The sequence below is a fragment of the Catenulispora sp. GP43 genome (genome assembly GCF_041260665.1).
Classification (GTDB): Bacteria; Actinomycetota; Actinomycetes; order Streptomycetales; family Catenulisporaceae; genus Catenulispora.
Genome location: NZ_JBGCCT010000010.1, coordinates 1 through 223,209 on the forward strand (window position 1 = coordinate 1; position 223,209 = coordinate 223,209).

Sequence of the window (223,209 nt, forward strand, 5' to 3'; positions counted from 1 at the left end):
GGCAACACCACCGCCGCGGCCAACCGCGACGCCTACTACGTGATCCTGTCCCCCACCGGCACCAACCCGGACAACTACCAGGGACAGTACTGCGCATGGCACGACTACAACGGTGACTCCACCCTCACCGGCGGCGCCGTCACCTCGCCCTACGGCGACATCGCCTTCTCCAACCAGCCGTACAACATGGACTCCGGCGCCGGCTGCGGCGTGGGCTTCGTCAACTCCCCCGGCACCCTGGACGGCTACACCATCACCATGGGCCACGAGTGGCACGAGATGATGTCCGACCAGAACCCCGCCGGCGGCTGGACCAACAACACCGGCTCCTCCTACAACGGCCAGGAGAACTCCGACGAATGCGCGTGGCTGTCCCCCGGGACCGCCGGCGGCGCCGCCAACATCTCCTTCGGTTCGTTCGGCACCTACCCCGAGCAGGCCTCGTGGTCCAACGACACCAACGCCTGCGCCATCTCGCACGCGATCATCAACCACGGCGGCGGCACCACTGACACCGTCACGGTCTCCTCGATCCCGTCGCAGTCGTGGACGGTCGGCACCCCGGTGAGCCTGCAGGTCTCGGCCAGCTCCTCGGCCGGCCTGACCCTGACCTACTCGGCCAGCGGCCTGCCCGCCGGCGTCTCGATCAACTCCTCGACCGGCCTGATCTCCGGCACCCCGACCGCCGCGGCCAGCGGTTCGACGACGGTCACCGCGAGCGACTCGACCCCGGCCTCCGGGACCGCGAGCTTCTCCTGGAGCGTCGGCACCTCCGGCGGCGGTGGCGGCAACGTCATCGTCAACGGCGGCTTCGAGACCGGCTCGCTGTCCGGCTGGACGGGCTCCGGTGTCACCTCGGTGACGACCTCCGGCCCGCACTCCGGGAGCTACGCGGCCGAGCTCGGCAACACCAACCCGAGCAGCACCTCGAGCATCGCGCAGACCTTCACCGCGGGCACGGGCAACAGCACCCTGGGCTTCTGGTACAACGTGACCTGCCCGGACACCGTGACCTACGACTGGGCCACGGCCACGCTGAAGGACAACACCACCGGCACCACCAAGACCGTCCTGCCCAAGACCTGCACCAACCCGACCTCGGGCTGGAAGCAGGTGACCGCCTCGGTCACCGCCGGCCACAGCTACACGCTGACGCTGACCAGCAAGGACGACAACTACCCCGGCGACCCGACGTACACCAAGTACGACGACGTCACGACCTCCTGAGATAGCAGCTTGAGCAGGCCCGGCCCCGTTCTGGGGCCGGGCCTGTCAGGCTCCTAGCAGAGAACTGATGTGCGCCCGGTCCGCCCAGTCCGCCCCGTCCACACAGGCAGCGCTGATCTCGCCGGTCCCGACGCCACGGTCCTTGAACCCGCTGGACGTGCTGACGCACACCACCGGCCCCTCGACGTCGCCGACTTGCCTGAGCCCGGCCAGACCCGCGGCGCTGGAGAGCTCGACCCACAAACCGGCGCGGCCCAGTTCGGCTTGCGCCGCGCGCATCTCGCCGTCGTCCACGAGCAGCGAACTCCCGCCGCTGTCCCGAACTGCGACGACCGACCGGTATCCCCCGACGCGGCAGTTGATCGCATACGCGTCCGAAGGCCTGCGCGACACAGCGGTGGCCGGGACGCCCTGGGCCAGAGCCTCACGCAGCGCGCCGGCCGTGGCCGGCTCGCAAGCGATCATGCGCGGTGTGGCCTCGGCGACGCCCAGGCGCTGCAACTCCACGAAACCCTTCCACACGCCGAAGAGCAGCTCGCCGTATCCGGTCGGCACGAACACGGCCGCCGGCACGCCGAGGTCCTGGTAGATCTCGTACGCGATGGTCTTGTAGCCCTCGGGGCCGAACGCGTGCCCTGTGTGCGTCGGCGTCAGATTGCTGACCGGGTGATATCCGAACTCTGCGACGATGTGCCGCACCAGACCGACACGCTCCTCCGCCGGAGCTCTGAACACGTGCGCGCCGTACGCGTTGACGAAGTCCATCACCGCCGGCGGCGCGCCGTCCGAGACGATGACAGCGCACCGCAGCCCCGCCCGCGCGGCATAGGCCGCCGCCGACGCACCGTGGTTCCCCGACGATGCCACGACGACACCCCTGGCTCCCGCGCCGACAGCAGCGCTGATGGCGCAGCGATTCAGCCTGTCCTTGTGGCTCCACGTGGGATTCCGGGACTCGTCCTTGATCCAGACGCCGCCGCCGATCTCCACCAGCGGAGTGCCGCCCTCACCGAGCCCGGGCGCGAGCAACGGCGGAAGCAGCGGCGCCCAACGGTCCAGGCCATGCCCGGCCCACCCCGACCTGACATCGAACAGAGCGGGGTCCACTCTGTCGTAGTCGTAGTCGACCTCCACGGGGAAGGACATCTCCGTCGTTCCGGTCACCGGACAACCCTCGAATAAGGCGGGCCAGAGCGGAAACCGAAGGGCCGGGTCTCCCAGTGATTTCTGACCTGATGCCAGCGATCGCTGCGTCATGAGCAGTCGGACTGTCCGAATACCCGCTCAGAGCTCTCCCGCCTCATTCACCACCGCACGCGCCGCCTGCACGAAGCCCGCGATATCCGCGTCGCCCGCATCCGGCGTCACCCCGCCGGCCACCTCGAGCGCCCGGCGGAGAAGACGCAGCGCATGCTGCACTTCGGGAAGCGAACGGATCGCGTCGGAGTCCTGCAGGATCCCCGGCACCGATGCCGAACGGTCCAGCGCGGTGTGGTCGGCGGCTTCGTACAGCTTCTCGGCGACGAGCGCCGCATGCCCCACGCCGCCCTCGGAGGCGAACTGGATGGCGTAGTAGAGGCCGGACAACGCGTCCTCGAACAACCCGATCTCGTCCGGGAACTCCTCCAATGCGGCTTCGATCTCAGTGTGCAGATCCGCCCCCGCATCGGGATCCCCGCCGGGCCCCACGGAATCCCAAAGGAATTCCGTGGAGCGCGCGGCGAGGTCTTGTGTGGTCTGAAGCACCACCGGGAGCGCGACGGCGGGGCGAAGCCAGGTGACCAGGGCCTCGGAAACCGTGGCCGTGAACAGCCGGGCTCCCCGCGGATCCGCCGATTCGAGGGCTCGAGCCAGCGCCGCTCCGTCGTATGCCTCAGTCACGTCGTCTAGTCCTTATAGTATTCGGGGTCCGCCGGGGCGCTGCCGAACTGCGGCCACACCGCTGTCTTGGGCGAGGTGATGATACCTCCGGTCTCCTGGATGAAGAGCTCGCACAGATCGCAGAAGTCGAACGACACGCCGACGGCCTTCGGCACCAGGCCCTGGCCCGGCGACAGGTCGCGCTGGCCGCCGCCGGCGACGTCCTCGGCGTCGGTCTTGACCACCGCGACCATGCGCTGCTTGAAGGCGATCGGGTCTTCCGTCGAGGGGTAGGTGGACGGACGGTTCATGTGCCAGCCGTGGATGTCGTCGGCCCGGGTCTGTGCCGCTTCGGCCTGCGCCTGCAGGTCCTCCGAGCTGCCGCCGACGACCGCGCCGAGAGCGGCACCGAGCACGCCGCCCAGGGCAGTCGATTCGGCCAGGCCGGTCCACGAGCACGCCGAGCCCAGGGCGCATCCGGCACCGTAGGACGCGGCACCGGACGACGCGCCGGCGATGCCGCCGACCGCCCACCCGGCCAGGCCCGCGGGCAGCGCGGCGGCGACCCCGAAGGCCACACCCCCGGCGACCACACTCTGCACGGCCGACGTGGCGAACGCGCCCGGCGAGCAGGAGGATTCCAGGCGCCGCCGTGCTGCCGCCGTTGTAGTTGACGTTGTACTCAGCTCCGGGGCTGCCGCTGGCCGAGTACCAGACATAGACGGTGTAGTTGCCGTCCTGCGGGACCGACAGGTTCCAGGACTGCGTGCTGTTCAGCAGCGAATCGGTGACGGTGCGCGCCTGGCCGGTGGGTTCGGGGAACGGGGTGCTCGAACCCGGGATGGTGAAGGTGCGGTCGTAGGTGGTGGTGTGCCCGTTGGCGTCCTCCCCGAAGCCTTCCGCACCCTGTACGACACCCACGCCCCCGGCATCCTGGGCTACCTGCGCACCATCGTCGGCGACACCGACGCCGAGGACGTCGCCTCCGAAACCTGGTTCCGCATCCACCGGGCCCTGGCCGGCTACCACCGGGCCCGCGGCGACTTCCGCACCTGGGCCACGTCCATCGCCCGCAACCAGGCCATCAGCCACCTGCGATACCGCCAGAGCCGGCCCTCGTTCCCGGTCCCGCCGGACGCCATCCCCCACCACCCCAGCGTCGCGGACACCGAACACGACGCCGCGGAATCGATGCAGACCGCTCGAGCTTTGGCCCTGCTGCGACAACTCCCCCACACCCAGGCCACTGCGGTACTGCTGTGCGTCGTGCTCGGCCTGGACGCGGTGACTGCCGGCAGGATTCTGCGAAAGCAGCCCGGCGGCGGTACGGATGGCGGCGCATCGGGGTGTCAAGGCACTGCGACTTGTGGTCGGGTTGGGGGCGGAGTCGGAGTCCTCGCTATGAGTTCCGGCGTGACTGCCCGAAGCCCGAAGCTACAGCCTGGTAGCCGCTCGAACCGTGTGCAGATGGATCAGGACGTCGTAGGCATGCCCGATGGCGAGTTCGGGCGTGCCGTCGACAGGGAACTCCGTACCGACGTCGTAGGTCGGGCGGGGGAGATCCAACCACGCGCGGGCGGCGGCGGGGGCCTTGCGCAGATCGACGTAGTAGTCGCGGTACCGGACCTGGTCGAGTGTGTACTCGTTGGAGCCGGCGGGTGCCGCGGGGAGCGTGAACTTCTCCCAGTCACCGCCCAGCGCCTGCCCCTTGGACAGGAAGGAGCCCCGGTCGAAGGTGGTGCCGATGGCGAGGTATCCGGGTCCCAGGGCGTCGTGCAGGAACGAGCCCTGGGTCTTCGGATACGTCGCGGGGTCGGTGGCCGCGTATCCGGCATGGTCGTCGGCCGCGGACAGCAGGATCTTGCCGCCTTCGTGGCGCAGCCACCACGCGGTGTTGTCGGCCATCACCTGGTCGCGGTAGCGCTCCATGGCGGTCAGCGAGGCCGGGTCGGCGACGTCCACGGACAGGAACGTGTAGGTCTGGGCGATGTTGCGGGCGTTCTGCAGGGCGTACTCGTAGTCGCGGTCGCCGGGCGCTCCGTTGTGCTCCATCAGGGCCAGCACCTGTTGTGCCTTCGACGCGTTCTGCTGACGGTCGGCCAGCGGCCGATCCAGGTAGCCGATGGCGTCGTCGAGCGGGCGCAGGCCGGCCAGAAGCTCGTTCAAGGCAGGCAGGGACTCCGGATGGGTCCGCTGCACATATCCGGTGACCGCGTCGAAGACCGGTGCGCCGAGGCTCGGCGCGCCGACGTCGTCGCCCAGGAAGTGGACCGGATGGGTGGGGTGCCGGAGGTTGTAGTCCCGCATCCACTGGACGAGCGTCACGAACTCCTCACGGTCCCAAGGGGATCCTGCCATCGTCTCGTGCACGATCTGCCGCGCGTCGCCGCCGCCGTGCTGGAGGTAGTCGTCGATCCGCAGCCCGGCAGACCAGCTCATCTCCAGGGCGAAGGTGGTGAATCCCTTCTGCTCGACCAAGTAGCGGAAGACCCGGTCCTTAAGAGCGAAGAACTCGTGCGAGCCGTGTGTCGCCTCGCCCAGGCCGACGACATCGGCATTGCCGACCATCTCGCCGAGCGCACGCAGATCGGCCGTGCCCGCGCCCGGGTCGGTCGATTCCAACTGGTGGGCGATCCGGTCCAGTCCACGCACGGGAACTGATGGTGCGGCGGCAGCGGACGCGGACACGGACGCCATCGGGGCCAGTAACGCAGCCGTGGCGAGGGCTGCGACGGTGAGCCGCCTTCCAGAGTCAGCCATGGGTGATATCTCCTCAAGGTGGTAGCCAGATCAAGGGGTGACGTCTTCAACGCTACTTTTGGATCTTGATCGGGAGAGGAGCGCACACCCCCGTCTTGGAGGTGTAGCGGGCTCCACCTACGGCAGTGGACTGTGCTCCAGCCTGCTAGAGTCGAGACTGTCTCAGTCGTGGCTCCCATGAATTTGTGTGCTTTTCCGGTACTGCTCCCCGAACTCCGAAGCCGCCACAGGAGCGTGCCACCTGAGGCCATGCCGAACGAATCCACCGTTCGCACCCCACGTTTTTCCGGCTCGTTCGTGTCGTCTCCCCGCGGTCATGCCGCGGCGCGGAGCCCTCCTCGATGCGTGCCCTTTGAGGAAGGCCTTGCATGACTCGTTCCAGCCGCTCATTCACGCGTGACTCCCGTGAGCAGAACGGCGCCGGCCCACGCCAGCCCGGTGCGGGGCGTCGCTTCCGCGGTGACGGCCGTGCCAATACTCCGGCCGACCGCGAGCGCTCACCCGCGAAGAGCAAGTTCGAGCTCCCCCACAGCACCACGCCGGTGCTGCCCGCCGTCGGCGCGTTCAGTGAGCTCGACATGCCAGCCGCGCTGCTGACCGCCTTGACCCAACAGGGCCTCACGACTCCGTTCCCGATCCAGGCCAGCACTCTGCCGAGCTCGCTGGCCGGCCGCGACGTGCTGGGCCGGGGCCGTACCGGCTCGGGCAAGACCATCGCCTTCGGCCTGGCCGTGCTGGCCCGCACCGCCGGACGCCGCGCCGAGCCCCGCCAGCCGTTGGCCCTGGTCCTGGTCCCGACCCGAGAGCTGGCCCAGCAGGTCACCGAGGCGCTGACGCCCTACGCCAAGGCCGTCCGGCTGCGGATGGCGGCCGTCGTCGGCGGGATGTCGATCGGCCGTCAGGCGAACGCCCTGCGCAACGGCGCCGAGGTCGTCGTGGCCACCCCCGGACGTCTGAAGGACCTGATCGAGCGCGGCGACTGCCACCTGGACCAGGTCGCGATCACCGTCCTGGACGAGGCCGACCAGATGGCCGACATGGGCTTCCTGCCCCAGGTCACCGAGCTCCTGGACCAGGTCGCGCCGGGCGGGCAGACGATGCTGTTCTCCGCGACCCTGGACCGCAACGTCGACCGCCTGGTCCGCCGCTTCCTCACCGACCCGGCCGTGCACTCCGTGGACCCGGCGACCGCTGCGATCAGCACCATGGAGCACCACCTGCTCCATGTGCAGACCGACGACAAGAACGCGACCGTCGCGCACATCGCCTCCCGCGAGGGTGGCGTCATCATGTTCACCGACACCCGCCACGGCGCCGACCGCCTGGTGCGCAATCTGCTGGCCAACGGGGTGAAGGCCGCGGCGCTGCACGGCGGCAAGTCCCAGCCCCAGCGCACCCGCACCCTGGACCAGTTCCGCAACGGCCAGGTCACCGCGCTGATCGCGACCAACGTCGCCGCCCGCGGCATCCACATCGAGGGCCTGGACCTGGTCGTCAACATCGACCCGCCCACCGACCACAAGGACTACCTGCACCGCGGCGGCCGTACCGCCCGGGCCGGGGAGTCCGGCACGGTCGTCACCCTGGTGCTGCCCACTCAGCGCCGTGACACCAGCCGCATGATGGCCGCCGCCGGCATCACTCCGCACACCGCCCACGTCCACTCCGGCGGCGCCGAACTCGCCGACATCACCGGAGCCCGCGTCCCCACCGGGGTCCCCGTCACCATCCCCGACCCCGTGGTCGAACGAGCCCGACGCACAGGCTCTGGCGGCAGCGGCGGCAGTGGCAGTGGCAGTGGCAGTGGCGGCGGCAACCGCAGTGGCGGCAACGGCCGTGGCCGCGACCGGCGCGGCCGTCCCGCCCGCTCGAACCGCGCAACGCAGGGTGGTTCCACGTCCCGGCCCAAAAGGACCGCCGCCTGACCGGCAGGGCGGGCCCAGCAGCCCAAGATCCTTGCCAACGAAGACTCGGCGGCGTCAGGATGCCATGAACGGCGAGGGATCCAGGTTTGGGCGCGGGCCGCAGATGCGGAAGGCATGCGATTGGCGATGAAGGCGCATCCGCGGGCCGGCCTGGGCAGGATCATCGAGGACCTGGGCAGCACCCTGCTCGAAGTGGTGTGCGGCGATGCGGTCTCGCAGGCCCAGGTCGGCGGCGTCGTCATCTACGATCCGCTGGAGGAGCAGGTGTCCTGCCTGGACGCGCTGGTCCTCGGCGTGGGGGTGCGGGAGCCGGCGCCGATCGCCGCGCTGCTGACCGACCCCGTCATGGCCGGCGCGGCCGCGCTGGTGGTCCGGGCGCCCGTCGTCGCCGATCCGGTGGTCAAAGCCGCGTCCTTGCGCTCGGGCATCACGGTGCTGGCTCTGACGCCCGGGGCGACGTGGGCCCAGCTGGCGGCCATGGTCAGGTCGCTGATCGCGGAAGGCGACATCGGCGAGGTGGACACGCCGACGATGTTCGGGACGCCGGCCGGCGACTTGTTCGCCCTGGCGAACGCCATCGCGGCACTGCTGGACGCACCGATCACCATCGAGGACCGCGGCAACCGGGTCCTGGCGTTCTCCGGCCGCCAGGACGAAGCCGACGCCTCGCGGGTGGCGACCATCCTGGGCCGTCAGGTCCCTGAGCAGTACACGCGCATCCTCGAGGAGCGCGGTGTCTACCAGGCTCTGTACCGCAGCCAGGAACCGGTGTTCGTCGATCCTCTGCCGGACCTGGTGGGCCACGGCGAGATGCCCAGGGCCGTGCAGGTGGTGCGGGCCGGCGACGAGATCCTCGGCACGATCTGGGCCGCGGTGTCCGCACCGCTGTCGGCCGAGCGTGCGCAGGCGCTCCGCGACGCGGCCAAACTCGTCGCCTTGCACATGATGCGGCTGCGTGCCGGAGCCGACGTCGGGCGGCGGCTGCAGGCCGACCTGGTCGCCACCGCGCTGGAGTCCGGGCCCGGCGCGGCGCAGGCCGTCGCGCGCCTGGGGTTGGCCGAGCGGGCCGCCGTGGTGCTCGCCCTGGACGTCATCGGCTCCCCCGGCGAGCCGTCCGCCGTGCAGCACGCGCACCTGGTCGCCGAACGCCAGCGCGTGGCCGACGCGTTCGCGGTGCACCTGACCGCCGTCCATCCGCGCTCGGCCGTGGCCGTCGTCGGCGACGTGATCTATGCCATCGTGCCGGTGCCGCAGCAGAGCACCGACGGCGCACAGCGCGTCGCCACGGTGGCGCAGGAGTTCCTGCGGCGCATCGGGATCCGTCACGGGCTGATCGTCGGCATCGGCGAGGTGGGCACCGGCCACAGCGACCTGTTCCGATCGCGAGCCGGGGCGCACCGGGCACTGAACGTGCTGCGGAAGCGGGACGGCGGGGCCTGCGTGGCCTCGATCGGCGATGTCCAGCTCCAAGCACTGCTGGTGGAGATGGCCGAGACGATCGCCGAGCGCGGAGACGCGCTCGGCGGCCCGGTCGCGCGTCTGGCCCACTACGACTCCCTGCACCGCACCCGCCTGGTCGCCACGCTGCGGGCGTGGCTGGAGGCGTTCGGCGACGTGAACCTCGCTTCCGCGACGCAGTACGTCCATCCGAACACCTTCCGGTACCGGCTGCGCCGTGTCGCCGAGATCGGCCAGATCGATCTGCACGACGCCGACGCCCGTTTCGCGGCCATGCTGTACCTCCGGCTGCAACCCCCCGGGCAGCCGACGGCCTGACGGCGCTCAGCGCCGAGTGTCGCACCGCGCGCCGCATCGACCCCTGAATCAGGATTCTGAGTCAGGGGCCTGAGGCAGAATCCTGAGTCGGCAGCCGGCGTCCCGCGCAGACGATCTTCGTCCTCCTCGACAGATTCCGTCGCGCGGCCTTATCCGCCCGGACGAAGCCTCGGCCCGATCGGCGGACATACCCTCGGCACACCGATCCGTGAACCCCTGAACCAGACGGCGGAAGCGACCGCCAGAGACGGATGACGCATCATGATCTCGACTCGACGTTCGGTACTCAAAGCGGGACTGGCCGGTCTCATCGTCGCCCAAGGCTCTGTGGCGTTCGCCGGCACGGGCCGGAACCAGACATTCGATCAGTGGCTGCACGACTTCGAGGCGGGCATGCCGGCGCGGCTGGCGGCCGCCCACGTCGCGGGGGTCGAGGTCGCGATCGTGTCCAAGAACGCCCCGACACCCTACGCGGCGGCCTTCGGCTACGCCGACATCGCCGCGGACCGGATGCTCACCCCGACCACGCCCATGCACCTGGCGTCGGTCAGCAAGCTGTTCACCGCCTCGGCGCTGGTCCAGCTGTTCGAGCGCTGCGGCCTGGACCGGCACGACGACGTCAACAGTTTCATCGACTTCCCGGTGCGCAACCCGGCCTACCCGAACGTGCCGATCACCCCGCACGAGTTGGTCACTCACACCTCCAGCATCTCGGACGACAACTACGTGGGCTTCGACACCGTCGGGGACCCGAAGGAAAGCCTGTCGGACTTCCTGCGCGACTACCTCGTGCCCGGTGGCAAGCACTACTCGCCGAAGAAGTCGTACCTCCCCAAGCACAAGCCGGCCACGTATTTCAGCTACTCCGATGTAGGCATGGCCCTGGCCGGCTATGTCGTCGAGTGCGTCAGCGGACAGGATTTCGCCGCCTACACGGAGGCGAACGTGTTGGAGCCGCTCGGCATCACCGGCGCGCACTGGTACCTGCGGCAGTTCGCGCCGGGCGTACTGGCCGTGCCGTATGAGTTCAAGAACGGCGCTTTGGCCGCGCTGCCCCAGATGAGCTATCCGGACGTCCCCGCCGGCGCCCTGCGCTGCTCGGTGACCGATCTGGCGACGAGCCTGCGCGCGATGATCGGCGGGGCGATCGGCACGCCCCCGATCCTGTCCGCGGCCGACGTCGCCGACATGCTGCGCCCCCAGGTCAGCCCGAAGATCGTGCCCTACCAGGGGCTCGGCTGGGTCCAGGAGGTCGTGTCCGGGCACCCGTACGTCGGCCACTCCGGCTCTGACATCGGGTTCGCGAACATGGTGGTCCTGACGGAAGACCAGAACCACGCCGTCGCCGTGCTGATCAACACCGACGAGGGCGACGGGTCGGCGGTCACCGACTTCAGGGCCTCGGTCACGACGGATCTCGTCCATGGGGCGCAACTCCTGGGCTAGGGCCAGTGCTTGGACAGCTCTCCGGACAGCTCTGAGGAAGCGACACCATGACGACGATTCTGGAACCGGGCCCGTCACCGGCGGCCGAGCCGCGAGCCGCGGCGCCGCCCGGCAAGGCCATCGAGGGCCGCTCCCCGGGCCGGATCGCCCTGGGCCGCCTGAAGAAGGACAAGGTCGCGATGGCCGGCGGGGTGACTGTCATCCTGCTCATCCTGACCGCGGTCTTCGCGCCGCAACTGTGCTCGCTCACCGGCAACGATCCGTACACCACGCACACGAAGCTCATCAACCCGAACCTGCAGATCCCCAGCGGCGGATTCGGCGGGATGAGCTCGCAGCACATCCTCGGGGTGGACGTGCCGACCGGCCGCGACCTGTTCGCCCGGGTCGTCTACGGCGCCCGGACCTCGCTGGGCATCGCCGGATTGGCCACCCTGGTCGCGATCCTGATCGGGGTCGGCCTCGGGATGGTCGCCGGCTACTTCGGCGGCCTGGTCGACTCGGTGATCAGCCGGACTATGGACGTGATGCTCGCGTTCCCGCTGTTCCTGTTCGCGATCTCGCTGTCCGGGGTGCTCGGCTACTCGGCCTTCGGGCTGACCGGCAACACGCTGCGGATCGTGCTGCTGATCGTCATCATCGGCTTCTTCTCCTGGCCGTACATCGGCCGCATCGTGCGCGGACAGACCCTGGCGCTGCGCGAACGCGAGTTCGTGGAGGCGGCGCGCGCCCTGGGCGCCACGCCCGCGCGGATCATCCTCCGGGAGATCCTGCCCAACCTGACGGCGCCGATTCTGGTCTACGCGACACTGCTCATCCCGTCGAACATCCTGTTCGAGGCATCGCTGTCCTACCTGGGAGTCGGCATCCGCTCTCCCATGCCGTCCTGGGGCGAGATGGTCAACGAGGCGATCGGCCTGTACCAGGTCGACCCGGAGTTCCTGATCGTCCCCGGCACGGCCATCTTCCTCACCGTGCTCGCCTTCAACCTGCTCGGCGACGGACTGCGCGACGCCTTCGATCCCAAGGCCGGTCGCTGACCCGGCGAGACGGCGAGACCCGAACCAGAAGACAAAGAGGTTCACACACGCATGCCCAAACCACGAATCGCCGCCTGCGCGGCGGCCGCAGCGCTGGCGCTCGGCGCCGCGGCCTGCGGCGGCGGGCCCACCGGCACTACCGGAGCCCATGCCTCGGCGGCCTACGACCTCGGCGTGACCGGGATCGTGAACAAGACCTCGGCCGCCGTCCACGGCACGCTCCGGATGGAGCAGTCCTCTGACCTGCAGTCCACCGACCCGGGCAACACCTACTTCGGGGCCGACTGGGACGTGCTGCGGCTCTACACCCGCTCGCTGGTCACGTTCGCCGAGGGCCCCGGCCCGGTGAAGCTGGTCCCGGACCTGGCCACCGACCTCGGCACCATGAGCCCGGACGGCTTGACCTGGACCTTGCACCTGGTCAAGGGCGCGACGTACACGGACGGCTCCCCGATCACCGCGCAGGACGTCGCCTACGGCATCGAGCGCTCGAACTGGGGCCAGGACGTCCTGCCGAACGGCCCGACCTACTTCAAGCAGCTGCTCACGGACACCACGAACTACCAGGGTCCGTACAAGGACAAGAACCCGGCCGACCATCCCTCGGGCATCGACACGCCGGACAGCGACACCATCGTCTTCCACCTGGTCAAGCCGTTCGCGGACTTCGACGACGTGCTGACGCTGCCGTCGACCGTTCCGGTCCCGCGGGCCAAGGACACCGGCGCCACCTACTACGAGCACGTACTGTCCTCCGGTGCTTACACGTTCGACTCGTACACCGTGGGCAAGGAACTGGACCTGTCTGCGTCCCCGAACTTCAACGCCGCCTCGGACCCGCTGCACCTGCACGTCGCGCACGCCGCCAGGATCGTGGACAAGGTCGACGTCAGCGCGCAGACGGTCGATCAGGACTTGACGCACGGCACCACCGACATCGACCAGGCCGGCGGCGGCGTCCAGACCGCGACGCAGTCGCAGGTGCTGGGCAACCCCAGGCTCAAGGCCCAGGCCGACGACCCGATCACCGGGTTGCTGACCTATCTGACGATCAACACGACGATCAAGCCCTTCGACAACATCGACTGCCGCAAGGCCGTGGAATGGGCGATCGACAAGACCGCGGTGCAGACCGCGTTCGGCGGCGGCATCGGCGGCGGCGACATCGCCACCACGGTGCTGCCCCCGACCGTCCCTGGCTACGTCCAGCAGGACCTGTACCAGACTCCGGGCCACGCCGGCGACCTGGCCAAGGCCAGAGCCGAGATCGCGACCTGCAAGGCCGCCGAGCACGTCACCGACATCGCCACCCAGGTGGGCTACTACATCGACCAGCCGAAGGACAAGCCGGTCGCGGACGTCGTCCAGCAGAATCTGGCCGCCATCGGCATCACGGTGACCGAGGACGGCTTCAAGTACAGCCAGCTCTCGATAAAGGCCGGCAGCCAGTCTTACGTCAAGCAGAACAACGAGGCGCTGTTCATCACCTCGTGGGCCGCCGACTTCCCGTCAGGGTACGGATTCCTGGACCAGATCCTCACCCCGGACGGCATCAAGTCGACCGGTGAGAGCAACTATTCCGAACTCGACGACCCGGTCATCGACTCGCTGATGGCCACCGCGCTCAAGACCACCGATCCGGACGCCCGCAACGCGCTGTACGCCCAGATCGACCAGCAGGCGCTGAAGGACGCGGCACTGGTCCCGATGATCGACACCCGCGCCCTGATGCTGCGCCCGTCGAACCTCACGAACGCCTATATCGAGCAGGCGTACGGCATGTACGACTACCAGGCGCTCGGCGTCCAGTGAGGGCTCCGACACCATGCTGACTTTCATCGTTCGGCGCCTGTTCGCCGTGGTCGGACTGCTGCTCGTCGTCGCGTTGGTGACGATGGTCATCTTCTATGAGATACCGCAGTGGGGCGGGCAGACGCCGGCCACCATGGCGGTCCAGTACGTGGGCAAACAGCCCTCGCCGGCGGCGATACAGGGGGTGATCCACCGTTTCGGCTTCGACCGGTCGTTCCTGGTCCAGTACATCGACTACGTACGCACCATCGTCACCGGCACCACGTTCAGCGACGGCACCCAGGACATCGCCTGCCACGCCCCCTGCTTCGGCTACTCGTTCAGGAACTACCAGCAGGTCTGGCCCACGATCCTGAGCGACCTGCCGGTCACCTTCTCCATCGCGGTGGGCGCCGGCGTCCTGTGGCTGTTCTTCGGCGTCGCCTCGGGTCTGGCCTCGGCCGTGCGCAAGGGCTCGCTGCTCGACCGGGCGTCGATGACCGTCGCCCTGCTCGGCATCTCGCTGCCGGTCTACTTCCTCGCGCCGCTGCTGTCCCTGCCGCTGGCCTACCGGTGGTCGATCCTGCCGACGCCGGGCAGCTACGTCGGCATCCTGTCCGACCCGGGCCAGTGGTTCCTGGACATGATCCTGCCCTGGACCTGTCTGGCCTTCGGCCTGGCCGCCCTCTACACCCGTCTGACCCGGGCCGGGATGCTCGACGTGCTGAGCGAGGATTTCGTGCGCACCGCGCGGGCGAAGGGCCTGTCCGAGCGCCGGGTGATCCTCAAGCACGCGCTGCGGGCCGCGATCACCCCGATCATCACGATCTTCGGCATGGACTTCGCCACCGTGCTCGGCGGCGCGGTGCTGGTCGAGATCACCTTCTCCATGAAGGGGATCGGCTTCCTGGCCATCACCTCGATCCAGAACGGCGACTTCCCGATGATGATGGGCGTCACCTTGTTCGCCGCCGCGTTCATCGTGCTGGCCAACCTCCTGGTCGACGTCATGTACGCGGTGGCAGACCCGCGGGTGCGGCTGTGACGGCCGGGGGCGGTCGTCCGTTCCTCGACGTACGCGACCTGCGGGTGCACTTCAGCACCGACGACGGCCTGGTCAAGTCGGTCGACGGGATCACCTTCTCCCTCGAGCGCGGCCGGACCCTGGGCATCGTGGGCGAGTCCGGTTCGGGCAAGTCGGTCACCTCGCTGTCCCTGCTCGGCCTGCACCGCAAGGCTGACCGCAAGGGGCGCGGCGGGGCCCGGATCACCGGCGAGATCTGGCTCGACGACGAGGAGCTGATCGGCGCCGAGGCCACCCGGATCAGGGCACTGCGCGGCGACAAGATGGCGATGATCTTCCAGGACCCGCTGTCCGCACTGCACCCGTACTACACCGTCGGAGCGCAGATCGCCGAGGCCTACCGGGTGCACAACAAGCAGGCGTCCAAGGCGGAAGCGCGCAAGCGCACCATCGAGATGCTCGACCGGGTCGGCATCCCGCAGCCGGACTCCCGGGTCGACGACTACCCGCACCAGTTCTCCGGCGGTATGCGCCAGCGCGCGATGATCGCCATGGCTCTCGTGTGCAACCCGCGGCTGCTGATCGCGGACGAGCCGACCACCGCGTTGGACGTGACCGTGCAGGCGCAGATCCTGGACCTGATGCGGGACCTGCAGCGGGAGTTCGACTCCGCGCTGATCCTCATCACCCACGACCTCGGCGTGGTGGCCGAACTGGCCGACGACATCATGGTGATGTACGGCGGCAAGGCGGTCGAGTACGGCACCGCCGAGACCGTCTTCAGCCGGCCGGAGCACCCCTACACCTGGGGCCTGCTCGGCTCGATGCCGCGCATCGACCGGGAGGTCCAGGACCGGCTGGTGCCCATCCGGGGCAACCCGCCGTCGCTGATCAACGTGCCCTCCGGCTGCGCCTTCCATCCGCGCTGCGCTTTCGTCGAGCAGGTCGGCCGGGACGCGTGCCGGACGCTGGGGCCCGAGCTGCTCGCGGCCGGCCCCGACCATCCGGTGCGCTGCCACCTGCCGTCGGACCGGCGGCGGGAGCTGTTCGACCAGGAGATCGCCCCGCGGCTGTGAGCCGTGGCCCTGAAGGCGTTCTCGACCTGTCTGCCCGCCGTCCTTGGAGTCTCCCGTGAGCACCACACCAACCGACCGCCAACCGGCGCCCATCGACACCGAGGCGCTGCTGACCGTCACCGGTCTGCAGAAGCACTTCCCCATCCGGCGCGGGATGTTCCAGCGCACCGTCGGCGCGGTCAAGGCCGTGGACGGCATCGACCTGTCCATCAAGCCGAGGGAGACCCTGGGCCTGGTGGGCGAGTCCGGCTGCGGCAAGTCCACCGCCGGCCGGGTGCTGACCAAGCTGCAGGAGCCGACCGGCGGTCGGATGGTCTTCGAGGGCCGGGACATCACCAGCCTGTCCCAGGGCGCGTTCCGGCCGCTGCGCAGCGACATCCAGATGGTGTTCCAGGACCCGCAGTCCTCGCTCAACCCGCGGCACACAGTCGGCACGATCGTCGGCGCGCCGTTCAAGATCCAGGATCTCGACCCGCCGCAGGGCGTCAAGCGCGCGGTGCAGGACCTGCTGGAGCTGGTCGGCCTGTCACCCGAGCACTACAACCGGTACCCGCACGAGTTCTCCGGCGGCCAGCGCCAGCGCATCGGCATCGCCCGCGCACTGGCCCTCAAGCCCAAGCTGATCGTCGCCGACGAACCGGTCTCCGCCCTGGACGTGTCCATCCAGGCGCAGGTGGTGAATCTGTTCGAGGACCTGCAAGCGGAACTGGGCCTGGCCTACGTGTTCATCGCGCACGATCTGTCCGTGGTCCGGCACATCTCCGACCGGGTCGCGGTGATGTACCTGGGCAAGATCGTCGAGATCGCCCCGCGGGACGATGTGTACAGCCGCCCGCTACACCCGTATACCAACGCGCTGCTGTCCGCCGTGCCGATCCCCGACCCGCGCCGCAAGGACGTCGAAACCCGCGCCGGCCGCGAGCGCATCCGTCTGACCGGCGACGTACCCTCGCCGATCGACCCGCCGTCCGGCTGCCGGTTCCGCACCCGTTGTTGGAAGGCGCAGGAGATCTGCACGGCCGAGGAGCCGCCGCTGCTGCGGATCGCGACGGCCGGACCGGGGCACCAGGTGGCCTGCCACTTCCCGGTGGAGCACTGAGCGCCGTGGCTACTTCATCCGATCCGACCAGGAGCCTCATCATGACCACGTCCGCGTTCGGCATGCCCGATCGCCTCGATCCCGCGACGCTGGAGCTGCACCAGCGTGCGGTGGTCGCCGACACCCACAACGATCTGCTGTGTTCGGTGGTCCTGCGGCCGGTGGCGCAGTGGCCGGACTACTTTCGCGCGCAGTGGCTCCCGCAGTTGCGCGCCGGCGGCGTGGACATCCAGGTGCTGCCGGTGTTCATCGACGACGCCTACCGGCCCGAGGGAGCGTTGCGCGAGACGCTGCGCATGATCGAGGCGGCGCACCGGATCGCCGAGGGCAACGCCGACGAGGTCAGTCTGTGTCTGGACGGCGCCGACATCGACCGCGCGCTTGAGGCCGGGAAGATCGCCCTGGTCCTGGCGTTGGAAAGCGCGCCTGGCATCGACGCCGACATCGAACTGCTCACCACGCTGTTCCGGCTCGGCGTCCGGGTCGCGTCGCTGGCGCACTTCGGCCGTACGCCGCTGGCCGACGGTTCGGCGGAGGATGCCGCGGGCAGCCGGCTGACCACCGCCGGGGTCGAGGCGCTGGCCGAGATGGAGCGTCTGGGCATGATGTTCGACGTCTCCCACCTCGGCGCGGCCGGCGTCGACCACGTACTCGAACTTGCGACGCGACCGGTGATGGCCACGCATTCCTCGGCCCGGACGCTGTGCGACCACCACCGCAACCTCACCGACGCGCGCCTGGCTGCCATCGCGGCCGGTGGCGGCGTAGTGTGCGTGAACTTCTTCCCGGGGTTCCTCGACGAGCACGAGCCGTCGATCTCCCGGCTCGTCGACCACATCGAGCACATCGGGAAGGTCGCCGGCACGGGCCATGTCGGCATCGGCCCGGACTTCGTGCTCGAAATGCTGCTCGACGTGGTCCCAGGCGGGGTCGACGTCGGGCTGGTGGGCGGCTGCGATCCGTTCGCCACGCTGCCGGGCCTGGCCGGGCCCGCCGGTCTGCCGCTGCTCACCGCCGAGCTGCTGGCACGCGGCATGGACGAGGCGGTCGTGGCCGCCACACTCGGCGGCAACGTCCTGCGGCTGTTCCGGGCCGAACTCGGTGTGCCCGCCGACCGCCGCGGGGCCGCCGCGTGACAATCCTCGTGAAGGCCCACGCCCAAGCCGAGGCGGCGGCGCGTGCCGCGGCGGTCACCATCAGAGAACTGACCGGACCGAAGGAGCACGGCGCGGCCGCTGAGCTCTTCACCCGGGTCTGGGCACTCGAGCCGGGTCACAGCCTGATGCCCACAGGCCTGTTGCGGGTGATGGCCTACGAGGGCTGTTATGTGGCCGGGGTGTTCGACGACAAGAACGGCGATCGGCTGATCGGCGCGGCCACCGCGTTTCTCGCCTCGGACATGGAACTACGAGGCGGCATCCATCTGCACTCGCACCTCACCGGGATGCTGCCCGAGGCCGACGGCCGGCACGCCGGCTTCGCGCTCAAACTCCACCAGCGCGCCTGGGCCCTGAGCCGTGGCCTGCGCCGCATCACCTGGACGTTCGACCCGCTGGTGCGTGCCAACGCGTACTTCAACATGGCCAAACTCGGTGCGGACGCGACCGCCTATCTCGTCGACTTCTACGGCGAGATGCCTGACGGAGTCAACGTGGGACAGGGCAGCGATCGGCTCCTGATGAGCTGGGCGCTCGACTCGGCGCGCGCGGACGCCGCGGCGGACGGCACTCGAATCGAGCCACAGAACGAGGAATCCCTGCTCGGTGCGAACAGGGTGCTGCTCTCCGGGATCACGCAAGGTGCGATGCCCGACCCCAGCCCGCCATTGGAGTTCGGCGGTTCCCTGCTGTGTGCGACGCCCGCAGCGATCCAGGCACTGCGGCGTGAGGCACCCGAGCTGGCGCGTAGCTGGCGCTTCGCTCTACGCGGTGCGCTGACGGAAGCCATGGGACGCGGATACCGCATCACCGGCTTCACCCGATCGGGCTGGTACCTGCTGGAACACCGCGAGGAGAACGAAAGCTGATGAAGATATCCGGAGTCGAGCTGCGGCGCCTGACCATGCCGCTGCGCAGCCCGTTCGAGACGTCGTTCGGCGTGGCGACCGAACGCGACGTCTTACTGGTCCGCGTCGCCACCGAGGAGGCCGACGGCTGGGGCGAATGCGCCGCGACGAGCGAGCCGGTGTACTCCTCGGAGCACACCCACGGCGCGGAGGACGTCATCCGCCGCTTCCTTCTCCCCAGGCTTGCCGCCGCGCCGCGGGTCACCTCAGCGCTGGTGGCTGAGATCCTGGCGCCGTTCAAGGGCCATCCGATCGCCAAGGCGGCGGTGGAGGCCGCTGTCCTGGACGCCGAACTGCGGGCCGCCGGCACTTCCTTCGGCGACCATCTCGGCGCGGTGCGCACCTCGGTGCCGGTCGGCGTCTCGGTGGGGATCATGCCGAGTATCGCAGAGCTCGTCGACACCGTCGGCGGCTACGTCGGCGACGGCTACCGGCGGGTCAAGCTGAAGATCAAGCCGGGCTGGGACGTCGAGCCGGTGCGCGCCGTGCGCGAGGCCTTCGGCGACACACTGCTGCTGCAGGTTGACGCCAACACCGCCTACACCCTCGGCGACGCCCAGCGCCTGGCCGCTCTGGACCCTTTCAACCTGCTGCTGATCGAACAACCGCTGCCGGAGGACGACCTGCGCGGACACGCCGCACTGGCCCGTCTGCTCCACACCCCGATCTGCCTGGACGAATCCATCGTCTCGGCACGGTCGGCCGCCGACGCGATCGCCCTGGGGGCCTGCCGCATCATCAACATCAAACCGGCACGCGTCGGCGGCTACCTGGAGGCCCGGCGGGTGCACGACGTCTGCGCCGCGCACGGCGTGCCGGTGTGGTGCGGCGGCATGCTGGAAACCGGCATCGGCCGCGCCGCCAACGTCGCCCTGGCCGCCCTGCCCAACTTCACCCTCCCCGGGGACATCAGCGCCTCCGACCGCTACTTCGAACGCGACATCACCGAGCCGTTCGTCCTGCGCGACGGCGGCCTGGACGTACCGACCGGCCCCGGGCTCGGGGTCACGCCGGACCCTGTGTTTCTCGATGAGTTCACCACGGCCAGCGATTGGATCGCCTTCCCATGACCGGCCGTCGCGCGCGACGGTCGGCTGACCGACCTGGTGCTCGACTTACCGCTGGGGCGGCTGATCGACCACGGCGACCTGGACGCTGTCGCTGTCGCCGTCGGACAGGAACAAGGCCAGTTCCCGCCCCTGTTCGGCGATGGCGTTCCGATCGGCGCGGGAGATGCGGTGCAGCGGGGCGACAGTCACCGTGCCGGCCTGGACGCTCCACGTCGCGGCGACCCGCCCGTCGACCAGGACGACGCGGGCGCCGGTGACCGACAGGCCGCGGTGGGCGTCGTCGATGATCCGGCTGCGGTCGTGGTAACCGAGGATCGCGTTGTCGAACGCCGGCAGGTAGCGCACCGGGGCCGGCGTGTCCGGGTCGGGGCGGGGCGCTTCCGGGAGGTCGAGCAGCTCCCGGCCGCGCTCGTCCCGGAAGGCGATCAGCTCCTCGCGGATCGCGGCCACCGCGGCCGGCAGTCCGGCCAGGCCGCACCAGGCGCGCAGGTCGGCGGTGGCGGCGGGGCCGAACGCCGCCAGGTAGCGTCGGACCAGCGCCCGGCCGACCGGGTCGGAACCGTCCGAAGCCGGCGGGTCGATGTCCCGTCCCAGCCAGCAGGACAGCAGGACGTTGCGCACTCCCGCCTTGGTGCGCCACAGCCCGCGCGGCGGCAGCTGCGCCATCGGGACGAGCGCGGCGACGACCATTTCGCCCAGTGCCTGCGATCCCGGTGCCGGCCAGCGTTCGCCGAGGATCCGAGCGAGCTCGGCCATGGTGCGGGGTTCACCGTCGGCCATCACCGCCCGGCCTGCCGCGGCCAGCTCGTCGAGGTCGATCCCGTCGAGCTCACGGCGCCAGGTGCCCAGGACCCGCTGACGCAGCATCGCGTCATGGCGGGACCGCCAGGCCATCGCGTCGTCGGCGGCCAGGAGATGAACGGTGCGGCGCATGAGGTGGGTCCGCACCACCATCCGCTCGGTCAGCAGGGCCGACAGCTGCGCCGGGTCGAAGGCGCTCAGCCTTGACCAGAGTCCGACGAACGGCTCCTGTGGTTCTTGGGCCTGGAGGCCGCCGAGGTGCGCGACGGCGTCGAGGACCGGCATGTCGGCGCGGTCGAGCAGCAACTGCCGGGCCAATGTCGCGCGGTTGAGCGCCCGGGTGTTCAGGACCGCCGTCTTCACTGTCGCGTGCCCGCCTTCCAGTCTTGTGTCGCAGTGGTTCCCGATGGCAACGCTCGCAGGGGAAGCGGCCAGGATGTGGCCTGTACTCGGCGCATCGATGAGATAGCGTTCCCCCGGGTTCGGGCCGCGATCGATCACCAGTGCCGATCACCAAGGTCGATCACCAAGGTCGATCGCCAAGGTCGGTCCGCGAGATCAGGAGAGCGTCAAGCATGGTGGATGGAGCCGAAGCAGCACCTCACCGAGCCGCCGTCGGGCTCGCGACGATCGCGCGCGAGTGGGGCCGGATCGGCTGCGTCGGCTTCGGCGGCCCGCCCGCGCACATCGCGTTGTTGCGCGAGCTGTGCGTGAAGCGGCGCCGGTGGCTGTCGGAGACCGAGTTCGAGGACGGGATCGCCGCGACCAACCTGCTGCCCGGCCCGGCGTCCACGCAGTTGGCGATCTACACGGCGTGGCGGCTGCGCGGCGGCATCGGGGCTCTGGTCGGCGGGTTCTGCTTCATCGCCCCCGGCCTGGTGGTGATTCTCGCCCTGGCCGCGCTGTTCCTGGCCGGACATCCCCCGCTGGCGGTGCGCGGCGCCGCCGCCGGTGCCGGCGCGGCAGTGGCCGCGGTGGCCGTGCACGCGGCCTGGGGTCTGGCGCCGGGTAGCTGGAAGCGCGCCGGCACGGCCCGGGCGGCCCGTGTCCGCTGGATCTGCTACGCCGGTGTCGGCGCGCTGGCGGCGGCGCTGGTCGGGCCGTGGCTGGTGCTGGCCATGATCGGCACCGGCTTGCTGGAGGTCGCCATCCGCACCGGACGGACATCGCCTCGGCGGCGGCGATCACGCGGCGCCGCACCGTTGCCGCTGGCTGCCGCGGTGCCCGCGAGCGGCGGCCTGCTCGCGCTGGCCTGGGTGGCGTTCAAGGTCGGCGCACTGTCCTACGGCGGCGGCTTCGTCATCATCCCCCTGATGCAGCACGACGCCGTCCACACCTACCACTGGATGACCGACGCCCAGTTCCTCAACGCGGTGGCCCTGGGCCAGATCACCCCGGGCCCGGTGGTCCAGACCGTCGCCGTGGTCGGCTACGCCGCAGCCGGCATCGGCGGCGGACTGCTGGCAGCGCTGGTCGCCTTCGGCCCCTCGTTCCTGTTCGTCATCGGCGGCGCCTCGCACTTCGACCGGCTCCGCGCCGATCAGCGCGTGCAGGCGTTCCTGACCGGCGCCGGACCGACGGTGATCGGCGCCATCGCCGGCTCGGCGATCCCGCTTGCGGCCGCCCTGCAACACGCGTGGCAGTTCGCGATCCTCGCCGCCGCCGCGCTGTGGTTGCTGGCGGCACGGCGGGGTGTCGTCAGTACCCTGATCACCGCCGGGGTTCTCGGGGCGGGCGCCGCACTGATCGGATGGCCGGTGGCCTGACCACACGAAGGAAGGAACCCCATGAACCAACTGCACGCCTACATCGACGCCTGGCAGCGCCACGACATCGCCGGGGTCCTGGCCACCTTGACCGACGACTGCGTGGTCGTGGAATGCTACGGCCCGGTCTACCACGGCCGACCCCGAGTCGAGCAGTGGATGCACGCCTGGTTCGAGGCCGGCGGCTCCGTCGACGAATGGAAGATCACCTCCCAGGCGGCAGCTGGGGACGCCCTGATAGCCGAGTGGGTCTTCTCCTGCACCTCGCACGGCGAGGCAGCCACCTTCGAAGGCGCGACCATCGCCAGGCTCGAGGGAGAGAAGATCGCCTACCTGCGCGAGTACGCCACCTCGGCGCCGCTCTACGACTGGACGGGCACCTGGCGGGAGTAGAGCTGCGGAAGCCCGGCTAAAGCTCGCGGCTCGCAGCCATCGCAATGAGCGTCAACAGCCCTATCACCAGGATCTGCACCACGATCGTGGCCTCCGCGCCCTCGATGACCGTGTGCACCCGGGCGCCCGGGGTTCCGTTCGGATCGGGGGTGAACGCCGTCCGCATCGGCGCCGCAAGGACCGCCACCACGCCGTACAGCCGGCCGGCGAGCCGCACGGCCCGGTTCTTGTCGAAGGCGACCGCGACGGGTTCGCCGAGGCGCTTGCGGCGCAGCACCGCGACCGAGGCGATGATGAACAGGACCACCGCGCCGACACTGGCCCACATCGCGAACCTCGCCAAACCGTCGGCGTCGTCGGCCGCTCCAGCCAGATCGTATGCGGTCTGGCCACTGGCGGTGAGCTGCCCGGAGGGATCCGTGAACCCCAGCACCCGGTAACCGACAGAGATCTGGTTCGCGCACGCGTATATAGAGAACAGGCGCACCGCGATGCCGATCAGGACGGTGGTGCGCACTGCCCGGACCGCCTCTTCGCCACGGTAAAGGGGCAGGCCAGTAGGGGGCAGGTCGCCGCCCCGGTCACGGACGCTGGTCGGGAATCGGTCGTCGAACATCGGAGAGGTCCTTCACGGCTGCACGGGGATCTCGGCCTGGAGCTGGTTGAGGACGGTCTGCGCGCCCTGGGCGGACAAGCCGAAGAAGCTCTGGTAGAGGTCTTCCTGCACGACCTGCCAGTTCGGCGCTCGAGTGGGCAGCCAGTCGGCTTTCGCCATCCCGTCCAGGAAGGGCTTCAGCAGGGGGTTGCCGACTTCGGCCGCGGTACCGGAGCGGGTGACCGGCAGGGCGCCCGCACTGTCCGCGAACCGCTTCTGGTTCTTCGAGCTCAGCAGGAAGACCACGAACTTGGCGATCAGCGCCTTGCGCTCGGGGTGTGCCTTGGTGACGAGAAGGTCGTCGACCGAACCGGCCGGCGATGTCAGGGGCCTCGTACGACCCGGGACCGGCGCGACGCCGAAGGCCGTGCCCAGCGTGCCGGCCTCGGCCTTCTCGATCAGATCAGGTCCGGCGACGGTCATGCCCAGGGCCCCGGCGGCGAACTGCTGCCCGGGATCCGCTGAGAAGCCGGGGGACGTGGTCAAGCCCGGCTTCATCAGGTTGTCGGCCAGCCACTGGAAAGTGGTGACGTTCGCCGGCGAGTTCAGCGTCCACGTCTTCTTGGCGGCGTCCATGAAGTCGCCGCCGTTGCCGGACATCCACAGCTGCACCACGGCGGCGTCGCCACCCAGTGGCGCCTTGAGGCCGTAGCCGTCCACGCCGAGAGCCTTGACCTTCGCGGCATCCGCGGCGAGTTCGCTCCAGGTGGCCGGGGGCCCTGCGATGTGGGCTCGGGCGAACAGACGCTTGTTGTAGAACAGCGCGTACGTCGAGCCGCTGAAGGGGATCCCGTACTGGACCTGGGCACCACCGGGGTCCGAGCCCTGCTCCTGGTAGTCGAAGACGGGCAGCAAGTCCGCGCTGACACTGCCGGGCAGGATGGCGCCGGCCGAGTAGTAGGAGGCGGACGCGTTGCCGGCTGCGGGAGTGGAAGGGGGCGCCCCCAGGACGAGGTCGGGCGTGTCCGGCCTTGCCACAGACCCCGAATCCACCGTGGACTCCATGGCGAGGTCGGCGGGGTTGTCGAAAGACACGTGCACGGTGACGCCGGGATTCGCGGCCTGGAACTCGGCGACGGCGGTGTCCCAGAAGGTTTTGGCCGGCGGCTGCCCGTCCTTGTCCGTGATCGCGAGATAGAGGCTGTTCGGGTCGGGGGCGGCGCTCGTCGGACCTGACGGCGACGGGGTCTGGATCGCAGCGGGCGGCGGTGCGGCGTTCTGAGCGGGGGGCGAGTAGTTGGCGCCGCGCGCGGTATCGGTGGCGGCCACGACATCGCCGGTGTACGACGCGCAAGCAGTGCCGTCTTCAGCGAACTCATACGGGACCACGCGGGTCTCGTAGGGGCTGAGGGTCACCGCGGCAAAACCGCCGGCTCCGTGGGGAGCGAGGTCGACGCCGACGTGGTCGGTCAGCGCGACCGATCGGGGGTCGCCGGTGTGATTGTGGAGCTCAATGTGCGCGAAGAAGGTGTTCTTCGCTCCCCCGGCCGATCCGGCCGATCCGTCGGATCCCGCAGGCGCCGAAGACTCCGAGGACTCCGAGCAGTCCACGATCCGCTTGGTCACATCCGGCCCGGCGAACGGGAGCTGGAGCGTCGGCCAGCACGCCGCCACGATCAGAGCACACACCACGGCCACCCCCACCAGCTCGGAGGGCCGTACATGGATGGGCCACACAAGCCGCCGCACACTGCCACGTCGGACGGCGGCGTCCAGGACCGTCGGCTGATCTGTGGTTCTGTTCCCCCGCTTGAAAAACACCTGAGCCAGGCTAGTGGCGGGCATCTCAGGGATACGCACTACTTACCCAAGCAGAAGCAAAGACAGAGCAAAGAAGGTACAGCTCGATCCGCTCCCACAGGCCATCGTCGAGCCCTAAGAAGTCAGCTTCGCCACCAGAAGCTTCGCCAGCTCCCGCTCAGCACTCTCCTCCTGGCCGGCGTTCGACGCACCCGTTTCGCTCCGGTCGACGGTCACGCTCAGCTCGTAGTAGGCGCCGCCAATGGTGAACTGGAGCTCGGGGTTGCGGCCGTCGGGGGTCATCGTGTCCATTCTGGCCTTGTCGCCGATGCCGCTGACCGGAGTCGTGGTGATGTCCGCGGGGTCGGGCGTGGTCTGGAAGGTGGAGGCCGGGACCTCTCTGAAGTCGGCGTTGGAGGCCTGCGTTCCCCAGCTGCAGCCCCAGACCGGGCTTCCGTCGTCCGCCGGGTCCTCGTGCGATTCGTTGTACGGGCCCGGGGTACCCACTGCGGCGGCCACCTGGTCCGAGCTCAACATCGTGCACGCGTCAGCCGGACGAGCGGGGCTGCCGGCGGCGGTGCTGGCAGGCGCGGCGGCGCTGCTGGTGGTGGATGCGGCGACGTCCGCGGAAGTGGTGGCCGCGGTGTCGGGCGCGCTGGAAGCCGTGCTGGCTGCCGTGCTCGCGGGAGTCGTCGCGTTCTGCGCCGTCGTACTCGCTGCGGAGGAGCACCCCGCCAGACCCAGAATCAGCGCGGCGGTGATCACGTGGTGTGTCCTCAGCCTGTTGTTCATGGCGGACAGTCCATCACCACGCTTCCGCGGCCCACCACGGTGGAAATACTTACATCGCCACGGTCCCGGGGTGTTCATAAAAGACCTGATTCAGAGACTGCTTCCGGGCTCAATGTCCCGCGGCAGTCGGGAATTCACCCAGCGCTCTCCCCGGCTCATCAGGGTTGGGATATGGCGCGACTGTTCCGCCCGGCGCGGATCGAGTACGACATCCTCACCGCGCGTCCCGATAGCGCAGAGGCCGCGGAGGCCGCAGACGCCGCACAATGCTGGACCACAGCGGCGGTCGATGCGGTGACACCGCATCCTCTGTCCGGCCTGGACTTGCTCAGGGAGTACGCGCTCGGCGTAGTGCCGCGGCTTCAAGACTTCGCCGTGCACATCTGGCCGGTCGGCCAGGGCCAGTCACCGGCCTTGCACCAGTCACCAGCGCTACTTTATGACGCCTACCTCCGGGTCCGTTCGATGATCCGCGACAAGGACGGCAACGCCCTGGCCAAGGTGCACGCGACCGGCTGGGTCCTGCTGCCCGGCGAATTCGAGCCCGAAATAAACCGGGGGATCATCGGGCTGGTCAACTTCGGGCTGCCCATGATTCTGCGCTCCGTGGACCGGGGCGAATACGAGACTGCCCTGGCCTCGCTGATGAAGGCGCGCAGCACGGTCAATGCGGCTCTTCAGGCGGTGCTGAACATCGCGGTCTCCGCCCCCGAGCCGCCATCGCGCGACAAGCTCGCGGCGGCTCTGCATGTAGCGCCGGCAGATCTGGACAACTGGTACAACGGCTTTCACTCGTAAGTTATCGCAGCACCGCCGACACCTCCAGCACCGCCAGCTCCACCTGCTCCAACCGCCGCGGATCGGCGATCACGGAGTACTCGGCGATCCGGTCGTCCTTCACGACGAACGTGAGAACCGAGACCATCCGCCCCCGCGGCGCGACGACCATGCCCACCGCGCCGTCGACGAGCACGACGTCGGCGAACATCGCGTTGCGGGACAGCAGCAGCGTCTCCTCCACGATCGCGTCCGCTCCCCTGACCTCCAGCGCCACCCCCGGCGGCAGGCCGGCCGCCGCGTCGGCGTGGCGCACCGCGTCCGGGGCCAGGACCGCCAGCAGGCCGGCGATGTCGCGGCCGCGGGCGGCGGCGAGGAAGGATTCGACGACCCGGCGGTGCCAGAGCAGGTCGATCTCCCCCGGCGCCGTGGACGGCTCGCCGCCGACGCGCTGGCGGGCCCGGCTGGCCAGCTTCTTGGCCGCCGCGGGTGTCCGGTCCACGATCGCGGCGATCTCGTCGAACGGCACCGAGAACATGTCGTGCAGGACGAAGGCGACCCGCTCGGCCGGCGAGAGCCGGTCCAGGACGACGAGCATCGCCCGGCCGACCGACTCCACGAGCAGCGTCTCCTGTTCCGGTTCGGCCATGCGCTCCTGCGGCATCGCCGCCACCGCGTCGTCGCCGCCGGCCACCTCGCGGCGCGCCTTGCGGGTGCGGAGCATGTCCAGGCAGATCCGGCCGACGACCGTGGTCAGCCAGCCCGGGAGGTTCGCCACGTCGTGCGCGCCGGCGCGGTCGAGGCGGACCCACGCTTCCTGGACGGCGTCCTCGGCGTCGGTCAGCGAGCCGAGCATGCGGAACGCGACGCCGTTCAGGTGGCCGCGGTGAGCCTCGAAGCGCTCGGCCAATCGCTCCCGGTCGTCCATGAGGTCACCTTTTCGCGTCCCGATCCGTCATACCCGCGCCTGGCCCGGATCCCTCCGCGCCCGGCATCGAGACCTCCACGAAAGAGCATGTCATGACTGAGACACCGCGACCGGACGCCTTCCCGCTCGACCCGGTCCGCATAGCCGTCGCCTTCCACAGCGGCTTCGGGCACACCGCCCGCCAGGCCCAGGCCGTCGCCGACGGCGCCGGGTCGGTCCCCGGGACGGTGGTGGACCTGGTGACCGTCGACGACCCCGACGCCCCGGCGCTGTGGACCACCCTGGACGCCGCCGACGCGATCATGTTCGGCACACCCACCTACATGGGCAGCCCCTCATCGGTGTTCAAGGCCTTCGCCGAGCGCACCAGCAAGGTCCTGGCCGACGACCTGCGCTGGCGCGACAAGATCGCAGCCGGGTTCACCACCAGCGGCGGCAAGAGCGGCGACAAGTTCAACACCCTGGTCGACCTGGCGGTGCTCGCCGCCCAGCACGGCATGATCTGGGTCGGCCTGGACCTGCCCGCCGGCTGGACCACCAGCACCGGCTCCGAGCACGACCTGAACCGGCTCGGCAGCTGGCTCGGCGCGATGGCGCAGGCCGACGCCGACCAGGGACCGGACGTCGCACCCCCGGCCTCGGACCTGCGGACCGCCTTCCGGCTCGGGGAGCGCATCGCGGAGATCACCAGGGTCTACCGGTGGGGCATCAGCGCGCAGCGCTCCGCCCGGCTGTCGACGGTGAGCTGAGGACCGGCGACATCTTGTAGCGTGACTTCGTGAAAGCTGTGCGGCCCTCCACCGCGACCCAGCCCTCTGGCATACGGCGCGCGCCGGCACGCCTCCTGGTCATCACGGCTGCCGTCGGCCTCGCGGCTGGATGTGGCGCTTCGGGACCTTCTGGACCGCATACAGCGGGCCGATCAGCAGGTGATCCGACGCCCTCGGCCGCACAGCCCACCCGTTCGTTCACCTCCGCGACGCTGTCCGAGCGCCTGGTGGGTACGGAGATGGTCGTGTCCGGATACTCGGTGAAGGTCGCGACCGCGACGCCACCGGATGACGGAGCCCAACGCCCACCCGCCGACGCACCGTGTACGGACGCCCTGATCCCACTGTTGTCGGCGACGCGGTTGACGGGAACCGCGACGGCGTTCGCCTCGGCCACACTCACCAACGACACCGACCCGAACCACTTCTGGGTGGGTGCCGAAATGCTCCGGACCTACACCGGCGACACCGCCACGCAGGCCATGGCTGACCTGAGGTCGCTCGTCGGCCGGTGCCCTGTCGTCACGACGTCCGACTTGGACGGCAAGCCGGAGGTCTTCCGTTTCGCGGTGACATCGGCGCCTCGGCTGGGCGACGACAGCGTGCACATCAGCTGCAGCATGACGTACGACTCCGAGGTGATGGAGTGTGACAGCATCCTGATCAGGATCGGCACCACTGTGGTGACCGTCGACGAGCAGGGAGCCGATCCCGGCGGCTATCGGTACCTGCCGCAACTCGCCGCAGCCGCGGTTCGGAAGTATCAGGGCTAGGACTACGGACTCTGAATGCGTGATGTCGTGTACTGACAGGTCTTGGTCGTAGGTCCCGGCGCTACTGCGCCACCACGAACACCGACTCGACGTTCAGCTCGCTGATCCGCCAACCGTCGGGCGTCCGGACGGCCCTCATACGGGCCAGCCCGTTGCGCCGGGAGGCCGGCACGAGACTGTCGGCATAGCCGGACAGAGCGGTGATAGTGGCGCGGATCGTCGCGGTGTCGCCGTCGACCTCGATCAGCACGCTGCTGATCGGGTGGAGCAGGCGGGTGTAGTCCTTGTTGCCGGCCTCGATCTGGGCGATCAGGACGTCGCGGCCGGACCCGGTCCCGTTGCGGGTCGAACCGGTGGCGTCCAGTGTCAGAACGTTGTTCAGGTCCTCGAAGCGGTGCTCGTCCAGGGCCTGGCCCAAATGCATCAGCAGGTCGTGCAGCTCGGCCCGGTCGGTCAGGGTTCGCAGGTCGTAGTTCATGAGGTGCCCTTTCGGGGTTGGTGAATGAAAGGAACGATGCTTGGCGCAGCGGCGGGCGCGCTGCGCTCCTGCCCTGTTCTTGCGCAAAGTCGCAACGGCGTCCGCCCAGCGTTGCCGCCGCTGCGTTTTCTGGGGCAGGATGCGATTCACGGGGTGGGATGTCCGGGGTGGGATATCAGGGGGCCGGCGATGTCTGATACGGCGTGGCTCAGGTCGCTGCGGGCCGGGCGCGGTGTGCGTCCGCTGTTCGGGGCCGAAGCCGTGGTGGCCCGGTTCGCCGAGATCGTCTCCGTCGATCGCAGCGAGCGGCTGGTCATGATCCCCGCCTCGTCCCAGCGTCCGCTGCTCGGGACGCTCCCGGTGCCGCCGGATGTGCGGACGCGCTGGCTGGGGTCGGCCCCGTCGGACCATGACGCGCGCCTGATCGCCGCCGGCGCCGAACATCGGATCCTGCCGACCCTGCCGGCCAAGATGGTCATCATCGACCGGGCGATCGTCATGACCCCGGTCGACCCGGAGGATCCGCTGAAGGGGGTCTGGCAGATCACCGCCCAGCCGCTGGTGCGCGCCCTAGTCGAGATGTACCAGCGACTGTGGGGGCAGGCGGCCGAGCCGGGGCGGTGGCCTGCGGGGCTGTCGGCCAGGGAGCGCGCCGTGGTGACGCTGCTCGCCGAGGGCTGCACCGACCAGACGGTGGCCGAGCAGCTGGGCCTGAGCCGGCGCACCATCACCTACACGGTCGCGGATCTGATGGACAGGTATGGGGCGCGCAGCCGGTTCCATCTAGCGCTGCTGCTAGTCGCGCCTACGCCGACGAATTATTCGGAGCCCCTTACAGCCCCGAGCAGCCCCTAGCCTCGCCTCTGCCTAGCCTGCTGCAGATCCCGCGCAACGGCCCAGGGATCGGCCAACGGCCCGAGGTGAGCGAGCTTGTCGGGGTTGAGCACCGAACGGATCGCCTGGATGCGGCCGTCGAGCACCTCAAGGGTCAACACACCGGCCACCGCGCCCTCCCGGTCACGCAGGATCACCCCCGGCTGGCCGTTCACCTCGCGCGGCTCCACCTTCCCGTCGATGTCGGCCATCGACGGGAACACCGAGGCCAGCAGCCGTGCCACGTTCTCGACCCCGAACACCGTGCGGGCCAGCGCCGGGGCCTTGCCGCCGCCGTCGCCGGCCATCTGGACGTCGGCGGCGAGCAGGTCCCGCAGCGCGTCGACATCGCCGTCGCGCAGCGCGTCGCAGAATCGCGCCGCCAACTCCGTGCGGCCGGCCCGGTCGGCCTCGAACCGGGGCCGGCCGGCGTCCATGTGCCGCCGGGCCCGCACGGCCAGCTGCCGGCACGCGACCTCCGACCGCCCGACAGCCTCCGCGACCGCCGGAAAGTCGAAACCGAACACCTCGCGCAGCACGAACACCGCCCGCTCCGCCGGCGTCAGCCGTTCCAGCAGCAACAACGCGGCCATCGACACCGAGTCGGCCAACTCCGCCGCGCGCTCCGGGTCGTCGTAGGGATCCTCCAGCAACGGTTCGGGAAACCACGGCCCGACATACGCCTCACGACGCACCCGTGCCGAACGAAGCACATCGATCGAGGCCCGGGTCACCATCGCCGACAGGAAGGCCCGGGGCGATCGCGGGATCGTCGGGGAGGCCGCGTACCGCAGCCAGGTGTCCTGCACCGCGTCCTCAGCCTCGGCCACGCTGCCCAGCAGCCGATAAGCGATGGAGAACAGCAGTGGCCGCAGTTCCTCGAACTGCTCAGCACGCGCCGACGACGTGTTCACGCCAGGCCCTCCTTGAATCCCTGCCGCCAGGACGGGTAGCGCAGCTGCCAGCCGAGGTCGCGCTTGGCTTTGGCGTTGGAGAAGCCGCGTCCTTCGATCATCATCCCCACCATCATCTCCCCGGCCAGTGCCCGGGCCAGCCAGGCGGGCAGCCGGCGCGGGGGTTTGGCGCCGATGGACTGTGCGAGGTAGGGCAGCCACTGGTTCACCGGGGCCGGTTCGTCGTCGACGATGTTGAACACGCCGGTCCGGTGCTGCTCGATCGCCAGGACGGTGGCGGCTGCGGCGTCGTCCACGTGCACCCAGGAGAAGTAGCCGGTGCCGCCGCCGACGAGCGGGAACCAGCGTTTGCGCACCATCTCGACCTGCTCGTCGGAGGCGCCGGGGCCGTAGAAGGCGCCGTAGCGCAGCGCGACTCCGCCTGCTGCCACGACCGCCTCCTCCAGGTGGCTGATCGCCTTGGTGCCCTCCACGACCTGCAGCGGTTCCTCCTCGGTTTTGATCCATCCGCCCTCTCGCCGGCCGTTGAAGCTGGCGTGGCTTTGGGCCACGACGTGCGAGACACCCACCGCCTCAGCCGCGGCCAGCAGATGATCGACGCCCTCGGTGCGCAGCAGGTTGGTGGCCGCGAAGTAGCGGTCGGCCCGGCGCGGGTTGAGTCTGCCGGCGTGTTCCGTGGACAGGCCGGTCATCTGGTTCACGATCACGTCCGGCGTGGCCGCGGCGACCGCCTCCCCCACCGCGGCCGCGTCCAGCCCGTCCATCACCACACCTCGCGCACCGAGGCGCGCCAGCAGCTCCAGCTTGGCCGCGCTGGTCGTGGTGGCTGTCACCTGGTGTCCCCGGGCCACCAGCTGCGGCACCAGCCGCCGCCCGAGCGCACCGCTTCCCCCGGCAATGAATACCCGCATGATGTTGCCTCCTCCCGTTTCCGATGCCAGCACTCAGATACGACCGGCGGCGACGAACACCGCGAGCGCCAGATAGACCATGTTCAGCGCGACGAACCCGAACTGGCCGAGCCGGCCGTGCGTGACCATCGCACCGACCATCAGCGCCACCCAGCACAGGGCCGTCACCGGCACCATGACCGGTGCCACGCCGACCACCCGCGGCATGATCAGACCGACCGCGGCCAGGATCTCCACCGCGCCGATGCCCTTGACGAAGCCGACGCTCGCCTTCTCGGTCCACTCCCCGCCGTGCTGCGCGGCCAGCCTGGTCTTGGGCACGAACGACTTGGTGACGCCGCCGACCAGGGCCACCGCCGCCAGCAGCGCGGTACCGATCCACAGGGCGATGTTCACGGCTCTCTCCTCGTTGTCTTGATGCGGTTTCTGCTTTTCAAGATCTGAGTCGAGACAGCACGCGCCGTTGTGACATCCCGTCCGCATCAGCTCTCGCCGCAGCCGGCCCCGGCAGCTGCGCAAGCTGAAAGATGCCGGGCCGGCTCGGGCGCCGGACCCTAACGACGGGTGCGGCGCATCTGGCGCACTCCCAAGCTCTAGAGAGCCGGGAGCGGCATATGGAAGAGGGCGAGGTAGCGGTCCGGCGGACCGAGATCCCCGCGGTCGACTGGCTGCTGGCGCTGGCGATCGCCTCGTGTGCCGCGCTGGTGGCGCACCTGGTCTACGGCACGGCGGACTCCGGGTCGGATCTCGCGGTCTACCATGGCGGCGCCTCCGCCGTCGCGCACGGTCATTCCCTGTACGCCTTCGCCAGCTACAACGGTTTGCAGTTCACCTATCCCCCCTTCGCCGCGGTGTTCCTGGTACCGATCGGGCTACTGCCGATCGGCGCCGCGGTCCCGGTGTGGGCCGCAGTGTGCACGCTGGCGCTGGAGGCGACGGTGTGGATCGTGCTCGGGGCCGTCGGGGTGCGGGGCCGGCGGCGGGCGCTGTTCGCCGCCGCGGGGACGGTGGCGGCGTTCTCGCTGGCGCCGATCTCGTCGAACTTCTGGACCGGGCAGATCAACACGATCCTGATGCTCCTGATCGTCGCCGACCTGGCCCGGCCGGGCGGGCAGCGGCAGCAGCAACAACGGCGGTGGCGGTGGCGTGGGGTCGGTGTGGGGATCGCGGCCGGGCTGAAGCTGACGCCGCTGATCTTCGTGCCCTACCTGCTGTTCAGCCGCCAGGTCCGGGCCGGGGTGACCGCCGCCGCGACGTTCGCCGCGACCGTCCTGGCCGGTTTCGCCGTGATGCCCGGCGGATCGTGGCGCTACTGGCGGCACGACGTCTGGAGCACCAAGCGCATCATCCCGGTCGACGACGCCTGGGGCTTCGACCAGTCCATCCTCGGCGCGTTCAAACGCGTCCGGAACTACCTGCCCGCCACGCCGCTGTGGCTGGTCCTGGCCGTCGTCACCGGCGTCGTGGGGCTGGCGCTGGCGATCCGGGCCAGCCGGCACGGCGAGGAACTGACCGGTGTCGTCATCTGCGCGATCACCGGCCTGCTCGTCTCCCCGGTGTCCTGGCCGTTCCACTGGGTCTGGTGCGTGCCGCTGCTCATCCTGGGTGCGGCGCGCGCCTGGCGAGACGGTCTGACGCGCGAGAAGGCCGGAGTCGTCGCGCTGTGGCTGGCCTTCGCCCTGGCCTCGATCTGGACGTTCGCAGTGTTCTTCCTCGATCCCGGCAATCCCGGGCCCGTCCTGGTGACGTTGTTCGCCGACCTCTTCGTGCTGATCGGGTTGGGGATGCTGGCCGTCCTGGCGTACCGCACCGTGTCGAGCCGGTGAGGAGTTGAGCGTGTATCTCAGGCGTTTGCGTCCCGAGGTGTATGCCGCTGCCGGATGGCTGGTCACACGTCTCGCGCTCTACCTCACCGCCTCGGGGCATCTGCCCGATCCGTGGCGCTCCGAGGAGAGCTACGACGTCAGCGGCGCCTACCGGGGTTGGGCCCACGTCCTGCACGGCGGCCACTTCCCGCCCACGAGCGACGTGTTCTGGCAGTATCCGCCGGCCGTCGCCTGGGTGATGCTCATCCCGAGGCACCTCGCGGCCTGGATGGGCGTCGACTACGCGCCGGCGTTCATGCGCTTCATGCTGCTGGCCGACCTGGTCACGACCATCCTGCTGGTCGTGCTCGCGCGCCGCGAGGGCCGCTGGTCCGGGGTGTTCTTCTGGCTGGTCGCGATCCCGCTGCTCGGCCCAATGGTGCTGGACCGCTTCGATCTGCTGACCGCGCTGGCCGTCGCGGCCTTCTGTGTCAGTCGCTCACCGTTCGTCGCCGGGCTGTTCGGCGGCCTGGGCGCCGCGCTCAAGATCTGGCCGGCGGTCCTCGCGCTCGGTGTCGACTGGGAACGCAGACGCCTGATTCGCTCTTTGCTCGGCTTCGTCGCCGGAGCGGTCGTCGTCACGGCGGCCACGATGCTGATGCTGCCCGGCGGCACGGGGTTCCTGCACGCCCAGAAGTCACGCGGGCTGGAGATCGAGTCGGTGGCGGCGTTCCCGTTCCTGCTGCTGGAGCACGCGAACCCGGCACGCTGGCACACCGGCTTGGCCTACGGATCGATCGAGGTCTCGGGGCCCGGCGTCCGCGGCGTCGCCCCATCAATGGTCTGGCTTACCGCCGCGACTCTGGTGGCGCTGGTCGCGACGGTGTGGAAGTACCGCTCACGCCGCCGGCCCTCGTGGACCGTCGAGATACCGCTGGTCGCGCTGCTGATCCTGCTGGTGACCAGCCGAGTACTCAGCCCGCAGTACATGATCTGGGCGGTTGTGCTCATGGCCGCGTGCCTGTGCTACCGGGATCATCGGCAGAAGTACGCCGCGCGCTACCTGTTGGCGGCCGTCGCGCTCACCACGCTGGACTACCCGATCGGCTTCATCGATCTCTACGGCAACGCCCCGAGCGCCATCGAGATCGTGTCGCTGCGTAACGCCCTACTTATCGCCGTACTCGTCACCGCTTGGTACGGCCTGTTCAGTTCTTCTTGAGTAGTAGGGTCTCCAGGACTCTGCCAGGATCCTGATCGTGGACAAGGACGTCGAGCACGATCTGGAGATTCCGCCGGCCGCAGCCGCCTTCATAGCCGTGGCCGGCATCGACTGGCCGCGTATCAACGTCGGCGACATTCATGAGCTGGCTGCGGCGATCCGCGACTTCGCCGGCTCGGTGCAGGGCACCAACGACGAGATGGGCGTGGTCGTCCACCAGGTCGTCGCCCTGTTCGGCGGCGGCCAGGCGGGACAGCAGGTGCTGGAGTCCTGGGAGCGGTGGTGTGTGGAGCACATGGAGGAGTTGATCTTCCGCTGCCAGGTGGCGGCGCAGGCGGTCGACGCCTGCGCCACGTTCTACCTCGAGCACGCGGGCGCCGCGATCGCCCGCCTGACCACGACGGCCGTCGAGCACGCCGCGGCCGATGAGCCGGAACGGGCCGCGGAGCTGGCCGCCGTCGGCCATCAGGAGGCTGCGGATCTCACCGAGGCCGTCCTGGCCTTCATGCGGACCTACCTCATCGGCAAGGCGATCGAGCCGTTGGAGGAGACCGTCGCCGATCTGGTGAACGGCGCCGGGTGGCACAGCGGGTGGCACACGATGACCGCAAGCGGGGACGCGCAGTCGAGCATCCGTGCCAACAACGCCGAGATCCTGCGCATGGCCGACGTGATGGACGGACTGGCCGACGCGATCCTCCGACACGCCGCGGAGTTCTCGCGCCGGGCCGGGGCGCTCGATTTCCAGTGAGTAATCCCGTGAGCCCGTGAGTCATCACGGCGCGGATGCGGTACCGGCGGCGGCCACCGCCGACAGCACGCCCGCCTGCGCGGCACGGCGCCGCGTCTTCATGGCCCTCCCCCATCCCATGACGGGCCCGATCGGCGCCGCGCCGACGTCGAAGGCCCCGAGGTCCGCGGTCAGGCGGCCGGCCAGGTCGGTCTCGGCCTCGGTCTCGGCCTCGGTCTCGGTCCTCAATACGTCTGATCCGAAACAGCGCCGCTCCGCGCCCAGCCCCCGGTGACCTGCGCCGGGGATTGCGCTCGCGTGGTAGGCCGCGAACACGAGTCGAGGCACGCCCGGGTGCGCGTGTAGGGAGGGCGGGTGGGCTGCGGAACCGGCGGCCGCCGGGTTGCCGCATTTCGTGTTAGGCGGGGCGCCTGTTGGCGTGTCATGGTCGGCGTTGACGTCAAGCTGGCGGGTTCGGCCGGCCACCAGAAAACCGCTCCCCTCGAAGCGCCAACGATCAGCCGCCGATCCGGGGCGTGCAGGGATACAGATCCGGCAGTCGGTCACGCCTTCCGCCGGAACTTCACCGCCACCTCGAACGTCGCCTCGCCGGACACCTTGGTCAACAGCACACCGGTCTCCGCGACCAGCCCGACGCCGAACTTGGCGTGCACCTCGTCGATCTGCCAGCCGTCGGCCGTCGCCAGATCGTGGAGCCCGGCCGAGACCACCCTGACCCCCTCGGCGATGGCGTGCTGGACCTCCTTGGCACGCTCCGTCAACCGCTCGGTCGCGCCGCCTCCCCAGGCGATCTCGCGTCCGTCACGGACGTCGACGACCTTCACCAGGACCTCGTCAGAAGAGTCCACCGAGACGAACCAACCTCTCCGGGTATGTAAGCACACTGCAACGATTGGCTCGCCGAGTGTATCGAGGCGGGGTGGAGCCGACCACTCACCGGGGACCTTCCATCGCCGCGAGGTTCGCCTTCAGCTGTCGCAGAGCTTGGCTGCGGGCCGGCCCGACAGCGCTGACGGGCATGCCGACCGCGCGGGCGACCGCCGCGTAGTTGTCCGACGGTGTCACCGCGACAGCGCGGAGCAGGTCGCGACTCTTTGCGGGCAAGGCGTTGAACGCCGCCCACAGACTGCTGCTCTCCTCGCGCGTCGGCGTAGGCGTCGGCGACGGCGAGCCGGCCAACGCGTCCCCGGCCTCGGACACAGCCGGTTCGCGCGGAACCCGGCCCTGGGCCCGCAGCACCCTCAGCGATTCGCGTCGGGCCAGAGCCGCCAGCCATTCGGCGAGCCGGTCCGCATCCTTAACGGTGTCGAGGTTCTCCACCAGCCGAAGCCAGACGGTCTGGCTCACGTCCGCCGCCTCGGCGATGGTCAGACCGAGCCCACGGGGGATCGACCAGACAAGGCGACAGTAGTCGTCGACGATGTGGTTCCAGGCCTCCTGCTCTCCCGCAGCCGCCGCGCGCAGGAGTTGGGACGGGGAACGGTCCAGAGCGAACCGCTGTCGCATCGTGCGGATCAACTCACTGATGAACGGCCCCGAAGGCGCTCCCGGCATGTGCGCCAACGCCGTTTTGGCGTGATGCAGATTGACCCGCGCCCCGTTGGCGCTGATCCCCATCCATGAAGCGATCACGTCGGGCTTCACCCCGTAGAGCGCCCACGTCATGACCTCCTCCTGCTGTGGCGGCAGGTGTTCCAGCCTGCTGCGGCAGTACTCCAGCACCTCCTCCTCCGACTCCAGAGGGCCGGCCGGCGCGGCCGCGAACCGGCAGCGTGCCTTCTTGATAGCGGTGCGGATCTGCGGGACGGTCAGCGAGTACACGTCGGCGATCTGGGCCAGCGTGTACCCGTCGGCGATCCGCTGGAAGAGCGCCATCTCCTCACGAGACAGGACCTGGGCGGCCGCGCGCACGTCGTCACCCAACGCCGCACGATCAGCCGGATCGGGCTCCGCTCCGGGCAGGCGGACGGCCTCCTCCAACGGAAGCGGGATCCGGCCCCGGCTGTTCCAGCGCTTCCACACCTTGCGCTCGCACGCCGTCTGCAGCCAGCCGTAGTGCTTGGTCACGTTCGGCCACGCCAAGTACAACTCCATCATCGACTGCTGGACGATGTCCTCGGCATCCGCGCGGTCGCCGTTCAGCAGCCAGGTGACCTGTGCGACCTGGCTGTCGTGTACTGCGGAATAGAAGTCTTCGAAGCAGACGACCGCATCCATGACATCAGTCTTCTTCATTTCGCGGCGTCCGTCCCGACGACGCCGGGAACGATGGCGAGCAGCACCGCGAGGATCTGCTCAGGGCTCCACCCGATCATCGCGAGCCAGCCGATCAGGACCACCACCCAGACCCACCGTCTCGAAGGGACCGCCAACGGATGCAGCGTCCGCGGCCCTTGTGCTTGTGCCGTGACCTGGCGGGACGCGCTGTCTTCAACCACGAGAGACCTCCTCAGGGATGCGCTTACACAGCTCCGGTGCCGCCAGACTCCAAGAACGTTTTAATGCGCGAGGTTCTGAAAGCCCTCAGCGCACCACTGATTGATCGCGTCATCGCCAGGACGACCGGGCGGTCAACCACAAAACGACGAGAACGTCACCAGCTACGCCGTCGGCTGCGGCCACGTCGGGGACGACCCGCACACGCTCATCGCGACCACCGGTTCGTACTGAGGCCGGGGCCTCTGGTCCAGGGTCCCTGGTCCTGATCAGCACTCGGAGCGGTTCGCCGAGGATCAAGTGATCTTGTTGCCGATGTCCAGCGCGCCGACGATCGACCGCAAGGTCGCGACCAGCGCCGCGATGGAACCGGTGCGGGCCTCGGCGTGGCTGATCGCGCAGATCCGGACGCGGTCGGAGGCGTCGGCGATGGGACGGAACACGACGGTGGGCAGCGTGTTGGTCAGCGCGATCGGGCCGGGGTGGACGCCCACGTGGCCGCGCGTGGCCACGTGGACGGCCAGTTCGTCGTAGCGGCCCACCTCCTCGACGTGGGTGTGGGGGATGCCGGCGCGGGTGATGTCCGCCTGCAGCCGGCTGTCGAGGTAGGGGTTGTCGGCGCGGGGGGTGATCAGGATCCGGCGGGTGCGCAGGTCGGCGAGGGCCACTTCGCCGCGGCTCGCCAGCGGGTCCGACGCCTGTAGGACGGCGACCAGGGGGAACTCGCCGAGCACGGTGCTGGTGATGCCGGGTTGTGCGGGGACCGACCAGCACAGGCCGACGTCCACCTCGCCGTCCGCCACGGCCGCGAGTTGCTCGGGGGTGTGCATCGGCACCGGGCGCCACCGGGCGCGGATCTGGTCGCCGGCGCCATCACCGGCACCGTCCCCGGCCCCGTCGTCGGCCGTGGCGGCGGGCCAGGCGTCGACCAGTCCCGGCAGGATCAGCCGGCCCAGCTCCGGGGTGTGGGCGACGACGAGGTCGCGGTGGTGCGCCGAGCGCAGCCGGGCGGTCCGGTGCGCTTGGTACAGCGCCTCGATGGGCGGCCGGATAGCGGCGGCGAACTCGGCGCCGAACGGCGTCAGCCGCACCCGCCGGCTCGTCCGCTCGACGAGTCGGCTGCCGAGGCTGCGTTCGAGGCCCGCGACGGCCTCGCTGACGGTCGGCGGGGCCAGGCGCAGACGGTCGGCGGCCCGCCGGAAGTGCAGTTCGTCCGCGACCGCGAGGAAGCACTCCATCTGACGCAGGTTCACGGCCGTCCTCCCGTCGCCCTGTCGAGCCCGCTCCCTCACCCATCGTTCGGCTCCGGTGAACGCAGGCTTCGGTGACGCGTCGTTGATCAGCCCTTCGGGTTGGGCCGATCATAGTCTCACAGCTGCCACGGCCGCCGACCGCGGCCGACGCCAGGGAGGCGGTGTGACCGAGATCGGTGAACCGACGCCGCGACCGCGACAGTCCTGGATCGCGCGGCTGGGTCCGCGCGACGAGGCGGGTCTGGACCAGGCGGCATGCCCGCGCGCGATCATCGACGACGCCGTCGCACGCCTCGGGCCGGGTCCGGTGCGCTGGGCGATCGAGCTGAATTCCGCGGTCGTGCGGCGGATCGTCGCCGAGGTGCCGGTCCTCGGCGGGAGTCCCGCCGGGGTCGCGATGCTCCGCCGAGGCAACGAGGCGACCACCCTGCGGGCGCTGTTCGCGCTGGTGGAGGGCCCGGGCGCCACCGCGCCCGCCGATGAGGCGACCCTGGAGGGCATCCGCGAGTTCGTTCACCGGGCCGTACCGCTCGGAATGGTGTTGCGCGGCGTCCGGATCGGGCACGCGGCGACGACCGAAGCGTTCCTGCGTGCCTGCGCCGAACTGGTGGCCCCGGAAGCCGCGGTCGACGAGGTCACCGCGGTCTCGCGCGAGCTGTTCTCCTACGTCGACGGCCTCTCCGAAGAGATGATCCGCGCCTACCTCGCCGAGCACGAGGTGTGGAGCACCAGCGCCGCCGCGGCACGGGCCGACATCGTGCGTTCCCTGCTGAACGACGACGCTACGACAGACGTGGACGAGGCATCGCGCGTCCTCGGCTACGACCTACGGCGCACCCACGAAGCAGTCGTGGTGTGGTCGGATTCGCCGAACACCGGCTCCAGATTGCAGGCTGCGGCGATCGAGGTGCTCCGCGCCCGGGGCGCCACCACGACGCTTGTCGTGCCGGTGGCGTCGGGGCGGTTGTGGGCGTGGGGCACGGTGCCCCGGGACGGCACGGATCGGAGCGCTTCGTGGGCCAGCATCGCGCAGACCCTGTCCCGGCAGCGGATGCAGGCGGCCTTCGGGACCCCGGGATCCGGTGTCGCGGGTTTCCGCCGCGCGCACCGCGAGGCTGAGCGCGCGGAGCGGGTCGAGCGGCTGCGGCGCCAGGCCGGGCGGGCTCCGCGGCCCGCGACCGCCTACGCCGACGTCGCCGCCGTCGCGCTGCTGGCCACCGATCTGGACGCGGCCGGTGACTTCGTGCGCCGCGAACTCGGCGGGCTCGCGGCCCGAACCGCGCCGATGGAGGCGCTGCGGACCACGCTGTACCACTACCTCGACGCCGAGCGCAGCCTGCTGGACGTCGCCCAGCGCCTGCACGTGGCCAGAGGGACCGTGACCTACCGGGTGAAGCGAGCCCAGGAGGTGCTGGGGTACGACCTCGACGACCGGCGCTTCACCCTTCACAGTGCCCTGATCCTCGCCGAGGAGCTGGGCGACGCGGTCCTTCTGCCGGTGCCCCGCGACGCCGATCGGTAGGCCGACGCGCCGGTCACGGCATCGGCCGATCCGGCAGACCAACGGCGGGCCCGGATCCTGAGCCCGCGGACCAAGCGGCCGGGACGGGAGCTTGAGTTTACTTCGTGACATGGGACGCGGCGGCGCCGAAGGCCGCGGATCCGACACACGGACTCGAGCACACCGGGAGGCGCACGATGATCGACCGAGAGACATTCGTCGAGCTGATGAGCGGGGTGTGCGCGCCGGTCACCGTGGTGACGGCGATGACCCCCGAAGGCCGGCCGTACGGCAGCACGGTGTCGAGCTTCGCCTCGCTGTCCGTCGACCCTCCGCTGGCGAGCTTCGCCCTGGACCGCTCCTCGGGTCTGCTGGCCCACCTTCAGCCGGGCTCCCGTGTGGGCGTGAACATCCTCGGCGCGCATCAGCAGGAGCTGGCCTCGACGTTCGCCCGTCCGCCCAGGAGCCCGGGCGGGAAGTTCGACGGGGTCGCCTGGACCGTCCGTGCCGGATTGCCCTACCTGCCCGAGTCCGCCGGCTGGACGGCGGGCCGGGTCGAGCGCCATGTGGACGGCGGCGACCACATCCTGCTCGTGGTGTGCATCGAGGAGGCCGAGCCGACCCCCGCGGCGCCGCTGATCTACGCCCGCCGCGTCTTCGGCACGCATTCCCGGCTCGCCGTCGCGAGCTGACCGGCACCCCGCAAGTACCCTGAGACTGGAGTGACCACGATGAGCATCTCCCTGGACGTTCCCCCCATCACCGACGCCGCGCGCGAGCTCCGGGCCGACCTCGTCGAGCGGGCCGCCACGCTGCGACCGGTGCTCGCCGACAACGCCGACGTGACCGACCGCGACCGCGGGGTGCCCGCGAAGAACATCGACGCCCTGGCCGAGGCCAGCCTGCTGTCGCTGATGCAGCCGGCCCGTTACGGCGGCCTGCAGACCGACTTCCGCACCCTGCTGGAGGTCGGCCGCGAAGTCGGCCGCGCCTGCGGCTCCACCGCCTGGCTGACCTCGCTTCTCAACGCCAACGCGTGGTTCGTCGGGCTCTTCCCCGCCCAGGCTCAGGACGACGTCTGGGCCGACACACCGCACGCACGAGTCGCGGGCGTCGTGACCCCCTCGGGGACCGCGCGCGTGGTCAAGGGCGGGTATCGGGTGAGCGGGCGCTGGGCCCCCGCCTCGGGGTGTACGCACGCCGACTGGGCAGTGCTCGGAGTCACCCGGCCGGACGCCGAGGGGACGCCGGACGCCGTCGGCATCGTGCTCGCACCGATGGCGGAGTTGGCCGTCGAGGACACCTGGTTCGTCACCGGCATGCGCGGGACAGCGTCGAACACACTCGTCGGCGAAGACCTGTTCGTGCCCGCGCACCGCTTCCACTCCATCCCCGACGCGGTCGAGGGCCGATACGCCACTCCCTTCACCGGCGAGGCGCTCTACCGGGCGCCCTTCGTGCCGGTCACCGCACTGGTGTTGACCGGACCGCAGCTCGGGTTGGCCGCGGCCGCCGTCGATCTGCTGATCGAGCGGGCCCCGCAGCGCGGATTGACCCTGACCGGCTACGCCTCCCAGGCCGAGGCACCCACCATCCAGCTCGCCGCCGCGAACGCCGCGTCGCACGCCGACACCGCCCAACTGCACGCCTACCGCGCGGCAGCCGATATCGACGAGGGCGCGCGGGCCGGCGTCTTCCCCGACTACGATGCCCGGGCGCGGATGCGGATGGACGCGGGAACGGCCGCGGTCCACGCGCGCGAGGCGGTCCGCATCGTGTGCTCCGCCCAGGGGGCTTCGAGCTTCGGCGAGTCCAACCCCCTGCAGCGCGTCTGGCGCGACATCGAAGCCGCGAGCCGGCACGCGGTCCTCAACCCCGAAGTGGCCGCCGAGATCTACGGCAAGTCGCTGTTCGGCATCCGGGGCACGGTGTCCGCGATGGTGTGAGGACGCTCTTCGCCGGCGCCGGCGCCGGTCCACGGCGCCGGTTTCGCAACCCCCGCATGAACCGACCCCGCGGTGTCCACCACCGCGGGGTCGTTCCCGTACGTCAATATGCTGATGGGTCAATCGGCCTCGTGACCGCCGTGGTGCAGGCGGTAGTGCTGAGCGAGCAGATCACGTCCGTAGTCGTTGCCGTTGGGCGCCCGCACGATGGTGTGGACGTGGAAGCGGGCGGGCTCGGGATTGGTGAGGAAGACACCCGGGTGGTTGTCGTACTCGACCAGCAGCACGGGCGAGTGGATCCGGTAGTAGAAGGCGCATTCGTCGTCGTGGCCGCCGCGCCAGGCGAACCGCGTCTCGTCGAAGTGCTCGCGGACCAGCGCCAGGGTGCGCTCGGCCTGGGTTCCCGGGAGGCGGTCGAGGTAGACCCGGATCAGCTCCACCAGGCCGTCACGCTGGTCCGGCGACAGGCTCGCCGCGACGATCCCCTCGGGCGGCAGGATGAGGTTGTCGCTTCCCGCCCCGGCCAGATGCCGTCCATTCCACGGACCGGCGAGTTCGGGTGGTAGGTCCCGCGCACGCAGCGAGGACCCCATCAGGAACTCGCCCTCCCGATCGGGATCCAGGCTTCGGCGCACTGCCAAGGCGACCTCGGTCTCGTCGCCGAAGGCCTGGACGCCCTCGAACCGTCCCGTCCCGGTCGTCGGCTCGGCGCCGAGGAACACCGGAGCCAGAACCACCTGCCCGCCGACGAAGACACAGTGCAGATCCACGTGGTGCCCCATCAGCTGCCATCCCCACGGGGAGTCCCCCGAGGGAGTCCCGAAGACGGTGAACCAGTAGGCGAACTCGGTGAGGGTGTCCCGGTAGTCGTCGATGAGCTCGCCCAGGTTCGCGTTGAGCGCCATCGCCGCTCGCACCTGGGCATAGCCGGCCGGGCTCAGGCTTGCCTGGATGACGGCGAGCGCGCGATCGCGGTCGCGGGCCTCGAGCCGCTCCAGCCGCATTCCCTTCGGGTGCCAGGTCGGGATCGCGTTCGTCCACAGCCGCCACTCCGGCGCGTCCATCGGCAGGGCAGCGACAGCCCTCTGGTGGGGCGCCAGGCCGTCGAGGTAGGCCCTGGCCGCCATGACGGCGGAGTCCGGGGACGTCCCCGCGCCGTCGAGACGGTACAGGCCGGTGCGCGGCGTGCCATCCTCGGTGACGCCGACGAAGGGCTCACGGTGCCGGCGCAAGCCGGCGGTCAGCTCGAAGGCCGCCTCGGTGGGGAGCAGGTCGTCGAACAGATGGGAGTCGACGATGGGCAGCTCGCCCGGAGCGGTCGGCAGGGGGAGGTCTCCCGGGTGTCGCTGGTGAGACATCAGCATCCTTATTCTGTGGGGACGGCCAGGACGTCGCCCGGCGTGAGGAAGCGGTTGTCGATCCGCCGTGCGGCAATGAGCCAGCGGTAGTTCTGCGCGTCCGGCCCGCCGATCCGCACGAAGCTGTCGAACACGTCGGCGACCAGGACCGGGACGGTCGTCGGAACAGGCGGCTCGCCGTCTTGCGCGTGGAGCACAAGGGCGGAGACGGCCTCGACACGATCGGTGTCGTGCCGCAGAACATGCAGGTTGGACATCAGATGCCGCGAGACCCGCGGCCCCCGTGCGGCTCGGTCGCGATACACACCGTCGATCTCTTCGGTGCCGCGGAAGGCCCGGCGCGAGAACGTCAGCTCGGCGTCGGCGGTGAAGAAGTTCGAGGCCGCCGAACCGTCACCGTGGTCGATCTCGAACCACAGTGCCGTCACCAGCATCGACAGCTCGACGTGCAGAAGGGCCAGGGCCCGGTTGTCGACGGCGTCGAAGCCGCGGGCGTCGGCGGTCATCGGCCGGTCCCCGCCGTCGAGGCGCGCGCCGCGCGCACCGCATCCTGTCCGCCCTGGCGCAGCATCGCGGTGTCGGCGCCGAGGACGAGGAAGTCGTACCCGCGACGGTCCAGCAGTTCCGACGCGTTGCCCGAGGCCGTGGTCCCCACGGTGATGTGGTGGTCGGCGCAGGTTCGTTCGGCCGCTGCGACGAGTCCGGCCAGCGTGCCGTCGCCGTCGGGCAGCCGGCTGGAGACCGCGAGATCGGTCGGGCCGATGAAGACCGCGTCGACGCCGGCGACCCGACCGATCCCGGCGATCGCCGCCAGCGCTGCGACGCTCTCGGTCTGGACCACCAGACGGACCTCATCGTTGCCGGTCCGCAGGTAGTCTCCGAGGGCTTCCAGGCCCCAGCGGCCGGCCCGTCCGGAGGTGCTGGCCCCGCGGCCTCCGAGCGGTGGGAACCGGGTCGCGCGCACGGCGTCGCGCGCCCGGGTGACGTCGTCGACCTGCGGGACGAACAGGCCTGCGGCACCGGCGTCGAGCGGGACCTGGACGTCCCGCGGGGCGGTGCCAGCCACCCGGACGAACGGCGCGACCCCGCAGCCGCGGGCCAGCCCGATCATGGTCGACATCGTCCGGACGTCGATCGCCGCGTGCTCGGCGTCGATCACGACGAAGTCGAACCCGGCGAGCGCGAGCAGTTCGACGCTCTCCGGCGCGGGGAGCTTGACCCAGGCCCCGAGCCGGGGGAACGAATCGCCGGTCACGGCCGGCCCGCCTGGTACTCGCCGGCGTTGAGCACCCAGCCGTTGGCCAGGAAGTCCTCGCGCGGCGGGGCGAAGACGTCGATGAGCGTGTGCGGGCCCGGGCCCACGGCCCGGGTGGTGTGCACCACGGTCGGCGGGATCAACGTCATCGAGGGGCTGCCGACCTCGACGTGCTCGTCGGCGCGCCACTGGCTCATCCGAGGAGTCCACGGGACCCGCAGGTGATGGGCGTACCTCCCGACCAGGGTCACCGACATCTGCTCGAAGTCCTCGTGCGAATGCGGCGAGAGCCGTTCGGTGTCGCGCGGTCCCTCCTGCACGGGAAACCAGTTCACCATCAGCGACCTCGTCCGGAAGATCCGGCCCAGGCGGCCCTGTTCGTCGGGTGCGTCGCGCAGACGACGTATCCGAACGCTGTCATTGCCCGTCTCGGCGAGCGCCGGCAACGGCGTGGTCCGCGGGTCGGCCCCGGCGGCGTGGTTGACGGCCCGCCTCATCTGCTCCTCGCAGCGGGCGGTGAAGACCCGCACCACGGTGGTCGGCGCCGTCGTGTGCACGGTGCTCGTGCCGGCCGGTACGACGACGAATGCGGCTTCGGACACGGACACCGGTGCCCGACCGTCGTGCTCCACACTCACCACCGCGTCGCCCTGGACGAGCAGCACGTATTCGTCGGGCAGGTCGTGCTCGGTGAGGCGATCACCTGGTTCGAGCTCGGTGACCGCCACAACGAAGTTCCGGCCGCACACCGACCAGGTCCGGCTGCCGCCGCGGACCTGGTCCGGATCACGTTTCGAAACCTCGTCGACGACGGCGGCTCCCACGGTTACAGCGATGGTCATCGGGCCTTCTCCTCGGGTGCGTCGTGACGACTCGAGCTTCCCGCCGGCCCGGGGCGGGGAACAATCGCGAGTTTCCGAGCGCACCGATCGGCGAAACCGAACGATCCGTGGAACGGCACGGCGGCACCGCCGCCAGTCAAGGCATCGGGTTGGGGATCCCGGCCGCGTTACTCGTGGTCGAGCCGCAGTGTGGTCGCCGCGGCCTCGGCCGTCACCATCGAACCGGCGCCGCCATGGCCGTATTTGGCGCGGTAGGCGGCGTCGACGTCGGTGGTCACCTGGGACGAGGTGCCGCCGAGGTCTTCGATGGCGACGTCGGCTTCCAGACCCGGCACGCGGATCCGGGCCCGGCGCGAGCGCAGGGCCTCCCCGAACCAGCCGGTGTCCCGTCGGTACCAGGTCCGCACGTACACCTGCCCGCCGGTGCACACGACCCAGATCGGCACCCGGCGCCGCAGGCTGCCGTCCGGACGCCTGACAGCGATCTCCAGTTCTCGGGCCGTGTTGATGAGGCGCAGCTCGTCCGGGGACCACGAGGCAGTCATGATCGAGACCTTACTGCGCGGTGGCCGTCGATCGCCGCATTGGCGAGCGGCCGTTGCCTCATGCGATGTGCGGGTTGCCGTTGGAGGCGCCGAGGCCGCCGTCCACGCGGATGTGGGCGCCGTTCACGAAGCTGGCCGCCGAGCCGGCGAGGAACGTGATGACCGAGGCCGTCTCGGCGGGCTGACCGAAGCGCCGCATCGGCACCCGGTTGAGCGCGGCACCGACGATGTCGTCGCTCTGCAGGAATCCCGCGGTCATGTCCGTGGAGATCATGCTGGGATGGACGGCGTTCACCCGCACGCCGTCCGCACCGTGGTCGAGCGCCATCGCGTTGGTCAGGTTGGTCACCGCGCCCTTGGCCGCGTCATAGGCGGCCAGGCCCCAGTCCCCACCGAGCCCGGACGCCGAGCCGACGTTGACGATGCTGCCGCTGACTGCGCGCAGGTACGGAAGCGCGGCCTTGGACGTGAAGAAGACTCCGTCCAGGTCCGTGGCCATGACACGGCGCCAGCCGGTGGCGTCGAGGTCGGCGACGCTGCCCAGCGGTTCGACGATCGCGGCGTTGTTGACCAGGGTGTCCAGCCTGCCGTGCTCCCGCGCCACGGCGTCCACCAGCCCGGTGATCTCGCGCTCCTGCGACACGTCGCCGACCCGGGCGATCACCGTCGAGCCGGCCGGCGCCTCGGACACCACCGCGTCCAGCTTCGCCTTCGTGCGGCCGACGATCACCACGGTGGCGCCCGCCGCGGCGAAGCGGTGAGCGGTGGCCGCGCCGATGCCCGATCCCCCGCCGGTGACGATGACCACTTTGCCGGTGAATTCGTCTTCAGCCATCAGATCTTCAACTCCTTGCGCGTCAGGGGCTGTCCCTGTCACGGAAGCCTAAGAAGGCTGCGACGCACGGCGATTGAACCGCAGCGCCATCCGAACAGAACGTCGGCGCCAAGGGCGGCTCACTGCACGCCGACCGAGCGGGCGTACTCCGTGGGTGTGCGGCCGTACTGCTTCTTGAAGGTGCGGATGAAGTGGCTGCTGTCGGCGAACTGCCAGTGCGCCGCGAGTTCCGTGACGCTCAGCGATCCGCCGGGCCTGCTCAGCGCGAGCCGGGCTTCCTCCAGCCGTCGCTGGCGGATATAGGAGATCACCGTCTCCCCCGCCGCGGTGAACGCGCGTTGCAGCGTGCGCACGGAGACGTTGAGCTCCCGCGCCAGTACCGCGGCGGACAGATCGGGATCGGCGAGCCGGCGCTCGACGATATCCTTGGCCGCCTGCGCCAGGGCCGGGGCCAGCAGCGGTTCGGCGTCGTCGAACCGGCGCCTGGCCACCGCTTTGGCCAGTTCGATCAGGGTGCTGTGGGCCGCCTGCACGCCGGCCGGGGCGAGGTCGGGCATCGTGCTGTGGACCATGTTCGTGTGCGCGATGAGCAGCCGCATTTCGGCCGAGTCCGCCGGGCCGGTCAGGGCTCGCCCGCCGAGCAGCGGTTTGAGGGTGGTGGCGGGCAGCACGAGGACCTTCGCCGTGGTGTCCGCTGTCGTCTCGAAGTGCGAGGACCGCCCGACCAGCTTGAGGAGGAACTGCCCGGCCGACACGGTGCGCTCGCTGCGATCGTGCGGCCCGCCGAGGGTCCACGCGCCGCGCTTGACGACGTAGAGCCGCACCACGTCTTCGATCCCGTTCACCGGACCGTCGGTCCGGATCACCGACGCGCCGTGCAGGTCGGTGATCGCGACGTCGTGGACCCTGGTGGCCCGGCTCCGCACCCGGAAGTCCCTGATCGTCGCCTGGCTGAACGTCGGCAGCGGGACACCGTCGCCGAACTCCTTCTCCCAGCCGCGTCGGAACGCGGCGAAGGCGCGTGACACGCCGTCGGCTTCGGCTTCGGCTTCGGCTTCGGCTTCGGCTTCGGCTTCGGCTTCGGTAGCGCTCATAGCCGCACTCTCCTTCGGGTCTGCCGCTCAGGCGCACGTCTGGCGCTGATGTTCTGCCGGGACGGCGTCGGCGTTCACTCGCGTGCTCTTCCGGTCCTCCTACGCTGCAGTTCAGACCCCCAGTCCGGGCCACGAACCCACGGAGAAAGGCGCGGCAGGCACACCGGAGGGTGGTTCGGCATCCCCCCGTCGGGCAACCGGGTCGAGTTCCGGGTGATGGACCTGGTCCGCTACCGGGACGGGAAGTGGGCCGAGCACTGGGCGGTCGCCGACGCGGTGACGCTGCTGCGCCAGACCGGCGCCCTGGGCTGAACCGACTGTCCGGGCTGAACCGGCTGTCCGGGCTGAACCGACTGTCCGGGTTCTGAGCTCCGGCACCGTCGTGCTCACGCCGGAGCCGGCGCGGTAAGCAGGGCGCGGACGGCGTTCTCGACATGGCGGGCGCGCTTCTCGGAGTCCGGGACGTCGATGGCCGCCTCGTACTCGGGGCTGACCGAGACCCAGCCGGTGGCCAGGTGCAGCACGAATCCGAGCAGGAAGCCCGGGTGCAGGTGCGCCGGCAGGTCGCCGTTCTTCTGGGTGCGGGCGATGGCGTCGATCTGACTACGGGCATAGGCCATGCCAGCCGGGTTGAGCTCGTCGTCGGTGCGCTCCAGGCGCTGCCAGGTGCACAGGCGCATGATCTCGGGCCGGCGTTCGTGCAGCCGGACCAGGCGGGCGGCGTAGCCGGGCAGGTCCGTCGGATCGAACGGGACCTCGGCTTCCATCTCGCCGATCGCCCGCTCCAGAGCGGCGTCGAAGAGCTGGGACTTGCCGCCGAAGTAGTGGTAGATCTGCGACTTGTTCGACTCGGCCGCCTCCCCGATCCGGTCGACCCGCGCGCCTGCGAAGCCGAACCGGGCGAACTCCCGATAAGCGGCCTCCAGCAGCCTGAGACGGGTGGCTTGGGCGTCGTAGGGAGCCATGCCCTCCACCATATTTTCTGAACGGTTAGTTGAAAAGTGAATTCGACTAACCGTTCAGAAAAATCTTCGCACTCGTGAGAGTCCGCTTGCACGTACGCCGCGGCACGCCTACTCTCGTAAGAGTTGACTCTCATTACGAGATACAACTCCGATCAGCATCCCGAGAACACGGAGAAACCCATCATGATCACCACTACTCACACCGTTGACCTGGCCGGGATCGGCGCGGTCGAGACGACCGTCGCCGACTACGGCTCCGCGACCGGCCAGCCGTTCCTGCTGCTGCACGGCGGCGCCGGGCCGCAGTCCGTGACCGGCTTCGCCGAGAAGTTCGCCGCCGAGCACCAGGTGCGGGTACTCGTCCCGACGCACCCGGGGTTCGGCGGCACCACACGCCCCGAAGCCCTGCACTCGGTCGCCGGGCTGGCCGCGCTCCACCAGGGCCTGCTCGACCAGATGGACCTGGCCGACGTCACCGTGATCGGCAACTCGATCGGCGGCTGGATCGCCGCGGAGATCGCGCTGCTGAAGTCGCCGCGCGTCAGCGGCATCGTGCTGATCGACGCGGTGGGCATCGAGGTGCCCGGTCACCCGGTCGCCGACTTCTTCGCGCTGACCATGGACGAGGTCTTCACCCGCAGCTTCCACGACCCCGCACCCTTCCGCGTCGACCCCGCGGCCCTGCCTCCGGCCGCGCAGGCGATCGCCGCCGGCAACCGGGCCGCCATCGCCGCCTACGCGGGCTCGGCCATGACCGACCCCACGCTCGTCGCGCGTCTCGGGACGCTGGAGATCCCGACCCTCGTGCTGTGGGGCGACAGCGACGGGATCGTCGACCTCGACTACGGACGCGCCTACGCCGCGGCGATTCCGCTGGCGCAATTCCAGGTGCTGCCGGCCACCGGCCACCAGCCGCAGATGGAAACCCCCGACCAGGTCGTCCGGGCGATCTGGGACAGCGCCGACACCGACTTCTCCGCCTTCGCCCGCTAAGGAAACCGACCATGCCCAAGACCGCGGTCACCCGCATCACGCACAGCTGCCACCTGATAGAGATCGGCGGCCGGACGTTCCTGACAGACCCTTGGTTCACCACCAAGCCCGGCTACTACCAGGGCGAGCCGATCGCCATCGGCATCCCCGACCTGCCCCGGCTCGACGGCGTGCTGATCAGCCACGAGCACTACGACCACTGCGACCTCGACGCCTTCGCCGCCTACCGCGACCGCTCGGTCCCGCTGTTCGTCGCCGAGACCGTCGTGCCCCTGGCCCGCAAGCACGGCTTCACCGACGTCACCGCCCTGCGTCCCTGGGAGCAGGCCGAGGTCGGGGGCGTCACGATCACCGCGACGCCCGGCAAGCACGGGATCCACGAGGTCACCTTCGTCCTGCGCGCCGGCTCCGACGCGGTGTACTTCGCCGGCGACACCATGCTCATCCCCGAACTCGCCGAGATCCCGAAGCGGCTCGGGCACGTCAATCTGGCTCTGCTGCCCACCAACGGCCTGCACGTCCGGCCCGCGAACAACATGCAGGTCGTCATGACCGCCGCCGAGGCCGCCGAACTGACGGCGATCCTCAAGCCCGAGCTGGCCGTGCCGCACCACTACGCCTTCACCAAGGGCTTCCTCGGCGACCGGCTGATCACCAGCAGCGACAAGGACCCACTGCACTACCGGGACGCGACCCGCGAGCTGGCCCCCGACACCACCGTTCGGGTCGTCGAACCCGGCATCCGAATCGAGCTCTGACCTCCATGACCGCCACCCAGGACTTCCTCGCCACGAGCCTGCACCACGGCGACCTCCAGCTCGACGAGATCCCCGTCCCGGACCCGGCGGCACCTTCGACGGCCCTGTTCTCTGTTCCTTCCCCCGCTCAGGAGCCCACCGATGATTGAAGAACTCTCCCCGATCGCGTCCTTCACAGCGGCGCCCCGCTCCCGGCGGCTGAGCCAGACGGCGGTGGTCAGCGTCGTGTTCGTGGCGGCGATGTTCATGAACATCATGGACATCACCATCGTCAACGTGGCCCTGCCCGCCATCGGCCGCCAGTTCCGGGTCACCGAGGCCTCGTTGGACGCGGTCGCCACCGGATACCTGGTCAGCCTGGCGGTGTTCATCCCCGCCGCCGGCTGGCTGGGAGACCGGTTCGGGACCAAGCGGGTCCTGTTGCTCGCGATCGGCGTGTTCACCGCCGCCTCAGTGCTCTGCGGCCTGGCCGGGAGCCTCGGCGAACTCGTCGCCTTCCGAGTGCTGCAAGGAGCGGGCAGCGGCATGATGACCCCGGTCGGCATGGCCATGCTCTACCGCGCGTTCCCGCCGCACGAGCGGCTGCGGGCATCCTCCATCCTCACCATCCCCACGGCGGTGGCGCCCGCGCTCGGCCCGGTCCTCGGCGGCGCGCTGGTGACGGACCTGTCCTGGCGCTGGGTCTTCTTCATCAACCTGTTCATCGGCCTGGCCGCGATCGCCTTCGGCGCGATCTTCCTCGACGAACAACGCCAGGCCCGCCCCGGACGCTTCGACCTGGCCGGTTTCGTGCTGTCCGGTGCGGGGTTCGCCGCCGTGATGTACGGGATCAGCCAGGGACCGGGCATCGGCTGGGGCCGGCCTCGGATCTTCGGCAGCATCGCCGCGGGCGCAGTGGTCCTGGTGCTACTGGTACGCATCGAGTTGCGCTCCGACGCTCCGCTGCTGCGGCTGCGCCTGCTGGGCAACCGCCTGTTCCGCTCCACGAGCACCGCGATGGCGGTCGCCACGGCGGCGTTCCTCGGCGCGCTGTTCGTCGTTCCGCTGTTCTTCCAGCTCGGCCTGGGACTCAGTGCGCTGCAATCCGGACTCAACACCCTGCCCGAAGCCTTCGGGGTCATGGCCGGCGCCCAACTGGGTTCCCGCGTCCTCTACCGCCGCCTGGGCCCCCGCCGTCTCATAGTCCTCGGCCTGACGGGCATGGCGGCGGGCGTCGCGCTGATGGCGACCGTCGACTCGCGCGCCGACCTGGGGTGGATGCGGCTGCTGATGCTCGGCATGGGACTGGCCATGGGACAGGTCGTCGTCTCCACCCAGGCGGCCACCTTCGCGACCATCTCCCCGGCGGACACCGGCCACGCCTCGTCGCTGTTCTCCATGACCCGCCAGCTCGGCAGCGCCGCGGGCATCGCCGTGCTCGCCACCGTCTTCACCGCCGTCGGCACCACCCGGCACACCGCCCACGGCGCGGTACCGAACCTGACTGCCTACCACGCCGCGTTCCTCGTCGCCGCGGCGCTCGCGGTCGCGGCCGTCGTGCCCGCACTGGCCGTTCAGGACGCTGACGCCGCGAGCGCCATGCCCCCAACCGCACCGCGCTGATCGCGCGAGCGGACCCGCGGGTCGGCGGCCAGGCCCGCGCCGGTCGTTCCGGTGATCGACCGGTTACCGACCTGCTGTTCGTCGGCACGGCCGCGACTGCGCCATGTGGGCGACCCGCAGCCGGCCCGACCTCAGCGCGAAGCGTTCACCGGTACTGCGAAGCGCTCACCGGTACTGCGAAGCGCTCACCGGTACTCGGGATTCTCGAAGTCGAACCGGCACCCGGCATCCCACTCCGAGCGCTGGTTGCCGTGCGCCGGGATCCCGCCGGCCTCCTTCAACAGCTTCGCCAGGTGCATCAGGTTCCAGGTCATGAAGGTCGTGTTCCGGTTGGTGAAGTCGTTGTCCGGACCGCCGGAACCCGGGTCCAGATACGACGGCCCGGGCCCGGCCTCGCCGATCCAGCCGGCGTCGGCCTGCGGCGGGATCGTGTAGCCCAGATGCTGCAGGCTGTAGAGGATGTTCATCGCGCAGTGCTTCACGCCGTCCTCGTTGCCGGTGATCAGGCAGCCTCCGACCCGGCCGTAGTAGGCGTACTGCCCGGCCGAGTTCACAACGCTGGAGTTCGCGTACAGCCGTTCGATGACGCGTTTCATCACCGAGCTGTTGTCGCCCAGCCAGATCGGCCCGGCCAGCACCAGGATGTCGGCGGCCATCACCTGCTCGTGGATGCCGGGCCAGGCATCGGTGGCCCAGCCGTGTTCGGTCATGTCCGGCCACACTCCGGTGGCGATGTCGTGATCGACGGCCCGCAGTACCGATGACCGCACACCGTGCTTGTCCATGATGGCCCGACTGACGTCGACCAGCCCCTGCGTGTTGCTGGCCTCCGGCGACTTCTTGAGGGTGCAGTTGATGAACAGCGCCCGAAGCCCGTCGAACCGCCAACCGTCTGTGTCCGTCATGAGCCCAGCCAAACACGCCGACGGGCGACATGCCCTGTGCAGTCCGTACAGTTCACCACTCGGTAAGGAAGCGGGCCGCATGGCGCTGGGGGTGTTGCCTTTCAGCACCCTGAGGGCGCGGGAGTACCCGACGGCACCTCCAGGATGCTCCCGCCGTATCCGGCCGCGCCGGCGACGTGCTTGACCGTGTTCGTGACGTGGCTCAGGTACGCCGGCTCGTCAGTGGGATCCCACCAGGCCGGTATGGTGCTCGCCGCGCCGGCGTCGTCCACCTCGTGGCTGGTCACCCAGCCGGCGGGGCTGCCCTCACGACCAGGGCGCCGATGACGGCGGCCGGAAGCATTATCGGGAATCGCTTCGTACGTTTCTTGGAAATCATCGCATTCTCTTTCTCGGGGCAGGCCGGAACAAAGTAATTCACAAGCAAGTTAGGGTTCAGACGTGACAGAACTCGCAGACTTCGCCCGAGTAGCCGCCGGAGACCACGGACTGTGCGTAGCCTCCACCCTGCGGCCCGACGGCACGATCCACTCCTCCTTGGTCAACGCCGGCGTGCTCAGCCATCCCACGCATGGCCGCGACGTCGCCGCGTTCGTGGCGATCGGCGGCAGCAGGAAGCTGACCCACCTGCGGGCCCGGCCGCAGGCCACGCTCACCGCTCGCACGGGCTGGGACTGGGCCAGTGTCGACGGGACGGTCGAGCTCATCGGACCGGACGACCCCTACGCCGGCATCGACGGCGAGGGACTCCGCCTGCTCCTGCGCGCGATCTTCACGGCGGCCGGCGGAACGCACGACGACTGGCCGACCTACGACCGCGTCATGGCCGAAGAACGCCGCACCGCCGTGTTGATCACACCGGGCCGCGTGTACTCCAACGCATAACGGAGACGGCACAGATACGCCCAGGCCCCGGCATTCTGCTCCAGCTCACCGCGGGTACTGACCGAACACCTGATGCAGGATGTCCATGTAGACCCCGTGGCCGCTGGGACTGGCCCAGGCGGTGGCCGATTCGGCGGCGGTGCCCTCACCCCACTCGTTGTACGAGATGATCAGCTGGAACGGCGCGCCGGAGCGGGCGACGGTGGTGACGTCCTGCTTGAAGCGCGCCGGATCGCGCGGAACAGCCGGGGTCTGCGTGTCGTACTTCCAGAACCCGGGTGAGGTCACGGCCGAATATCCGTTCTGGACGTCGAGGTCGTCCACGTACTGGTGCCAGCCCTGAGGCTGGTCGGCGCACTGGCGGTAGCCGCCGAAGACTTTGAGGACCACGTAGTAGTGCGCGGTGCGGTTCGCCTCGGCCCAGCGCGCGGCCATGCCGCAGCCGTCCGAGCCGTCGGCGTAGACGAAGATCACCGGCAGGCCGTTGATGTGCAGCCACGCCTTCTGGTCGGAGTACTTGCGCAGATAGACCAGGTCGTCGGCGATCTGGGCGGACGAGGGATCGCCGTAGGCCTCCTGCTCGTAGTACGCCGACCAGGAGAAGCCGAGCTTCGCCGCCTCGGCCATCAGCAGCGGCGTCCGCTTGTCCTCGCGCCGCCCCTGGCCCCACCACGAGATGATCCCGGACTGGAGCCCGCCGTACTGCATGTCCCGGATCTGCCGGTCGACGGTCGACACCTGGTCCACGCTGTAGTCGCCGGCCGAGGGGGTGTAGTGGCTGCCATTGTCGGCGAAGTTCTCGGGATACCAGGGGTAGTAGAAGGCCGCGCGCACCGGGAGCGCGGTGTTGACGATCGTCGAGGAAGCCGAGGCGGAGGAAGGGATCGAGCTCGGCTGCGTCGGCTTGGGCGTCGTGGTGGGCTGGGACGCCGGCGAGCTCGCGCCAGGGCTCGACGATGCGGACGAACCCGGCGTCGGCGGAGCCGTGGGAGTGTTCGGGCCGATGCTGTCCGCGGCTCGCGCCGGGGAAGCACTCGCGTACCGGATGCCCACTCCCCCGGCCACCACGGCGAGCGCCACGAATCCTGCGACGGTCGCCTTGCCCGCGCCGGACAAGGCGGTCCAGTGGACCATGCGATGGCCCCGCCCGGCCGCCTGACGCACGCTACGGTTCGCGGCGCGCCGCCCGAGAGCAGCCGAGCCGGAGCCCACACCCTTCATCGTCAGCGCCGTCACCACCACGCGCAGTCCCACTGCGACCGGCACCAACGCCAAGCCCGCCAACAGGAACTCGGCGGGAACCAGATCCTGTTGAAGCACGCCACAGGACGGACACTCGCGCACATGACGCGCGATGCGCTTGCGCCACAGCCCCTCGGGCCGGCCGTCCCAGCGCGCGCAAACCCCGGCCAACTCCGGGCAGCGCGGCGTGGCCGCCAGCGCACGCACCACCGAGCGCGCCGTCTCCAGCCGCGCCTTGGTGCGGTGCACGAGCACGGCGGCCTTCGCCGGGCTGACGTCCATCGCGGCCGCCAGCTCGGACCGCGTCAGATGCCCGGCGGTCTCCAGCCACCACAGGGACAGCAGCTGCCGGTCTTCGGCGTCCAGCCAGCGCGTGGCCCGCGCCACTTCCAGCCGCTGCTCGCTCAGGCCCAGCGAGGCTATGGTCAGGTCGACGAAGTCGGCCCCGGGATCGGCCAGCGCGTCGGCTTCGTACTGTGCGGCATCCGGCACCGACCGCCGCCGGCTGTCGTGGCGGCGCACCTCGCGCATCGCGATGGCCACCAGCCAGGAGCGGAAGGCCTCGGGATCGCGCAACTGCGGCAGGTCGCGCACGGCTTGGAACATGACCTCCTGGACCACGTCGTCCACCTCGACGGAGCGCCGCAGCGCCCGCCCGACCACGTTGTAGACCAGCGGCAGATACGCGCCGATCAGCACATCCAGGGCCCGGCCGTCGCCGGCGCGGGCCGCTTCGACCGTCCTGGCGTCCGGTGCCCGGTTCGCTTCCGTCATCCTCGCTTCCTTCGCTGCCGCAGACTCGCTGTCGTGCTGTCATAGAAGGGAGGGCTGCGGCGCGCCCGAGCATTGCACAAACTTCGTGGCCGACTTCGTTTCTGTCCTTATGACGGATCCACGGACGCCAGTCCGCCAATGAGGGCCGGCAACGAGTCGCGCAGGATGTCCAGTAGCTCTTCGCGAGGAATACTCGGCGTAGCAGTCCAGGCCAGCACGGTGTCCTCGACGAACCCGAACCAGCCGTGCAGCAGCAGATCCACTCGCGGATCGCGGGGATCGCCGGGATCGCCGAGTGTCCGGCGCGCGCGGTCGACGAAGACCGCCCGGGTCCGCTCGTAGATGTCGATCACGTAGTCGGCTCCGCCAGCCGCACCGCGGAACAGCGCCAGATACGGCACGCGCCGCCGCTCGACGAAGGCGAGGTACGCCTCCAGCGTCTGCGCGAGCTGTTCGGCCGGCGGCGCCGCCGGATCCGGCTCGGTCTGCCTGACCAGGCGGTTCGCGGCCGCCTGCACCACAGCCGTGTAGTAGTCCCGCTTGCTCGGGAAGTAGTGGAACAACAGCCCGCGTGAGATGCCGGCCTCGGCGCCGATCTCGTCCAGCGACAGCTCGTGGATGGGACGCTCGGTGAGTTGGCGCAGCCCGATGCCGATGAGCTGTTTGCGGCGCTCCTCCGCGGTGAGCCTGGCCATCAGACGGTGGTGCCGATACCGCCGTCGACCGGGATGACGGCACCGGTGACGTACGCCCCGGCGCGAGAACTGAGGTAGACCGCGACGCCGGCCATGTCGTCCGGGCGGCCGATGCGGCGCAGCGGAGCCGAGGCGGCGATCGCCTCGCCGAAGGCGTCCAGGGTGGCGGCCATCATCTTGGACTCGAAGGGCCCGGGCGCGACGGCGTTGACGGTGATGCCGCGGGGACCGAGTTCGCGGGCCAGGACCCGGGTCAGATGGTGCAGCCCGGCCTTGCTGGCCGCGTAGGAGTACGTCGGCAGACCGCTGACATGCAGCCCGTCGATGCTGCCGACGTTGACGACGCGCGCCGGGTCCTCGTCGGTGGCCGCCGCCTCCAGCAGGTCCAGGCAGGCGCGGGTGAGGAAGAACGGCGACTTCAGGTTCAGGTCGACGACTTTGTCCCAGGCGGACGCCGGGAACTCCTCGATCGGCGCGCCCCAAGTCGCGCCGGCGTTGTTGATGAGGATGTGCAACTCCGATGTCCGCGAGCGGAGTTCGGCGGCCAGGCGCAGGCATTCGTCCTCGGTCGAGAGGTCGGCCGGGATCGCCTCGACGGCACCGTACTCTTGCAGATCCTTCGCCGCGGCTTCGCAGGCGTCGGCTTTCCGTGAGCTGATGTAGACGCGGGCACCGGCCTGGAGCAGGCCGCGCGCCATCATCATCCCGATGCCCCGGGTGCCACCGGTGACCAGGGCGGTCTTGCCGGAGAGGTCGAAGAGGTCCATGGGTGTGTCCTGTCTGTCGCGGGAGGTCAGCGGTGGGAAAGCGGTAGGTCAGCGGTAGGTGAGCAGCGAACGGTCGGCGGCGAGATGGGCGTGGTCGTTGAAGGTGAGCAGGCTCGTGCCCCGGGAGCCGTGAACGAGGGTGGTGATGCCCACGTTGACGGACACCCGGTTGAGCGCCACGATTCCGGCCGGCGGGACACCCAGCAGCGCGCCGCAAACAGCGGCGATGACGCCGCCAGATGTGACGACGATCGCGTTGCGAGCAGCGCCCGAGACCGCGGCCAAGGCGGCGACGGCGTCGTCCTGGAAGGCCTGCCAGCCGCCGTCCGGGTCTTCGATCCAGCTGGTGAGCGCGTGGTCGACGTAGTCCTGGACGGTCCCGGTGGCCGCCATCGGGTAGCGGGTCAGCAGGTCGAGGTGGTCGTACTCGTTCCAGCGCGGATCGACGTGTGCCGCGACGTCCAGGCCGGCGGCCGCGATGAGGGCGTCGGCGGTGTCGCGCTGACGGTCCAGAGTCCCGCAGACGACGAACGGATCGCGCAGTCCCCGGCGGGCGAACTCCGTCCCGGCGACCCTGGCCTGCCGGTCGCCGAGGGCTGACAGCACGTCGTAGTCGGCGGCGTCGGCCGAGGCCTGGCCGTGCCGCACGAGGTGGATGACGGGCATGGGCTCCCCTATCCGGCCATCGCGCGCAGCGCCTGGTCCCGCAGGAAGACGGCCGCGAAACCGAAGTGCTTGAAGGCCGGATTGGTGGTCTGGCCGTGGAAGTACCGGTAGTAGATCTGCTGGACGATCACAGCGAGCCGGAAGAGCCCGAAGGTCTCGTAGAACGGCCATGCGGCGACGTCCCGGCCAGTGCGTTCCCCGTAGTAGGCGACGATCTGGGCGCGAGTGAGCATGCCCGCGGTGGTGGTCGGCTGCCTGCGCAGCAGGCCGAACTCCTCGTTGTCGTCGGCCTGGACCCAGTAGGCCAGCGCGCTGCCGAGGTCCATGAGCGGGTCGCCGACGGTCGCCATCTCCCAGTCCAGCACCCCGCGCACCGCGGTCGGCGAGTCCCACGGCTGCGCCGGGTCGAGCACGATGTTGTCGAGGCGGTAGTCGTTGTGGATCACGCAGGCGCCGACGTCGTGGGGCTGGTGGGCCGCGAGCCAGTCGATGACCGCGTCGAAGTCGGGGGCATCAGGGGTCAGGGCTTTGCGATAGCGGTCGGTCCAGCCGGACACCTGACGGCCCACGTACCCCGGCCCCTTGCCGAGGTCCGCGAGGCCGGCGGCGGCGGGATCCACCGAGTGCAGGTCGATGAGCCGGTCGAACACGTTCCGGCACAGCCCGGCCGCCTGGTCCTCGGTCAGGCTCACGCCGTCGGGCCACTCGGTGCGCACGATGGTGCCCGGAATACGTTCCATGACATAGAAGTCCGACCCGATCACCGAGGGATCGGTGCACATGGCCACCATCTCCGGAACGTACGGGAAGACCGGTCGCAGCAGGGACTGGACCCGGTACTCCCGCCTCATGTCGTGCGCCGAGGAGGCTTTGGTGCCGCGCGGCGGCCGGCGCAGGATCAGCTCGCGGCCGGGATAGGCCAGCAGGTAGGTGAGGTTGGACGCTCCCCCGCTGAACTGCCGGACCTGTGGCGGCTCGCCCTGCCAGACCTGTGGCGACTCACCCTGCTCACCCTGCTCACCGAGCCAGGCGTGCACGGCTGCGACATCGAAGGCGTCCTCGCCCCGGACGGCGTCGGCCTCGCTCATCGCTGGGCCGTGTACTGCGCGAGCTCCAGCTTGGCGACCACGCCGCGGTGCACCTCGTCCGGTCCGTCCGCGAGCCGCAGCGCGCGGGCCACGGTCCAGGCCGCCGCCAGCGGGAAGTCGTCGGTCAGCCCGGCGCCGCCGTGCAGCTGCATGGCCATGTCGACGACGTTCTGCGCCATGAGCGGAACCGCCACCTTGATCTGCGACACCTGCGAAAGCGCGCCCAGGATGCCTTGGGTGTCCAGCAGCCAGGCGGTGTGCAGGACCAGCAGCCGCGCGGAGTCGATCGCGATCCGCGCGTCGGCGATCCGCTCCCGGTTGCCGCCCAGGTTGACCAGCGGCTTGCCGAAGGCAGTGCGCTCGACACCTCGGCGGCAGGCCGCCTCCAGCGCCATCTCGGCCAGGCCGATCAGCCGCATGCAGTGGTGGACCCGGCCGGGACCGAGCCGGCTCTGCCCGATCTCGAAGCCGCGGCCCGGGCCGCCGACGACCGCCGAGACCGGCAGGCGCACGTCGGTGAAGGTCACCTCGCCGTGGCCGCTGGGCTCGTCGTAGCGGCCCATCACCGGCAGCATCCGCTCCACCGTGACACCCGGGGCGTCCTTGGGGACCGCCACGATCGAGTGCTGCCGATAGCGGTCGGCGTCGGGCTCGGTCAGGGCCATGACCAGCAACAGCGCGCAGCGCGGAGCGCCGAGGCCGGTGCTGAACCACTTGCGGCCGTTGAGCACGACTTCGTCGCCCTCGACGACCGCCGTGGCCTGCATGGTGGTCGCGTCCGAGGAGGCCACATCCGGCTCGGTCATGCAGAACGCCGACCGGATCTCGCCGGCCAGCAGCGGTTCCAGCCAGCGGCGCTTCTGCTCTTCGCTGCCGAAGTGGTGCAGGACCTCCATGTTCCCGGAGTCCGGGGCATTGCAGTTGAAGACCTCTGCGGCCAGGTAGGACCGGCCCATCAGCTCGGCCAACGGCGCGTACTCCACTGTGGAGAGCCCGGAGACGTCGGGCAGGAACAGGTTCCACAGACCAGCCTCGCGCGCCTTGGCCTTGAGCGCCTCCACAGCGGGATAGGTGCGCCACCGCTGGTCCGGTGCGGCGGCCGACAGCTCCCGCACGTGCCTCTTCTCGACGGGCGCGACCTCGGCCTCGATGAAGGTGCGGACCCGCTCTGCGTACTCCTGCCCTCGTCGCGACTGGGCGAAATCCATGGAGCCTCCCTTGTTGAGCATTGCTCAGTAAGGGTACCCCGCTGTCGAGCAGTGCTCAATAGGGCGGCTACCGAATGACGGCCGCCGGGTGGGGCCACAGGGGACGACAGATTGCGGGATCGCTGTAGTCGGGGACGCCGTCCACGGTGCGGACGAGATCGTCATTGCCGTGGCGCACCGGCACGCCGTCCTGGCCAAGACGCCGCACCCAACGGTTGTCACCGGGTTGGAGGTGGACCGCCAGGGAACGGCGCGGTTCGCTGCCGTGGTTGAGGCCGCTGCCGTGGACCGTGCGGCAGTGGTGGAAGCTGACCTGGCCGCGTCGCAGCGTGGGCGTGACCGGGTCGACGGAATGACCCTGGCTGCGGGTCCGTTCGATCAGGGCCGTGTCGTCCTGCGAGAAGAAGTCCAGACCGGTGACATCCCACTGCTGGCTGCCGGGCAGGAAGGAGACTCCGCCGTTGGCCTCGTCGACGTCGTGGAAGCCGATCCAGGCGGTCAGCATGTCGTCCGAGGAGCACGACTGCCAGTACTGGCGGTCGGTGTGCCAGCCCACCCGGCTCGGAGCTCCGCCGGCGTCCACCGGCTTGTACAGCAGTTGGTCATGCCACAGCCGGATGCTGTCGGCGCCGGCGAGGACGGCGGCGGTGGCGGCTATGGCGGGATGGGCGACCAGGCCGGCGAGTTCGTCCACGCGCAGCGACGCGTAGTCGTTCTTGCGGAGGACGTCCCCGTGTTCGGCGCGCCAGCCGCGGGTGCCGGGAAGGTCGGGCAGCGCTCGATCGTGGTCGTCGGCATAGAACCGGCGCATTCCGCGCTCGGCGGCATCGAGCAGTTCGCCCGGCAGTATCGCCGGCGAGACCCAGTAGCCGTTCTGTCGGTAGAAGGCGACGTCATCAGGTCCTGGAAGAAGGGTGTCGAGGTCCATGGCCTCAAGCTATGAGCGCAGACCACCGCCGAGCTTCCCCGATGTTCCTGTATCTGTACACAATCTTCAGGTGCACAAACTGACCCGACCCGACGGGGCCAAAGCCGGATTCCACGCCGAGGTCGACGAATCGGCCGGTGGCCTGCACCACGCCGGAGAGCAGTGGGTTCCCCCGCAGTTCATGATCGACACCCACAGCCATCCGGTGTGGGAGCTCTACCTGCAGGTCCACGGGCTGACTCGATGGATGGTCGGAAGCAGAACGCGGCCCTTGCACCCGGGAGACCTCTTGGCGGTCGCACCCGGGGTGAAGCACCGGCTGATCACGCCGACCAACGGCAATCATCACTTTTATTTCGCGGCCTTCGACCTGCCGACGGTCCTGCACCGAAACCCCGCGCTCGCCGCGGCATGGGCCGACCAGCCCGAGAGCATCCACTGTCAGGCCACCAGCGCCCTGCCCGAGGCCTTCGCGGCTCTCACCCGCGAGCTCACCTTCCACCAGCCGTATCCGCACGAAGGCATCACCCTGGCCCTGGACCAGGTCGTGCTGGCCACGACCCGCAGCCTGCAGGCGAGCGCACCGCTGCCGCGGATGAGCGTCCACCCCGCCGTCGCCGCCGCTCGCGACCTGCTCGACCGGCACTACGAACGCCGCTGGAGACTGGCCGACCTGGCCCGCCACGTCGGGTTGGCTCCCACCTACCTGGCCGGCATGTTCGCCGCGGAGACAGGCCAGCCGCCCCACCGCTACCTCCAGCAACGCCGCATCGACGTCGCCAAGCAGCTGCTGGCCACCAGCGACCTGCCCGTCACCGCGATCGCCACCAGCCTCGGATTCGCCTCCAGCCAGCACTTCGCGCGCGCCTTCGGGCAGGCAGTCGCCGCCACGCCGACCGCCTATCGAAGGCAGCAGCGGAGCGTTCCACGGCCGGGGCAAGAGAGCCGTTGAGCAATCCCATCTGTGCCGCAAGAATCAACACGTCGACAACTCGGGTGTCAGTGCACTGTTTACTGCTTTACTGGCGCTGATCAAGCCACGCCGTCAAGGCGTGCCACGTTTCTGCGCCACCAGAAAGGCCGTTCCTTGAACATCACTGGGAACTCTGCTCCGCCACCACAGCGCCGCTTCCGCACCGGACGTCGGCTCACCGCCGTCCTGGGCGCGGCGGCCCTGGCCAGCGTCATGGCGACCGGTCTGGCGGTGGCCAGCCCGGCCCCGGCACACCAGGCCGGACCGAAGATTCCCACCCTGAACTGGACCGACTGCACCGGCGGCTTCCAATGCTCCGACGCGGCCGTCCCGCTGGACTACCGCGACCCGCAGGGCCCGACCATCACCCTGCACATGATCCGGCACCCGGCAGCCGACCCGGGCCAGCGCGTGGGCACCCTGTGGATGGAGCCCGGCGGACCCGGCAGCAGCGGGCTGGACTTCGCCCGCGACAACTACGCGGACCTGCCGGCCGAACTGCAGAACAAGTTCGACATCGTCAGCTTCGACCCGCGGGGCATCCAGACCAGCTCGGGCGTCGCGTGCTACAGCGATACCCAGTACACCGCAGCCGTCAACGCGGCCAAGGGCGTTCCCGGGCCGGACGCCTTCGCCAACGCCGTCAAGGTGGCGGCGGACTTCGACCAGAACTGCGTGACCAAGCTCGGGGACACCGCCGGCCTGTTCGGCACGGCATACGTCGCGCGGGACATCGACCTGCTCCGCCAGGCCCTCGGCGAGCAGCAACTCACGTTCTACGGCCGGTCGTTCGGCACGTACGTCGGCACCGTCTACGCCAGCATGTTCCCGCGACGGGTGCGCGCCATGGCACTGGACGGCGCCTACGACCCGAACCACTACGCGAACGACCCCTACGCCTACGACTGGCCGCAGTACATCGCGCTGGACGCGGCGATGAACGACTTCCTCACCTGGTGCGATCAGAACCAGTCGGAGTGCGGGTTCGGCGACGGGAACGCCAAGGCCGCCTTCACCGCCCTCAAGGCCGACCTGGACGCCAACCCCGTCCAGATCCCCGGCGGCGGGGTGGCCAACGGCTTCACCCTGGCCTACCGCCTGCTGTTCAACATGGACGACGGCAAGGTGATCTGGCCGGCGTTCGGCCAGGCGCTGCGCCAGGCACAGCTGCACGACCCCACGTCGTTCCTGCTCCGCCCGCCGTCCCCGGCCAGCTGGGCCCAGCTCAACCCCAACACCGTGGTCTCCTGCGACGACCGGGCCTTCCCGGCGAGCATCTCGCAGCTGAAGTGGAACGTCACGGCCGAGGCCGCGGCGGCACCGCTGCTCGGCACGCCGTGGGCCTACGCACCGCCGATGTACGACCAGAACAGCGCCCCGGCCTGCGTCCAGTGGCCGGTCGAGCGGGTCAGCCGCTACAGCGGCTCCTACCGGGCGGCGGGCTCGGCGCCCATCCTCGTGATCGGCACCACGCATGACCCTGACACTCCCTATCAGGATGCTGTCTCGCTCTCCAGGACCTTCGACAACGCCGAACTGCTGACGTTCGACGCCCAAGGACACACCGCCTTCGGCCGGAGCGCTTGTGTGACCGCGGCGACCGCCACCTACCTGGCCGACCTGACCCTCCCGAAGCCGGGCACCGTGTGCTCGGACGAGATCCCGCCGGCTCCGGTGACGTCCGCGAACGTCGCGAAGTTCAGGGCTCTGCGCAGCGGCGCCTCGGACGAGCAGGAGCTGATCCGCGCCGGAAGCTGACGCTGGTATCTGACACCCGACACCTGACACCTGACACCCGGGCACGCTGGCCGGTTCGCGAAGCATGACGGTCGCGGACCGGCCTTTCCGCGAAGGGTCATGCGGCGAACGGAGCTGCTTCTGCACCTCGGTCAACGACGCCATCGTGCACGGCATCCCCGGCGGCTACCGGCTGCGGGACGGCGACCTGGTCGGCGTCGACTGCGGGGCGACACCCGACGGCTGGACCCTGCTCACCACCGATGGCAGCCGCGCCGCGCACGTCGAGCACACCATCGCCGTCACCGACGACGGTCCCCGCGTCCTGACCCGGCCCTGACGTCCGGGGACGCCCGATCCTCCCACATCCCGGCGAAAGCCCCTGGTCAGAGCCCTGATCAGAGCCCTACCCAGGGGCAACCACGGCTGACGGCTACTTGGCCCCGAACGTGAGCAGATCGAACTCGTTGCCTTCCGGGTCCGCGAAGGTGGTCCACCGGGCCCCGGGGACCTCGATCTCGTCGAGCGGCTTGGCGCCCAGCCCGGTCAGCCGCTCGATCTCGGCCTCGTACTGCTCGGTGCTCAGATCGAGATGGAGTCGGTTCTTGACCGTCTTGGCCTCGGGGACGTTCTGGAAGAACATCCGGGGACCGCTCGCCGGATCGGCGGCGAGCAGCTGCGCGTTCTCGGCGGTCGCCCCCGGGCTGACCTCGCGGCCCAGGACCTTGCCCCAGAAGTCCGCCAGAGTGGCGGGATCGGCGCAGTCGATGGTGAGAGCCATGACACTCACAGCGGGCGTGGTTGCGTTCATGGTTGTGTTGTTCCTTCCGATGGAGGCGGCCGTCGCGGCCGACTGACTCCACCGTCGTCGGTGTCCCGAGGAGAAGGTCAACACCGGCCGGCAGCTTTGACCTTCCCCTTAGGGGAAGGCACATACTGGCCGCATGCCTGCCGCCCTGACGATCGGCGACTTCTCGCGCGCCACACACCTGAGCGCCAAGACCTTGCGCCACTATCACCGCGTCGGGCTCCTGACGCCGGCCGACGTCGACGCGGACACCGGATACCGGCGGTACACGACCGACCAGATCCCGACGGCCCAGATCATCCGCCGTTTCCGGGATCTCAACATGCCCCTGGACCACATTCACGCCGTGCTGGAGGCCCCCGACCCGCGCACGCGAAACGAGCTCATCACCGCGCACCTGGCGAGCCTCGAACAAGCCCTGGCCGCCACGCAGTCCGCAGTCACATCCCTGCGCGACCTGCTTGCCCCGCCGTCCGCCACCGCACCGGTCAGACACCGCAGGGTGGGCGCGACCATGACAGCGGCTGTCACCTCCGTCATCGCGATGGGCGACCTCGTACCCTGGTATCAGGGCGCGCTCGGCGAGCTCCACGCCACGCTCGAGGCACAAGGCGTGCGCGCCTGCGGCCCGACAGGCGGGGTCTTCGCCGGAGACCTGTTCACTGACGAGCGCGGGCAGGCCACGGTCTTCGTCCCCACCGCGACCGAGGTCCCACGGCTGGGCCGGGTCGAACCGCTCGTCGTACCGGCCGCCGAACTCGCCGTCATAGAGCACCACGGTTCGCTCGCCGACGTCGATCGGGCCTACGGAACGCTGGCCGCCTACGTGGCCGGCCACGAGCTGCACCTCGACGGCCCGATCCGGGAGTATTACCTCGTCGGCCGCCAGGACACCGCGGACGACACTCTGTGGCGGACTGAGATCTGCTGGCCGGTCTTCAGCACCAGCGCGGCCGACTGACAGTCCCATCGCGGCCGCGGCGGTGTGGCGACCCCGGTGACACTCAATCCAGCGACGCGGTGGCCACACGCAGCTCGTCCAGAGCCGCCGAAGTGTGCACCGCGAGTTCGTCCGTGGCCTCACGCCCGCCTTCGGACCAGACGGCGAACCCCCGCTTGAAAGCCAGAACGCCCAGCTCGCCCGCGACCGTCGCGATCGGATCGGGCACTCCGCGGTCGATGAGTGCCTGCGTCGCCGCGGCCGCGAGACTGGCTCCTTTGAGAGCCTCGCGCTCCTGCAGCTCGGCGCTCGCGGCCACGGCGGCCTTCAGGCGAGGGGCGAGCTCGCGGTTCACCGGGCCCATCGCGCCCGACACACGCTCGAGCCCGGCGGCGACCGCTGTGAGCGGGCTGGCCCCTTCGGGAGCCTCGGCGATCCCTTCGACCAACAGCCGGCTCAGAGTCTCCTGACCGGCCGCCAACAGGTCGCGCTTGTCCGGGAAGTAGCGGAAGAACGTGCTCTTAGTAACCCCGGCGCGCTCAGCGATCTGCGCGACGGTCGTGGCGTCGTATCCCCGCTCGGTGAACAGGTCGACGGCAGCCACTACGAGACGTTCGCGCGCCCCCGGTTCCCATCGAGCCATGGGTCCATCATAGGCGATGGGACCTTTGTCTCATCACTGGTGCTACAGTGATGAGACAAAGGTCCCATCACTGATTCGAGGAGTGCCCCATGCAGGTCTTCATCACCGGAGGCACCGGCCTGATCGGCTCGGCCGTCGTCGCCGAACTGCTCGCGAACGGCCACACCGTCCTCGCGCTGGCCCGGTCCGACGCGTCCGCGGCCGCCGCCGAGAAAGCCGGCGCCGAGCCGATCCGAGGAAACCTCACCGACCTGGACGTCCTGCGCGCCGGCGCGGCGCGCGCCGAAGGCGTCATCCACCTGGCCTTCGGCAACGACTTCAGCAGCCCTCAGGCCCTGGCACGGTCGATCGCCGAGGAGACGGCCGCCCTCACAGCGCTGGGCGAGGAACTCGTCGGCAGCGACCGCCCCCTGGTCACCGTCGCGGGCACGCCCCACACACCGGGCCGCGCCTCCACCGAAGCCGACCCGGCACCGACCGAGGGCCCGGTCGGCGGCCGAGGCCGAACCGTCACGGCGATCCTGGACCTGGCCTCCCAGGGGGTCCGCAGCACGGCCGTCCGCCTGCCGCGCACGGTCCACAACAACGGAACCGGCGGCTTCGCCGGCCTGCTGACCGACATCGCACGCCGCAGCGGGGTGTCCGGCTACCCCGGCGACGGCACCCAGCGCTGGCCGGCCGTGCACGCACTCGACGCAGCCGCCCTGTTCCGGCTCGCCCTCGAACAGGCACCGGGCGGAACCTCCTGGCACGCCGTGGCCGACGAAGGCGACCAGGTCCACGACATCGCCGCCGTCATCGGCCGACGACTCGGCCTGCCGGTCCAGGCGGTGCCGACCGAAACCTACGGCCCCCTCGGCCCGATCTTCGCGACCGACCAGCCCGCCTCCAGCACCCACACCCAGCAGAGCCTCGGCTGGAAGCCGCAGCACCCCTCTCTTCTGGAAGACCTGGAGAACATCCAGCCCTGATCACCGGAAACGCCCATCGACCAGATGGGCGCGACGCTCGGAGCCATCGAGGACTTCGTCGACACCGCGGTCAAGCCAGAAGGCGGCTGACCCAGTCGTCGCCTCAGGCCAGCTCGGCGAGCACCGGCGGCAGCCCGACGCGCAGCATCTTGCGGCGGACGTGGCCCAGCAGCTTGGCCATGGCATAGCCGCCAGGGCCGGTGAAACCGGTGTGTTCGTACACGAGGGCGGTGCCGCCGCCGGGGTCCGCCGCGAGTCGGTAGCAGACCTCGGTGACGGCACCGCCCTCGTTGTCCTGCCAGGAGAACCGCAGCAGCTCGGGCTCGGCCGCCTCCAGCACCACACAGTTGACGATGCCGTCCCAGCCGGGCTTCGGCTTGCCGACGAACTGGAAACGGGTTCCGGGAACCGTGTCGAAGCCGACCGGCCTGCCGCCGGCACCGGTGGCGGTCCAGCGCGGGACCACTTCCGGGTCGGTCAGGGCGCGCCAGACGGTCTCGACGGGTTGCGCGTAGTGCTCGACGATCCTGATCTCGCTCACGGCGTCCTCCTACTTCCTGGAGATGTCGGCCTGGAACTCTCTCCCCCAAAACTTACAGTCACAGTATTTTTTTAGCAACTGAAGCTTTCCGGCTACACTGTCGCCATGGAGGCAGGCACCGTGGACTGGTCGTCGTTCGGCACCAGAGCGGACGGCGCGGCAGCACCCGAGGCCGAAGGACTGCGCGAGCGCAAGAAGCGCCTGCTGCGGCAGCAGCTGTCGGACACCGCGACCGAGATGTTCCTGGCAGAGGGCTTCGACGCCGTGCGGGTCAGCGCGATCGCCGCCGCGTGCGGGGTGTCGGAGAAGACGGTCTTCAACTACTTCCCGACCAAGGAATCCCTGATCCTGGACCGGTTCGAGACGCTGCCCGAGGAGGTGGCCGCAGCGCTGTCCACACCCGGAACACCTCTGGTCGAGGCGGTACTGGGGGTCCTAAACCGTGAACTCAGAGCACTGACGGGCTGGATGGCCGCGCAGCCGGACTACGGCGAAGCGGTCCGGCAGATCGCGCGGTTCGGCGCACTGCTGGGCTCGACGCCGTCGCTGCGCGCACACCAACGCGAGGCCGCCGATCGTTTGACCGCCGAGGCCGCGCGCGTGCTTTCCGCACTCGCCGGACCGGCGGGCCACGCCGTGGAAGCGCAAGTCGCGGCGCACGCGCTGGTGGGATTGTGGCCCGCGCAATACGCGGCGCTGCGCCGGCATCTGATGTCCGCACGCTCGGGTGAGGAGCTGTTCGGCCTGGTGAGCGCCGAGGTACGCCGCGCGGCTCGGGTCGTGGACCAGGGATTGGGCTCGTGGATGCCGGTTACCCGGCCGGGGGCCCACGGACCGTCGCTCAGCCCGTAGGTCCCCGGTCGTCATCCGGCATCAGCCGGGAGGTCGTACGGTTTCCCGCGACCTCGCAGGTCAGTTCGTTGCGATTCCCTCCCCGCCGACGCCGCCGGCGACCGTGACCGCACCGATCTCGGTCAGCGAGCCGTCGGCCGCGATCGAGTATTCGTCCACGACGCCGGTACCGCCGGCCTGTACATACAGGTTGTGGCCGACGGCCGCCGCGTCGACAGTGCCCTTGTCGGTGCCGGTGTTGCCGAGGCCGGTGAGCGCGCCGTGCGCGCCGATGCGGACGCCGGTCTCGGTGGCGCTGCCGGCGTTGGAGGCGAACAGCAGGTCGCCGTCTCGGGCGATCCAGCAGGTGGCGGCCTGGCCGGTGGCGTAGGCGGACTGCTGGGTCAGCGTGCCGTCGGTGTCGACCCGGTAGCTCACCACGGTGCTGGTGCCGGCCTGGACCAGGGCGATCTCGTGGCGGCCGGTGGCGACGAAGGCGAACGGCACGGTGCCGGGGAAGGCGTTGACGGTCGGGGACGCGGACGGGGAGCCGTCGGGGCCGAGACGGTAGACGAGCACGTCGTTGCTCGCAGCCTTGGTCGTCACCACCAGCTGCCTGCCGTCGCCGGTGAAGCCGACCTGGCCCGGGGTGTGGGTGAACTGCGGTGTGCCGCTCGCGTCGAGGCCGAGCTGACGGTTCCAGTCCTTCTTGATCTCCAGACGGCCGCCGGCTACCCGGTAGCCCTGGACGCTCGCGCCGTTCTCGGCGTTGAGCACGTAGACGGTGTCCCGGTGCACGGTGACGCTGACCGGGAAGGTGCCGCCGGAGGAGACGACCTGCCGCAGTGTCAGGGCGGCGCCGTGGACCGCGAACACCGAAACCGTGTTGCTGCCCGCGTTCACCGCGTAGAGCAGGTGGTGCTCGGCGTCGTAGGTGAGCGCGCCCTGCGAAGCGGTGTGGTCGACGGCGCTGCCGCTCAGCACGCCGCCCAGGCCGCCGGTGTCGTACGTGTGGGCCAGGGTGAGCGTGCCGTCGGCGGCGCGCCGGTAGGCGGCCACCTGGTTGCCCGCGGTGTTGTCGGTTTGCACGAACACCGCGTCGGAGCTGTCGGCGTTGTGCGCCGCGAGCGCAGCCGGCACGGTGGTGGCGCCCGCCGTGGCGGCAGGCGACGTAGTGGCCGCGTTGGCCGGAACCGCGGTGAGTGCGACGGCGGCGCTGCCGGCGGCCAGAGCCGCCACCGAAAGGCTCGTGCGGCGGAAAGTCTTGGTCATGATGAGTGACACTCCTTGTCGGGTCGCCCGGATGCGGCGGACGTCGCATCCGGCCCGTCTCAGTCCCCGTTGCGAGCCAGGCGTTACAGGCCTCGCTCCTTCTCCGTGTCAGCTCCGTGTGTAAGAGCCCTTGCGCAGCTCGTCCAAGAGGGTGGCCTCGACCGGTGTCCACCCCAGCAGCCGGCCGGCCCGCTCCGAGTTCAGCGGCGCAGAACGAGTCAGCACATCCGCGAAGGGCCCCATCGCTTCCCGCGCCTGCTCCAGCGTGATCGACATCGCCTGAGCACCGGTGAGCTCCGCAACGGCTTCGGCGATGTCCCGCATGCTGGTCTGTACTCCTGCCGAGGCGTTCACGACAAGCCGGGGCTCGGCGGCCACAAGTGCCGCGCCATAGAGCCGGGCCAGGTCGTCGACGTGCACGGAGCTCCATGCGTTGGCCCCGGTGCCGACGTACGCCGCGACCCCATGCTCGCGCGCGCTGGCGATCATGCCCTGTATCAACCCCGAGCCGCCGCGCCCGTAGATCAAGGAGGCACGCACGACGGTCACCACGGGTCCCTCGGCCGCCAGTACCTGGCGCTCCCCCAGCACCTTGAACGGCTGCGGCGACCGCTCGGGCTCGACCGGGGCGTCCTCGTCGACCTGAGTACCGTGCGTGTCGGGGTAGACCAGCCCAGTGCTCGTGTAGACGAAGGGCCGCCCCGGCCTCGTCGCGTCGAGCATGGCGGCCAGCGCGGGCTGCTCGATCTCGTGCATGGCGGGGTGGGCGAAGTCCACAGCGGCGTGCACGACACCGTCAGCTTCCGCCGCCGCCGCACGCAGAGTCTCCAGGTCGGCGAGGCTTCCGAACACAGGATCGGCACCCAGCCGGGTCACTTTCTCACGCGCCGCGTCCGAGCGCACCAGCGCGCTCACTTGGTGGCCGCCGCCGATCAAATGCTCGGTGAGCACAGCGCCGAGGTAGCCGCTGGCGCCGGTCAGGAAAACACGCATTGTCGAAGCCCTTGCCTTTCCAAAGAGGTCTTTCGACCCAGCGTTCACGCACTCCTGACGGGTATCCAGGGACTACCGGTCCGTGGCTCCGGAGCTCGCGGACGAGGCTCGGCGCCGTACCGTGGGCCCATGGACAAGCACGCTTTGGCGGAGTTCCTGCGCAACAGGCGGGAACACGTCGAACCGGAGGACGTGGGACTGCCCCGCGGGCCGCGCCGTCGGACGCCGGGGCTGCGGCGCGAAGAAGTCGCGCAGCTGGCCCACATCTCGACGGACCACTACAGCCGGCTGGAGCAGGCCCGCGGGCGCCATCCGTCTCGAGCGGTGCTGCAGGCCATCGCCCGGGCTTTGCGGTTGTCCGACCAGGAACGCACGCATTTGTTCTCGCTCGCCGGGGAGGTCGAGGACGACCGCGGCCGTCTGCCCTCGCGCCAGGTCGACGACGCCACCGCCGCGCTGCTGAACCGCCTCACCGACACCCCGGCACTGGTCATGGACAACACGTGCCAGATCATCGCGTGGAATCCGCTGGCCGCCGCATTGTTCGAGGACTTCTCCGTGTTGCAGAGCGCCGACCGCAACGTCCTGCGCCGCATCTTCCTGCATCCGGACCAGGGCGGCGGTACATACGGCATCGCCGACCACGAGCGTTTCATCCTGACCACCGTCAGCTACCTGCGGATGGCCACCACCCGGTATCCCGACGACGTGGAGCTTCGGGCGCTCATCGCCGATCTCCTGGCCGGCAGCGAGGCTTTCGAGCGGCTGTGGACCTCCCTGGACATCCGCGTCGACCACCACGCGCGCCAGGTTTTCGAACACCCTCAGGTCGGGCCGATCGAGCTGGACTACGACATTCTCAGCGTTCCGGGCCGCGACCAACAGGTGGTGTTGTTCACCGCCGAACCGGACTCGCCCGCGTTCCGGGATCTTCAGTTGCTCAAAGTCATCGGAGCCATCGGCGCGCGGCCGACAGTCCCGTCCGGCTGAGGCCGGCGCCGACGCTGTAACGCCCCGCGGTCCTCTGGCACTGAACGCCCCACAGACGATGACGCGATCAGTACGAAAGTCATTACGACTCCAGGAACTGACGAAGTCCGCGACCAGGACGGGGCTAGGGTTTCATGAGCCAGATAGCAATCGCACCGCAAGGAGTCATCGTGGGGGAAACGCCCCTGGTGCTACCGCCGGACGCCGAACTCGCCGACCGGCTGCGCGCCGGCGACGAGGACGCCTTCCGGCTCGTGCTGGATGCCTGGTCGTCGTCGATGCTGCGGCTGGCGCGCTCGTTCGTGTCGACCAACGACTCGGCCGAGGAGGTCGTGCAGGAGGCCTGGCTGGGCGTCATCCGGGGCATCGACCGGTTCGAGGGCCGAGCGGCCCTGAAGACCTGGGTGTTCAGGATCCTGGTGAACATCGCCAAGGGCCGCGGGGTGAAGGAGTCCCGGACGCTGCCGTTCAGCAGCCTGTTGCCCGAGGACGAGGGCGCCGCGGTCGATCCGTCGCGGTTCCGACCCGCCTCGGACCCCTATCCCGGACACTGGAACCCGGGGCAGAAACCGCAGACCTGGGCGTTGCCGGAAAGCGAGGCGTTACAGGGAGAAGTGCGCAGAGTCGTCGGCGAAGCCCTGGCCGCCCTCCCCGAACGCCACCGCATCGTGGTGACGTTGCGAGACGTGGAGGGCTACGCCTCCGACGAAGTCTGCAGCATGCTGAACATCTCCCCCGGCAACCAGCGGGTCATTCTGCACCGGGCCAGAGCGGTCGTCCGCACACGCCTGGAGCGGTATTTCGACTCCGTCGCCCAAGCCGGGGACCCACGATGACCTGGCCGCGACGCCCAAGCCGCAGCGCCCCACCGGGATCCGGCCCGACCGGCGCCCGACCTCCCAGACCGCGCACAACCCCTGCCGCGCAGGCTCCATCCCGGCCGGCCTCGCACTCGAACCCCGGGACATGGTCCAATGAGGACTGGCGGAAACAGCGTGAAAGGTGCCCGAGGATGGACTGCGACGAGTTCGTCGAGCTGGTCACGGACTTCCTTGAGGGCGCCCTCCCCGAGGCGGACGAGGCGCGGTTCATCGCGCACCTCGCCGAGTGCGACGGGTGCGAGACCTACCTGGCGCAGTTCCGGCAGACCATCGACACGCTCGGCGAACTTCCGTCCGAGGCGTTGTCCGGCCAGGCGCGCGAGCAGCTGCTGAACGCGTTCCGGGGATTCCAGCGCGAGCAGTAGAGACCGCGGAAACTGAGCCCCCTGAGAACGGAACCTTGCCGGCTCTCTTGTCACCGACTATGCCGAGGAACCACCGTGGAAGTCACCAGCGAGAGCGTCACCATCCGCACCCTGGTCGAGGTCATCAAGGCCTCCATCTGCGAGGTCCAGGGCGCCGAGGAACCGCGTCCCGGTGACCTGATCGCGGCATCGGCCGCGCTCACTTTGCACGCCATGATGGACACCACGGTCGGCGGCAAGGTCGATCTGCGCGTACCGGTGATCGGTGCGCACCTGCGGATCGGCGGGCGGCGTGCCCGGCACCGGATGCACACCGTGCACGTCTCCCTGGTTCCAGAACACTACGGCCGGTCCCAGCACGACCACGGCGCCGGCGACCCGGAGCTGGTCATGGCGCTGCGCGCGATCAGGGACCTGATGGACGCGACCGGCCGCGGCGGCCACTCATGGACGGTGGCGGGCGGTACGGTCCAGGTCTCCTTCGCTGTCACCGACGAGGGCTCCATCTCGGTCGGGCTCAACAGCGACCGCAGCGACGAGCACGTGCACAGCCTGGAGCTGGAACTACAGCCGGTGGATTCGGATCCGGCCGTCCTTTAGCAGAATCCGCCATTCGCCAATCAACCGCGCTGCGACCCACGCCCGTCGGCATCCTCATCCTCCCGCGCCGCGGCCGGGGCACGTCCGCCGCTGTCAAAGCCCTGGTTCGGCGCCTTCCAGATAGGCCAGGACGGCCAGCACCCTGCGGTTGTCCTCGTCGGACAGCTCGAGCCCGAGTTTCGCGAAAATGCTGTTGCTGTGCTTGCTCACCGCCTTGTCCGTGACGCCCATCCGCGCCGCGATGGCGGCGTTCGACCGGCCCTGGGCCATCAGGGAGAGCACCTCGCGCTCGCGTGGGGTCAGGGTGCGCAAAGGCGGATCGCCCGAGCGGTAGGTGAGCAGCGCCTCGATGACCTTCGGATCCATCACGGTGCCGCCGGCGGCGACGTGGCGGACGTCGGCGACGAACTGCCGGACGTCCATCACCCGGTTCTTCAGCAGGTAGCCGACGCCGCCGGCGCGGTCGGACATCAGCTCGCGGGCGTACAGCGGTTCGACGTACTGCGACAGGACCAGAACGGGCAGGCCGGGATGCCGGGCGCGGGCGTCGATCGCGGCCTTGAGGCCCTCGTCGGTGAAGGTCGGCGGCAGCCGCACGTCGACCACCGCGACGTCCGGCCGCCGGCTCATCAGGGCCCTGAGCAAACCCGGTCCGTCGTCGACTGCTTCGACGACCTCGCAGCCGTGCGCCTGGAACAGCCGGATCAGGCCGTCCCGGAGCAGCGCCAGGTCTTCGGCTACGACGATGCGCACGGCAGCGACATCCTCACCTCGGTCGGCCCGCCGTGCGGGCTGTCCACGACCAGCTCGCCGTCGAAGGCGGCCAGCCGACGCCGGACGCCGTGCAGGCCGCTGCCGCCTTCGATCCTGGCGCCGCCCCGGCCGTCGTCGCACACGGACATCCGCAGCAGCCCCTCGCCTACGGCACGGCCGGCGGTGAATTCCACCGCGATCGCGATCCGCCGGGCCTGGGCGTGCTTGATCGCGTTGGCCAGGGCCTCGGCGATCGCGAAGTAGGCCGCGGACTCCACCGGCGCCGACAGCCGGCCCGGCAGGTCGATCTCGACGCTGGTCGGGACCGGGTTGGCCAGGACCAGCGCCTGGATCGCGCCGTCCAGGCCGCGGTCGGCCAGGACCGGCGGATGGATGCCGCGCACCAGGTCGCGGAGTTCGTCCAGCGCGGTGGAGGTCGACTCGCGGGCCTCGGCCACCAGGCGCAGCGCGGAGTGCGGATCGTCGGCGAAGGTCGACTCGGCCAGGCCCAGGCTCATGCCCAGGGACACCAGGCGGGCCTGGGCCCCGTCGTGCAGGTCGCGCTCAATCCGTCGCAGCTCCGCGGCCTGGGTGTCGACCGTCTCGGCCCGGGTGTCGGCCAGGTGCCGGACCCGGGCCCGGAGTTCGGCCCGGCCGGTGGGCGCCAGCAGCCGGCGGATCAGCCGGGCCTCGGCGTGCGCCAACGGTACGGCAGTGACGTACCAGGTCAGGAAGCACACCAGGCTCAGCGGGACCAGGACGAACGAGCCGGCCAGGGTGTCGATGGGGAAGCCGAGCGGCGTGTGGAAGACGTCGGCCGGGGTCACGGCGTACAGCAACGGGAAGATCAGGTAGAAGACGCCCGCCAGGAAGAGAATGGCCGACAGCCCGTAGGTGAACCATCCGAGCACTGTGTTGGCGACCAGCCAGGCCCAGTCCCGCCAACTCGCCGGATCACGCACGATCACCTGGAACCGCTCCAGCCAGCCCACGTCGGGAACCGGCGTATAGGGCCGGCCGACCGGCTCGCCGAGCAGCCGGGCCGCCCAATCCCGGTGCCAGTCGGCCAGCCGGCGAACCGGAACCGTCGCCAGCACCGTCAGCGGAACGCCCACCAGGCACGCGGCCGAGGCCACCACGCTGATCCACAGCGCGAGCAGCCCGACTCCGGCGGCCATCCCCAGCAACAGCACGAACGACCCGCCCAACAGCCGGAAGCGTGCGGCGACGTCCGCTGGTCGAAGAACAGTCATGGACCGAGGATGACCGACCGGCCGCGATCGCACAGTGGGCCTAGGTCCACCCCTGTTCGGGTGTTCAGCCCCCGTGTTTTCCGCCGGCGGGACCGGAAGGCTGGATGACGTCCGCAGACAGCATCCCCGAAGGGACCCTGGCAATGCCCGAACACACTCAGACCAGCACGAGGCGCCGCCGTGGCGCCTCGGCGCTCATCCTGACCGCCGCTCTCACCGGGACCATGGTCGCCGGCGCGGCCACCGCCGGTGCCGCGACGTCGGGGCATGCCGGGATCGCCGCCGACCGAGCCACCAGCGCGGCGGAGAGGGCGGGCCAGACCGCAGGCCAAACTGCGGCCCAGACCGCGGCCCAGACCGCGGCCCTGTCCCGGCTGGCCGAACAGGTCATCGCCGACGGCGCGCCCGGCGTCATCGTCCGCGTCGACACCGGCCACGGCGCGCCGATCGAGATCTCCCGCCAGGCCTCCTGGACCCGCGCCGACGGCCGGCTCGACGCCGACGACCAAGTCCGCATGGGCTCCAACACCAAGACCATGGTCGCCACGCTGGTCCTGCAACTGGTCGCCGAGCACAAGCTCGCGCTGACCGATCCGGTGGCGAAGTGGCTGCCCGGCCAGGTGCCCGACGGCTCGGCGATCACTGTCAGGATGCTGCTGAACCACACCAGCGGCCTGTACAACTACCTCGACGACCCGGCCGTCCTGGCCTCCTTCCTCGGCCAGAACCCACAAAACTGGACCCCGGCCGAATTGCTCGCCGCCGGAGTCTCGCACCCCGCGCTGTTCGCCCCGGGTGCGCAGTTCTCCTACAGCAACACCAACTACATCGCCCTCGGCCTGATCCTGCAGAAAGCCACCGGCCACAGCCTCGCCGACCTGATCCAGCTGCGCATCGCGCGCCCCCTGGGCCTGCACGACACCTACCTGGCCAGCGCACAGCACCCGGGCTCGGGACTCACCGCCGGTTACGAGCCGGATGCCGCGCACCTGGCACCGTTCCTTCCGCCGGGAGTCCCGGCCGGAACCGCCTTCGCCGGCCCGGCCCGGGGCGACTACACCGACGTCACGGCCATCAACCCCAGCGATCTGTGGGCGGCCGGCGGCATCGTCTCCACCGCCCGGGACTGGTCTCGCTTCGACTCCGCGCTGATGTCCGGCAGGCTGCTACCGGCGGCGCAGCTGCAGGAGATGCGCACGACGGTTCCGGAGGACCCCGCGCAGCCCGACGGCAACGGCTACGGCCTGGGCCTGCGCAAGGTCGTGTTCCCCAGCGGCACCGTGTGGGGCCACGACGGCCAGGCGCCCGGCTACTCCAGCCAGACGTATGCCGACGCCTCCGGCAAGCGCACGGTCGAGATCATCACCACCACGATCTTCGGCGTCGCCGACCCGAAGACCGGGGCCGCGTACCAGAACCTCAGCAACGCCGCGGTCGCCGTCATGCTCGGCAAGCCGATCCCCGCGTCCTGATACGACCGAATTCAGGCTCCGAAGTCGGGCCGCTGCCTGACCCAGGCAGGGACAGGCACGTGCGTGGCGGCCTGCACATACTTGAGGACATGAACGCCACCACCCCCGGCACCTCGGCACTGGGCGAGTTCCTGTCCACCCGGCGCGCCCAGCTGACTCCCGCCGACCTCGGCCTGCCGGACTACGGCGACCAGCGGCGGGTGCCGGGGCTGCGCCGCGAAGAGGTGGCACAGCTGGCCGGGGTCAGTGCCGCCTACTACACCCGGCTGGAGCGCGGGGCCTCGCGGGGCGCCTCACCGCAGGTACTCGACGCCCTGGCCACCGCCCTGGGCCTGGACGAGGCCGAGCGGCGCCATCTGCACGGCTTGTCCGGCGGCGGACGGCGGCGCGGCGCGCGCCGCCGGCCCGCCGAGCAGGTCACCGCGGCTATGCGGCAGCTGATGGCGACGTTCGGGGAGGCCCCTGCGATCCTGCTCGGCCGGCGCTCCGACGTCCTGGCCTGGAACCGCAGCGGACATGCGCTGTTCGCCGGGCACTTGGACTTCGACAGTCCGGACCAGACCGTCGAGCGGCCGAACACAGCCCGGCTGGTGTTCCTGGACGCGCATACCCGCGAGCTGTACGACGCCGACTGGCCGCGCAAAGCCCGCGATGTCGTGGGCAAACTGCGAGCCGCAGTCGGCGAGGATCCGGACGATCCGCGGCTCGCGTCGCTGATCGGCGAGCTGACGATGGGCAGTGCACAGTTCGCCGCGCTGTGGGCCGAACACCGGGTGCGGGCCTGGGACCTGGCCGAGTACCGGATGCACCACCCGCTGGTCGGGGCGATGGACGTGCTCCAGCATTCGATGCCCGTGCCGCGCGCGGCCGGCGTCCGGCTCGTCGTGGTCACGGCCGAGCCGGGATCGGATTCCCAGGCTGCCTTGCGACTCCTCGCCCATGCGGCGCACACCGACACCGCGGAGACCGTCACGGCCCCGGCCGTGACACCGCGCATCTAAAAAACCCTCTTCGCACCGATTACAAGGAGAACAACACCATGTCCACGTCCACCCTCTACACCACCGAGGCGACCTCGACCGGCGACGGCCGCAACGGTCATGTCCGCACCACCGACGGCATCTTCGAGGCGGCCCTGTCGGTCCCCAAGGAGATGGGCGGCCCGGGCGGTGAGAAGACCAACCCGGAGCAGCTGTTCGCCTCCGGCTACGCGGCCTGCTTCCACAACGGCCTGCGGCTGATCGCGGCCGACCAGAAGACCCCGGTCGGCGACTCGACCGTCACCGCCGAGGTCAGCCTGCTGGCCATCGAGGACGGCCGCTTCAGCCTGGCCGTCGGGCTCACCGCTCACCTGCCGGGGCTGGACCAGGCCACCGCCGACCAGCTGGTCCAGGCCACGCACAAGGTGTGCCCGTACTCGAACTCCACGCGCGGCAACATCGAGGTGACCCTCAAGGCCACCGTCTGAGCAACCATCGCGCCCACGCCGTGGTGCGCCGGAACCCTTTCCGGTGCGCCACGGCGCTGTGCTTCTCAGCCGGCGATGACGCGGAGCACGTCAAGCGGGCGAGGCATGGCGGCTATCTGGGCAGCCGCCCGCTGTGCGGCGGCCCTGTGTGGTCCGTCGGCGAGGACATCGGCGAGGACATCCGCGAGGGCGTCAGCAATCTGGTCTGCGGACTCGACGACGACCGCCGCCCCGGAGGCGGCGGCGCGGGCGGCGTTGATGTGCTGGTCGGCACCCTGCGGCCACAGGACCAGGGGCAGGCCGCGGCCGAGCGCGGCCAGCAGGGTGCCCGACCCGCCGGCGCCCACCACGACGTCGGCTTCTTCGAGCAACTGGTCCAGCGGTGTGAACGGGACGAACGTGACCTGGTCGTCGTCGGCGACCGCGGGGGACGCTGACGCCGCGCCGGGTTCGCGCAGTGACATGCCGGTGGTCGCGACGATACGCACCGGGTGTTTGCGGACCGCGTCCACGCAGGCGGCGAGCACGTCCGGGTCGGAGAAGATCGTCCCGAAGGTGATCAGCACGCGCGGGAGATCGGTGGCCGGCAGGGCCGGCGGATCATCGGTCGTCGCGCGGCGGTGGGCCTGCGGACGTACAGCCAGCCGAGGCGGCGTGCTGCTCCAGTCCGGGTCCTGGAGCAGCTCAGGGCAGGGGTCGATGTAAGTGCTCGCAGCCGTGGGAGTGAGCGACCGGTCGGCGTACCGCCGGGCTGCCGCGCGGGCGATCTCATCGGTCAGCGGAGCCGGCAGGGCGGGGCCCAGGCCGACCTGGTGCCAGGGCACGTCCAGCGCCGCGGCCAGCAGCGGGCCGACGGCGTCGAAGGCGTCCGCCATGATGAGATCGGGAGCCCATCGGCGGGCCCGGTCGAGGGCCTCGTCGGCGGCCAGGTCCAGGCGGTCGCCGCCGAAGATCTCGCCGACGAGGAACGGCGTCGGCTGGAACACGTCCTGCCCGGTGCGCTCGGCGGTCGCCAGCGAGAACACCAGGGGCATCGCCCCCGCCGCGAGATGCTCGACGCCTGCCGGGAACTCGCTGGAGACCATCTCGGCCATCTCAGCCGCGGTCAGCACCGCGACGGCGTGACCCTCGGCCAGAGCGGCTTCAGCCAACGGGACCAGCGGCAGCAGATGGCCATAGGCGGGAACGCCGCTGAAAAGTATTCGCATATTGATATTCCTGGAAATCGTGTGCAAGGTAGGTCTGCGTTCAGACTACGAACTCAGCCCGCCGTACGTACCGCGCGGATGCTCGCGGTCACCGCCGCGAAGGCACGCGCGTGGTCGGGACGCCGTCGATGATCAGGGCGGCGGCATGGGCGCGGCCCTCGTCGCAGACCGGCCGGATCCTCACCGGCGGTGAGCATGACGGCCGTTCACGTTCACGGTCGGACGCTGGTCGAGCAGTCATCACGCGCCGGCCCGCGCGAACGCCGTGGTGAGGAACTGTGTGACACGCACCAGCGCGGCATCACCCTCCTCCAGCATCGCGGCGAACGCCTGAAACAGGTGCGGGACGCCCGCGGTCACCTCCAGCGCGACCGGAACGTCCGCCGCCGCGGCGCGCGCGGCGAGCCGAACCGCGTCGTCCAGCAGCAGTTCGTGGGTCCCGACCTGGATCAGCAGCGGCGGCAGGCCGCGCAGGTCGGCGAACACCGGGCTGATCAACGGGTCGGCCGGGTCCGCGCCGCCGGCGTAGTCCGCGGCCCGCCGCGCGATCGCCTCGGCGGTGAACGACGGCTCGAGCTCGGCCTTGGTCTTCATGCTGTCGCCGGACAGCGTCAGGTCCGCGTACGGGGAGAACAGGACACCGGCGGCCGGCATGGCAAGGCCCTGATCGCGCGCGGCGATCAGCAACGCCGCCGCCAGCCCCGCGCCGGCGGACTCGCCGACCACGCAGGTCTTCGCCCAGTCCCCGGGATCGACCGTGCTGTTCTCCCGCTGGCACCACACGGTGTTCTCCGACGCCGAACACGGCATGGTCGATCTTCTGGTCCACGGCGGGACCGCGCCCCCGCCGCTGCGCTCCCAGGTGCTCTTCGAGGAGGGCTACGCGTGCCTGGTCGCCGACGACCACCCGCTGGCGGGGTCCGCCGCCGTGTCGCTGGCGGACTACCTCGACTGCACCCACATCGTCGTCGACGTCGCCGACGGCCGCCAGGGGCACGTCGACCGCAGGCTGGAAACGCTCGGCCGGCCCAGGCGCGCCGCCGTGACAGTGCCCTACCACACCGCCGCCGCCGCCGCGGTAGCGGGAACCTCGCTGGTGGCGACCCTCCCGCGCGGCTTCGCGCTCCAACACGCGACGCCCGGGACGACCACCGTCATCCCGGCGCCGGAAGAGATCGGCCCGATGGCGTACGCCATGTCCTGGCACCCCCGCCTGGACGACGACCAGGCCCAGCGCTGGCTCCGCGACTTGATCGGGGCCACGGTTGAGACGGTTGAGACAGCTAAAGCAGTCAAGACGCTCAAGACGGCCGACAGGGCCAAGACCGGCTGACGCCTCACCGACCGCGATCCTCGCAGTCGAAACGCTCTACCCGACTACCGGTGCTGATGACGCCCGCGTCGTCGCAGGCCTCTGGCCGTGTCGACGTGCCGCGTGAATCCCAGCGCCTGCCGTGCGTCGTCCAGGCAGGTCCAGCGCGGGTCCATCGGCTGGCTCTCGGCCAGGGCGACCACCTGGTTCAGGCTCGCCTGGATCCGCCACCGGTTCCCGCAGCGGCAGGCGACGTCGATCTGCGCCCCCGACGCGGCGATCAGCCAGTCGGTGACCCGGCGACAGTACGGGCACTCGATCAGCCCCTGGACCTCGCGGCCGTCGCCGGACGGCGCGGATCTGACATGCGCCTGGTCCGCGACTCGCAACAGCATCGTCGACTCCCACCCGATGGTCACGATGTCTCCCTCGCCGGTCTCACGCGCGCGTGTCGAGAACGACTCGACGTTCGCACAGTGACAGACCGCTGTCCACCGTACAGTCGTGGACCGTTCGCGGACCGGTCGCGGACCGGTCGGCCGTCAGTGCTCCAACCGTGCGGTCAGCAGGTTCGGCTGCCCGCCGAAGTAGGCGGCGTCGTCGACGTAGACAGTGTCGCCGCGCACGGCGAGCGCCGTCGGGTTGGCCAGTCCGTCCTGGCCGTTCATGAGTGGTGTGGAACGTCCGTTCGGAGCCACGGAGACGATCTCGTTCAGGCGTTCCAGGGCGATCAGGGCTGTGTCCCCGCGGCCGGCGAAGGCGAGGTCGTCGGCGCTGGTCAGGCCGGTGGCGATGACACGGATCGGCCCGGGTCGCCCGCCGGGGGTGATGGGGATGCGCAGCAAGGTCGCGTCGTGGGTGTTGGTGGCCCAGACGGCGCCGTTGTGGACTTTGATGCCGTTGGCGCCGAAGGATCCGTGCGGGGCCAGGGCGTCGGCGGTCAGCCACGCGGTCGCGGGGCCGCCGGTCAACGGGACCGACCAGATGGTGGCCAGGACCGAGTCGGTGACCAGCAGCCGGTGTTCGCGGTCGTCCAGGGCCATGCCGTTGAGGAAGGCCCCGGCCGGCAGGGCGGCGATGCGGACCGCGTCGTGCCGGCCCGGTCCGATCCGGTAGACGCCGGTGCTGTCTGCCAGGCCGGTGGAGACGGTGACGTACAGGGTGCCGTCCTCGGTTCGGACAATGCCGGCGATGCCGATCCTGGTGCCGAGCCCGGGGACGTCGCCGCCGGCGGGGATGGGGATCTGGGCGAGGACGGTGGTCCTCCCGGCCCGGTCGATGCGGGCGACCTGTCCGGCGAAGGCGAAGGTGACGTCGGCGCTTCCGTCGGGCTCCAGAGCGATGTTCTCCGGTTGCTGATAGGCCTCGGCGTCGAGGTGTGCGACGACGCGCGGGTGTTCGATGCGGTAGGTGCTTGCGGCCTGCGCGGGCACGGCAGCGGCGAGGATCGCCGTCACCGCGGTTGCGGCGATGGTCAGATGTAGCCGGGGCATGCGTTGTTCCTGTCTGCTGGTGAGTGTCTGCTGGTGAGTGTCTGCTGCGGGGTGGACGCCCTGGGCTCAGGGCAGGGCGACGACGACCTTCGCCGCCGAGACGCCGCCGCGCTGGACGTCCATGGCGCGTTGGATGTCGTCCAGACTCTTGCCGACCACCATCGGTTTCGGGGCGGCCAGATACCGGCCCTCAGCCAGGGCCGCCGGCAGGAAGTCGCGGTAGATCGCGGTGCCGACCTCGTTGGCTTTGAGCGTCGTGCCGAAGATGTACTTCAGCCCGATCCCGCGCGTTCGCGCCGCGAACTGCAGCGCGATGTTGGCGCCGATGAGGCGTGCGAGCAGCCGCGGGTGGGCGAACCGGCCGCGGTCGGGGTCGCCCAGGCGCTCGAAGGACACCGGCGGGGTGGCCAGTGCCACGAACTTCTTGCCGCGGCACTTGCGCACGATACGGACGCAGGACGCGGCGGAGGTGGCGCCGAAGGCGATCGCGCCGGCCAGGGTGCGTCCTTGGAAGGCCTCGATGATGTCCGGCACCACGGTCGGGCTGTTGTAGTCGAAGACCAGGCTCGCGCCCAGTGCTCGGACGTAGTCGACGTTGCGTGGCGAGGCGGTGGTGACGACCTCGTAGCCGGCCGCGACCGCCAACTGGACGGCGTTGCCGCCGACGCTGGTGGAGCCGCCCCACACCAGGACGGTCTGGCCGGTCGCCTCAGGGTGCGACGACGGGTGCCGCAGGCCCAGGTGGCTGGTCTGGAACAGGCCGCACGCGGCGGTGGAAACGGCCAGCGGGAGGACGACGGCGTCCTCGAACGGCATCGCATCCGGCACCGGGCAGGCCAGCTTCTCCGAGACGGCGGTGTAGTGCTGGAAGGCACCCTCGGCGGCGTTGTTGCTGTCCTTGTCGGTTCCCACAGCGTGGCCGAGCACCCGGTCGCCGACGCGGAAACGGGTGACGTCCGTCCCCACTTCGACGACCTCGCCGGCGACGTCCGCACCGAGCACCGTCGGGTAGCGCAGCCAGCCGTAGGGCAGGCTGCCCTCGACCTGGATGATCCAGTCCAGGGGGTTGATCGCGACGGCCCGGTTGCGTACGACGAGCTGGTCGGGGCCGGGGCGGGTGTAGGGCGCCGGCCCCACTTCCAGGCGGGCGTGCTTGGCCGGGATCCAGGCGGCGGTGTTCGCGGGGGTGTTCGCGGGGGTGTTCGCGGAAGCGGTCATGGGACGGGCTCCTGTCGCGCCGATGATTGCACTTGGTGTAGTCACTCCACTGTGGCAGGTGATTGCACCAAGTGCAAACAGTGACTTCACCGAGTGCAGACACGGAGTACAGTGGTGGCCATGGCCCGGTGGGAACCGAACGCGCAGCGACGACTCCAGCAGGCAGCCGGAGCGCTGTTCGCCGAACGCGGCTATGCCGACGTCACCGTCGCCGACATCGCCGAGCGCGCCGGCCTGACCAAACGCACGTTCTTCAACCACTTCCCCGACAAACGCGAAGTCCTGTTCGCCGACGCCGCAGCCTTCGAAGCATCGGTCCTGAAGCACCTGGCCGCGGCCGACCCGGCCTCGGAACCCTTGGCCGCCGCCGTCGAGGCCCTGACCAGCGCCGGCCTGAGCGACCTGGCGCAGTACGGCGAGTACGCCGCGGCCCGGCGCGAACTGATCGCGTCCTCGATCGACCTGCAAGAACGAGACCTGATCAAAACGGCATCACTCACGGCGGCCATCGCAGCCGGGCTTCTGGAGCGCGGAGTACCACCGAGGACGGCGACCTTCGCCGGCAAGGCGGCGGTCGCCGTCTTCACCGCCGCCTATGACGACTGGATCGACGCCCCCACAGCGGATTTCAGTGCCCTGATGCGCCAAGAGCTGGCAGAACTGCGGCGCGCGGTGTGCGGGTGAGCCGAGCGCGGTGGCCCGGCCCAGGATGAGGCCGTCTTGGCGCCTGCTTTCGCAGACCCCTGGCCCCTGCAGCTTGGCCGCCTCGAGCCCGGAAGTGCTCACCGCGATGGGTCGCTACCGTCCTCGCGGACGAACCAGTCCCGACTCGTACACGGCGACCGCGGCCTGCAGCCGATCGCGCAGGCCCAGCTTGGCCAGGATGTTCTGCACATGGGTCTTCACCATGGATTCGGCCAGGTGCAGCGCGGCGCCGATCTCGGCGTTCGACAGTCCGCGGGCGACCAACAGCAGCACGTCCACCTCGCGCACGGACAGCCGTGCTCGCAGGTCGGCGCCGTCCGCTCCGTCGGAGGCGTCCGCGTGGTCGGTCGCCATGCGCTCAAGCATGCGCCGGGTGACAGCGGGCGCCAGGATGGCGTCGCCTGCGGCCACCACGCGGACCGCTTCGAGGAGTTGGTCGGCGGTGGCGTCTTTGAGCAGGAATCCCGAGGCTCCGGCGCGCAGGGCCTGTGCCACGTAGTCGTCGAGGTGGAAAGTCGTGAGCATCAGGATCCTGGTGGGGTGCGGTCCGGGGCCCGAACACAGGGAGCGTGTGGCGGCGACGCCGTCCAGCCGGGACATGCGGATGTCCATGAGCGCGATGTCCGGGCGCAGCCGGCGGACCGCCTCGGCGCCGTCGGCGGCCTCCCCCACGACCTCCATACCCGGCTCGGACTCGATGATGGCGCGCAGGCCGGAGCGGACCAGGCGCTGATCGTCGGCGATCAGGACCCTGATGGGCCGGCCCGGCTGGTGGTGACGGTGACCGTGCCGCCGGACGGCGTGGCGGCCAGGGCGTTGCGCAGCAGGTTGACCAGGATCTGCGTGACGCGGTGTGGGTCCACATCGGCGTCGGCCCGGCCGCTTGTGCAGTGGCGCAGCTCGAGGCCGGCGTGGGTGAAGCGGGGACGCAGCCGGCTGGTCACGTCCTCGCTCTGGCCAGCGAGGTCGGTCCGCCCGCGGTGCAGCCGGTCGATCTCCTCGCGGATCGACGCGATCAGGTCCTGTCCTACCTGCACAAGGCCACCATGTTCGAGGTCTGTTCAGTCAGATGGGTTGGCTGCGAAGATCCAGTCGAAGCCGTCGAAGCCGGTTACGTCAAGGTGCTCCGCTCGAGCCAAGCCGGCGCGGAGTGCCACTCGTTGGGATGCGATGTTCGCCGGCCGGACCCGGGCGACAAGCGGTAGATCGGGAACTCGCAGAGCCGCCCAGGTAGCGACTGCGGTAGCGGCCTCGCTGGCCAGACCCTGGCCCCAAGCCGAGGCATCGAATCGGTAGAAGAGGTTGAGGACTCTCCTGCCGTTCAGTTCCATGGGCATGACCCCACAGAACCCCAGTTGCCGGGCGCAACCCTGGTATCGGACGACCCAGTACCCGTATCCGCAGCGGCGCCATTGTTCGTCCCAGCGCCGAAAAAGGCTTTCGGCCTCTTCCTGCGAAGCAAGCGTGTCAGAGGGGTTGTGGAGGCAGGCCCTCGGGTCACTGTGGATCGCGAACAAGGAATGGCTCATTGGCCACCGCCGACACCTGGTTGGATGACCGTTATGAATCAATCGGATGTCATAGCCGCCCCCTGGGGCATGTCGGTCTTTGGTGCCGCCACCATCGATGTCGCTCCGGATCTGGCTCGGCTGCGCATCGGGATCAAGGAGATGCGGCCGACGCCGGCCGAGGCATTCGCCTCCACCAGGACAGCGGTCAACCAGGTCCGGGAGGTGTTGCGCGGGCACAGGATTCCCGACGGAGCGGTGTCCGCCTCCAACCTGAGGATTACGTCGCTGTGGGACTACGCCGGCCGGAACCGCGAGCTCAAGGGCTACGAATGCGGCTCGTCCTTCGTGGTCGAACTGCGGAATCTCGACCTGGTCGAGCCGATCCTCGTCGATCTGGTGGCCGCCGGCGTGAACGAGGTCGACGACGTCCAGTTCGACGTCACGGCCAAGCGGGATCTGCGCACCCAGGCCCGCAAAGCAGCGGTGGCAGCGGCTAAGGAGAAAGCCGAGGTCTATGCCGACGCTGCCGGGGTCCGCGTCGGCAAGGTGCTTCACCTCACCGATGTGGACTCCGAAGGCATGCGGACCTTCCGCAGCCACGGCCAACTCGTGGGCAACGACGGCGACGGGGTACTGACCCCGGGAATGATCAGTGTCTCGGCCGGGGTGCTGCTGGGATTCGCGATCGACGAATAGTGCGGCCCGGCGGCCAGCCGCTCCGCCGCGCCCAGGATTGAGGACTCACCGATCCCGGCCTCGCCCTCGATCAACGTGGTCCTGCGAAGACGGGCGAGAAGCGGTAGCCGCCCTCGTGGCGAACGATGTGGCCGGCCGTGGGCGGTGCGAAGTGGGTGCCCAGGACGAGGGTGTCCGTTCCGGCGAGTGCGGCGAGCAGGGTGCGGCGCGAGGCCTCGGACTGGCGCGGGTCGATGTCGACACAGGCGCCGACGGCGGGGTCGGCGAGTTGGACGGGGTGGTGGACGCAGTCGCCGGTGATCAGGGCCGTTCGGCCGTGGCTGGTCAGCTCGACGGCGACGTGGCCGGGGGTGTGACCGGGGGTGGGGAGGAGTCGCAGCCCCGGGGCGATGTCGGTGCCCCCGGCGGGTACGTCGACGAGGTCGAGCAGGCCCGCTTCCTCCACCGGGATCACGGAGTCGCGGAACATCTGCTCGCGCGCCGGCTCCATGTCGTATCCGGCCCAGAACTTCCGCTCGTCGCGGGAGGTCAGGTAGCGGGCGCGGGGAAAGGTGGGCACCCATGTCCCGTTCACGTTCCGCGTGTTCCAGCCGACGTGGTCGGCGTGCAGGTGGGTGAGGATCACCAGGTCGATCGAGTCCGGGGCGAATCCGGCGGCGGTCAGGCGCCGGAGGTAGCCGGTGTCCAGGTTGTGCCACGCGGGGTTGGCACGCTCCTTGCCGTTGCCGATGCCCGTGTCCACCAGGACGCGCAGCCCGCCAAGTTCGAAGGCGAAGCTGTGGCTGTGCAGGCGCAGGGTGCCCTCGTCGTCGGCGAAGTGGGGGCGCAGCCAGTCCTGCGCCGCGACGAGGTCCGGGGTGGCGTCGGGCAGCAGCCACGGTCCGGTGGCGGGCGGCAGCAGGACCTCGTCGACGCGGTGGACGGTGACATCACCCACGGTCCAGGAGGGGGCGGCGGCCGGGTCGGCGACGGGTGCGGTACTCATGATCGGTCGTTTCCTTCGATCTTGTTCGGTCTTGTTACGGGAGGTCGTTTTACGGGAGGTCGTTGGACACGTGGCGGACAGTCCTGCTCCTGGGCACGCTCCCGGCCAGGGCCGCGCCGCCGTAGACGGCAGGCAGGCCGGCTCCGTGCAGACCGCTCAGCGTCAAGGCCGAAGCGGGGACGACGGCCAGGGTTCCCCCGGTGGCCACGGTGTGCGGGGTCGTGTGTCGCAGTGTCCACACAGTCAGCGCGGCGGTGGCGGTGAGCGTGAAGTAAGACCAGGCCGCCGGCGGCCATGCCCGTCACCGGGGCGATGCTGTTGGTCAGCGCGGATCGGCCCGGACGTTGGAGGTCCTCCAGGTCGAGCAGGGCCGCGCCCGCAGCGCTGGTGGCCGCGCTGGTGGCCGCTCCTTGCAGAACGCCCGCCAGTACCGGGCGTCGTCCCAGGTGGTCGGAGAGCGCTCCGGTGTGAGCAGGGCCAGCAGCAAAGTCAGGGAGTAGGCGCTGAGGACGACGGTGACGGTCAGCGCGGACAGGTGCCATGGGGGTGGAGCTCCTCCGGCTAAACGCTATGAGTTTGCTTTAAGCCATCGTAGATCCTAAGCTGGGACTAACGCAAATGCTTAGCTTTTACCTGGAGGGCACTTCGCCCCTTCAGCGCCAGGAGAGGGAAAGTCCGTGTCTGCCGCAGAACTCACCCCGCCGGAGGCGGCCCGCTGGGCCGCCCGCGCCGGGCTCCACCTGCCCGCCGATCGCCACGCGGCGGTCGCGGCCGTCGCCAACCACATCAGCTCCGTCGTGGAGGTGCTGCGCGAGCTGGACTTCGGCGACACCCCGCCCGCCACCGCCTACCGCGCGGGAATGGAGATCCACGATGCAGCCGTATGAACTGTCCCTGGCCGCAGCCGCCGACGCGATCCGGGAACGGCAGCTGTCCCCCGTCGAGCTGGTGGACTCGGCTCTTCAGCGCATCGCGCAGATGGAGCCGCAGCTTCAGGCCTACGTCACCATCACCGCCGAGCGCGCCCGCAAGGCCGCGCGTGAAGCAGAACACGAGATCACGGCCGGCCGCTATCGCGGTCCGCTGCACGGCATCCCCATGGGTGTCAAAGATCTGATCGACGTCGCGGGCGCGGCGACGACGGCCGGCTCCCGAGTCCGCGCCGACCACCGGGCGCAGACCGACAGCACGGTCGCCACGCGCCTGGCGCAAGCCGGTGCCGTCCTGCTGGGCAAGACGCACACGCACGAGTTCGCCTACGGACTGACCACCCCGCAGACCCACAACGCGTGGGACCCCGACCGGGTCGCGGGCGGCTCCAGCGGCGGATCCGCCGTCGCCGTCGCCGCCGGCATGGCCACGTTCGCCCTGGGTACCGACACCGGCGGGTCCATCAGGGTGCCCTCCGCACTCAACGGGGTGGTGGGCCTCAAACCGACCTACGGCCTCGTCCCCCGCCACGGCGTCACCTCCCTGTCCTGGTCACTGGACCACGTCGGCCCGATCACCCGAACCGTCGAGGACGCGGCCCTCGTCCTGACCGCCCTGGCCGGACACGACCCCCGGGACGCCGCCTCCCTGACCGCACCCGCCGTGGACTACCGGCCGACCGCCGGCCCGGACCTGACGGGGCTCCGGGTCGGCGTGCCCCGCGACTACTACTTCGACCACGTCGACCCCGAGGTCGAAGCTGCCGTCCGGCAAGCCGTCGACCAGTTGCGAGCTCTCGGCGCACGCCTCGTCGACGTGCAGATCCCCATGACGCGCTATATCCAGGCAACCCAGTGGGCTCTGATGGTGCCCGAGGCCACGGCGTACCACGAGGGCACCCTGCGCACCGTCCCCGAGCTCTACCAGGCCGATGTCCGAATCCTCCTCGAGGCCGGCGAACTCATGCCCGCCGGGGACTACCTGCGCGCTCAGCGTTCCCGCACCCTCATGCGGCAGGAATGGGCCCACCTGCTGGAGCAGGTCGACGTGATCGCCGCCCCCACCGTCCCGGCGACCGCCGTCAAGGCCGGCCAGGAGACGATCACCTGGGCCGACGGCACCGTCGAGGGCGTCTCCGACGCCTACGTACGTCTGTCGTCCCCCGCCAACATCACCGGAATACCGTCGCTCTCCGTACCGGTCGGCCAGGACACGGCGGGGCTGCCGATCGGCATGCAACTTCTCGGGCGACCGCTCGAGGAGAGCGTCCTCCTACGGGTCGGCCATGCCTACGAGCAGTCACTAGAAGCAATGATTTCGCTTTAAAGTGGATCCATGAGCCGAGAAATGGTTCGCCCCGGCGGACGCAGCGCACGCGTCCAGGCCGGGGTGCACGCCGCCGTACGCGAGCTGTCCGCCGAGGTGGGCCGGGACGCCCTGACGGTGCCGATGATCGCCCAGCGCGCCGGGGTGACCCCGTCGACGGTCTACCGGCGGTGGGGGGACCTGCAGGAACTGCTGTCGGACGTCGCGGTCGAGCGGCTACGACCCGACACCACACCCGGCGATCACGGCACACTCCGCTCCGACCTGACGGCCTGGGCCGAGCAGTTCCTCGACGAGATGTCCTCCCCCTCCGGCCGCGCCTACGTCCGCGACGCCCTGCTCGGCGACCCGGACGGCGGCAACGCCGGCCGCTGCTCCGCCTACGCCGCCGAACAGATCGACGTCATCCTCACCCGCGCCACCGAACGCGGCGAGCAGACACCCGCCGTCGAGACCGTCATGGACCGCGTCGTCGCGCCCCTGATGTACCGCATCCTCTTCCGCCCCGACGGCCTCGACGCCGCGTACGCCCGCCAACTCGCGACAGGGGTCCTCGACGAATCCCGGCCGAGCACTACTGGGAGCTCACCGTGATCCTGTCGAAGTCCGGTGCCCAGCCGGTCGGGTTGGACAGGATGATGGTGTTGTCGCCCGCCCGCAGGTTCAGGGAGACCTTGGTCGTCAGCGGGCTGTACCAGTTGCCGGGGGTCGGGGTGAACGCCAGTGTCGCGGCGGTTGTGCCGTTGACGGAGATGGTTGCCGACCTTCCAGCGGCAGAACCGTCGCAGTAGGCGATGGTGAGGTTGTAGGTCCCCGCAGTGGCGACATTGACGTTGTTGAACTGCAGTAGTCCACCGTTGCCGACGTACCCGACCTTCGCGCCACCGGAGCACTGCGGGCATCCCTGGATGTCGGCTCCGCCGCTGAGTGTGTTCGTCGGTGACTCGGCCTCATATGTGGCGCTCGTGGGAGGTGCCGTCGTCGCGGATATGCGGTACAGCGCGACGCCGTGGGGGGCGACGGTCGCACCCAGAGAGCCGCTGATGGTTGAAGTGGTCTTGTTCCACAGGTCGGTGGAGTTGTAAGCGCTGCCGGACAGTCCCAGGGCACTGAGGGTGGTGCTGATGGTTTGGGAGTTGTTCGGGTCCTGATTGATGAGCGCGACGGCGGTGTCACCATTGGCGAGCTGCCGCTTGAGGATCACCGGCGAGGTGCCGTTGCCGGGGCTGCCCTGGACCAGGGAGGCCGGCTTGCCCAGCGGGTCCTGGTCGACGGCGATGACGCCGGTGTTCTCATAGATCGCCAGGCTGGCGGCGTTGATGCCGGAGGACCAGGTGGTGGCGCCGGAGGTGTGCACGCTCTGGGCGGCGGTGCGCAGGTCGGCTCCGGAGATCAGCGGTGAGGCCATCATCGACAGGATCGACATCTCGGTGCGCGACTCGGTGTCGGTGAAAGAGGGTTGGACCCCGGACGTGCCGGGCGCATGGTAGGGGTCGATCCAGCCGGTGAACATCATGTCCATGTCGTTCCAGCTGCCCGGCCTGATGTTGGCGGCGAATTGCAGGGACTGGCCGAGTTGTTGGAAGACGCCGTTCAGGTCGCTGCTGCGGTCGCCGCCGATCCGACACAGGTTGGCCACCTGTCCGCACCACAGCCCGACCGGGGCGAATCCGGGGGCCTGGTAGGAGTACGCGCCGGGGTTCGCCGCCGCATAGGCCTGGATCACCGAGTCGCTCCAGGCCGGATCGGTGTGCGGCAGCAGGGCGGCGGCACCGATGTGGGCCGGCTGGGCCGAGACGCTGAACGTCACCTTGGGCTTGCCCTGCGCCGTCGACGCCGCGTCCAGCGCCCGCTGGAAGGTCTGCGCCCGGGTGTAGATGGACTGGGAGAGCTCCTTGCCCTCCCCGTGGGTGTTGTCGCTGGGGCTGACAGGGACGTTCGGACCGGACCAGTCGGGACAGGAGTCGTCCTTGACGTAGTCCACGCCCCAGGACACGAAGTCGGCCGCGTCGGTGGCCTCGTGCCCGAGACTGCCGGGGTGGCCCTGGCAGGTGAGGTAGGACACGGAGGTGTACAGGCCGAGCTTCATGCCCTTGCTGTGGGCGTACCAGGCCAGGTAGGCGATGCCGTTCAGGGTCTGGCCGTTGACGGTCTGGGGCGCGAAGTTCCGCGGGTCGGGGATCAGGTCCCCGGAGGTCGGGTCGTTGCCGGTGCCGTCCAGACCGCTGACCGGGTTGCCGGCCGCGTCGTAGAGCTGCAGCGCGCCGTAGGAGGTCTTCGCCTGATCCGTCGTCTGTCCGGTGCGGTGCAGCAGCGACCAGCCGTCGTCGATGGTCACGGTTTTGTACCCGGCCGCCGCCATCCCACTGGCGGACATGAAGTCGATGGTCTGCAGCACATCCTGCTCGGTGACCTGGGTGCCCAGGCTGTTCCAGGCGTTCCACCCCATCGGCGGGGTGAGCGCGAGGCCGTTGCCCAGGGGCGGGGTGGCCACGGCCGAACGCGGCCCGGAGGCCGTGGCCGCCGGGGCCGATCCCACCGCGAGCACGAGCAGGGCAGCCGCCATCGGCAGGGGTCGGAGAGCTCTTCGCCTGGCCGAGGTGTGGGTTCGTGGCATGAGGGGCCTCATTCGTGGGAGAGGTGCGCGGCGGGACGCAGGATGCGAACTCGGTGGCGGTGCACGTAGCCGAGGCGGCGGCACGTTGGTCGAACGTGTTTGGCGTCGACCGAGCACGCGATGTCCCCTAAGCCACGGCCGGCCTGCCGTTTCGCGGTGAAGACGGCGGAAATCCACCGTGGATCGCCTCTCGGCAGCACGTCGAACAAGCGATCAGGAGGCGAACATTTTCGACATGTTCATCCATCGATCAACAGGATTCACCGTGCTAGAAAGGGAAGCTAGTGATGTCATATTGCACTGTCAAGGGTCTTGCTGTTTGGACGGGTGGCTCGGGAACCTGAAGCCGCGCGGAGGGGCTGCCCCCGTGAGCAGCCCCTCCGCGCGGCTTCGTATCAGTTCACCGGCTCAGCTCGCCGGCTCGGCTCAGTTCAGCTTGAACGAGGCGTCGTCGACCAGGAACGCCGTCTGCGCCACGCTTCCCGCCTCGTGCGAAACCAGCTTCACACCGACCGTGGAGCCGAAACCGAGCCCCTCGTTCACCCAGGGCGTCAGATCGACGACCTGCTGCTGGTAGCCGTTGGTTCGGTCGAGGTTCGTCCAGGTCTTCACCACGCCGATCTCCTTCCGCGAGAACTGGTCCCACAGCTGGAGCTCCAGCGTGTCCTGCCCGGTGGCCGCCGGGTTGGCGCTGTCGACGTTCAACCAGAAGGAGAACGTGGCGCCGGTGGTGCCCGGCGTCGTCTCGACCCACTGCACGATGGAGTCGTCCGCCGCGGTGTCCTGGCCCAGCCACGCATACCAGCTGCCGCTGTGCGCCTGGTGCAGGGTGGAAGGGGTGATGATGTTGTACGCCGACGGGTTCCAGTTGGCGGTCATCGCGGTGCCGTCGACAGTCGCCGAGCCGTTCTCGAAGCCGCCGTCGAGCAGCTGCTCGATGCCGATGCAGCCGGTCTGGCCGTAGCCGTAGAAGCCCCACCAGAAGCTCACCGAGTCGGAGTTTCCGGCCACGTCCGCGGCGGTGAGGGTGACGTGCTGGTAGCCGGTGGCCTGGGTGGAGCCGGTGATCACGCCGGTCGCGGGGTCCTGGGACAGGCCGGCCGGCAGGCCTGAGGCCCGGTACGTGATCGGTGAGGAGGCGGTGTCGGTGGCGATCACCGGCAGCAGAACCGGCGATCCCGGTCTGGCGGTCTGGTCGCAGGGCGTTGACAGCAGCAGAGGCTTGTTGGTGTAGACGGGATCACTGCCCATGCACAGATGGTCGTTGTTCGACCACGTGGTCTGCACCGGGAACGACCCGGTGGCCAGTTGCAGGTTGAACAGGCCGCCGTTGGTCCCCTCCGGGATCCAGGCGCACTTGTCGGCGTCCTCCTGGCCGGTCGGGTCGGTCCAGCCGCCGATAGCGTTGGTGTCGGTGAGCGTTTCGGCGTACTCGTGGCCGCCGATGATGCCGTAGCCGTCGAGGATGCCGCGCGGTCCCGGGTTGATCCAGTTCGTGCCGCAGTACTTGTTGTCCACCAGGTACGGCATCAGGGTGTAGGCGATGGTGCCGTACGTCGAACGCTCATAGGTGTGCCAGGCGCAGTAGCCCAGTTCCTGCCAGCTGTCCGGATCCGTGCCCTCCGGCGTGTTGATGACGTACTGCACGTTCCGGTTGGACTCCGGCGTGGTGTTCCCGAAGTGCTGCGCGGCCGCCGCGACCTCCGTGGCGATCTGCGGCTCGTTCGCGGCGTGCGGCGAGGGCGCCGCGTTGTCGACCCACACGCCGGCCAGCGTCTGCCCGGGCTGCGGGTAGGCGACGTGCGAGGCGCCGGCCGGGCAGCTGGTCGCGTTGGCCGCGATGCCCTCGCAGTACTGGGTCAGCACCGCGCTCCAACCGTCGCCGTCCGTCCCCAGTCCCTTGAAGAAGTCCTGCTGGTACGGCGCGGCACTGACGGGGTCACCAGGCAGAGTGACGTCGCCGTTCGCCCCAGCCGCCGGACTTCCCCACTGCGAGCCCCAGTAGACGAGATAGACCCGCGGCGGCCCGGTCGTCACCCCGACCGAGTCCTGACCGCCGTGGTAGTACTCCTGGAAGTTGTAGTTGTTGGGCTCCACCGCACCGGGCTTGGGCGTCGGACCACCAGTGGCGGTGCGCACCGGGGCGTGTTGCGCGTCCGGCATGGAGTGCGGATGCACCGCATTGATCTGGACCCACTTGCCGTTCACATCGGTCCACCCCAAGGCGGCCGGATGCGGGTCGGGAGCCGGCGACGACGGACCGGACGCGGCCCGCGCGGTACCCGCGCCAAGCGCGGCGACCGCCATGGCGAGCAGGGCCGCGGCAAGCCGGCTACGGCTGCCAATTCGACGTGATGACACACGGGTTCCTCTCTGCAGGACACAGATCGCAGGACACAGATCTCAGGACACAGATCTCAGGACGCCGATCTCAGGAGACGATCGAGAGTGGCGCAGTGCCATATCATATGGAACGTGTGACATTAAGCAAGAGCCCTGCGACCGGCCCGGGACAGCCTCGGCTCCGCAGTTAGTTCGGCGGTCTACGACTTCCGGCACCCGGCCGTCACGACATCGCTGAACGCAGGCGTCGATATGAAGACGGTCGCAGAAGCGGGGGCGGCTCCGGGGAGCAGCGGCGGAGGCAGAAGGCCATCATCGCCGCGTGCTCCCCACACAGGCGAAGCTTGGGTCGGCGCAGGGCTACCCCCTAGGCGAACACGGCTCCGTGTTCACGTGCGGGTGGACGTCGAGGCGCCGCCCTGCGCCGTCTCTTCGGTGGCGGCGCAGGGCGGCATCCGGGCTGCTGATCAGCTCTGGATGAAGGCGAGCAGATCAGCGTTGATGGTCTCGGCCTGCGTGGTCGGCATGCCGTGCGGGAAACCCTTGTACGTCTTCAGCGTCCCGCTCTTGAGCAGCGCGGCCGACAGCGGCGCCGAGTCCGCATAGGGCACGATCTGGTCGTCGTCGCCGTGCATCACCAGGACCGGGACCGTGATCTTCTTGAGGTCCTCGGTGAAGTCGGTCTGCGAAAACGCGACGATGCCGTCGTAGTGCGCCTTCGCGCCACCCATCATGCCTTGGCGCCACCAGTTGTCGATGATCGCCTGATCCGGCTCGACGCCGTCCCGGTTGAAGCCGTAGAACGGCTCGGACGCCAGCCAGCGGTAGAACGTCGACCGGTGCTGCGCGGTCTGTTCCTGGAACCCGTCGAAAACGCTCTTGGGCAGGCCTCCCGGGTTCGCCTCGGTCTGCAGCATCAGCGGCGGAACGGAGCTGATCAGCACACCCTTGGCCACCCGTGCCTCGCCGTGCCTGGCGATGTAGTGCGCCACCTCGCCGCCGCCGGTCGAGTGCCCGACGTGCACCGCCTCGCGCAGGTCGAGGTGTGCGGTCAGGGCGGCCAGATCGTCCGCGTAGTGGTCCATGTCGTGGCCGTCGGCGACCTGCGCGGACCGGCCGTGCCCGCGCCGGTCGTGGGCGATGACGCGGTAGCCGTGCCCCAGGAAGAACATCATCTGGGCGTCCCAGTCGTCGGACGACAGCGGCCAGCCGTGGCTGAACACGATCGGCTTTCCCGAGCCCCAGTCCTTGTAGAAGATCTCGACGCCGTCGGTGGTGCTGATCGTAGGCATTCCGGTCCTCCGCGGATTCCGCGCGGCGAGCGCCGCGACCCCACCCAGTCAACCCCGGTCTCGGTCGGGCGGCGAGCCGGGCGACACGGGAGTCCCTTCACCTGTTCAGGTGAAGGCCTGGTCACACCGGCAGGAGTATCCTTTGCAGACGTGATCATCACTGATGGCGAGCTGGTCCGGAAGAACGCCGCGTTCGCCGCCACGGGTGCTCACATCGGTCTCTCCTTCCCCACCAACGACATCCTGCGGGTACTCGGTTGCGTGGACTCCCGCGCCATCGCCCGGCACACCCTGCCGCCGAGCATTCGCGTGTCCGGTGTGGTCTACGACGTGCACACTGGTCTCATCGAGTTCGTCGACCGCGCCCCCGAGGAGTAGCGACTTGTGTATGGACTCGGGCGGTCCGCAGACCGTGGCGGCCGCGATGCCGCACACGGTCACCGGCGGCGCCGTCGACCCGATCGATCTGGCGCCGGTCGACGAGGTGGTGATCACCACGCTGGTCGACAACGTCTACGACGCACTGCTGCCCGGGGAAGACGGGATCGCCCGGGCGCCGTTCCAGGCCGGAACCGCCCAGGCACCGCAGTTCGAATCGGGCGCCACCCGGGTCGGGCTCATGGCCGAGCACGGTTTCTCCGCGCTGGTCACCGTCCGCCGCGGCGACACGACGACATCCGTGCTCTTCGACACCGGCCTGTCCCCGGACGCCATGGTCACCAACGCCGACCGGCTCGGCCTGGACCCACTCGCCGTCCACGCCGTCGTGCTCAGCCACGGACACTTCGACCACGCCGGCGGCCTGGCCGGGCTCGCTGCCCGCCGGGGAACCAGAGCCCTGCCGATGGTGGTCCACCCGCAGGTCTGGACCCGCCGCCGCCTCACCGCACCCGGCGCCGACTTCGACCTGCCGACGCTGAGCAAACGGGCCCTGACCGGCGAGGGCTTCGAAGTGATCGAACGCCGCCAGCCATCCCTGCTCGTCGACGGCTCCATCCTCATCACCGGAGAAGTCGACCGCACCACCGCCTTCGAACACGGCATGCCCCCGGCCCACCAGCGCTGGACCGGCACCGAGTGGGAACCCGACCCCCTCGTCATCGACGACCAAGCCCTCATCATCAACGTACGGGGAAAGGGACTGGTCGTCGTGACCGGCTGCGGCCACGCGGGCGCCGTGAACATCATCCGCCACGCCCAACGACTCACCGGCGTACCCCGACTCCACGCACTGCTCGGCGGCCTACACCTCGGCGGCGCCTATTTCGCCCCGAGCATCGCCCCCACCGTCCAGGCACTCACCGAACTGGCACCCGACCTGCTGGTACCCGGACACTGCACCGGCTGGCAGGCACAGCACGCCCTCGCTGCTGCCCTGTCCGACAGCTGGGTCCAGGGCAGCAGCGGCACCCGCTACAAGCTCCTCGCCGCCTGACCCGCACGCGAGTCGAGCCCTGGTGCTCGGCGGGCAACCCAAGCGTGTGGCCCGATCCGCGACGCCGGCAGCTGCTGCAGACGTCGCGGTGTCGCGCTGCGCACCGCGGCCCGGGGCGCGACCGTCAGGCGTGTCCAGGTCGAACTCCTGGACTATCGCGACCTGCACGGCGAGTACGACGCCGTGCTCAGCGTGGAGATGATCGAGGCCGTCGGACGCGAACACCGGCCCGAGTACTTCCAGACACTGGCGCGGCTGCTGGTTCCCGGCGGGCGGGTCGGGCTGCAGGCGATCACGATGCCCCACGACCGCATGCTGGCGACCGCCGGCACCCAGACCCGGATCACCAAGTACATCTTCCCCGGCGGCCCACATCGCCTTCGGCCCCCACTATGCCCAGACCCTGCGGCTGTGGCGGGAGCGGTTCCTCGGCAACGCCGGGCGGATCGGCGACCTCGGCTTCGACCAGACCTTCCGGCGGCCATTGAGGGTTGAGGCTTGTCGGCGCTCAGCTCACAACGTCTCCAGGACCGCTTGCAGCGACGTCTGCACCTCGTCGGCCAGTTTCTCGAACCGGCCGTGCAGGAACGGCCCAGCCACGCGGAGCAGACCGTTGAACTGGATCTCCGCGTTGTAGGTGATCGTGGTCGCGGCGCCGTCCGCGGCGAACCGCAGGTCGTCGGTCGCGGTGGCCTGCTTGTTGCGGCCGACGAAGACCAGCCGGGCGGGCTCCAGCCGTTCCAGGCGGTAGTCCAGTTCGCTGGTGCGGCCGTTGAAGCTCGACACGTTGCGCCAGGTGGCACCGACGTCGACAGGACCCTGATTCGTGCGCTCACAGCTGATCGTGCCGGGATCCCAGTACACGGTGTTGCCGAAGTCCGCCAGGTAGGCGACCACGGCGGTCTGGGGGCGGTTCACGCTGACCGTGCGTTGGACTTTCATATGGCTCCCTTCTACGGCGTTGGACCTCGCCGATGGGGATTCGGAGACGGAGACGTCGGCGCCTTGGTCCACGACCTCAGTCCTTCGAGCTGTCGCCGTCCCGGCTGCCCTCGGCTTCCGGCACCTTCTCCCGGTCGCTGGGGATCAGCCTGATCCCGCGGGCCAGCAAGTCGCGGCCGGTGGCCTGCAGGAGCTCGGCGGCGATCGGGCGGACCACGGTCACGTCCGTGACGTCCAGGTCCACCGCCGTGAGGGGGAAGGTGGCGGCCATTTCCTGCAGGTGGCGCCCGATGCCCTCGGCGGCCACGAAGTCCAGCTCGCCACGCAACGCGAGAATGAGCCGATCTTCCTCCACTGAGGAAGCCGATACCGGCGACCGGTGCACGCCGGGCGGCGTGAACATGTGCAGGCCCAGGCGCTCGGACGTCTCCTGCAGCGCCGCCATACCCCGCACGCTGTTGCCCCGCGCGTCCAACGGCGGGCTGAAGACGCCCAGGCCCAGCTCGCCGGGCAGGACCGCGGCGATACCGCCCCCGACGCCGCTCTTGGCCGGCAGTCCGACCCGGACCATCCACTCCCCGCTGTTGTCGTACATCCCGCAGGTCGCCATGACGGACAGCGTCGTGCGGACCGCGGCCTCATCCACCACCGGCTTGCGGGTGACCGGGTTGACGCCCATGTTGGCCAGTGTCGCCGCCATGATGGCGACATCGGTCGCGGTCACCCGCAGCGCGCACTGCCGGAAGTAGATGTCGGTCGCCTCCTGGGCCGACCGGCCCAGAACGCCTTGGGACAGGGTCAGATAGCCGAGGGCCCGGTTGCGATCTCCGGTCTCCGCCTCCGAGAGGTACACCTGCTCGTCCACCTCCAAGGTCCGGCCCGCGAACGCGGACAGGCCCTCACGGATCCTGGTGAAGCTCTCCTCAGGAGTACCGGCGATCAGCGAGGTGGCGACGATCGCCCCGGCGTTGATCAGCGCGTTCGCCGGGCGACCGGTCCCCGGCTCCAGACTGATCGCGTTGAACGGCTCCCCGCTCGGCTCGAACCCGATGTGGCGCGAGACCTCGTCCAAGCCGAGGTCGGCCAGGACGAGCGCGTAGACGAAGGGCTTGGAGACGGACTGGATCGTAAAGCTCTGCTCGACGTCGCCGGCCTCATAGACGTGGCCGTGGACGCTGACCATGCTCATGGCGAACGCCTCGGCGTTCGCCACGGCCAGCTCGGGAATGTAGTCGGCGACCCGCCCCTGCGGCGGATCGGCGGCATGCCGGCCAAGCAGCCTGACCAGCGCCGAGGTCACGGGGTCCACGGGCGCCTCCGGTCTCGATCGGTACCGCAGCCTGACTCCCCGCCAGGCTACAAAGGCCACTAAGGCGGCCGATCGCAGAGAGCCCGCCGGATGGGCCGCCCGGGTGAACGATTCGGCCTCATCCCCCTACGGACTCCTGACAAAGTGGGCTGTCTGATTTCGGCCTGCCGTTCAGAGGGGGTAGGCCACACCGGTCAACCGCTCGGATTCATGCCACAGGCGCTGCTGCGCCCCGCTGTCGCGGGCGCTGTCAATGGTCCCGACCTGCACCGGGTATCCCTTCGCCTCGAGCCTTCCACCGGGGCCGTAGTAGCTTCCGCCCGGGGCCGTCGGATCAGTGGCGGCCCCGGAGCTGCTCAGCCGGGTGCGGAGGCCGGAGTCCTCACACGTCCCGCCGGTCGGTCACGAACACCGCCGCCCCGAGGCCGACGACCGTCCAGGCGGCGAGCGCGAGGGCTGAGGCCGCGACGGACGGCGGGAGCGTCTGCGACGGCGGGCCGAAGCCGTGGTCGGCCAGGGTCTGCCACGCGGTCACAGGAAAAGCGTTGACCAGGTGCGCGGCCCACGGGGCCGTGGGGTTGCCGAGGATCTGCGGCAGCATGGTGAGCAGGGCGAGCGTGCCGCCGACGCTGCCCCCGACGTGCCGGATCACGGCCCCCACACCCAGCCCGACCAATCCCGCGACCGGGAAGATCAGGGCACTGGCGGTGACGGCACGGAACGCCCCCGCGTGCCCGATCGACACACCCACGTGCACGCTGCGCAGCTCCGCCTGGCTGACGGCGAACGCGGCGACAGCGGAGACGATCCCCGTGACCAGCAGCGTCACCGTCACGACCGTCGCCTTGGCCAACACCATCGTCCGACGGTCCGGCGCCGCGGCGAACGTGGTGCGAATCAGGCCGCTGGTGTGCTCGCCGGCCAGGCCCAGCGCCCCGAAGACCGCCGCGACCGCCAGCAGCAGCTGCCAGGTGTCCTGGTCGAAGGCCTTCGCCATCGGGTCGATGCGCGGCCAGATACTCGGATCGTTCGGCACGTTGGTGCCCGCGTTCCACGCCGAGGCGACCGCGATGGCGACCATCGCCCCGAGCAGGAGCGGGGTCGAGCGCAGCGAGAACAGCTTCAGCCGTTCGGCGGCGACGAAGCGTCGGTATCGCAGCATGTTCATACGTCCCTCCGGCGCATGACCACGACGGCCGCGCACATCGTGAGCAGCGGCCAGAGCGCGAACACCGTCCACGCGTGCGCCGGCGACGGCAGATCGGTGAACACCGTCGGCTGGAGCCCATCGGTCTGGCTCAGCCGCGACCAGGCATAGGCGACGAGCGACTGGCTGATGTCCGAACTCCCTCCGCCGCCCATCGAGTGGAACACGAGCGGCAGGAACATGAGCACGACGAAGACCGTCACGATCGACGCCGCGACGTGTCGGATCAGCGCCCCGATCGCCACGCCGACCGCCGCGGACACCCCGAGCACCAGGCCCGAGCTGAGGATCGCGGTCCCCACACCTTGGTCGGACAGCTTCAGGTGGAAACCGCGGCCGGCCATCGACGACTGCGCGACGTGATAACCGATCAGGGCTTGGAGCCAGCCGAGCATTGCCATGACGGCGGAGACGACCACGGCCTTGGCCAGCAGCACCCGACCACGGGCCGGGACGGCCGTCAGCGTGGTACGGATCTGTCCGCTGGCGTGTTCTCCGGCCACGGTGAGCGCGCCGACCGTGCCGGCCCACGCCATCAACAGCAGCCACAACGGCAGGTTGAAAGCGGCGTGATAGACGCCGAAAGTCTGCTGCATGCTCTTCGGGAACTTGGGAAACGCTGCGTAGTCGATCTGCCCGGTGTGCCAGGAGTTGTATACGGCCCCTGCCATGCCCAATCCCAACACCAGCGCTGTGGACCGCAGCGACCAGAACTTCACCCACTCGGCGGCGACGAGCCGCGGAAAGCGGGCCCTCACCGCCGGCCCCCGTCCTCGACCGGGCCGGCGGAGAACTCCACCCGGTCCGCGGTGAGCTCCATGAACGCCTCCTCCAGCGAGGCGTGCTTCGTGAAGTCGGCCAGCGGCCCGGTCGCGACCAGCCGGCCCCGGCCGACGACCACCACCTCGTCGGCGGTGTGGGTCATCTCGGCGAGCATGTGGCTGGACACCAGCACCGTGCGGCCCTCGGCGGCCAGCCGGCGGAACAGACCCCTGATCCACAGCACGCCCTCCGGGTCCAGGCCGTTGAGCGGCTCGTCGAAGATGAGCACCGGCGGGTCGCCGAGCAGCGCGGCGGCGATGCCGAGCCGCTGCTTCATGCCCAGGGAGTAGGTGCCGACCCGGCGCCGCGCGGCGCTCTCCAGCCCGACCTCGGCCAGTACCGCGCCGACGCGGGAGCGCGGCAGTCCGTTGCTCAGCGCGAGCGCGCTCAAGTGGGCCCGGCCGGAGCGGCCCTTGTGCACGTCGTCGGCGTTCAGCAGCGCCCCGACGTGCCGCAGCCCGATGCCCAGGGTGCGGAAGTCGCGGCCGTCGATGGTCGCGGTCCCGGAGGTCGGCTTGTTCAGGCCGAGCAGGATCCGCAAGGTGGTGGTCTTCCCGGCGCCGTTGGGGCCGAGGAAGCCGGTGACGCGGCCCGGTTCGGCGGTGAAGGACAGGTCGTCCACCGCGGCGACGGGGCCGAAGCGCTTGGTGAGGTTCTTGATTTCGATCACGGCCAGTACGGTCCCGCGCACCGGCCCCGCGCCGCGTCGGCTCCACACCCGACTTCCGGGCCGCCGCGTACATCAGGCGGTGTACTGCTCCGAGGTGATGCCCGGTGACCGGCGTGTTTTCTACGATCGGGGGCGTGACCCAAGCCATGCCCCGCCCGCGCCCCCCGCTCCTGCTGCGCTCGCCGGTGATCCTGACGGCGCCGATGCTCGCCGGCGCTGTCTTGGCGTTCGCGGTGCTGCTGCTCACGGCCATGAACAACGCACTGGTGCTCCCGCCGTTCGCCAGGGCGGATGCGGGCCACCTGGTGCTGATCCGACCCTGGGTCAACCTGCTGCTGGCCGTCGTCATGGCCGCGCCGCTCATGCTCGGCCGCCGCTATCCGCTGGCGATCCTGACCGTCATCCTCACCGAGGCCTTCGCGTTCGCGTCGGTCGAGGGCCGGCCCTGGCCGTTCTACCTGGCCACGTCCGTCCTGGTGGGGCGCGCGGCCGTGACGCGGGGGCGGCGGGCGTCCGCGATCGGCGCCCTGGCCGCTGTCAGTGTGTTCACTGTCGGACTCCTGCTCTCCAGGTCAGCCAGCAACGACGGATGGAGCGACATCCTCAGCGTGGTCTCGGGGATCACCTTCGTGATGGCCACGGCGTGGACCGTCGGGGATTCGTTCCGCCAGCGTCAGGACTACCGCGACTCGCTGCTCGAGTGGGAGTCCGGGCGCGCGGTGCTCGACGAACGGCTGCGGATCGCGCGCGACCTGCACGACATGGTCGCGCACAGCATCAGCGTCATCGCGTTGCAGTCCGGGGCGGCGCGGCGGGTGATCGACGTCGAGCCCGCCGGGGCGAAGGAGGCGCTGGGCGTCATCGAGGACACCAGCCGCGAGGCCCTGGCCGGGCTGCGGCGGATGCTCGGGGCGCTGCGCGAGACCGACGCCGCGGGTCCGCGCGGAAATGACGACGCGCCCGGGCTCGGCGACCTCGACCGGCTCGTCGAGGCGGCGATCGCCTCGGGCCTGCGGACGGAGGTCCTATGGGATGGGGAACGCCACCCGCTGCCGCCGGAGGTCGAGGTGTCGGCGTTCCGGATCGTGCAGGAGGCGCTGACGAACGCGGTCCGGCACGCGCGCGCCGCGTCGTGTGTGGTCACGCTGGCGTTCGGGCGGGAGGACCTGACTGTGACAGTGGTCGATGACGGCCAGGGTCCGGCCGCCGTCCCCGGCGTCCCCGGCGTCGGCTACGGTCTGCTCGGTATGCGCGAGCGGGTCGGGCTGCTGCACGGCGACTTCGCCGCCGGACCTCGGGACGGCGGCGGCTTCCGGGTCGCGGCGCGGCTGCCGTTCTACGCCGCGAGCCCGGTGGAAGCGGCGGTGGAGAAGATGACGGACGGCGGTTCGCGGTGAGCAACTACGAGGTCGAAAACTACGAGGCCGAACGCTACGAGGCCGACCACGAGGAGCCGCAGCGCCCCATCAGGGTTCTGCTGGCCGACGACCAGCCGCTGGTCCTGTCGGCGCTGCGCATGCTGCTCAACGTCACGCCCGACGTCGCCCTGGTCGGCGAGGCGGCCTCCGGGGCGCAGGCCGTGCGGATGGCCCGCGAACTGGTGCCGGACGTGGTCGTGATGGACATCCGGATGCCCGGCATGGACGGGATCGAGGCGACCGCGCTGCTCACCGGCGCCACCGGTCCGCGGGTCATCATCCTGACGACCTTCGACGAGGACGACAACATCTACCGCGCACTGCGCGCCGGCGCCTCCGGCTTCCTGGTCAAGGACATGGCCCTGGAGGAGATCCTCGGCGCGATCCGGGTGGTCGCCTCCGGCGACGCGCTGATCGCCCCGAGCGTCACCCGGCGCCTGATCGAGGAGTTCGCCGGCCGCCCCGACCCCGCCCCGCGTCCGACCCCCCAGCTGGCCGGGATCACCGACCGCGAACGCCAGGTCCTGACCCTCGTCGGCCGCGGCCTGACCAACGCGGAGATCGCCGACCGGCTCTACATCAGCGGCGCCACGGTGAAGACGCATCTGGCCCGGCTGTTCGCGAAGCTCGACGCGCATGACCGCGCGCAGCTGGTCATCGTGGCGTACGAGAGCGGGCTGGTGACGCCGTCGCGGTGACCGGCCCGGCTGCCACAGCGCCTCCAGCGTGATCGCTAGAGTCGCGCGGTAATCGGGGTATGGGGCGGGATGGGGTTCAACGGCGAGATCGTTGTCGTCCGACGCGGAGAGACGCTTGGGCCTGAGCGAGAGGGACTTCGTCCCGGATGCTTGAGCCTGCATCGGTGACCTACTTGGCGTCGAAGACCACTGCGATCTGACGGATGAAGGTGTTTCCGACGGCACAGCGCAGGAGGAAGTCGGCGACGTTCGTACGAGAGGTCGAGGGGAAAATGGGCGTCTTCTTGACGTCCTCAAGCGCGACGTTGCTGTAGCGCATGCTGTCGCCGTTGTTCAACGCTCCGGGATATCCGAGCGTCCACTTCAGATCGCTGGCCTTCAGGAGCACTTCCGAGGCGGCCTTGTCCGCATAGGTCTTCCGAAGCACGGTTCGGAACAGAGGGCCCACAAGAAATGATGCCTTGGCGAGGGAGTCACCGACTCCGAACGCAGACAGCAGGACGAAACGGTCGACGCCGGAGGTCTTGGCGGACGCGATGACCGCGCGGACCGTGTCGGTGATCAGTGTCGGGGTCTCGCCGGCCTTCTTCACCCCGAGCGTGCTGATGATCGCGTCGTGGCCCTGGGCCGCCTTCGCGATCGCGGCGGCGTCGGTGACGTCACCGGTGACGATGTGGGCGCGCGGGTCGACGGAGGAGCCGGGCCGCCTGACGAGGGCGGTGACCTGATGTCCCTCGTCGAGCGCCTTCTTGACGAACAGGACACCGGTGCGCCCGGTTGCTCCAAGGACAAGAAACTTCACGATACTTCCCTCTCTGATGAGAATATAGTCAGGATCATTTACGAATGTAGTCAGGTTAGCTGACCATGTCAAGTCGGGGATCGAAGGCCTAGCAGCGTTCAGCGCTCGACCCGCCGTTGCCATCAGTTCGGATGCATGACTATGGTAGTCATGAAAACTGACCAGTTGGGTGCCAAGCAAGCAAGCGCTGCCCGCATCCAGAGGACTGAGAGAAAAGGACCACAACCCATGATTTTGATCACCGGAGCCACCGGCACCGTCGGCTCGGAAGTCGTCAAAGCGCTCCTCCCAGCCCAGGCCGGGCACCTGCGGGTCCTCACCCGCGATCCAGGCGCGGTCTTCCCCTCCGGCGCCCAGAAGGTCGTCGCTGACGTCGGCAGCAGTAATCTGACACCCGTTCTGGACGGTGTGCGCGCGCTGTTCTCGATAACCCCCGGGCTCAACATCGCCGAACACGATCACCGGCTCGTGGCTGCGGCGCAGCGAGCGGGCGTGGAGCGGATCGTCAAGCTTTCCGTGCGGAACGTCGGGCACGACGGCGCCGACCCGATCACCGCCTTGCACCGGGCCGGCGAGGAAGCGATCCGTGACAGCGGCATCGGATGGACGTTCCTGCGTCCCACCGCGTTCATGTCCAACGCGCTCAACTGGGCGGGAATGATCGCGGCCGATCAGGTCGTGTACGCGCCGTTCGCCGCCGGACGGGCCGCCGTCGTCGACCCGGCGGACATCGCCGCGGTCGCCGCGGCCTGCCTCACCCAGGACGGCCACAACCACCGCGTCTACGAGCTCACCGGCCCCGAACCGCTCAGCCCCGCCGACCAGGTGGCGCTCCTGGGCGAGGTGCTGTGGCGCGACCTGCGCTACGTCGAAGCCGACCCGGCCGGCATGGTCGCGCAGATGGTGTCCTACGGCATGCCCGAGGAGCAGGCGCAAGCCGTCACCGAGCTGTTCCGCTCCACCCTGGAGCCGTACAACTCCGAGCCGACAGGCGATGTCGCCGCGGTCACCGGCCGCCCAGCGCACAGCTTCACCGATTGGGCGAAGGCCCACCGCGCCGAGTTCCCCTCCCCCGAGGCCGTCCAGGACGTCGCAACCATCGAGGAGTCACGATGAGCGCCTCCGGGCCCCGCGTCGACACCCACGAGATGGTTCTGATCCACCGCGTCCTCCGGCGCGAGTTCGGTCAGCTGCCCCGGCTGTTCCGTTCCGCGGCCGATGACCGGGCCCGATCCAAAGTCATCGGCGCGCATGCCCGCGAGATGTTGGACTTCCTCCACACGCACCACACTGGCGAGGACGAACTGCTCTTCCCCTTGCTGCGTGAGCGAGCTGCGCTCGACCCGGAGCTGATGGACCGGATGGACGCCCAGCACAGGCAGGTCGACGATGCTGTCAGGGCTCTCGAAGCGGAACTGCCGGCGTGGACCGCGAGCGCTGACGCCGCTGCGGGCGAGCGGATGGCGACCCGCGTCGAAGCGACGATGCCGACGCTGATCGCCCACCTGGCCGAGGAGGAGCAGAAACTGCTCCCGATCGTCTCCGTCACGGTGACGCAAAGCGAATGGGACGCGCTCGCCAAGCACGGCATGAGCGCGATTCCGCTCACGCGGCGCCTGGTCATCCTCGGCCACATCACCGAGGAGGCCAGTGACGCCGAACGGCAGAAGTTCATGCAGGTCGTACCGGCCCCGGCCCGTCTGGCCTACAAGTTGATCGGCCACCGCCAGTTCGCCCGCGAGACCATCGCGATCCGCGGCTGAGCCAATGGGGTGGTGACGGGCGACCCGACACCGCGTACCCGACACCGCGTGCCGGTCAGGCGGAAGCGTAGGGGTCGGTGATCTCGCGGAGTTGATCGAGGATCTGGTGCAGCAGCGTGAAGTTGCGGGTGCCGAGGTAGGTCTCCCACTCCGCGTAGATCTCGTCGAGCGTGGCCATGGCCACCTCGACCGCTCGCCGGCCGCGTTCCTCGATCACGATCAGCCGGGCCCGACCGTCCGTCGGGTCGGGGATCCGGCGGACGTAGCCCAGGTGTTCGAGCTGGTCAACCATCACACTGGCGCTTTGCTTGGTCATCTGCGCCTGGTCAGCGAGGTCTTTGAGGCGCGAACCGTCCGGGGCGACGCGTTGGAAGACCCGGCACTGGGCGAGCGTCCAGTCGTCGAACCCGGCATCCTGCAGGGCCCGGAAGAGCCGGTCCTCGGTGTACCGGTACGGGATGAACAGCGACACCCCTAGGTCAACCCGTTGTCCGTCGTCCATGCCGCCCTCGGCTCCGTCGCTCCAACTAGTCAGGCATCGTTACTACCGTCAGTATATGGCAGCGCTGAAAAGCGCTCCGCGGGTCACGTCAGCCGCCCTGGGTCCGGGCTCAGGATGCGAACATGGCTGACAAGCGGGCAAGCTGACGGAGGCAATGGTGACCAGGTACGCGATCGACGAACAGCACGGCACCCTCATCGCGGCCTGGGCCACCGGCGACGGCGACACCGCCACGAGCGTGGCCACTCTGCCGCCGTCCAGCCCCGCCGACCAGCGCTACGCCGTCGCGCGCGCCTTGACTGGCTTGTCGGAGGCCCTGTGGCGCACCTACACCCACCCGGCCTCGGCGGCCGGCGACGACATGGGAGACAACAGCGAAGGCTGGCGCCGCCAAAGCGAGCGGGACGCTTTCGCCAAGGTGCTGTCGGCGTTGGCGCAGCCGAATCTCCCCGAGGGCGGCATGATCGTACAGTCCTACATCGCGGTCGAGGAAGGCGCCCACCGCCTCGGCCGCGCCCTGCACGCCGTCGGCGACGATCAACTGACCGCAGCCATCACCGCTGAAGTACAGGCCGAGGTCACCGCCATCGAACAGGCCGAACTCGGCGACCTGTCCGGCCGCTCCCGGCAGGCCGTCGTCCTCACCCGTGCCGACGCCTCCCCCGTCCAGGTCGCCGCCGCCGACCGTCTGCTGCGCGACAACCCCCTGGGCTCCGATGAGCTGTTCACCGCCGTGGACCCCACCGCCGCCGCCGTGGCCGCCGCGCACTGGCTGCACGCCGCGGCCACGATCGCCGCCGAAGCCGCGAGACAGTCCATCACCGCGGCGATCGTGGAAGCCGACGACGCCCAGGTTCTGCCAGTCGCCACCCTCACCATCGTCCTGGACATGATCGAGGACGGCAGCAGCCCGTACGAGGCGGTAACCGAACTGATCCGCGACGCCATGGCGGTCGCCGAAGGAGACGTACCGGACCCGATCGGCCTGGCCGAGATGGTCGCCGAGGTACAGCAGACCGCCGACCGCATGGCCCCGGGAGACGAGGACGCGCTGGAAAGCATGCTCGCCGAGGTGCGCGCCACCCCGCTCGATCCAGCCCGGCCGGCACTGGACCTGCTGGAGGACCTGCTGGTCGGGATCGACGGATGCGCGACCCTGTACACGGAATACGCGAACGGCGGCGACACCGACGTAGACGGCCACACCACCGATGACGAGCACGCCGAAGCCCACGACGCAGCCATCCGGCAAAAGTTCCTGGCGGCAGTCCACGAACACGCCACCGCACATGCCGACCGGATGTTGTAGTCACGCTGTCACCCGGCAGTGACGGCCGACCGCTGGCCGCGTCACCCAAGCGGGCGGACGACTGGAGTCCGGGCCCACCTGGACGGCCGCCCCGATCGGTGGCTCGCGCTCGCGGACCTCATCACGGCAGATCCCGACACCTCGGACGAGGATCTCATCGCCGGCTTTGACTGCTAGTGCGTTGACCGCGATGGATTGCCGGGTCGGTGACATCAAAGCCGCCTGGCCTCATCCTCGGTAGTGGTGGGAGCGTTGCCGAGGGTGGGGTTCGTGATGGCAGAGCCGGTTCGAGCACGGCGATTGACCGATCAAGAGGGCCGGCGGTTGCTGCAGATCGTGCGGCGTGGCCGGCATGATGCGGTGACGGTCCGCCGGGCTCTGATCATCATGGCGTCGGTGTCGGGGACCACGCCGGTCACGATCGCCCGGCTGGTCGCAGCCCATGAGGACACCGTCCGGGACGTGATTCACGCCTTCAACGACAAGGGCCTGGCCGCGCTTGACCCCAAGTGGGCAGGAGGCCGTCCCCGCCGGATCACAGAGGAGGACATCGCGTTCATCATCGAGACGGCCAGGACCCGACCGGAGAAGCTGGGACGTCCGTTCACCCACTGGAGCGTGCGCAAACTCGCCGCCTACCTCGGCGCCAACAACACCCGAACGGTGGCAATCGGCCGGGAACGGCTGCGACGCCTCCTTCACGAGCACAAGATCTCCTTTCAACGCACGAGGACATGGAAGGAGTCCAAGGACCCGGACAAGGATGCCAAGCTCGACCGGATCGAGGAGGTCACCACCTCGTTCCCGGACCGCTGTTTCGCGTTCGACCAGTTCGGGCCACTGTCGATCCGCCCGACTCACGGCACGTCCTGGGCACCGCGGGCCAAGCCGGACCGGCTGCCTGCGACCTACCATCGCACCCACGGCGTCCGCTACTTCCACGGCTGCTACTCGTTCGGCGAGGACCTGTTATGGGGTGTGAACCGCCGCCGCAAGGGCGGCGACCACTCCCTGACCGCACTCAAGTCGATCCGGGCAGCCCGTCCCGACGGCGAACCGATCTTCGTCATCATGGACAACCTGTCGGCGAACAAGACCCCGAAGATCCGGACCTGGGCCGGTCGTCACCAGGTCGAGCTGTGTCTGACCCCGACCAGCGCGTCCTGGGCAAATCCCATCGAGGCCCAGTTCGGGCCGCTACGCGCCTTCGTGATGGGCGACTCGGACCATCCGAACCACACCGTGCTGGCCCGCAAGCTCCAGGCCTACCTGCGCTGGCGCAACACCAACAACCGCCATCCCGACGTTCTGGCCGCCCAACGCAAGGAACGCGCCCGAGTACGCAGCGAGAAAGGCATCCGCTGGGGTGGACGGCCCCTGGCCGCCGCAGCGTGAGGCTGGCCGCGATCCGGTAGTCGCTCACGGGGCAACGCATCAACTGACCTTGTCGAGCCAGAAGCGGAAGTGGCTGCTGAAGGGTTCCGCGCAGGTACGCAACGCGGTCTGGAGCCAGTCGGCTGACGCGGCGGCCTGCGCGATGACGTCGGGCGGATAGGAGTATCGGACCTGGTGGTCAGCGAACTCGTCCTCGTCGTCGACGAAGATATCGCCCCCATCGCGGACACGGCAGACGTCGAGGTCAAGGTCGATCATGGTGACCTCGCCGGGGTTCGGCCACTGGGATGGCGTGGTGACGTCGCAGTAAGCGTCCAACCGCTGGGGCGCGTCCAGGAATAGCGCGGTCCACCACGCATAGCGGGGGATGAGCTTGACCCTGGCTTCTTTCGAGTCATAGACGGGTCCCTCGTCACCCTTGCTGTGGACGGTGCCGGCCGGCATGCCGAGCCAGACGCCGTGGTCGTCCTCCCCGAGCCGGAACATGGTGCAATGCCAATGCAGGCTGCCGTCGTACTTGCGGGCGGAGAAGAGAACCTCGGCGGCGTTCATGGCCAGCACGCTACCGCTAAGGCCGAGTCTCGCAGTCAGGAGCCGGAACTGCCTCTAGGCCTACCCGGCAAAGGATCGCGGTCACCGCACTAGCCAGGGCCCATTAGCGTTCCACTGAAGGTAGGGGAGGATTCCGTTGGCCAAGACCGATGCAGAAAAGGCATGGCGTGACTACCGTGACGCGCTCGCCAGGCTCGACACCGCTCAGCGGCGGCTCCAGCAGATCGAACACAGCAAGCTGATTGATCTACTGCGGCAGAAGTTGAAGGGTCTCGACGCGGAAGAGCGCTCGGCCTTCACGTTCGTCCGCAGCAATGCGGACATGTGGCCCCAACTGGCTATCGAGCTCTTCCCGGAGTTGGTGCGCCGCGTCTCCGGCCCGCATTGGCGTGGCGTCCGCGATAGGTGGGTGCTGCTGCACGTCGGGCCGCACGCGCTCAAGCCCCTGGTCGCTGAACACATGTCTGCTGTTCTGGCGGATCCGGAGGCCGATAGCGGAGAATATTGGGGACTTCTCGATCTCCTCTACTATGCCCGGTTCGATGACCTGATGGAGCAGCTGATCCAGGCGGCGTTGGCGTCTGAAGACGAAGACATCCGCGACGCGGGAATGGACTGGAAAATGACGTTGGAACGCAGCGGTATCTGAACTGCCACACCGGAATGCGCCGACGACACCGAAAACGGCACCGACAGCCGCCACCTCGCCCGAGGACAAGGTGGCGGCGCGCTCAGGCAGTCCCGGGGCTAGCCCAACGAGCTGGCAGCGTCGCGGATGACGTCGAGTACAGCCTTGGGCTGCGAAAGCATCGCGACGTGGCTGCTGTCGAGGCTGACGGTCTTGGCCTTCATGCGTTCGGCGGCGGCGCGCTCCAGGTCCGGGTTCACGGTCTGGTCCTGGTCGCCCACGATGTACCAGCTCGGCTTCGTGCGCCACGCGGTGCCGGGCACCTGCTGGTCGAAGATGTCTGCGATCGGCACGGCGCCGGTCGCCAGGACGAGCTTCTGCTCCTCCGGCGGCAGGTCGCCGCAGAAGTAGCCGATACCCGACTCCTTGAGCCAGACGCGGTTGTCGGCGACCTCGATGTGCTCGAAGATCGGCGTGGGCCCGTACTTGTCCTGTTGCTGCTGCGAGGTCTCGTCCTCGTCGGGGGCGAGGGCACAGATGTAGACCAGGGCGCCGACGCGGTCGTGCGTGCCGGCCTTGGTGATCAGCGTGCCACCGTAGGAGTGACCCACGAGCACGACGGGGCCGGGCACGTGGTTGATGGCGCGGGTGACGCATGCGACGTCGCCTTCGAGTGAGTCGAGCCCGTGCTGCGAGGCGAGGACTTCGTGGCCCTCGGCCTGGAGCGTGGGGATGAGCTTGGCGAAGCACGAGCCGTCGGCCCACAGACCGTGAGCGAACACGATGCTAGCCTTGCCGGCCATTGTTATCTCCTTCGTCGTCACTCTAAGTGAGAGATCCGCTTATTGGACCGCCAATGCCCCAGTTTGCATCGTAACGACGGATGCCGCTTGCCGGGAGCTGCCCTAAGCGTGAAGAGCCTGTTCAATGGACACCCTGGGTAGCGGTCGCCGGCCCCTCATCCATTTAGGTGAGCCCGCCCGCACAGAGGCGCACGCCTGCCTCGAAGCGGGCGCCGGGCACGAAAAGATCATCATCACCGTCTGCGGGGTATCACAGCGCACTGTCAACATCAACCACAGGAGGAGCCCGATGGAGAGCCCGATCGAGGTAGTGCGCAGGTTCTGCGCAGCGTGGTCGGACAACACCGGGGCCGCCGAGCTGGCGGCTTTCTTCACCGAGGATGCCACTTACCACAACATTCCACTGGCGCCGATCACCGGCCGACAGGCCATCGCCGACTCCATCGCCTCGTTCATCCGCCCCGGCCCACCCGGCATCGAGCAGATCGAGTTCAACGTCGTCAACATCGCGGCCGACGGACCGATCGTGATGACGGAGCGGGTGGACGTCTTCAGGCTCTCCGACAAATCGTTCGAACTGCCGGTCATGGGGACCTTCGAGGTGGTCGACGGCAAGATCGCAGCCTGGCGCGACTACTTCGACATGAACCAGTTCACCAGCCGGATGGGATAAGCCGGACCTCCTCAACGCTCGATTTCACATGGCGGATCTGCCGCACTGACCAGCCGGTTCAGGATGGCAGATCTCGTATGCCAGCGAGCTGGCGTGCGACGGCCGACTGGTCGGCCTCGCCCAGCACATCATCAGAGAGCAACGACGCACTCGCTGCCTACACCGGCATGTGGAACGACATGGCGAACGCCTCGCACACAGCGAACTGGCGAGACACTTCCCTCACCAATCACGCGACCGGCGAGGCACTGGCAGAGATTCTCAGCGGGCTGTATTCAATGAGTCAGCAGGGTTGGGTATCGCATGGCGCGCCCGTCCTACGTCCGCGCATCACCAGTTCGAAAGGGTCATCGAAGCCCATGTCGAGCTGGCAAACGGGGTCTGGCGCATGACCTACTACGCCGTCACCGCCGCCGGGGTACAGGACCGGGGGCGGTGCCCGGGCACCGCTGACGCGGCTACGCCGGCCGGCCGACTGGGTCGCGGAGAAGCCGCGGCTAAGACTGGAGATCGTCGAACACAGCGACGGCATGTCAGGGTTCGTGGTTCTGCCGCTCAGGTGGGTGGTGGAGCAGACTCACGCCTGGATCGTCCGGCAGCGCAGGCGCGTCCGGGACTACGAGCGGCTCCCCGAAAGCCACAAGGCCATGGCCCGTTGATCGATGGCGCTGGTCAGGATCCGACACCTGGCCCGGACCCCGCAGCGGTGAGCACCGCGAACCAGCACAGCGGCTGACACCGTAGGCGACGGCGTCGATATCAGCGCTCAGGGGACGACTCCCCTGTTCTCCTGGGTCGGGCGGCGCGGTCCGGGGTGAAAGAATGGACCGCGCCGGCCGGTGTCGGTCGTCAGCTGGTCGGCGGTTAGTGGCGCGGGTTGATCCGGCCGGTGAGGAGGTTGGGGTCCTTCTGGGTGACGTAGGCGGCGGAAGCGACGTAGAAGGTGTTGCCGCGCACGGCGACCGACGTCGGGTTCGACAGGCCGTCCTGGGCGGTCAGCACGATGGTGTGGGAGCCGTCCGGTCGCACCAGCGCTACTTCGTTGGACGGGTTGAGGGTGGCGAGCAGGCGGTCGTCGTGACCGATGAACTCGAAGTCATCGATTCCGCCGAGGCCGGTGGCGGCGATCTGGGGGGTGCCGGCGCGGCCGCGGTCACCGATCGGGTAGCGGACGATGGTGCCCTTGTCCAGGTTGGAGGCCCAGACCGCGCCGTTGTGGACTTTCAGGCCGTTGGCGCCGAGGAAGCCCGTGGACGCCAGCTCCGGTCCGGACGCCCAGACTGTTGCCGGGCCGCCGACAGCCGGAATGCGCCAGATGACGCCGAGGACCGAGTCGGTGACGTAGAAGTCGCCGGTGGTCTCGTCCCTGGCCAGCCCGTTGGGAAGCCCATTGCCGGGCAGGGCCGCGATCCGCTCCGGGGTGTCTCCGGGTCGGACCCGCCAAAGGCCCGTCAGGTCGTCGGTGCCGGTAGCCTCCAGGACGTAGAACGTGCCGTCCTCGGTGCGGACCAGTCCGGTGGACAGGGCGAAGTGCAGGACCGGGGTGTTGACGCCACCGTCGGCCGGTCCGGGGAGCGTGGCCAGGACACTGACCTTTCCGTCCCGGCCGATCCGGGCGATCTGCCGGGCGGCGGAGAACGACAGGTCCACCGCGCCGCCGCGGTCCAGGGTGATGTTCTCCGGCATCTGGCCGGCGGCCAGGTTGAAGTGGTCGGCGATGCGCACCGAGGACACCGGCGGACTAGAGGCCATCGCCGAACCGGAGACGATGACCGACACGGCGGTCGCGGCAACCGCGGCGGCCACGAGGTTTCGTATATTCCTGCGGGTGTTGAGCACGGTGGTTCCATTTCCTTGACGGGACGGACGGTTGTTCCGGGAGCAACTCTGCGGTGGTCCCGCCGAGGCAACCAGCCTCGGCCTTGCCTATCCCTGGCCGGGATAGGCTGTGGGAGCTCGCCATCCTGTGGGCCGACCACCAGGTGCGGGCCTGCGACGTCGCGGACTACGTCCTAGCCACCGCCGCACCCGGCTCACCGTCGGAGAGCGCGCTGCGCCTGCTGGCCCAGGCCACCGGGGACTATGTCAGGATTCTGCAGCCGGTATGACCGATAACGTCTCGGCAGCCATTGGTGCCGGTTACGACAGCTTGTCCCAAGTTGAGGAACATCGCGTTTGACGCCAACCACGTTTCAGGCATCGTAAGCGCCCCGCCGGAATCGCCGCGGTCGCCGCGATGCTGGCGGTCCATCGCCATCCAACTGTCCGGCGCCCGGATCAGTTCGAATCGGCGGCTTTGAAGCACAGTTCACCAGTCACATTGACCAGCTCCAGATCATCGCGGATGGCGTTTCCAAGAAGGTCGACGACGAGCACGCGGTGGTCGCAGCCTCGCCAAGTGGACATGCGGCGAGAACCACCGAGCTCAGCGGATCCAGATAGGTGTGGCCAGCTGTGCCCCGCCTGGACCGGCTACTCGCCGGTTTGCTGCTGAGCGTCGTAGCCTTCGACGAACAGCAATCGGCGGCGCAGAGCCTTGCTCGCCAGGGCACGGGCCGGGGCGTATTCCACAGAGTCGTACCAGGTTCTGAGCGTGGCCATATCGGCGAACTCGATGACGACAAGCCTCCGGTTGCCGGACCACTCCCCCTCCGCGGCGGTCGGCGACGCGGCCAGGACGAGATAGCGGCCGCCGAAGTGGCCGACAGCCGCGCGCGCCAGCCGGACGTATTCCCTCGCCGCCTCCCGGTCGATGGTTTCGACCTCTGTGATGCTGTATGCGGGCATGGGAAGCTCCTTCCCGATCGAGGTCTATGAAGCGTCTTCGGCGAGGATGCGGTCGCGAGCGGCGTTGAGCGCCGCGGTCACAGCGTCTGCGGGCCGGTTGAAGCTGGCGAACGGCGCCGACGGGACACCGGTGCGGGCCTCTTCGCCGTGCTTGCGACCGAAGCCGCTGTCGCCGCGGCCGCCAAACGGCAATGCGGAGCATCGAGGTCATGGCCATCGCGTGGATCACGATGGCCGCCGGGTGTGGCCAAGGGGAAGTTCCACGGGCCGATCACACCGAGCACACCGTAGGGCAGGTGCTCGATCCAGGCACGCTGGTTGGCCGCGCTCGGCGGTACCTAGACGTCTCGGCGGCCGAGCACCGCCGAGTTCCCACCACGGGCCGGCGGCTGCGCGAGCACCGGCCAGTGTAACCATCTCTGCTCCCTGCTATGCCATGTGCTTGTCGAACCAGTCGAGCATCGGAGCCGGGCGACGCTGGAACTCCAGGTATCCGTCGAACCTGGCCGTGGTGCCCTCGATCCAGGTGAGCCTCTTGTCTGCGACGGGGATGTTGTCGAACATCGTCTGGACGTCGCTGGGCTCTGTGAGTACGTCGTCGCGCACCTGATAGAGGAATGTCGGTACGCGCACGCTCTTCGCCCAGCTCGGCGCGTCGCGTTCGGCGAAGCCCATGCTGGTCCGCCGGATGATCTTCTGCTCGAACTCGTCGATGCGGTCGGCGAGCCCGAGCATACCGAGGCGGCGTTGCACGATGGTGCGGGCCGTCACCGGCTGCGGCGCGACGAGCGCCCGCACGCCGTCGAACGCGTGCGGGAACTGCGTCATGGCCGCGAACGTGGAGCTCGCGCCCATGCATCGGCTGAACAGGCCGATCGTCAGGTCGCGGGTCTCGGGGCGGACCCGGGCAAAAGCGAGCGAGCCGACGACGTCGCGCGCCTCGTAGATGCCGCTGGAGGTGATCCCGCCGTTCGCGCCGCCGCTGTGGCCGTGATTGCGCAGGTCGTAGGCGAGCACGTGGTAGCCGGCGTCGTGCAGGATCCGGTAGTCGGGCACAAAGTCGACCTCGAACCCGTTGCCGCTGGCGGCCCACTCGGTGTGCCACGGCTCCAGGTGCGCGGGGAGGCCGGCGCGGTTGAAGCCCATCGGATGGTTCGCGATGATCAGCTTGTCCGAGCCCGGGGCTGGGATGTACCAGCCTTCGAGCGGGACTCCGTCGTGGGACGGGAAGCTGACGCGCTCGTAGTCGAGTCCGTAGTCGCCGGGCGTGTGCAAGATCGGCGAGCGACGCTGGAAGCTGAAGCCGTCGGCGAACCTTTCCAGGATCTGCTGGGCCTGGGCCTCGGAGAGCGTGGTCGGAGTATCGGTGGCGGGCATTGGCCGGTTCCTCTCCTACTGAGCCTGAACGGCCGGCTTGAGTGTGTCCTGGCACCACTGGCGGAAGCTCGTCGGCGTGCTGGTCAGCGGTGTGCGGATCGCGGCGTTGTCGAGCCCCGCGTTCTTGGCGGACATCATGTCCGTCATGGCCTGGGCCATCGCTTGGCTCATGCCGCGTCCGGCGAGGTTCGCGGTGAACGTCTCGAACGGGATCCGCTGGTAGCGCACCGGGGTGCCCAGCACCTCGGAGATGATCCGCGCCATGTCGTTGTAGGACAGGTCCTCGGGGCCGAGCAGCGGCTGCTCGGCCACCCCGTCCCATGTCTCATCGAGTAACAACCGGGCTGCGGTCGCGGCGATGTCACGGGTGGCGACCGACGGGAGTCCGCGGTCGGCGTCGATCGGTCCGAAGAACATGCCGCTGTTCTTGATCGGGGAGGCCTGCCACAGCAGGTTGTCCATGAACGAGGGCATCGTCAGAGCGCGGTAGGCGACGCCGCTGCCCGCGATCAGATCGTCCATCGCCAGGGTCGCGGTGACGTGGCCGGCCTTGTCGGCGACGTCTGTACCGCGGCCAAGGGCCGAGACACCGACGACGCGGCGCACCCCGTGGCGTTCGAACGCCGCCACGGCGGGGCGAGCGAAACCGACGTAGGCCTCCTCGACGCTGGCAGCCTCATCGTCCGGCGGCACCAGCCAGAACACCGCGTCGGCGTCCTTGAACGCCCGGTCGAGCACCGCGGCGTCGCCGTGTGAGCCTTCGACGACCTCGACGCGCCGACGTACCTGCTCGGGCAGCCGGGCCGGATCGCGCACGATGACGCGTACCGGCTGGGCATCGGCTCCGTCGAGGACGTCGGCCAGGACCTGGCGGCCGATCTGGCCGGTCGGTGTGGTGATGACGATCATGATTGCTCCTGGCTTCGTAGCTGTCATCTCCACAGTGCGCGCCGACACGTGTGCCCGTCCAAGACGTATTCCTGAACGCAATGCGTATCACTTATGACAGCAGATCAAAGCTGCCTTGCGGCGGAGCATCTGCTACCGTCGAAGGGTGTCTGACAGACCGTTCGCCGCCGCGGACGATCTGGGTCTGCGAGCCGTTCGGCTGTTCGTCGCGGTCGCCGAGGCCCGGCATTTCGGCCGTGCGGCAGCCGAGTTGCTCGTCTCCCAGCCGTACCTGAGCCAGCAGATCCGCGCTCTGGAGCAGCGACTGGGCGTGCGCCTGCTCGACCGCAGCCCGCGGGGCACCAGCCTGACCGAGGCCGGTGAGGTGTTCCTGCCCCGGGCCAGAGCGCTGTTGCGCTCGGCGGTTCAGGCCGAGGCGGCGGCGCGCGCGGCAGCCACGCCGAGCCGCATTACCATCGGCCACACCAGGCACATCGACGTCGAGGCCGCAGTGCGCGAACTGCGCAGACTCCACCCCGATGCCGAGGTGCACGTCATAGACCTGAATTGGAACGAGCCGCGCGAGGCTTTGCTGGAGCACCGGGTGGACGCTGTGGTGGCCCGCTTCCCGCTGACCACCGACGCGTTGGATGTCACCGTCCTGTACGACGAGCCGCGCGAACTGCTCGTCCCCCTGGACCATCGGCTCGCCGGCAAGGAGTCGGCCGCGCTGTCCGATATCGCTGACGAGCCTCTCCCGAAGCTGCCGGACCCGGCGTGGAACGCCTTCTGGCGTATCGACCCCCGCCCCGACGGCAGCCACGCACCCGACGGCCCGGCGATCGAAGTCCTGGAGGACAAGCTCGAACTGATCGCCGCCGGGCAGGCCGTCGCCATCGTCGCCGCCGGGTTCCGCGGCGTCCGGCCGGACCTCACGACCGTCCCGCTGCCCGATATCGAACCGAGCCACGTCGTCCTTGCAACTCGCACAGGCGACCGCAATCGGCTCGTCGAGGCTTTCCGCAAATGTACTCGGCGCAACCTGACCGGGCCGCCGCTTCCTGCGTCATCGCCGGAGGTACCGCCGACGAGCTGATCAGGTCGCGAAGGCGGCCAGGCCGGTGGCAAGCAGCTGCGCCGCGCGGCGGACCTCGGCCGTGACTTCGTCGCGCACCTGCGCCGGGTTCCGCTGCCCGTTCAGGTGTGCGCAGGAGGAGTTGACCTGGACGCTCCACAGGCCCACCAGCGCGGTCGCAGCGATCTGCGGCTCGGGATCGGCCGGGGTCAGCCCGACCCTCGCGGCCAGCGCCTCGCAGGCCGTGTCGGTCATCCGGGCGAGCATGTTGCGGTGGTGCGCCCGCAGCGCCGGGGTGTCGCGGACCATGGCCTCGAAGCGCTGCACGGCCGCGGCGGCCCACACCTGGTCGTCCTGCGCTTCGAGCCAGGCGATCAGGTTGTCCAGCTCGCCGGCCAGGATCCGTACCATGGCCTCGACCGGTGTGGTGCCCGGATCGGCCAGCCCGGCCCGCAGCTCGGCGAGCCGGTCGGCGGGTAGGTCCAGGACCAGGGATTCCTTGGTCGGGAAATGGTTGAACACGGTGGTCGGCGACACCCCGCACACGCGGGCGATCTCCACGACGGTCACGGCGTCGAACCCGCGTTCCAGGAACATCTCGACGGCGGTGTCGACCAGCAGTTGGCGGGTCGCCAGCTTGCGGCGCTCTCTGCGCCCGGCAACCGGGCGCGCCTCGGCACCCGGTGCCCGCAGCGCACTCCAGTCCACCGTATGGGAGCTCATGGGCCCTCAGGATAGTCACCTTGCGCGATCACGATGAAGGCCTAGAGTTGTAGTGACACCACTTTTGGTGGCCTGTTCGCACCAGAATGGAGTGTTTCATGCCGGACCTCGAGCGCAACAAGCAAGTCGTCGTCGACTACTACCAGACAGCGTTCGGCGGAAACCCGCAGAAGGCGATCACCGACCACTTCGGGCCCCGATACGTCCAGCACAACCCCGACGCCCAGGACGGACCGGAGGCCTTCATCGGATTCGTGACCTGGCTCCGAGGCGAGTACCCGAACCTGCAGCTCGACATCAAGCGTGTGATCGCCGAGGGCGACCTGGTCGCCACCCACTCCCACCTCGACCTGGAACCCGGCACGGACAACCCCGGGCGCGCCCTGGCCGACTTCTTCCGCCTCGAGGACGGCAAGGTCGTCGAGCACTGGGACGTCATCCAGGAGGTGCCGAAGACCTCCGCGAACGACAACGGGATGTTCTGATGCCGACCGACGTTCCAGCCCGGACGCCGGCACAGACCGTACGGTTGCAATATCTGGCCTCGGCCACCGGCGACATGGAGCTGTGGCGCCAGGTGGTCGCCCCGGACGTGGAATGGACCGAGGCCGCCGGATTCCCGCTGGCCGGCACCTACCGCACCCCCGAGGGCACGATCAGCGGCGTGTTCGAACGGTTGGCCGCCGAGTGGGACGGCTGGACCACCCACGACGACACCTACGTCGTCGACGGCGAACGCGTCGTCGTCCTCGCCCGCTACACCGCCCGCAACAAGGCCACCGGCAAGGACATGGTCGCCCGCGTCGCGCACTCCTTCATCGTGCGCGACTCGCAGATCGTCCGGATGGAGCAGATCGTGGACTCCGCCTCCGTACGCGCGGCCATGACTGACACCTGACGCCACAGGCGCAGCCCGCACTGCATATCAGCCATCAGTCCCGAACCAGGCCACACGACCACGGCGACAAGCCACAAGGCGTGCACGGCGCGACGTCCATACGTGTTCCGTGGCGGCGCCCTTCCCGGTACTTCGCCTGTGACAAACGGGTGATGTTTGCTTTCCCGGTCTCGGGTTATCGGCATCTGTTACGTCGCGCGGGCAGTCCGCCCTCACATCACCCGAGCAGGTCGACCGTGAACCGGCTCGGTAGACGCCCACAGGGCACATGGCACGAAAGGGTCGCACAAGCAGTGGATCGGCCGCTCCTTCAGGATGTGTACGAGGTACTGGAACGTGCCGGTTTCTGGATCCACGACAGCCGAGGGCTGACGATCGAACCGATGCCCGGGGCGGTGCGGGTCCACTGGTGCCCCGACTACACCCTGCTGCGCCCGGCGATCAACCTCGGACACAACGGGCGGGGTGACGTGCCCTACGGCTATGGCCAGGGCATCAAGGCCATCATGGCCGCCGCGGTGACGGCAGTGTTGGAGCAGGCCGGCTACCGTGTCCAGGCCCACGACTCCGAACTCCTGGTCAGCACGAGCGGCAAGGCGGAGCTAAGCTCACCGAACTCGGACTGAAACGGTCCGGTCCCCCGATGAAGAGCGCCGCCGACTGGCCGCAGCGGCGAGCTCAGTGAGGAAATGCTGGGATCTGGACGCCGACCTGGCCGAACGTCCTGGACCGGCCTGGAACACCCGAAGAACCCCGCTGAACACATGCTCAGGCATCCGTCCAGCGCGGCTCCGTCATCGCACCACCAGCGAGTCGACGACATCGGTCCAGCGGCCGCGCCGTCCGTAGACTGCGCGTTGCCGGTCGGCCACCGTGCCGCGTTCCCAAAACCGGCGTAGCAGCCGGTCTGCGAGTTGCTCGTCTCCGGCGGCGGCAAGACCGGGCCGGCTGCGGTGCACCAGCCGGCTCAGCAGGGTCCCCGAAGGTAGGAGCGCACCCGTGTCCGGATCGTGGGCCCAGGCGCGGAGTCCATCCATCGCGACCCAGCGGTGGAACTTCTCCAAGCGGGAGCCGTGCATGTCCGGCCATGGCCGCCCGTCGCGCGCCTCGGCCAGAAGGGTTGTGGCCAAGCCGCGCAGGAGCACCGCGTACAGCAGAACAAGGTCGAGGTCCGGGTTGGCGTCGGCGATGCGGATCTCCAGCGTGGGGCAGTGCTCGGACGGCCGGGAATACCAGTAGATCATCTTGCGGTCCAGGAGCGGGCCGTCCGTGGTCAGGCTGTCAGCCATCCGCTCGTAGGCCGCCTCGTCGAGCATCGGGGCCGGTTCCACGGTCGGCAGGGCCTTGACGTCGAAATAGCGCCAGCTCGAGCAGTGCCGGTCCTGTTGGGCGGCGAACGGTGAGTTCACGCAGAGTGCCTGAAGGACAGGCAGCCACGGCCGTAGGTGATTTCCCAGCAGGATCGCCTCCTCGCGCGGCAAAGTGCCCACGTGCACGTGACATCCGCTTATCTCGCTGCTTATCCCGGCGGTGTAGCGTTCCGCGATGAGTTCGTACCGTGCGTCAGCAGTGATCGGCAGCGGGCGACGGGTAAGCACTGCGCTGGCCGCGGCCACAAGTAGGCATCCTGCGGCCGCCGAGGCTGCAGCACCGATCTGTCGTGCCCGCACCAACTCGGATCGCAACTGCTCGGCGCTCATGCAGGGCTCGGTGGTGAACTCCACCTGTGTGGCGTAGAACTCGCGCTGGGCATGCTCGCCGAGCTGAGGGCGGGCCTTGTCCAACACTTCGGCCGCTCGGGGCGCCGTGAAGCGCGTACTCATATCGGCGAGCACGAACTCCTCCTCCACGCCGAAGCTGAGTATCTCGTCGATGGTGACATCCGTCTTCATATCCGCCTCGCAGGCGCGTCCGAGAGCGGTTTTCGCAGCGAACTCTGCGATCGCTCCCAACAGCCGAGCAGGTGCGTGCCCAGCCGGTCGTCGACCAGGGCACTCGCCGCGAGCCCGAACGCGATGTCCGCCTCCAACTCCGGCTCGTCGCGGATCAGGGTGTCGATGACCCCGTGCCGGATGAGTTGTTCGTGCACTGCGTCGGCCTCGATGTGCTCGCGGTAGAAGCGCGTGCCGTCGGCGCCGGCGCCCAGGGCGGCGAAGGCCTCGGCCAGCCGCCGGGAACCCGGGGAGGATGTGATCTCCACGCGGGCGAACTGACCGACCAGCGCGCCGCGGTGGACGCTGTGCAGTCCGAACAGGGACATGAGGTTCACGACGGCGAGGCTGTGGCCGGTGGCGGCGTCGACATAGGCGCCGTAGTCGGGGTCGAGACCGAAGTCGGCCATCATCTCGCCGAACAGGCGGGAGTGCACCGCTTCCGGCCGGCCGGCGCCGTACTCGTCGTACTCCACCGCGACCAGCGCGGCTTGCGCCGCGCCGTGCAGGCGCGGGATGACCCACGCCTGGGGGTCGGCTTCCTTCAGGTGGTACAGCGACCGGTGCACGAGGTACTCACGAGCCTGCCAGCGCTCGCCTTGGCGTAGCAGATAGTGGGAGACGCCTGTGCCGTGAAGCGGCTCGATGAGCATGCCTTCGATCTGCTCATCGGCCGAAGGCACGTTGGGCAGTTCCTCCTCGATCCCGTCGAGGAACACCTTCTCCAGGTGTGCGCGTGCCGCCAGTAGACCCGGGTCCCATTCCCAACGCCAGGCCGCGGGGACGTCGGTGAAGCCTCGATAGTGCAGCTCGTAGCAGATGTAGAGCGCGAGCTGCAGGTCTTCGTCCAGCCAGTCTCCCGTTGCTGGAGGTAGTTTCACATCGGCTTCGGGGCCAGCCCCCAGCAGCGTCACCAGGGCCTCTGTCACCGGTCCCCGGGGCTCGGGCAACCGAATCGGAGCCAGCGTTCTGACACCCATGGAGACCTCCCCTACTGCGAGTGTTCGACTGGACGATGACAGCGATGACTGGTGTCACAGAACGGGTAGCTACGGCTGCGCCGACATGCACACAAAGCCACCATCGGGCGGTAGCTGACGACGACCCGGCCGTCGCCCAAGCGGACGGCGACGGGGCCTTCGACGAGGATCGGACCGGCTCGCTCCGCCATCACCACTCTGATCGGTTCAGACGCGGACACCGCGAATCACCACCATCTCTTCGTGACGTTCGCCTTCAGTGAGCAGCCCACGACGTTCCAGCCATCGGGCGCGCGAACGCGTGATGGGTCCGAACTCCTGGCGGGTCCGGCTGAGGGTCTCCACAGCGAGACCGGCTCGTGTCAGGCGACGCACCGTCTCGGCCACGTCGGCCAGCGAGGAATGAACAAGGAGGAGAACACCGGCGGGCTTGAGTACCCCTGGTGCCTCCGCGCAGATGCGGTCCAGCCACAGCCGCCCGCTGGGACCCGCGTCCCAAGCGCGGGCTGGTCCTCGTGTGGGCAGGTCCGGCGATGGCACGTAGGGCGGGTTCGACACCACGACATCGAACAGGTCTCCCCGTACCGCTTCCAGCAAGTCGCCCTTTCGGACACGGATGAGCCGGCGGTGGAGCATTCCGTTCAGCCAGGCCGTCGCCACGGCCCGCCGCGAGATGTCGACCGCGGTGATCCGGACACCGCGCCGCGCGGCGACGGCGACCGCCCCGCTGCCGGTTCCGAGGTCCAGGAGGCGACCGCCGCGCGTCATCGGCTCCCGCCGCAGCGCATCGGCGAGCAACTCGGTGTCGGTCCGAGGCCGGTACACGCCCGGCGGCACAATCAGGAAAGTCATGATTCGCCCTTCCCCTTCAGGCCCCTTCATGTGGGGTCAAGCCGCCGTGTGCCCCATGATCGCGGCAGCAAACGCTCACGAAGAGCGAGCGAGGGTCGTTTTGACCGGGGCGCCTCCGAGGAGGCTGCGCGGGCCGGTCACCGGCGTGCCTCCGAGGCACCAGGGCCGATCGCAGCGAGGCACCGCGCACGCCGACCGACCGTTTGTGCCGATTGATCCAGGGCACCCGGCCCCGACGACGAGATGCGAAGCACCACCGAAGGAGCGACCCCATGGCAGTCGGCCCGGCGACCGCAGGCAGCGGAGTAGAGCGTGGAGACCTCAAGAACGAACACCTCGAGAACTCCCGAGCCCACCCCGCCGAAGACCTGCTCACCACCGACCAGGGCGTGCGGATCGACGACACCGACAACTCGCTGCGGGTCGGCGAGCGCGGTCCGACGCTGCTGGAGGACTTCCAGGCCCGGAGAAGCTCACCCACTTCGACCACGAACGCATCCCCGAGCGCGTGGTGCACGCCCGCGGGTCGGCGGCCTACGGCTACTTCGAGGCCTTCGAGTCGCTGGCCGATCTGACCTGCGCGGACTTCCTGTCCGAAGCCGGTCTTCGTACGCCGGTGTTCGTGCGCTTCTCCACGGTGCAGGGCCCCCGCGGCTCGGCCGACACGGTGCGGGACGTGCGTGGGTTCGCCACGAAGTTCTATACCCGCGAAGGAAACTACGACCTGGTCGGCAACAACATGCCGGTGTTCTTCATCCAGGACGCGATCAAGTTCCCGGACTTCGTGCACGCGGTGAAGCCCGAGCCACACAACGAAATGCCCACCGGCGGCACCGCGCACGACACGTTCTGGGACTTCTGCTCGCTGCAGCCGGAGTCCACACACATGCTGATGTGGGCCATGTCGGACCGCGCGATCCCGCGCAGCCTGCGGATGATGCAGAGATTCGGCGTGCACACGTTCCGCTTCGTGACCGCCGAGGGCCGGGGCACGTTCGTGAAGTTCCACTGGCGTCCCAAGCTCGGGGTCGCCTCCCAGGTCTGGGACGAGGCGCAGCTGACGGCCGGCCGCGATCCCGACTTCCACCGCCGCGACCTGTGGGAGGCCATCGAGGCCGGGAACTACCCGGAATGGGAGCTCGGGGTGCAGCTGGTACCCGAACAGGATGAGATGTCCTTCGACTTCGACATCCTGGACGCCACCAAGCTGATTCCCGAGGAGGAGGTGCCGGTCCGGGTGATCGGCCGGATGGTCTTGGACCGCAACCCGGAGAACTTCTTCGCCGAGACCGAACAAGCCGCCTTCCACACCGCCAACATCGTCCCCGGCATCGACTTCTCCAACGACCCCCTGCTGCAGGGCCGCAACTTCTCCTACCTGGACACGCAGCTGATCCGCCTGGGCGGTCCCAACTTCTCCCATCTGCCGGTCAACCGCCCCGTCGCCGACGTCCACACCAACCACCGCGACGGCTACGGCCAGCAGGTGATCCACCAAGGCGTCAGCTACGCGCCCAACTCCCTGAACCACAACAATCCGCACCAGGCCGGCCTCGACCGGCAGCCCGGCGTCTTCCAGCACTACCAACAACGCGTGGACGGCGACGCCATCCGCAAGCGCAGCGACAGCTTCTCCGACCACTACAGCCAGGCCACGCTGTTCTGGAACAGCATGGCCGACTGGGAGAAGCAGCACATCGTCGAGGCCTTCCGCTTCGAACTCGGCAAGGTCGAGACCGCCGAGATCCGCGAGCGCATGATCGGGAACCTGACTCGCGTCGACCACGAACTGGCCGGCAGGGTCGCGGCAGGCCTGGGCATGGAAGCGCCGAAGGAGCCCGCGACCGCGAACCACGGACGGATCTCACCCGCGCTCAGCCAGGACAACCTGCTCCCCGCAGACCCGGCCACCCGGAAGGTCGCGGTGCTCGGCGCCGACGGCCTCGACGCGGACCAGGCCACGGCTCTCATCACCGCACTCTCCGATCGCGGTGTCACCGCCGAGATCGTGGGCCCGCGAGGCGGGACGTTGCAGAACCAGAACGGCGACGGCGGCATCGCCGTGGACAAGGCCCTGCCCACCACCGCATCGGTCCTCTACGACGCCGTGCTGGTGCCCGGCGGCGAGGCATCGATGCAGGCGCTCGCCCAAGACCCCGACGTCCGCCGTTTCATCGACGAGGCCTACCGCCACGGCAAGCCCATCGGCGCTCTCGACTCCGGCGTCCAGCTCGTGGCCGCCCTCACCGGCGAGGACCTGGCACCCGACGCACAAAGCGGCCAGCCCCGGTCCCGGCACGGACTCGTCGTCGCGGACACAGCGGACACCGCCGGGGGCGAGCCGAACGGCTTCGTCGACGCGTTCGCCCTCGCACTGTGCGCCCACCGCTTCCCGGACCGGGCAACGCCCACGAACTGACAGACCGGGTCGTGGCACAGTGCGAACCCCCACTACGAACACGCCGCCGCACCAGCCCGAGCCAAGGCGCGGTCCTGGTGCGGCGGCTATATCTTCAGCTGCTCTTTCGGGCGTCAGTGCTTGACAGCGTCCTTCAGTTTCTGGCCCGCCTGGGCCGTATCGGCCGCCGCCTGCTCAGCCTTGCCCTTGACGACGAGGCGCTCGTTGCCGACAACCTTGCCGACGGTTTCCTTCGTCTTGCCCTTGGCAGCCTTGGTGGTGTGCTTGATCTTCTTTTCGGCGCTCATGGCGTCCTCCAGTGGTCATTCCTTGACTATCGTGCCGAATGCCCACAAAACGGACCCCCATTCGCGCCGCCGACGATTTTCCCAAACCGCTACGCTGTGTCACCGCCTCACCGGTCAGTACCGAGCAGCGGCCCCAGGGGCCCCAGGTCGATGTTCAGGTCCTCCGGCTCGAGGCCGAAATGCTCGCGCAGTTCGTCCATCCGCTCCTCCAGCACCATCAGGGTCACGCCGATGGCTTCGATCTGGTCGTCCGTGAGGTCTCCCTGGTCAACGCGGCGGAGCGCTTGGCGTTCCATCAGTTGCCGGATGAGTTCCACCACCGTGAGGATCAGGCAGGCCAGATCGCGCCCCACGTTATCGGGGTCCAGAACGACATGGTGGCCGGCGACGACGGGCTCACGGGGCGGGCTCACGGCAGACTCCCGTCCGCGGTCTCCATGGCGGTGCGCACGGAGGCCACCAGTGCTCGCAGACTGATCCGGACCAGATCCACCTCGGCTATCGACAAGGTGATCTCCCCGGCCACGACCACCCCGCCGGCCAGCAGCCGGTCCAGGAGGTCGACCAAGGGGACCTGCTCCACCCACGGCGGTGGCGAAGGACTCGGAAGGGACGCCGCTGCTGTCGCTGGTGTGGGCACGGCTTCTCAGCCCCCCTCCGGCTCGGCACCGACGCCGCTGAAGGAATACGACGGCCATGGCCCGGTCGCCTCGACGCGAAGTTCGGGATGGCCCGCAGTGAGTTCGTCGAGCGTCCGGCCGAAGGCGGAGCTGTGACCATCGTCGATGAGGTAGGCGCCGTTGAGCAGCATCGGCTCACCCCGCCCCGATGCCTCCATGCTCTGTACCGGGTGCCGCGTGGATTCGGCCGCCGACGCGGACAACGCCGCGTGGATGTCCTCGGCATCGTCCAGGGCACGGCCCATGATCTGCTGCTGATCTTCTCGTTGGGCCTTGCGGCGAAGCAGATAGGCGGTCCCGGGACGCGGCTCGCCGGAGGCGCGGTCGTTCGCACCGGTGTCGTACGCGGCATTCGATGGACGGACCAGGAAGACCTTGACGCCCCACTCGGTGCGACCGGTGATCCGACGCAGCGCCGCGAGGAGTTCGTCGCGCCGGCTGTCGAGCATCGTGGCAGCACGCTGATCGTCACGGTAGATGGTGGCGAAGCGCATCGGCAGAGTGGGTCCCGAGCGAGCCAGGGTCGCGACGACCTGGTGGTGGGCGCGCGCCGCTCGCTCCAGCCAGGCGGCGTCCTCGAGATGTGCGTGCAGCGGTTCCTCCTCGAAGTCCGCGCGCGGCACTGATCCGGCCACCGCGGCGATGCCCGGGCCGGCGATGACACGCACAGGTTCGTCCGCGACGCCGGACAGTCCTGGAGGAACCGGCCGGCCGGCGGGGACGAGGCCGTAGAGCCAGGTGTTGGACGGCGCGGTCATGACTCAGTCCGGGTGCGAGTTGTGCGGCCGCCGGTGGCTTTGCGGGTCCGGCTGGGTGTTTTCGCGGTTTCGGAGGTGTGGCCGCTGCCGGCCTCCAGTTCGCCGAGACGCTCGCGCAGCCGTTTGTTCTCCAGTTCCAGGTCCCGTTGGCCGGAGGACAGGCTGGGGTCGTGCTCCCACCAGTCGATCCCCATCTCCCGGGCCTTGTCGACCGAGGCGATCAGCAGCCTGATCCGGATGGTGAGCAACTCGATGTCGAGGAGGTTGATCCGGATGTCGCCGGCGATGACGATGCCCTTGTCCAGCACGCGCTCGAGCAGGTCCGCGAGGTTCGCCGGCTGGGGAGCGGCCGGCGTTCCCGCGTGGGACGGCACGCGGTTGCCGCCGCTCCAACCGATCTGCTCGCTCACGACTGTTCCTCCTGCGCCCTACCGCGGTGGTAGCGGCGTTCGCGGCGGTAGGAAACGAGTTCGCCCTCCTTGTCCAGGACGACTTCGTAGACGGCCAGGATGTCCGTCGAGTCCGGGATCCGGGCCGACTCCAGGACCTCGATTCCGACCCGCCATCCGTCATCGGTACGCTCCAGCAGCGTCAATCCCTCCGGTTCGTGCCCGGCCATCTCTCGGACGTGGCGCGCGGCGAGTGCGGCGGCCTTGCGGGAGTCCAGCGGCCCAGCGGCCTTACGCCGCGTTCGCGGAGCGGCCTTGCCATCGTCCTCATCAGAGCTTGGCCGACGGGTGCGACTCGCGGGCTTTCGGGCCGAGGAGGCGCGGCGCGTGCCGGTGGATTCACGCGTCCCTGATTTTGTCGTCTCCCTGCTCCGGGATGACCTGCTGCGGGGTTCGTGTTCGGGCATCGCCGCTCACACCTTCCGTCCTGCGCCGGCCTGCCGGACCTCCCACAGACGCCGCACCAGTTCCGCCTCCTGCTCGTCGGCTTCCTGGTCGGTCAACGCCCCGCTGACCCGCGCGGCCTCCACTTCCGTCAGCTGCCGCCGGATGGCGGTCGGGTCCTCGAGCTCACGCCGGGCCTGCTCGGAGATCTGTTCGGCCACCCACACCACTCCCCGCACCGGGGCCAGGGGGAAGGTCAGCAGCCCGGTGAAAAGGCCCATGGCTAGAGCACTTCCTCGGCCTGTTCGACGATGCCGGCCACGAAGTCGTAGGGCGCCAGCGGCCCGAGCAGGCGCACGTCGATCCGGCCGGCCCACCCCTTCGCGAGTTCCTCCGCCGCGGCCTCGAACGCCGAACGCTTGGCACGGTGGACGAGGAAGGAAACGTCGACGGCCTGCTCTGCCGCCGGCGCTCCCGGCGCGACGGCCGCTGCCAGCGGGCCGAGGCGGTCCAGCAGGACCTGGGTATCCGTCCGCCGGCGCGCGTCGATCTCCTGCGCGATCATCTCGCCCAGCTGGATCCGCTGGTAGTAGCCGGCATCCGCGGACTGGTCCATGGTCTGCTCGCGGAGGCGATCTATGTCCGGGCGGTCGGCGAGGATCTCTCCGAGGATGTGGTCCTCCTGGTACTCACCGCGCACTGTGAACTGTGTGTGGTCGTCGAGCTCTGCCAGGGCCGCGGCGAACTTCTCCTCCAGCGGGCTGAGCAGCTCGTCGGCGACGGCCGCTTCGTCGCGGACGACCCCGCCGAAGCGGAAGGGCAGGACCGGTGTGCGCTCTGCCGCGACGGAGTTCAGGATCCGCGCGTGGGCCCGCAGGTCGTCGGGGGTGCCCAGAGGCCTGCCTGGGTCGATCTCGCTGACCAGCGCGGCGACCCGGTGGTGCCGGACGAGGGTGACCGGTGCCGGCGGGTCGCCGACTCCCCGGGCTTGTTTCGGCGCCGTGGTGCTTTCGGGGACGACGCCGTACACGTAGCAGGCTCGCTCGCTCTGTGGTGTCGATGTGGTGGCAACGTTCACCGTTCACGCTCCCTGCGCTTGGTGGCGGTGCGGGACTTCCGCCGTGGGCGCTCCTCCGGTTCCTCCTCCTCTTCGTCTTCCTCGTCGTCGTCGCGGCCACGTACCTTGTCGACCATTCCGCCAACGGTGTCCTTGGCACCTTCCAGGGCGCCCTTGGTCTTGCGCCGGGCGCCGCCTTCCTCCATGTCGCCCATCAGGTCCGGCAGCCCCTTGGTCTGGTCCTGCTTCAGGTCCAGCCGGTTCACGGCCTCCGCGAAGCGCAGATAGGTGTCGACGCTGGCGATCACGATGCGCGCGTCGATCGTCAGCAGTTCGATCCCCACCAGCGAGACGCGGACGTAGATGTCGATGACCAGGCCCTTGTCCAGGATCAGGTCGATCACGTCCACCAGGCCGCTCGGGGAGGGGCGGGATACGTAGCCTTGGGAACTCGGGGCGATCGTCACTGTTCTCACCTCCTCGCCGCGGGAGTCCGGCGCCGTCTGCGGGCCGGCGCGGGCTCGGGCTCGTCTTCGTCGTCGTCCTCGGCTTCGTCCTCGGCTTCGTCTTCGTCTTCGTACTCGTCCTCGTCCTCGTCCTCGTCCTCGTCCGGCTCTATGTCCGAGTCGTCGTCGTACTCGTCCTCGGGGGCATCGGCCGCTTCTTCATCCCCGTCCTCATCGTCGTCATCGTCTTCGTCGTCGTCCGGGGGCTCCTCGTCTTCATCTTCATCGGCGTAATCGTCGTCCTCGTCGTCCTCGTCGTACTCGTCTTCGAGATCCTCGTCTTCGTCCGGTTCCTCTTCCTCGTCTTGGTCCTCGTACTCGTCCTCGTCTCCCTCGTCGCCCTCCTCGCCCTCCTCGTTCAGCGCGTCCTCATGGGAGCGCACGACCTCGCCGTCGCGGATCTCGCCGCGCCAGCCCTCGACGTCGTCCTGGTCGAGGATGGTCTCGCGCATGATGTGGCGGTCGAACTGCTGGAGTTCCAGCCGTGCCCGGCGGCGCTGGGACCGGAATGCGTTGCCGGTCTTCTCGAACAGGCCCTGGGGGTGATACTCGAGCACCAGGAGGATCTTCGTGAGGTCGGGTGTGATCTCGTGGAACGTCACGGTGCCGTCGATGTAGCCCTTGTCGCCCTGGGACCGCCACACGATGCGCTCGTCAGGGACCTGCTCGATGATCGTCGACTCCCATTTGCGGTGCGAGAAGTAGATGCCGGCCTTCCAGCTGACCTTCTCGTCGGATTCCTGGTCCACCGACTCGATGCGCTTGGTGAACTTCGGGAAGCTCTGGAACTGGGTCCACTCGTCGTAGGCCACGCGGACCGGGACGCCGACCTCGATCTGTTCGAGGATGGTCGTGATCTTGCCGCCGCCCTTGCCGCCGCCACCGCCGATCTTGTTCATGACCATGTTCTTCACTCCGGTCGCGCCGATGCCCAGCAGCTTGCCCATCGGCAGACCGTGGCCCTTGGAGCCGCCCTTGGAATCGCCGTCTTCCGCCCCGTCGTCCGCGCTGCTGCCCCCGTTCTCGACGTAGTCGACGAGCCGGCCCGTCAGGTCGCCGACCTTATCGGTGACCATCGTCATGGCCCGTTCGCCCAGGGCCGCCATGAGCTCGCGCGTCTGATCCTTGAGCTCGTCGGTCGGCAGGTCGTCGAGCAGACCGCCGCCGGCTTCCTTCTCCTTGGTTTGCTTGGCCATCGCTCTCACCCCTACTTGCGGGCCGACCCGCGCGTACCGCTGGTCTTACGGGTGGAGGACTTGGCCGTCTTGCGGGTCGACGAGGACGACGCGGCTGCCTTCTTCGCAGGCGCCTTCTTCGCGGGCGCCTTCTTCGCGGGCGCCTTCTTCGCGGGCGCCTTGCCGGCGGCGGACTTCGACGTCGTGCTGGCCTTGGAGGCCGGACGCGTGGACGAAGCGGCACGCTTGCGCGCTGTCGTTCCGCTGCTCGAAGACGTGCTCGCGGTCGACTTCGCTGCCGAAGCCGGCTTCGATGCCGCCGAAGTGGAACGCCTACGGGACGGCGAGGTCCCGCCACGTGTCGACCGGGAGGATTTGGACGCGCGCGGCTTTTCCTGCCGTTCCTGCTCGTCCTCTTCCGTCTCCTCGGGTTCGTCTTCGGCGTCCTCCGACTCCTCCGGCTCGTCGCCGGAGTCGCGCGCGGCCTCAGTGCGCTGGTGAAGCTGCTCGGTCAGCGCCTCTATGCGGCTGCTCGCTGCTGCCATGGCCGCCTTCTTGCCGGCTTCGGCGAGTCCTCCGCTGACATCGCCGGCCAGGTCGCGCAGTTGGGGCGAGGACTCCAGAAGCTGACCGAGGAGAACGCCGGGATTGCTGCTCAGTTTCTTGCCGGCCGCCATGCCGGCCAAGGCCATCGCCCATCGCGCTTTGTGCCAACGCCCCAGGACGTAGCCGACTCCGACGGCGGCAGCGAGCTTGGTGTTGTTCATGATTTTCCCTTGAGAGCGATATTACCCGTTTATCCCGAATTTAGCCGATTTCAAAGTATCGGGCAAGGGCGCCGGGCCTGGCCGCGGGAAGTTCGGGCGCACCACTAAGGGCCCTGCGAACTAGGCAGCCGTTGGGAAAACGCGCCTTTTCAGCGGACCTCGCACAGGCCCGTACTCTGACATCCGGCATCGATGGATCGACCGAGGGCGCGCACACTGAAATACGCAGATCTCGTCGAAAGTAATTCTGCGCAGAATCGCAGTCCGGAGTCCGATGCACCAGCCACTGAAGCGGCAGGATCAGGGCTTCAGCCACGCACGGTGACGAGAGTCCCGGTACGGATACCGTGCCGCAGGAGAAACGTCCACGAACTCTCAGCGCCTTCAAGTCGGGCGCGAGGCCCGTCGGTCACCTCAGCCGGACGGGCGGCGCGCTGGTTCGCAGCGCCGGGGTCTGGGACGTTGAATCTTCTGCGATCTTACCCCGGACACCGGCTGGCCGACTGACGAATCGCCGGGGCCGGACCCTGCGTCGTCCAACCACCTCCTGGCCGGTTCAAGAGCCACCGCGGCCGGTGAACACGTCACGGATCCGGTCAACCAGGCCCGCACCCGCGATGACGAGCTCGCTGTCGCCGGCCTCGGGATGCGGGCGTGTCGGAGCGATCTTCTTGGTAGCGCGGACTTCGTCCCCGAGCGTGAACAGCTCTTCTTGGGTAAACGTGTCGACCAGCTCGGGAAACAGGTGGTCCTCTTCGTCCTCCACGTGCGCGGACACCTCCCCGATCAGGTCCTGGACCAGGGTGTCGAAGCCGGGATAGGCGCTGTCGGCGGTCTCGATCTGCTTGAGCAGCTTCTCCACCCGCGCACTTTCGGCCTGCTCCTTATCCGCCATCGCCTGTCCTCCGGGCACCCGCGCGCGCACAGCCGGGTACAGGTGCTGCTCCTCGGCTACCGAATGGCGCACCAGCTCGATCGTGAACTCGTCGGCCACGCGCCGCCGCTCATCGCCGTTTCCCGCGTCCAGCGCGGCGTACTCCTCGAACAGCTTCTCGACCTCGCGGTGATCGGCGGTCAACTCGGCTATTACGTTCCCCTCGTGATTTGTCATCTCCTGCTCCTCACACGCACCCCCGAAAGGACGGTCCGGCGGGCCGCCCGCCGGACCCCGTGCCCTTTTCGCGACCAACCACACCCCCGAAACCTCCGGCGAGGGTTCCGGGACCAGCCCGGTCAGGCGACGAGCCGTCTGCGCGAACCCACGGATTAACGGCCCTCGGCTGCATGGGGCCGGTTTCGGGCTGACCAGGTTTCGGTGCTCCGCCCCCGTCGTCGTCATGCGAGGCCATCCCCTGAACAGCCCAATCGACGGCGCCGCGGGATGCCCGGTCGAGCTCCGAGAGACCCGCCTCCGGCCGCACCCGAACCCCGCGCCGACCAGCAGGGCACGGGGTTCGGGTGCGCAGCGGCCGCACGCCGGCCTCAGCGTCCGCCGACCGCCTTCAGCAGCTCGCTCTTGTTCATCTTCGAACGGCCCTTGATGTTCCGGTGCTTGGCTTCCTCGTAGAGCTGGTCGTAGGTACGACCGCCCGATCCCTTGTGCGAGCGCTGTCCACCGCGCTGCCCGGAGGAAATGTCCTGCTTCGACAGCCGGCTGGCCTCCTTGGACTCGCCGTGTCGAGAGCCCGTTCCTTGTTCACGGTACGCGCGGCGATCTCCTCGGCGGTGTCCTCGGACCTGCCGCGATTCTGCAGGCCTTCCTTGATGTGCTCGTACTGACGCTCGCGCTTCTCGCTCCACTGGCCGCGTGGCATGGGCGATCTCCTCTCGTGAGAGCGCACGTGTGCCCGCCGATGCCCTGGCCAAACGACGCAGCCGGAACCGTGGACCCGCCAACGCCGCCTCGGCCGGCGCCGACCGGTGGTCCACATGGGGGAATCCGCGGCGTTTTCACCGTTTGCCCCGCGCCAACCCGGGCAGCAGCGTGCGAAGACGTGCAGAGGAGTGATGTCACATGACGCAGGTTGTCAATGATGGACTCATGCCGGCCGAGACGAGCGGGCAGAATCCCCGACACAATGCCCACCCGCACAGGGCCGCCGCGCACGGCAGGACCGCCGCCCACAAACGGGTGCGGCACCCCCGCACGACGCGCACGACACGCACGACACGCACGACCGGGATGGCCGCCTCGGCCGCCGGAGCGCTGGCCGTGGTGTTCGTCAGCAAGCTGATGCGCACGACGTCGTATCGACAAGGCAGGTGAGTAGCAGATGGGTGCTTGGAGCGCCGGCTTCCCATGAGCGCCGCGGCTGGCGAGCGCAACGCGAACCCCGCGGCGGCGACCGGCAGACCGATGTCCGCGCAGACCTTCGTCGTCACGATCCACGTGCCGGCCCGTCCCGAGTACGTCCCCATCCTTCGCGCCGCCTGCGGACAGCTCGCGCCCCTGCTGGACTGCACGCTGGAGGAGGTCGTCGACCTGTGGCTGGCCGTCGACGAGGCCACCGGGTTCCTCCTGCGCAACTGCGTCGCGGTCAGCCGGGGCGCAGAACAGGATGATCTGTCGGCCACGTTCGTCATCACCGGGCCTGGTCTGCGCATCACCCTGAGCAGGACCGCCGACGTCTCCGTCCGACCGGACGACGACGACTTCGGATGGGCCATCCTCACCGCGCTGGTCGACAGCTTCACCTGGGGTGTCCGGGGCTCGACCGTCCGCGTGGACATCCGGAAACAACACGCCGGCGGGAGGTAGGGATGCAGACTCTCGTTGAGGAGTGCGAAAGCGCACGCCTCCGAGAACGCGCTGAAGCGCGCAACGCGTTGTTCCGTCTGCGCAGGATGCGCGACGACGATTCCGAGTACGACGCGCTGCGCGAGTACGTCATCGAGGAGTACATGTCGTACGCGCGCTACGTCGCGCACCGCTTCCGACGGCGCGGCGAACTGGCGCAGGACTTGGAACAGGTCGCCTATCTCGGCTTGGTCAAGGCCGTCGACAACTTCGATCCCGACTACGGCACGACCTTCCTCACCTACGCCACCCCGATCATCGCCGGCGAGATCAAGCGGCACTTCCGGGACGCGACGTGGGATCTGCACGTGCCGCGCCGGATGCAGGAGCTGTCCGCCGCTGTGCGCACGGCGCAGCAGGAGCTGACACACCAGCTCGGCACAGCGCCCAGAGCGGAGGACGTCGCCCGCTTCCTCGATCTGCCGCTGGAGGAGATCGTCGAGGCCTACGAAGCGGTCGCCGCCTACAACACGACCTCGCTGGAAGTGCCCGTGCTCCACACGGAAGGCGACAGCGCCACGCTGGGCGACCTGCTCGGCCGCGAGGATCCCGGCATCGACCGGGTCATCGACCGCGAGGCGCTCAAGCCGCTGCTGAAACGACTGACGGCCAGGGAGAAGAGGATTCTGCTGATGCGCTTCTTCCGGAACATGTCCCAGTCGGAGATCGGCGCCGAACTCGGCGTCTCGCAGATGCAGGTGTCCCGACTCCTGGCCCAGATCCTGGGCAAGCTGCGGCAACGGCTCGGCGCCGACGGCCCGGGAGCCAGTGCACGGCCGCCGGGTTTGATCCGGCCGCCGCCGGTCACACGTCGCGCATGAGCGACAGAGAACCCGACAGCATCATCGACCCGGAGAACTACGACGCCGCCGAGGCACTGGACCGGCTCCAGGCCGAGGACTCGCAGTATCGGCGGGGAGGATGCCTGTGCCCGGGCCGCGGGGTTAGAAGATGGTTGACCTGCTTGTGGTCCTCTGTCAGCTGCACGATCCCATCCACGGCGTCTCCTCCGTGCGGCGGGCGAAAGGCAGCTCCGGGCGGGAACCCGGAGCTGCCTACGTCTACTTACTTGTTGAGGTGCTGCTTGGCCTTGGCAGCCACCTGCTCAGCCTTACCCTTTGCCTGCTGGCCCTCGTCATCGGTGACGGCGCCCGCCACCTCCCGTGCCTTGCCCTTGGCCTGCTGGCTGGCGTTCTGCACGGTGTCCTTGGCCTTGTCCGCTGTCTGCTTGGCACGCGCCTCGTCCTGGTCGGCCTGGCCTTCGGCCCGCACTTCGTCGTTGCCGGTGACCGTGCCTGTCGTCTCCTTGGCCTTGCCCTTCAGGTTCTGGGCTGCGTGCTTCGCCTTGTCGCCTACAGTCATGGCTGTCTCTCCCTAGCTTCGGTGGCAGAGCCGTCCTTGTAACCACCGCAACTCCCGCGAAACAGCCAGCGCCTTTCTCATCAGCTGACGGACTGCACCGTCAACGCGGCGCGGGCCGCATCGATGTCGCCGAATCGCGGAAGCAAGTCGTTCAAGCCGGTCAGATCAAAGACTCGTTCGACCAAGACGTTGAGGCCGACAAGTCCGAAAGCGGCCTGCTGCTCGATGGCGTGCTGCCTGGCGCGTACCAGGGACCGAAGTCCGCTGGAATCCATGAAGCTGATACCGGTGCAGTCCAGCACCACCGCTGACGACAGTGTCAGCTGCGAAACCAGCGACTCCCACAGCTTCTCGGCCGAGGCGAAATCAACGTCTCCGACAGCCGTGACGACGGCCAAGCCGCCGATCGCACTGGTTGAGCATTCAAGACTCGGCATCAATGACCTTCCTTCGCAGAACGGCAAGCTGATGCGTTTACCCTCGGGCTCCAGCTCCATTCGCGCGCGCCACTCCGTCTGGCGATCGGAGATCTTGTACGCCCCAGCGGCCGCGGACCATGCCCCAGGGACCTACTTGGCGCCAGCGTCTGACTTTCAGCCTTCCTGGTCGACCAAAGGCGTCGCATCGAGGTGATCGATCAGCTCGCCAAGCGAGGGGAACACCGCGGCGGCACCCGCCTCACGCAGTTCCGGCTCGGAGAATCCGCCGGTCAGAAGTGCCACCGATGCGACGCCGGCGCGGCGGGCGGCTTCACAGTCCCAGGTCGAATCGCCGATCATCACTGCCCGCTCGGCGTCGGGGACCTTCTCCAGGGCGGCACGGATGATGTCCGGCTCCGGCTTCGCTGCTTCGACGTCGGCACTGGACGTGGCACCGTCCAGCAGGTCGTCCACGTCAAGCATCGAGCGGAAACGCTCCAGGTCTTCCTGGCTCGCCGAACTGGCCAGCACCACCGAGAAACCGCGGTCATGCAGCACCTTGACGAGGTCACGTGCATCAGCCATCAGCTCGACCTCGCCGATGAGCTGTTCGAAGTGGCGTCCGTGGCCGCTGCGTACCTCATCACCGAGTCGCTTCTCGACCCCGTCACCGGCGACGGCCGACACGAGTTGTTCGCCGCCCATGCCGATGTGTCGGTGCAGACGCCAGACCGGTAGAACGATCCCGTGGTCGCGGAACGCGCGGTACCAGGCGATGGCATGGTGGTAGTTGGTGTCGACGAGGGTTCCGTCGAGATCGAGGAGCGCGGCGACGCCGCTGTTCTTCGCAGTCGATGTCGATGTCACGGCGACCTCACAGCTCGCGCAGAGCCGGGAGCAACGCCTTCTCGGCCCAGTCCAGGAAGGGTTGTTGGGCGTCACCGCCGACCTGCACCAGCGCCACCTCGGTGAAGCCGGCCTCGGCGTACGGCCGCACGGCCTCGACGAAGTCGTCGACGGAGTATCCGCAGGGGATTGACGCTGCCACGTCCTCGGGGCGCACGAACTGGCTGGCCGCGTCGAACCCGGCGGTCCCGGGGATCTCGGAGTTCACCTTCCAGCCGCCGCCGAACCAGCGGAACTGCTCCAGGGCGCGGGACACGGCGCGTTCGCGGTCGGTGTCGTAGCACACGGGGATCTGGCCGACCTTCGGCTTGCCCCGTCCGCCTTCGGCCTCGAACATCGACACCAGCTTGGACTTCGGCTCCACCGCGATCATCACGTCGGCCAGCCGGCCGGCCAGCTCGCACGAGTCGCGCCCGGAGACCGCCAGGCCGATCGGCGGCGGGGTGTCGGGGCGGTCCCACAGCTTGGCGGCCTCGACCTGGAAGTGCTCGCCGTGGTGGGTCACGTAGCCGCCGTCGAACAACCGCCGGATGATCTGGACCGCCTCCGTCAGCATCTCCTGACGCACGCTCACCGCCGGCCAGCCGCGTCCGACGACGTGCTCGTTCAGGTTCTCCCCCGAGCCCAGACCGAGACGGAAGCGCCCCTCGGACAACAGCTGCATCGTGGCTGCCTTCTGCGCCACCACCACCGGGTGGTAGCGGAAGGTCGGGCACGTCACGTACGTCATCAGCGGGATCGTGGACGTCGCCTGAGCGGCGGCGCCCAAAACGCTCCAGACATAGGGAGCGTGACCCTGCTCATCCAGCCACGGGAAGTAGTGGTCGGAGGCCACCGAGAAGTCGAAGCCGACACCCTCGGCCCGGACCACGTCCTCGACGAGCTGTCGAGGGCCTGCCTGTTCGGTCATCATCGTGTAGCCGACTTTGATCATGCACACCGTAGTGCCCCGGATTGTCCGGGGAAAACAGCCGATCCGCGGTCGATCACCCGACTTTGTGATCACCTTCACAAAGTCGGGCGCCGACCCGGAGCCGACCTCGATGTTTGCCGCCTCAAGGTCTGGTCATGAGGGGCACGCCGGAAGGAGAGAGCATGGCAACCGAGAGAATCATGTCGCCCGCTCAGCCGTCGACGGCCGAGCTCATGAACGACGCCGCAGCGCAAATCTCGCGGTTGGTGCACGACGAGATCACGCTCGCCAGGCTGGAGATGCAGACCAAGGTCAGGCAGATGGGCTTCGCCGCGGGGCTGATGGCCTCGGCGATGCTCTTGGCCCGGATCGGACTGCTCCTGGCCTGGGCACTGGTGGTCGTGGCACTGGCCAACGTCTGGCCGCTGTGGCTGGCTGTCGCGGTGCCGATGGCCGGAGCCTTCGTTCTGGCCGGCGGGGCGGCTCTGCTGGGCAGGCGACGGCTGGCCACGGCGACGCCGCCGGTACCGACCGAGGCGTCCGAGTCGGTGCGGACGGATCTGCGCCTGGCCCAGGACGCTGTCCACGAGGGGCGTAAGTCATGACTTCACAGCCTGAGCCGGCCCATGCGGCCGAGCTGAAAACCGACATCGCCGCCACGCGAGCCGACCTCGCCCAGACGTTGGCAGCCCTCACGGCCAAGGCACAGGTCAAGGCCCGAGCCGGGGACGCGGCCAAGAACGCTCTCAGCCGCACGAAAGGCGAACTCGTGTCGATACCCGGCCGAGTCTTGGGCGGGGTGGACAACCTGTTCCGCCGCACACGTTCCATGACCACGTCCACGCAGCGTCGGCTGTCCGCGGGAGCCGTGCTCGCCGCCGGACTGACCGCACTTCTGGCAGTTCACCAGGCGGGAAACAAGCGAGGCCGTCGATGAAGCCGCTCACCGCGAAGATCGTCTACAAGCCGGCGGGCTTCGGCTTGAGCCTGGCTGCAGGCGCGGTGGCGAGTCTCGTGACGCGGCGACTCTGGCTGGTGCTCACCGACCGGGACTCCCTGCCTGACGCCGACGACACAAGCGCCTCGTGGCCGGAACTGCTGGTCGGCGCCGGCCTGGAAGCCGCCGTGTTCGCCGTGGCCAAGACGACCGCCCAGCGGTTGGAAGCCACGGGCATTCGTCGGGCCGTGTCATCTCCCAGTATTAGAAGGAGGACATCATGAAGCGAAAACTGACCTTCGCCACCGGTATGGCCGTGGGCTATGTCGCCGGTACGCATGCCGGTCGCCAAAGGTACGAACAGATGAAACAAAAGGCCCACGAGCTGAGCCGACAGCCGACCGTGGTCGACGCACGCGAAAACCTACGCGATCACGCCAGTACCGCGACGAAGACGGTCGCCGCCAAGGTCACGGAAGTGGCGTCAGAACTGACTCACAAACTACATGCCTCGGGCGACGGGGAGAGCGGGCCGCTGCCCAGGTAGCCGATTCCCGCTTGCACAGGCGATCTGTCGATGCTCGCGCCCGGCAGCGTAGCGCATCGCACCGGTCGAGTGACGGCGCCCTTTACCGTGCCAGGACTCGTGCCCGGCGCCGGAAGAACGGTCCCGACACCGACCGTGCGAGCCACGCGCCGAGAATCCCCTGCAGGGCGGCGACCAGCAGGGTCAGGATGATGACGACCCACCCTGTGGGCGGGAGTCCGGCGAGCGCCGACGCGACCCGGGCCGTGGCGACCACCGGCTGGCCGGCGATCGCCCGCCATACGAGAGGCACCGTCCAGCCGAGCGATCCCGCTGCAGCCGCGCACCACACGCCGGTTCGGGGTCGCACGCCGCGGAACGAGCCCAGGGCCCCGAAAGCGATGCCGGTGAAGAAGGGCACGAACCACCACTGCGCCGCCGTGCCCAGTGCCACGAGAAGCGCCGCCGCGCCGGTGGTGGCCCACCTCACCCGCGCGGGAAGCTGCACGGACGACTGCCCTCCGGACTCGGCGGCCGGCTGGGCGGCAGGCCGCGCGCCGGGCTGAGCAGCGAGCTGCGCTACGGGCTCAGTAGCCGGCTGCGCGGGCCACCCTTCGGGCTCGGCGGCGGGCTGAGCAGCCAGCTGGCCGGCGAGCCGCGCGGCAGCCTGGCCGCCGCCGCCCTCCCCCGCCGACACCAACCCCGCGTCACTCGCGTCACCCGCGTCACCCGCGGCCAAGCCGGTCTCCGTCCGTACCTCCATATCGCTCACCGCTTCACCCTCCCGCTCGCAGCGTCCACACCACGCCGCTGCGCGGTGCCGGGTCGTCCGGCCAGGGCATCGGGCGCAGGCGTCCGTTCCACCAGTCCGAGACGAGGTTCTGATACCAGGGCGACAGGGGGTTCTCGCTCTGGCCGCCGGGATAGATCGCGGCGGCTGTGGCCTGCTGGGGGCCCGTCCAGTCCACGACCATGCGCCAGCTGGGCCCGAAGGCCGAGTTCATGCCGCCGTCGGCGGCGTCCACCGTCCAGCCGTCGCCGCCGGCCGGGAACGGGCCGTAGCCCAGGCCCGGCGCCTTGCTCAGGGCCGGGATCTCGCGGGTGTGCAGCCGGCCCCAGGTCCAGGTCTTCGGGTCGCCGCCGAGCTGCTTGCGCAGGTCGGTGACCGCCTGGGCGAAGGCCGTGCGCATGACGGTGGTCGCGGTGCCGGTGCGGCCCGGCGGACTGAAGGCCGGGTTGTCTTGGTCGCCGAGGGTCCAGGCCTGCAGGTCCTCCATGAGGCTGGGCACGTCGGTGCCGACCTCGGGGGCGCCGTCGTCGCCGGTCGGCACCTTCTTCGCGTCCCACCAGGGCTGGAAGACCGCTGACAGGTAGTCCTTCCAGAACGTGGACCACACGCTGGCGCCCACCGACGGCGTCGTCATCTGGTGGTCCCACGACGTCAGCGCCTGGAATGCCTGGCGCTGGCGCGCGTCCAGGGGTGCGTCCTTCAGCGCGGCGGCGAGCTTCGGCACGATCAGCGTCGAGAGGTAGTCGGTGACGTCGGTCTGCTGGGCGGTGAAGTCAGCGGCTGTCAGGTTGCTGCGACCGTCGAGGTTGCTGTGGATCTGCGCGGTCCGGTAGCCGTAGTCGAAGTAGAAGCTGGTGCCGATGTAGTACGGATAGTCCGCGGACACCGGTCTTTGGTTGGTGCTCACCACGACATGGTCCGGCGGGTCGTAGACCTGCGGCTGGGCGTCGTACGGAATCGCGCCCGCGACGTCGTCCTCGCCGGTCCCGGGCAGCGGCAGCCACGGCTGGCCGGTCTTGACGAGCGGGAAGTAGCCCGCCGCGACGATGCCGATGTCGCCCTGGCCGTCGGCGTAGGCGAAGTTGAGCGTCGGCGCGTGCCACCCGCGCAGCGCCTCATGGAACTGGTTCCAGCTCTGCGCCTTGTCGACGGCGAGCATCGCCGCGAGCGACTGCGAAGGGTAGTCGCCCGTCCAGTTCACCGAGATGGTCTGGCCGTTGTCGTGGGAGAGCACCGGTCCGTGCACAGTCAGGTCCACGTCCAGCGAGACCGTGGACGCCCCGCGCACCGGGATCGTGTAGTGCACCCGCTGCATATCCCGCCACGCCCCCTGCCAGAAGTACTGGCCGGGATGGTCGGGGCTGGTCTTCTCGGAATAGAAGTACGTGGACTGGTTCTGCACGGCGGTCATCGACCACGAGATCGCCGCGTTGCGGCCGATGACGACGCCGGGCAGCCCGACCAGGCTCGCGCCGGACACCGTCATCGACGGCGCCGACAAGGCCACCTGGAACCAGTACGAGGGCAGGGACAGCTGCAGGTGCGGGTCGCCGGCGAGCATCGCACGGCCGTCGGCCACCTCCGGCCCGTTCGCCGCCCATGCGTTGCTGTCCGGGTAGCTGTGGATCTGGGAATCGTCTGACAGCCGCGCGTACTGCGCCAGCAGTCCGTCGATCGAGGCGGCTGATGTGGAAGCGGGAGAAGCCGGAGAAGCGGGGGAACCAGCCGAACCAGATGAAGCAGACGTCGGCGTCGCCGCGGCATCGGCATCAGCCGGCAGCGGCGCGATCCCCAGGTTCTGATACGGGCCGGTGTCGTAGGGCCGCTGAGCGGTCGGCGACTGTACGGGGAACCACGCCTTCGTCAGCTCCGGCCCCAGCGAGGAGTTGAGCTTGTCGAGCTTCAGCGGCAGCGTTGTGTAGCTGAGGACCTGTGTGAGCACCCCCTGAACCGCCAGGCTGTCCACCGGTGTCCAGTCCCTCGGGTGCACGCCGGTCAGGGCGAAGATCGTCGGCCAGTCGCCGTCCCGGCGGACCTCGGCAAGCCGGTCGTTCACCCCCTGCGAGAAGGCGGTCAGTGCCTTCCCCTGCTCGCTGTCCGGCGGCGTGGCGCTCCAGTTCGCCTGTGCGGTGCGCAGCAGTCCGGTCTGCAGCTCGAACGTGTCCGAGTCGACGGCCGGAGAGCCGGCGAGCTCGGCCAGCCGGCCCTCGGCCGTCCGGCGCTCCAGGTCCATCTGCGAGAGCCGGAAGCGGGCCTGCACATATCCCTCGACGAGGAACAGGTCCTCCTCGGAGCCGGCGTGCATCGTGGGCACGCCGGCGGTGTCGAAGGAAACGGTGGCCGCCGCGTGCATCCCGTCGAGGCGGATCGTCTCCGTTTTGACCGGCCGGCCGTCAGCCGCGGAGTCCCACACGCCGGCGCCCGGATCCAGCGCCGAACCGAGCGGCGGGATCGCCCCGGCGCCGGCGGCCAGCAGTCCCATCATCGCCACCGAGACCACGATCGACAGCACGATGTTCGCCCGTCTGCGGAACGGGCCGGATCGGATGAGCCGAGAAGCATTGAGTCTGGCGATGCGGATCACGGTGACTCCCCGTCGGGGTTGGGATTGGGAACGCCGGCCCGCGAGCGGCGGCGTCAGCCGTTGTCTGGCGCCTTGCTCGCGGTCACGGTGCGGGCCCAGGACCGGAATTCGTCCTCGAACAGCGCGGGATGTTCCATCGGCAGCATGTGCGCGGCGTCCGGGACGCGCAGCAGCGTGGCCTGCTCGCAGGCGGTGTCGATCGCGGCGGCCATCGCCTGCATGCCGGTGGTGTCGGCGTCGCCCACCAGGACCCGGATCGGGCCGCGCAGCTCGGCCAGCCGGCCGGCGGCCGGAACGACGTCCAGGAACTTGGGGGTGTCCTCCTGCTGCGTGTAGTTGAGCCGCAACATCTCGGTCACCTCGGCGTAGAGCGCCTCGCGGCTGTCGGACGGGCCGCGGGTCGGTCCGTCGACGAACAGCCGCAGCTCGCCGGCGATGATCTCCTCGACGGACCACGCGTCCTCGGCGGCCTCCACGGTCTCCATCAGCGGCCGCTCGTGGTCGGCGACCGGAGCGTCGAACCCTGAGATGTCCGGAGCCGCCAGGAACAGGCCGTCGACGCGTTCCGGGTGCGCCAGGGCGAAGTCGATCGCGATCCGGCCGCCTCGGGAGGCCGCCAGAAGGACGGCGGATTCGAGCCCGTGGCCGTCGAGCACGTCGGCCAGGTCCGCGGTGTCGGAGAACACGCCGTCGAGCGTCGTCGTCGACCGTCCGCAGCACCGGCAGTCGTAGGCGATACAGAAGACTTCGTCGCCGACCGCGCGCATCAGCGGGTACCACATCTGTGCGTGGCCGAGGCCGGAGTGGATCATGACGACCGCGGGCTTCGTCCGTTCCCCGCAGTTCGCCGTGAACAGTGTCCCGCCCGGAACCTCGATGGCACGTGTCTCAATGTTTCTCATCATCCTGCTACTCTCGCCTACTCGCGGCGCCGGGAAACAGCCCACCCGCGCCGACGGCGGCCGGCACGTCCGCACCTGCCGTCAACGACCGCACATGACATGCACCGACGTAGTCGGCGAGTTCCTGAGCGCAGCTCAACAAATACATGTGTCCGCCCTCCCACGTCCGGGTCCGGCAGCCGGTCCGCGACTGCTCCGCCCAGGCGGCGAGACCGTCGAAGGGCACTTCGACGTCATCGGTCCCGCCCAGGGCGTGGATCCGGGCCGACAACCGGGGGCCGTCGCGATAGCGGTATTCCGTCGCCATCGTGTAGTCGGCGCGCAGCCCCGGCATCAGGAGTTCCAGCAAGTCGGGCTGGGAGAACACCGCCGGCGGCGCCACGCCGTGCCGGCGCAGGTCGGCAAGGATCTCGGCGTCGGTCGGCGCCGGACGGCCGGCCGACAGCTGCGGCGCCGACATCCCCGAGACCACCAGGCAGCGGACCGGAGTCCGGCGCTCTTGCAGCAGGCGGGCGAGTTCGAAGGCGACGAGCGCACCGAGGCTGTGGCCGAACAAGCCGGTCGGCAGCGCGCTGTCGGCGACGGCCTCGGCCAAAGCGGCGACCAGCACCCGCAGGTCCTCGATCGGCTCCTCCAGCATCCGGTGCTCGCGCGCCGGGTAGTCGGGGACCCACAGCTCCACGCCGGCGGGCAGCTCCCCGGCCCAGGCCTCGTAGACCGACCCGCCCCCGCCGGCGTAGGGCAGGCAGAGGAGTCGGCTGCTTCCGCCGCCGGCGTTGAGCCGTCTGAGCATCGACACCTGCCTCACTCAGCCTCGGACGCTGCGGGGCCGCATGTCGGTCCAGACCGTCGCGATGTGGTCCAGGCACTCGTCTTTGGTCCCGACGTTCCCGTCCCGGTTCCAGCCGGCCGGCAGCTCGCGATCTTCGCGCCAGACGGAGTACTGCCCCTCGTCGTTGACGACGACGGCGTATTGGGTCTCGGACATGTTCTGTCTCACTTCCTTATCGCAGAGCGGGAGCAGCGGCGAAGAGAATCGGACTGCGGACGGCGAAGACGACGCTGACGACCAGACACGACACCCCGATGGCCGCGAGGGTCACCGAGCCGGACGTCGCTTCCAGGGCGACGCCCGCGAGGAACACGGACAACGGACGCAGGCCGAGCATCGCGACCTGCGCGGCCGCGGCGACCCGGCCCAACAGCTCGCCGGGGACCAACTGGGCCCGCAGCGTGGTGTAGAGGGTCGCGGACAGGCCTTCCCCCACACCGACCACCAGGGCGATACCGAAGGCCAGCGACATGCGCGCGGTGGCGCTCAGGACCAGCAGCCCCACGCTGGCCACCATCGTGCTGCCGACCATCACCGTGCCGGGCGTCCGGCTCAGGCGCGGGGCCAGCACGGCGCCGATGATCGCGCCGAAGGCGTAGGTCGCGATGACGACCCCGATGATCCGCGGGGACCAGCCGAGGTCCTGCCGGACGAAGTAGGTGGCGCAGATGACGACCGGCGCCGTGAGGAAGGCGATCGCCGACCAGTAGATCAGGGTGGAGCGCAGCAGCCGCTGGGAGGCGATGTAGCGGAACCCGGCCCGCAGCTGCTCGGTCATCGGGGCCGGCTCCTGCTCGACCGGCGTCCGCAGCGGGTTGCGCAGCAGGGCCAGCGTGAGCGCCGACGCGGCGAAGCTCGCCGCGTCGACCCCCAGCGCCGCCGCGCCGCCGACCGCGGCGACCAGCACGCCGGCCACCGCCGGTCCGATCAGGTAGCCCAGGGCGTTCCCGACCCCCAGCAGCGAGTTCGCCTCGCCGATCCGGTCCCGTCCGACCAGAGAGGGCACGCAGGACAGGCACGCCCCCTCGAAGACCGCGTACAGGACGCCGACCGGAACCGTGATCGCGTACAGGACCGGCAGGACCGGGATGCCGAGCAGCGCCGCCAGCGGAGCCAGCCCGACCAGCAGCGTGCGCCCGACGTCCGACCACAGCATCATGCGCCGCCGGTCCAGCCGGTCCGCCCACGCGCCGGCGGGCAGCCCCAGCACGAGCGAGGGCAGCACCGACAGCATCGCGATGACGCCGACCTGCAGGCCCGAACCGGTCAGCGCCAGCACGAGCAGCGGCAGGGCGGTCTTGCTCAGGGCGTCCCCGAGCGCCGACACGCCCTGGCCGCCCGCGAACAGGACGAAGTCCCGGTCGCGCAGCAGGCTCGTGGTCTCAGGCCCAGTCATCCCAGTCCTTGGCCCCTGTGACATTGCGCAGGCCGCCCTGGGACTTGAAGTAGATCTGCGCGAGGTAGCGCTCGGGGATGCAGCGCAGCCAGCCCAAAGCGTTGTCGTCGTTGACGATCTGGTGGCTGTAGGAGATCGACGCGTCCATCGCCTCGATGGCGTGCCAGTAACTGCTCGGCACGTAAAGCGTCTCGCCGGGATGCAGGATCGTCTCCTCCACGACGACGTCGCGGAAGAGCGGCTGCCGGTCGAGGTCGGGGCGCCGGTAGTCGACCTGCGCCATGCCGAACTGCCGGCGGAACGCCCGCGGGTACATGCGCGCGTCCTGGTCCGGCGACACGAAGTAGCAGCGTTTGCGGCCCACGACCTGGTTGAGGTACGCCGCGGTCTGCATGCCGTCGCTGTGGAACGGGGTGACGGTCCCCTTGCCGCCGACGAACATCACCGCCGCGACCCGCGAGGAGATCGCGCTGCGCGTGGCGGGCTTGCCGGCGCCGCGGTTGAGGAAGGTCTTGGCCAGGTAGAGCCCGAGCAGGCGCGCCGGGTTCACCGTGCCGGTGCGCCACTTCGCGCGGTAGCGGATGTCGGCCCAGTTCGGCGCCAGGTCCGGGAGCTCGTAGTCCTCGGCGAGCCCGGGGAAGTGCTCGATCATCCGGTGGACGGGGAAGGCCCGCAGGTAGTACGCCCGGCTCGGGTCCTCGTTGGCCTCGATGTCGTCCAACAGCGCCGACAGCTTCATCGGGCGGAAGTTGCCGACATGGCCGAGGATCAGCTTGCCGTCCAGGTTCTGGATGTTCGCGTGGATGTCCAGGTCGCCGAAATGCTTGCGGAAGTAGTCGAAGCTCCAGCGCTCCATCGCCGGCCAGGTGTCCATCAGCCCGGTGATGACGGCGGGCCGGCGCTTGTCCACGTACTCGCGCTTGAACATCTCCGGCGAGGGGGCGTGCAGCCGGTCGACGGCGTCGGACCTGATGTCGGCGCCGGCGAACATCGTCCCGGTGGTCGCCACGTCGGGCCGTTGCGGATTGACGGTGGTCATCATTCACCCTCTTCTCGGATGGTCAGGTGGGACCGGATCGCGTCATGGACGAGCTCGCACCCGCGCCTGAGCGCGTCAAGGCTCGTGTTCAGCGCCGGCATCAGCTTCAGGACGGCGTTGCCGCGCCCGGTCGCCTCCACGATCAGGCCGCGGTCGAACAGCTCGCGGACCACCTCGCCGGCCAGGATCCCGCCGCCGACCGCGCTCAGGTCCACGCCGACGGCGTGTCCCTCGCACCGCACCTGGACGCCGGGCAGCGCGTGCTCGGTCCAGAAGCGGCACATCAGCTCCGCACCGGCCCGCATCGCGGCGGTGAAGGCGGGCGTCTGCCACAGGTCCAGGGCGGCGCAGGCGGCGACGAAGGCCAGTTGGTTCCCCCGGAAGGTCCCCGGGTGGTCGCCGGCGTCCCAGGCGTCGAAGCCCTCGCGGATCAACAGGATCGACATGGGCAGTCCCAGACCGCTGATCGACTTCGACACCGTGATCAGGTCGGGGATGATCCCGGCGGCCTCGAAGGCGAAGAAGGTCCCGGTGCGGCCGCAGCCGGCCTGGATCTCGTCGACGATCAGGACGATGCCGTGGGTGTCGCACAGCGCGCGCAGGCGCCGCAGGTCGGCGTGGGGGAAGCGGTAGACACCGCCTTCCATCTGGACGGCTTCCAGCAGTACCGCGGCGGGCGCCTCGACGCCCGACATCTCGTCGCTGAGGAACCGCTCCAGCAGCTCGACGGTGGCGAACCGGCCGCCCGGGCCGACCGGGAAGGGCAGGAAGGTCACCTCGTCCAGGGGCACGCCGGCCGCTTTGCGCAGCGTGAGGTCCGAGGTCGCGGCCAGGCTGCCCCGGCTCACGCCGTGGTAGGACCCTGAGAAGGCGATGACCTTGGACCGGCCGGTGTGCTTGCGCGCCAGCTTCAGCGCCGCCTCGACGGCGTCGGTCCCCGTGCTCCCGCAGAACTGCACCCGGTGCCGCAGGCCCCGGGGCTCCAGGACCTCCCGGCCGAAGCGGTCCAGGAACTCGCTCTTGGCCGAGGTGTGGAAGTCCAGGGCGTGGACCACGCCGTCCGCCGCGAGGTAGCTGAGAACCTGCTGCTTGATGTGGTCGTGGTTGTGGCCGTAGTTGAGGGCTCCGGCGCCGGCGAAGAAGTCGAGGTACTCCATGCCGTCCTGGGCGGTCACCGTGCTGCCGGTCGCCGATCTCAGCACGGCTGGGTAGGTCCGGCAGTACGAGCGCACGCCCGATTCACGGTCCTGGAACACCTGGATCGGGTCGGCGGCGAGGGCTGTTCGGTTCAACGGGATACTCCAGTCTCGGAGGTGCGGAAGGCGGTGACCTGCCCGGCGGTGGCGCCGGGGATGTGGGCCATCGCCTCGAGCGTGGCGAGGTAGTCGTCGAGCAGCCGCGCGGCGTCGCCGTCGGCGATGCGGTCGGCGTAGTAGGACAGGACGACGCGCGGCTCGGCGTCGTCGGTGATGTCGAGCCGGAGCGAGAACTCGGTCTGGTTGCGGGTGCCGTCGCGGTCGGCGGCGGCCGGTGCGCTCGAGGACTGCTGGGCCCGCAACGCCGGCGAGACCGGGTAGTTGGCCATGACGATGACCGAGTCGAACAGCGGGCTCTCGTCCGCGCCCAGGCCCTGGAGCTCGCCGGTGTCCACCGCCGTGTGCTCGGCGCCCTCGGCCCGCGTGAGCTGCAGGCGGTCAAGCAGCGGCTCCAGCGGCTCGGCCCAGTCCACCTCGACCCGCACCGGCAGCGCGGCGATGAACAGGCCGACCGCACGCTCGACGCCTTCGCCGGCGCGGTCCCGGCCGGCCGACACCACGCCGACGGTGACGTCGGTCCGACCCAGCCGTGCCGCGGCCAGCAGGGTCCAGCCGGCGCAGACCCAGGTGGAGAAGGTGTGTCCGTGTTCGGCGGCCCGGGCGCGCAGGGCCGCGGCGAGCGAGGCGTCCATCCGCGAGCCGACCCGGGCGAAGCGGGACGGGCCGAGCCGGCCCGGTGCGGCGGCCAGGCGGGTGGCGTGCGCCCCGGCCAGCTGCCGCCGCCAGTAGGCGGCGTCCGCTTCGAGGACGGAGCCGGCGACCGGACCCCCGAACTCGCAGACCGGGGGAAGCGCGCTCTGGCGTCCTTCGAGCGCGGCGAGGTAGAACTCGAGCAGTTCGTCCAGCAGGACCAGATTCGACCAGCCGTCGGCCACCAGATAGCTCTGGACCTGGCCCATCCACCACGAGTCAGGGCCCTGCACCAGCCACACCCGCCACAGCGGCGCGGCGCTGACGTCGACGCGGCCGGAGCGCTCTTCCTCCAGCAGCGCGATGAGATCGTCGGCGATCCGGTCGGCGGGCCGGTCCCGCCAGTCCAGATGCCCGACCGCCGGCTCCAGCTCGTCGGCGACCTCCGGCGACCAGGTGCCGTCGGCGCGCCGGTGGAAGACCGTGCGCAGGGCCGCGTGGCGCAGGCTCAGCTGCCGCCATGCGGAGCTGAAGGCCTCGCGGTCGACGGGGATGGGCAGCCGCGTCGTCGACTGCATCTGGTACAGCCCGGGGACCCAGGCCTGCTCGAGCATCCGGAGCATGTGGCGCTGGCTCGGGGTCACGGTCGGGCCCGCGTCCTGCGGCGGGGTCTGGGCGGTCGGCGCGGCGAAGGCGTCGGCATCGGCTTCCGCGTCGGCTTCGTCCAGGGCTCGCGCGAGCGATTCGATGGTCTGGGCGGCGAACACCATGCGCGGGGTGAGCGGCAGCCCGGCGCGGCGGGCGGCGCTCACCATCCGGATCACCGCGATGGAGGAGCCGCCGAGCGCGAAGAAGCTGGTGTCGACGGGTAGTCCGTCGTGTTCGGCGACGGCCAGGACCTCGCGCCACAGCGTCGCCAGCGCCCGCTCGGTGTCGGTCCGCGGGGCCCGGCCGACCGGGGTCTGGATCGTGGGGGCGGGCAGCGCCCGGCGGTCGATCTTGCCGTTGCCGGTGAGCGGGAAGGAGTCCAGGCGGACGAAGTGGCTGGGCACCATGTACTGGGGCAGGCGAGCCGACAGCGCGCGCCGGAGCTGTTCGTCGTCGCTCTCGCCGCTGTCGCCGCTGTCGTCAGTGCCGTCAGTGCCGTCAGCGCCGTCGGCGGCCGGCAGGTACGCGACGAGCGTCTTGCTCGCGCCGGCCTCGCCGCGGGCCACGACCAGGCAGGGCCGGCCGTCGAGCAGGTCGCTCAGCGCCGCCTCGATCTCGCCGGTCTCCACGCGGTAGCCGTTGACCTTGACCTGGAAGTCGATGCGGCCCAGCAGTTCCAGATCGCCGTCCGGCATCCACCGGGCGCGGTCTCCCGTGCGGTACATCCTGGCTCCGGGGACCGCGCTGAAGGGATCCGGCAGGAACCGCTCCGCGCTCAGCCGGGGCTGGTTGTGGTAGCCCCAGCCGACGCCGGCCCCGCCGAGGTAGAGCTCGCCGGCGGCGCCGACGGGCAGCGGCGACAGCGACGCGTCGAGGACATAAGCGGTCTGATTCGCCATCGGCGCGCCGTAGGGGATGCTGTGCCTGGCCGGGTCGACGCGGTCGATGAGATGGATCGTGGAGTCCATGGAGACCTCGGTGGCGCCGCCCATGCTGACCAGTCGCGCGCCTTCGCGCAGGTGCCCGCGGGCCCGTTCGGGCAGGGCCAGCGGGATCCAGTCGCCGCCGAGCAGCACCAGCCGGAGCGGCAGCCGGGCTGAGGCGCGGGCCTCGGTCTCCTCGACCAGCAGCCCGAACAGGGCCGGGACCGAGTGCCAGACCGTGACGCCCTCGGCTTCGATCACGTCGATCCAGTGGTCCGGCGAGCGCTCGCCGCGGGGCTCGGGGAACACCAGGGTCGCCCCGGCCATCAGCGTGCCGAACACGTCGTAGGCGCTCATGTCGAAGGCCAGTGCCGAGACGCCGAACACCCGCTCCCCGGGGCCGACGCCGAAGCGCCGGTTGAAGTCGCTGAAGTTGTTGACGCGCCCGCGGTGGTCGAGCAGGACGCCTTTGGGGCGGCCGGTCGATCCCGAGGTGTAGATGAGGTACAGCAGGTCGTCGGGCCGCGTCTCACACTCGGGTCGGGATGTGGGGAAGCCGGCGGCGACGCCCGTGTGGATCACGATCGGTTCGGCGTCACCAGCACCGTCACCGTTACCGTCACCGTTACCGTCACCGTCACCGTCGTCACCGTCACCGCCGGTGCCGTCGGCGCCCTGCCCGATGACGAACCTGGCTCCGGAGTCCTCCAGCATCCAGCGCAGGCGTTCGGCGGGATGGGCCGGGTCCAGGGGCACGTATCCGGCGCCGCACTTGGCGACCGCCAGCTGGGCCACGACGAGGTCGACGCCGCGTTCGAGGCGGATCCCGACCCGGTCGTGCCGTCCGCAGCCGTGGGCCAGCAGCAGGTGCGCGAGCTGGTTGGCGCGGGCGTCGAGCTCGCCGTAGCCGATGGACTCGGTGCCGCACACGACGGCGACGGCCGCCGGCTGCCGGTCGGCCCACTGCTCGAAGAGCCCGTGGGCGGTGGCCGTGTCAGGGTACTGCTGTGCGGTCCGGTTCCACCGGCCGATCACCAGGTCGTGTTCGGCCGGTGTCAGCATGGCCACGGTGTCGGCGCGCTCGGCGGGCGTCCGGCACAGGCCGGCGACCAGCTGCTGGTAGTGGTCCAGAAGGCGTTCGGCGGCGGCGGTGTCGTAGGCGGAGTGGTCGAACTCCAGGGAGACCATCACCTCGTCGTCCGACACGGCGCAGGACAGGTCGAGGGGGAACTTCGCCGTGCTGCTGTGCAGGTGTGCGGCGGTCAGGGCCAGACCCGGCAGTCGCAGTTCGTGGCCGGGCGCGTTGTTGAACACGAACATCGCCTCGAACAGGGGGCTCTCGGCCAGGATGCGCCGCGGCCGGAGCCCTTCGACCAACACGTCGAAGTGCAGTTGGTGCTCGCGGGCCCACAGCGATTCGCTCGTGGTCTTGGCCAGGACCTCGGCCAGGGTGTCGGCGGCCTGCACGTCGGCCACGATCGGGACGGTGTTGGCGAAGTAGCCGATCAGGGGCTCGGTCTGCCGGTCGCGGTTCGCCATGACCGTTCCGATGGCGAACCGGGAGGTGCCGGTGTACCGGTGCAGCAGGACGGCGAACGCCGTGAGCATCACGTTGAAGACCGTGGTGTGCTGCGCCTCGGCGACGTCCCGCAACGTCCGGCCCAGACCGTCGCCCCAGGTGCGCCGGATACGGCTGCCGGTCTGGGCGGCGCCTCTGTCAGCACTCGCCAGGGCCAGCGGCTGGGTTCCCGCCAGCCGCGTCCGCCACTGGTCGATCGCGGCGCCGTGGTCGTCAGGCTCCTGCGAACGCTGGTGGGCCGCGGCGTCGGCGTAGTCGATGTCGAGCACCGGAACGCGCGGCTCACGGCCGGTCCGCGCGGCGTCGTACAGTTCGGCGAGTTCGGCCAGCAGCACGCCGACCGACCAGGCGTCGGTGGCGATGTGGTGGACGACCAGGACCAGCAGGTGGTCATCGGCGGTGATGCGCAGCAGGCGTCCCCGCAGGACCGGGCCGGACTCCAGATCGATGGGCGCCGCGGCTTCGCGGTGTGCGGCGGCGAACGCGGACTCCTCGCTCTCGGCGTCCTCGACGGGCAGGACGAACGGCTCGGCGGCCATGACGACCTGTTCCAGACCGCCGTCGTCTCTTTGGCGGTAGACGGTCCGCAGGATGGCGTGGCGCGCGACGATCCCTTCGAGCGCGGCGAGCAGCGCGGGGACTTCCAACGCCCCGCTGAGCCGTACGCCGTAGGGGACGTTGTACAGGGGTCGCGACCCGGCCAGCGACGAGGCGACCCACAGCTGTTCCTGGCCGCGGGACAGCGGAGACGGCTGGGCCGGGTCCCGGCGCGGGATGGACCGCGCGGCGGCCCGTTCCCTACCGCGGGCCAGGAGGAGGGAAGCCAGCAGGTTGCGCTTGGCCTCGGAGAGGGTGTCGACAGACCTGGGTTCGGTGTCCGGTTCCAACATCACGCATCCCGCTTCTGGTCGGAGGCGAGAAGAGCCCGCGCCTCGTCGTCGGTCATCGTGGCCAGGAGCGCCTCGAGGTCGAGCCGTTCGGCCTCGCTCAGGCTTCGTAGTTGCAGCTGTTCGAGGGCGGTCGCGATACCGCGGGTCGTCGCGTTCTCGAACACCGCGCGCAGCGACAGCTCGACGTCGGTCACCGCGGCCAGTTCGGTGATCAGCCGGGTGGCCAGCAGCGAGTGGCCGCCGAGCGCGAAGAAGTCGTCCAGGGCGCCGACGGTCGGGACGCCGAGCAGTTCGGCGATCACCGAGGCGACGAGGTTCTCGGTCGGTGTCGCCGGCGCCTCGTACCGGTGCCGCGCCCGTTCGATCACCGCGTCCTGCCGGTGCAGGGCGGCCCGGTCCAGCTTGCCGTTGGCGGTGCGGGGCAGCCGATCGAGGAACACGAAGCCGCTGGGGACCATATAGCGCGGCAGCCGCATGGTCAGGAACGCGGCGACCTCGGCCGGGTCGACCACGGCACCGGCCATGCCGCCGGCGCCGGCACCGATCCCGGCGAGGCAGGCGATCAGACTCGGCTCCCCGTCGACGTCGCGCACGATGACGGCGGCCTCGGACACCCCCGGGAGCTCACACAGCGCGTTCTCCACCTCACCGGGCTCGATCCGCAGTCCCCGGATCTTGACCTGGTCGTCCACCCGCCCGAGGAACTCCAGCCGGCCGTCGGGCAGCAGCCGCACGCGGTCGCCGGTGAGATAGAGCCGCGCGCCGGGGTGCGGCGAATCCGGATCGGGCACGAAGCGCTCCGCGGTCCCCCGCGGATCCCCGAGATACCCGCGGCCCACGACCAGCCCGCCGATCGCGAGCTCGCCGGCGACCCCGAACGGCACCGGCCGGCCCGACTCGTCCAGGACCCGGCTGCTCACGCCGGCGACCGGACGCCCGATCGGGACGGCCCGGTCGGCCGGCGGCGGCGAGGTCAGCAGCGCGAGGTGGGTGTCGTCGGCGCACTCGGCCGGCCCGTAGGCGTTGGTCACCGGGATGCCGGGGAAGCGGCGCAGCCACCGGGCACACAGCTCGGGCGGCAGCGCCTCGCCGGTGGCGATCAGGTGCCGCAGGCCCGCCAGGTCCGCGTCCTCGGCGTGGTCGAGCAGCGCGGCGATCATGGCGGGGACGAGCTGCAGCACCGTCACCCCGCGGTCCCGGACCAGGGACAGCAGGGCCCTGGCATCGCGGCTGGTGGCGTCGTCGCTGACCACCGCCGTCGCCCCGCGCAGCACGGCGACGAGCATCTGCCAGATCGAGATGTCGAAGGACTGCGACGCGGTCTGCGCGATGACGTCGTCCGGCGTCAGCTCCAGTTCCCGAGCCATCAGCTCCAGGTGGTTGAGCAGACCGTCCTGCTCGATCTGGACGCCCTTGGGCTCACCGGTCGTCCCCGACGTGAAGATGACGTAGGCGCGCTGCCGCGGGTCGCCGCGGTGAGCACCCAGCGCCGGCCCCGCGCCGGCCGCCGCACCGACCGTGTCGCCGTCCCTGTCGCCGCCACTGTCGCCGAGGAGAAGGTGGGTGCCGGACCGCGCGGCGGCATCGAGCAGGCCGGCCAGACGGGCCGCCTGCCCCTCATCCGTGAGGACGACCACCTCGCCGAGCCGGTCCAGCACCGAGGCGATCCGCCGGTCCGGGACCGCAGGGTCGACCGGGACGTAGGTCGCCCCGATCTCGCCGCAGGCCAGGACGGCCGCGATGTGCTCGGCCGAACGCGGTGCACAGACCACGACCGCCGCCTCCGGGCCGGCGGACGCCGCGGACAACCGGGTGGCCAGGGCTGCCACACGGTCGCGCAGTTCCCGGTAGCTCCACACGGATTCGCCGTCGATCACCGCCGGCGCGTCCGGCGTGCGCCGGGCCCACCGCTCCAGCTCCTCGGCCGGGGCCGGCGGCGCGAGGGCGGCCGGGCCGGTGCCCAGTTCCCGCTGCGCGTCGGCTTCGTCCGGCGTGCGCAGCTCGAGACCGGCCAGCGGGCTCGCCGGCGCTGCCGCGATCGCGGCCAGCAGGGTCTGGAAGTGGTCCAGGATCCGCTCGCCGGCCTCCCGGTCGAACAGGTCGGCGTTCAGTTCCAGGGTGGCGTGCAGGCCTTCCTCCTCCTCGGCGAGGTCGAGGCTGACGTCGAACTTGGCCGTGGTGGCCGGGGCCTGGAGCCGCTCCAGGGTGAGGTCGCCGAGATCAAGACGCGAATAGGGCGCGTTCTGGAGCGTGAACATCACCTGGAAGAGCGGGTTCATGCTCAGGTCGCGGTTCGGCTGGACCGCGTCGACGACCCGGTCGAACGGGACGTCCTGGTTCGCGGAGGCGGCCAGGGTCGTCGAGCGGACGCGTTCGAGCAGGTCGGTGAAGGACTCCTCGCCGCTGACCCGGTTGCGGAACACGACCGTGTTCACGAAGAACCCGACCAGGTCCTCGATCTCCACGGACCGCGTCGAGACCGGCGTGGCGACGGCGATGTCCCGCGCGCCGCTGTAGCGGTGGAGCTGGCCGGTGAACGCCGCGAGCAGGGTCATGAACAAGGTCGCGTTGTGGCTCCGGCTCACCTGGCGGACCTCCTCGACCAGGCTGTCGGGGATCGTCCGGTGGACGGTCAGGCCGCGGTTGCTCATCGTTCCGGGCCGGGGCCGCTGCCCGGGGAACTCCAGCAGGGACGGGGAGCCGGCCAGCCTCTCGCGCCAGAAGTCGAGCTGCGCGGCGTAGTCGCCCCGCTCGACCCGCGAGCGCTGCCACCGCGACCAGTCGGAGTACTGCACCTCCAGCGGCGCCAGCGGGGACTCAGTGCCCTGGCGATATGCCTGGTACAGGACCGCGAAGTCCCGCACCAGGATCTGCAGGCCCCAGCCGTCGGCGACCACGTGGTGCACGGTGAGGACGAACACGTGGTCCTGGTCGGACAGACGGATCACCGTCGCCCGCTCCAGCGGTGCCCGGCTCAGGTCGAACCGGTACTTCGCCGCCTCGGCCACGCACTGCTGCCAGCGGCGCTCGACGGTCGCTTCGGCCTCGGCGCTCAGATCGACGACGTCCAGCGGCATGGTCGCGCCGTCGGCGTCCTCGACGATCTGGCAGACGGCGCCGTCCTGCATGACCAGTCGGGTCCGCAGCACTTCGTGGCGCCGGACGAGCTCGTCGAGAGTCGCGGCGAGCGCCTCGGTGTCCAGCGGTCCGCGCAGGCGCACGACGGTCGCGCTGTTGTACGCGCCGGTGTCGCCCTCCAGCTGGTCCAGGAACCACAGGCGTTCCTGGCCGAACGAGGCGGGCAGCGGGCCGAGGCGGGGCAGCGCGACGACCGGCTCGACAGCCGTGCCGCCACCGCCACCGCCACCGCCGGCGACGGCGTCGATGTGCGCGGCCAGTTCGCGGACCGTCTGCTTCTCGAACAGGGTGCGCAGAGCCAGCTCACACCCGAACACCTTGCGGATCCGGGAGGCGACCTGCGTGGCCATCAGCGAGTGGCCGCCGAGGTTGAAGAAGTTGTCGTCCGGCTGGACCCGGGGCGAGCGCAGCACCTCCTGCCACACGCCGGCGAGCAGTTCCTCGGTGGGCGAGAGCCAGGCCCGGGGACCGTCGTCCTGGCCGCCGGCGGCGGTGGCGGGTTCGGGCAGCGCGGCCCGGTCGATCTTGCGGTTGGGGGTCAGCGGCAGCGCGTCCATCGGGACGACGAACGCGGGCACCATGTACTCCGGGAGCCGGGCGCGCACGAACGCCTTGATCTCCTGGCCGGTCACCTTCGCCTCCGGCGCGGCGACCACGTAGGCGGCCAGCGCGGTCTCACCACTGGCGTCGCCCCGGGGGACCACGACGGCGTCCCGGACGCCGGGCAGGTCGCAGATCACGTGCTGGACCTCGTCGATCTCCACGCGATAGCCGCGCACCTTGACCTGGTTGTCCGCCCGGCCGAGGGCCGCGACGGAGCCGTCGGGCAGGTAGCGGCCGATGTCGCCGGTGCGGTACATGCGGTCGCCGTCGGAGACATCGGATCCGGAACCGGAACCGGAATCGGCCGTCTCGGCGCCTTCGGCGAATCCGGCCACTGCGAAGGGGTTGCGCACGAACCTGCTCGCGGTGAGCTCCGGATCGTGGGCGTACCCGAGGCCGAGGTGCGGCGAGCGGATGGCGATCTCGCCCACCTCCCCGATCCCGGCGAGCTGTCCCCCTTCGCCGAGCACGAGAAGCTGGACGTCCTTCATGCCGCGGCCGAGCGGATAGGTCACCCCGGGGTCGGCGGCGCCGAATCCGTCGGCCGCCGGTACGACGTAGTAGCCGACCGCCCGCTGGGTCTCCGTCGAGCCGTACAGGTTGACGCAGGTCGCCGAGCCCGCCATGCGCGTGATGGCTCGGACGTCCCGGCTGGTCAGCGTGTCGCCGGTGAAGAACACCCGCTCCAGCAGGGGCAGCGTCCCCGGCGCGACCGACAGCTGGTCGAAAAGGCGCGCCATCGGCGGGGTCAGGTGGCTCACCGAGACCTGCTGGGTCCGGAACCACTGGGCCAGCCGGCCCGGGGTCTCGATGTCGATCTGCGCCGGGACGCAGATCGTCGCCCCGGTGACCAGCGGCGTGAACACCTCGCGGTGCAGAGGGTCGTGGCTGATCCCGGACAGCATGCTGTAGCGGTCGGTGTCGCGCAGCCCGAACGTCTCGACCATCCACGGCACGAAGTGCGTCAGCGACCCGTGCGAACCCCGGACGCCCTTGGGCTTGCCCGTGGACCCGGAGGTGAAGGCGATGTACGCGCAGTCCCGCGACCCGACCGTGACCGGCGCGGTCGGCTCCCAGTCGGCCGGGGCGAGGTGCCGCGCGTCCTCCAGCCGCGCCGGGAGCTCGAACCGGCACCGGGGCGCCAGCGCCTCAAGGGCCGTCTGCACGGTGAGCGGAACCGCTCCGGCGGCCTCCAGTTGGAGGAAGGCGGCCGGCTGGGCCACGGCCAGACAGTCGGCGATGCGCGGCGCGGGGTAGGCGGGGTCGAGGATGGCGAACGAGGCGCCGGCCCGGAGGATGGCCAGGAGCGCCCAGACCAGCGACACGCTCCGCTCCCCGTAGACGGCGACGACGTCGCCCTTCCCGACACCGTTCTGTGTCAGGGCTCTGGCCAGCGCCGCGGTGGCCCACGCCAGATCGCCGTAGCTCAGGTCCTGCCCCGGCTCGCTCACCGCGATCCGGTGCGGCTCCCGGGCGGCCCAGTCCTCGAACTGCTCGACGACCGACCCGTACCAGGTTCCGTCCAGGGGCTCGGCCGGATCCGGCAGCCGGAGCCGGGCGGTCGGAGTGTCCAGGCGCAGGGAGTCGATGCGGCGGCTCCCGTCGGCCACCGCCTGTTCCAGCACCCTGATCCACTGCGCGACCAGTTCCTCGACGGCCTCGGCGGTGAAGCGGTGGGCGTCGTAGACCAGATCGATCCGCAGGTCGGTCTCGCCGGGCTCGACGTAGAAGGTCAGGTCGAACTTCGCCCCGAGGTCCGGGACGGAGAACTCCCGCGCGGCCAGCCCCGGCAGGTCGGCCGACCGGGCCGGGATGTTGAGCATATTGAGATAGACCCGGAACAGCGGGGTGGTCGTCAGATCGCGGTCGGGCGCGAGCCGGCCCACCAGCGTCTCGAACGGGACGTCCTGGTGCTCGTAGGCGTCCAGGGTCGTGGCGCGGACCCGGTCGAGCAGGTCGGTGAACGTCGGATCGCCGGACAGGTCGGCGCGCAGCACCACGGAGTTGATGAAGAAGCCGATGATCTCCTCCACCTCGCGCTGCCGGCGCCCGGCGATCGGGGCGCCGATCGCGAAGTCGCGCTGGCCGGTGAGCCGGCCGAGGGTGATCTGCAGCGCGGCGGCCAGGACCATGAACGTCGTCGCGCCGGACGCGGCGGCGAACCGGTCGATCTGCGCCCGCAGCGGCCCGGTGACCGTCGAGCGCACGCGGCGACCCGCACCGGCGGCCGCCTCACCGCCGCGGCGCGACGTCGGCAGCGCCAGGTCCGGCAGGCCGTCGAGCTGGTCGCACCAGTACCCGATCGACTCCTCGAGCGCGCCCGATGCCAGCTGGTCGCGCTGCCGGCGGGCGAACTGCGCGTAGGTCGCCGGGAGGGCCGGCAGCGGCGCGAGCGGCGCCCGGTCGATCTCCTGCGCGTAGAAGTGGGCCAGATCGCGCTTGAGGATCTCCATCGACCAGCCGTCGCCCACGATGTGGTGCAGCGTCAGGACCAGGACGGTGTCCGCGTGCCCGATCGTCAGCAGCCGCACCCGCAGCAGCGGTCCGGCCCCCAGGTCCATCGGGGTCCTGGCTTCGCGCTCGACGATCTCCAGCGCCTCGGCCTCCCGGTGCTCCGTCGTCGGTCCGCTCAGTACCGTGCGCGAGATCGGGACGTCGACGGTGTCCAGAATCCTTTGGGACAGCACGCCGTCGTCCTCGGCCAGGACGGTGCGCAGTGTCGCGTGCCGCCGCACCAGCCGGTCGACGGCCCGCTGCAGGGCGCCCTCGTCGAGCTCGCCGTGCAACCGGATCGCCCCGGCCAAGTGGTAGCGGCCGCCCGGCAGGTCCTGATCGGAGCCGCGGTCGAGCTCTTCGAGAATCCACAGGCGTTCCTGCATCACCGACAGCGGGATGTCGGCCCCGTCCGGCGGGTAGGCGGAGATCTCCTTCTTCGCCGCTGCCGGGACGGCCCGTTCGCAGCGTGCCGCGTAGTCGCGCAGGACCGGCGCCTCGAACAGCGCCCGCAGCGGGATCTCGCAGCCCAGCGCCTCGCCGACCGCGGAGGTGATCACCGTCGCGAGCAGCGAATGCCCGCCGAGCGCGAAGAAGTCGTCGGCGGCGCCCACGACGTCGAGCTCCAGGACCCGGGCCCAGACCTCACCGACGAGCTGCTCGGTCGGCGACGTCAACGGCGTGAAGCCGTCGGCGTGAGCGAAGTCCTCGCGCGCCGGACGCGTCAGCCGGCCCGGGTCGAGTTTGCCGCCGGGCAGGCGCGGCAGTTCCGCACGGATCACGAAGGCGGCCGGAACCATGTGGGCCGGCAGTTTGTCCGCGCACACCCGCGCGAAGTGTTCCGGCGTCAGGGCCGGATCGGCGGTCTCCAGGTAGCCGACCAGCAGTTCATCGGTGACCTTGACCACCGCCGCGGCGACGCCGGGTTCGGCGAGCAGCACGGTCTCGATCTCCGTCGGCTCGATCCGGTGACCGCGAACCTTGACCTGGCTGTCGCGGCGTCCGCAGTAGTCCAGCGTCCCGTCGGGCCGCAGCCGGACCAGGTCGCCGGTCCGGTACATCCGGGCGCCCGGAACCCCGGAGAACGGATCGGGAACGAAGTGGTCTGCGGTCAGCGCCGCCCGGCGGTGATACCCGAGGGCCAGGCCGGCCCCGCCCACATACAGTTCGCCGACTGCTCCCTGCACCGCCGGTGCCAGGTTCGCGTCGAGGACGTACGCCGTCGCGCCCGGCAGGACCGCTCCCAACGAGACCGGTCGCCCCGGCTCGCAGTCGGCGGCCGTGACCACGACGGTGCTCTCGGTGGGCCCGTAGGCGTTGACGAAACGGCGGCCGGGCTGCCACTGCGCGACCAGCTCCGCGCGCGCGGCCTCGCCGCCGGACACCAGCGTCCGAAGCGTCGGCAGGTCGCGAGGCGGCAGCGAGGCGATCACCGAGGGCGGCAACAGGCAGACGGTGACGGCGCGGTCGAGGAGCACCTGCGCCAGCGTCTCGCCGACCAGCGCGTGATCCCGCTCGACGACGCACAGGGTGCCGCCGGCGGCGAGCGTCGGGAAGATCTCCCAGACGGAGGCGTCGAAGCTCAGGCTGGCGAACTGCAGCATCCGCGACCGGTCGTCGATCCCGAAGCACGCTGCCTGCGCGACGGCGAGGTTGGCCAGGCTGCGGTGCGCGATCAGCACGCCCTTGGGCTGCCCGGTGGATCCCGAGGTGTACATCAGGTAGGCGGGCGCCTCGGGGTCGGCCGGGGGCAGCGGCTCCGCGGTCGCGGGCCCGCGCAGCGCGTCCTGGACCAGCTCGCCGGTCACGACTCCGCGCGCCCCGGAATCGGAGAGCATGAAGTCCCTGCGCTCGACGGGATAGGCGGGATCGATCGGCAGGTACGCGGCGCCGGACCGCTGCACCGCCAGCACGGCGACCACGGCCGCGACGGACGGTTCGACCGACACCGCGACGACGTCCCCGGTACCGACCCCGAATCGGCGCACGATGTCGCGCGCCACGTGGTCGACCTGCCCGCGCAGGTCGCCGTAGGTCACCGGGCCGGCCGCACCGTCCAGCGCGACCGCGTCCGGGCGGGTGTCGGCGACGCGTTCGAACCGCGACCAGAAAGTGGCGTCGGCGTCAGGGCCCGGGTCGGCACCGGCCCGCGACGCCGCGGACGGCCAGTGTTCGAGTTCCGCGACCGCACCCGGCGTGCTGATCGCCTCGTCGGGCCGGTACGCCATCGAGCGCACCGTCTCGCAGAAGACGCGCGCGAAGGCGCGGGCCGTCTCCGGCCGGAAGAGGTCTGTGTTGTACTCAAGCCAGCCGGTCAGCGGGCCGCCGTCATCGGTGATCTCGAAGGTCAGGTCGGTCTTGGCGGTGCCGGTGTACAGCGGCGCCGTCTCGATCCGCAGGCCCGGGACGGCCGGCGCCGGCAGGGATCCGGCGCGGACGTCGAGGATCGCCTGGAAGACCGGGCTCCGGCTCGGATCGCGGTCCTGGCCGACGGCCTCGACGATGGCCGAGAACGGTACCCACTTCCACGCCATCGCCTCGAGCGTCGTGCCGCGCACGCTTTGGAGGAGTTCCCTGGCGCTGTCTTCGCCGGACACCTCGTAGCAGAACGGGACCGTGTTCACGAAGAAACCGACGACCTCGTCGTACGCGCCGTCGGCGGGCCGGTTGGCGTCGGGCGCCCCGATGACGACCCGCTCCTGGCCGGACAGCCGGGACAGGGTCGAGGCCAGGCACGCCGAAAGCGCCATGAACACGGTCGCCCGATGCTCCCGCGCGAGCGCGCGCAACGCCGCGGAGTCCTCGTGGCCGAGCGTCAGCGGCACGCGGGCCCCGCCGAAGGTCTGCACGGCCGGCCGAGGCCGGTCGATCGGCAGGTCCAGGGCCCGCGGCGCGCCGCCGAGGTGCTGCTTCCAGAAGTCCAGTCCGCGCTGCCCGGTCGCCGACCGCAACAAGGAGCTTTCCTCGGCGGCCCATTGCGAATACCCGGGGCCGAGAGCCGGCGGCGCACTGTCCGCGCCGCGCAGCCGGCGGACGTACAGCTCGGCCAGTTCACCCGCGACGATCTCCAGAGAACGGCCGTCGAAGACGATGTGGTGGAAGGCCAGCAGCAAAGCGTGTTCGTTGTCTGCGAACGCCACGAGCGCGGCCCGCACCAGGGGCGGCTCGGCGAGGGCGAAGGCCTGCCCGGCGTGCTGGGCGGCGAGCGCCGCGAGCTCCGCCTCGCGCTGCGCAGGGGCGATCGCGGTCCGGTCGAGGACCTCCCATGGACAGCGCGCATCGTCGTGCACGAAGGGAGCGGGAGTGCCGCCCCCGTCGCGAAAGCCGGTGCGCAGGGCCGGATGCCGGGCCACGATCTCGTCGAGCGCACCGCGCAGGACCACCGGGTCGAGGGCGCCGTACAACCGGACGACGCCGGGCACGACGTAGGCGGCGGATCCCGGTGCGAACCGCTCCAGGAACCACAATCGGCCCTGCCCCAGCGACAGCCGCGGCTCGGTCGTCCCGGATCCGGACGGCTCGCGCAGATCCAGGGGATCGTCCGCCGGATCCAGTTCGCTGATCCGCGCCGCCTGGGCCCGGACCGTGACGGATTCGAAGAACATCCGAAGCGGCGGCCGGACCCCGAACTCTCGGCGAACCAGGGTATTGAGGTCGGCGGCGCGCAGCGAGTGCCCGCCGAGGTCGAAGAAGTCGTCGTCGAGCCCCACGCCCTGGACGCCGAGCACTTCGCACCAGATGGCCGCGAGCCTGGTCTGCTCCGGGGACATGGCCGCCGAGGCGGTCGTGCGGTCCGCGCTGTGCGCGTGCCTGCGCAACGCCTCGGCATCGACCTTGCCGTTGGAGGTGAGTGGGACGCGGTCCAGGACGAGCAGGCGGCTGGGCACCATGTAGCTCGGGAGCTCCTTGTGGAGCCAGTCGCGCAGTTCCTCGACCTCGAGGGTGCCCGGTGTCACGGCGGCGATCAACTCGGTCTCGCCCGATGCGCGCGAGGCGACGACGGCTGCCTCGCCGACCCCGGGATGGCGGCGCAGCGCGACGTCCACCTCGCCGAGTTCGATGCGGTAGCCGCGGACCTTGACCTGCTGGTCGGCGCGCCCGAGGTAGCGGAGTTCGCCGTCGCCGGAGCGCCGCACCAGGTCGCCGGTGGCGTAGAGGCGACGGCCCGGTTCGGTCGCGAAGGGGTCGGGGACGAACCGCTCGGCGGTCTTGCGGGGCTCGGAGGCATAGCCTCGGCCGACCCCGATTCCGCCGATGTAGGCCTCCGCGACCACGCCGTCGGCGACCGGCTGGAGCGAGGCGTCCAGAACGTGGATGACCGCGTCGGTCATGTCGCGGCCGATGGAGACGTCCCGCGCGCGGGCGGCCCGGCCGGCCTGCGGCCCCAGCAGCGCGACCGTCGAACACACGGTGGTCTCGGTGGTCCCCCAGCGGTTGTACAGCCGCACCTGGTCGTTGCCGGAGGCGAACCAGCGGGTGAGCTTGTCGGGGTGGGCCGCCTCGCCGCCGATCAGGACGGTGCGAAGGGCCGGCGGCACGGTGAGGCTGTCATCGAGCGCTGTGACCAGCACATGGAAGAACGCTGTGGGGATGTCGACGACGGTGACCCCTTGCTCGGCGCACCAGGCGAGGAACCGCGCGGGCGAGTCCAGAACCGTGTCGTCCCGCAGGACGAGCGCGGCACCGGTGGTCCACGCGGAGAAGATCTCCTCCAGGCAGGGGTCGAACGTCAGCGGGGCGAACTGCAACACCCGGTCGTCCGCGGTGACGCCGATCTCGTCGAGGAAGGACAGCAGGTAGCTCAGCAACGACCGGTGCTCGATCTGGACGCCCTTGGGCCGCCCGGTCGAGCCGGAGGTGAAGATGACGTAGGCCAACGTGTTCCCGGTGACGACCAGGTCGGGGCGGTCCTCGGGGAAACCGCCGAGTTCTGCTTCGTCCTCGGCACTGATCGTCCGCCCCAGCGCACCGGCGAGGTCCGCGCTCGCCTCGTGGCACAGGATCCGGGCGCACCGCGCGTCGCCGACCATGTCGGCCAGGCGCGCCGGGGGCAGCCCGGGATCCAGCGGGACGAACGCCGCCCCCGCCTTCATGACCGCGAGCATCGCGATGACCAGTTCCGGAGAGCGCCGCAGGCACAGCCCCACGGTGTCCTCGGGCCCCAGGCCCTCGGCCCGCAACCGGTTGGCCAGGCGGTTCGCCGCCTTTTCCACGTCGGCGTAGGACAGTTCGGTGCCGGCGGCCACGAGTGCGACGGCGTCGGGGGTCCGGTCGGCCGTCGCCTCGAAGAGCTCGTGGACGGACGTCACCCCCGGCACGGTCCGCGGCGGCACGTCGGCACGGGCGAGCGAGTCCGCCACGCCGGCCACGCGCAGCGCGCTGACCGGTGCCGCCGGGTCCGCCGCGATCTGGCCGAGCAGATCGAGGTACTGCCGCGCCAGCTGCCCGGCGAGGTCGGGCTCGAACCGGTCGGCCCGGACCAGCAGGTGCGCGAGCAGGCCGTCGCCGGCCGGCACGGCGTGCACCGTGATGTCGAACTGGGTCGCGAGCACCCCGCTGGGGAACGGCTCCAGCGTCAGGTTCCCGAGCTGTGCGGAGTCGGCCCCGGCCCCGAACAGCACGGACATCACGCCGGGGTCGACCGTGTGCGGCGGCCGCTCGAACACCACCGCCGTGTTGACGGCGGCCGCGGTGTTCCCGCGCGCCCTGAGGAGCTCGACGAGCCGGCTGTACGGGAAGTGCTGGTGGTTCAGCGATTCCCGCAGCTGGCCGCCGGTGTCGCGGATGAGGTCCGCGACCGTCGAGTGGACCCCGGGTTCGGCGCGCACCGGGATCGTGTTGACGAAGTATCCCAGGGTGCTGCGGAACCGCGCTCCGGGCCGGCCGGCCGTCGTGGCGCCGACCACGAACTCCTCGTCGCCGCTGTGGGCCCGGATCAGGATCTCGAAGGCCGCCGTGAGGACCGAGAACAGGGTCGTCTGGCAGTCCTTCGCGGTCCGCTCCAACCGACCGAGCAGTTCCGGGCCGACCTGGACGCGGGACTGGACGATGCCGGAGTCCTGCTTCGGGCGCGGGACCGAGGGCAGCGTCGGCGCCCGCACCTCGCCGTCGAGCAGGTCGAGCCAGTAGCGCTCGTCCTGCTGCCAGCGCGGCGAGCGCTCGTAGTCCTGCTGCCAGCGGACGAACTCCTCGTAGCCGACGGCCGGCGGGAGTTCGCCGACCGCGTCGGCCAGCAGGTCGCCGTAGGCGGTCGCGAGCTCTTCGAGCAGCGTCACCACGGACCAGAAGTCGGTGATCACATGGTGTTGGGCCAGGACCAGCACGGGAGCACCGCTGCCGACGAACAGCCGGGCGCGGGCGACCGGGCCGTGTTCGAGGTCGAACGGCTCCCGGACGCACGCGTCCACGGCGGCGCGCAGCTCCGGCTCCGTCCGGCCCGCCAGGTCCACGACGCAGAGGTCGAATACGCCCTCGGGATCGATGCGCACCCGGCGCCGGCTGCCGTCGCTGTCGAACCGCGACGTCAGAACGGGGTGGCGGGTACCGAGCCGGCGCACGGCGGCCGCGAGCGCGTCGCGGTCGAGCGGTTCGGCGAGCCGGACGGCGACCGACACGTTCTGGTCGGAGTCCGGGCCTTCCAGCTCGCGCAGGAACAACAGGGACTGCTGGCCGGCCGACAGCGGTCCGACGCTCGGTCCGCTCCGTGCGCTGCCTGGTGCCGGTGCCGGTGCCGGTACTGATTCCGGTGCTGATGCCGCTGCCGGCACCGTGATCTGCAACTGGGCCTCGATCACGGCGGCCAGGTCGTGCAGGCTCGTCGGTCCCAGCAGCAGGCTCAGGTCGATGACCGCGCCGAGTTGCTCCTCGACGCGGAAGGCGAACTCGACCGCGGCGAGCGAGTCGAGGTTCAGATCGGCGACGCTGTCCGCGTCGCGCGCCTGCGTGTCGGCCGCGCGGATCAGGCAGAGCTCGACCTCCTCGACCCGCTGGGGTTGCGGCAGTGCCAGCAATTCCGGGCGCGACGGGAAGGTGATCTGCCGGCCGGCCGTCGTCGTGCCGGTCGTGCCGTCCGAGGACCGGCGGTACAGCTCACCCTCGATCACGCCGCCGAGGTAGGCCGCGCGGCCGGCCAGCCGCTGGATCTTGCCGCTGGAGGTCTTGGCCAGGCTGCGCGGGCCGAGCAGGACCACGTCGTGGACCGCGACGCCGTACTCGTGGCGCACCGCCTCGGCGATCGCGTCGGCGACCCGCGGGAGCTCTTCGCCGGGCGTGTCGGCCTTGACCTCGTGCAGGACGACGCACTGCTCGCCGTCCTCGGTGTCGACGGCGAACGCGGCGCCGCAGCCGGGGCGCGCCCGGTCGGTGGCCAGCAGCGCCGATTCCTCGATGTCGTGCGGGTAGAGGTTGCGCCCGCGGATCACCATCATCTCTTTGAGACGGCCGGTGACGTAGAGCTGGCCGTCCCGGACGAATCCGAGGTCGCCGGTGCGCAGATAGTCGCTGGAATCGCCGTCGAGCCGCGCGCCGAACGTCTCCCGGGTCGCGGCCTCGTCGCGCCAGTAGCCGGCCGCGACGGACGGGCCGGCGACCCAGATCTCACCGATCCGGCCGGGATCGGGACGCGCACCGGTCGCCGGGTCGACGACGGCGATCCGGTGGTCGAGCGCCACGAGTCCGGAGGCCACCAGCTCCTCGCCCTCGGCGCTCGGAACCGCCTGTCCCGCCTCCAGCGCGCGCCGATCGAGCCGGTGCCGTCCGGCGCCGTTCCCGCGCCCGCTACCGGCCACGAACAGCGTCGCCTCGGCCAGTCCGTAGCACGGCAGCAGCGCGGAGGCGTCGAACCCGCTGCCGGCGAAGGCTTCGGCGAACCGTGCCAGTGTGCTGTGGCGCACCGGCTCCGCGCCGCAGAAGGCGACCCGCCAGTGCGACAGGTCCAGAGCGGCCCGGTCGGCTTCGGTGCTCTTGGTGACGCAGAGGTCGAAGGCGAAGTTGGGTCCGCCGGCCACGGTCGCCCCGTGTTCGGAGATCGCCTCGAGCCAGCTCAGGGGCCGGCGCATGAAGTCCAGCGGCGACATCAGGATGTTGGAGATGCCGGACAGCATCGGCTGCAGGACTCCGCCGAGCAGCCCCATGTCGTGGTAGAAGGGCAGCCAGGACACGTTGACGTCGTCGGGCCGCACGTCGAAGCAGTGTGCGATGGCCGCGCCGTTGGCCAGCAGGTTCGCGTGGGTCACGACGACCCCTCGCGGCGTCCCGGTGGAGCCGGACGTGTACTGCAGCAGGGCGGCCGAATCAGGGTCCAGATCAGGGTGGCGCCACCGGTCGCCGTCGGCGAGCATCGCCTGTTCGGTGATCACCCAGGGCCGGTCGGCCAGTTCGGGCGCCTGGTCGAGCAGGTCGGCGGTGAACGCCTGCACCAGGCCGGTGGAGAGCACGATCCGGGCGTCGGAGTTGCCCACGACCGCGCGCAGCCGGGGAAGCGTCCGGGCGATCCGCATCGGGTCGGGCGGGTAGACGGGGACGGCGACCATCCCGGCGTAGAGCGTGGCCAGGAACCCGACGACGAACAGCTCGCCGGGCGGGAAGAGCAGGACGACGCGGGACCCCGGCGCGGCCTGCTCCAGCAGGGCCACGGCGACGGCCCGGGCCCGCTCGTCGACGTCGACGATGCTGAGCTTGGAGCCGACGCCGCCGAACTCCTGGAGGAACTCATAGGTGACTTCGGTGCCGCGCTCTTCCAGAGTTCGGCGAATGACGTCAACGACACTCTGCGTCTGCATGGACCGTCCCCGTTCTCGGGCCTGGCTGGGGTGGTGAGGAACTCGGATGGCGCACTGCTGAGGCGAAGGCGCCATGCCTGGTCGGGCGACGCGGCGCGGAAGGGCGCGCCGCATCGCCTCGTGGATTCGTGAATCGACTCGGAGCCTCGGGATTCGAGGAGTATCAGTACCCGTCGACAGGACGGCGGTGACAGATGTCCCGGACTGCTTCCCGGGCGTTCATCTGCACAAGGGGATCGATGACATAGGTCGTGTCCGAGCTGCCCTCGGTGCCGGTCAGGATGTCGACGACCAGGCCGGCGACGCGCGCGACGTCGGCGGTGTCGAAGCCGCGGGCGGCCATGCTGTTGCTCCCGAACCGCACGCCCGAGGTCACCCGCGCGGAGTGCGCGTCGCCGACGATCCGGTTCTTGTTGACCAGGATGCCGCACTCCTCCAGCGCCTTCTCGGCGTTGACCCCGGTGATGCCGAAGGAGGACAGGACGTCGGCCACGACGATGTGGTTGTCGGTGCCGCCGGAGATCACCCGGACGCCGCGCAGGATGAGCTGGTCGGCCAACTCCGCCGCGAGGGAGCGCACGTCGCGCATCCGGGCTTTGAAGGCCGGGGTGCCGGCCGCCCCCAAGGCGTAGGCCTTGGCCGCGATGCTGTTCACCACCGGCGCGCCCTGCATGAGCGGGAACACGCCGGACTGCATGGTCTGCGCGAGCGTCCGGCCGTCCGCGAGCTTGAGGTCCGCCGACTCGCCGAGCAGGATCAGTCCGCCGCGGGGGCCGTAGAGCTGCTTGTGGGTGCAGGTGGTCACCACGTGGGCGTGTTCCATCGGCGAGGGGTGCTCCCCGGCGGCGACCAGCCCGGCGATGTGGGTGATGTCGGCGAGCAGGTACGCCCCGACCTCGTCGGCGATCTCCCGGAACACGGCCCAGTCGATGGTTCGGGGGTAGGCGGTCGTGCCGGCGATGAGCAGCCGGGGCCGGTGCCGGCGGGCCGATTCCCGGACCTCGGCGTAGTCGATCATCCCGTCGGGGCTGAGTCCGTAGTGGTACGGCGTGAAGGTCCGCCCGGAGGCGTTCACCGGGGCGCCGTGGCTGAGGTGGCCGCCGGCGTCCAGGCCGAGCCCGAGGATCGGGTCGCCGGGGCGCAGCAGGGCGGTCATCACGACCTGGTTGGCGGTGCTCGCCGAGTGCGGCTGCACGTTGGCGTGGCGGGCGCCGAAGACCTCCTTCGCGCGGTCGACGGCGAGCCGTTCGACCGTGTCGACGTTGACGCAGCCGGCGTGGAAGCGCGCGCCGGGATAGCCCTCCGCGGTGACGTTGGCGAAGAAGCTGCCCTCGGCCAGCAGCGCGGCCGGGGTGACCGGGCTGCACGAGGCGACCAGGGCCAGCGTCTCGCGCTGGCGGTCGAGTTCGGCGCCCAGCAGGTCGTGCAGGATCGGGTCTGACAGTTCCAGTGCGTCCAGGGCCTGTCCGTAGAACCGGTGCAGGTCGCCGGTGGTCCGATTCGGCGTGGCGAGGTGATCGGTGGTCTGAGTCACGGAGGATCCAAACTGGGAGGGCGGCGGAGGAGCAGCCTGGCTCAGAAGTTCGGCTTCGACAGCATCGCGGCGACCTTGCGGCCCGGGTCCTCGAACCCGCGGCGGCCGTGCATCACCCGTTTGTTGTCGATCATCACGATGTCGCCGGCCTGCCACTGGATGTCGACGGCCACCTGCTCGGTGGCGTCGAGGGCGTCCCACCGGCAGTGTTGCGGGATGGCGGAGCCGTCTTCGAAGGAGACGAGTGCACCGGAACCCAGGTAGCTGTTGCACAGCGTGGGGGCGTCCAGGTAGGGGGCCCGGGGCAGCGCGGAGACCGAGTAGGTCCAGTTCAGGTTCCCGGCGTCGTCGAAGTCGTACTCGAAGCCCTCGTAGCCGGCGAACATCGTCTCCAGTTCGGCGCGGTCGCGGGTCCCGAACACCCGCTCCTGGTGCTCGGGCCCGGTCGGGAACGGCAGACGCCAGGTCAGCCGCTGCTTCTCGAACAGCTCGCGGGTCTCGGGCGCGAGCCGTTCGCCGGCCTGGACTCCGTCGTAGACCGTCGTCTCCCCGCCGGAGACGGCGGGCTGGACGCACAGGAACCACTGGAGCCCGGGGTGCAGGGGGCAGTAGCTCATCTCGGAGTGCGCGGGGATCGGATTGCGGTGCGCGTCGACCAGCAGGACGGCCCCGTCGTTGGAGAGGGTCTGGCGGTTGGGGTTCTGGTGGAAATACAGCTCCGACGAGAACCGCTGGACCAGTCCGCGGAAATCCTCCGCGGCCGCGTCGAATCCCCGGAACATCAATGTTCCGTGTTCTTTGAAGAGCTCTGAAATGTCGGAGTGCGGGAGATCTTCAAGAGGCAGATCCCGCTTCTCGACGACGAGTCCGTGATGAGGGGAAAGGGCTGAAGTAGAGAACTGTGCCACGGGGGGCATCCTCCGACTCGATCGAATCGGGCACGGTGAATATGGTTGTGGAACGTATCAGTGACCTTAGCGTCCGACAAGGGGCGTGGCGGCTTTCCTGCACGTCCCGCCGACCGCTCGGCCGCCCTACCGAGTCTTTGATAAAGCTCTGACCTGCTCTTTTACGACCCCTATCACCACCTGTGGCTATGAAGGGGTTGAGTCACCGGCAACGAGCGGGGCACGCTCCGGGGTTTCCCGGCCGGCCGTCGAGGGAAAGGTCGTTGCTGGAGGAATCGCTCCGGGGATTGTCCCGTCGGCCCCGGCCTTGACTCCATCGGCGCCGGGTGCGAGTCTCCCTCATGTCGACCTTTCGACCTTCCCGCGGATCTTCTAGTGAGTCTTCCCGCATTCGATCCATTCCCCATCGCCCATTGCCCATCGCCCATCGCAGGGCGGCTTACCGACGACAAACACGCCTACTGCTCGGCACTAAGGCCCGGCAGTGCACTGTTATTCGCGCGCGACCACGACGGGATGATTCAGTTGACTTCCTCTTCCGACGCTGCCGGCGATCGCCTCCCGCCTGACGCGGACGTGGTGATCATCGGTGGCGGCGTGATGGGTGCCGCCATCGCCTTCCATCTCGCCGAGGCCGGTGTCGCCAAGGTGGTCCTGGTGGAGCGGGACCACCCCGGATCGGGTTCGTCGGGCAAACCGATAGGGGGTGTCCGGGCCCAGTTCTCCGACCCGGTCAACATCGGTCTGGGGCTGCGCAGCCTGGAGGCCTGGCGGTCTTTCGCCCGGCGGCCCGGCGCCGATGTCGGGCTGCGGAACGTCGGATACCTGTTCCTGCTGGCCGATGACGAACAGGTGGCCCTGTTCGAGCGCAGCGTCGTCGATCAGAACGCGCTGGGCGTGCCCAGCAGGATCCTCACTCCTCGACAGGCGCAGGATCTGTGCCCTTATATCGACCCCCGCGGCATCAGAGCCGCCGCCTACTCCTCCACCGACGGCTGGGCGCTGCCGCCGGCAGCCGTCCAGGGATATGTGCGCGGCGCCCGCGGGCACGGTGCGGTCGTGCTCGGCGACTGCCTGGTCACCGCGATCGACGTCGCCGGGGGCGTCGTGCGAGCCGTCCGCACCTCCCGGGGCGACATCAGCACCCGTACGGTCGTGTGCTGCGCCGGCGCCTGGTCCGGCGCCATCGGCCGGATGGCCGGCGTCCATCTTCCGGTGGTGCCCCTGCGCCGGCAGATCGCCTTCACCGGGCCGCTGCGCCCGGCTCCGCCCCGGATTCCGTTCACCCTCGACGTCGGCTCCACGATGTACTTCCACAACGACGCCGCGGACGGTCTCGTCGTGGGCCTGTCGGACAGCCGCCAGAGCGAGGGCTTCGGGCGCGAGTTCACCCATGAATGGCTCGAACCGTTCCGGCGGGCAGCCCGGCCCCGGGCACCCGCGCTCGCGGACGTCCCCGTCGCCGGCGGCTGGGCGGGCCTGTACGAGATGACCCCGGACCACAACGCGCTGATCGGCGAGGCCGAAGGCGTCAGCCGCTTTCTGTACGCCACCGGGTTCTCCGGCCACGGCTTCCTCCAGGCCCCGGCGGTCGGGGAGATCGTCCGCGACCTCTGCCTCGGCAGGACCCCCGTTCTCGACATCACGCCCTTGAGCGCCGCGCGCTTCTCCGCGGCCGGGGCCGGCCTCCGCCCCGAGACGCACATCATCTGAAGGAGACGTCAGCATGAACAGCACCCGCACTCCGCTGCCCGACGACGACGCCCTGCGCGCCATCGCCGTCAGGAGCCTGAGTCGCTGCGGAGTGGAGGCACCCACCCAGAGCGGGGACCTGCCGGCGCGCACACCGGTGACCGCCGGCACCCTGTTCCGGGTGGCCGGCACGACCCCGGCCGAGGCCGGCACGGCGATCGCCGCCGCCCGGCAGGCCTTCGAACAGTGGCGCACGACCCCCGCCCCGAAGCGCGGCGCCCTGGTCAAGCGACTCGGCGAACTCCTCACCGAGCACAAGGAGGATCTCGCCGACCTGGTCACCATCGAGGCCGGGAAGATCCGCACCGAGGCGCTGGGCGAGGTGCAGGAGATGATCGACATCTGCGACTTCGCGGTCGGCCTGTCCCGGCAGCTGTACGGCCGCACCATGGCCTCCGAGCGGCCCGGCCACCGCCTGTCCGAGACCTGGCACCCGCTCGGCGTGGTCGGCGTGATCAGCGCCTTCAACTTCCCGGTCGCGGTCTGGGCCTGGAACACGGCCGTCGCCCTGGTATGCGGCGACACGGTGGTGTGGAAGCCGTCGGAGCTGACCCCGCTCACCGCGACGGCCTGCGATGCGCTCCTGGCGGCGGCCGCGGCGCAGACCGGCGCGCCGGCCGGCGTGCACCGGCTGCTGCTCGGCGCCCGGGAGATCGGCGAGCGGCTCGCGGACCACCCCGACGTGGCGCTGGTGAGCGCGACCGGATCGGTGCGCATGGGACGCGAGGTGGCCGTCCGCGTCGCCGCCCGGCTCGGCCGCTGCCTGCTGGAACTGGGCGGCAACAACGCCGCGGTGGTCACGCCGTCGGCCGACCTGGACCTCGCGGTCCGCGGCATCGTCTTCTCCGCCGCCGGAACCGCCGGACAGCGCTGCACCACGATGCGCCGGCTGATCGTGCACGAAGACGTGGCCGCCGAACTCGAGGAGCGGATCGTCAACGCCTACCGGCGACTGCCTGTCGGCAACCCCTTCGACAGCGGCACGCTCGTCGGACCGCTCATCACCCGCGCCGCCCACACGGCGATGACCGACGCCCTGGCCCAGGCCCAGGCGGCAGGCGGAAAGCTTCTGGTCGGCGGCGACCTCGAACCTCAGCCCGGCGCCCCGGACGCGGCGTACGCCCGACCGGCCGTGGTCCGCATGCCCGCCCAGGACGGCATCGTGCGCGAGGAGACATTCGCCCCGATCCTGTACCTCCTGACGTACCGCACCCTCGACGAGGCGCTCGCCCTCCACAACGACGTCCCGCAGGGCCTGTCCTCCAGCATCTTCACCCAGGACCAGCGCGAAGCGGAGCGCTTCCTGGCCGCCGACGGTTCCGACTGCGGCATCGCCAACGTCAACATCGGCACCTCCGGCGCCGAGATCGGCGGCGCCTTCGGCGGCGAGAAGGAGACCGGCGGCGGCCGCGAATCCGGCTCCGACGCGTGGCGCGCGTACATGCGGCGGGCGACGAACACCGTGAACTACTCCGACGACCTGCCGCTCGCCCAGGGCGTCAACTTCCTGTAGGCCGCCCTTGGGATGTGATCAGTGATAGCCGAGATGTGGCAGAGATACCGGCTGGCCAAGCGAACCGCGAGATGTCAGCGCACGATGACGCAACTGTGTCGCCAGGCGGCCGTCCGGGAAGCGGAGCAAACCGTCGCGACCGCGTGGATCAAGCGCCTGCACAGCGCCGACACGTCGAACCCGAGCGAGCGCGCGCTCGTGGAGCTGGAGCGTGAGGCGCACGCGCGAGCGTCGAACAAGCGCTCAGCCGCGACCGCCCGGGAGCGGCGACGCCTTGCCGACCTCTCCGCGCGGATCTCGGAGTGGAATCAGGAGTCTTAGAGCGTGCGCGAATTGATGGCAGGTCTGCCGCGGGCAGCGCGGCTCCTGCGGGCACGCTGCGCGACAAGAGCATCCATCCGTGTCCATGCCGACATGACCATCGGGATCGCAGAGTGACGAGCGGCGGCTACGGTGTCGCGGCCCGAGCCCGCAGTCGCGACATGGCCTCCGGCTCCGGCCAGTCGCTCACCAGGTACCGGGCGGGGTGGTAGCCGGGTTCGGGGACGAGTCCGGTCTCCTCTGCCACGACCTCCCAGGTGGCGAAGAACTGTTCGTCGTCGCCGTTCTCCGGGAAGGCGATCCACTCCGCCTCCGGCAGCAGTGTGGGCTGGTCATTGCTCCACGTGGCCAGGGTGAACGTGGCGTCGGTGCCGGGTCGGCCGTAGCGCGAGAAGGCGGCGGCAAACGGGTCGCCGGGCCTGGCCGCGGCCCGGAGCCGCTCGGTCTGGGACGAGTAGACGACCGAGGCCAGTGCTCCCCAGCCGCGGCGGACCACGTCGCGCGCGGGGTGGCCCGCCGGCACGTCGTACGGCATGACCCGCCCGGTGTCGTCGAGGGTGTAGGCGACCGGGGAGATCGAGCGGACCGCCTCGCCCCATCGTGTCTGCTCGCGGTCCAGCAGTGCGATCAGATCATCAGGGCTCTGTGGTTCCGGCACGACCAGCATCCCGCCCTGGTCCGGGACGAACACCAGCGGCCGCCGGCCCCAGCCCGCCGACCAGGTCGCGAGCCAGCCCTCCAGGAGGATCAGCGAGCCGAGGTAGGTGTGGGTCACCCCCATGAAGTCGGTGACCGCGGGTGCGTGGCCGCCGCGCTCCTCCAGGAGCTTGCCGAACTCGCGGGCCAGGTTCTCGTGCGCCGCTGCGAAGACCTCCTGCGCGCTCACCCCCCATTGGTCGAGGTCCCGCAGGGTCGGGTATGCCATCGCCTCCGGCGTGTCGATCACCACGAACTCGCTGAGACACGGCTGCGCGGGCCGCGACAGCACCTCCGGTATGCCGTCATGGCCCATGCCGAAGTCGGCTTGGCGCAGTACCGGACGCAGTGCCGGCCGGACTTCGGCCCAACCGGTGGGCACCGGCGGCGGTGCCACGTTCGAGGCGAGCCGGTCCAGCTGCACGCGCCGCTCGTCGGCGTCGAGGCGCTCGCGTTCGCGGAAGGCGTTACCGAGGAACAGCTCGCCCTCGCCAGCGCCGTCGTGCCGGCGGACGGTGACTTTGAAACCGTCGGGATCGTATACGGCCGAGGCGACCCGTTTGTCAGCGGCAATACGCGCAGCGACCTCCTGCCCGAAGCGATCCCGTTCCGACACCCGCTTGAATATCCCCATGATCGGCGACCTTAGCGAAGATCAGCACCAAACGCTGGGATACTCGGTGAGCAGGCCCTAGGACCCTTGGTGGCTACGGCACCATGGATGTCGCGAGACGTTTCAACCCGATGGAGCGAGGACCAGCCAAATGACCTCTGACGACCTGTTTGACGAGATCGCCACTGACCTCGCAGTACGCGGTGCCACCTCCGGAGCGATGTTCGGCAAACGCGGCCTCAAAGCCCACGGCAAGGCATTCGCCTGCCTCAAGGGCGACCTGCTGGCTTTCCGGTTGGGTGACGGCACCCCCGCCCACGCCGAGGCCCTTGCCCTGTCCGGAGCCGAACTCTTCGATCCCTCCGGCAAGCACCGCCCGTTCAAAGACTGGGTCGCCGTCCCCGTCGCCCATGCCCATGCCTGGCCCCACTACGCCGAGACCGCGCTCGACAGCCTCGACGGCTGAAGCGGATCGCAGGAGATCGTGAGGTCTGGAAGAGCAGTAGCCCCCGTCAGTCACGCCAGTTGTGCCTGATGAATGCCGCGGCAGCGTTCAGGGCTTGATCCGCGTCGTCGAGGATGGCGGCGAAGGACTGGAAGACATGCGGCACCTCGGGCCAGACCTGCAGCTCGACGGGGACGTCGTCAGATGCCGCGCGGGCAGTGAGGCGGATGGCGTCGTCGAGCAGGATCTCGTGAGAGCCGACTTGGATGAGCAGCGGGGGCAGGCCGGACAGGTCGGCATAGATCGGGCTGGCCAATGGGGCGGCGGGGTCATGGTGGCCGAGATAGTCGCGTGCTCTGGTGCGCAGGGCTTCGGGGGTGAGGGCCGGGTCGAGCTTCTCCTTGCTGGAGATGCTGGTGCCGGACACGGTCAAGTCGGCCCACGGAGAGAAGACCGCGGCCGAGGCGGGCTGGGGTAGGGCGCTGTCCTTGAGAGCGACCAGGACAGCCGCGACCAGGCCGCCGCCGGCGGATTCACCGACGAATGCGATGCGTGCGGCGGGAACGCCCTGTCCGAGCAGCGCCCGGTAGGCGGCGACAGCGTCGTCGACAGCTGCGGGGAAGGGGTCTTCGGGGGCGAGTCGGTAGTCGACGGATATTGCCCGCGCCCGCACCCGACGGGCGATGTCCGAGGCCAGTCCGACGGAGTCGGGTGCGGATCCCAGGGCGTAGGCACCGCCATGGAAGTAGAGGATCACCCTGGACGGATCGAGATCGGGGGTCTCGACGACCACGACGGGCACGCCGCCCAGCTCGTCCGGCCGGGCCGTGACGTCCTCAGGCAGGGGCGTGGAGGCGATCATCCCGTGGAAGATCGCGCGCTGTTCGGCAACGTCGCCGCCGACGTCGAGCGGGCCGTGCCGCAAGAGTTCGTCGAGAGCTAAGCGCTGTTGTTGCGTCATACTGGAGCCTTTCCAAGGATGCGTTTCCAGGTAGAACAACGGGCATCGAGGCACTGCTCAGCGCGGCGGACCGATGATGACGTTGCCGTACTTACCGGCGAGTTCGGGGTCCGGCGTGATCTGGAACCCGGGTGGGCGAGGGGTGGTTTTGTCGCGGCCGGTCTCCCTGAACATCCCCTCGATGCCGGCGGGTGTGTTGATCATCAACAGGTCCGCCTTCGCCGAGGTGACGCGGTAGCCGTGGGGGATGTTCCGGGGCAGGTAGACGATGCCACCCTCGGCGAGCTCGTATTCTTGGTCGTCGCACCACACGAGCGCGGTGCCCTTGATGAGCAGGAAGACCTCGTCCTCGCGGGTGTGCTTGTGGTAGGGCGGCGCCTCGCCCTCGGCGACGTCGAAGCGTCCGATCATCAGTTGTCCGTCCGTGGCTTTGCCGTCGAGCAGCATCGCGAGGGTGCCGCCGTCGAGCCACTCGAGGTGCTGTTGCTGTTCGGGTTGTGCGAGGTAGGCCATGCTCATGGAGAACTCCACTCACTTGTGGGGGCGGGGACGTTCGTGCAGGCGGAGCGTCGAGGGGTACACACGGTCGTGGTGGTAGGTGTCGGTGCCGACCTTGGTCCCGTAGAAGTGGGTCATCGGCGCGTCGGCGATCAGCGAGTCCTGATTCGTGATCTCCAGCCGGATCCGGTCCCCGGTACGGGCGAGGAAGGACATCGGCAGCAGTTCCACACGCAGTTCGTAGACCTCGCCCGGGACGAGCGGCTCGATGTGCGAATGCCGATGGAACGGGCGCATGTCGGACGTCAGCTCGGGGTCCTCGGCGCGGTGCGATGCGCGCAGCCAGCCCTGGGTGACCTTGACCGGCATCGGACGATCCGCGGTTGTGGCGGCGGGAACCAGCGAGACCTTGACGAACAGGTCCAGGTCCGTCTGGTCGGTGGAGGCGTACATCGTCAGCACACCGTGGCCGGTGAACTCGCGGTCTCTGTCCATGGGCGCCGTAGTGAAGGTGGTGACGCGCGCGACGTGGTCGGGCACGCCGTGTTCATCGAAGACAGAGACCCCCGCCGCCCACAGCGGGTCCGGGTAGGACCACGAGGTCGAGTCCTGGTCGGCCTCGGACACGGCTTCAGTGAGCGAACCGTCGTTGAGCGAGGTGACGGCACCACTGTGTCGTCCGGTGAGGAAGAAGGCGGTCGGCCGGGCATCGGCCGGCGGCCAGGCGTCGGCTGAGCGGTAGGTGTCTTCCCCGTTGACGTAGAAGCGCGCCGCGGGCTGCTTCATCACGCCGTTCTCGACGCCCTTGAGGTGGTGGTCGTACCAGGGCAGCAGTTCATCGCGGTGGAACTGTTCGTTGAAGTAGTACTGCTGGGCCGCGGCGAATCCGGCGGGATGGGCGACCAGGAGCCGCTTCGGTCCGCTGACGCGTTCGTAGCCGTAGAAGTTGCCGCGCAGGTGTAGCGCGGCCTTGCCCCACACGCCGATGGAGAACACCGGGATCTCGACGTCCGGCAGTTCCCAGAACGGGGACCGGCGGCGGTGCCACTCGTCGTCGAGGGGATGGCTGAGGATGTCATAGACGAACTCGTGCTTGTCCCCCACGTGGAAGTCGATGCCACGCAACTCGTGCTGGTAGAGCACCGACCCGAAAAGCCAAGTGCTCAAGAATCCCTGAATCGGGATGCCACCGTGGTACATCCAGTCGCGGTACATGTCGGTCGCGCCGTCGTAGGCCACGATCGTCTTCAGATGCGGCGGCCGGGTACGTGCGGCGTTCCACTGGCTCCAACAGTAGTGCGACATGCCGATCATGCCGACCGCCCCGGTGGACCACGGCTGAACGGCTACGTGCTCGATCATGTCGTGGATGGCCTCGCCCTCGGTGCGCGAGACCGGGTCCCAGATCCCCTCCGACCGGCCGGTGCCCGGCAGATCCATAGCGACGTAGGCGTAGCCGTTGTCGAGGTAGAGCTGCATCGGGCCATACTCAGTGAACGGGAAGACCCCGTTGGGCGGAAGGTAGCGAAGCGCCTTCTGATACGGCGAAGCACCCAGCACGATCGGGTACGGGCCCTCGGTGCCGGACGGTAGGTACACGTCCGCGCGCAGCAGGTCTCCCGTGCGCCCGAGGACTTCGACCTCGAAGGGCGACACGTCGACGTCGACCATGGAATCCGCTCCTGTCTGTCGTGGGCCGGACGAGGAAGAGCGTGTCGCGTCACTTGGTGAGCGGTCGTCACGCGTTCTTGGTGATCTGCTCGGATGCCGTGGGTGATCCGCCGACGGTAGATTCGACGCCATGAGCGCCAATCGGAACGTCCTCCGTGGCGCACTGTTCGATCAGCTCAGCAGCGCCAGCCGGATCGCCGAGGTGTCGGCGCCCGTCGGCAGCGGCAAGACAACCCTGCTGCGGTCCTGGATCGAGACCTCGGGTCTGACCGACCGCACGGCCTACGTGTCCGTCTCCGGACAAGCACGTGATCCACAGCGATTCTGGCTGGCGGTCGTCGACGCCCTTCGCACCACCACCGCCGGATCGGCGCTGGTCGGGCCGCTGCACGCGGCACCCGATCTGGACGGTTGGGCCGTCGTCGAGCAGGTGCTCTCCGATCTGGGAACGTTGCGCGACCGGACCTGGCTGATCCTCGACGACCTGCACGAGCTGGCCGGCACCCAGACACTGCGGCAGCTTCGGCTGCTGATCCTGCGGGCACCCGCCGAGCTGCGTTTCGTGCTGGCCACCCGGCACGATCTGAGACTGGGCCTGCATCGGCTGCGGCTCGACGGCGAAGTGACCGAGATCCGCGCGTCAAGCCTGCATTTCACGCTCGAGGAGACCTCGGCTCTGTTCGAGGCGGCAGGCGTGCACATGTCCGAGAACGCCGTCGGCCTGCTGCACCGGCGGACCGAGGGCTGGGCAGCAGGGCTGCGGCTGGCTGCGCTATCACTGGCCGGCCACCCGGACCCGGAACGGTTCGCGGCCGAGTTCTCCGGCAGCGAGCGCACCGTGGCGGACTACCTGCTGGCAGAGGTGCTGGAACAGCAGCCGGAGCAAGTCAGGACCTTGTTGTTGCGGACCTCGGTGTTGGACCGGATGAACGGCAGCCTCGCCGATCTGTTGACCTCCGGCTCGGACGGGGAACAGATCCTGCTGAACCTGGAGCAGGCCGGAGCCTTCGTACTCGCCGTGGATCCGCAACGGTCCTGGTTCCGATACCACCGCCTGTTCGCCGATCTGCTTCAGCACGAACTGCGGCGGACCGAGTCGGCACGACTGCCCGCCCTGCACGCCGCCGCCAGCGGCTGGTACGGCGCGAACGGGTACACCGTCGAAGCCGTACGGCACGCCCAGGCTGCCCAGCGCTGGGACGACGCCGTACACCTGCTCTCAGACCACTGGACCGAGCTCTACCTCGACGGCCAGGCCGGCACGATCCAGAACCTCTTGGCCGGCTTTCCCGCAAGCGCCGCGACAGCCAACGCCGAACTCGCCGTCCTGATGGCGGCCGCCGACCTGGAACACGGCTCGCCGCAGAAGGCGGAACGGTGGCTCGCCCTGGCCGCCGGAAGGGCCGGAACGACACCGCCGGACCGGCGCGGGCACTTCGAGGTCATGTGCACCATCCTGCGCCTGCGGCTTGCTCGGCGGTGCGGAGATCTCTCGGCGGTGGCCGAGGAAGTCGAGCGGTTGCTCGCAGCGGTCGAGAACGCCGAGACGGTACGGCCGGACGTCGACGACGGCCTGCGCGCGATGGCCCTGATCAGCCTGGGCGCCGCGGAGGTCTCGGCGATGCGCTTCGAAGGCGCGAACCGGCACCTTGAACAGGGGATCGCCTTGGCGCGGCAGATCAGCAGACCGTACCTCGAACTCGCCGGTCTCGCCTACGACGCACAGCGCGCGGTGACCAGGTCATACACAGCCGGCGCCGAACGCAGCAGCCAAGCAATCGACCTGGCACGGAAACACGGCTGGAGCGACAAGCCGCTCACCGCCATCGCCTGGTCGGTGCACGCCGACGCACTACTCCACCAGGGTCGGTGGGCGGAGGCGGAGTCCTCGCTCGATCTTGCCCAGCGCTGTCTGCGCCCCGAAGTCAACCCGGTCGCCGCGGTGAACCTCCGCTACGTCCGCGCCAGCCTCGCGCTCGCGCTCGGCGAGCATGAGGCCGCGCTCGTCATCTTCCAGGAAGTCGAGCAGCTTTCGAGCACACTCGTCACCCCGCACGTCCTCCAACCGATGGTGCGGACATGCATGCTCCACGCACTGATTCGACTGGGCAAGACCCAGAGCGTCGAGCAGGCTCTCGCCGAGATGGCACCCGATGTGCGCGCGAGCACCCCGATCCGGACCGCCGAGGCGGCACTGCGACTCGCCCAAGCCGATCCGCAAGGAGCGAGGGACCTCCTCCCCTCACCTGCTGCCGACGCACGACCGGGGACTCCACCGATATGGGCTGTGGCCGCGTCCGTGCTCGAAGCACTGGCTTGTGACGCCCTCGATCTCACCGACGAGGCCGACAGGGCCCTTGAGCAAGCCCTCGGCAGCGCAGCACCCGACCAGATCCTGTTCCCCATCCTCCTGCACCCCGTGTCCGACCTACTCAAGCGCCTGACCGCGAAGGGCACCGCGCACCACGCCCTGATTCGGGAGATCCTCGCCCGACTCGACGGCGACGGCAGTGCGACACCGACGGCAACCGGGACCGTGACATCGGCACACATACGCGAACCGCTCAGCGACAGCGAGATGCGAGTGCTGCGTTACCTGCCGACGAACCTGTCCGCGCCTGAGATCGCCGCGGAGCTGTCGCTATCGGTCAACACCATCCGCACCCACACACGCCACGTCTACGAGAAGCTCGGCGCCCACAGCCGATCCGAAGCCGTCGCCCTCGCCCGGTTTCATGGCCTGGTCGCCAACGCCCCCAGCTTGGGAGGCGCACGGCAGCAGGCCGACGTGAACTGACCGGGGACAGAGCGGAACTCGACGACGGCCAGCCGCGCACCGGGCTGGTTTGGCGACGCACCGCCGGATCCGAGCGACGCCGACGACGTCCCGGCATTCGTGGCGCGGCTGGTGCTGCTGCGTGCGTGGGCCAGTGATGGTGACGACGACCCGGCGCCCGTCGGCGGGATCCTTGGACCGCGCGACGAATCCGAGGGCCTCGAGGCGGCGCAAGGTCTCAGCGATCGCCGCCATGGGTGCGGCTCTGAATCAGCTGCTTGACATCTTGGTGGTTGAGGTAGACCGCGGAGCGAATCAGCATACTGTCGCGGCACAGTCGTCAATCTGACTTAGATAATCCAGATGAGCAAAACTACGCCTGGCCGGAGCCCGCGAAGCGAGCGCGCACTACGGTGCCCTTCCCTGGCGCCGAACGAATCTGCAGCAGATCGCACACCCGATTGGAGATCCACAGCCCGGCTTGTCCGCCCAGCCCGGTGGGGCGGCGCTGCCCGGCCAGCGCATCGGTGATCAGCCCGCGGTCCCGCACCTCGCAAACCAGGTCCGCGCCCTCGTGCCACAGGCGCAGCACACCCGCTCCCCCGCCGTATTTGATGCTGTTCGCCGCGAGTTCGCTGACGACCAGGGCGGCGTCGTCGGCTCTGCGGTCACCCTCCAACTTCTTCGCGAAGTCTGTGACCTCATCGCGGAGCCGGCCCAGGTCCGGCAGACCGAAGTCGAGTTCCCACATCGGGACCGACGGCTCGTCCAGCGGTTCGTCGGACAGGGCGGGGTGGGCGAATCCGGCGTCCGGGTAGCCGGCGCCGCGGGTATGGATGTCGTGGTCGACGACGCAGGGGTGAGAGCCGTTCGCGGCGTCGACGGCCGACGCGGGCAGAGCGTCGATGTCGTAGGGACACAGCAGCCACCAGCCCGGGCCGCGGTCGAAGGCGGTGTTCAGCAACCGCTCGTGCTGCCGGCACTCGGCCAGTTCGCTCGGCGTGCGGCCGGCCCAGACCGACTCACTGATCCCCCGGAAACCTCGCGCCGTCGCGGCGTTCTCCTCGACCCAGTCCTGCCAGGCCGGGATGATCCGCGCCGGGTTCCGGCCGACACGCTCCATGTCGAGGAACCCGACCCGGTCGGCGTCGGTGCCCAGAACCCGTCGGAGTAAGGCGGCGCGCGACTCGACTATCGCGACCAGGACCGCTTCCCCCGCCGCCAGAGCACCGCGGACAAAGGCTGCGGCCCCCGCCAGGAAGTGCTCACTGCCGGAGTACAGGAACGCCTCGTGCCGAAAGGGATCCGCCGGTGTGGGAGATCGGTTGGCAAGAGCCGTCCCGCTCACTCTCTCACCTCGCCGCAGTAGATCCAGACGCGCGCAACCCTTCTTCGGGGATGGTTACCAGTTACCTCTTTCCGGGGGTTCAAACGAGAGCCGGGCCGATGGACGCTCATCCAGCCAGCTCCGGCGCACTCGGCGGGGCTCGTTATGGGGCCCGTTATCCGGAGCTCTGCCGAGAAGCTGAAGCGCCGTCGTGGTCGGCGCCGTTCAGCGTGATCAGTTCGGCGATGCCGTCGGTGAGCCGGTAGGCCAGGCCCACCACCGCGACATCTCCGGCCGCCAGGGCGTCGGACAGAATGCGCGAGCGCTCCAGCAGCAGGTGCACCGTGTGCTGAATCTGCTCGGCGATGAAGTCCCGGTCGGCGGTGTGGCCGGCAGCCCGGGCGGCCAGCACCGAAGGGGTGACCTTCTCGATGACGTCGCGCACATACCCGTACCCGCGGGCCGGGATGCCTTCCTCCACCGCCCTGCGCGCGGCTCCGACGGCGCCGCAGGAGTCGTGGCCGAGGACCACCACCAGCGGGCAGCGCAGCACGGACACCCCGTATTCGATGCTGCCCAGCACCTCCGGGCCGATGACATGGCCGGCGGTGCGGACCACGAACAGGTCGCCGAGGCCCCGGTCGAAGATGATCTCGGCGGCCAGCCGGGAGTCGGAGCAACCGAACAGCACCGCGAACGGCGCCTGCCCGGGAGCCAGTTCGGCGCGACGCTCGGCGTCCTGGTTCGGGTGCTCGGGAGTGCCGTCGACGAAGCGCCGGTTGCCGGCGATGAGCATCGCGAACGCCCCGTCGGGGGTGAGTGGAGAGCGACGCGCCATACCGCCAGGCTACGGTCCGCCGGCTCTCCGCGCCGTTGGTGGACGGGGCGCGCGATCTCCACCAGGACGTGGCCGTGGACAACCCCTCCGAGCCGGTGGCCCGGGTGCTGGCCGTTGCCGCCCTCGAAGATCTGTTCGATCTGACCGGGGCCGAGCCGCCATCCGAAGATCCGGCAGCCCACCCGGGCCCCGCCAGCCCCTCAAGCGCGGTTCCGCCTCACGATCGTCCAGGCCAGGACGCCGGTCGCGACGAAAGCGAGGATGACGGTCGAGACACTGCCGGTGGTGATCCCGCCGATCAGCAGCAATACACCGCCGAGGATCACTCCAGGCAGAAGCCACGGGGAAACGTTGTTCGTGCCGCCAGCGGGCATGACCTGCTCCCTTCGCCGGCGAGTTAAGACGATCTTCGTGCCGAAGACGCCGGAAGGCAAACGCAGAGAACGTCGCTTTCCGCGTTCGCGATCGTCGGCCTCAGTCGGCACCGGTCACCGTCCCTTTGCCACCGCGCCCGCGCGTTTGGAACACGGGACGCCCCGGGCACGCGAGGCACGCCATCCGGACGACACCGGGAGGACCGTACGACGACCTTCGGATATTTCCTGGCCAGCGAGGAATGCGCGGTCTTCACCCACGGCCGCTTCCGCTTCGGCGTCGGCAGCGGCGAGGCACTCAACGAGCACACCACCGGGGAGCACTGGCGGCGCAGCGGCATCCGCGCTGAGATGCTGGAGGAAGCCATCGAGATCATTCGACTGCTGTTCGACGGCAGCGTGGTCGACTACGACGGCGCGTACTACACCGTCGACAACGCACGCCTCTACACCGTCCCCGACACACCGCCCAAGTACCGGGCGCGTGTGCAGTGTGCGGAGGCTCGGGCCACCTATCTGGCCTCTGACACCCCGAGGTCCTCGTACAGCCGGTCCCGCTGGTCGCTGCTGAGGGTGGCGCAGACTGAAGCCAGGGTGCTGTCCGCCTGCTCCCCGGCGGCCTCGACGATGCCCCGTACGATCGCCGTCCGGGGCTCCGGCGGGAGTGCGGGCAGCATTCTGTGCAGGTCGGTGAGCGCCTCTTCCGGGGTGCGCGAAGCACGGAATGCGACGAGGACGGCTGCCAGTTCCTCATCGCCGGCGGACTGCCACAACGCCGGCATCGCCACTGTCTCCTCCGCGTACAGGTGCGCAAGATAGGCGCTGATCACTTCGTTCAACGCCAGATACAAGGCATGCTGCGCCTCAGGCCGCGATTCGACCTCGGTGCCGGGCAGCGCCCGAGCCCGCGCGTCCAACGCGATGAATGCCGCGTCGAGGCGCACGTGCTCGCCGTCCAACGCATCGGCCGCCAGAGGTGCGCGCTCCCGCAGGAGTTTGTGGATGAAGCTGTCTTCATGGTCCGCGTGCTCCCGGAGCTCCTGCGTCATGGCCAGGCAGCGATCCGCCAACTCGGGCACGGCTTCGACGTCGGCGGCACCGAGCTCGGTGGCGAGAGCGAACAGCCGCGCACGCTGTCCCATGTGAACGTTCCGGTAAAGGTCGACCCTGGTCATGGCGTGTCCTCCGAAGTAGTCGCCTTGCGGTAGTATGACAACACGATGCCATCTAGACATCATGTTGTCAATTTAGAGGAGTATCCAGTGACGGACGAGACGGCGCTCCTGGTCGCCGACGTCTTCGAGGCAGCCGGGGCCCTGCGGCGCCTGGGCGAGCGAACGGCCGACGCGGAGGGGCTGACCCAGGCCCGGTGGCAGGTGCTGAGCGTGGCGTCCGAGGACCCGCTCACCGTCCCGCAAGCCGCGCGCCGCCTCGGTGTCAGCCGCCAGAACGTCCAGCGGGTCGCCAATGATCTGGTGGAACTCGAGTTCGCGGCCTTCGCGCCCAACCCGGACCACCGCAGCTCTCCCTTGCTGACCCTCACCTCCCGCGGCAGGGAGTCGCTCGCGCGCGTCACCGCCAGAGCGGCGGCGCTGCACGCCGCACTGTTCGCGGACATCTCCGATGAGGAGATCCGCAGCACCAGGGCCTCGCTGCGCCGGCTGTTGGCCGAACTCGACCGCCACGAGGGCACCGCCGGTCAGCGCTAGGCGCCAGCCCGCGGCGGTCTCCGCCGGTGTGCCACGGGCCATACCGGCCGCGATCGCTACGACCTCAGCCGGCGGTCGCGGCCGGCATGGGCGTCGCGACCTGCTCAGAAGGCTCGTTGATGAAGCCTGACGCGACGTCGGCTACCGGGGGCTCGTGTGCTGCGCGATGTGGTCGAGTGCCGCGTCCAGGGCGACTTCCAAGGGCTTGACCCGGCGCTGCACCTGAGTGAGCAGAAGCCCGCCCTGGAGTGCCGCGAGGGTCGCCAAGGCCAGGTCGTCCGGGTCCGCGTTCAGTTCGCCGCGGGCGTGCATCGTCCGAAGGCCGGCCTGGATCGCCGTCTCCCAGCGGAGGAAGCCGGAGGCCACCGCCAGGCGGGCCTCGGGGTTCGATTCGGCGACTTCGCTGGCGAGTGAGCCGATGGGGCAGCCGCCGCGGCACTGCAGGCGCAACTGGTACTCCACGAGCGCGTCACGCCACTGGCGCAGACCCTCCAAGGTGTCCAGTTTGTCGAAGAGCGGCTGCTGCAAGTCCAGGACGGCCTCGGTCTGGTACTCGATCACGGCGAGCAAGAGTTCCTGCTTGTCGGCGAAGTAGTGGTAGATCTGCGAGCCGCTGACGCCCGCCGCCGCACGCACGTCCTCCAGGGTCGCCTCGGTGATGCCCTGTTCGTACATGAGCTGGGCGGCGGCCGCGACGATCCGCCGCCGGGTTTCCTGGCCCTTGCGGGTCAAGCGCTTCGCGGTCGGGGCGTGCGTCTCGGTGGTCATGTGGTCACGCTAGCAGTTTTTGGATTAGACAACCCATTTTCTGCGGACAAGAGTGGGCTGCACAACCCATTCTGGCGCGGTGACCACCGCCCTCCTGGAAGGCAGCACCCATGGAACACGTGGAACTCACCGGCAAAACCGCGCTGGTCACCGGATCCACAGGCGGTATCGGCCGGGAGACGGCTCTGCTGCTGGCTTCGGCCGGAGCCTCGGTCGTCGTCTCCGGGCGCGACGCCGAACGCGGTGCCCGAACCGTCCAATCCATCACCGAGCAGGGCGGGCGCGCTCGCTTCATCGCGGCCGACCTGACAGACCTGGACTCTCTTCGGGGCCTGGCCGAGGCGGCAGGAGACGTCGACATCCTCGTCAACAACGCGGCGGTGTTCCCCGGCGCACCCACCACCGACCAGGACGTGGCCTCGTTCGACTCCACCCTGGCCACGAACATCCGGGCGCCGTACTTCCTGACCGCGGCACTCGTCCCCGCCATGATCGCCAAGGGCGCGGGCAGCATCGTCAACATCAGCACCATGGCGACCCGGATCGGCATGCCGGGACTGTCCGTGTACAGCGCGACCAAGGCCGCGCTGGAATCGCTGACGCGCACCTGGGCGGCGGAATTCAGCCCGGCGGGCGTCCGGGTCAACACCGTCGCTCCCGGACCCACCCGCACCGACATGGTCCTGTCCACCATGGGCGAGGACGGAGCGGCCCAGGTCGGGAAGACCACCCTTCTCGGCCGCGTGGCCGCCCCGCGCGAGATCGCCGAGGTGGTCCTGTTCCTTGCCTCCGACCGGGCCGCATACATCACCGGTGCCACGATCGCCGCCGACGCCGGCCGCACCGCCGTGTGACGATCGCGGCGACTCCGTCCCACAAACCGCGGACGGCGCATCCCGCCCCGTCGCTGAAACCATTTGCGGTTTGGAGTTCGTGTTCGACGACGGTCGCGCCGAGCGCGACCTCACCGCCGTGGTCGGCCGGCCGGACGCCACCGTCGCAGACCTCGCTGAAGCGCTCGGCGCCGGGCGGGGGCCGCTGGTCGTCGACGGCCGGGTGGTGGGGGCGGAGCTCGCGCTCGGTGAGTGCGGGCTGGTGGTCGGGTCGCTGATCGGCCGACCGAGCGCTTCGGTGACGCCCGGGCCGGTGCCGGAGGTGCCGCAGGTGCCGATGCCGGCATCGGCATCGGCATCGGCATCGGCATCGGCATCGGCATCGGCACGTCCTGATGATGTCGGTGTCCGGCCAGGAACGCGACGTCCTGGCCGGTATCGCCGCCGGACTCACCCACCGCCAGATCGCGCGCCGCCTGGCCATCAAGGAGTCGACGGTGGACACGCACATGAAGCGGATCCGCCTGAAGCGCAAGCTCGGCAACAAGGCCGACCTGGTGCGGCTCGCGGTGGAACTCGGGCTCGTCGAGGGGTGAGGGACGGCGGACGAACCAGAGTCCTGGTATTTCAAGGTGGGGGCGCGGTCCTCGTCGGATAGCCGAGTGCGACCGTGAAGAGATGCCGCAGGTTCTGGTCGTGGTCTCGGAGGACCTGGGTGGCCGCTCGGTGGGCACGGCCGAAGCACGACGCCGACAGGCCCTCGTCCAAGGCCGCCAGCCATGCCGCGTATCCCCACGAGGCGGCGCGCATCAGAAGGCCGCCGTATGCCCCTGTTGTCCGCTCGTCCCGAAGCCGGCCCGTCTGGCCCGCGACCAGGAGAAGGACGGGTGCCGTGGTGAACGTCCGCTGAAGATCCGCGATCAGTTCACGGTCGGTGGAGATCGTGGCGACGCAGACTGTGATGACGTCGCCTCCGGGCTCAGGCCATGTCCTCCTATAGAGGTCCCGGGTACGGTCGAGCACCATTGTGAGCGTGTCCAATCCGACTGGTTCCTCGCGGAAGTCGCGGACGGATGACCTCGCCGCCAACAACGAGTCCAGGTCTTCGGGGACGAAGCCCGGCGGTCGGGTGGGGAGCTCCAGGCGGCTGAGGACTTCGCCGCTCAGGCGCGGACCGCAGTGTCCTTCCGTACCCTGGAGGAGGCGTGGGCCTGGCTCGACGAGCCCACGTGCTCGCCACACAGGCCCTGCTCAACCTGGGCATCACGGAGAAGAACCGCGAATCGGCCGCGGCGGCGCTCACCTACCTGGCGGAGGGGACCGAAGAGCTCGACCGACACGAGGCCGAGCACGAACCGAGCACCATGAGCCGGCGGCTCCGCCGCGGCATCCTGCTGTGCACGGCCGGAGCCCACGTCGTCCAGGGCCGGTTCACGAGCGCGGCCGAAGAGCTGGACGAGACTGCTGTGCTGGCGGCGGAGGCCGGAGGCCAGTTCCACGGCGTGCTGGTGACCGAGGTACGCGGCCAGCTCCACCTCAGAGCCCAGAGATACCCTGAAGCACTCGTCTGCCTGCGCGAGGCCCTTGAGCAGTTCGAGGCCGAAGCACACCGGGAATCCGTCGCCAGCACCCTGTCGTCCATCGGCCAGGCCCTGTCGGCCAACGGCGACGAACCCGCGGCCCGAGCGGCTTGGGCCCGCGCGCTGCCCATGTTCGAGGCCCAGGGCGACCCACGGGCCCGCGAACTCGCGGAGCGGCTGGGTCCAACCTGCTAGACTCCTATGTGTTGCGGTAATGGCTCCCATGAACATCTGTGCGCCTGCTGGTTTCACCGACAGGCGCGTTTTTGTTGCCCGGCAGGCTCCGGGCTGGTCATCATCACGGCGGTGCGGGACACGCGAAGCACGGGTCCCGGTTCTGGTCCCATCAAGGAGACGCATATTTCATCGAGCAGGACGGCGGCGGACCTGACGTGTTCGCCCACTTCTCGAACATCAGCGTCTCCATCCGATCTTCATCCGGCCCCGCGCATCGGGGCCCCGGCTCCATCACCGGCGACTGACCCTCGCAAGACGCCCAGCGTCGCGTTCGGGTCTCGCCGTCCATAGGTGACGTGCAGAACGGTTCCACCGTCCACGCCCCCGTTTTCCGGCTCGTTCGTGTGGTCTCCCCGCGGTTCTGTCGCGGTGCGGAGCCTTCCTCGATACGCGCCCTATGAGGAAGGTCCTCCCATGACTCGTTCCACCCGCGCCTTCGAGCGCAGCTCCACCCGCACCTCCGAGCGCGGCTCCACCCAGCGCGGCGGCTCGGGCCCGCGCTCGTCCGGTCCCGCCGGATCCGGACACCGCTCTGGCTCCGGCCGCCGATCCGGTGCTCCGGTCGGCCGTCAGGGCTCGCCCGCGAACAGCGAGTTCGCGCTTCCGGTGAGCGCCACGCCGGTGCTCCCGGCCGTCGCGGAGTTCAGCGAGCTCGACATGCCGGCCGCGCTGCTGGCCACCCTGGCCGGCCAGGGCGTCACCACTCCGTTCCCGATCCAGGCCTCGACCCTGCCCAGTGCGCTGGCCGGCCGCGACGTCCTCGGCCGGGGCCGTACCGGCTCGGGCAAGACCATCGCCTTCGGCCTGGCCGTGCTGGCCCGCACCGCCGGACGCCGCGCCGAGCCCCGCCAGCCGCTGGCCCTAGTCCTGGTCCCGACCCGAGAGCTGGCCCAGCAGGTCACCGAGGCGCTGACGCCCTACGCCAAGGCCGTCCGGCTGCGGATGGCGACGGTCGTCGGCGGGATGTCGATCGGCCGTCAGGCGAACGCCCTGCGGGGCGGCGCGGAGATCGTCGTGGCCACCCCGGGGCGTCTGAAGGACCTGATCGAGCGCGGCGACTGCCACCTGGACCAGGTCGCGATCACCGTCCTGGACGAGGCCGACCAGATGGCCGACATGGGCTTCCTGCCCCAGGTCACCGAGCTCCTGGACCAGGTCGCGCCGGGCGGGCAGACGATGCTGTTCTCCGCGACGCTGGACCGCAACGTCGACCGCCTGGTCCGCCGGTTCCTGAGCGACCCGGTCACACACTCGGTCGACCCGTCGACCGCCACGGTCAGCACGATGGAGCACCACCTGCTGCACGTGCAGACCGACGACAAGAGCGCGGTCGTGGCGCACATCGCCTCCCGCGAAGGCGGGGTGATCATGTTCACCGACACCCGCCACGGCGCCGACCGCCTCGTGCGCGACCTGCTGGCCAACGGGGTGAAGGCGGCGGCGCTGCACGGCGGCAAGTCCCAGCCCCAGCGCAACCGCACCCTGGACCAGTTCCGCAACGGCCAGGTCACGGCGCTGATCGCGACCAACGTCGCCGCCCGCGGCATCCACGTCGACGGCCTGGACCTGGTCGTCAACATCGACCCGCCCACCGACCACAAGGACTACCTGCACCGCGGCGGCCGCACCGCCCGCGCCGGCGAGTCGGGGACCGTGGTCACCCTGGTCCTGCCCAACCAGCGCCGCACCATGACCCGCCTGATGGCGACCGCCGGCATCACCCCGCACACCGCCCGGGTCCTCCCCGGCGACGCCGAACTCGCCGGCATCACCGGAGCCCGCGTCCCCACCGGCATCCCGGTCACGATCCCCAACCCGGTGATCGAACGCCCGCGGTACGCCGGCGGTTCCACCGGTGCGGGTCGCAAGCCGCGCAGCCGCTCCACCTACAAGGGGCGCAACGCGCAGGCCAATCCGGCATCACGCGCCAAGGCGCCGCGACGCGCCGTGGCCGCGGCCTGAGCCGATCGGCCGACAACGCCGATCCATCGTGACGCGGGCCGGTGTGGACGTCCCCACCGGGATCACTTGAACACCCTTGGGCTCCGGCCTGCCTGGAGGCAGAGCCGGGGCCCTCGTCTCATCGTCCGTCAAGGAGCGGCTGCATGGGATCCCACTGCGTCCCGCCGGCCGCGTCGGCGCGGCGGCGGGCGATCGCCGACAGCGCCTCCAGCACCACCCGGTTGCCGAGGGCCGCGGTGATGTCGGCGTGGTCGTACGGCGGCGACACCTCCACGATCTCCAGGCCCAGCACCGGCAGCTCGTAACAGATCCGCCGCACCGCGTCGAGCAGGGCTCGGCCGGACAGCCCGCCGGGCTCCGGGGTGCCGGTCCCCGGGGCGTGTCCGGGGTCTGCGACGTCGATGTCGACCGAGAGGTAGACGCCGTCGCAGTCGTCGGTCGCGATGGCGAAGGCCTCGGTCAGGCACTCCGGCAGCCCGCGGGCGACGATCTCCGTCATCTCGTACGACCGCATCCGCTGCCCCGCCATCCATGACAGCGTCTCCGGCTCCGGCCAGTAGCCGCGCAGCCCCACCTGCAGGAACCGGTCACCGCGGATGGCGCCGGACTCGATGAGCCGGCGCATCGGCTGCCCGTGGCCGTGCAGGTGGCCGAACTCGATGTCGCCGGTGTCCGCGTGGGCGTCGAAGTGGATCATCGAGACCCGGCCGAAGCCGTGGTGCCGGGCCACGCCGGTGGCGTTCGGCAGCGCGACGGTGTGGTCCCCGCCGAGCACCACCGGGATCGCGCCGGAGGCGGCGATGGTGTGGACCGCGGTCTCGATCGCCGCGATCGAGGCCTCGATGTCGCCGGCGTACATCTCCACGTCGCCGGCGTCCACGACGCGCAGGTCGCGCAGGCCGTCCACGCGCAGCGCGAGGCTGGGCCGCGAGCCGTCGTGGGGCAGGTAGCAGGCCTGGCGGATGGCCTGCGGGCCGAAGCGGGTGCCGGGCCGGTGGGTGGTGCCGCCGTCGAAGGGGGCGCCGACGATGACGATGTCCGCGCCCGCCATCGACCCCGGATCCCCCAGGTCGCAGCGGTCGACGCCGAGGAAGGTGATGTCCGGTCCGAACATCGCGCCGTATCTGGCCATGGTGCTCCTAGCCGCAGAGAATCTTCCGTATCGGAAACCTGTACAGCCATACGGTATGTGGTTACAGTTCCGGGCACCAGCCCGGATGTGCCGGGCGTCACGCCGTCACGCCGTCGAGTCGTCAGGAGACCGGCAGATGCAGGAGACCAGCAGATGACCACAGCGCCCCACGCCGAGCCCGACGACCCGCCCGCGCCGGGACCCACCGCGGCCAGTCCGGCAGGACACGCCGCGGCCAGTCCGGCAGGTCGCCCCGCACCCGATCGGCCCGCGTCCGCCACCCTCGACAAGGGCCTGCGCGCAGGCGCCCTCGGCCTGCTGTCGAGCATCGTCATCGCGGTGTCCTCCACCGCCCCCGCCTACAGCATCGCCGCGACGCTGGGCCTGATCGTGGCGATCAGCGGCACCCACACTCCCGCGATGTTCATCGTCGCCTTCATCCCGATGCTGTTCATCGCCGTCGCCTTCCGCGAGCTGAACAGGATCGACCCGGACTGCGGCATCACCTTCGTCTGGGTCCGCCGTGCCTTCGGGCCCGCCGCCGGGTGGATGGGCGGCTGGGGCATCATCGCCGCGGACATCATCGTGATGGCCAGCCTGGCCCAGGTCGTCGGGCGCTACGCGCTTCTGCTGGTCGGCGCGGACGGCCTGGCCACGCAGACCGCGCCGGTGGTCGTCGTGGGCGTCGTCTTCATCGCGGCGCTGACCTACGTCTGCTTCCGGGGCATCGAGATCTCGGCCCGGCTCCAACTGGTGTTGCTCGGCATCGAGATCGCGGGCCTGGCCGCGTTGTGCGTGGTCGCGTTCGTCAAAGCCGGCACGGGGCATGCGATGGCCGGCCACGGGCACCTCTCCGCGTCCTGGCTGAACCCCTTCAGCGGCAGCTTCACCGACGTCTCGAACGCGTTCCTGCTGGCCGTCTTCGTCTACTGGGGCTGGGACGCCGCGGTGAGCGTCAACGAGGAGACCGAGGACGCCGAGCGCATCCCGGGCCGCTCGGCCGTCACCTCGACGCTCATGCTGGTCGCGATCTTCTTCGTGGTGGCGGTCGCGACCCTCGCCTACGCCGGCCCGGATTTCCTGGCCAAGAACAGCGGCGACGTCCTGGGCGCGATGGCCGACTCGGTGTTCGGGAGCACGTTCGGCAAGATCATGATCCTGTGCGTGCTGTCCTCCACCGCCGCCTCGACCCAGACCACGATCATGCCGACCGCACGGGCCGTCCTGTCGATGGCCGCGCACGGCGCCCTGCCCGCACGCCTGGCCCGCGTCCATCCGCGATACCTCACGCCCGGCGTGGCGACCATCACGATGGGCGTGGTCTCCGCGGTGTTCTACGTGCTCCTGGCCATGGTCTCCAGCAACATCCTGGCCGATTCGGCCTCCGCGACCGGACTGCTGATCGCCTTCTACTACGGGCTGACCGGCCTGGCCTGCGTCTGGGTCTTCCGCAAGGACCTGCGGCGCAGCCGCCGTGATCTGCTGGCCAAGGGCGTGCTGCCGCTGCTCGGCAGCTTGGCCCTGTTCGGCGCGTTCATCCTGTCGATCAAGTCCTACCTGCCCGCCTCCAGCAGCGCGACACACACTTCGCCGGAATCGGCGGGATCTTCCTGATCGGCGCGGGAGCGCTGGTTCTCGGGCTGCTGCTGATGCTCGCCGCGCGGCTGCGGTACCCCGGATACTTCCGCCAGCGTCGTCCGACGGCCACCGAGCTGGGATGACAGGCGCGAGGCCGCCCGCGGCGCCGGAGCCCGGGCGGCCTCACCGGAGATCTATAGACTCCTTGCATGACCACGCCGCCGACCCACCGCGCGGGCCGCCGGGCCGGCCGCCGCAAGACCGAGGTCCTGCAAGCCGCGGTCCGGGTCCTGGCCGAGCGAGGCGCCGAGGGCACCCGCTTCCAGGACGTGTCGGCGGCCAGCGGAGTGCCGGTCAGCACCCTGCAGTACTACTTCGGCTCCCGCGAGGACCTGCTGATCGCCGCGTTCAGACACGCTTCCGAGACCGAGACCGCGTTCCTGCACGACGAACTCGCGCAGGTCCCGGACCCCTGGGACCGGCTGGTGCGGATCATCGACACCGTGCTGCAGGGCGTGCGGCCGGAGGCGCCGGAAAGCGGCCGGGTGTGGATCGAATCGTGGCGCTACGGGATGCGCGACGAGGAGATGCGCCAGGACGTGCTGCGCGACTACGAAGCCTGGCGCACCCTGATCAGCGACGCGATCCGTGCCGGGTTGGACACCGGCGCGTTCGCCGGCGGGGATCCGGAGGCTGACGCGATCGTGATCCTGTCGCTTCTGGACGGTATCGGACTGCCCACCGCGATCGGGGACCCGGCGGTCTCGCCAGAAAGAGCGCGCGAGCTGATGCTCAGCACCCTGACGAGGCTGCTGCAACCGTCGCAGTGAGGATCGTGATGCACCGGGGCCACCGCTTACCGATTGGCTCTGTGATCTCCAGTCCCCAAGATCTGACACTGGCCAGACGTTCATCCTCGAAGGAGATCTCTGTGCCTATCGTTCGCATCGATGCGCCCAAAAGCCCGGCGGGCTTCGTCGAGCAGGCCGGTGAGGCGGTTCACCGCGCGCTGGTCGAGGCGCTCGGCATCCCCGAGGCCGACCGCTTCCAGGTGCTCATCGAGCATGAGCCCGGCCACCTGTCAGCGGACCGGTCATTCCTCGGCGTCGACCGCTCCGAGAACGTGGTGCTGGTCGAGGTCACCCTGGTCGCGGGGCGGAGCGTGCAGTTGAAGAAGACGCTGTACGCGGCGATCGCCGACCAGCTTGCCGAGGTCGGCGTGCGGCGGGAGGACGTGCTGGTCTGTCTGAACGAGGTTCGGGCCGAGGACTTCTCGTTCGGCGAGGGGAAGGCACAGTATGCCGACGCCCTGCCGCCGCACCTGGCGACCAGACCGGCACCGTCCGCACCGTCGGCAGCGTCCTCTGCTCCGGCGTCCATCGCCTCCCTGCCCTTCACCCCGGCAGTCCCGCACGGCGGCTTCATATTCGTCAGCGGCCAGGTCGGCGTGGACCCGGCCACCGGCGCGCTGCGCCCCGGTGGCGTCGCGGCCCAGTTCGAGCAGGCGGTGGCCAACCTCGAGGCGGTACTGAAGGCTTCCGGCCGGACACTGGCCGACGTCGTGCGCGTCGGTGTCTACCTGACCGACATGGACGACTACGCCGCGATGAACGATGCCTACCGTAAAGCGTTCGCCGAGCCCTATCCGGCCCGCACCGCGATCGGCGTCGCGGCGCTGCCGCTCTCCGCGGCGGTCGAGATCGACGCGATCGTCGCCGACCGGAACGCCCGATGACGGGCGACCTGAAGCTCACGCAGCACGACACAGGATCGTCACGCGGTGGTCACTGAGATCACCTCACAGGCCCGGCGTCTACTCGGCCCGCTGAGGACTGGTTGATGAATGCGCCCCTTTCCTCGGTGCACATGCAGAAGATGGCCGGTGATCTCGCCGCTCACGCCGAGATGATCGCCGAGTCCTGACAGCGCCGGCGCCGGACCACGGCCGTCAGCGCGGCTGTGCGGGCCCCGCGGCCGTCGGCGGCTGATCATCGGGGACGTGGCCGTCTCGGTCGATGGCGCGCGTGATGCGGCCGCCGATGTCGCGCAGCTGGCGCGTCTGCGGCTTCGTCAGTGGGTCGAACACCAGCCGGCGCACCTCCTCGATATGGCCGGGCGCGGCCTCCACGACCTTCGTCCAGCCGTCGTCGGTCATGATCGCCAGCGTGTAACGGCCATCCGCCGGATCGGGGGTGCGGCGCACCCAGCCGCGCTGCTCCATGCGCGCGACCACTTGAGACAGCCGTGGAAGCGAGCCCTCGGCCTGCGCCGCCAACGTACTCATCCGCCGGGTGCGATCAGGCGCCTCTGACAGCAGAGCCAGCACCTGGTACTCGAAGTGGGAGATCCCGGCGTCTCGGCGCAGCTGGGCGTCGAGCGCGGCCGACAGCCGGTTCAGGACGCCGGCCAGGGCCAGCCACGCCTGCCTCTCATCAGGGTCGAGCCAGCGCGGCTCGGGCGGGGCGTTCACCTGCACAGGTTAACAGTTGAAGTGATCCGACCCTGGAATGACTTGCAGCGTGAAGTGAAGCAGGGCTAAAGTCAGTTAAGCCTTTAAGTCAGACACCGGTCGGGTACAGGCTGAACCGTTTCCTCAACCAGCAGAAGAAGGCATCACCGATGCAGCACGCCAACAAGCAGGAGCCCACAAGGCGGACGATGCTCCGCGCCGGAGCGGCAGCCGGGACGGCCACGGGCCTGAGCGCCGCCGGTATCCTCGGCGCCCGGGCGGCGAACGCCACGACGACCTCGGCACCCGGCGAATCACGCAAGCCACCGCCCTATCCGCCCGATGTCACGGACACCTCACGCTGCACCCCGGAGGTCGCAGCGCTCTTCCACCGCATCTTCACCGCCAAAAGCGAACACGACACCGCCGCGTTCATGGCCCACTTCTCAAGAACGAACACCTCTTACAGCGACGCCTGCCTGGGCGTGGTCATGTCCGGCTGGCAAACGATCAACACCGAGTTCACCTCGATCTTCACGAGCGCACCGGCCGACGCGATCGCCTACCCGCTGACCATCGTCGGCGACACGGACAGCGCGACGGTCGAGTTCGTGGACTCCCCCGGGTTCTTCGGCCAGGAGATCCGCGCCCTGTCCTCGGTCACCTTCGACCGCGACCGGAAGATCACCCGCTGGGTCGACTACTGGGACCGTCGCAGTTCCCTGTTCCCCAGCCCCGACGCCAGCGCCTACCCGGCCGACTTCAACGATTCCGAGCAGAACGCCGACCCCGCCGTCGTGCACGCCGCCACCCGGCTCCAATCCGCTTTCGCAGCCGGCGACGCCGCCGCAGCCGCCGCTCTGATGTCCGTCGACGTCGTCCATGAAGACATGGCCGCGCACACTCGAATCCGCGGACAGGCCCAGGTCCAGCGCTACTACACGCGGGCACTCCGATATCTGCCCTACGGCCCGGGCGCCGCGCTGCTCCACACCGAGGGCAGCCGCCAAGGCGGCGGCTACGAGTGGTCGACGTCACCGGCCGTCGTGCCGGGGCGTCGCGGCCACACCGCCATCGGGCTCGACGCCGTCGGCAGGATCAACCGCCTGATCACCGTCTACGACTCCAGCCTGCTGAGTTACCCCGCCTATCTATCCCTCATCAGCCTCGCAGCCGAGGCACCCCTGTCCTGAACACAGCAGCAACCACTACCGACGATCTCCCGGATGCGGTTCTGGCGGGATGCGAACGGCAGGGCCGTCGTCGGTCAGCGGCCCGATCTCCTTTTGATCGGCTGGCTGTTCTTCGCCGGCTTCACCGCCCCGCTGTTCTGTGTCAGAGCCCTGTAAGCAGGGCGAGCATGGCGATGGCAGCGGCGCTCATGAGGGCGACGGTGGTCCAGCCAAGAGCGGCGGCCAGGCCTTGGTTGCGGCTGGCGCCCATCAGTTCCCGGTTCCGGGCGATGATCATCACGACGATCAGAAACGGAGCGGCGGCGATGCCGTTGACGGTGGCGGAGAGCACCAGCAAGGTGATCGGGTCGATCGAGGTGAGGGTCAGAGCGGTGCCTCCGACAGTGCCGACAGCCAGCAGGACGTAGAAGAACGGGGCCTTGCGGACCGACAGCGACAGGCCCCAGGGCCGGCCCAGCAGCCCGGCCAGGGCAACCGAGCCGGCGCCGGCCAGGACCGGGATGGCCAGCATCCCCGAGCCGATGAACCCCAGCGCGAACACGGCCGGGGCCATGCCGCCGGCCACCGGTTTGAGGGCTTCGGCGGCCCCGGCGGCGCTGGTGATGTCCTTGCCGCCGTGCGCGCCCACGGCGGTGGCGGTGGCGGTGATGATGGCGAACATGATCAGGTTCGAGAAGGCCATGCCGGCGAAGACGTCGAAGCGGCTGTTGCCGGTCTTGCGTTTGGCGCCGGCGGTGGTGCGGCGGGACAGGATCATCGGCTCGTCGCCGCCGGCGTCCTCGGCGCGCATCTCCTCCACGCGGTTGGCGGTCTGCCAGAAGAACAGGTACGGGGAGATGGTGGTGCCCAGCACCTCGACCAGCAGCGCGAGGTAGTCCTTGAAGAAGGTGACGTGCGGGATGACGGCGTCGGCGCCGACGGTCTTCCAGGGCACGTGAGCCACGAACAGGACCAGGAGGTAGGCGAGCAGGGAAAGGCACAGCACCTTGAACACCCGCTGGATGCTGCTGAATCCGCCGAGCGGTATCAGCGCGGTGATCGATGCTCCGGCGATCAGCGCCCACAGCGAGGCGGGGCCGGCGTGCAGCAGGTGCATGCCGGAGCCGATCGCGACCAGGTCGGCGGTGACGTTCAAGGCGTTGGCGATCACCAGGCCGACCACCAGGGCCGCGATGCAGGCTCGGGCCCAGCGGCTGAAGTGTGCTCGGGCCAGCTCACCCAGGGTTTTGCCGGTGGCCAGCGCCATCCGGTCGCAGATCTCCTGGATCGCCATCATCAGCGGCAGCGTGATCAGCGCGGTCCACAGCAGCCCGAACCCGAACTTGGCTCCGGCCTGAGCGTAGGTGGCTATTCCCGACGGGTCGTCGTCCGAGGCCCCGGTCACCAACCCCGGGCCCAGAGCGCTCCACGCCCCGCGCAACCGCGAGGGCAGCGGCCCCTCCGGCGGCTCGGCGGGCACGGGCTCCCTCTCGGAGTGGCCCGCCGTTGTCGTCATGTTCTCCTTGCTACCCAATGGCCGGAACGTGGCGGGGTCGTCGTGGGACCAGTAGGCTGACAGTGTCACCCCGGACCCCGGCGGCGTCAGCATCCACGGCAATCGCGGATCTGCTGCGACGGTTCGGGGTTTGCCATGTACGGGCCGCGCTTGGGAACACTCCGAGCGCCGCCCGACGGGAACCGAAGCCCGTGACCGCGCAGCTGAGGGGCGATTCCTTCCGCATCGGAGTTCCCATGGACGTCATCGCTCCACCTGGATCGCGTCGGCGCGGCCTGCACCGCTGACCCGGCGCGGGGTCCGGCACGGCCCGGCGGGCGGGGACTACCGTGGGCAGTGACCGGCGACGGAGAATCGCACAGCTCACAGGGAAGGCGGTGTCGGCGTGGTCAGCGATCGGATGGCGATGGTCCTGGCGTTGCTGGACCGTGCTTCGGCACCGAACGGTGCCGGCGGCGGGTTGTCGATGACGGCTTGCGCGGCGGCCTCGACCGCGCTCGGAGTCGACGGCCTGTGCGCCGTGGTGGGCACCGGGGCCGGAGGTCCGGTGCTGGCGTTCGGCGCTCAGGCGGTCAGCGCGGCGCTGGAGGACCTGCAGTTCACCCTCGGAGAGGGCCCCTCCCTGGAGGCCGTGACCACGGGGACTCCAGTACTGGTGGCCGAGGTGGCCGTGGCGGCGCACCGCTGGCCGGCGTTCACCGGCCCGGCTCTGGACCTGGGCGTGAACGCGGTCTTCGCGTTCCCGCTGCGGATCGGCGCGATCGACCTCGGCACGCTCACCGCCCACCGCGCCACGGCCGGGCCGTTGAGCCCCGGTCAGGTCACCGACGCCCTGGCACTGGCCGACGCCGTAACGCTCACCGTGCTGCACAGCCAATCCGCGGAAGGCACCGGCCTCGGCGCCGGCCTGGACGGCCAGCCGGGTCCGGGGTGGGCGGCCCCGGCAACCTACCGCGCGGAGGTCCACCAGGCCACAGGCATGGTCAGCGTCCAGCTCGGAGTGGGTCTGGCCGAGGCCCTGGCTCGGCTGCGGGCCTTCGCCTTCGGGCGGGATCTGCTCCTGGCCGAGGTCGCCGCCGACGTGGTGGCCCGCCGCCTGCGCTTCGACGAGGAGGACAGGTGAAAGTCACCGGCACGGTCGGGTTCGGCGGCCCTGGAAACAGGTCTACGGTGGAGGTATGCCCGTGACTCGTGAACGACAGCTCGTCGAGACGTTCGTCGAGGTGGCTGACACCCTGGTCGACGACTTCGACGTCATCGACTTCCTGCACGTGCTCGCCGAACGGTGCGTACAGCTTCTGGACGTCGATGCCGCCGGCATCATGCTCATCGACCAGCGCGGCAACCTGCACGCCGCCGCGGCCTCCACCGAGAACGCCCGGCTGCTGGAGCTGTTCGAGCTGCAATCCGACGCCGGGCCCTGCATCGACAGCTGCCGCACCGGCACACCCGTGGTCAACGCCGACCTCACCACCAACGCCGCACGCTGGCCCCGCTTCGCCGAAGCCGCCCGAGCCTCCGGATTCGTCGCCGTCCACGCCCTGCCGCTGCGCCTGCGCGAGACCGTCATCGGCGCGTTGAACCTGTTCGCCGCCGACAGCCGGACACTGACCGACGACGACGTGCGCGTCGGCCAAGCCCTTGCCGACGTGGCGACCATGGGGATCCTGTCCCAGCGTGGCATCCACCAGGCCGAACTGCTGGCCGCCCAGCTGCAGAGCGCCCTGAACAGCCGCGTCACGATCGAACAGGCCAAGGGCGTGCTGGCCGAACGCCGCCACATCAGCGTCGACGAAGCCTTCACGCTGCTGCGCGGCTATGCCCGCGACCACAACCTGCGACTGTCCGACGTGGCCCGGGACGTCGCCAACGGCTCGGCGACCGCCGCGGAGCTGCTGCACGGAACCGGCGACCGCATCGCCTAGCCAGCCGATGCCAGGTCCCGCCGGCACCACGTGAGGTGATTTCTGCACCACCGTGCTGGTCGGGCACTCGCTGGTCACAAAACCCATCCACACCCGCCTCGGCGGCTACTCGGGGATCGTGACCAGGACTCGGCCTCGGCCGCCGGCGTCGACGCGGTCGTGGGCCTCGGCGATCTCCTCGAGCGGATAGTGGTCACCGACATCGACGGTGAGGGCGCCGATGGCAGCCGCGGCGGTGAGGTCTCGGGCGGCCTGGCGTTTCGCCTCCACAGGGAAGTCGTCGCTGCCGAGCAGGCGCAGGGTCACGTTGGCGAACAGCAGGGGCCAGAAGGGAAGTTCGGTCCGGTCGGCGCGGGTCGCGTAGGCGGCGATCACCGCGTCGTTCGCGACGACCGCGGTGTCCAGGTCGGCGTTGTCGGACAGGGACACCTCGATGATGCGGTCCACGCCCTGCGGCGCATGCGCGCGGATCGCTACGGCCGGGTCGTCCTGGTCAAGGGCGACGGCGTGGGACACCACCGCCAGGTCCACACGGTCCAGGTCCTCGCTGTGCCGCACGGTGCCGATAACCGTGGCGCCGCCCCACCGGGCGAGTTGGGCGGCCAGCGAACCGACCCCGCCGAGCACACCGTGGACCAGCACGAGCTTGCCGTCGACCGGGCCGTCGCTGAACACGGTGCGGTGGGCGGTGATCCCGGGGATACCCAGGCTCGCCCCGAGTTCGTCGCTCAGGTGGTCCGGCAGCGGCACCGCCAGGTCCTCGGGTACGACGGTGTACTGGGCTGCGGTGCCGAACGGCCGGTAGGACTGGGCGCCGTACACCCATACCCGCTGTCCGATGCGGCGTTTGTCGACTCCGTCGCCGACGGCGTCGATGACGCCGGCCGCGTCGCTGTGCGGGATCACCCGGGGGTAGGGCATCGATGAGCCGAGCCAGCCGCGCCGCTTCTTGGTGTCACCGGGGTTCACACCCGACACGGTCACGCGGACGCGGACCTCGCCGGGGCCAGGCTGCGGGTCGGGCAGTTCGCCGACGTGGAGCACGTCGGCTGCCGGCCCCTGTCGTTCGTACCAGGACGCTAACATGCGGAACCTCCGTAGCATTTCAGCTCACGTGCTCGTCGAGCGTATGCGGATCTTCCTTGGGATGGGTGATACCGACGCCTCAGCCTTTGGTGTCGTCGTGGACCAGGCTGCCGCCCAGTTCGCGGGAGGCCTCGGCTTGGGCCAGCAGTTCGTTGGCCTTGGCCTTGACGCCTTCGATGGCGTCGGCGCCTGCGACGAAGCGCAGCGGCGGCTGCTTCTGGTCGGCGATGGTCAGCAGGGCGCGGGCGAGCTTGGCGGGGTCGCCGGGCTGCTGACCGCTCATGTTCTTCCACGCGGCGATGGTGGCGGTAGTGCGCTCGGCGTAGTCGGCGATGGTCGGCTCGGGCCAGGTGGTGGAGGCGTCGACCAGCAGCTCGGTGCGGAAGAAGCCGGGCTCCACGACCGTGGTGTGGATGTTGTAGGGCTCCACGTCGTAGCGCAGCGATTCCATCCAGCCCTCGACGGCGAACTTGGAGGCGGCGTAGGCGACGCAGAACTCCTGGCCGATCAGGCCGGCAGAGGAGGACAGGGTGATGACGTGCCCGGCGCGCTGCCCGCGCATGATCGGCAGGACGGAACGGGTGACGTTCATCGGGCCGAACAGGTTGGTCTCGAACTGCTGGCGCATCTGCTCCGGGGTGATCTCCTCGAAGTAGCCGGCGAAGAAGTTCCCGGCGTTGTTGATCAGGACGTCGATGCGGCCGAACCGGTCGACGGCGGCCTGCGCCGCCGCGTACGCGTCGTCCAGGCTGGTGACATCCAGCTTGGTGACCAGCAGGTTGTCGGCCGGCCCGCCCAGGGTCTTCTCGACCTCCTCGGGGCGGCGCCCGGTGGCGACGACCTGATGGCCGGCCGCGAGGGCTTCGCGAGCGATGTGCGTGCCCAGACCGCGACCCGCACCGGTGATGAAGATGACCTTGCTCATGATGTGCTCCTTGGTGTTGGTGTCAGGCCTGGTCGGTGGGCATGATCCACAGTTCGCTGACCGCGGCGTGCCGGGGCCGGGTGACCATGTAGGCGACGCCGTCGGCGACGTCTTCGGGGGCGAGGACCTCGGTCTGGGCGTAGAAGGGGTCGATCATCGCGTCGCGGACCTCGGAGGTGTTGTGCGAGCCCAGTTCGGTGTCCACGCCACCAGGCTCCAGGACACCGACTCGCACGTGCCGCTTGGTGACTTCCTGGCGCAGCGACTCGGTGAATCCGTTCACGCCGAACTTGGTGAGGTTGTAGACGCCGTAGCCGCCCCAGGCCACGCGGCCGGCGATCGAGCTGATGTTGACGATGTCGGCGGCCCGGCGCGGACCGTCATCGGCGGCGTGCAGCAGGTGCGGCAGGGCGGCTCGGGTGGTGGACAGCAGGCCTTGGACGTTGACGGCGATCATGCGGTCCCAGTCCTCGGCATCCGCGCCGACGACCGGGCCCAGCAGCATCAGGCCGGCGTTGTTGACCAGGATGTCCAGGCGTCCGAACCGGTCGACGGTCTGCTGGACTGCCGCCTCGGCCTGGGAACGGTCGGTGATGTCGGCTTCCACCGCCAGCGCGGTGCCGCCGGCCTTCTCGATCTCGGCGGCGAGGTCGTCCAGACGGTCCTTGCGGCGGGCCACCAGCGCGACCGCGGCGCCGTGCTCGGCGAGCCGGCGGGCGGTGGCGGCGCCGATGCCGCTGCTCGCGCCGGTGACGAGCGCGACCGTGCCGGTCAGTTTTGATGACATGGGTATTCCTCGGTCTGGGGGACGTCGGGCGGGGCAGCCGGCGGGCGTCACACCAGGTGAGCCGACCAGCGCCATGATCAATGCGGTGCAGTGATCCCGCTATCCAGCCAACCACCGGCCGACCCCGCCTGGACCGCCGTACCAGGCACCGTCGTTCCGGGGGTCTGCCAGTACCCCTTTCCAGGTCACCGGCCCGATGGAGTCCGCCGTACGGTGGAGGCATGGACCGCAGCGCCGAGATCCGCGAGTTCCTCCGCACCCGCCGGGCCCGGATCACCCCCGAACAAGCCGGCCTCGCCCCGTACGCGGGTGTCCGCCGGGTTCCGGGGCTGCGCCGCGAGGAAGTCGCCCAGCTCGCCGGGGTCAGCGTCGACTACTACATCCGCCTGGAGCGCGGCCGCACCCAAGGCGTCTCCGAATCCGTCCTGGACGCCGTCGCCCGCGCCCTGCAACTGGACGACACCGAACGCGACCACCTGTTCGACCTCGCCCAGCCCTCCGCCACCGGGGCCCGTCGACGTCCGCCGCTCAGCCCCCAGCGGGTTCGCCCGGTTGTGTACCAGGCTCTGGACGCACTCACCGTCCCGGCGCTCATCCAGGGGCGACGCATGGACGTCCTGGCCGCCAACCGGCTCGCCTCGGCGGTGTTCACCGACTTCCAAGCCCGGCCCCACCGCGAACGCAACTTCGCCCGCTACGTCTTCCTCGACCCGGCCGCGCGCGACCTGTACGCCGACTGGGAACGAGCCGCCGGCGACTGCGTGGCCAACCTGCGCCTGTACGCCGGACGCCACCCCGACGACGCCCAACTCACCGAGCTGATCGGCGAGCTGTCCGTACACAGCGACGCATTCCGCCGCCTATGGGCCGGCCACGATGTCCTGGCCCACACCACCGGCACCAAACGCCTGCACCATCCGCTCGTCGGCGACCTCACCCTCGACTACGTGGTCCTGGCCGTCGAAGGCGACCCCGACCAGACCCTCGTCATCCTGACCCCCGAACCCGCCTCACCCTCCGCCGAGGCCCTCGCCATCCTCGCCAGCTGGACCAGCACACCCCTGACCGGGCCGCACCCTGAACAGACTCACAACGCAGCCAGCTGACACCCCCGCCCGCATCGGCCTTAATCGCATCAGACGCAACATACTGCTGCGTTGGCGCAGAGGTTTGACCTGCGGTTACTCGGGTCGACTCCACTGCGTACGGCCGGTTCTCGGAACCGTGACTCGATGACCTCGTCAGGGTCCCCCTCGACACCGCGGAGGTACGGCGTCCGGTCGTAGTGTCGAGGTATGGACCGACGCACCGAGATCCGCGGCTCCGCGCGCGTCGCCGCACTCCAGCCGGGTGTAGTACGGGACGCTCACGCCGGCCAGCTGCGCCACCTCCTCGCGGCGCAGCCCCGGGACCCGGCGGACACCGGCCAGCGGTGAGACCTTCAGCCCGGCCTGCTCCGGCGTGATACGGGCGCGCCGGGAGGTGAGGAAGTCGGAACCGCGGTGGATTCTCGCCCGCTACCGCCGTGCCCTCGGACCGGACCGGCGAGCCGCCCTGGACGCGTTCGAGATCGTGGACGTGGCCCGCGAGGCGGTCGTGGGGTCGGCAGCGCGGGCACACGCTGCTTGCTTGGCTGGGGCCAGGTCGAGGGTCTGGACGGAGTACAGCGGGACTCCTACATCCGTCAGCTCGCGGACTGGAAGGGCAGCGCCGTCATCGAGGACATGCGCCCTCGAGGCATGGCCGCGTACGGCGAGCCATGCGGATGGACCCTGGCCCGCGCACGCCTGTACCGGGGACCGCATCGCCCTCTCCGATTTCGCCGCCCAGCGCACCGCCGAAATCGAGGGCAGAGTCACGGTTGAACAGCCCGAGCGTGATGAACCGTGCGAGTTGCGCGTGGGTGCCACGCGTGTGGTGATGGATACAGGATTCCTGTGGCAGGAGGTCAGCACATGCCGAAAGCAGCGTTCGCGGACTCGATAGGCCCGGTCGATGTAGCGGTGATCGCCTTCGACGGGAACCAGTTCAACGGCGACGTCGCTCCGGCGATCGCGGAACTGCAGGACAACGGAACGGTCCGGATCATCGACCTGACCTTCGTGTTCAAGGACAGCGACGGGAAGGTGGCGGTCGTCGAGGCCGAGGACTCCGCCGTCGCCGCGGCGTTCGAGCGCATCACGAAGTCGCAGTTCGACCTGCTCAGCGACGACGACCTGGCGTCGATCTCCGATGCCCTGGAGCCGGAGTCCTCGGCCATGGTGGTGGTCTGGGAGAACGCGTGGGCGTCCCGCCTGGGCGCCGCGGTGCGGGAGTCGAACGGCCGCGTCGTCGCCCTCGACCGGATTCCGCGGGACGTGGTCCTGGAGGCGTTCCAGGCCTTGGAGACAGATTAGGAGAAGGCCATGCCACGACGTATGGGGCGTCCAGGACTGATCCGCACGGTGGGGCGGACTGCGGTCGTCGCAGGCACTGCCACCGCGGTGTCCGGCGGCGTGCGCCGGAGAGGCGCCGAGCGGGAGCAGGCCGCCGCAGCGCAGCAGCAGGCCGCGGCGCAGACGCAAGACCAGGCGCAGGAGCCGGCACCGAGTCCGGCCATGTCGATCGATGACCAGGTCGCGAAGATCAAGGCGTTGGGCCAGCTCAAGGATGAGGGGCTGCTCACCGAGGAGGAGTTCGCGGCCGAGAAGGCCAAAATCCTCGCCTCATAGCGGTACGTCTGCCGGTCAGACAGCCCCGCCTCACCTGAACGGGTCAGATGCGAGCAGGATCTGATCGCACGCAGACCCGCCGTTTGGGGGCCGTTCGGGAGCCACGCGGCATGCACGATCCTTAACGTCGCAGGTCAGGGCCTCAATCCGAGGGATCGGATCGAGGCCCTTGATATGTTTCGGGGGCCAGTTGGGGGCCGGCAGTCGCGCTACGGTGCCGACGCTTGGCCGGCCGAGGGCCGCCTGCGCGCCCAAGATGACGCTGTGACCTGCACTTTCTATGCGGTAGCCCTGGCCTCATCGACCAAAGGTCAAGTGCGGCAGCTGCTAGAAGCGCCAAGGCACGCTGGTGCTCCAAACGGAAATTCCCGATCCGCATGGTTGAGCTTCGGCACGCAGCCGGCAGAATCGCCCCGGGTGCGCCACAGGTACCCCACAGGTCAGGTCCAGCGGCGCAGCTCGTTGCGGGCTCCCTTCTTCAGCTGCCTCGTCCAAATCAATGCCGGGTCGACTCAGCTTTGAAAACGCCGGGCGACAAGGTTCGGCGCGAACTCGATGCGCCGAATCGTCATCCCGGGGTGAGCCGTGGCGACCGCAGCGAGCATGGAACCGTCCGGCCGACTTCTGGAGATGGTGGTCGCGCCATCGGCTTCCCGGGGCGTCCAGAACAGCCAACCGCCCATGGTCGCGCAATCAAGGCCCTGATCGACATCGGCGTTCGGTAACCGGTCCAGCTCGCCGGAGCGGAGGTCCAGGACCTGAAGCGGCGAGTAATCCGGTTCCACGTCCTCATCGATCACAAGGAGCCGGGACTCGTCCCACCAGATACCGTTCGAGGTGGCCGGAAGCTGAAATTCAGAAAACGTCGAGAGCACCTGGCCGGTCGTTGCGTTGACGATCGCGACGGCGCTTGCAGCGTCTTCGTCGTAGTAGTCGAACGCGATCAGTTGGCTGCCGGAGAACGGCGCAGGCACCGCAGATCCGTCACCCCCGCTCGTAGAGCGCGATGTCCTCATGGAATCCGGCCAGCGCCTCCTCGGTCAGGGTGGGCCGGGTATCGGCCACGGCGCTCAGGTATTCCTCTGTGCCAGCCGGGTCGCCGACCCCGGTCCTGACTTCGCGTTCGAATGCGTGTTGGGCGCCCTTGCGCGCCGCGGACTCGATGTCGGCCGGGGTGAACATCTCGGTGGCCGCCACCAGCTGCTCCAGATCCACGGTGTCCGCCGCGGGGCCGAGATAGCGCCGCCAGATCGCGGCGCGGGCCCCGGCGTCTGGCGGCCCGACCGGGATGATGTAGTCGAACCGGCCCGGGCGCAGGAACGCCGGGTCCAAAGTGCGCAGGGAGTTCGTCGCGCAGATCAGGAGCCGGTTGTCGTGGTCCCGGAAGGCCGGGATGAGTTTGAGCAGCTCGTTGGTCACGCCGTGGCCGGCATCGACCGCTGTGCCGGAGCGGGCGGCGGCGATCTCCTCGACCTCGTCAATGAACAGCAGCACGCTTTCCAACCCCGTCAGATCCGCGAACGTATGCCGTAGCGCCGCGGCCAGACCGCCGTCGGCCTCGGTGCTCAGCCGCGACGGGAACAGCTCCACGAACGGCCAGCTCAGGCGCGAGGCGACGGCTTTGGCGAAGCTGGTCTTGCCCGTCCCGGGCGGCCCGAACAGGATCACGGCCTTGGGCGGGCGCACCCCGTGGCGCTCGGCCGCCTCCGGTTCGGCCAAAGGCAGCACGATCCGCCGCTCGATCGCGTCCTTGGCCTCGCGCATCCCGGCCAGGCCCGCCCAGAGCCCGCGCGGGAGGATCCGCCCGCCGAGCTCGTTCAGCAATCCGGCGTCGCCGGCACCGAGGCGTTCCACCTTCTCGTAATAGATCAGACCGTTCACCTGCCGATAGCCGGAGTTCTCCAGGGCCGAGGCGCCGGTGGCTCCGGGGGCGAGCAGGGCGCTGATCCGGCGCACTCCCTTTTGCCGCAGCCGCTGCTCCACCTCGGCGATCAACGCGCTGCCAAGGCCTTGGTCCCGCCACGCGTCGCTCAGCGCCACCAGCATGATCCAGGCCCGTTCACCGTCGGCACCGGCCACGGCCAGGCCCACCAGCTCCGGTCCGGCCACGGCGACCACGGCGGGCTGACCGCCGCGTGCGGCGGCGATGACCTCCGAGACGGGGAACACCGGATGGTCCACTTCGGACTGGCGGCCCTGGTCCCACAACCGGATCACCTGGTCCAGGTCGTCGTCGTGGATGTCCCGCAGCCTCCAGACCGACATGTCCGCCTCCGATCTCTCTCGTCCTATCACCGGGAGCGCAGCGCTGCGATCCGGCCGGCGGAAGCAGTACCCAAAGCAGCAGTACAGCCCGTCGACACCACGCGGCATTCGCACCACAACACCCAGGACATGCGGCCGATCAGAGAACAGAGACCGCTGCCGACCCCAGCAGACCAAACTTCCCCAACCACCACAGACGACGGATTCGGCACCCACAGCCTCGCTGGACGAGCGATGCCACTCCCTGCCGTCGGCGACCATACGCTGGAAACCAGCCCCGAGCGCCTTCGACTTCAGCTCTGTTTGGTGAGTTCGGCAGTGCTGGCGCCCATGCTGGCCTGCAGGGTGCCACTGGTGTTCAGCCGGTACGTCACTTGCACCGGCGCGGTTCCCTCAAGGCTGCCGCACATCGCGTTGGTGCTGGAGTTGGAGTTTGTCACCACGATTTCCTGGGAGGAGGCGGAAGCCAGGACTCCTTGCCCGGTGCACGAAGTGCTGATGTAGGTGTAGGTGACGGCGGAATGCTCGACAGTCTCGCCCACGCTGCCTTGGACAATGGTGACCTCGACGCTGGCCTGTACTCCAGCGGCCGGGTAGGCGATTCCTGACCATTTACCCAGGATGGCCGCTGGAACGCTGCCGCTGCCCGGTGTGCCGGCGGGAGTTGCGGTTCCTGCGGACCCACCTCCCCCAACGGCGGCTGACGTGGTCGGTACGTTTCCGGCTGCGGCACCTGGACCGGCGCCGGCCGGGGTACTCGGTATGGCGCCCAGCTGCGTGTTCCCCGCGGTGTTCTGGTGCGACCTGTCCCCCAGGACTGCCCACGCCGTCCCAGCCATGGCGACAGCTATGACCAGTATGGTTGCTGCCAGCAGGCCGCTACGGCGTGGACGCTGGCTCACAACCGGGGCGGCGGGTACTGCGGTGACGCCAGGCGACCCAAGGCGCGTGGCGGTCATCGTCGGCCAAGGCGGTGGCGAGGTAGGCGCGGGCGGTGGCGGGGCCTGGATCTCGGGTGTTTCCAGGTGGAGCAGTTCGGTGGCCAGCCTCGCCACCGAATCAGAGATCGCAGGCGGTAGCCATCCAGGCTGTCCGACCGTGACCGGAGAGCCGCTGTGGAGCAGGTCCCGTACCTGTTGTGGGGACGGTCTGCGGGCCGGGTCCTTCTGCAGGCAGGCCTCGACGGCCTCGTGTAAGGGGTCGGGCAGGCCGTCCAGGTCGGGCTGGTCGTGCAGGACCTTGTACATGGCGGCGACCGGGTCGCCTGTCTGACCGAACGGGGACCTGCCGGTGGCTGCTGTCGCCAGCACCGCGCCCAGCGAGAAGACGTCACTGGGTGGTCCAGCGGGCTGACCCGATGCTTGCTCGGGTGCCATGTAGCCGGGTGAGCCGATGACGGAACCGGTCTGGGTCAATGCGGTAGCGCTGCCGTCCAATGCCCGGGCGATACCGAAGTCAATCATGCGGGGGCCGTCCACGGACAACAGCACATTCGACGGCTTGAGATCACGGTGGACCAGGCCCGCGCCGTGAACCGCCAGCAGCCCCTCGGCCAAGCCCACACCGAGGGCGCAGACCGTGGAGGTCGGCAGCGGCCCGAACTGCCGCACCGCCTGGGACAGATCAGGGCCCGGGACGTAAGCGGTGGCCACCCAGGGCTGCGAGCCCTCGGTATCAGCGTCCAACACCGGAGGCGTCCACCGGCCGCTGACCCGGCGGGCCGCAGCGACCTCCTGCCGGAAACGACGCCGGAACTCCTGATCAGCCGCGTACTCCCTGCGGATCAGCTTCACCGCGACATTACGCCCGCCAGGGGTCCGCCCCAAATAGACGGTTCCCATACCACCGTCACCAAGTCGCGCCAACAACCGATACTCGCCCATAGTTCGCGGATCACCGGCGCCCAGCGGATACATCGCGGTCCTCGTTTCCTTCCCCGTGTCGCCTGTCCCGTTTGGCAGGCTTCTGACGTGGTTTCGAGACATCAGGAGCGGTGTTCATGCGGATAGTTCCGGCAAACGGGATAAAGGTCATCCGAGCCATGACCGCCAGAGTCGCATAGCGGAGCCTCGATCAGTAGCCAGATTTGCTAAGCGGCCCCTACAGCCGCGCTAATGGGGGCATGGACTTGGACCCGCGCCGACTGCTGTTGCTGCAGGCGATATCGGAGAGCGGCAGCCTCGGGCAGGCCGCTCGACGTCTCGGGCGCACCCGGTCCGCGGTATCGCAGCAGCTTGCGAAACTGGAGCAGGAGGTCCAGGCCCCGCTCGTGGATCGCGTCCCGGGGCGGCTGGAACTCACCGAGGCCGGGCGGATCCTGGCCCGCGCCGGTGCCCGGATCGGCGAATCCTTGGCTGATGCCGAGCGCGAACTGACGTCACTGACCGGCAGCGTCTCCGGACCGATCATCATCGCCATCCCGCCCGCCGGCAGGACGATGGCAGCGGTCGCACACGTTGTGCCCGCGCTCGCTGAGCGGCACCCGGAACTCCGGCCCACGATCGTCGAGGTGGAGGAAACCGAAGGCCTGCGGATGCTGCGCGCCGGAAGCCTCGACGTCATGGTCCTCAAGGACGACCGCGACACCGCGGTCCCCCTGCCACCCGGCTACATCGCCCGCATACTCACCCAAGATCAGTACCGGATCATCATCCCCTCCTCCTGGGACATCCCGAACACTGTCGAAGAACTGACCGGCAAACCCTGGATCGGCGCCCCACCCACCTCGGCCTGCGGCCGGTGCTTCCGCCGCCTGGCCGACCTCCACGCCATCGCCCCGTCGACCGTGCACCTGGCCATCAGCCCCGGCACGCTCGAAGCCATGGCCGCCGCAGGCCTGGGCGCCGCCATCGCACCCTGGTTCTACGCCGACTGGCTGCAGAACTGCACCGTCCTGGACCTACCGGTCTCCGGCCAGTACATAGTGCGCGCCATCCACCGTCCCACCCCCGCCGCCGAGGCAGTCGGCATCGCGCTCGCGGATATCGCACTCCTGCACGCAGAGCGGCTCGTGGCCGGCGGCATCCACAAACGAGAAACTTCATCGGGCGCATGGTGGATCCGGGGATGCCACACCAAACGGATCAGTAGCCCTCACAACGCACCATCAGGCCGCACAACGGCACCCCTCAGCATTGCCCCGATCGAGAACGACGGACGGCGTCCAGCACGAGAGTTGCCGGACGCCGCCTACTCTCAGCAACTGCGGGCCGGCGCCAATCGGGCGGTGTCGTCGATCTCGATCAGCCCTCCGGGCAGGCCGGCGCCCGGCTTCTTCAGTCGGCTCTCCACCTCGCGCCACAAGTTGGCCCCCGTGAGCTCAGCTACCAGGTCGCTAACCGGCTATCGGTCGACCTGCGGGACGGGCTTGGGCGGGCACGGCCGTCGGCAGGAGGTTCTCGGCGGAAAATGCACAATAGTGCCTGCGGCGTAGCCTGGAAGACGGCGGACTTGGTGCTTACCGGGCCGCCGGACCGAAAGCGGAGGTCACGCTATGGCTGACTCCGATGTTCCCCCTGCCTCCGCGGTTCTGCCGAGTGCGGTCTACCAGGGAGTGCGGCCGGGGACGGCGCTGCTTCGCCTTGAGACGACACGGTCACGCGAGGGCGCCCTCGACGGGGCGTGGTGGCCACGGTCCCGCGACATCGGCACCGAGCTGCCCGCTCTGGTGAGCGCTCTGACCGAGTACCTCGGCCCGATCACCCGCGTGGGGCTGGACGCGGCGGCCTGGGAAGATCTTCCGACGCGGCTGGTCGTCGACGGCCGTGTGGTGCGCATCGACTCCTTCCCGATCGGTGACGACACCGTTCTGATCACCCGGGCCGACGAAGAGCTCTTCTCGCTGCTGGTGGTGCCACCGCATGCGACGCCGGAGGCGGCACGCGACGCGATGGCCCATGCCGTCCGAGCCGGCAGCCTCACGCCTGCCGAGCAGATCCTCGTCGACATCCGATCTGGTCACGAGGCGAACTGACCCGCCTCGACCGCGATCGTTCTGTCGCCCATCGGATATCGATCGGGAGCTCACGCTCAGTGATCTGTCGCTTCCCCCGCACTTGCACTATGACCCCGGTGCTGGGCCGGAGTCTGCTTGAGCGGCCTGGCGGAGTTGCTCGTTGAGCCGGTGGGCTTCCTGCAGCTGGTCTTCCAGGACGATGATCCGGCAGGCGACGTCGACGGGGGTTCCGGTATCGACGAGTTCGCGAGCGCGGGCGGCGAGGCGCAGCTGGTAGCGGGAGTAGCGGCGGTGGCCGCCTTCAGAGCGCAACGGGACGAACAGTTTGGCTTCGCCCAGTGCCCGCAGGAAGGCGGGCGTGGCGCCGATCATCTCGGCGGCCCGGCCCATGGTGTAGGCCGGATAGTCGTCATCGTCCAGCCGGTCGGCCGGGGTGGGGTTGATTCTGTCTGTCACTTGCACCTTATCTGCGCTGGAACGCGGTAAAGGGCCCGGTGCCGTACGGCACCGGGCCCTGAGGGAATTAACACCATCTACCTACCGACGAGTCGTCGGCTTACTTTTCCGCGCGGGCGCTTGCCTATGCCGTGGCGCGGGGATCTCGGACTGCTGACCGGGGACCACCTTCCAATCCGGGGCCTGACCTGCCCACCCGGACACGATGTGCCGTCCGGGCGATCCTGATGGTGTGTTTCCTCCTGTTCTCTACGGGTCCTACTGACCGGGTACTACACATGCGGTACTTCTCGGCAGCTCCGGGCTCTTCCCGGCTGTCGGTCCCTGGGCCGGTACTGCTGGCTTCGGAACCCTATTGCCGTCCTGCTCGCGCCAGTTCGTGTCTGTCGCGCCCAATCGACTGCTTCGCCTACGACAGAAACCATACCCACGCGGGCCGTGAATGTCTACATCACCGGCTACAGATTTTTGCGAGCAGCCGGGTGAGGTGTGCTCCTTCCGGTGCATGGATCCTCGACAAGATCGTCAGGGATATCCGGGCCGTGCGTGTCGGCGATGATGCCGCGCTCGCAGCGGCACCGATGCCGCTTCAGCCGGCCAGCCGGTCATCCGCCGAGAGTCTTGACCCACTCCTCAACGCTGACGACGTCGGCCTGCCGCGGGAACACCTTCTCGGTGAGCACCCGGTGCACCTCCGGGTCGCCGTCCAGGCAGCCGTCGGCCAAGACAGTAAGACCGAAGTCCAGGTCGGCGGCCTGCCTAAGCGTGGACAGCACGACACCGCTGGTGGCGATGCCGGTGAGCACCAGGTGCCGGATCTCGCCGGCCCGGAGCACGACGTCGAGATCGCTGCCGGCGAAGGCACTCACCCGCTTCTTCGTGACGACGACCTCCCCGGGCAGCGGCGCGACGTCCGGGTGGATCCGGGCACCGGCATCGCCTTCGGCGAACGCGCCGGTCTGCGACAAGGCGGCGAAGGTCTTGTTGCGCCGGCTGACGTCCGGGTGCCCGGGCCGGAACCCGACCACCACGTAGATGACGGGGACGCCGGCCGTCCGGGCGCCGTCGATCGCGCTCCGGAGGCGCGGCAGGTAGTCGGCGTCCGGGAAGCGGTCCACGATGGCACGCTGCACGTCCATCACGAGGAGGGCGGCGTCTGACACGTTCACGATCCTTTCGTCGAAGCGGCCGGCTGGTCCGGTCCGGCCTGGTGGTGGCGACCGCGCAGCACCGAGGCGAGCGCCCCGACCAGCGACATCGCCGCCGCCGCGCTGAAGACGATGACCAGTCCGTGGTGGAAGGGCCCGGAGACGAGTTCGGGGAAGAACCGGTCGCCGGTCAGGGTCTGGACGTTGTGGGCCGGCAGCGTGTGCAGGACGCCGCTGGGCGCGAGCAGGTGGGAGATCGGGTTGTTGCCGAGGAACGTGGCGAACAGCGTGCTCACCGGCGGCAGTCCCGCGACCTGGTGGGCGGTGTCGGCCGGCACGCCTTGCGCCTGCAGGCCCGTGCCCAGGGTGTGCGGCAGCGTGCCGGCCAGGCCCGTGATCATCAGGGAGAAGAACAGGCCGATCGACAGCGCGGTGCCGGAGTTCTGGAACGTCGCGCGCATCCCGGAGGCCACGCCGCGCTGGTCCGGCGGCACGCTGCCCATGATCGCCGAGGTGTTCGGGGCCGAGAACATCCCCTGGCCGATCCCGCTGAGCAGCAGCAGGCCCGCGAAGGCCGGATACGGGAAGTCCACCGGCAACAGCAGCAGGCCGACGAACGCGGCGGCGACCACTATCAGCCCGCTGGTGGAGAACAGGCGCGCGCCGAACCGGTCCGACAGGTACCCGGACAGTGGTCCGGCGATCAGGAACCCGACGGTCAGCGGCAGCATGAAGATGCCGGCCCACAGCGGGGTGCGTTCGAAGGCGTAGCCGTGCAGCGGCAGCCAGATGCCCTGGAGCCAGATGATCAGCATGAACTGCAGCCCGCCGCGGGAGATCGCGATCAGCAGCGCCGCCAGGTTCCCGGCGGCGAAGGCGCGGATGCGGAACAGCCCGAGGTTGAACATCGGATCGGCGATCCGGGTCTCGGCGACGCAGAACACGACCAGGAGCAGGAATCCGCCGGCCAGACCGCCCAGGACCAGGGGGTTCGTCCAGCCGGTCGAGTGGCCGCCGTAGGGCTGGATGCCGTAGGTGATGGCGGCCAGCAGCGCACCGGCCCCGGCGGTGAAGGTGAGGTTGCCGACCCAGTCGATGCGGCCGGGCTTGCGGGTGCCGACCTCCCGCAGGCTGCGGTAGGACCAGATGGTGCCGATGACCCCGATCGGCACGCTGACCCAGAACACCGCGCGCCAGTCGATCGCCGCCAGCAGGCCGCCGGCCAGCAGCCCGAGGAACATCCCGGCGAGCGCGGTGATCTGGTTGACGCCCAGCGCCATGCCGCGCTGGCGCGCCGGGAAGGCGTCGGTGAGGATGGCCGCGGAGTTCGCGGTCAGCATGGATCCGCCGACGGCCTGGACGACGCGGAACCCGATCAGCCACAGCGCACCGCTGCCGCCCTTCAACGGGTCGACCGACAGGGCCAGCGAGGCGCAGGCGAAGATCGCGAATCCCATGTTGTACATCCGCACCCGGCCGAACATGTCGCCGAGCCGGCCCAGAGCGACCACGAGCACCGCGGAGACCAGCAGGTAGCCCAGGATCATCCAGAGCAGGTAGCCGATGTTGCCCGGGGCGAGCGGGTCCAGGCCGATGCCGCGGAAGATCGCGGGCAGCGAGATGATCACGATCGAACTGTCGACGGCCGCGATCAGCACGCCCAGGGTCGTGTTGGACAGCGCGATCCACTTGTAGCGGCCGTCTCTAAGGTGGCTGTCCTTGACGCGGACGCCGGACCGTTCCTTCGACGCGGATCTCACAGTCGCTCCGCGAGCCGGTTCATCAGCGGCAGTACGGCGAGCATCACGTCCCGTTCGGCCGGCGTGAATTCCGCGTCGAGGACTGCCGCTATCCGCCGCACCGATTCGGACCGGCGCTCGACCAGCAGGGTCCGGCCCGCGCCGGTCACGGCGATGACCACGCGACGGCCGTCACCGGGATGCTGCCGACGGCTCACCAGGCCCCGCTCCTCCAGGGTCGCCAAGGTCACCGCCATCGCCTGCGGCCGTACGCGCTCCGCCTCGGCGAGCGAGCCGGGCGAGTCCGGGCCCTCCCGTTCCAGCCGGGACAGGACGGACAGCTCGGAGAGCGCCACGTTGCCCACGGCGTGGGCCTGCCGCAGACTGCGCGCGGTGCGGCCCACGACCAGTTGCAACTCCGCTGCGAGCTCTTGAGCGTCGGCTGCAGCCCGACCGGTCTCGTCCACAACTAGTTACTTTATCTTAATTAAATCAAGGTAACTACCCGAGCTGGTGGATTTCCGCGGCGGGGACGGAGGAACTGCCGGCACGCATGTCCAGCCGTGCCCGGGGTATGCGATGGGCTCGCCGACCCCGAGACGACGGAAGAGGTGGACGTAGTGACTCAGGACTTGCCGTTCCTTCTGCGAGAACAGGCTAAGAACCGCGTCGAGGAACACGAGGCCGAGCACGTACCGCAGGTACCGGATACGGACACTGATGTGGCCGAGGACGAGGACCGGCTGGAACCCGGCCCGGGCCAGCTCCACCAGGAACACGAGCGGCTCCGTCACGCTGCCGAGATGGCCGAGAAGGCCTACCGCTTGGCGGATGACGACCGAGCGCCCAGCAGATAGGCACCGCAGACAGGCACAGATCGAGGCCCCGATCGGAGCAATCCGGGAAGCGGTCCAAAGGCTCCCGGGTATGGCGCCAACGCCAGCCGCCTCGCGAAGAAGACGCCTGCCTGGAGGGACCCGATGACCGACTTCAGCACAGCCGTCATCCGCACAGCGGCCAAACGCACGTTCGCGCTGGCCTGCTGGTCCATGATCGTCTGGGTGCTGTTGACCTGGACGCGGACCGCGGAGCAGATCGCGGTCGGGGCGGCGGTCAGCGTGGCCGTCGCGGTCGTGCTCGCACCGCTCGGCGCGGTGGCCGGCCCCTGGCGGCTGCTGGACCCGCGGGTCGCCAAGCGGGTGGCCGGGCTGACATTCGTCGCCCTCGGCCGGGTGGTCGTCGCCAACGTGCGGCTGGCGCGCCGCATCTGGTCGCCGTCGCTGCGGCGGCAGCTGCGCTCCGGGATGGTCATCGTGCCGACCACGCAGCGCAGCGAGCTCGGGTGACCACCGTCGGCGTCGTCAGCTCCCTGATCGTGGACAACCAGATCGTCGACGTGGACCGCTCCCGTGGGCGGCTGCAGTACCACGCCGTCGACGTGCCGCCGCGCGACCCGGAGGTGGCCCGCGAGCGCATCAACGGCCCGCTGGAGCGGTACCTCCCCGAGGAGAGCGACTGATGCACACGGTGTACGGAGCCCTCGCCTTCGCCGAGATCCTGGAGCTGCTCCGCGCGGTGCACAACGGATCGGTCAACGACTACGCCTCGTACGCTGTCGGCGGAGCCATCGCCGTGGTCACGGTCTTCCTTCTGTAGCGGGAAGGCTGAACGCGAGTCAGGACCGTCGCAGGGCCCACGGGAAGACGAACCACAAAGCGAGGAACGTCGCGGCCACGCACCCGGTGATGATCGAAGCCGCTACACGTCCGAGGACGACGTCGATGATCAAGAAGACTGCGCAGTCCAGGGCGATGGAGAGGAACAGCGTTCCCACCCGCGCACAGTGCGTCGAGAGGGTGACGACCCGCTCCTTCATCCCGCTGCGGAACACGCCGCGGTGGATCGCGACCGGCGCGGCCAGAACGGCTACCGAGACGACGGACATGAGAAGCGCGGCGACGTAGACGTATTGCTGTGTCTGGGAGAGCTGCGTGAAGCGCGCGGTGAACGCGATGCCGAGCAGAAACGCGAAGATGATCTGGACGCCGGTCTGGAGCACTCGGAGTTCCTGAAGAAGCTCCGCCAAGTTCCGGTCAGCCCGTTCCTCCGCCCTCTCGTCCCGAGCCGGCGAACCGGGATCTCGCTCGTGATCCGCCATAGCCATCGGCATCCAAAGCCCGGGCCGGTCACCCGGATACGGCCGCGCGGGCCCCCTTGGCGAACTGCTCGACGAGTTCGGCGCAGAACGCCGGCAGGTCGTCGGGGTTGCGGCTGGTCACCAGGGCGCCGTCGACGCAGACCTCCCCGTCCACCCAGGTCGCGCCCGCGTTGAGCAGGTCCGTGCGCAAGCTGGGCCAGGAGGTGACGGTGCGTCCGCGCACCACGTCCGCCTCGGCGAGCATCCAGGGCCCGTGGCAGATCACGCCGACCGGCTTGTCCGCCTCGAAGAAACCCAGGACGAACCGGACGCCGGCCGGGTCGGTGCGCATGGAGTCGGGATTGGCGACACCTCCGGGGATCACCAGGCCGTCGAAGTCCGTGGCGTCGGCGGATGAGGCATCGGTTTCGGAACGGATCGTGCCGCCCTTGTCGGCGTGCCGCATCATCTGCTTCTCGCCGGCCTCCGGTGAGACCAGAACCGGTGTACCACCCGATTCCTTGACCGCCTTGAGCGGCTCGGTGAGTTCGGACTCTTCCACTCCGTCGGTGAACAGGAAAGCGATTCGCCTACCCTGCAACTTGTTCGCGGTCATGGGATTCCTCCTTCATCTCGGATTCAGGAAACCGTTCAGACAGCAGACGTCGGACGGCTTGGACGATGTGGGGCGCTGAGATTCCGGCGGCGTCGAGCTGTTCGGCCGGTGTCCGGGAATCGGGCATGTGACGCACCGCCAGATGCGCGACCGGGGCCTGGTTGCCATGGTCGGCGAGCGTGGCCAGGACCGCCTCTCCGAGACCGCCTTCGGGGTGATGGTCCTCGGCGACGACCACGGCGCTGGTCAGCGCGGCCTCGGCCACGGTGTGCTGGTCCAGCGGCTTGACCGAGTACAGGTCGACCACGCAGGCCCGGATCCCCGTCTCCGCCAGCTCGGCGTGCGCCTTGAGCGCCTCGTGGACCGTGACGCCGGCGGCGAAGATCGTGACGTCGTCGGCGTCGCTCCCCCGAAGCACCTTGGACCCGCCGACCGGGAATTCCTCCGTGGACGGGTAGATCACCGGGTAGGCCCCGCGGGTGAGGCGCAGGTAGCTGATGCCCACCAGGTCGGCACACGTCGCGGTGAGGGCCACGGCGGCGGTGGCGTCGGCGGGGTAGAGCACGGTCGATCCGTGCACCGCGCGCATCATGGCCAGGTCTTCCAGGGCCATCTGCGAGGGGCCGTCCTCGCCGATCTCGACACCGCAGTGCGTGCCGGCCACAGCGATGTTCGCGCGCGAGATCGCGGCCATCCGGATGAAGTCGTGGGCCCGGGTCAGGAAAGCGGCGAAGGTGGTGGCGAACGGCATGTATCCGGCCGCCGACAGGCCCACGGCTGTCGCGATCATCTGCTG

The 223,209-nt window shown here is 69.7% G+C and carries 222 protein-coding genes and 9 pseudogenes (1 of these 231 only partly in view); 101 read left to right on the top strand and 130 right to left on the bottom strand.

Translation table 11 applies throughout. The features are described from left to right. Positions 1-1,227: putative Ig domain-containing protein (locus ABH926_RS21060; RefSeq protein WP_370367405.1), on the top strand; the 1,227-nt coding region annotated here is incomplete at its 5' end. 45 nt (positions 1,228-1,272) lie between these two features. On the opposite strand, the gene ABH926_RS21065 is transcribed toward ABH926_RS21060, so the two are convergent. From ABH926_RS21065 to ABH926_RS21075, 3 genes are read right to left on the bottom strand one after another with little or no spacing between them, the layout of a single operon-like run. Continuing rightward, the gene (locus ABH926_RS21065; RefSeq protein ID WP_370367406.1) at positions 1,273-2,484 is read right to left on the bottom strand and encodes a pyridoxal-phosphate dependent enzyme; all 1,212 of its coding nucleotides are present in this window, start codon (positions 2,482-2,484) and stop codon (positions 1,273-1,275) included. Positions 2,485-2,511: 27 nt separating this feature from the next. Beyond that, positions 2,512-3,108, bottom strand: a complete 597-nt coding sequence (locus ABH926_RS21070) for a hypothetical protein (protein WP_370367407.1) — start codon at positions 3,106-3,108, stop codon at positions 2,512-2,514. A gap of 5 nt (positions 3,109-3,113) precedes the next feature. Then, positions 3,114-3,689, bottom strand: a complete 576-nt coding sequence (locus ABH926_RS21075) for a hypothetical protein (RefSeq protein ID WP_370367408.1) — start codon at positions 3,687-3,689, stop codon at positions 3,114-3,116. On the opposite strand from ABH926_RS21075, the pseudogene ABH926_RS21080 reads away from it, so the two are divergent. Continuing rightward, a pseudogene (locus ABH926_RS21080) lies at positions 3,604-4,185 on the top strand (RNA polymerase sigma factor); the annotation flags it as partial. The gene ABH926_RS21075 and the pseudogene ABH926_RS21080 sit on opposite strands and share 86 nt — an antisense overlap. A gap of 336 nt (positions 4,186-4,521) precedes the next feature. Here ABH926_RS21080 and ABH926_RS21085 read toward each other — a convergent pair. After that, a complete protein-coding gene (locus tag ABH926_RS21085; protein WP_370367409.1) occupies positions 4,522-5,739 on the bottom strand; it encodes an erythromycin esterase family protein in 1,218 nt (405 codons plus the stop codon). A gap of 476 nt (positions 5,740-6,215) precedes the next feature. Here ABH926_RS21085 and ABH926_RS21090 point away from each other — a divergent pair, with 476 nt between their 5' ends. The 11 genes from ABH926_RS21090 to menC all read left to right on the top strand — a co-directional run bounded on the left by ABH926_RS21090 (position 6,216) and on the right by menC (position 20,159). Next, complete coding sequence (locus ABH926_RS21090; protein ID WP_370367410.1) at positions 6,216-7,772, top strand: DEAD/DEAH box helicase; 1,557 nt, start codon at positions 6,216-6,218, stop codon at positions 7,770-7,772. 114 nt (positions 7,773-7,886) lie between these two features. Further along, positions 7,887-9,548, top strand: a complete 1,662-nt coding sequence (locus ABH926_RS21095; protein WP_370367411.1) for a PucR family transcriptional regulator — start codon at positions 7,887-7,889, stop codon at positions 9,546-9,548. 261 nt (positions 9,549-9,809) lie between these two features. After that, complete coding sequence (locus tag ABH926_RS21100; RefSeq protein WP_370367412.1) at positions 9,810-10,994, top strand: serine hydrolase domain-containing protein; 1,185 nt, start codon at positions 9,810-9,812, stop codon at positions 10,992-10,994. Positions 10,995-11,041: 47 nt separating this feature from the next. Further along, positions 11,042-12,034, top strand: coding sequence for an ABC transporter permease (locus ABH926_RS21105; RefSeq protein ID WP_370367413.1), 993 nt, complete (start codon positions 11,042-11,044; stop codon positions 12,032-12,034). A gap of 51 nt (positions 12,035-12,085) precedes the next feature. Beyond that, positions 12,086-13,846 (top strand): ABC transporter substrate-binding protein, encoded by a 1,761-nt coding sequence (locus ABH926_RS21110; protein WP_370367414.1) that lies wholly within the window; start codon positions 12,086-12,088, stop codon positions 13,844-13,846. Between the two features lie 13 nt (positions 13,847-13,859). Continuing rightward, complete coding sequence (locus tag ABH926_RS21115) at positions 13,860-14,870, top strand: ABC transporter permease (protein ID WP_370367415.1); 1,011 nt, start codon at positions 13,860-13,862, stop codon at positions 14,868-14,870. Continuing rightward, the gene (locus ABH926_RS21120) at positions 14,867-15,925 is read left to right on the top strand and encodes an ABC transporter ATP-binding protein (RefSeq protein WP_370367416.1); all 1,059 of its coding nucleotides are present in this window, start codon (positions 14,867-14,869) and stop codon (positions 15,923-15,925) included. The genes ABH926_RS21115 and ABH926_RS21120 overlap by 4 nt, the downstream gene beginning before the upstream one ends. A gap of 55 nt (positions 15,926-15,980) precedes the next feature. After that, positions 15,981-17,024 carry an ABC transporter ATP-binding protein gene (locus ABH926_RS21125; protein WP_370367417.1) on the top strand — a complete coding sequence of 348 codons (1,044 nt, stop codon included), beginning with the start codon at positions 15,981-15,983 and terminating at the stop codon, positions 17,022-17,024. A 41-nt stretch (positions 17,025-17,065) separates the two neighbouring features. Then, positions 17,066-18,160, top strand: coding sequence for a dipeptidase (locus ABH926_RS21130; protein ID WP_370367418.1), 1,095 nt, complete (start codon positions 17,066-17,068; stop codon positions 18,158-18,160). Then, entirely contained in the window at positions 18,157-19,050 is an 894-nt protein-coding gene (locus ABH926_RS21135; protein WP_370367419.1) for a GNAT family N-acetyltransferase, read from the top strand. The genes ABH926_RS21130 and ABH926_RS21135 overlap by 4 nt, the downstream gene beginning before the upstream one ends. Further along, a complete protein-coding gene (menC, locus tag ABH926_RS21140; RefSeq protein WP_370367420.1) occupies positions 19,050-20,159 on the top strand; it encodes an o-succinylbenzoate synthase in 1,110 nt (369 codons plus the stop codon). Before ABH926_RS21135 ends, menC begins: the two co-directional genes overlap by 1 nt. Before the next feature lie 45 nt (positions 20,160-20,204). On the opposite strand, the gene ABH926_RS21145 is transcribed toward menC, so the two are convergent. Continuing rightward, a complete protein-coding gene (locus ABH926_RS21145) occupies positions 20,205-21,323 on the bottom strand; it encodes a winged helix DNA-binding domain-containing protein (protein ID WP_370367421.1) in 1,119 nt (372 codons plus the stop codon). Between the two features lie 212 nt (positions 21,324-21,535). Between ABH926_RS21145 and chrA the strand changes: the two genes are divergently transcribed. Together chrA and ABH926_RS21155 are read left to right on the top strand one after the other, a co-directional pair. Further along, positions 21,536-22,726 carry a chromate efflux transporter gene (chrA, locus tag ABH926_RS21150; protein ID WP_370367422.1) on the top strand — a complete coding sequence of 397 codons (1,191 nt, stop codon included), beginning with the start codon at positions 21,536-21,538 and terminating at the stop codon, positions 22,724-22,726. Positions 22,727-22,747: 21 nt separating this feature from the next. Continuing rightward, positions 22,748-23,119 (top strand): nuclear transport factor 2 family protein, encoded by a 372-nt coding sequence (locus ABH926_RS21155; RefSeq protein WP_370367423.1) that lies wholly within the window; start codon positions 22,748-22,750, stop codon positions 23,117-23,119. Positions 23,120-23,135: 16 nt separating this feature from the next. Here ABH926_RS21155 and ABH926_RS21160 read toward each other — a convergent pair whose 3' ends face one another. The 3 genes from ABH926_RS21160 to ABH926_RS21170 all read right to left on the bottom strand — a co-directional run bounded on the left by ABH926_RS21160 (position 23,136) and on the right by ABH926_RS21170 (position 26,306). Next, on the bottom strand, positions 23,136-23,735 hold the full coding sequence (locus ABH926_RS21160; protein WP_370367424.1) for a hypothetical protein: 600 nt from the start codon (positions 23,733-23,735) through the stop codon (positions 23,136-23,138). 12 nt (positions 23,736-23,747) lie between these two features. After that, positions 23,748-25,406: a hypothetical protein gene (locus ABH926_RS21165; RefSeq protein WP_370367425.1), complete on the bottom strand. Its 1,659-nt coding sequence runs from the start codon at positions 25,404-25,406 to the stop codon at positions 23,748-23,750. A 243-nt stretch (positions 25,407-25,649) separates the two neighbouring features. After that, positions 25,650-26,306, bottom strand: a complete 657-nt coding sequence (locus ABH926_RS21170) for a hypothetical protein (RefSeq protein ID WP_370367426.1) — start codon at positions 26,304-26,306, stop codon at positions 25,650-25,652. Between the two features lie 171 nt (positions 26,307-26,477). Here ABH926_RS21170 and ABH926_RS21175 point away from each other — a divergent pair, with 171 nt between their 5' ends. Further along, the gene (locus ABH926_RS21175) at positions 26,478-27,104 is read left to right on the top strand and encodes a hypothetical protein (protein ID WP_370367427.1); all 627 of its coding nucleotides are present in this window, start codon (positions 26,478-26,480) and stop codon (positions 27,102-27,104) included. Between the two features lies 1 nt (position 27,105). Here ABH926_RS21175 and ABH926_RS21180 read toward each other — a convergent pair whose 3' ends face one another. Beyond that, positions 27,106-28,011: a sigma-70 family RNA polymerase sigma factor gene (locus ABH926_RS21180; protein WP_370367428.1), complete on the bottom strand. Its 906-nt coding sequence runs from the start codon at positions 28,009-28,011 to the stop codon at positions 27,106-27,108. A 92-nt stretch (positions 28,012-28,103) separates the two neighbouring features. Between ABH926_RS21180 and ABH926_RS21185 the strand changes: the two genes are divergently transcribed. Continuing rightward, entirely contained in the window at positions 28,104-28,760 is a 657-nt protein-coding gene (locus tag ABH926_RS21185) for a flavodoxin family protein (protein ID WP_370367429.1), read from the top strand. A 266-nt stretch (positions 28,761-29,026) separates the two neighbouring features. Continuing rightward, complete coding sequence (locus ABH926_RS21190; protein WP_370367430.1) at positions 29,027-29,554, top strand: hypothetical protein; 528 nt, start codon at positions 29,027-29,029, stop codon at positions 29,552-29,554. A gap of 61 nt (positions 29,555-29,615) precedes the next feature. Here ABH926_RS21190 and ABH926_RS21195 read toward each other — a convergent pair whose 3' ends face one another. After that, positions 29,616-30,032 (bottom strand): nuclear transport factor 2 family protein, encoded by a 417-nt coding sequence (locus ABH926_RS21195; protein WP_370367431.1) that lies wholly within the window; start codon positions 30,030-30,032, stop codon positions 29,616-29,618. A gap of 189 nt (positions 30,033-30,221) precedes the next feature. Here ABH926_RS21195 and ABH926_RS21200 point away from each other — a divergent pair, with 189 nt between their 5' ends. Beyond that, entirely contained in the window at positions 30,222-30,887 is a 666-nt protein-coding gene (locus ABH926_RS21200; protein ID WP_370367432.1) for a LuxR C-terminal-related transcriptional regulator, read from the top strand. On the opposite strand, the gene ABH926_RS21205 is transcribed toward ABH926_RS21200, so the two are convergent. Genes ABH926_RS21205 through ABH926_RS21215 form a run of 3 tightly spaced genes read right to left on the bottom strand, consistent with a single transcriptional unit; the run spans position 30,884 to position 33,126 of the window. Continuing rightward, positions 30,884-31,819: an RNA polymerase sigma-70 factor gene (locus ABH926_RS21205; RefSeq protein ID WP_370367433.1), complete on the bottom strand. Its 936-nt coding sequence runs from the start codon at positions 31,817-31,819 to the stop codon at positions 30,884-30,886. The two genes, ABH926_RS21200 and ABH926_RS21205, sit on opposite strands and share 4 nt — an antisense overlap. Beyond that, complete coding sequence (locus ABH926_RS21210) at positions 31,816-32,730, bottom strand: NAD-dependent epimerase/dehydratase family protein (RefSeq protein ID WP_370367434.1); 915 nt, start codon at positions 32,728-32,730, stop codon at positions 31,816-31,818. Before ABH926_RS21210 ends, ABH926_RS21205 begins: the two co-directional genes overlap by 4 nt. Positions 32,731-32,763: 33 nt before the next feature. Then, positions 32,764-33,126 carry a DoxX family protein gene (locus ABH926_RS21215; RefSeq protein ID WP_370367435.1) on the bottom strand — a complete coding sequence of 121 codons (363 nt, stop codon included), beginning with the start codon at positions 33,124-33,126 and terminating at the stop codon, positions 32,764-32,766. A gap of 218 nt (positions 33,127-33,344) precedes the next feature. Between ABH926_RS21215 and ABH926_RS21220 the strand changes: the two genes are divergently transcribed. From ABH926_RS21220 to ABH926_RS21230, 3 genes are read left to right on the top strand one after another with little or no spacing between them, the layout of a single operon-like run. Further along, positions 33,345-34,556 (top strand): glycosyltransferase 87 family protein, encoded by a 1,212-nt coding sequence (locus ABH926_RS21220; protein WP_370367436.1) that lies wholly within the window; start codon positions 33,345-33,347, stop codon positions 34,554-34,556. A 10-nt stretch (positions 34,557-34,566) separates the two neighbouring features. Then, on the top strand, positions 34,567-35,757 hold the full coding sequence (locus ABH926_RS21225; RefSeq protein WP_370367437.1) for a glycosyltransferase family 87 protein: 1,191 nt from the start codon (positions 34,567-34,569) through the stop codon (positions 35,755-35,757). A 37-nt stretch (positions 35,758-35,794) separates the two neighbouring features. Then, complete coding sequence (locus tag ABH926_RS21230) at positions 35,795-36,508, top strand: hypothetical protein (RefSeq protein WP_370367438.1); 714 nt, start codon at positions 35,795-35,797, stop codon at positions 36,506-36,508. Positions 36,509-36,532: 24 nt separating this feature from the next. On the opposite strand, the gene ABH926_RS21235 is transcribed toward ABH926_RS21230, so the two are convergent. The 5 genes from ABH926_RS21235 to ABH926_RS21255 form a co-directional block, all read right to left on the bottom strand. Then, on the bottom strand, positions 36,533-36,736 hold the full coding sequence (locus ABH926_RS21235) for a hypothetical protein (protein ID WP_370367439.1): 204 nt from the start codon (positions 36,734-36,736) through the stop codon (positions 36,533-36,535). A gap of 314 nt (positions 36,737-37,050) precedes the next feature. Continuing rightward, positions 37,051-37,356 (bottom strand): CU044_2847 family protein, encoded by a 306-nt coding sequence (locus ABH926_RS21240; RefSeq protein ID WP_370367440.1) that lies wholly within the window; start codon positions 37,354-37,356, stop codon positions 37,051-37,053. An 85-nt stretch (positions 37,357-37,441) separates the two neighbouring features. Then, a complete protein-coding gene (locus ABH926_RS21245) occupies positions 37,442-38,743 on the bottom strand; it encodes a sigma-70 family RNA polymerase sigma factor (protein WP_370367441.1) in 1,302 nt (433 codons plus the stop codon). Then, complete coding sequence (locus ABH926_RS21250; protein WP_370367442.1) at positions 38,740-38,946, bottom strand: hypothetical protein; 207 nt, start codon at positions 38,944-38,946, stop codon at positions 38,740-38,742. Before ABH926_RS21250 ends, ABH926_RS21245 begins: the two co-directional genes overlap by 4 nt. Before the next feature lie 294 nt (positions 38,947-39,240). Next, positions 39,241-40,197 carry a LysR family transcriptional regulator gene (locus tag ABH926_RS21255; protein ID WP_370367443.1) on the bottom strand — a complete coding sequence of 319 codons (957 nt, stop codon included), beginning with the start codon at positions 40,195-40,197 and terminating at the stop codon, positions 39,241-39,243. A 163-nt stretch (positions 40,198-40,360) separates the two neighbouring features. On the opposite strand from ABH926_RS21255, the gene ABH926_RS21260 reads away from it, so the two are divergent. From ABH926_RS21260 to ABH926_RS21270, 3 genes are all read left to right on the top strand, one after another. Next, a complete protein-coding gene (locus ABH926_RS21260) occupies positions 40,361-41,719 on the top strand; it encodes a PucR family transcriptional regulator (RefSeq protein ID WP_370367444.1) in 1,359 nt (452 codons plus the stop codon). A gap of 176 nt (positions 41,720-41,895) precedes the next feature. Beyond that, a complete protein-coding gene (locus ABH926_RS21265) occupies positions 41,896-42,390 on the top strand; it encodes a flavin reductase family protein (protein ID WP_370367445.1) in 495 nt (164 codons plus the stop codon). A gap of 39 nt (positions 42,391-42,429) precedes the next feature. Then, positions 42,430-43,644, top strand: a complete 1,215-nt coding sequence (locus ABH926_RS21270; RefSeq protein WP_370367446.1) for an acyl-CoA dehydrogenase family protein — start codon at positions 42,430-42,432, stop codon at positions 43,642-43,644. Positions 43,645-43,763: 119 nt separating this feature from the next. Here the strand turns inward: ABH926_RS21270 and ABH926_RS21275 are convergent, their stop codons facing one another. The 7 genes from ABH926_RS21275 to ABH926_RS21305 all read right to left on the bottom strand — a co-directional run bounded on the left by ABH926_RS21275 (position 43,764) and on the right by ABH926_RS21305 (position 49,573). Next, entirely contained in the window at positions 43,764-45,002 is a 1,239-nt protein-coding gene (locus ABH926_RS21275; protein ID WP_370367447.1) for a DUF3500 domain-containing protein, read from the bottom strand. A gap of 8 nt (positions 45,003-45,010) precedes the next feature. After that, positions 45,011-45,508 (bottom strand): nuclear transport factor 2 family protein, encoded by a 498-nt coding sequence (locus tag ABH926_RS21280; RefSeq protein WP_370367448.1) that lies wholly within the window; start codon positions 45,506-45,508, stop codon positions 45,011-45,013. Beyond that, positions 45,505-46,257 carry an HpcH/HpaI aldolase/citrate lyase family protein gene (locus tag ABH926_RS21285; RefSeq protein ID WP_370367449.1) on the bottom strand — a complete coding sequence of 251 codons (753 nt, stop codon included), beginning with the start codon at positions 46,255-46,257 and terminating at the stop codon, positions 45,505-45,507. The genes ABH926_RS21280 and ABH926_RS21285 overlap by 4 nt, the downstream gene beginning before the upstream one ends. After that, positions 46,254-47,099 (bottom strand): hypothetical protein, encoded by an 846-nt coding sequence (locus ABH926_RS21290; RefSeq protein ID WP_370367450.1) that lies wholly within the window; start codon positions 47,097-47,099, stop codon positions 46,254-46,256. Before ABH926_RS21290 ends, ABH926_RS21285 begins: the two co-directional genes overlap by 4 nt. 167 nt (positions 47,100-47,266) lie before the next feature. Then, complete coding sequence (locus tag ABH926_RS21295) at positions 47,267-47,644, bottom strand: DUF2255 family protein (RefSeq protein WP_370367451.1); 378 nt, start codon at positions 47,642-47,644, stop codon at positions 47,267-47,269. Between the two features lie 58 nt (positions 47,645-47,702). Next, positions 47,703-48,479: an SDR family NAD(P)-dependent oxidoreductase gene (locus tag ABH926_RS21300; RefSeq protein WP_370367452.1), complete on the bottom strand. Its 777-nt coding sequence runs from the start codon at positions 48,477-48,479 to the stop codon at positions 47,703-47,705. 119 nt (positions 48,480-48,598) lie between these two features. Then, entirely contained in the window at positions 48,599-49,573 is a 975-nt protein-coding gene (locus ABH926_RS21305; RefSeq protein WP_370367453.1) for a helix-turn-helix transcriptional regulator, read from the bottom strand. 48 nt (positions 49,574-49,621) lie between these two features. Between ABH926_RS21305 and ABH926_RS21310 the strand changes: the two genes are divergently transcribed. Further along, positions 49,622-49,885, top strand: a complete 264-nt coding sequence (locus tag ABH926_RS21310; protein ID WP_370367454.1) for an ester cyclase — start codon at positions 49,622-49,624, stop codon at positions 49,883-49,885. A gap of 74 nt (positions 49,886-49,959) precedes the next feature. Here the strand turns inward: ABH926_RS21310 and ABH926_RS21315 are convergent, their stop codons facing one another. Then, entirely contained in the window at positions 49,960-50,538 is a 579-nt protein-coding gene (locus tag ABH926_RS21315; protein ID WP_370367455.1) for a TetR family transcriptional regulator, read from the bottom strand. Positions 50,539-50,721: 183 nt separating this feature from the next. Here ABH926_RS21315 and ABH926_RS21320 point away from each other — a divergent pair, with 183 nt between their 5' ends. Genes ABH926_RS21320 through ABH926_RS21335 form a run of 4 tightly spaced genes read left to right on the top strand, consistent with a single transcriptional unit; the run spans position 50,722 to position 53,891 of the window. Further along, on the top strand, positions 50,722-51,531 hold the full coding sequence (locus ABH926_RS21320) for an alpha/beta fold hydrolase (protein WP_370367456.1): 810 nt from the start codon (positions 50,722-50,724) through the stop codon (positions 51,529-51,531). Positions 51,532-51,542: 11 nt separating this feature from the next. Then, the gene (locus ABH926_RS21325; RefSeq protein ID WP_370367457.1) at positions 51,543-52,289 is read left to right on the top strand and encodes an MBL fold metallo-hydrolase; all 747 of its coding nucleotides are present in this window, start codon (positions 51,543-51,545) and stop codon (positions 52,287-52,289) included. A gap of 5 nt (positions 52,290-52,294) precedes the next feature. Continuing rightward, a complete protein-coding gene (locus ABH926_RS21330) occupies positions 52,295-52,438 on the top strand; it encodes a hypothetical protein (protein ID WP_370367458.1) in 144 nt (47 codons plus the stop codon). Next, complete coding sequence (locus ABH926_RS21335) at positions 52,431-53,891, top strand: DHA2 family efflux MFS transporter permease subunit (protein ID WP_370367459.1); 1,461 nt, start codon at positions 52,431-52,433, stop codon at positions 53,889-53,891. The genes ABH926_RS21330 and ABH926_RS21335 overlap by 8 nt, the downstream gene beginning before the upstream one ends. Positions 53,892-54,076: 185 nt before the next feature. On the opposite strand, the gene ABH926_RS21340 is transcribed toward ABH926_RS21335, so the two are convergent. Continuing rightward, entirely contained in the window at positions 54,077-54,796 is a 720-nt protein-coding gene (locus ABH926_RS21340; RefSeq protein ID WP_370367460.1) for a flavodoxin family protein, read from the bottom strand. A 101-nt stretch (positions 54,797-54,897) separates the two neighbouring features. Continuing rightward, a complete protein-coding gene (locus ABH926_RS21345) occupies positions 54,898-55,083 on the bottom strand; it encodes a hypothetical protein (RefSeq protein ID WP_370367461.1) in 186 nt (61 codons plus the stop codon). Positions 55,084-55,237: 154 nt separating this feature from the next. Here ABH926_RS21345 and ABH926_RS21350 point away from each other — a divergent pair, with 154 nt between their 5' ends. After that, the gene (locus tag ABH926_RS21350) at positions 55,238-55,681 is read left to right on the top strand and encodes a pyridoxamine 5'-phosphate oxidase family protein (RefSeq protein WP_370367462.1); all 444 of its coding nucleotides are present in this window, start codon (positions 55,238-55,240) and stop codon (positions 55,679-55,681) included. A gap of 1,473 nt (positions 55,682-57,154) precedes the next feature. Here the strand turns inward: ABH926_RS21350 and ABH926_RS21355 are convergent. From ABH926_RS21355 to ABH926_RS21385, 7 genes and pseudogenes are all read right to left on the bottom strand, one after another. Continuing rightward, a pseudogene (locus ABH926_RS21355) lies at positions 57,155-57,697 on the bottom strand (RNA polymerase sigma factor); the annotation flags it as partial. Positions 57,698-57,804: 107 nt separating this feature from the next. Then, complete coding sequence (locus ABH926_RS21360) at positions 57,805-58,392, bottom strand: TetR/AcrR family transcriptional regulator (protein ID WP_370367463.1); 588 nt, start codon at positions 58,390-58,392, stop codon at positions 57,805-57,807. Continuing rightward, positions 58,392-59,159, bottom strand: a complete 768-nt coding sequence (locus ABH926_RS21365) for an SDR family oxidoreductase (protein ID WP_370367464.1) — start codon at positions 59,157-59,159, stop codon at positions 58,392-58,394. The genes ABH926_RS21360 and ABH926_RS21365 overlap by 1 nt, the downstream gene beginning before the upstream one ends. A gap of 48 nt (positions 59,160-59,207) precedes the next feature. After that, positions 59,208-59,825 (bottom strand): histidine phosphatase family protein, encoded by a 618-nt coding sequence (locus ABH926_RS21370; RefSeq protein ID WP_370367465.1) that lies wholly within the window; start codon positions 59,823-59,825, stop codon positions 59,208-59,210. Between the two features lie 8 nt (positions 59,826-59,833). Then, positions 59,834-60,913: a phosphotransferase family protein gene (locus ABH926_RS21375; RefSeq protein ID WP_370367466.1), complete on the bottom strand. Its 1,080-nt coding sequence runs from the start codon at positions 60,911-60,913 to the stop codon at positions 59,834-59,836. After that, the gene (locus ABH926_RS21380; protein ID WP_370367467.1) at positions 60,910-62,121 is read right to left on the bottom strand and encodes an acyl-CoA dehydrogenase family protein; all 1,212 of its coding nucleotides are present in this window, start codon (positions 62,119-62,121) and stop codon (positions 60,910-60,912) included. The genes ABH926_RS21375 and ABH926_RS21380 overlap by 4 nt, the downstream gene beginning before the upstream one ends. 67 nt (positions 62,122-62,188) lie before the next feature. Continuing rightward, a complete protein-coding gene (locus ABH926_RS21385; RefSeq protein WP_370367468.1) occupies positions 62,189-63,049 on the bottom strand; it encodes a phytanoyl-CoA dioxygenase family protein in 861 nt (286 codons plus the stop codon). A 70-nt stretch (positions 63,050-63,119) separates the two neighbouring features. Here ABH926_RS21385 and ABH926_RS21390 point away from each other — a divergent pair, with 70 nt between their 5' ends. The 3 genes and pseudogenes from ABH926_RS21390 to ABH926_RS21400 form a co-directional block, all read left to right on the top strand. Then, complete coding sequence (locus ABH926_RS21390; RefSeq protein ID WP_370367469.1) at positions 63,120-64,001, top strand: helix-turn-helix domain-containing protein; 882 nt, start codon at positions 63,120-63,122, stop codon at positions 63,999-64,001. A gap of 141 nt (positions 64,002-64,142) precedes the next feature. Further along, positions 64,143-65,780, top strand: a complete 1,638-nt coding sequence (locus ABH926_RS21395; protein WP_370367727.1) for an alpha/beta hydrolase — start codon at positions 64,143-64,145, stop codon at positions 65,778-65,780. A 121-nt stretch (positions 65,781-65,901) separates the two neighbouring features. Beyond that, a pseudogene (locus ABH926_RS21400) lies at positions 65,902-66,009 on the top strand (M24 family metallopeptidase); the annotation flags it as partial. A gap of 183 nt (positions 66,010-66,192) precedes the next feature. On the opposite strand, the gene ABH926_RS21405 reads toward ABH926_RS21400, so the two are convergent. Further along, positions 66,193-66,570, bottom strand: coding sequence for a VOC family protein (locus ABH926_RS21405; protein ID WP_370367470.1), 378 nt, complete (start codon positions 66,568-66,570; stop codon positions 66,193-66,195). 133 nt (positions 66,571-66,703) lie between these two features. Here ABH926_RS21405 and ABH926_RS21410 point away from each other — a divergent pair, with 133 nt between their 5' ends. Further along, positions 66,704-67,528: a MerR family transcriptional regulator gene (locus tag ABH926_RS21410; protein ID WP_370367471.1), complete on the top strand. Its 825-nt coding sequence runs from the start codon at positions 66,704-66,706 to the stop codon at positions 67,526-67,528. A gap of 43 nt (positions 67,529-67,571) precedes the next feature. On the opposite strand, the gene ABH926_RS21415 is transcribed toward ABH926_RS21410, so the two are convergent. Continuing rightward, positions 67,572-68,150, bottom strand: coding sequence for a TetR/AcrR family transcriptional regulator (locus ABH926_RS21415; protein ID WP_370367472.1), 579 nt, complete (start codon positions 68,148-68,150; stop codon positions 67,572-67,574). Positions 68,151-68,239: 89 nt separating this feature from the next. On the opposite strand from ABH926_RS21415, the gene ABH926_RS21420 reads away from it, so the two are divergent. Beyond that, positions 68,240-69,121, top strand: a complete 882-nt coding sequence (locus ABH926_RS21420; RefSeq protein ID WP_370367473.1) for an SDR family oxidoreductase — start codon at positions 68,240-68,242, stop codon at positions 69,119-69,121. Positions 69,122-69,224: 103 nt separating this feature from the next. On the opposite strand, the gene ABH926_RS21425 is transcribed toward ABH926_RS21420, so the two are convergent. Beyond that, positions 69,225-69,662 (bottom strand): SRPBCC domain-containing protein, encoded by a 438-nt coding sequence (locus ABH926_RS21425; RefSeq protein WP_370367474.1) that lies wholly within the window; start codon positions 69,660-69,662, stop codon positions 69,225-69,227. Positions 69,663-69,767: 105 nt separating this feature from the next. Here ABH926_RS21425 and ABH926_RS21430 point away from each other — a divergent pair, with 105 nt between their 5' ends. Next, positions 69,768-70,514: a TetR/AcrR family transcriptional regulator gene (locus ABH926_RS21430; RefSeq protein ID WP_370367475.1), complete on the top strand. Its 747-nt coding sequence runs from the start codon at positions 69,768-69,770 to the stop codon at positions 70,512-70,514. Positions 70,515-70,574: 60 nt separating this feature from the next. Here ABH926_RS21430 and ABH926_RS21435 read toward each other — a convergent pair whose 3' ends face one another. After that, on the bottom strand, positions 70,575-71,765 hold the full coding sequence (locus ABH926_RS21435; RefSeq protein WP_370367476.1) for a lactonase family protein: 1,191 nt from the start codon (positions 71,763-71,765) through the stop codon (positions 70,575-70,577). 108 nt (positions 71,766-71,873) lie between these two features. Next, the gene (locus ABH926_RS21440) at positions 71,874-72,758 is read right to left on the bottom strand and encodes an NAD-dependent epimerase/dehydratase family protein (protein WP_370367477.1); all 885 of its coding nucleotides are present in this window, start codon (positions 72,756-72,758) and stop codon (positions 71,874-71,876) included. 129 nt (positions 72,759-72,887) lie between these two features. Here ABH926_RS21440 and ABH926_RS21445 point away from each other — a divergent pair, with 129 nt between their 5' ends. The 4 genes from ABH926_RS21445 to ABH926_RS21460 all read left to right on the top strand — a co-directional run bounded on the left by ABH926_RS21445 (position 72,888) and on the right by ABH926_RS21460 (position 75,594). Continuing rightward, complete coding sequence (locus ABH926_RS21445; RefSeq protein WP_370367478.1) at positions 72,888-73,748, top strand: helix-turn-helix transcriptional regulator; 861 nt, start codon at positions 72,888-72,890, stop codon at positions 73,746-73,748. A gap of 134 nt (positions 73,749-73,882) precedes the next feature. Then, complete coding sequence (locus ABH926_RS21450; RefSeq protein WP_370367479.1) at positions 73,883-74,584, top strand: sigma-70 family RNA polymerase sigma factor; 702 nt, start codon at positions 73,883-73,885, stop codon at positions 74,582-74,584. A 176-nt stretch (positions 74,585-74,760) separates the two neighbouring features. Continuing rightward, complete coding sequence (locus tag ABH926_RS21455) at positions 74,761-74,994, top strand: anti-sigma factor (RefSeq protein ID WP_370367481.1); 234 nt, start codon at positions 74,761-74,763, stop codon at positions 74,992-74,994. A 75-nt stretch (positions 74,995-75,069) separates the two neighbouring features. Beyond that, on the top strand, positions 75,070-75,594 hold the full coding sequence (locus ABH926_RS21460; RefSeq protein ID WP_370367482.1) for a trypco2 family protein: 525 nt from the start codon (positions 75,070-75,072) through the stop codon (positions 75,592-75,594). A 93-nt stretch (positions 75,595-75,687) separates the two neighbouring features. Here ABH926_RS21460 and ABH926_RS21465 read toward each other — a convergent pair whose 3' ends face one another. Both ABH926_RS21465 and ABH926_RS21470 read right to left on the bottom strand, forming a co-directional pair. After that, positions 75,688-76,347 carry a LuxR C-terminal-related transcriptional regulator gene (locus ABH926_RS21465; protein WP_370367483.1) on the bottom strand — a complete coding sequence of 220 codons (660 nt, stop codon included), beginning with the start codon at positions 76,345-76,347 and terminating at the stop codon, positions 75,688-75,690. Beyond that, positions 76,332-77,600: a sensor histidine kinase gene (locus ABH926_RS21470; protein WP_370367484.1), complete on the bottom strand. Its 1,269-nt coding sequence runs from the start codon at positions 77,598-77,600 to the stop codon at positions 76,332-76,334. The genes ABH926_RS21465 and ABH926_RS21470 overlap by 16 nt, the downstream gene beginning before the upstream one ends. A gap of 143 nt (positions 77,601-77,743) precedes the next feature. Here ABH926_RS21470 and ABH926_RS21475 point away from each other — a divergent pair, with 143 nt between their 5' ends. From ABH926_RS21475 to ABH926_RS21485, 3 genes are all read left to right on the top strand, one after another. Further along, on the top strand, positions 77,744-79,072 hold the full coding sequence (locus ABH926_RS21475) for a serine hydrolase domain-containing protein (protein ID WP_370367485.1): 1,329 nt from the start codon (positions 77,744-77,746) through the stop codon (positions 79,070-79,072). An 89-nt stretch (positions 79,073-79,161) separates the two neighbouring features. Beyond that, positions 79,162-80,073, top strand: a complete 912-nt coding sequence (locus tag ABH926_RS21480) for a helix-turn-helix transcriptional regulator (RefSeq protein ID WP_370367486.1) — start codon at positions 79,162-79,164, stop codon at positions 80,071-80,073. 38 nt (positions 80,074-80,111) lie between these two features. After that, positions 80,112-80,540 (top strand): organic hydroperoxide resistance protein, encoded by a 429-nt coding sequence (locus tag ABH926_RS21485; RefSeq protein WP_370367487.1) that lies wholly within the window; start codon positions 80,112-80,114, stop codon positions 80,538-80,540. 65 nt (positions 80,541-80,605) lie between these two features. Here the strand turns inward: ABH926_RS21485 and ABH926_RS21490 are convergent, their stop codons facing one another. Both ABH926_RS21490 and ABH926_RS21495 read right to left on the bottom strand, forming a co-directional pair. Beyond that, positions 80,606-81,748, bottom strand: a complete 1,143-nt coding sequence (locus ABH926_RS21490) for a glycosyltransferase (protein ID WP_370367488.1) — start codon at positions 81,746-81,748, stop codon at positions 80,606-80,608. Positions 81,749-81,988: 240 nt separating this feature from the next. Next, complete coding sequence (locus ABH926_RS21495) at positions 81,989-82,531, bottom strand: alpha/beta hydrolase fold domain-containing protein (protein ID WP_370367489.1); 543 nt, start codon at positions 82,529-82,531, stop codon at positions 81,989-81,991. On the opposite strand from ABH926_RS21495, the gene ABH926_RS21500 reads away from it, so the two are divergent. Next, on the top strand, positions 82,506-83,081 hold the full coding sequence (locus tag ABH926_RS21500; RefSeq protein ID WP_370367490.1) for a LysR substrate-binding domain-containing protein: 576 nt from the start codon (positions 82,506-82,508) through the stop codon (positions 83,079-83,081). The genes ABH926_RS21495 and ABH926_RS21500 overlap by 26 nt on opposite strands. A gap of 44 nt (positions 83,082-83,125) precedes the next feature. On the opposite strand, the gene ABH926_RS21505 is transcribed toward ABH926_RS21500, so the two are convergent. The 3 genes from ABH926_RS21505 to ABH926_RS21515 all read right to left on the bottom strand — a co-directional run bounded on the left by ABH926_RS21505 (position 83,126) and on the right by ABH926_RS21515 (position 85,771). Further along, the gene (locus ABH926_RS21505; RefSeq protein ID WP_370367492.1) at positions 83,126-83,479 is read right to left on the bottom strand and encodes a hypothetical protein; all 354 of its coding nucleotides are present in this window, start codon (positions 83,477-83,479) and stop codon (positions 83,126-83,128) included. A gap of 123 nt (positions 83,480-83,602) precedes the next feature. After that, positions 83,603-84,553: a hypothetical protein gene (locus tag ABH926_RS21510; RefSeq protein WP_370367493.1), complete on the bottom strand. Its 951-nt coding sequence runs from the start codon at positions 84,551-84,553 to the stop codon at positions 83,603-83,605. A 66-nt stretch (positions 84,554-84,619) separates the two neighbouring features. Beyond that, positions 84,620-85,771, bottom strand: coding sequence for a zinc-binding alcohol dehydrogenase family protein (locus tag ABH926_RS21515; RefSeq protein ID WP_370367494.1), 1,152 nt, complete (start codon positions 85,769-85,771; stop codon positions 84,620-84,622). A gap of 120 nt (positions 85,772-85,891) precedes the next feature. Between ABH926_RS21515 and ABH926_RS21520 the strand changes: the two genes are divergently transcribed. After that, complete coding sequence (locus ABH926_RS21520; protein WP_370367496.1) at positions 85,892-86,455, top strand: TetR/AcrR family transcriptional regulator; 564 nt, start codon at positions 85,892-85,894, stop codon at positions 86,453-86,455. 114 nt (positions 86,456-86,569) lie between these two features. On the opposite strand, the gene ABH926_RS21525 is transcribed toward ABH926_RS21520, so the two are convergent. From ABH926_RS21525 to ABH926_RS21535, 3 genes are read right to left on the bottom strand one after another with little or no spacing between them, the layout of a single operon-like run. Next, positions 86,570-87,232, bottom strand: a complete 663-nt coding sequence (locus ABH926_RS21525) for a response regulator (protein WP_370367728.1) — start codon at positions 87,230-87,232, stop codon at positions 86,570-86,572. Continuing rightward, a complete protein-coding gene (locus tag ABH926_RS21530) occupies positions 87,220-87,513 on the bottom strand; it encodes a sensor histidine kinase (RefSeq protein ID WP_370367497.1) in 294 nt (97 codons plus the stop codon). The genes ABH926_RS21525 and ABH926_RS21530 overlap by 13 nt, the downstream gene beginning before the upstream one ends. Before the next feature lie 24 nt (positions 87,514-87,537). After that, the gene (locus ABH926_RS21535; RefSeq protein ID WP_370367498.1) at positions 87,538-88,005 is read right to left on the bottom strand and encodes a GNAT family N-acetyltransferase; all 468 of its coding nucleotides are present in this window, start codon (positions 88,003-88,005) and stop codon (positions 87,538-87,540) included. A gap of 33 nt (positions 88,006-88,038) precedes the next feature. Here ABH926_RS21535 and ABH926_RS21540 point away from each other — a divergent pair, with 33 nt between their 5' ends. Then, positions 88,039-88,683: an SIMPL domain-containing protein gene (locus ABH926_RS21540; protein WP_370367499.1), complete on the top strand. Its 645-nt coding sequence runs from the start codon at positions 88,039-88,041 to the stop codon at positions 88,681-88,683. A gap of 70 nt (positions 88,684-88,753) precedes the next feature. Here ABH926_RS21540 and ABH926_RS21545 read toward each other — a convergent pair whose 3' ends face one another. After that, positions 88,754-89,668, bottom strand: coding sequence for an MBL fold metallo-hydrolase (locus ABH926_RS21545; protein ID WP_370367500.1), 915 nt, complete (start codon positions 89,666-89,668; stop codon positions 88,754-88,756). A gap of 49 nt (positions 89,669-89,717) precedes the next feature. Next, the gene (locus ABH926_RS21550; RefSeq protein ID WP_370367501.1) at positions 89,718-89,876 is read right to left on the bottom strand and encodes a hypothetical protein; all 159 of its coding nucleotides are present in this window, start codon (positions 89,874-89,876) and stop codon (positions 89,718-89,720) included. 469 nt (positions 89,877-90,345) lie between these two features. Between ABH926_RS21550 and ABH926_RS21555 the strand changes: the two genes are divergently transcribed. From ABH926_RS21555 to ABH926_RS21565, 3 genes are read left to right on the top strand one after another with little or no spacing between them, the layout of a single operon-like run. Next, the gene (locus ABH926_RS21555; protein WP_370367502.1) at positions 90,346-90,555 is read left to right on the top strand and encodes a hypothetical protein; all 210 of its coding nucleotides are present in this window, start codon (positions 90,346-90,348) and stop codon (positions 90,553-90,555) included. Continuing rightward, entirely contained in the window at positions 90,542-91,924 is a 1,383-nt protein-coding gene (locus ABH926_RS21560; protein ID WP_370367503.1) for an amidase, read from the top strand. Before ABH926_RS21555 ends, ABH926_RS21560 begins: the two co-directional genes overlap by 14 nt. Before the next feature lie 9 nt (positions 91,925-91,933). Next, complete coding sequence (locus ABH926_RS21565; RefSeq protein WP_370367504.1) at positions 91,934-92,518, top strand: TetR/AcrR family transcriptional regulator; 585 nt, start codon at positions 91,934-91,936, stop codon at positions 92,516-92,518. Here the strand turns inward: ABH926_RS21565 and ABH926_RS21570 are convergent. The 3 genes from ABH926_RS21570 to ABH926_RS21580 form a co-directional block, all read right to left on the bottom strand. Continuing rightward, positions 92,499-94,541: a carbohydrate-binding protein gene (locus ABH926_RS21570; RefSeq protein WP_370367505.1), complete on the bottom strand. Its 2,043-nt coding sequence runs from the start codon at positions 94,539-94,541 to the stop codon at positions 92,499-92,501. The two genes, ABH926_RS21565 and ABH926_RS21570, sit on opposite strands and share 20 nt — an antisense overlap. Positions 94,542-94,967: 426 nt before the next feature. Then, positions 94,968-96,902 carry an Ig domain-containing protein gene (locus ABH926_RS21575; RefSeq protein WP_370367506.1) on the bottom strand — a complete coding sequence of 645 codons (1,935 nt, stop codon included), beginning with the start codon at positions 96,900-96,902 and terminating at the stop codon, positions 94,968-94,970. A 449-nt stretch (positions 96,903-97,351) separates the two neighbouring features. Then, the gene (locus tag ABH926_RS21580; RefSeq protein ID WP_370367507.1) at positions 97,352-98,176 is read right to left on the bottom strand and encodes an alpha/beta fold hydrolase; all 825 of its coding nucleotides are present in this window, start codon (positions 98,174-98,176) and stop codon (positions 97,352-97,354) included. A gap of 150 nt (positions 98,177-98,326) precedes the next feature. Between ABH926_RS21580 and ABH926_RS21585 the strand changes: the two genes are divergently transcribed. From ABH926_RS21585 to ABH926_RS21595, 3 genes and pseudogenes are all read left to right on the top strand, one after another. Further along, entirely contained in the window at positions 98,327-98,554 is a 228-nt protein-coding gene (locus ABH926_RS21585; protein WP_370367508.1) for a hypothetical protein, read from the top strand. A 10-nt stretch (positions 98,555-98,564) separates the two neighbouring features. Further along, entirely contained in the window at positions 98,565-99,611 is a 1,047-nt protein-coding gene (locus ABH926_RS21590) for an MBL fold metallo-hydrolase (protein ID WP_370367509.1), read from the top strand. 81 nt (positions 99,612-99,692) lie between these two features. Next, a pseudogene (locus ABH926_RS21595) lies at positions 99,693-100,092 on the top strand (class I SAM-dependent methyltransferase); the annotation flags it as partial. 32 nt (positions 100,093-100,124) lie between these two features. Here the strand turns inward: ABH926_RS21595 and ABH926_RS21600 are convergent. The 5 genes from ABH926_RS21600 to ABH926_RS21620 all read right to left on the bottom strand — a co-directional run bounded on the left by ABH926_RS21600 (position 100,125) and on the right by ABH926_RS21620 (position 104,561). Continuing rightward, positions 100,125-100,553 carry an SRPBCC family protein gene (locus ABH926_RS21600; RefSeq protein WP_370367510.1) on the bottom strand — a complete coding sequence of 143 codons (429 nt, stop codon included), beginning with the start codon at positions 100,551-100,553 and terminating at the stop codon, positions 100,125-100,127. A gap of 76 nt (positions 100,554-100,629) precedes the next feature. Beyond that, complete coding sequence (glsA, locus tag ABH926_RS21605; protein ID WP_370367511.1) at positions 100,630-101,862, bottom strand: glutaminase A; 1,233 nt, start codon at positions 101,860-101,862, stop codon at positions 100,630-100,632. 382 nt (positions 101,863-102,244) lie between these two features. Continuing rightward, positions 102,245-103,030 (bottom strand): hypothetical protein, encoded by a 786-nt coding sequence (locus ABH926_RS21610; RefSeq protein WP_370367512.1) that lies wholly within the window; start codon positions 103,028-103,030, stop codon positions 102,245-102,247. Further along, positions 103,027-103,740 (bottom strand): hypothetical protein, encoded by a 714-nt coding sequence (locus ABH926_RS21615; RefSeq protein ID WP_370367513.1) that lies wholly within the window; start codon positions 103,738-103,740, stop codon positions 103,027-103,029. Before ABH926_RS21615 ends, ABH926_RS21610 begins: the two co-directional genes overlap by 4 nt. An 83-nt stretch (positions 103,741-103,823) precedes the next feature. After that, positions 103,824-104,561 carry an ABC transporter ATP-binding protein gene (locus ABH926_RS21620; protein WP_370345792.1) on the bottom strand — a complete coding sequence of 246 codons (738 nt, stop codon included), beginning with the start codon at positions 104,559-104,561 and terminating at the stop codon, positions 103,824-103,826. 134 nt (positions 104,562-104,695) lie between these two features. Between ABH926_RS21620 and ABH926_RS21625 the strand changes: the two genes are divergently transcribed. After that, the gene (locus ABH926_RS21625) at positions 104,696-105,958 is read left to right on the top strand and encodes a sensor histidine kinase (protein WP_370367514.1); all 1,263 of its coding nucleotides are present in this window, start codon (positions 104,696-104,698) and stop codon (positions 105,956-105,958) included. Positions 105,959-106,026: 68 nt separating this feature from the next. Then, positions 106,027-106,677, top strand: coding sequence for a response regulator (locus ABH926_RS21630; protein ID WP_370367729.1), 651 nt, complete (start codon positions 106,027-106,029; stop codon positions 106,675-106,677). A gap of 169 nt (positions 106,678-106,846) precedes the next feature. Here ABH926_RS21630 and ABH926_RS21635 read toward each other — a convergent pair whose 3' ends face one another. Next, entirely contained in the window at positions 106,847-107,602 is a 756-nt protein-coding gene (locus tag ABH926_RS21635; protein WP_370367515.1) for an NAD(P)-dependent oxidoreductase, read from the bottom strand. 105 nt (positions 107,603-107,707) lie between these two features. Between ABH926_RS21635 and ABH926_RS21640 the strand changes: the two genes are divergently transcribed. Both ABH926_RS21640 and ABH926_RS21645 read left to right on the top strand, forming a co-directional pair. Next, positions 107,708-108,595, top strand: a complete 888-nt coding sequence (locus tag ABH926_RS21640; protein ID WP_370367516.1) for an NAD(P)H-binding protein — start codon at positions 107,708-107,710, stop codon at positions 108,593-108,595. Then, positions 108,592-109,242: a hemerythrin domain-containing protein gene (locus tag ABH926_RS21645; RefSeq protein ID WP_370367517.1), complete on the top strand. Its 651-nt coding sequence runs from the start codon at positions 108,592-108,594 to the stop codon at positions 109,240-109,242. Before ABH926_RS21640 ends, ABH926_RS21645 begins: the two co-directional genes overlap by 4 nt. Positions 109,243-109,297: 55 nt before the next feature. Here ABH926_RS21645 and ABH926_RS21650 read toward each other — a convergent pair whose 3' ends face one another. Beyond that, positions 109,298-109,744 (bottom strand): MarR family winged helix-turn-helix transcriptional regulator, encoded by a 447-nt coding sequence (locus ABH926_RS21650; RefSeq protein ID WP_370367518.1) that lies wholly within the window; start codon positions 109,742-109,744, stop codon positions 109,298-109,300. Positions 109,745-109,898: 154 nt separating this feature from the next. Between ABH926_RS21650 and ABH926_RS21655 the strand changes: the two genes are divergently transcribed. Beyond that, a complete protein-coding gene (locus ABH926_RS21655) occupies positions 109,899-111,053 on the top strand; it encodes a hypothetical protein (protein WP_370367519.1) in 1,155 nt (384 codons plus the stop codon). Between the two features lie 273 nt (positions 111,054-111,326). Then, positions 111,327-112,448 carry an IS630 family transposase gene (locus tag ABH926_RS21660; RefSeq protein WP_370367521.1) on the top strand — a complete coding sequence of 374 codons (1,122 nt, stop codon included), beginning with the start codon at positions 111,327-111,329 and terminating at the stop codon, positions 112,446-112,448. A 39-nt stretch (positions 112,449-112,487) separates the two neighbouring features. On the opposite strand, the gene ABH926_RS21665 is transcribed toward ABH926_RS21660, so the two are convergent. Beyond that, entirely contained in the window at positions 112,488-113,000 is a 513-nt protein-coding gene (locus ABH926_RS21665; protein ID WP_370367522.1) for a DUF402 domain-containing protein, read from the bottom strand. A 136-nt stretch (positions 113,001-113,136) separates the two neighbouring features. Here ABH926_RS21665 and ABH926_RS21670 point away from each other — a divergent pair, with 136 nt between their 5' ends. Beyond that, positions 113,137-113,649 carry a hypothetical protein gene (locus ABH926_RS21670; RefSeq protein ID WP_370367523.1) on the top strand — a complete coding sequence of 171 codons (513 nt, stop codon included), beginning with the start codon at positions 113,137-113,139 and terminating at the stop codon, positions 113,647-113,649. 98 nt (positions 113,650-113,747) lie between these two features. Here the strand turns inward: ABH926_RS21670 and ABH926_RS21675 are convergent, their stop codons facing one another. Then, positions 113,748-114,431: an alpha/beta fold hydrolase gene (locus ABH926_RS21675; RefSeq protein WP_370367524.1), complete on the bottom strand. Its 684-nt coding sequence runs from the start codon at positions 114,429-114,431 to the stop codon at positions 113,748-113,750. Between the two features lie 124 nt (positions 114,432-114,555). Between ABH926_RS21675 and ABH926_RS21680 the strand changes: the two genes are divergently transcribed. Then, entirely contained in the window at positions 114,556-115,104 is a 549-nt protein-coding gene (locus ABH926_RS21680; protein ID WP_370367525.1) for a limonene-1,2-epoxide hydrolase family protein, read from the top strand. An 864-nt stretch (positions 115,105-115,968) separates the two neighbouring features. On the opposite strand, the gene ABH926_RS21685 is transcribed toward ABH926_RS21680, so the two are convergent. Beyond that, positions 115,969-116,910 carry an SMP-30/gluconolactonase/LRE family protein gene (locus tag ABH926_RS21685; protein WP_370367526.1) on the bottom strand — a complete coding sequence of 314 codons (942 nt, stop codon included), beginning with the start codon at positions 116,908-116,910 and terminating at the stop codon, positions 115,969-115,971. A gap of 116 nt (positions 116,911-117,026) precedes the next feature. On the opposite strand from ABH926_RS21685, the gene ABH926_RS21690 reads away from it, so the two are divergent. Next, complete coding sequence (locus ABH926_RS21690) at positions 117,027-117,212, top strand: hypothetical protein (protein ID WP_370367527.1); 186 nt, start codon at positions 117,027-117,029, stop codon at positions 117,210-117,212. Between the two features lie 364 nt (positions 117,213-117,576). Here the strand turns inward: ABH926_RS21690 and ABH926_RS21695 are convergent, their stop codons facing one another. The 4 genes and pseudogenes from ABH926_RS21695 to ABH926_RS21710 all read right to left on the bottom strand — a co-directional run bounded on the left by ABH926_RS21695 (position 117,577) and on the right by ABH926_RS21710 (position 120,177). Then, positions 117,577-117,891 (bottom strand): DUF1330 domain-containing protein, encoded by a 315-nt coding sequence (locus ABH926_RS21695; protein ID WP_370367528.1) that lies wholly within the window; start codon positions 117,889-117,891, stop codon positions 117,577-117,579. A 233-nt stretch (positions 117,892-118,124) separates the two neighbouring features. Beyond that, positions 118,125-118,217 (bottom strand): annotated as a pseudogene (locus ABH926_RS21700) (aldehyde dehydrogenase family protein); the annotation flags it as partial. 103 nt (positions 118,218-118,320) lie between these two features. Beyond that, the gene (locus tag ABH926_RS21705; RefSeq protein ID WP_370367529.1) at positions 118,321-119,268 is read right to left on the bottom strand and encodes an alpha/beta hydrolase; all 948 of its coding nucleotides are present in this window, start codon (positions 119,266-119,268) and stop codon (positions 118,321-118,323) included. Between the two features lie 15 nt (positions 119,269-119,283). Then, entirely contained in the window at positions 119,284-120,177 is an 894-nt protein-coding gene (locus ABH926_RS21710; RefSeq protein WP_370367530.1) for an NAD(P)H-binding protein, read from the bottom strand. Positions 120,178-120,322: 145 nt separating this feature from the next. Here ABH926_RS21710 and ABH926_RS21715 point away from each other — a divergent pair, with 145 nt between their 5' ends. After that, the gene (locus ABH926_RS21715) at positions 120,323-121,252 is read left to right on the top strand and encodes a LysR family transcriptional regulator (protein ID WP_370367531.1); all 930 of its coding nucleotides are present in this window, start codon (positions 120,323-120,325) and stop codon (positions 121,250-121,252) included. Here ABH926_RS21715 and ABH926_RS21720 read toward each other — a convergent pair whose 3' ends face one another. Next, complete coding sequence (locus tag ABH926_RS21720) at positions 121,253-121,954, bottom strand: TetR/AcrR family transcriptional regulator (protein WP_370367532.1); 702 nt, start codon at positions 121,952-121,954, stop codon at positions 121,253-121,255. A gap of 98 nt (positions 121,955-122,052) precedes the next feature. Between ABH926_RS21720 and ABH926_RS21725 the strand changes: the two genes are divergently transcribed. The 3 genes from ABH926_RS21725 (at position 122,053) to ABH926_RS21735 (ending at position 123,478) form a co-directional block, all read left to right on the top strand. Continuing rightward, a complete protein-coding gene (locus ABH926_RS21725) occupies positions 122,053-122,439 on the top strand; it encodes a nuclear transport factor 2 family protein (RefSeq protein WP_370367533.1) in 387 nt (128 codons plus the stop codon). Beyond that, entirely contained in the window at positions 122,439-122,852 is a 414-nt protein-coding gene (locus tag ABH926_RS21730) for a nuclear transport factor 2 family protein (RefSeq protein ID WP_370367534.1), read from the top strand. Before ABH926_RS21725 ends, ABH926_RS21730 begins: the two co-directional genes overlap by 1 nt. A gap of 383 nt (positions 122,853-123,235) precedes the next feature. Next, positions 123,236-123,478, top strand: coding sequence for a hypothetical protein (locus ABH926_RS21735; RefSeq protein WP_370367535.1), 243 nt, complete (start codon positions 123,236-123,238; stop codon positions 123,476-123,478). Between the two features lie 168 nt (positions 123,479-123,646). On the opposite strand, the gene ABH926_RS21740 is transcribed toward ABH926_RS21735, so the two are convergent. From ABH926_RS21740 to ABH926_RS21755, 4 genes are read right to left on the bottom strand one after another with little or no spacing between them, the layout of a single operon-like run. Further along, the gene (locus ABH926_RS21740) at positions 123,647-124,744 is read right to left on the bottom strand and encodes a YbdK family carboxylate-amine ligase (protein WP_370367536.1); all 1,098 of its coding nucleotides are present in this window, start codon (positions 124,742-124,744) and stop codon (positions 123,647-123,649) included. Then, a complete protein-coding gene (locus tag ABH926_RS21745) occupies positions 124,741-125,763 on the bottom strand; it encodes an iron-containing redox enzyme family protein (RefSeq protein WP_370367537.1) in 1,023 nt (340 codons plus the stop codon). Before ABH926_RS21745 ends, ABH926_RS21740 begins: the two co-directional genes overlap by 4 nt. Positions 125,764-125,774: 11 nt before the next feature. Then, positions 125,775-125,954 (bottom strand): CDGSH iron-sulfur domain-containing protein, encoded by a 180-nt coding sequence (locus ABH926_RS21750; RefSeq protein ID WP_370367538.1) that lies wholly within the window; start codon positions 125,952-125,954, stop codon positions 125,775-125,777. 16 nt (positions 125,955-125,970) lie between these two features. Continuing rightward, positions 125,971-126,645 carry a HemK2/MTQ2 family protein methyltransferase gene (locus tag ABH926_RS21755; RefSeq protein WP_370367539.1) on the bottom strand — a complete coding sequence of 225 codons (675 nt, stop codon included), beginning with the start codon at positions 126,643-126,645 and terminating at the stop codon, positions 125,971-125,973. Between the two features lie 242 nt (positions 126,646-126,887). Between ABH926_RS21755 and ABH926_RS21760 the strand changes: the two are divergent. Further along, positions 126,888-129,034, top strand: a pseudogene (locus ABH926_RS21760) (catalase). 113 nt (positions 129,035-129,147) lie between these two features. On the opposite strand, the gene ABH926_RS21765 reads toward ABH926_RS21760, so the two are convergent. The 13 genes and pseudogenes from ABH926_RS21765 to ABH926_RS21825 form a co-directional block, all read right to left on the bottom strand. After that, positions 129,148-129,321, bottom strand: coding sequence for a CsbD family protein (locus ABH926_RS21765; protein ID WP_370367540.1), 174 nt, complete (start codon positions 129,319-129,321; stop codon positions 129,148-129,150). A 107-nt stretch (positions 129,322-129,428) separates the two neighbouring features. Beyond that, a complete protein-coding gene (locus ABH926_RS21770) occupies positions 129,429-129,734 on the bottom strand; it encodes a gas vesicle protein K (RefSeq protein ID WP_370367541.1) in 306 nt (101 codons plus the stop codon). Then, the gene (locus tag ABH926_RS21775; protein WP_370367542.1) at positions 129,731-129,904 is read right to left on the bottom strand and encodes a gas vesicle protein; all 174 of its coding nucleotides are present in this window, start codon (positions 129,902-129,904) and stop codon (positions 129,731-129,733) included. Before ABH926_RS21775 ends, ABH926_RS21770 begins: the two co-directional genes overlap by 4 nt. 63 nt (positions 129,905-129,967) lie before the next feature. Continuing rightward, positions 129,968-130,759 carry a GvpL/GvpF family gas vesicle protein gene (locus ABH926_RS21780; RefSeq protein WP_370367543.1) on the bottom strand — a complete coding sequence of 264 codons (792 nt, stop codon included), beginning with the start codon at positions 130,757-130,759 and terminating at the stop codon, positions 129,968-129,970. Then, the gene (gvpJ, locus tag ABH926_RS21785) at positions 130,756-131,133 is read right to left on the bottom strand and encodes a gas vesicle protein GvpJ (protein ID WP_370367730.1); all 378 of its coding nucleotides are present in this window, start codon (positions 131,131-131,133) and stop codon (positions 130,756-130,758) included. Before gvpJ (ABH926_RS21785) ends, ABH926_RS21780 begins: the two co-directional genes overlap by 4 nt. A gap of 32 nt (positions 131,134-131,165) precedes the next feature. Next, a complete protein-coding gene (gene gvpO / locus ABH926_RS21790) occupies positions 131,166-131,615 on the bottom strand; it encodes a gas vesicle protein GvpO (RefSeq protein ID WP_370367544.1) in 450 nt (149 codons plus the stop codon). Positions 131,616-131,621: 6 nt separating this feature from the next. Further along, positions 131,622-131,873: a gas vesicle protein GvpG gene (locus ABH926_RS21795; RefSeq protein ID WP_370367545.1), complete on the bottom strand. Its 252-nt coding sequence runs from the start codon at positions 131,871-131,873 to the stop codon at positions 131,622-131,624. A gap of 2 nt (positions 131,874-131,875) precedes the next feature. Further along, positions 131,876-132,670, bottom strand: coding sequence for a GvpL/GvpF family gas vesicle protein (locus tag ABH926_RS21800; RefSeq protein WP_370367546.1), 795 nt, complete (start codon positions 132,668-132,670; stop codon positions 131,876-131,878). Continuing rightward, positions 132,667-133,116 carry a gas vesicle protein GvpJ gene (gene gvpJ, locus ABH926_RS21805; RefSeq protein ID WP_370367547.1) on the bottom strand — a complete coding sequence of 150 codons (450 nt, stop codon included), beginning with the start codon at positions 133,114-133,116 and terminating at the stop codon, positions 132,667-132,669. Before gvpJ (ABH926_RS21805) ends, ABH926_RS21800 begins: the two co-directional genes overlap by 4 nt. A 5-nt stretch (positions 133,117-133,121) precedes the next feature. Further along, positions 133,122-134,351, bottom strand: a complete 1,230-nt coding sequence (locus ABH926_RS21810) for an SRPBCC family protein (RefSeq protein WP_370367549.1) — start codon at positions 134,349-134,351, stop codon at positions 133,122-133,124. A gap of 11 nt (positions 134,352-134,362) precedes the next feature. Then, positions 134,363-135,097: a hypothetical protein gene (locus ABH926_RS21815; protein WP_370367550.1), complete on the bottom strand. Its 735-nt coding sequence runs from the start codon at positions 135,095-135,097 to the stop codon at positions 134,363-134,365. A gap of 556 nt (positions 135,098-135,653) precedes the next feature. Continuing rightward, on the bottom strand, positions 135,654-136,208 hold the full coding sequence (locus ABH926_RS21820) for a hemerythrin domain-containing protein (RefSeq protein ID WP_370367731.1): 555 nt from the start codon (positions 136,206-136,208) through the stop codon (positions 135,654-135,656). A 371-nt stretch (positions 136,209-136,579) separates the two neighbouring features. After that, positions 136,580-136,911: pseudogene (locus ABH926_RS21825) on the bottom strand (plasmid stabilization protein). Between the two features lie 200 nt (positions 136,912-137,111). On the opposite strand from ABH926_RS21825, the gene ABH926_RS21830 reads away from it, so the two are divergent. From ABH926_RS21830 to ABH926_RS21840, 3 genes are read left to right on the top strand one after another with little or no spacing between them, the layout of a single operon-like run. Continuing rightward, on the top strand, positions 137,112-137,363 hold the full coding sequence (locus ABH926_RS21830) for a hypothetical protein (protein WP_370367551.1): 252 nt from the start codon (positions 137,112-137,114) through the stop codon (positions 137,361-137,363). A gap of 33 nt (positions 137,364-137,396) precedes the next feature. Further along, the gene (locus ABH926_RS21835; protein WP_370367552.1) at positions 137,397-137,855 is read left to right on the top strand and encodes an anti-sigma regulatory factor; all 459 of its coding nucleotides are present in this window, start codon (positions 137,397-137,399) and stop codon (positions 137,853-137,855) included. A 2-nt stretch (positions 137,856-137,857) separates the two neighbouring features. After that, a complete protein-coding gene (locus ABH926_RS21840; RefSeq protein WP_370367553.1) occupies positions 137,858-138,715 on the top strand; it encodes a SigB/SigF/SigG family RNA polymerase sigma factor in 858 nt (285 codons plus the stop codon). A 244-nt stretch (positions 138,716-138,959) separates the two neighbouring features. Here the strand turns inward: ABH926_RS21840 and ABH926_RS21845 are convergent, their stop codons facing one another. The 4 genes from ABH926_RS21845 to ABH926_RS21860 form a co-directional block, all read right to left on the bottom strand. After that, a complete protein-coding gene (locus tag ABH926_RS21845) occupies positions 138,960-139,256 on the bottom strand; it encodes a CsbD family protein (RefSeq protein ID WP_370367554.1) in 297 nt (98 codons plus the stop codon). 80 nt (positions 139,257-139,336) lie between these two features. Next, positions 139,337-139,753: an STAS domain-containing protein gene (locus tag ABH926_RS21850; RefSeq protein ID WP_370367555.1), complete on the bottom strand. Its 417-nt coding sequence runs from the start codon at positions 139,751-139,753 to the stop codon at positions 139,337-139,339. A gap of 96 nt (positions 139,754-139,849) precedes the next feature. Then, complete coding sequence (locus ABH926_RS21855; protein WP_370367556.1) at positions 139,850-140,542, bottom strand: HAD family hydrolase; 693 nt, start codon at positions 140,540-140,542, stop codon at positions 139,850-139,852. A gap of 7 nt (positions 140,543-140,549) precedes the next feature. Further along, on the bottom strand, positions 140,550-141,515 hold the full coding sequence (locus ABH926_RS21860) for an LLM class F420-dependent oxidoreductase (protein ID WP_370367557.1): 966 nt from the start codon (positions 141,513-141,515) through the stop codon (positions 140,550-140,552). A gap of 161 nt (positions 141,516-141,676) precedes the next feature. Here ABH926_RS21860 and ABH926_RS21865 point away from each other — a divergent pair, with 161 nt between their 5' ends. The 4 genes from ABH926_RS21865 to ABH926_RS21880 are packed head-to-tail and all read left to right on the top strand — an operon-like array spanning position 141,677 to position 142,978. Then, entirely contained in the window at positions 141,677-142,099 is a 423-nt protein-coding gene (locus ABH926_RS21865) for a phage holin family protein (RefSeq protein WP_370367558.1), read from the top strand. Further along, a complete protein-coding gene (locus ABH926_RS21870; protein ID WP_370367559.1) occupies positions 142,096-142,431 on the top strand; it encodes a DUF3618 domain-containing protein in 336 nt (111 codons plus the stop codon). Before ABH926_RS21865 ends, ABH926_RS21870 begins: the two co-directional genes overlap by 4 nt. Then, positions 142,428-142,715, top strand: coding sequence for a DUF4235 domain-containing protein (locus ABH926_RS21875; protein WP_370367560.1), 288 nt, complete (start codon positions 142,428-142,430; stop codon positions 142,713-142,715). Before ABH926_RS21870 ends, ABH926_RS21875 begins: the two co-directional genes overlap by 4 nt. Further along, entirely contained in the window at positions 142,712-142,978 is a 267-nt protein-coding gene (locus tag ABH926_RS21880; RefSeq protein ID WP_370367561.1) for a hypothetical protein, read from the top strand. The genes ABH926_RS21875 and ABH926_RS21880 overlap by 4 nt, the downstream gene beginning before the upstream one ends. 82 nt (positions 142,979-143,060) lie before the next feature. On the opposite strand, the gene ABH926_RS21885 is transcribed toward ABH926_RS21880, so the two are convergent. The 12 genes from ABH926_RS21885 to ABH926_RS21940 form a co-directional block, all read right to left on the bottom strand. Next, positions 143,061-143,729, bottom strand: coding sequence for a hypothetical protein (locus tag ABH926_RS21885; RefSeq protein WP_370367562.1), 669 nt, complete (start codon positions 143,727-143,729; stop codon positions 143,061-143,063). Positions 143,730-143,733: 4 nt separating this feature from the next. After that, positions 143,734-146,331: a penicillin acylase family protein gene (locus tag ABH926_RS21890; RefSeq protein ID WP_370367563.1), complete on the bottom strand. Its 2,598-nt coding sequence runs from the start codon at positions 146,329-146,331 to the stop codon at positions 143,734-143,736. 53 nt (positions 146,332-146,384) lie between these two features. Continuing rightward, positions 146,385-147,236 carry an alpha/beta fold hydrolase gene (locus ABH926_RS21895; RefSeq protein WP_370367564.1) on the bottom strand — a complete coding sequence of 284 codons (852 nt, stop codon included), beginning with the start codon at positions 147,234-147,236 and terminating at the stop codon, positions 146,385-146,387. Positions 147,237-147,240: 4 nt separating this feature from the next. Next, positions 147,241-148,026 (bottom strand): thioesterase II family protein, encoded by a 786-nt coding sequence (locus tag ABH926_RS21900; protein ID WP_370367565.1) that lies wholly within the window; start codon positions 148,024-148,026, stop codon positions 147,241-147,243. A 15-nt stretch (positions 148,027-148,041) separates the two neighbouring features. Next, positions 148,042-148,221: an MbtH family protein gene (locus ABH926_RS21905; protein WP_370367566.1), complete on the bottom strand. Its 180-nt coding sequence runs from the start codon at positions 148,219-148,221 to the stop codon at positions 148,042-148,044. Between the two features lie 16 nt (positions 148,222-148,237). Next, complete coding sequence (locus ABH926_RS21910; protein WP_370367567.1) at positions 148,238-149,461, bottom strand: MFS transporter; 1,224 nt, start codon at positions 149,459-149,461, stop codon at positions 148,238-148,240. Beyond that, the gene (locus ABH926_RS21915) at positions 149,448-150,503 is read right to left on the bottom strand and encodes a cupin-like domain-containing protein (protein ID WP_370367568.1); all 1,056 of its coding nucleotides are present in this window, start codon (positions 150,501-150,503) and stop codon (positions 149,448-149,450) included. The genes ABH926_RS21910 and ABH926_RS21915 overlap by 14 nt, the downstream gene beginning before the upstream one ends. Then, on the bottom strand, positions 150,500-151,792 hold the full coding sequence (locus ABH926_RS21920; RefSeq protein ID WP_370367569.1) for a diaminobutyrate--2-oxoglutarate transaminase: 1,293 nt from the start codon (positions 151,790-151,792) through the stop codon (positions 150,500-150,502). The genes ABH926_RS21915 and ABH926_RS21920 overlap by 4 nt, the downstream gene beginning before the upstream one ends. Then, entirely contained in the window at positions 151,789-156,486 is a 4,698-nt protein-coding gene (locus ABH926_RS21925; protein ID WP_370367732.1) for an amino acid adenylation domain-containing protein, read from the bottom strand. Before ABH926_RS21925 ends, ABH926_RS21920 begins: the two co-directional genes overlap by 4 nt. Beyond that, positions 156,486-171,500, bottom strand: coding sequence for an amino acid adenylation domain-containing protein (locus tag ABH926_RS21930; RefSeq protein ID WP_370367570.1), 15,015 nt, complete (start codon positions 171,498-171,500; stop codon positions 156,486-156,488). Before ABH926_RS21930 ends, ABH926_RS21925 begins: the two co-directional genes overlap by 1 nt. Positions 171,501-171,663: 163 nt before the next feature. After that, positions 171,664-173,034 carry a serine hydroxymethyltransferase gene (gene glyA, locus ABH926_RS21935; RefSeq protein ID WP_370367571.1) on the bottom strand — a complete coding sequence of 457 codons (1,371 nt, stop codon included), beginning with the start codon at positions 173,032-173,034 and terminating at the stop codon, positions 171,664-171,666. 41 nt (positions 173,035-173,075) lie between these two features. Then, entirely contained in the window at positions 173,076-173,951 is an 876-nt protein-coding gene (locus ABH926_RS21940; protein WP_370367572.1) for a TauD/TfdA family dioxygenase, read from the bottom strand. Positions 173,952-174,458: 507 nt separating this feature from the next. Here ABH926_RS21940 and ABH926_RS21945 point away from each other — a divergent pair. The 3 genes from ABH926_RS21945 to ABH926_RS21955 are packed head-to-tail and all read left to right on the top strand — an operon-like array spanning position 174,459 to position 177,528. Continuing rightward, a complete protein-coding gene (locus ABH926_RS21945) occupies positions 174,459-175,655 on the top strand; it encodes an NAD(P)/FAD-dependent oxidoreductase (RefSeq protein WP_370367573.1) in 1,197 nt (398 codons plus the stop codon). A 13-nt stretch (positions 175,656-175,668) separates the two neighbouring features. Further along, complete coding sequence (locus tag ABH926_RS21950) at positions 175,669-177,207, top strand: aldehyde dehydrogenase family protein (RefSeq protein WP_370367574.1); 1,539 nt, start codon at positions 175,669-175,671, stop codon at positions 177,205-177,207. Positions 177,208-177,228: 21 nt separating this feature from the next. Then, entirely contained in the window at positions 177,229-177,528 is a 300-nt protein-coding gene (locus ABH926_RS21955; RefSeq protein WP_370367575.1) for a hypothetical protein, read from the top strand. A 127-nt stretch (positions 177,529-177,655) separates the two neighbouring features. Here ABH926_RS21955 and ABH926_RS21960 read toward each other — a convergent pair whose 3' ends face one another. Further along, positions 177,656-178,858, bottom strand: a complete 1,203-nt coding sequence (locus ABH926_RS21960; RefSeq protein WP_370367576.1) for a hypothetical protein — start codon at positions 178,856-178,858, stop codon at positions 177,656-177,658. Between the two features lie 130 nt (positions 178,859-178,988). Here ABH926_RS21960 and ABH926_RS21965 point away from each other — a divergent pair, with 130 nt between their 5' ends. Further along, positions 178,989-179,303, top strand: a complete 315-nt coding sequence (locus ABH926_RS21965; RefSeq protein ID WP_370367577.1) for a hypothetical protein — start codon at positions 178,989-178,991, stop codon at positions 179,301-179,303. A 46-nt stretch (positions 179,304-179,349) separates the two neighbouring features. Here ABH926_RS21965 and ABH926_RS21970 read toward each other — a convergent pair whose 3' ends face one another. Genes ABH926_RS21970 through ABH926_RS21980 form a run of 3 tightly spaced genes read right to left on the bottom strand, consistent with a single transcriptional unit; the run spans position 179,350 to position 182,412 of the window. Further along, positions 179,350-180,282 (bottom strand): alpha/beta hydrolase, encoded by a 933-nt coding sequence (locus ABH926_RS21970; protein WP_370367578.1) that lies wholly within the window; start codon positions 180,280-180,282, stop codon positions 179,350-179,352. Positions 180,283-180,300: 18 nt separating this feature from the next. Further along, positions 180,301-180,762 carry a cupin domain-containing protein gene (locus tag ABH926_RS21975; protein WP_370367579.1) on the bottom strand — a complete coding sequence of 154 codons (462 nt, stop codon included), beginning with the start codon at positions 180,760-180,762 and terminating at the stop codon, positions 180,301-180,303. Between the two features lie 12 nt (positions 180,763-180,774). After that, complete coding sequence (locus tag ABH926_RS21980) at positions 180,775-182,412, bottom strand: CocE/NonD family hydrolase (RefSeq protein ID WP_370367580.1); 1,638 nt, start codon at positions 182,410-182,412, stop codon at positions 180,775-180,777. Between the two features lie 130 nt (positions 182,413-182,542). Here ABH926_RS21980 and ABH926_RS21985 point away from each other — a divergent pair, with 130 nt between their 5' ends. Beyond that, positions 182,543-185,209 (top strand): LuxR C-terminal-related transcriptional regulator, encoded by a 2,667-nt coding sequence (locus ABH926_RS21985; RefSeq protein WP_370367581.1) that lies wholly within the window; start codon positions 182,543-182,545, stop codon positions 185,207-185,209. A 352-nt stretch (positions 185,210-185,561) separates the two neighbouring features. Here ABH926_RS21985 and ABH926_RS21990 read toward each other — a convergent pair whose 3' ends face one another. From ABH926_RS21990 to ABH926_RS22000, 3 genes are all read right to left on the bottom strand, one after another. Beyond that, entirely contained in the window at positions 185,562-186,536 is a 975-nt protein-coding gene (locus ABH926_RS21990; RefSeq protein WP_370367582.1) for an anti-sigma factor RsbA family regulatory protein, read from the bottom strand. Between the two features lie 154 nt (positions 186,537-186,690). Further along, positions 186,691-187,353 (bottom strand): carbonic anhydrase, encoded by a 663-nt coding sequence (locus tag ABH926_RS21995; protein WP_370367583.1) that lies wholly within the window; start codon positions 187,351-187,353, stop codon positions 186,691-186,693. Positions 187,354-187,553: 200 nt separating this feature from the next. Then, complete coding sequence (locus ABH926_RS22000) at positions 187,554-187,838, bottom strand: hypothetical protein (RefSeq protein WP_370367584.1); 285 nt, start codon at positions 187,836-187,838, stop codon at positions 187,554-187,556. A 117-nt stretch (positions 187,839-187,955) separates the two neighbouring features. On the opposite strand from ABH926_RS22000, the pseudogene ABH926_RS22005 reads away from it, so the two are divergent. Beyond that, positions 187,956-188,180: pseudogene (locus ABH926_RS22005) on the top strand (LLM class flavin-dependent oxidoreductase); the annotation flags it as partial. A gap of 59 nt (positions 188,181-188,239) precedes the next feature. On the opposite strand, the gene ABH926_RS22010 reads toward ABH926_RS22005, so the two are convergent. Continuing rightward, positions 188,240-188,902, bottom strand: coding sequence for a hypothetical protein (locus tag ABH926_RS22010; RefSeq protein WP_370367585.1), 663 nt, complete (start codon positions 188,900-188,902; stop codon positions 188,240-188,242). Between the two features lie 87 nt (positions 188,903-188,989). On the opposite strand from ABH926_RS22010, the gene ABH926_RS22015 reads away from it, so the two are divergent. Then, positions 188,990-189,436: a MarR family winged helix-turn-helix transcriptional regulator gene (locus ABH926_RS22015; protein ID WP_370367586.1), complete on the top strand. Its 447-nt coding sequence runs from the start codon at positions 188,990-188,992 to the stop codon at positions 189,434-189,436. Positions 189,437-189,577: 141 nt separating this feature from the next. On the opposite strand, the gene ABH926_RS22020 is transcribed toward ABH926_RS22015, so the two are convergent. Next, complete coding sequence (locus ABH926_RS22020; RefSeq protein WP_370367587.1) at positions 189,578-190,204, bottom strand: TetR/AcrR family transcriptional regulator; 627 nt, start codon at positions 190,202-190,204, stop codon at positions 189,578-189,580. 119 nt (positions 190,205-190,323) lie between these two features. Here ABH926_RS22020 and ABH926_RS22025 point away from each other — a divergent pair, with 119 nt between their 5' ends. Continuing rightward, complete coding sequence (locus ABH926_RS22025) at positions 190,324-191,058, top strand: SDR family NAD(P)-dependent oxidoreductase (RefSeq protein WP_370367733.1); 735 nt, start codon at positions 190,324-190,326, stop codon at positions 191,056-191,058. Between the two features lie 383 nt (positions 191,059-191,441). Then, entirely contained in the window at positions 191,442-191,633 is a 192-nt protein-coding gene (locus ABH926_RS22030; protein WP_370367588.1) for a response regulator transcription factor, read from the top strand. A 31-nt stretch (positions 191,634-191,664) separates the two neighbouring features. Here the strand turns inward: ABH926_RS22030 and ABH926_RS22035 are convergent, their stop codons facing one another. Then, complete coding sequence (locus ABH926_RS22035) at positions 191,665-192,078, bottom strand: hypothetical protein (protein WP_370367589.1); 414 nt, start codon at positions 192,076-192,078, stop codon at positions 191,665-191,667. 188 nt (positions 192,079-192,266) lie between these two features. On the opposite strand from ABH926_RS22035, the gene ABH926_RS22040 reads away from it, so the two are divergent. Next, the gene (locus tag ABH926_RS22040) at positions 192,267-192,812 is read left to right on the top strand and encodes a tetratricopeptide repeat protein (RefSeq protein WP_370367590.1); all 546 of its coding nucleotides are present in this window, start codon (positions 192,267-192,269) and stop codon (positions 192,810-192,812) included. 456 nt (positions 192,813-193,268) lie between these two features. After that, positions 193,269-194,816 (top strand): DEAD/DEAH box helicase, encoded by a 1,548-nt coding sequence (locus tag ABH926_RS22045; protein WP_370367591.1) that lies wholly within the window; start codon positions 193,269-193,271, stop codon positions 194,814-194,816. A gap of 118 nt (positions 194,817-194,934) precedes the next feature. On the opposite strand, the gene speB is transcribed toward ABH926_RS22045, so the two are convergent. Continuing rightward, complete coding sequence (speB, locus tag ABH926_RS22050) at positions 194,935-195,948, bottom strand: agmatinase (protein ID WP_370367592.1); 1,014 nt, start codon at positions 195,946-195,948, stop codon at positions 194,935-194,937. A gap of 153 nt (positions 195,949-196,101) precedes the next feature. On the opposite strand from speB, the gene ABH926_RS22055 reads away from it, so the two are divergent. From ABH926_RS22055 to ABH926_RS22065, 3 genes are all read left to right on the top strand, one after another. Continuing rightward, positions 196,102-197,562 carry an APC family permease gene (locus tag ABH926_RS22055; protein WP_370367593.1) on the top strand — a complete coding sequence of 487 codons (1,461 nt, stop codon included), beginning with the start codon at positions 196,102-196,104 and terminating at the stop codon, positions 197,560-197,562. Positions 197,563-197,735: 173 nt separating this feature from the next. Next, positions 197,736-198,356, top strand: a complete 621-nt coding sequence (locus ABH926_RS22060; protein WP_370367594.1) for a TetR/AcrR family transcriptional regulator — start codon at positions 197,736-197,738, stop codon at positions 198,354-198,356. A gap of 101 nt (positions 198,357-198,457) precedes the next feature. Continuing rightward, positions 198,458-199,261, top strand: coding sequence for a Rid family detoxifying hydrolase (locus ABH926_RS22065; protein ID WP_370367595.1), 804 nt, complete (start codon positions 198,458-198,460; stop codon positions 199,259-199,261). A gap of 213 nt (positions 199,262-199,474) precedes the next feature. On the opposite strand, the gene ABH926_RS22070 is transcribed toward ABH926_RS22065, so the two are convergent. Next, the gene (locus ABH926_RS22070; RefSeq protein WP_370367596.1) at positions 199,475-199,996 is read right to left on the bottom strand and encodes a MarR family winged helix-turn-helix transcriptional regulator; all 522 of its coding nucleotides are present in this window, start codon (positions 199,994-199,996) and stop codon (positions 199,475-199,477) included. Between the two features lie 149 nt (positions 199,997-200,145). On the opposite strand from ABH926_RS22070, the gene ABH926_RS22075 reads away from it, so the two are divergent. Further along, the gene (locus ABH926_RS22075; RefSeq protein WP_370367597.1) at positions 200,146-201,168 is read left to right on the top strand and encodes a hypothetical protein; all 1,023 of its coding nucleotides are present in this window, start codon (positions 200,146-200,148) and stop codon (positions 201,166-201,168) included. A gap of 142 nt (positions 201,169-201,310) precedes the next feature. Here ABH926_RS22075 and ABH926_RS22080 read toward each other — a convergent pair whose 3' ends face one another. Next, positions 201,311-202,663, bottom strand: a complete 1,353-nt coding sequence (locus tag ABH926_RS22080; protein WP_370367598.1) for an Nramp family divalent metal transporter — start codon at positions 202,661-202,663, stop codon at positions 201,311-201,313. Between the two features lie 385 nt (positions 202,664-203,048). Between ABH926_RS22080 and ABH926_RS22085 the strand changes: the two genes are divergently transcribed. Both ABH926_RS22085 and ABH926_RS22090 read left to right on the top strand, forming a co-directional pair. Beyond that, complete coding sequence (locus ABH926_RS22085; RefSeq protein ID WP_370367599.1) at positions 203,049-203,786, top strand: ANTAR domain-containing protein; 738 nt, start codon at positions 203,049-203,051, stop codon at positions 203,784-203,786. 55 nt (positions 203,787-203,841) lie between these two features. Beyond that, entirely contained in the window at positions 203,842-204,588 is a 747-nt protein-coding gene (locus ABH926_RS22090) for a GAF and ANTAR domain-containing protein (RefSeq protein ID WP_370367600.1), read from the top strand. Between the two features lie 105 nt (positions 204,589-204,693). Here the strand turns inward: ABH926_RS22090 and ABH926_RS22095 are convergent, their stop codons facing one another. From ABH926_RS22095 to ABH926_RS22105, 3 genes are all read right to left on the bottom strand, one after another. Then, complete coding sequence (locus ABH926_RS22095) at positions 204,694-205,674, bottom strand: NADPH:quinone reductase (protein WP_370367601.1); 981 nt, start codon at positions 205,672-205,674, stop codon at positions 204,694-204,696. A gap of 79 nt (positions 205,675-205,753) precedes the next feature. Beyond that, complete coding sequence (locus tag ABH926_RS22100; protein ID WP_370367602.1) at positions 205,754-206,599, bottom strand: SDR family oxidoreductase; 846 nt, start codon at positions 206,597-206,599, stop codon at positions 205,754-205,756. A 22-nt stretch (positions 206,600-206,621) separates the two neighbouring features. Then, positions 206,622-207,386 carry an SDR family NAD(P)-dependent oxidoreductase gene (locus tag ABH926_RS22105; RefSeq protein WP_370367603.1) on the bottom strand — a complete coding sequence of 255 codons (765 nt, stop codon included), beginning with the start codon at positions 207,384-207,386 and terminating at the stop codon, positions 206,622-206,624. Positions 207,387-207,607: 221 nt separating this feature from the next. On the opposite strand from ABH926_RS22105, the gene ABH926_RS22110 reads away from it, so the two are divergent. Continuing rightward, positions 207,608-208,492, top strand: coding sequence for a helix-turn-helix transcriptional regulator (locus ABH926_RS22110; RefSeq protein WP_370367604.1), 885 nt, complete (start codon positions 207,608-207,610; stop codon positions 208,490-208,492). Between the two features lie 207 nt (positions 208,493-208,699). Here ABH926_RS22110 and ABH926_RS22115 read toward each other — a convergent pair. Further along, a pseudogene (locus ABH926_RS22115) lies at positions 208,700-208,894 on the bottom strand (hypothetical protein); the annotation flags it as partial. On the opposite strand from ABH926_RS22115, the gene ABH926_RS22120 reads away from it, so the two are divergent. From ABH926_RS22120 to ABH926_RS22130, 3 genes are all read left to right on the top strand, one after another. Then, positions 208,889-209,251: a DUF2252 family protein gene (locus ABH926_RS22120; protein WP_370367605.1), complete on the top strand. Its 363-nt coding sequence runs from the start codon at positions 208,889-208,891 to the stop codon at positions 209,249-209,251. The pseudogene ABH926_RS22115 and the gene ABH926_RS22120 overlap by 6 nt on opposite strands. Positions 209,252-209,341: 90 nt before the next feature. Further along, positions 209,342-209,782: a DUF6325 family protein gene (locus ABH926_RS22125; protein WP_370367606.1), complete on the top strand. Its 441-nt coding sequence runs from the start codon at positions 209,342-209,344 to the stop codon at positions 209,780-209,782. 9 nt (positions 209,783-209,791) lie between these two features. Beyond that, entirely contained in the window at positions 209,792-210,097 is a 306-nt protein-coding gene (locus ABH926_RS22130) for an SHOCT domain-containing protein (RefSeq protein ID WP_370362375.1), read from the top strand. Between the two features lie 512 nt (positions 210,098-210,609). Here the strand turns inward: ABH926_RS22130 and ABH926_RS22135 are convergent. From ABH926_RS22135 to ABH926_RS22145, 3 genes are all read right to left on the bottom strand, one after another. Continuing rightward, positions 210,610-211,071, bottom strand: a complete 462-nt coding sequence (locus ABH926_RS22135) for a hypothetical protein (RefSeq protein WP_370367607.1) — start codon at positions 211,069-211,071, stop codon at positions 210,610-210,612. 10 nt (positions 211,072-211,081) lie between these two features. Beyond that, positions 211,082-212,362 carry an ATP-binding protein gene (locus ABH926_RS22140; protein ID WP_370367608.1) on the bottom strand — a complete coding sequence of 427 codons (1,281 nt, stop codon included), beginning with the start codon at positions 212,360-212,362 and terminating at the stop codon, positions 211,082-211,084. A 293-nt stretch (positions 212,363-212,655) separates the two neighbouring features. Beyond that, complete coding sequence (locus ABH926_RS22145; protein ID WP_370367609.1) at positions 212,656-214,278, bottom strand: serine/threonine-protein kinase; 1,623 nt, start codon at positions 214,276-214,278, stop codon at positions 212,656-212,658. Between the two features lie 206 nt (positions 214,279-214,484). Here ABH926_RS22145 and ABH926_RS22150 point away from each other — a divergent pair, with 206 nt between their 5' ends. Together ABH926_RS22150 and ABH926_RS22155 are read left to right on the top strand one after the other, a co-directional pair. Beyond that, positions 214,485-215,795, top strand: coding sequence for a LysR family transcriptional regulator (locus ABH926_RS22150; RefSeq protein ID WP_370367610.1), 1,311 nt, complete (start codon positions 214,485-214,487; stop codon positions 215,793-215,795). A 60-nt stretch (positions 215,796-215,855) separates the two neighbouring features. Then, a complete protein-coding gene (locus ABH926_RS22155; RefSeq protein WP_370367611.1) occupies positions 215,856-216,335 on the top strand; it encodes a DUF5994 family protein in 480 nt (159 codons plus the stop codon). Between the two features lie 87 nt (positions 216,336-216,422). Here the strand turns inward: ABH926_RS22155 and ABH926_RS22160 are convergent, their stop codons facing one another. From ABH926_RS22160 to ABH926_RS22175, 4 genes are all read right to left on the bottom strand, one after another. Next, complete coding sequence (locus ABH926_RS22160) at positions 216,423-216,707, bottom strand: MerR family transcriptional regulator (protein WP_370367734.1); 285 nt, start codon at positions 216,705-216,707, stop codon at positions 216,423-216,425. A 671-nt stretch (positions 216,708-217,378) separates the two neighbouring features. After that, positions 217,379-217,936 carry a cysteine hydrolase family protein gene (locus ABH926_RS22165; protein WP_370367612.1) on the bottom strand — a complete coding sequence of 186 codons (558 nt, stop codon included), beginning with the start codon at positions 217,934-217,936 and terminating at the stop codon, positions 217,379-217,381. A 2-nt stretch (positions 217,937-217,938) separates the two neighbouring features. Further along, positions 217,939-219,606 (bottom strand): MFS transporter, encoded by a 1,668-nt coding sequence (locus ABH926_RS22170; RefSeq protein ID WP_370367735.1) that lies wholly within the window; start codon positions 219,604-219,606, stop codon positions 217,939-217,941. Positions 219,607-219,677: 71 nt separating this feature from the next. Next, the gene (locus ABH926_RS22175) at positions 219,678-220,127 is read right to left on the bottom strand and encodes a MarR family winged helix-turn-helix transcriptional regulator (protein WP_370367613.1); all 450 of its coding nucleotides are present in this window, start codon (positions 220,125-220,127) and stop codon (positions 219,678-219,680) included. Between the two features lie 153 nt (positions 220,128-220,280). On the opposite strand from ABH926_RS22175, the gene ABH926_RS22180 reads away from it, so the two are divergent. The 4 genes from ABH926_RS22180 (at position 220,281) to ABH926_RS22195 (ending at position 221,316) form a co-directional block, all read left to right on the top strand. Further along, positions 220,281-220,517 carry a hypothetical protein gene (locus ABH926_RS22180; RefSeq protein WP_370367614.1) on the top strand — a complete coding sequence of 79 codons (237 nt, stop codon included), beginning with the start codon at positions 220,281-220,283 and terminating at the stop codon, positions 220,515-220,517. Between the two features lie 123 nt (positions 220,518-220,640). Further along, positions 220,641-221,006 (top strand): Na+/H+ antiporter subunit E, encoded by a 366-nt coding sequence (locus tag ABH926_RS22185; RefSeq protein ID WP_370367615.1) that lies wholly within the window; start codon positions 220,641-220,643, stop codon positions 221,004-221,006. After that, entirely contained in the window at positions 221,003-221,179 is a 177-nt protein-coding gene (locus ABH926_RS22190; RefSeq protein ID WP_370367616.1) for a hypothetical protein, read from the top strand. The genes ABH926_RS22185 and ABH926_RS22190 overlap by 4 nt, the downstream gene beginning before the upstream one ends. Next, positions 221,179-221,316, top strand: a complete 138-nt coding sequence (locus tag ABH926_RS22195; RefSeq protein ID WP_370367617.1) for a hypothetical protein — start codon at positions 221,179-221,181, stop codon at positions 221,314-221,316. The genes ABH926_RS22190 and ABH926_RS22195 overlap by 1 nt, the downstream gene beginning before the upstream one ends. A 19-nt stretch (positions 221,317-221,335) precedes the next feature. Here ABH926_RS22195 and ABH926_RS22200 read toward each other — a convergent pair whose 3' ends face one another. The 3 genes in view from ABH926_RS22200 to ABH926_RS22210 are tightly spaced (at most 28 nt apart) and all read right to left on the bottom strand, a layout consistent with a single transcriptional unit that may run on beyond the window. Continuing rightward, a complete protein-coding gene (locus ABH926_RS22200) occupies positions 221,336-221,818 on the bottom strand; it encodes a DUF6328 family protein (RefSeq protein WP_370367618.1) in 483 nt (160 codons plus the stop codon). Between the two features lie 28 nt (positions 221,819-221,846). Beyond that, the gene (locus ABH926_RS22205) at positions 221,847-222,413 is read right to left on the bottom strand and encodes a type 1 glutamine amidotransferase domain-containing protein (RefSeq protein ID WP_370367619.1); all 567 of its coding nucleotides are present in this window, start codon (positions 222,411-222,413) and stop codon (positions 221,847-221,849) included. Then, positions 222,388-223,209 carry the end of a transketolase gene (locus ABH926_RS22210; RefSeq protein WP_370367620.1) on the bottom strand. The gene runs 1,119 nt beyond the window's last position, so 822 of the gene's 1,941 nt are visible here — the last part of the coding sequence; the start codon falls outside the window, past its right edge; it ends in the stop codon at positions 222,388-222,390. The genes ABH926_RS22205 and ABH926_RS22210 overlap by 26 nt, the downstream gene beginning before the upstream one ends.

Excerpts from the sequence above, each read along its gene's own strand:
- ABH926_RS21300 (WP_370367452.1), bottom strand. The coding sequence starts at position 48,479 with ATGGCTGAAGACGAATTCACCGGCAAAGTGGTCATCGTCACCGGCGGG.
- ABH926_RS22185 (WP_370367615.1), top strand. The coding sequence starts at position 220,641 with ATGACCGACTTCAGCACAGCCGTCATCCGCACAGCGGCCAAACGCACG.
- ABH926_RS22150 (WP_370367610.1), top strand. The coding sequence starts at position 214,485 with ATGGACTTGGACCCGCGCCGACTGCTGTTGCTGCAGGCGATATCGGAG.
- ABH926_RS21945 (WP_370367573.1), top strand. The coding sequence starts at position 174,459 with ATGATTCAGTTGACTTCCTCTTCCGACGCTGCCGGCGATCGCCTCCCG.
- ABH926_RS21405 (WP_370367470.1), bottom strand. The coding sequence starts at position 66,570 with ATGAACGCAACCACGCCCGCTGTGAGTGTCATGGCTCTCACCATCGAC.
- ABH926_RS21705 (WP_370367529.1), bottom strand. The coding sequence starts at position 119,268 with ATGCCCGCCACCGATACTCCGACCACGCTCTCCGAGGCCCAGGCCCAG.
- ABH926_RS22010 (WP_370367585.1), bottom strand. The coding sequence starts at position 188,902 with ATGACCAGGGTCGACCTTTACCGGAACGTTCACATGGGACAGCGTGCG.
- ABH926_RS22060 (WP_370367594.1), top strand. The coding sequence starts at position 197,736 with ATGACCACGCCGCCGACCCACCGCGCGGGCCGCCGGGCCGGCCGCCGC.
- ABH926_RS21325 (WP_370367457.1), top strand. The coding sequence starts at position 51,543 with ATGCCCAAGACCGCGGTCACCCGCATCACGCACAGCTGCCACCTGATA.
- ABH926_RS21615 (WP_370367513.1), bottom strand. The coding sequence starts at position 103,740 with ATGGCAGGGGCCGTATACAACTCCTGGCACACCGGGCAGATCGACTAC.
- ABH926_RS21725 (WP_370367533.1), top strand. The coding sequence starts at position 122,053 with ATGCCGGACCTCGAGCGCAACAAGCAAGTCGTCGTCGACTACTACCAG.
- ABH926_RS21510 (WP_370367493.1), bottom strand. The coding sequence starts at position 84,553 with ATGCCCCGGCTACATCTGACCATCGCCGCAACCGCGGTGACGGCGATC.
- ABH926_RS21265 (WP_370367445.1), top strand. The coding sequence starts at position 41,896 with ATGATCGACCGAGAGACATTCGTCGAGCTGATGAGCGGGGTGTGCGCG.
- ABH926_RS21965 (WP_370367577.1), top strand. The coding sequence starts at position 178,989 with ATGACCTCTGACGACCTGTTTGACGAGATCGCCACTGACCTCGCAGTA.
- ABH926_RS21485 (WP_370367487.1), top strand. The coding sequence starts at position 80,112 with ATGTCCACGTCCACCCTCTACACCACCGAGGCGACCTCGACCGGCGAC.
- ABH926_RS21095 (WP_370367411.1), top strand. The coding sequence starts at position 7,887 with ATGCGATTGGCGATGAAGGCGCATCCGCGGGCCGGCCTGGGCAGGATC.
- ABH926_RS21895 (WP_370367564.1), bottom strand. The coding sequence starts at position 147,236 with ATGATGAGAAACATTGAGACACGTGCCATCGAGGTTCCGGGCGGGACA.
- ABH926_RS21360 (WP_370367463.1), bottom strand. The coding sequence starts at position 58,392 with ATGGCCAGGCTCACCGCGGAGGAGCGCCGCAAACAGCTCATCGGCATC.
- ABH926_RS21310 (WP_370367454.1), top strand. The coding sequence starts at position 49,622 with ATGTTCTGCCGGGACGGCGTCGGCGTTCACTCGCGTGCTCTTCCGGTC.
- ABH926_RS21275 (WP_370367447.1), bottom strand. The coding sequence starts at position 45,002 with ATGTCTCACCAGCGACACCCGGGAGACCTCCCCCTGCCGACCGCTCCG.
- ABH926_RS21680 (WP_370367525.1), top strand. The coding sequence starts at position 114,556 with ATGGACACCCTGGGTAGCGGTCGCCGGCCCCTCATCCATTTAGGTGAG.
- ABH926_RS21410 (WP_370367471.1), top strand. The coding sequence starts at position 66,704 with ATGCCTGCCGCCCTGACGATCGGCGACTTCTCGCGCGCCACACACCTG.
- ABH926_RS21330 (WP_370367458.1), top strand. The coding sequence starts at position 52,295 with ATGACCGCCACCCAGGACTTCCTCGCCACGAGCCTGCACCACGGCGAC.
- ABH926_RS22125 (WP_370367606.1), top strand. The coding sequence starts at position 209,342 with ATGCCGAAAGCAGCGTTCGCGGACTCGATAGGCCCGGTCGATGTAGCG.
- ABH926_RS22140 (WP_370367608.1), bottom strand. The coding sequence starts at position 212,362 with ATGTCGGTCTGGAGGCTGCGGGACATCCACGACGACGACCTGGACCAG.
- ABH926_RS21610 (WP_370367512.1), bottom strand. The coding sequence starts at position 103,030 with ATGAACATGCTGCGATACCGACGCTTCGTCGCCGCCGAACGGCTGAAG.
- ABH926_RS21280 (WP_370367448.1), bottom strand. The coding sequence starts at position 45,508 with ATGACCGCCGACGCCCGCGGCTTCGACGCCGTCGACAACCGGGCCCTG.
- ABH926_RS21540 (WP_370367499.1), top strand. The coding sequence starts at position 88,039 with ATGAATCAATCGGATGTCATAGCCGCCCCCTGGGGCATGTCGGTCTTT.
- ABH926_RS21910 (WP_370367567.1), bottom strand. The coding sequence starts at position 149,461 with ATGACTGGGCCTGAGACCACGAGCCTGCTGCGCGACCGGGACTTCGTC.
- ABH926_RS21815 (WP_370367550.1), bottom strand. The coding sequence starts at position 135,097 with ATGAACAACACCAAGCTCGCTGCCGCCGTCGGAGTCGGCTACGTCCTG.
- ABH926_RS21270 (WP_370367446.1), top strand. The coding sequence starts at position 42,430 with ATGAGCATCTCCCTGGACGTTCCCCCCATCACCGACGCCGCGCGCGAG.
- ABH926_RS21290 (WP_370367450.1), bottom strand. The coding sequence starts at position 47,099 with ATGACCATCGCTGTAACCGTGGGAGCCGCCGTCGTCGACGAGGTTTCG.
- ABH926_RS22095 (WP_370367601.1), bottom strand. The coding sequence starts at position 205,674 with ATGTTAGCGTCCTGGTACGAACGACAGGGGCCGGCAGCCGACGTGCTC.
- ABH926_RS21835 (WP_370367552.1), top strand. The coding sequence starts at position 137,397 with ATGAGCGCCGCGGCTGGCGAGCGCAACGCGAACCCCGCGGCGGCGACC.
- ABH926_RS22100 (WP_370367602.1), bottom strand. The coding sequence starts at position 206,599 with ATGAGCAAGGTCATCTTCATCACCGGTGCGGGTCGCGGTCTGGGCACG.
- ABH926_RS22055 (WP_370367593.1), top strand. The coding sequence starts at position 196,102 with ATGACCACAGCGCCCCACGCCGAGCCCGACGACCCGCCCGCGCCGGGA.
- ABH926_RS21850 (WP_370367555.1), bottom strand. The coding sequence starts at position 139,753 with ATGGAGCTGGAGCCCGAGGGTAAACGCATCAGCTTGCCGTTCTGCGAA.
- chrA (WP_370367422.1), top strand. The coding sequence starts at position 21,536 with ATGGTGGATGGAGCCGAAGCAGCACCTCACCGAGCCGCCGTCGGGCTC.
- ABH926_RS21475 (WP_370367485.1), top strand. The coding sequence starts at position 77,744 with ATGCCCGAACACACTCAGACCAGCACGAGGCGCCGCCGTGGCGCCTCG.
- ABH926_RS21660 (WP_370367521.1), top strand. The coding sequence starts at position 111,327 with ATGGCAGAGCCGGTTCGAGCACGGCGATTGACCGATCAAGAGGGCCGG.
- ABH926_RS21110 (WP_370367414.1), top strand. The coding sequence starts at position 12,086 with ATGCCCAAACCACGAATCGCCGCCTGCGCGGCGGCCGCAGCGCTGGCG.
- ABH926_RS21180 (WP_370367428.1), bottom strand. The coding sequence starts at position 28,011 with ATGGACGACCGGGAGCGATTGGCCGAGCGCTTCGAGGCTCACCGCGGC.
- ABH926_RS21115 (WP_370367415.1), top strand. The coding sequence starts at position 13,860 with ATGCTGACTTTCATCGTTCGGCGCCTGTTCGCCGTGGTCGGACTGCTG.
- ABH926_RS21845 (WP_370367554.1), bottom strand. The coding sequence starts at position 139,256 with ATGACTGTAGGCGACAAGGCGAAGCACGCAGCCCAGAACCTGAAGGGC.
- ABH926_RS21170 (WP_370367426.1), bottom strand. The coding sequence starts at position 26,306 with ATGAACAACAGGCTGAGGACACACCACGTGATCACCGCCGCGCTGATT.
- ABH926_RS22155 (WP_370367611.1), top strand. The coding sequence starts at position 215,856 with ATGGCTGACTCCGATGTTCCCCCTGCCTCCGCGGTTCTGCCGAGTGCG.
- ABH926_RS21565 (WP_370367504.1), top strand. The coding sequence starts at position 91,934 with ATGAGCCGAGAAATGGTTCGCCCCGGCGGACGCAGCGCACGCGTCCAG.
- ABH926_RS21755 (WP_370367539.1), bottom strand. The coding sequence starts at position 126,645 with ATGAAGGGGCCTGAAGGGGAAGGGCGAATCATGACTTTCCTGATTGTG.
- ABH926_RS21065 (WP_370367406.1), bottom strand. The coding sequence starts at position 2,484 with ATGACGCAGCGATCGCTGGCATCAGGTCAGAAATCACTGGGAGACCCG.
- ABH926_RS21695 (WP_370367528.1), bottom strand. The coding sequence starts at position 117,891 with ATGCCCGCATACAGCATCACAGAGGTCGAAACCATCGACCGGGAGGCG.
- ABH926_RS21545 (WP_370367500.1), bottom strand. The coding sequence starts at position 89,668 with ATGAGTACCGCACCCGTCGCCGACCCGGCCGCCGCCCCCTCCTGGACC.
- ABH926_RS21105 (WP_370367413.1), top strand. The coding sequence starts at position 11,042 with ATGACGACGATTCTGGAACCGGGCCCGTCACCGGCGGCCGAGCCGCGA.
- ABH926_RS21940 (WP_370367572.1), bottom strand. The coding sequence starts at position 173,951 with ATGCCCCCCGTGGCACAGTTCTCTACTTCAGCCCTTTCCCCTCATCAC.
- ABH926_RS21380 (WP_370367467.1), bottom strand. The coding sequence starts at position 62,121 with ATGGATTTCGCCCAGTCGCGACGAGGGCAGGAGTACGCAGAGCGGGTC.
- ABH926_RS21210 (WP_370367434.1), bottom strand. The coding sequence starts at position 32,730 with ATGCGGGTATTCATTGCCGGGGGAAGCGGTGCGCTCGGGCGGCGGCTG.
- ABH926_RS21195 (WP_370367431.1), bottom strand. The coding sequence starts at position 30,032 with ATGAACTACGACCTGCGAACCCTGACCGACCGGGCCGAGCTGCACGAC.
- ABH926_RS21185 (WP_370367429.1), top strand. The coding sequence starts at position 28,104 with ATGACTGAGACACCGCGACCGGACGCCTTCCCGCTCGACCCGGTCCGC.
- ABH926_RS21600 (WP_370367510.1), bottom strand. The coding sequence starts at position 100,553 with ATGAAAGTCCAACGCACGGTCAGCGTGAACCGCCCCCAGACCGCCGTG.
- ABH926_RS21640 (WP_370367516.1), top strand. The coding sequence starts at position 107,708 with ATGATTTTGATCACCGGAGCCACCGGCACCGTCGGCTCGGAAGTCGTC.
- ABH926_RS21710 (WP_370367530.1), bottom strand. The coding sequence starts at position 120,177 with ATGATCGTCATCACCACACCGACCGGCCAGATCGGCCGCCAGGTCCTG.
- ABH926_RS21985 (WP_370367581.1), top strand. The coding sequence starts at position 182,543 with ATGAGCGCCAATCGGAACGTCCTCCGTGGCGCACTGTTCGATCAGCTC.
- ABH926_RS21375 (WP_370367466.1), bottom strand. The coding sequence starts at position 60,913 with ATGAGCGAGGCCGACGCCGTCCGGGGCGAGGACGCCTTCGATGTCGCA.
- ABH926_RS21480 (WP_370367486.1), top strand. The coding sequence starts at position 79,162 with ATGAACGCCACCACCCCCGGCACCTCGGCACTGGGCGAGTTCCTGTCC.
- ABH926_RS21745 (WP_370367537.1), bottom strand. The coding sequence starts at position 125,763 with ATGGGTGTCAGAACGCTGGCTCCGATTCGGTTGCCCGAGCCCCGGGGA.
- ABH926_RS21175 (WP_370367427.1), top strand. The coding sequence starts at position 26,478 with ATGGCGCGACTGTTCCGCCCGGCGCGGATCGAGTACGACATCCTCACC.
- ABH926_RS22090 (WP_370367600.1), top strand. The coding sequence starts at position 203,842 with ATGCCCGTGACTCGTGAACGACAGCTCGTCGAGACGTTCGTCGAGGTG.
- ABH926_RS21730 (WP_370367534.1), top strand. The coding sequence starts at position 122,439 with ATGCCGACCGACGTTCCAGCCCGGACGCCGGCACAGACCGTACGGTTG.
- ABH926_RS21560 (WP_370367503.1), top strand. The coding sequence starts at position 90,542 with ATGCAGCCGTATGAACTGTCCCTGGCCGCAGCCGCCGACGCGATCCGG.
- ABH926_RS21740 (WP_370367536.1), bottom strand. The coding sequence starts at position 124,744 with ATGAAGACGGATGTCACCATCGACGAGATACTCAGCTTCGGCGTGGAG.
- ABH926_RS21580 (WP_370367507.1), bottom strand. The coding sequence starts at position 98,176 with ATGCCTACGATCAGCACCACCGACGGCGTCGAGATCTTCTACAAGGAC.
- ABH926_RS21655 (WP_370367519.1), top strand. The coding sequence starts at position 109,899 with ATGGTGACCAGGTACGCGATCGACGAACAGCACGGCACCCTCATCGCG.
- ABH926_RS21445 (WP_370367478.1), top strand. The coding sequence starts at position 72,888 with ATGGACAAGCACGCTTTGGCGGAGTTCCTGCGCAACAGGCGGGAACAC.
- ABH926_RS21305 (WP_370367453.1), bottom strand. The coding sequence starts at position 49,573 with ATGAGCGCTACCGAAGCCGAAGCCGAAGCCGAAGCCGAAGCCGAAGCC.
- ABH926_RS21995 (WP_370367583.1), bottom strand. The coding sequence starts at position 187,353 with ATGGCGCGTCGCTCTCCACTCACCCCCGACGGGGCGTTCGCGATGCTC.
- ABH926_RS21430 (WP_370367475.1), top strand. The coding sequence starts at position 69,768 with ATGGAGGCAGGCACCGTGGACTGGTCGTCGTTCGGCACCAGAGCGGAC.
- ABH926_RS22145 (WP_370367609.1), bottom strand. The coding sequence starts at position 214,278 with ATGTATCCGCTGGGCGCCGGTGATCCGCGAACTATGGGCGAGTATCGG.
- ABH926_RS21720 (WP_370367532.1), bottom strand. The coding sequence starts at position 121,954 with ATGAGCTCCCATACGGTGGACTGGAGTGCGCTGCGGGCACCGGGTGCC.
- ABH926_RS21340 (WP_370367460.1), bottom strand. The coding sequence starts at position 54,796 with ATGACGGACACAGACGGTTGGCGGTTCGACGGGCTTCGGGCGCTGTTC.
- ABH926_RS21915 (WP_370367568.1), bottom strand. The coding sequence starts at position 150,503 with ATGATGACCACCGTCAATCCGCAACGGCCCGACGTGGCGACCACCGGG.
- ABH926_RS21590 (WP_370367509.1), top strand. The coding sequence starts at position 98,565 with ATGGACTCGGGCGGTCCGCAGACCGTGGCGGCCGCGATGCCGCACACG.
- ABH926_RS21865 (WP_370367558.1), top strand. The coding sequence starts at position 141,677 with ATGGCAACCGAGAGAATCATGTCGCCCGCTCAGCCGTCGACGGCCGAG.
- ABH926_RS22080 (WP_370367598.1), bottom strand. The coding sequence starts at position 202,663 with ATGACGACAACGGCGGGCCACTCCGAGAGGGAGCCCGTGCCCGCCGAG.
- ABH926_RS21420 (WP_370367473.1), top strand. The coding sequence starts at position 68,240 with ATGCAGGTCTTCATCACCGGAGGCACCGGCCTGATCGGCTCGGCCGTC.
- ABH926_RS21635 (WP_370367515.1), bottom strand. The coding sequence starts at position 107,602 with ATGGCAACGGCGGGTCGAGCGCTGAACGCTGCTAGGCCTTCGATCCCC.
- ABH926_RS21810 (WP_370367549.1), bottom strand. The coding sequence starts at position 134,351 with ATGGCCAAGCAAACCAAGGAGAAGGAAGCCGGCGGCGGTCTGCTCGAC.
- ABH926_RS21090 (WP_370367410.1), top strand. The coding sequence starts at position 6,216 with ATGACTCGTTCCAGCCGCTCATTCACGCGTGACTCCCGTGAGCAGAAC.
- ABH926_RS21100 (WP_370367412.1), top strand. The coding sequence starts at position 9,810 with ATGATCTCGACTCGACGTTCGGTACTCAAAGCGGGACTGGCCGGTCTC.
- ABH926_RS22075 (WP_370367597.1), top strand. The coding sequence starts at position 200,146 with ATGCAGCACGCCAACAAGCAGGAGCCCACAAGGCGGACGATGCTCCGC.
- ABH926_RS21860 (WP_370367557.1), bottom strand. The coding sequence starts at position 141,515 with ATGATCAAAGTCGGCTACACGATGATGACCGAACAGGCAGGCCCTCGA.
- ABH926_RS21160 (WP_370367424.1), bottom strand. The coding sequence starts at position 23,735 with ATGTTCGACGACCGATTCCCGACCAGCGTCCGTGACCGGGGCGGCGAC.
- ABH926_RS21950 (WP_370367574.1), top strand. The coding sequence starts at position 175,669 with ATGAACAGCACCCGCACTCCGCTGCCCGACGACGACGCCCTGCGCGCC.
- ABH926_RS22130 (WP_370362375.1), top strand. The coding sequence starts at position 209,792 with ATGCCACGACGTATGGGGCGTCCAGGACTGATCCGCACGGTGGGGCGG.
- ABH926_RS21535 (WP_370367498.1), bottom strand. The coding sequence starts at position 88,005 with ATGAGCCATTCCTTGTTCGCGATCCACAGTGACCCGAGGGCCTGCCTC.
- gvpO (WP_370367544.1), bottom strand. The coding sequence starts at position 131,615 with ATGCCCGAACACGAACCCCGCAGCAGGTCATCCCGGAGCAGGGAGACG.
- ABH926_RS21435 (WP_370367476.1), bottom strand. The coding sequence starts at position 71,765 with ATGACCAAGACTTTCCGCCGCACGAGCCTTTCGGTGGCGGCTCTGGCC.
- ABH926_RS21130 (WP_370367418.1), top strand. The coding sequence starts at position 17,066 with ATGACCACGTCCGCGTTCGGCATGCCCGATCGCCTCGATCCCGCGACG.
- ABH926_RS21980 (WP_370367580.1), bottom strand. The coding sequence starts at position 182,412 with ATGGTCGACGTCGACGTGTCGCCCTTCGAGGTCGAAGTCCTCGGGCGC.
- ABH926_RS21795 (WP_370367545.1), bottom strand. The coding sequence starts at position 131,873 with ATGGGCCTTTTCACCGGGCTGCTGACCTTCCCCCTGGCCCCGGTGCGG.
- ABH926_RS21370 (WP_370367465.1), bottom strand. The coding sequence starts at position 59,825 with ATGCCCGTCATCCACCTCGTGCGGCACGGCCAGGCCTCGGCCGACGCC.
- ABH926_RS21905 (WP_370367566.1), bottom strand. The coding sequence starts at position 148,221 with ATGTCCGAGACCCAATACGCCGTCGTCGTCAACGACGAGGGGCAGTAC.
- ABH926_RS21385 (WP_370367468.1), bottom strand. The coding sequence starts at position 63,049 with ATGGACCTCGACACCCTTCTTCCAGGACCTGATGACGTCGCCTTCTAC.
- ABH926_RS21840 (WP_370367553.1), top strand. The coding sequence starts at position 137,858 with ATGCAGACTCTCGTTGAGGAGTGCGAAAGCGCACGCCTCCGAGAACGC.
- ABH926_RS21675 (WP_370367524.1), bottom strand. The coding sequence starts at position 114,431 with ATGGCCGGCAAGGCTAGCATCGTGTTCGCTCACGGTCTGTGGGCCGAC.
- ABH926_RS21155 (WP_370367423.1), top strand. The coding sequence starts at position 22,748 with ATGAACCAACTGCACGCCTACATCGACGCCTGGCAGCGCCACGACATC.
- ABH926_RS22205 (WP_370367619.1), bottom strand. The coding sequence starts at position 222,413 with ATGACCGCGAACAAGTTGCAGGGTAGGCGAATCGCTTTCCTGTTCACC.
- ABH926_RS21665 (WP_370367522.1), bottom strand. The coding sequence starts at position 113,000 with ATGAACGCCGCCGAGGTTCTCTTCTCCGCCCGCAAGTACGACGGCAGC.
- ABH926_RS21925 (WP_370367732.1), bottom strand. The coding sequence starts at position 156,486 with ATGTTGGAACCGGACACCGAACCCAGGTCTGTCGACACCCTCTCCGAG.
- ABH926_RS21440 (WP_370367477.1), bottom strand. The coding sequence starts at position 72,758 with ATGCGTGTTTTCCTGACCGGCGCCAGCGGCTACCTCGGCGCTGTGCTC.
- ABH926_RS21765 (WP_370367540.1), bottom strand. The coding sequence starts at position 129,321 with ATGAGCGCCGAAAAGAAGATCAAGCACACCACCAAGGCTGCCAAGGGC.
- menC (WP_370367420.1), top strand. The coding sequence starts at position 19,050 with ATGAAGATATCCGGAGTCGAGCTGCGGCGCCTGACCATGCCGCTGCGC.
- ABH926_RS21650 (WP_370367518.1), bottom strand. The coding sequence starts at position 109,744 with ATGGACGACGGACAACGGGTTGACCTAGGGGTGTCGCTGTTCATCCCG.
- ABH926_RS21875 (WP_370367560.1), top strand. The coding sequence starts at position 142,428 with ATGAAGCCGCTCACCGCGAAGATCGTCTACAAGCCGGCGGGCTTCGGC.
- ABH926_RS21645 (WP_370367517.1), top strand. The coding sequence starts at position 108,592 with ATGAGCGCCTCCGGGCCCCGCGTCGACACCCACGAGATGGTTCTGATC.
- ABH926_RS21780 (WP_370367543.1), bottom strand. The coding sequence starts at position 130,759 with ATGACCGCGCCGTCCAACACCTGGCTCTACGGCCTCGTCCCCGCCGGC.
- ABH926_RS22105 (WP_370367603.1), bottom strand. The coding sequence starts at position 207,386 with ATGTCATCAAAACTGACCGGCACGGTCGCGCTCGTCACCGGCGCGAGC.
- ABH926_RS22200 (WP_370367618.1), bottom strand. The coding sequence starts at position 221,818 with ATGGCGGATCACGAGCGAGATCCCGGTTCGCCGGCTCGGGACGAGAGG.
- ABH926_RS21735 (WP_370367535.1), top strand. The coding sequence starts at position 123,236 with ATGCCCGGGGCGGTGCGGGTCCACTGGTGCCCCGACTACACCCTGCTG.
- ABH926_RS21470 (WP_370367484.1), bottom strand. The coding sequence starts at position 77,600 with ATGACTGTTCTTCGACCAGCGGACGTCGCCGCACGCTTCCGGCTGTTG.
- ABH926_RS22045 (WP_370367591.1), top strand. The coding sequence starts at position 193,269 with ATGACTCGTTCCACCCGCGCCTTCGAGCGCAGCTCCACCCGCACCTCC.
- ABH926_RS21870 (WP_370367559.1), top strand. The coding sequence starts at position 142,096 with ATGACTTCACAGCCTGAGCCGGCCCATGCGGCCGAGCTGAAAACCGAC.
- ABH926_RS21455 (WP_370367481.1), top strand. The coding sequence starts at position 74,761 with ATGGACTGCGACGAGTTCGTCGAGCTGGTCACGGACTTCCTTGAGGGC.
- ABH926_RS21515 (WP_370367494.1), bottom strand. The coding sequence starts at position 85,771 with ATGACCGCTTCCGCGAACACCCCCGCGAACACCCCCGCGAACACCGCC.
- ABH926_RS21820 (WP_370367731.1), bottom strand. The coding sequence starts at position 136,208 with ATGACAAATCACGAGGGGAACGTAATAGCCGAGTTGACCGCCGATCAC.
- ABH926_RS21335 (WP_370367459.1), top strand. The coding sequence starts at position 52,431 with ATGATTGAAGAACTCTCCCCGATCGCGTCCTTCACAGCGGCGCCCCGC.
- ABH926_RS21880 (WP_370367561.1), top strand. The coding sequence starts at position 142,712 with ATGAAGCGAAAACTGACCTTCGCCACCGGTATGGCCGTGGGCTATGTC.
- ABH926_RS21295 (WP_370367451.1), bottom strand. The coding sequence starts at position 47,644 with ATGACTGCCTCGTGGTCCCCGGACGAGCTGCGCCTCATCAACACGGCC.
- ABH926_RS21365 (WP_370367464.1), bottom strand. The coding sequence starts at position 59,159 with ATGGACCTCTTCGACCTCTCCGGCAAGACCGCCCTGGTCACCGGTGGC.
- ABH926_RS21220 (WP_370367436.1), top strand. The coding sequence starts at position 33,345 with ATGGAAGAGGGCGAGGTAGCGGTCCGGCGGACCGAGATCCCCGCGGTC.
- ABH926_RS21490 (WP_370367488.1), bottom strand. The coding sequence starts at position 81,748 with ATGCGAATACTTTTCAGCGGCGTTCCCGCCTATGGCCATCTGCTGCCG.
- ABH926_RS21315 (WP_370367455.1), bottom strand. The coding sequence starts at position 50,538 with ATGGCTCCCTACGACGCCCAAGCCACCCGTCTCAGGCTGCTGGAGGCC.
- ABH926_RS21900 (WP_370367565.1), bottom strand. The coding sequence starts at position 148,026 with ATGCTCAGACGGCTCAACGCCGGCGGCGGAAGCAGCCGACTCCTCTGC.
- ABH926_RS21830 (WP_370367551.1), top strand. The coding sequence starts at position 137,112 with ATGACGCAGGTTGTCAATGATGGACTCATGCCGGCCGAGACGAGCGGG.
- ABH926_RS21450 (WP_370367479.1), top strand. The coding sequence starts at position 73,883 with ATGAGCCAGATAGCAATCGCACCGCAAGGAGTCATCGTGGGGGAAACG.
- ABH926_RS21570 (WP_370367505.1), bottom strand. The coding sequence starts at position 94,541 with ATGCCACGAACCCACACCTCGGCCAGGCGAAGAGCTCTCCGACCCCTG.
- ABH926_RS21520 (WP_370367496.1), top strand. The coding sequence starts at position 85,892 with ATGGCCCGGTGGGAACCGAACGCGCAGCGACGACTCCAGCAGGCAGCC.
- ABH926_RS22110 (WP_370367604.1), top strand. The coding sequence starts at position 207,608 with ATGGACCGCAGCGCCGAGATCCGCGAGTTCCTCCGCACCCGCCGGGCC.
- ABH926_RS22160 (WP_370367734.1), bottom strand. The coding sequence starts at position 216,707 with ATGGGCCGGGCCGCCGAGATGATCGGCGCCACGCCCGCCTTCCTGCGG.
- ABH926_RS21200 (WP_370367432.1), top strand. The coding sequence starts at position 30,222 with ATGTCTGATACGGCGTGGCTCAGGTCGCTGCGGGCCGGGCGCGGTGTG.
- ABH926_RS21245 (WP_370367441.1), bottom strand. The coding sequence starts at position 38,743 with ATGAAGAAGACTGATGTCATGGATGCGGTCGTCTGCTTCGAAGACTTC.
- ABH926_RS21975 (WP_370367579.1), bottom strand. The coding sequence starts at position 180,762 with ATGAGCATGGCCTACCTCGCACAACCCGAACAGCAACAGCACCTCGAG.
- ABH926_RS22195 (WP_370367617.1), top strand. The coding sequence starts at position 221,179 with ATGCACACGGTGTACGGAGCCCTCGCCTTCGCCGAGATCCTGGAGCTG.
- ABH926_RS21750 (WP_370367538.1), bottom strand. The coding sequence starts at position 125,954 with ATGGCGGAGCGAGCCGGTCCGATCCTCGTCGAAGGCCCCGTCGCCGTC.
- ABH926_RS21960 (WP_370367576.1), bottom strand. The coding sequence starts at position 178,858 with ATGGGGATATTCAAGCGGGTGTCGGAACGGGATCGCTTCGGGCAGGAG.
- ABH926_RS22020 (WP_370367587.1), bottom strand. The coding sequence starts at position 190,204 with ATGACCACCGAGACGCACGCCCCGACCGCGAAGCGCTTGACCCGCAAG.
- ABH926_RS21930 (WP_370367570.1), bottom strand. The coding sequence starts at position 171,500 with ATGCAGACGCAGAGTGTCGTTGACGTCATTCGCCGAACTCTGGAAGAG.
- ABH926_RS21415 (WP_370367472.1), bottom strand. The coding sequence starts at position 68,150 with ATGGCTCGATGGGAACCGGGGGCGCGCGAACGTCTCGTAGTGGCTGCC.
- ABH926_RS21320 (WP_370367456.1), top strand. The coding sequence starts at position 50,722 with ATGATCACCACTACTCACACCGTTGACCTGGCCGGGATCGGCGCGGTC.
- speB (WP_370367592.1), bottom strand. The coding sequence starts at position 195,948 with ATGGCCAGATACGGCGCGATGTTCGGACCGGACATCACCTTCCTCGGC.